This is a genomic window from Ralstonia sp. VS2407, from assembly GCF_052950655.1.
This window is the reverse complement of the sequence record NZ_JBRFVG010000002.1, coordinates 1-230686: the sequence shown is the minus strand read 5'-3', so window position 1 is coordinate 230686 and position 230686 is coordinate 1. Positions and strand designations below refer to the sequence as shown.

197 protein-coding genes, 2 pseudogenes and 1 riboswitch (1 of these 200 cut by a window edge) are annotated in these 230686 nt (G+C 65.0%); of the genes and pseudogenes, 95 read left to right on the top strand and 104 right to left on the bottom strand.

The annotated features are described in order from the left end of the window. On the bottom strand, positions 1–154 hold the 5' portion of the coding sequence (locus ACU8YE_RS04215; protein ID WP_440839040.1) for a tyrosine-type recombinase/integrase. The gene continues 827 nt to the left of window position 1, outside the view; the window shows 154 of its 981 coding nt (coding positions 1–154); the start codon lies at positions 152–154; the stop codon falls past the left edge of the window. A gap of 110 nt (positions 155–264) precedes the next feature. Here ACU8YE_RS04215 and ACU8YE_RS04210 point away from each other — a divergent pair, with 110 nt between their 5' ends. The 4 genes from ACU8YE_RS04210 (at position 265) to otsA (ending at position 4983) form a co-directional block, all read left to right on the top strand. Next, positions 265–447, top strand: coding sequence for a hypothetical protein (locus ACU8YE_RS04210; protein WP_232039715.1), 183 nt, complete (start codon positions 265–267; stop codon positions 445–447). A gap of 107 nt (positions 448–554) precedes the next feature. Next, complete coding sequence (locus ACU8YE_RS04205; protein WP_446928159.1) at positions 555–2594, top strand: oxidoreductase; 2040 nt, start codon at positions 555–557, stop codon at positions 2592–2594. A gap of 161 nt (positions 2595–2755) precedes the next feature. Next, positions 2756–3556 carry a trehalose-phosphatase gene (gene otsB, locus ACU8YE_RS04200; RefSeq protein WP_232039717.1) on the top strand — a complete coding sequence of 267 codons (801 nt, stop codon included), beginning with the start codon at positions 2756–2758 and terminating at the stop codon, positions 3554–3556. Continuing rightward, positions 3553–4983 carry an alpha,alpha-trehalose-phosphate synthase (UDP-forming) gene (otsA, locus tag ACU8YE_RS04195; RefSeq protein ID WP_232039718.1) on the top strand — a complete coding sequence of 477 codons (1431 nt, stop codon included), beginning with the start codon at positions 3553–3555 and terminating at the stop codon, positions 4981–4983. The genes otsB and otsA overlap by 4 nt, the downstream gene beginning before the upstream one ends. On the opposite strand, the gene ACU8YE_RS04190 is transcribed toward otsA, so the two are convergent. The 3 genes from ACU8YE_RS04190 to ACU8YE_RS04180 all read right to left on the bottom strand — a co-directional run bounded on the left by ACU8YE_RS04190 (position 4984) and on the right by ACU8YE_RS04180 (position 7280). Next, positions 4984–5760, bottom strand: coding sequence for a Mut7-C ubiquitin/RNAse domain-containing protein (locus tag ACU8YE_RS04190; RefSeq protein WP_232039719.1), 777 nt, complete (start codon positions 5758–5760; stop codon positions 4984–4986). It lies immediately after the preceding gene. Positions 5761–5908: 148 nt separating this feature from the next. Continuing rightward, positions 5909–6238 (bottom strand): hypothetical protein, encoded by a 330-nt coding sequence (locus ACU8YE_RS04185; protein ID WP_232039720.1) that lies wholly within the window; start codon positions 6236–6238, stop codon positions 5909–5911. A gap of 97 nt (positions 6239–6335) precedes the next feature. Beyond that, positions 6336–7280, bottom strand: coding sequence for a LysR family transcriptional regulator (locus ACU8YE_RS04180; RefSeq protein ID WP_232039721.1), 945 nt, complete (start codon positions 7278–7280; stop codon positions 6336–6338). Positions 7281–7626: 346 nt separating this feature from the next. Between ACU8YE_RS04180 and ACU8YE_RS04175 the strand changes: the two genes are divergently transcribed. The 4 genes from ACU8YE_RS04175 (at position 7627) to ACU8YE_RS04160 (ending at position 15088) form a co-directional block, all read left to right on the top strand. After that, the gene (locus tag ACU8YE_RS04175; RefSeq protein ID WP_446928158.1) at positions 7627–8718 is read left to right on the top strand and encodes an alpha/beta hydrolase; all 1092 of its coding nucleotides are present in this window, start codon (positions 7627–7629) and stop codon (positions 8716–8718) included. A 115-nt stretch (positions 8719–8833) separates the two neighbouring features. Continuing rightward, positions 8834–10144: an efflux RND transporter periplasmic adaptor subunit gene (locus tag ACU8YE_RS04170; protein WP_322018800.1), complete on the top strand. Its 1311-nt coding sequence runs from the start codon at positions 8834–8836 to the stop codon at positions 10142–10144. Between the two features lie 29 nt (positions 10145–10173). Beyond that, positions 10174–13380 carry an efflux RND transporter permease subunit gene (locus tag ACU8YE_RS04165; protein ID WP_446928157.1) on the top strand — a complete coding sequence of 1069 codons (3207 nt, stop codon included), beginning with the start codon at positions 10174–10176 and terminating at the stop codon, positions 13378–13380. A 139-nt stretch (positions 13381–13519) separates the two neighbouring features. Next, positions 13520–15088: an efflux transporter outer membrane subunit gene (locus ACU8YE_RS04160; protein ID WP_446928156.1), complete on the top strand. Its 1569-nt coding sequence runs from the start codon at positions 13520–13522 to the stop codon at positions 15086–15088. A 149-nt stretch (positions 15089–15237) separates the two neighbouring features. Here ACU8YE_RS04160 and ACU8YE_RS04155 read toward each other — a convergent pair whose 3' ends face one another. The 7 genes from ACU8YE_RS04155 to ACU8YE_RS04125 all read right to left on the bottom strand — a co-directional run bounded on the left by ACU8YE_RS04155 (position 15238) and on the right by ACU8YE_RS04125 (position 26948). Beyond that, positions 15238–15603: a hypothetical protein gene (locus tag ACU8YE_RS04155; RefSeq protein WP_316870835.1), complete on the bottom strand. Its 366-nt coding sequence runs from the start codon at positions 15601–15603 to the stop codon at positions 15238–15240. Between the two features lie 772 nt (positions 15604–16375). After that, complete coding sequence (locus tag ACU8YE_RS04150) at positions 16376–16804, bottom strand: tetratricopeptide repeat protein (RefSeq protein WP_232039725.1); 429 nt, start codon at positions 16802–16804, stop codon at positions 16376–16378. 18 nt (positions 16805–16822) lie between these two features. Beyond that, complete coding sequence (locus ACU8YE_RS04145; protein ID WP_446928155.1) at positions 16823–21448, bottom strand: DUF6531 domain-containing protein; 4626 nt, start codon at positions 21446–21448, stop codon at positions 16823–16825. A gap of 13 nt (positions 21449–21461) precedes the next feature. Beyond that, positions 21462–21884 (bottom strand): DcrB-related protein, encoded by a 423-nt coding sequence (locus ACU8YE_RS04140; protein WP_316870831.1) that lies wholly within the window; start codon positions 21882–21884, stop codon positions 21462–21464. Positions 21885–21888: 4 nt separating this feature from the next. Then, entirely contained in the window at positions 21889–24171 is a 2283-nt protein-coding gene (locus tag ACU8YE_RS04135) for a type VI secretion system Vgr family protein (protein WP_446928154.1), read from the bottom strand. Between the two features lie 530 nt (positions 24172–24701). After that, positions 24702–26003, bottom strand: a complete 1302-nt coding sequence (locus ACU8YE_RS04130; RefSeq protein WP_232039729.1) for an MFS transporter — start codon at positions 26001–26003, stop codon at positions 24702–24704. A 138-nt stretch (positions 26004–26141) separates the two neighbouring features. Then, positions 26142–26948, bottom strand: coding sequence for a putative hydro-lyase (locus ACU8YE_RS04125; protein ID WP_414563329.1), 807 nt, complete (start codon positions 26946–26948; stop codon positions 26142–26144). 225 nt (positions 26949–27173) lie between these two features. Between ACU8YE_RS04125 and ACU8YE_RS04120 the strand changes: the two genes are divergently transcribed. After that, a complete protein-coding gene (locus ACU8YE_RS04120) occupies positions 27174–28088 on the top strand; it encodes a glutaminase (protein ID WP_232039730.1) in 915 nt (304 codons plus the stop codon). A gap of 28 nt (positions 28089–28116) precedes the next feature. On the opposite strand, the gene ACU8YE_RS04115 is transcribed toward ACU8YE_RS04120, so the two are convergent. Next, entirely contained in the window at positions 28117–29061 is a 945-nt protein-coding gene (locus ACU8YE_RS04115; RefSeq protein ID WP_045201589.1) for a LysR family transcriptional regulator, read from the bottom strand. A gap of 510 nt (positions 29062–29571) precedes the next feature. On the opposite strand from ACU8YE_RS04115, the gene ACU8YE_RS04110 reads away from it, so the two are divergent. Beyond that, positions 29572–37065 (top strand): glutamate cyclase domain-containing protein, encoded by a 7494-nt coding sequence (locus ACU8YE_RS04110; RefSeq protein WP_446928153.1) that lies wholly within the window; start codon positions 29572–29574, stop codon positions 37063–37065. A gap of 64 nt (positions 37066–37129) precedes the next feature. On the opposite strand, the gene ACU8YE_RS04105 is transcribed toward ACU8YE_RS04110, so the two are convergent. The 13 genes and pseudogenes from ACU8YE_RS04105 to ACU8YE_RS04045 all read right to left on the bottom strand — a co-directional run bounded on the left by ACU8YE_RS04105 (position 37130) and on the right by ACU8YE_RS04045 (position 49324). Then, positions 37130–38197, bottom strand: coding sequence for an EscU/YscU/HrcU family type III secretion system export apparatus switch protein (locus ACU8YE_RS04105; RefSeq protein ID WP_446928152.1), 1068 nt, complete (start codon positions 38195–38197; stop codon positions 37130–37132). After that, positions 38194–38970, bottom strand: a complete 777-nt coding sequence (gene sctT, locus ACU8YE_RS04100; RefSeq protein WP_446928151.1) for a type III secretion system export apparatus subunit SctT — start codon at positions 38968–38970, stop codon at positions 38194–38196. Before sctT ends, ACU8YE_RS04105 begins: the two co-directional genes overlap by 4 nt. Before the next feature lie 28 nt (positions 38971–38998). Then, the gene (locus ACU8YE_RS04095) at positions 38999–39493 is read right to left on the bottom strand and encodes a hypothetical protein (protein WP_232039734.1); all 495 of its coding nucleotides are present in this window, start codon (positions 39491–39493) and stop codon (positions 38999–39001) included. After that, positions 39490–40848, bottom strand: a complete 1359-nt coding sequence (locus tag ACU8YE_RS04090; RefSeq protein ID WP_260801568.1) for a FliI/YscN family ATPase — start codon at positions 40846–40848, stop codon at positions 39490–39492. Before ACU8YE_RS04090 ends, ACU8YE_RS04095 begins: the two co-directional genes overlap by 4 nt. Beyond that, a complete protein-coding gene (sctL, locus tag ACU8YE_RS04085; protein ID WP_433867926.1) occupies positions 40845–41450 on the bottom strand; it encodes a type III secretion system stator protein SctL in 606 nt (201 codons plus the stop codon). The genes ACU8YE_RS04090 and sctL overlap by 4 nt, the downstream gene beginning before the upstream one ends. After that, on the bottom strand, positions 41432–42094 hold the full coding sequence (locus ACU8YE_RS04080; protein WP_433867925.1) for a SctK family type III secretion system sorting platform protein: 663 nt from the start codon (positions 42092–42094) through the stop codon (positions 41432–41434). The genes sctL and ACU8YE_RS04080 overlap by 19 nt, the downstream gene beginning before the upstream one ends. Beyond that, on the bottom strand, positions 42091–42858 hold the full coding sequence (gene sctJ, locus ACU8YE_RS04075) for a type III secretion system inner membrane ring lipoprotein SctJ (protein WP_260801565.1): 768 nt from the start codon (positions 42856–42858) through the stop codon (positions 42091–42093). Before sctJ ends, ACU8YE_RS04080 begins: the two co-directional genes overlap by 4 nt. Before the next feature lies 1 nt (position 42859). Beyond that, positions 42860–43441, bottom strand: a complete 582-nt coding sequence (locus ACU8YE_RS04070; protein WP_322018403.1) for a hypothetical protein — start codon at positions 43439–43441, stop codon at positions 42860–42862. Positions 43442–43503: 62 nt separating this feature from the next. Beyond that, entirely contained in the window at positions 43504–43710 is a 207-nt protein-coding gene (locus tag ACU8YE_RS04065; RefSeq protein WP_024978640.1) for a hypothetical protein, read from the bottom strand. 143 nt (positions 43711–43853) lie between these two features. Further along, entirely contained in the window at positions 43854–45047 is a 1194-nt protein-coding gene (locus tag ACU8YE_RS04060) for an FHA domain-containing protein (protein ID WP_446928150.1), read from the bottom strand. Then, entirely contained in the window at positions 45007–46941 is a 1935-nt protein-coding gene (gene sctC / locus ACU8YE_RS04055) for a type III secretion system outer membrane ring subunit SctC (protein ID WP_446928149.1), read from the bottom strand. The genes ACU8YE_RS04060 and sctC overlap by 41 nt, the downstream gene beginning before the upstream one ends. Positions 46942–46956: 15 nt before the next feature. Then, positions 46957–47232, bottom strand: a complete 276-nt coding sequence (gene sctS / locus ACU8YE_RS04050) for a type III secretion system export apparatus subunit SctS (protein WP_024978637.1) — start codon at positions 47230–47232, stop codon at positions 46957–46959. A gap of 51 nt (positions 47233–47283) precedes the next feature. After that, positions 47284–49324: pseudogene (locus ACU8YE_RS04045) on the bottom strand (FHIPEP family type III secretion protein). A 210-nt stretch (positions 49325–49534) separates the two neighbouring features. On the opposite strand from ACU8YE_RS04045, the gene ACU8YE_RS04040 reads away from it, so the two are divergent. From ACU8YE_RS04040 to ACU8YE_RS04025, 4 genes are read left to right on the top strand one after another with little or no spacing between them, the layout of a single operon-like run. Next, entirely contained in the window at positions 49535–50383 is an 849-nt protein-coding gene (locus ACU8YE_RS04040; RefSeq protein WP_232039742.1) for a helix-turn-helix transcriptional regulator, read from the top strand. Further along, entirely contained in the window at positions 50380–51468 is a 1089-nt protein-coding gene (gene sctQ / locus ACU8YE_RS04035; RefSeq protein ID WP_446928148.1) for a type III secretion system cytoplasmic ring protein SctQ, read from the top strand. The genes ACU8YE_RS04040 and sctQ overlap by 4 nt, the downstream gene beginning before the upstream one ends. A gap of 57 nt (positions 51469–51525) precedes the next feature. After that, entirely contained in the window at positions 51526–52185 is a 660-nt protein-coding gene (sctR, locus tag ACU8YE_RS04030) for a type III secretion system export apparatus subunit SctR (protein ID WP_045201601.1), read from the top strand. Between the two features lie 11 nt (positions 52186–52196). Further along, on the top strand, positions 52197–52967 hold the full coding sequence (locus tag ACU8YE_RS04025) for a lytic transglycosylase domain-containing protein (protein WP_373407715.1): 771 nt from the start codon (positions 52197–52199) through the stop codon (positions 52965–52967). 34 nt (positions 52968–53001) lie between these two features. On the opposite strand, the gene ACU8YE_RS04020 is transcribed toward ACU8YE_RS04025, so the two are convergent. Then, positions 53002–54081, bottom strand: a complete 1080-nt coding sequence (locus tag ACU8YE_RS04020) for a helix-turn-helix transcriptional regulator (protein WP_414561982.1) — start codon at positions 54079–54081, stop codon at positions 53002–53004. A gap of 448 nt (positions 54082–54529) precedes the next feature. Between ACU8YE_RS04020 and modB the strand changes: the two genes are divergently transcribed. After that, complete coding sequence (gene modB / locus ACU8YE_RS04015) at positions 54530–55216, top strand: molybdate ABC transporter permease subunit (protein ID WP_232039745.1); 687 nt, start codon at positions 54530–54532, stop codon at positions 55214–55216. Next, positions 55213–55956: an ABC transporter ATP-binding protein gene (locus tag ACU8YE_RS04010; protein ID WP_232039746.1), complete on the top strand. Its 744-nt coding sequence runs from the start codon at positions 55213–55215 to the stop codon at positions 55954–55956. The genes modB and ACU8YE_RS04010 overlap by 4 nt, the downstream gene beginning before the upstream one ends. On the opposite strand, the gene ACU8YE_RS04005 is transcribed toward ACU8YE_RS04010, so the two are convergent. From ACU8YE_RS04005 to ACU8YE_RS03985, 5 genes are all read right to left on the bottom strand, one after another. Next, complete coding sequence (locus ACU8YE_RS04005; RefSeq protein ID WP_260801559.1) at positions 55953–56450, bottom strand: flavodoxin family protein; 498 nt, start codon at positions 56448–56450, stop codon at positions 55953–55955. The genes ACU8YE_RS04010 and ACU8YE_RS04005 overlap by 4 nt on opposite strands. 7 nt (positions 56451–56457) lie before the next feature. After that, positions 56458–57270 carry a TOBE domain-containing protein gene (locus ACU8YE_RS04000; RefSeq protein ID WP_446928147.1) on the bottom strand — a complete coding sequence of 271 codons (813 nt, stop codon included), beginning with the start codon at positions 57268–57270 and terminating at the stop codon, positions 56458–56460. Positions 57271–57336: 66 nt separating this feature from the next. Next, the gene (locus tag ACU8YE_RS03995; protein ID WP_260801557.1) at positions 57337–57840 is read right to left on the bottom strand and encodes a DUF6622 family protein; all 504 of its coding nucleotides are present in this window, start codon (positions 57838–57840) and stop codon (positions 57337–57339) included. 123 nt (positions 57841–57963) lie between these two features. Continuing rightward, positions 57964–60714 (bottom strand): sensor domain-containing protein, encoded by a 2751-nt coding sequence (locus tag ACU8YE_RS03990; protein WP_260801556.1) that lies wholly within the window; start codon positions 60712–60714, stop codon positions 57964–57966. A gap of 189 nt (positions 60715–60903) precedes the next feature. After that, positions 60904–61317: a hypothetical protein gene (locus ACU8YE_RS03985; RefSeq protein WP_446928146.1), complete on the bottom strand. Its 414-nt coding sequence runs from the start codon at positions 61315–61317 to the stop codon at positions 60904–60906. Between the two features lie 110 nt (positions 61318–61427). On the opposite strand from ACU8YE_RS03985, the gene ACU8YE_RS03980 reads away from it, so the two are divergent. The 4 genes from ACU8YE_RS03980 (at position 61428) to ACU8YE_RS03965 (ending at position 63820) form a co-directional block, all read left to right on the top strand. After that, positions 61428–61826 (top strand): glycoprotein, encoded by a 399-nt coding sequence (locus ACU8YE_RS03980; RefSeq protein WP_232039751.1) that lies wholly within the window; start codon positions 61428–61430, stop codon positions 61824–61826. Beyond that, positions 61823–62254, top strand: a complete 432-nt coding sequence (locus ACU8YE_RS03975) for a hypothetical protein (RefSeq protein ID WP_232039752.1) — start codon at positions 61823–61825, stop codon at positions 62252–62254. The genes ACU8YE_RS03980 and ACU8YE_RS03975 overlap by 4 nt, the downstream gene beginning before the upstream one ends. 52 nt (positions 62255–62306) lie before the next feature. Beyond that, positions 62307–63224 (top strand): helix-turn-helix transcriptional regulator, encoded by a 918-nt coding sequence (locus ACU8YE_RS03970; RefSeq protein WP_446928145.1) that lies wholly within the window; start codon positions 62307–62309, stop codon positions 63222–63224. Between the two features lie 155 nt (positions 63225–63379). After that, positions 63380–63820, top strand: a complete 441-nt coding sequence (locus ACU8YE_RS03965) for a universal stress protein (RefSeq protein WP_112188252.1) — start codon at positions 63380–63382, stop codon at positions 63818–63820. A 61-nt stretch (positions 63821–63881) separates the two neighbouring features. Here ACU8YE_RS03965 and ACU8YE_RS03960 read toward each other — a convergent pair whose 3' ends face one another. The 3 genes from ACU8YE_RS03960 to ACU8YE_RS03950 form a co-directional block, all read right to left on the bottom strand. Beyond that, positions 63882–64436 carry a periplasmic heavy metal sensor gene (locus ACU8YE_RS03960; protein ID WP_433867914.1) on the bottom strand — a complete coding sequence of 185 codons (555 nt, stop codon included), beginning with the start codon at positions 64434–64436 and terminating at the stop codon, positions 63882–63884. A 105-nt stretch (positions 64437–64541) separates the two neighbouring features. Further along, the gene (locus ACU8YE_RS03955; protein ID WP_232039755.1) at positions 64542–65201 is read right to left on the bottom strand and encodes a response regulator; all 660 of its coding nucleotides are present in this window, start codon (positions 65199–65201) and stop codon (positions 64542–64544) included. Next, positions 65185–66738, bottom strand: a complete 1554-nt coding sequence (locus ACU8YE_RS03950) for an ATP-binding protein (RefSeq protein ID WP_446928144.1) — start codon at positions 66736–66738, stop codon at positions 65185–65187. Before ACU8YE_RS03950 ends, ACU8YE_RS03955 begins: the two co-directional genes overlap by 17 nt. A gap of 261 nt (positions 66739–66999) precedes the next feature. Between ACU8YE_RS03950 and ACU8YE_RS03945 the strand changes: the two genes are divergently transcribed. Together ACU8YE_RS03945 and ACU8YE_RS03940 are read left to right on the top strand one after the other, a co-directional pair. Beyond that, positions 67000–67779, top strand: a complete 780-nt coding sequence (locus tag ACU8YE_RS03945) for an AraC family transcriptional regulator (RefSeq protein WP_446928284.1) — start codon at positions 67000–67002, stop codon at positions 67777–67779. Between the two features lie 95 nt (positions 67780–67874). Beyond that, positions 67875–68792, top strand: coding sequence for a DMT family transporter (locus tag ACU8YE_RS03940; protein ID WP_446928143.1), 918 nt, complete (start codon positions 67875–67877; stop codon positions 68790–68792). On the opposite strand, the gene ACU8YE_RS03935 is transcribed toward ACU8YE_RS03940, so the two are convergent. Then, entirely contained in the window at positions 68789–70369 is a 1581-nt protein-coding gene (locus ACU8YE_RS03935; protein ID WP_260801551.1) for a TerC family protein, read from the bottom strand. The two genes, ACU8YE_RS03940 and ACU8YE_RS03935, sit on opposite strands and share 4 nt — an antisense overlap. A 123-nt stretch (positions 70370–70492) precedes the next feature. Further along, positions 70493–71890 (bottom strand): cytochrome-c peroxidase, encoded by a 1398-nt coding sequence (locus tag ACU8YE_RS03930; RefSeq protein ID WP_446928142.1) that lies wholly within the window; start codon positions 71888–71890, stop codon positions 70493–70495. A gap of 274 nt (positions 71891–72164) precedes the next feature. Here ACU8YE_RS03930 and acpA point away from each other — a divergent pair, with 274 nt between their 5' ends. Further along, positions 72165–74327: an acid phosphatase gene (gene acpA / locus ACU8YE_RS03925; RefSeq protein WP_446928141.1), complete on the top strand. Its 2163-nt coding sequence runs from the start codon at positions 72165–72167 to the stop codon at positions 74325–74327. Between the two features lie 64 nt (positions 74328–74391). Here the strand turns inward: acpA and ACU8YE_RS03920 are convergent, their stop codons facing one another. Then, a complete protein-coding gene (locus ACU8YE_RS03920; RefSeq protein WP_232039761.1) occupies positions 74392–74640 on the bottom strand; it encodes a dodecin in 249 nt (82 codons plus the stop codon). Positions 74641–74994: 354 nt separating this feature from the next. Here ACU8YE_RS03920 and ACU8YE_RS03915 point away from each other — a divergent pair, with 354 nt between their 5' ends. Beyond that, a complete protein-coding gene (locus ACU8YE_RS03915; RefSeq protein ID WP_316879434.1) occupies positions 74995–75276 on the top strand; it encodes a hypothetical protein in 282 nt (93 codons plus the stop codon). Between the two features lie 17 nt (positions 75277–75293). Here ACU8YE_RS03915 and ACU8YE_RS03910 read toward each other — a convergent pair whose 3' ends face one another. Then, entirely contained in the window at positions 75294–75653 is a 360-nt protein-coding gene (locus tag ACU8YE_RS03910; protein ID WP_446928283.1) for a DUF3175 domain-containing protein, read from the bottom strand. A gap of 152 nt (positions 75654–75805) precedes the next feature. Between ACU8YE_RS03910 and ACU8YE_RS03905 the strand changes: the two genes are divergently transcribed. From ACU8YE_RS03905 to ACU8YE_RS03895, 3 genes are all read left to right on the top strand, one after another. Beyond that, complete coding sequence (locus tag ACU8YE_RS03905; protein ID WP_446928140.1) at positions 75806–77104, top strand: MFS transporter; 1299 nt, start codon at positions 75806–75808, stop codon at positions 77102–77104. A 139-nt stretch (positions 77105–77243) separates the two neighbouring features. Further along, positions 77244–79292, top strand: a complete 2049-nt coding sequence (locus ACU8YE_RS03900) for an ATP-binding protein (RefSeq protein WP_446928139.1) — start codon at positions 77244–77246, stop codon at positions 79290–79292. Between the two features lie 268 nt (positions 79293–79560). Continuing rightward, entirely contained in the window at positions 79561–81990 is a 2430-nt protein-coding gene (locus ACU8YE_RS03895) for a penicillin acylase family protein (RefSeq protein WP_446928138.1), read from the top strand. A gap of 327 nt (positions 81991–82317) precedes the next feature. Here the strand turns inward: ACU8YE_RS03895 and ACU8YE_RS03890 are convergent, their stop codons facing one another. Next, on the bottom strand, positions 82318–83244 hold the full coding sequence (locus tag ACU8YE_RS03890; RefSeq protein ID WP_446928137.1) for a sugar kinase: 927 nt from the start codon (positions 83242–83244) through the stop codon (positions 82318–82320). Positions 83245–83255: 11 nt separating this feature from the next. Further along, positions 83256–84533 carry an amino acid deaminase gene (locus tag ACU8YE_RS03885; protein ID WP_446928136.1) on the bottom strand — a complete coding sequence of 426 codons (1278 nt, stop codon included), beginning with the start codon at positions 84531–84533 and terminating at the stop codon, positions 83256–83258. Positions 84534–84695: 162 nt separating this feature from the next. Here ACU8YE_RS03885 and ACU8YE_RS03880 point away from each other — a divergent pair, with 162 nt between their 5' ends. From ACU8YE_RS03880 to ACU8YE_RS03860, 5 genes are all read left to right on the top strand, one after another. Beyond that, complete coding sequence (locus ACU8YE_RS03880; protein ID WP_024542574.1) at positions 84696–85565, top strand: MurR/RpiR family transcriptional regulator; 870 nt, start codon at positions 84696–84698, stop codon at positions 85563–85565. A 13-nt stretch (positions 85566–85578) separates the two neighbouring features. Further along, on the top strand, positions 85579–87063 hold the full coding sequence (locus tag ACU8YE_RS03875) for a D-aminoacylase (RefSeq protein ID WP_446928135.1): 1485 nt from the start codon (positions 85579–85581) through the stop codon (positions 87061–87063). 42 nt (positions 87064–87105) lie between these two features. Then, complete coding sequence (locus ACU8YE_RS03870; RefSeq protein ID WP_009240594.1) at positions 87106–87492, top strand: RidA family protein; 387 nt, start codon at positions 87106–87108, stop codon at positions 87490–87492. Positions 87493–87574: 82 nt separating this feature from the next. After that, positions 87575–88927 (top strand): GntT/GntP/DsdX family permease, encoded by a 1353-nt coding sequence (locus ACU8YE_RS03865; protein WP_232039782.1) that lies wholly within the window; start codon positions 87575–87577, stop codon positions 88925–88927. A gap of 34 nt (positions 88928–88961) precedes the next feature. Further along, a complete protein-coding gene (locus tag ACU8YE_RS03860; RefSeq protein WP_232039783.1) occupies positions 88962–89588 on the top strand; it encodes a bifunctional 4-hydroxy-2-oxoglutarate aldolase/2-dehydro-3-deoxy-phosphogluconate aldolase in 627 nt (208 codons plus the stop codon). A gap of 33 nt (positions 89589–89621) precedes the next feature. Here ACU8YE_RS03860 and ribB read toward each other — a convergent pair whose 3' ends face one another. Together ribB and ACU8YE_RS03850 are read right to left on the bottom strand one after the other, a co-directional pair. Next, a complete protein-coding gene (gene ribB / locus ACU8YE_RS03855) occupies positions 89622–90347 on the bottom strand; it encodes a 3,4-dihydroxy-2-butanone-4-phosphate synthase (protein WP_446928134.1) in 726 nt (241 codons plus the stop codon). Positions 90348–90473: 126 nt separating this feature from the next. Next, a riboswitch (FMN riboswitch) is annotated at positions 90474–90630 on the bottom strand. A gap of 91 nt (positions 90631–90721) precedes the next feature. Continuing rightward, a complete protein-coding gene (locus ACU8YE_RS03850) occupies positions 90722–91954 on the bottom strand; it encodes a Zn-dependent hydrolase (RefSeq protein WP_446928133.1) in 1233 nt (410 codons plus the stop codon). 350 nt (positions 91955–92304) lie between these two features. Between ACU8YE_RS03850 and ACU8YE_RS03845 the strand changes: the two genes are divergently transcribed. Next, a complete protein-coding gene (locus ACU8YE_RS03845; RefSeq protein WP_446928132.1) occupies positions 92305–93999 on the top strand; it encodes a phospholipid carrier-dependent glycosyltransferase in 1695 nt (564 codons plus the stop codon). An 85-nt stretch (positions 94000–94084) separates the two neighbouring features. Here ACU8YE_RS03845 and ACU8YE_RS03840 read toward each other — a convergent pair whose 3' ends face one another. From ACU8YE_RS03840 to ACU8YE_RS03830, 3 genes are all read right to left on the bottom strand, one after another. After that, positions 94085–94519 (bottom strand): putative hemolysin, encoded by a 435-nt coding sequence (locus tag ACU8YE_RS03840; RefSeq protein WP_446928131.1) that lies wholly within the window; start codon positions 94517–94519, stop codon positions 94085–94087. Positions 94520–94638: 119 nt separating this feature from the next. After that, entirely contained in the window at positions 94639–95925 is a 1287-nt protein-coding gene (locus ACU8YE_RS03835; RefSeq protein WP_446928130.1) for an ATP-binding protein, read from the bottom strand. Continuing rightward, the gene (locus tag ACU8YE_RS03830) at positions 95909–96640 is read right to left on the bottom strand and encodes a response regulator (protein WP_232039789.1); all 732 of its coding nucleotides are present in this window, start codon (positions 96638–96640) and stop codon (positions 95909–95911) included. Before ACU8YE_RS03830 ends, ACU8YE_RS03835 begins: the two co-directional genes overlap by 17 nt. A 253-nt stretch (positions 96641–96893) precedes the next feature. Here ACU8YE_RS03830 and ACU8YE_RS03825 point away from each other — a divergent pair, with 253 nt between their 5' ends. The 5 genes from ACU8YE_RS03825 (at position 96894) to ACU8YE_RS03805 (ending at position 106941) form a co-directional block, all read left to right on the top strand. Then, entirely contained in the window at positions 96894–98279 is a 1386-nt protein-coding gene (locus ACU8YE_RS03825) for an MdtA/MuxA family multidrug efflux RND transporter periplasmic adaptor subunit (protein WP_316879412.1), read from the top strand. Between the two features lie 57 nt (positions 98280–98336). After that, positions 98337–101471, top strand: a complete 3135-nt coding sequence (locus ACU8YE_RS03820; protein WP_260801536.1) for an MdtB/MuxB family multidrug efflux RND transporter permease subunit — start codon at positions 98337–98339, stop codon at positions 101469–101471. Continuing rightward, on the top strand, positions 101468–104569 hold the full coding sequence (locus tag ACU8YE_RS03815; RefSeq protein WP_446928129.1) for a multidrug efflux RND transporter permease subunit: 3102 nt from the start codon (positions 101468–101470) through the stop codon (positions 104567–104569). Before ACU8YE_RS03820 ends, ACU8YE_RS03815 begins: the two co-directional genes overlap by 4 nt. Positions 104570–104571: 2 nt before the next feature. Further along, the gene (locus ACU8YE_RS03810) at positions 104572–106077 is read left to right on the top strand and encodes an efflux transporter outer membrane subunit (RefSeq protein ID WP_446928128.1); all 1506 of its coding nucleotides are present in this window, start codon (positions 104572–104574) and stop codon (positions 106075–106077) included. Positions 106078–106377: 300 nt separating this feature from the next. Then, complete coding sequence (locus ACU8YE_RS03805; protein ID WP_232039794.1) at positions 106378–106941, top strand: acyloxyacyl hydrolase; 564 nt, start codon at positions 106378–106380, stop codon at positions 106939–106941. A 78-nt stretch (positions 106942–107019) separates the two neighbouring features. On the opposite strand, the gene ACU8YE_RS03800 is transcribed toward ACU8YE_RS03805, so the two are convergent. After that, a complete protein-coding gene (locus ACU8YE_RS03800; RefSeq protein WP_232039795.1) occupies positions 107020–108360 on the bottom strand; it encodes a sensor domain-containing diguanylate cyclase in 1341 nt (446 codons plus the stop codon). 632 nt (positions 108361–108992) lie between these two features. On the opposite strand from ACU8YE_RS03800, the gene ACU8YE_RS03795 reads away from it, so the two are divergent. Beyond that, positions 108993–109475: a hypothetical protein gene (locus ACU8YE_RS03795; protein WP_322018429.1), complete on the top strand. Its 483-nt coding sequence runs from the start codon at positions 108993–108995 to the stop codon at positions 109473–109475. Here the strand turns inward: ACU8YE_RS03795 and ACU8YE_RS03790 are convergent. Further along, positions 109472–110002, bottom strand: coding sequence for a GtrA family protein (locus ACU8YE_RS03790; protein WP_414561932.1), 531 nt, complete (start codon positions 110000–110002; stop codon positions 109472–109474). The two genes, ACU8YE_RS03795 and ACU8YE_RS03790, sit on opposite strands and share 4 nt — an antisense overlap. Before the next feature lie 120 nt (positions 110003–110122). Here ACU8YE_RS03790 and ACU8YE_RS03785 point away from each other — a divergent pair, with 120 nt between their 5' ends. Then, entirely contained in the window at positions 110123–111028 is a 906-nt protein-coding gene (locus ACU8YE_RS03785) for a flagellar brake protein (protein ID WP_260801531.1), read from the top strand. Positions 111029–111252: 224 nt separating this feature from the next. Beyond that, positions 111253–112668 carry an EAL domain-containing protein gene (locus ACU8YE_RS03780; protein ID WP_414561930.1) on the top strand — a complete coding sequence of 472 codons (1416 nt, stop codon included), beginning with the start codon at positions 111253–111255 and terminating at the stop codon, positions 112666–112668. A gap of 58 nt (positions 112669–112726) precedes the next feature. On the opposite strand, the gene ACU8YE_RS03775 is transcribed toward ACU8YE_RS03780, so the two are convergent. Continuing rightward, positions 112727–114295: a methyl-accepting chemotaxis protein gene (locus ACU8YE_RS03775; protein WP_342455340.1), complete on the bottom strand. Its 1569-nt coding sequence runs from the start codon at positions 114293–114295 to the stop codon at positions 112727–112729. A 289-nt stretch (positions 114296–114584) separates the two neighbouring features. On the opposite strand from ACU8YE_RS03775, the gene ACU8YE_RS03770 reads away from it, so the two are divergent. Beyond that, positions 114585–114725: an entericidin A/B family lipoprotein gene (locus ACU8YE_RS03770; RefSeq protein ID WP_024978581.1), complete on the top strand. Its 141-nt coding sequence runs from the start codon at positions 114585–114587 to the stop codon at positions 114723–114725. 77 nt (positions 114726–114802) lie between these two features. Here ACU8YE_RS03770 and ACU8YE_RS03765 read toward each other — a convergent pair whose 3' ends face one another. Continuing rightward, entirely contained in the window at positions 114803–116530 is a 1728-nt protein-coding gene (locus tag ACU8YE_RS03765; RefSeq protein WP_446928127.1) for a phospholipase D-like domain-containing protein, read from the bottom strand. Positions 116531–116718: 188 nt separating this feature from the next. Here ACU8YE_RS03765 and cls point away from each other — a divergent pair, with 188 nt between their 5' ends. Continuing rightward, on the top strand, positions 116719–118152 hold the full coding sequence (gene cls / locus ACU8YE_RS03760) for a cardiolipin synthase (protein WP_232039801.1): 1434 nt from the start codon (positions 116719–116721) through the stop codon (positions 118150–118152). Between the two features lie 93 nt (positions 118153–118245). After that, positions 118246–119508, top strand: coding sequence for an MFS transporter (locus ACU8YE_RS03755; RefSeq protein ID WP_446928126.1), 1263 nt, complete (start codon positions 118246–118248; stop codon positions 119506–119508). Here the strand turns inward: ACU8YE_RS03755 and ACU8YE_RS03750 are convergent. After that, entirely contained in the window at positions 119463–120527 is a 1065-nt protein-coding gene (locus ACU8YE_RS03750) for an AraC family transcriptional regulator (protein WP_414561922.1), read from the bottom strand. The genes ACU8YE_RS03755 and ACU8YE_RS03750 overlap by 46 nt on opposite strands. A 142-nt stretch (positions 120528–120669) precedes the next feature. Here ACU8YE_RS03750 and ACU8YE_RS03745 point away from each other — a divergent pair, with 142 nt between their 5' ends. The 9 genes from ACU8YE_RS03745 to ACU8YE_RS03705 all read left to right on the top strand — a co-directional run bounded on the left by ACU8YE_RS03745 (position 120670) and on the right by ACU8YE_RS03705 (position 129699). After that, the gene (locus ACU8YE_RS03745; RefSeq protein ID WP_440817740.1) at positions 120670–121725 is read left to right on the top strand and encodes a 3-keto-5-aminohexanoate cleavage protein; all 1056 of its coding nucleotides are present in this window, start codon (positions 120670–120672) and stop codon (positions 121723–121725) included. 71 nt (positions 121726–121796) lie between these two features. Beyond that, the gene (locus ACU8YE_RS03740; protein ID WP_446928125.1) at positions 121797–123137 is read left to right on the top strand and encodes an MFS transporter; all 1341 of its coding nucleotides are present in this window, start codon (positions 121797–121799) and stop codon (positions 123135–123137) included. Positions 123138–123266: 129 nt separating this feature from the next. Next, positions 123267–124247, top strand: a complete 981-nt coding sequence (locus ACU8YE_RS03735) for a quinone oxidoreductase family protein (protein WP_446928124.1) — start codon at positions 123267–123269, stop codon at positions 124245–124247. Between the two features lie 10 nt (positions 124248–124257). Then, entirely contained in the window at positions 124258–125106 is an 849-nt protein-coding gene (locus ACU8YE_RS03730) for a TauD/TfdA family dioxygenase (RefSeq protein ID WP_433867891.1), read from the top strand. A gap of 57 nt (positions 125107–125163) precedes the next feature. Further along, positions 125164–126297 carry a porin gene (locus ACU8YE_RS03725; protein ID WP_446928123.1) on the top strand — a complete coding sequence of 378 codons (1134 nt, stop codon included), beginning with the start codon at positions 125164–125166 and terminating at the stop codon, positions 126295–126297. Positions 126298–126399: 102 nt separating this feature from the next. After that, on the top strand, positions 126400–126975 hold the full coding sequence (locus ACU8YE_RS03720) for an RBBP9/YdeN family alpha/beta hydrolase (RefSeq protein ID WP_446928122.1): 576 nt from the start codon (positions 126400–126402) through the stop codon (positions 126973–126975). Further along, on the top strand, positions 126962–127681 hold the full coding sequence (locus ACU8YE_RS03715; RefSeq protein WP_446928121.1) for a DsbA family oxidoreductase: 720 nt from the start codon (positions 126962–126964) through the stop codon (positions 127679–127681). Before ACU8YE_RS03720 ends, ACU8YE_RS03715 begins: the two co-directional genes overlap by 14 nt. A 5-nt stretch (positions 127682–127686) precedes the next feature. Next, positions 127687–128004, top strand: a complete 318-nt coding sequence (locus ACU8YE_RS03710; RefSeq protein WP_232039811.1) for a Rieske (2Fe-2S) protein — start codon at positions 127687–127689, stop codon at positions 128002–128004. A 48-nt stretch (positions 128005–128052) separates the two neighbouring features. Continuing rightward, positions 128053–129699, top strand: a complete 1647-nt coding sequence (locus ACU8YE_RS03705; protein ID WP_446928120.1) for a fatty acid--CoA ligase — start codon at positions 128053–128055, stop codon at positions 129697–129699. A 53-nt stretch (positions 129700–129752) separates the two neighbouring features. Here the strand turns inward: ACU8YE_RS03705 and ACU8YE_RS03700 are convergent, their stop codons facing one another. The 10 genes from ACU8YE_RS03700 to ACU8YE_RS03655 form a co-directional block, all read right to left on the bottom strand. Beyond that, positions 129753–131120: an MATE family efflux transporter gene (locus ACU8YE_RS03700; RefSeq protein WP_232039813.1), complete on the bottom strand. Its 1368-nt coding sequence runs from the start codon at positions 131118–131120 to the stop codon at positions 129753–129755. Continuing rightward, entirely contained in the window at positions 131117–131731 is a 615-nt protein-coding gene (locus tag ACU8YE_RS03695) for a DUF2239 family protein (protein ID WP_446928119.1), read from the bottom strand. Before ACU8YE_RS03695 ends, ACU8YE_RS03700 begins: the two co-directional genes overlap by 4 nt. Positions 131732–131841: 110 nt before the next feature. Then, positions 131842–134607, bottom strand: a complete 2766-nt coding sequence (locus ACU8YE_RS03690; RefSeq protein ID WP_446928118.1) for a molybdopterin-dependent oxidoreductase — start codon at positions 134605–134607, stop codon at positions 131842–131844. 290 nt (positions 134608–134897) lie between these two features. Beyond that, on the bottom strand, positions 134898–136130 hold the full coding sequence (locus tag ACU8YE_RS03685; protein WP_446928117.1) for an NAD(P)/FAD-dependent oxidoreductase: 1233 nt from the start codon (positions 136128–136130) through the stop codon (positions 134898–134900). A gap of 85 nt (positions 136131–136215) precedes the next feature. Continuing rightward, complete coding sequence (nirD, locus tag ACU8YE_RS03680) at positions 136216–136554, bottom strand: nitrite reductase small subunit NirD (protein ID WP_252694306.1); 339 nt, start codon at positions 136552–136554, stop codon at positions 136216–136218. Between the two features lie 26 nt (positions 136555–136580). Next, positions 136581–139136: a nitrite reductase large subunit NirB gene (nirB, locus tag ACU8YE_RS03675; protein WP_414561899.1), complete on the bottom strand. Its 2556-nt coding sequence runs from the start codon at positions 139134–139136 to the stop codon at positions 136581–136583. A 14-nt stretch (positions 139137–139150) separates the two neighbouring features. Beyond that, positions 139151–140473: an MFS transporter gene (locus tag ACU8YE_RS03670; protein WP_446928116.1), complete on the bottom strand. Its 1323-nt coding sequence runs from the start codon at positions 140471–140473 to the stop codon at positions 139151–139153. A 394-nt stretch (positions 140474–140867) separates the two neighbouring features. Next, entirely contained in the window at positions 140868–141161 is a 294-nt protein-coding gene (locus tag ACU8YE_RS03665; protein WP_232039820.1) for a hypothetical protein, read from the bottom strand. Positions 141162–141322: 161 nt separating this feature from the next. Next, positions 141323–141577, bottom strand: coding sequence for a GlsB/YeaQ/YmgE family stress response membrane protein (locus ACU8YE_RS03660; protein ID WP_004627540.1), 255 nt, complete (start codon positions 141575–141577; stop codon positions 141323–141325). Between the two features lie 112 nt (positions 141578–141689). Beyond that, positions 141690–143234, bottom strand: coding sequence for a methyl-accepting chemotaxis protein (locus ACU8YE_RS03655; protein ID WP_232039821.1), 1545 nt, complete (start codon positions 143232–143234; stop codon positions 141690–141692). Positions 143235–143657: 423 nt separating this feature from the next. On the opposite strand from ACU8YE_RS03655, the gene ACU8YE_RS03650 reads away from it, so the two are divergent. From ACU8YE_RS03650 to ACU8YE_RS03635, 4 genes are all read left to right on the top strand, one after another. Then, positions 143658–144218 carry a GbsR/MarR family transcriptional regulator gene (locus ACU8YE_RS03650; protein WP_260801513.1) on the top strand — a complete coding sequence of 187 codons (561 nt, stop codon included), beginning with the start codon at positions 143658–143660 and terminating at the stop codon, positions 144216–144218. An 18-nt stretch (positions 144219–144236) separates the two neighbouring features. After that, the gene (locus tag ACU8YE_RS03645) at positions 144237–145610 is read left to right on the top strand and encodes a cytochrome ubiquinol oxidase subunit I (protein ID WP_446928115.1); all 1374 of its coding nucleotides are present in this window, start codon (positions 144237–144239) and stop codon (positions 145608–145610) included. Continuing rightward, entirely contained in the window at positions 145607–146638 is a 1032-nt protein-coding gene (locus ACU8YE_RS03640; RefSeq protein WP_232039824.1) for a cytochrome d ubiquinol oxidase subunit II, read from the top strand. Before ACU8YE_RS03645 ends, ACU8YE_RS03640 begins: the two co-directional genes overlap by 4 nt. Before the next feature lie 62 nt (positions 146639–146700). Continuing rightward, a complete protein-coding gene (locus ACU8YE_RS03635) occupies positions 146701–147006 on the top strand; it encodes an NIPSNAP family protein (protein WP_343621230.1) in 306 nt (101 codons plus the stop codon). Positions 147007–147013: 7 nt separating this feature from the next. Here the strand turns inward: ACU8YE_RS03635 and ACU8YE_RS03630 are convergent, their stop codons facing one another. After that, positions 147014–148132 (bottom strand): helix-turn-helix transcriptional regulator, encoded by a 1119-nt coding sequence (locus ACU8YE_RS03630; protein ID WP_446928114.1) that lies wholly within the window; start codon positions 148130–148132, stop codon positions 147014–147016. Between the two features lie 251 nt (positions 148133–148383). On the opposite strand from ACU8YE_RS03630, the gene ACU8YE_RS03625 reads away from it, so the two are divergent. Continuing rightward, entirely contained in the window at positions 148384–150486 is a 2103-nt protein-coding gene (locus ACU8YE_RS03625) for a hypothetical protein (RefSeq protein WP_446928113.1), read from the top strand. 66 nt (positions 150487–150552) lie between these two features. On the opposite strand, the gene ACU8YE_RS03620 is transcribed toward ACU8YE_RS03625, so the two are convergent. After that, complete coding sequence (locus tag ACU8YE_RS03620) at positions 150553–151980, bottom strand: dipeptidase (RefSeq protein ID WP_446928112.1); 1428 nt, start codon at positions 151978–151980, stop codon at positions 150553–150555. A gap of 326 nt (positions 151981–152306) precedes the next feature. Between ACU8YE_RS03620 and ACU8YE_RS03615 the strand changes: the two genes are divergently transcribed. Next, entirely contained in the window at positions 152307–152738 is a 432-nt protein-coding gene (locus ACU8YE_RS03615; RefSeq protein WP_232039829.1) for a PGDYG domain-containing protein, read from the top strand. Positions 152739–152742: 4 nt separating this feature from the next. Here the strand turns inward: ACU8YE_RS03615 and ACU8YE_RS03610 are convergent, their stop codons facing one another. Next, the gene (locus tag ACU8YE_RS03610) at positions 152743–153660 is read right to left on the bottom strand and encodes a hypothetical protein (RefSeq protein WP_322018452.1); all 918 of its coding nucleotides are present in this window, start codon (positions 153658–153660) and stop codon (positions 152743–152745) included. A 188-nt stretch (positions 153661–153848) separates the two neighbouring features. On the opposite strand from ACU8YE_RS03610, the gene ACU8YE_RS03605 reads away from it, so the two are divergent. Then, positions 153849–154745 carry an oxygenase MpaB family protein gene (locus ACU8YE_RS03605; protein WP_433867877.1) on the top strand — a complete coding sequence of 299 codons (897 nt, stop codon included), beginning with the start codon at positions 153849–153851 and terminating at the stop codon, positions 154743–154745. A 12-nt stretch (positions 154746–154757) separates the two neighbouring features. On the opposite strand, the gene ACU8YE_RS03600 is transcribed toward ACU8YE_RS03605, so the two are convergent. Next, on the bottom strand, positions 154758–156338 hold the full coding sequence (locus tag ACU8YE_RS03600; protein ID WP_446928111.1) for an MDR family MFS transporter: 1581 nt from the start codon (positions 156336–156338) through the stop codon (positions 154758–154760). Positions 156339–156428: 90 nt separating this feature from the next. Beyond that, complete coding sequence (locus ACU8YE_RS03595; RefSeq protein ID WP_446928110.1) at positions 156429–157376, bottom strand: LysR family transcriptional regulator; 948 nt, start codon at positions 157374–157376, stop codon at positions 156429–156431. Positions 157377–157503: 127 nt separating this feature from the next. On the opposite strand from ACU8YE_RS03595, the gene ACU8YE_RS03590 reads away from it, so the two are divergent. Beyond that, the gene (locus ACU8YE_RS03590; RefSeq protein ID WP_446928109.1) at positions 157504–158130 is read left to right on the top strand and encodes an FMN-dependent NADH-azoreductase; all 627 of its coding nucleotides are present in this window, start codon (positions 157504–157506) and stop codon (positions 158128–158130) included. A 145-nt stretch (positions 158131–158275) separates the two neighbouring features. On the opposite strand, the gene ACU8YE_RS03585 is transcribed toward ACU8YE_RS03590, so the two are convergent. Further along, positions 158276–158422 (bottom strand): hypothetical protein, encoded by a 147-nt coding sequence (locus ACU8YE_RS03585; RefSeq protein WP_232039835.1) that lies wholly within the window; start codon positions 158420–158422, stop codon positions 158276–158278. Positions 158423–158869: 447 nt separating this feature from the next. Between ACU8YE_RS03585 and ACU8YE_RS03580 the strand changes: the two genes are divergently transcribed. Then, complete coding sequence (locus tag ACU8YE_RS03580) at positions 158870–159001, top strand: hypothetical protein (protein WP_260801500.1); 132 nt, start codon at positions 158870–158872, stop codon at positions 158999–159001. 37 nt (positions 159002–159038) lie between these two features. Here ACU8YE_RS03580 and ACU8YE_RS03575 read toward each other — a convergent pair whose 3' ends face one another. The 3 genes from ACU8YE_RS03575 to ACU8YE_RS03565 all read right to left on the bottom strand — a co-directional run bounded on the left by ACU8YE_RS03575 (position 159039) and on the right by ACU8YE_RS03565 (position 163422). Beyond that, complete coding sequence (locus tag ACU8YE_RS03575; protein WP_446928108.1) at positions 159039–160709, bottom strand: S10 family peptidase; 1671 nt, start codon at positions 160707–160709, stop codon at positions 159039–159041. Continuing rightward, the gene (locus ACU8YE_RS03570) at positions 160633–162231 is read right to left on the bottom strand and encodes a S53 family peptidase (protein ID WP_260801498.1); all 1599 of its coding nucleotides are present in this window, start codon (positions 162229–162231) and stop codon (positions 160633–160635) included. The genes ACU8YE_RS03575 and ACU8YE_RS03570 overlap by 77 nt, the downstream gene beginning before the upstream one ends. A gap of 132 nt (positions 162232–162363) precedes the next feature. Then, the gene (locus ACU8YE_RS03565) at positions 162364–163422 is read right to left on the bottom strand and encodes a hypothetical protein (protein ID WP_446928107.1); all 1059 of its coding nucleotides are present in this window, start codon (positions 163420–163422) and stop codon (positions 162364–162366) included. 890 nt (positions 163423–164312) lie between these two features. Between ACU8YE_RS03565 and ACU8YE_RS03560 the strand changes: the two genes are divergently transcribed. Next, positions 164313–164654, top strand: coding sequence for a DUF1488 family protein (locus ACU8YE_RS03560; protein ID WP_004627574.1), 342 nt, complete (start codon positions 164313–164315; stop codon positions 164652–164654). A gap of 70 nt (positions 164655–164724) precedes the next feature. Here ACU8YE_RS03560 and ACU8YE_RS03555 read toward each other — a convergent pair whose 3' ends face one another. The 3 genes from ACU8YE_RS03555 to ACU8YE_RS03545 form a co-directional block, all read right to left on the bottom strand. Then, entirely contained in the window at positions 164725–166422 is a 1698-nt protein-coding gene (locus ACU8YE_RS03555) for an AMP-binding protein (protein WP_232039839.1), read from the bottom strand. Positions 166423–166574: 152 nt separating this feature from the next. Continuing rightward, complete coding sequence (locus tag ACU8YE_RS03550; RefSeq protein ID WP_232039840.1) at positions 166575–167096, bottom strand: hypothetical protein; 522 nt, start codon at positions 167094–167096, stop codon at positions 166575–166577. Between the two features lie 143 nt (positions 167097–167239). Continuing rightward, the gene (locus ACU8YE_RS03545) at positions 167240–168124 is read right to left on the bottom strand and encodes a LysR substrate-binding domain-containing protein (protein ID WP_147218306.1); all 885 of its coding nucleotides are present in this window, start codon (positions 168122–168124) and stop codon (positions 167240–167242) included. A gap of 131 nt (positions 168125–168255) precedes the next feature. Between ACU8YE_RS03545 and ACU8YE_RS03540 the strand changes: the two genes are divergently transcribed. Together ACU8YE_RS03540 and ACU8YE_RS03535 are read left to right on the top strand one after the other, a co-directional pair. Further along, complete coding sequence (locus ACU8YE_RS03540) at positions 168256–169014, top strand: sulfite exporter TauE/SafE family protein (RefSeq protein ID WP_316870752.1); 759 nt, start codon at positions 168256–168258, stop codon at positions 169012–169014. 16 nt (positions 169015–169030) lie between these two features. Then, complete coding sequence (locus tag ACU8YE_RS03535; RefSeq protein WP_316879355.1) at positions 169031–169306, top strand: hypothetical protein; 276 nt, start codon at positions 169031–169033, stop codon at positions 169304–169306. Positions 169307–169553: 247 nt separating this feature from the next. Here ACU8YE_RS03535 and ACU8YE_RS03530 read toward each other — a convergent pair whose 3' ends face one another. The 4 genes from ACU8YE_RS03530 to ACU8YE_RS03515 all read right to left on the bottom strand — a co-directional run bounded on the left by ACU8YE_RS03530 (position 169554) and on the right by ACU8YE_RS03515 (position 174123). Next, the gene (locus ACU8YE_RS03530) at positions 169554–170072 is read right to left on the bottom strand and encodes a hypothetical protein (protein WP_446928106.1); all 519 of its coding nucleotides are present in this window, start codon (positions 170070–170072) and stop codon (positions 169554–169556) included. Further along, positions 170069–171322 carry a sialidase family protein gene (locus tag ACU8YE_RS03525; protein ID WP_446928282.1) on the bottom strand — a complete coding sequence of 418 codons (1254 nt, stop codon included), beginning with the start codon at positions 171320–171322 and terminating at the stop codon, positions 170069–170071. The genes ACU8YE_RS03530 and ACU8YE_RS03525 overlap by 4 nt, the downstream gene beginning before the upstream one ends. After that, the gene (locus ACU8YE_RS03520) at positions 171322–173640 is read right to left on the bottom strand and encodes a TonB-dependent receptor (protein WP_446928105.1); all 2319 of its coding nucleotides are present in this window, start codon (positions 173638–173640) and stop codon (positions 171322–171324) included. Before ACU8YE_RS03520 ends, ACU8YE_RS03525 begins: the two co-directional genes overlap by 1 nt. Positions 173641–173721: 81 nt before the next feature. After that, the gene (locus ACU8YE_RS03515; RefSeq protein WP_232039846.1) at positions 173722–174123 is read right to left on the bottom strand and encodes a DUF2946 domain-containing protein; all 402 of its coding nucleotides are present in this window, start codon (positions 174121–174123) and stop codon (positions 173722–173724) included. Between the two features lie 188 nt (positions 174124–174311). On the opposite strand from ACU8YE_RS03515, the gene ACU8YE_RS03510 reads away from it, so the two are divergent. Continuing rightward, the gene (locus ACU8YE_RS03510; RefSeq protein ID WP_232039847.1) at positions 174312–175493 is read left to right on the top strand and encodes a hypothetical protein; all 1182 of its coding nucleotides are present in this window, start codon (positions 174312–174314) and stop codon (positions 175491–175493) included. Positions 175494–175505: 12 nt separating this feature from the next. Here the strand turns inward: ACU8YE_RS03510 and ACU8YE_RS03505 are convergent, their stop codons facing one another. Then, positions 175506–177026, bottom strand: coding sequence for an MFS transporter (locus ACU8YE_RS03505; protein ID WP_446928104.1), 1521 nt, complete (start codon positions 177024–177026; stop codon positions 175506–175508). A gap of 111 nt (positions 177027–177137) precedes the next feature. Between ACU8YE_RS03505 and ACU8YE_RS03500 the strand changes: the two genes are divergently transcribed. Beyond that, the gene (locus tag ACU8YE_RS03500) at positions 177138–177749 is read left to right on the top strand and encodes a TetR/AcrR family transcriptional regulator (RefSeq protein ID WP_414561861.1); all 612 of its coding nucleotides are present in this window, start codon (positions 177138–177140) and stop codon (positions 177747–177749) included. Between the two features lie 40 nt (positions 177750–177789). Further along, a complete protein-coding gene (locus tag ACU8YE_RS03495; protein ID WP_446928103.1) occupies positions 177790–178812 on the top strand; it encodes a TraB/GumN family protein in 1023 nt (340 codons plus the stop codon). A 4-nt stretch (positions 178813–178816) separates the two neighbouring features. Here ACU8YE_RS03495 and ACU8YE_RS03490 read toward each other — a convergent pair whose 3' ends face one another. Together ACU8YE_RS03490 and ACU8YE_RS03485 are read right to left on the bottom strand one after the other, a co-directional pair. Continuing rightward, complete coding sequence (locus ACU8YE_RS03490; protein ID WP_232039849.1) at positions 178817–179125, bottom strand: DUF1272 domain-containing protein; 309 nt, start codon at positions 179123–179125, stop codon at positions 178817–178819. Positions 179126–179146: 21 nt separating this feature from the next. Then, positions 179147–180100 (bottom strand): sugar-binding transcriptional regulator, encoded by a 954-nt coding sequence (locus ACU8YE_RS03485; protein WP_322018465.1) that lies wholly within the window; start codon positions 180098–180100, stop codon positions 179147–179149. A gap of 216 nt (positions 180101–180316) precedes the next feature. Here ACU8YE_RS03485 and ACU8YE_RS03480 point away from each other — a divergent pair, with 216 nt between their 5' ends. From ACU8YE_RS03480 to ACU8YE_RS03430, 11 genes are all read left to right on the top strand, one after another. Further along, entirely contained in the window at positions 180317–181642 is a 1326-nt protein-coding gene (locus ACU8YE_RS03480) for an ABC transporter substrate-binding protein (RefSeq protein WP_446928281.1), read from the top strand. Positions 181643–181670: 28 nt separating this feature from the next. Then, positions 181671–182624, top strand: a complete 954-nt coding sequence (locus ACU8YE_RS03475; protein ID WP_446928102.1) for a carbohydrate ABC transporter permease — start codon at positions 181671–181673, stop codon at positions 182622–182624. Beyond that, positions 182621–183442: a carbohydrate ABC transporter permease gene (locus ACU8YE_RS03470; protein WP_260801485.1), complete on the top strand. Its 822-nt coding sequence runs from the start codon at positions 182621–182623 to the stop codon at positions 183440–183442. Before ACU8YE_RS03475 ends, ACU8YE_RS03470 begins: the two co-directional genes overlap by 4 nt. Beyond that, positions 183439–184155, top strand: a complete 717-nt coding sequence (locus tag ACU8YE_RS03465; RefSeq protein ID WP_440817677.1) for an HAD-IA family hydrolase — start codon at positions 183439–183441, stop codon at positions 184153–184155. Before ACU8YE_RS03470 ends, ACU8YE_RS03465 begins: the two co-directional genes overlap by 4 nt. Positions 184156–184189: 34 nt before the next feature. Next, positions 184190–185299: a sn-glycerol-3-phosphate ABC transporter ATP-binding protein UgpC gene (locus tag ACU8YE_RS03460; protein WP_440817674.1), complete on the top strand. Its 1110-nt coding sequence runs from the start codon at positions 184190–184192 to the stop codon at positions 185297–185299. A gap of 33 nt (positions 185300–185332) precedes the next feature. Next, complete coding sequence (dalD, locus tag ACU8YE_RS03455; protein ID WP_446928101.1) at positions 185333–186751, top strand: D-arabinitol 4-dehydrogenase; 1419 nt, start codon at positions 185333–185335, stop codon at positions 186749–186751. Between the two features lie 68 nt (positions 186752–186819). Next, a complete protein-coding gene (gene xylB / locus ACU8YE_RS03450; RefSeq protein WP_446928100.1) occupies positions 186820–188319 on the top strand; it encodes a xylulokinase in 1500 nt (499 codons plus the stop codon). Then, positions 188316–189263, top strand: coding sequence for a carbohydrate kinase family protein (locus tag ACU8YE_RS03445; protein WP_260801476.1), 948 nt, complete (start codon positions 188316–188318; stop codon positions 189261–189263). The genes xylB and ACU8YE_RS03445 overlap by 4 nt, the downstream gene beginning before the upstream one ends. A gap of 77 nt (positions 189264–189340) precedes the next feature. Beyond that, on the top strand, positions 189341–189673 hold the full coding sequence (locus ACU8YE_RS03440; protein WP_232039858.1) for a YnfA family protein: 333 nt from the start codon (positions 189341–189343) through the stop codon (positions 189671–189673). Positions 189674–189813: 140 nt separating this feature from the next. After that, positions 189814–190131, top strand: coding sequence for a hypothetical protein (locus ACU8YE_RS03435; RefSeq protein WP_446928099.1), 318 nt, complete (start codon positions 189814–189816; stop codon positions 190129–190131). A gap of 88 nt (positions 190132–190219) precedes the next feature. Continuing rightward, a complete protein-coding gene (locus tag ACU8YE_RS03430; protein WP_446928098.1) occupies positions 190220–192370 on the top strand; it encodes an ATP-dependent helicase in 2151 nt (716 codons plus the stop codon). Positions 192371–192395: 25 nt separating this feature from the next. On the opposite strand, the gene mdtD (ACU8YE_RS03425) is transcribed toward ACU8YE_RS03430, so the two are convergent. Next, a complete protein-coding gene (gene mdtD, locus ACU8YE_RS03425) occupies positions 192396–193871 on the bottom strand; it encodes a multidrug transporter subunit MdtD (protein ID WP_316879331.1) in 1476 nt (491 codons plus the stop codon). Positions 193872–194006: 135 nt separating this feature from the next. Between mdtD (ACU8YE_RS03425) and fumC the strand changes: the two genes are divergently transcribed. Together fumC and ACU8YE_RS03415 are read left to right on the top strand one after the other, a co-directional pair. Then, complete coding sequence (fumC, locus tag ACU8YE_RS03420; RefSeq protein ID WP_433867858.1) at positions 194007–195392, top strand: class II fumarate hydratase; 1386 nt, start codon at positions 194007–194009, stop codon at positions 195390–195392. 95 nt (positions 195393–195487) lie between these two features. Next, the gene (locus ACU8YE_RS03415) at positions 195488–196534 is read left to right on the top strand and encodes a sensor domain-containing diguanylate cyclase (protein ID WP_446928097.1); all 1047 of its coding nucleotides are present in this window, start codon (positions 195488–195490) and stop codon (positions 196532–196534) included. A gap of 1 nt (position 196535) precedes the next feature. Here ACU8YE_RS03415 and speD read toward each other — a convergent pair whose 3' ends face one another. From speD to ACU8YE_RS03390, 5 genes are all read right to left on the bottom strand, one after another. Continuing rightward, positions 196536–196961 carry an adenosylmethionine decarboxylase gene (gene speD / locus ACU8YE_RS03410; RefSeq protein WP_316879328.1) on the bottom strand — a complete coding sequence of 142 codons (426 nt, stop codon included), beginning with the start codon at positions 196959–196961 and terminating at the stop codon, positions 196536–196538. Then, positions 196958–197143 carry a hypothetical protein gene (locus ACU8YE_RS03405; protein ID WP_039375299.1) on the bottom strand — a complete coding sequence of 62 codons (186 nt, stop codon included), beginning with the start codon at positions 197141–197143 and terminating at the stop codon, positions 196958–196960. The genes speD and ACU8YE_RS03405 overlap by 4 nt, the downstream gene beginning before the upstream one ends. Next, a complete protein-coding gene (locus tag ACU8YE_RS03400; protein WP_446928096.1) occupies positions 197140–198588 on the bottom strand; it encodes a DUF4178 domain-containing protein in 1449 nt (482 codons plus the stop codon). The genes ACU8YE_RS03405 and ACU8YE_RS03400 overlap by 4 nt, the downstream gene beginning before the upstream one ends. Before the next feature lie 88 nt (positions 198589–198676). After that, positions 198677–199726, bottom strand: coding sequence for an SPFH domain-containing protein (locus ACU8YE_RS03395; protein WP_232039866.1), 1050 nt, complete (start codon positions 199724–199726; stop codon positions 198677–198679). 49 nt (positions 199727–199775) lie between these two features. Then, positions 199776–200174, bottom strand: a complete 399-nt coding sequence (locus tag ACU8YE_RS03390) for a DUF350 domain-containing protein (RefSeq protein ID WP_232039867.1) — start codon at positions 200172–200174, stop codon at positions 199776–199778. 175 nt (positions 200175–200349) lie between these two features. Between ACU8YE_RS03390 and ACU8YE_RS03385 the strand changes: the two genes are divergently transcribed. Both ACU8YE_RS03385 and ACU8YE_RS03380 read left to right on the top strand, forming a co-directional pair. Continuing rightward, the gene (locus ACU8YE_RS03385; RefSeq protein ID WP_343619267.1) at positions 200350–201927 is read left to right on the top strand and encodes a polyamine aminopropyltransferase; all 1578 of its coding nucleotides are present in this window, start codon (positions 200350–200352) and stop codon (positions 201925–201927) included. A gap of 13 nt (positions 201928–201940) precedes the next feature. Then, positions 201941–203563 (top strand): FAD-dependent oxidoreductase, encoded by a 1623-nt coding sequence (locus ACU8YE_RS03380; RefSeq protein WP_446928095.1) that lies wholly within the window; start codon positions 201941–201943, stop codon positions 203561–203563. Between the two features lie 24 nt (positions 203564–203587). Here ACU8YE_RS03380 and ACU8YE_RS03375 read toward each other — a convergent pair whose 3' ends face one another. Next, a complete protein-coding gene (locus tag ACU8YE_RS03375; protein WP_343619269.1) occupies positions 203588–203860 on the bottom strand; it encodes a hypothetical protein in 273 nt (90 codons plus the stop codon). 420 nt (positions 203861–204280) lie between these two features. Further along, complete coding sequence (locus ACU8YE_RS03370; RefSeq protein ID WP_316869695.1) at positions 204281–204997, bottom strand: dienelactone hydrolase family protein; 717 nt, start codon at positions 204995–204997, stop codon at positions 204281–204283. A gap of 184 nt (positions 204998–205181) precedes the next feature. On the opposite strand from ACU8YE_RS03370, the gene ACU8YE_RS03365 reads away from it, so the two are divergent. Both ACU8YE_RS03365 and ACU8YE_RS03360 read left to right on the top strand, forming a co-directional pair. After that, a complete protein-coding gene (locus ACU8YE_RS03365; protein WP_024978500.1) occupies positions 205182–205544 on the top strand; it encodes a DUF1304 domain-containing protein in 363 nt (120 codons plus the stop codon). 222 nt (positions 205545–205766) lie between these two features. Continuing rightward, complete coding sequence (locus ACU8YE_RS03360; RefSeq protein ID WP_446928094.1) at positions 205767–206246, top strand: YbhB/YbcL family Raf kinase inhibitor-like protein; 480 nt, start codon at positions 205767–205769, stop codon at positions 206244–206246. Positions 206247–206279: 33 nt separating this feature from the next. Here the strand turns inward: ACU8YE_RS03360 and ACU8YE_RS03355 are convergent, their stop codons facing one another. The 3 genes from ACU8YE_RS03355 to ACU8YE_RS03345 all read right to left on the bottom strand — a co-directional run bounded on the left by ACU8YE_RS03355 (position 206280) and on the right by ACU8YE_RS03345 (position 208790). Beyond that, the gene (locus ACU8YE_RS03355; protein WP_260773037.1) at positions 206280–206801 is read right to left on the bottom strand and encodes a BON domain-containing protein; all 522 of its coding nucleotides are present in this window, start codon (positions 206799–206801) and stop codon (positions 206280–206282) included. Positions 206802–206904: 103 nt separating this feature from the next. Next, positions 206905–207795 carry an NmrA family NAD(P)-binding protein gene (locus tag ACU8YE_RS03350; RefSeq protein ID WP_446928093.1) on the bottom strand — a complete coding sequence of 297 codons (891 nt, stop codon included), beginning with the start codon at positions 207793–207795 and terminating at the stop codon, positions 206905–206907. A gap of 95 nt (positions 207796–207890) precedes the next feature. Further along, positions 207891–208790, bottom strand: a complete 900-nt coding sequence (locus tag ACU8YE_RS03345; protein WP_446928092.1) for a helix-turn-helix domain-containing protein — start codon at positions 208788–208790, stop codon at positions 207891–207893. Positions 208791–209016: 226 nt separating this feature from the next. Here ACU8YE_RS03345 and ACU8YE_RS03340 point away from each other — a divergent pair, with 226 nt between their 5' ends. Then, entirely contained in the window at positions 209017–209280 is a 264-nt protein-coding gene (locus tag ACU8YE_RS03340; RefSeq protein ID WP_260801455.1) for a cupin domain-containing protein, read from the top strand. Between the two features lie 9 nt (positions 209281–209289). Here the strand turns inward: ACU8YE_RS03340 and ACU8YE_RS03335 are convergent, their stop codons facing one another. From ACU8YE_RS03335 to ACU8YE_RS03325, 3 genes are all read right to left on the bottom strand, one after another. Next, positions 209290–210453: an alkane 1-monooxygenase gene (locus ACU8YE_RS03335; RefSeq protein ID WP_232039878.1), complete on the bottom strand. Its 1164-nt coding sequence runs from the start codon at positions 210451–210453 to the stop codon at positions 209290–209292. 301 nt (positions 210454–210754) lie between these two features. Next, entirely contained in the window at positions 210755–211567 is an 813-nt protein-coding gene (locus tag ACU8YE_RS03330) for an alpha/beta fold hydrolase (protein ID WP_446928091.1), read from the bottom strand. A 7-nt stretch (positions 211568–211574) separates the two neighbouring features. Further along, complete coding sequence (locus ACU8YE_RS03325; protein WP_446928090.1) at positions 211575–212675, bottom strand: branched-chain amino acid aminotransferase; 1101 nt, start codon at positions 212673–212675, stop codon at positions 211575–211577. 387 nt (positions 212676–213062) lie between these two features. Here ACU8YE_RS03325 and ACU8YE_RS03320 point away from each other — a divergent pair, with 387 nt between their 5' ends. Next, positions 213063–213494 carry a hypothetical protein gene (locus ACU8YE_RS03320; RefSeq protein ID WP_316879308.1) on the top strand — a complete coding sequence of 144 codons (432 nt, stop codon included), beginning with the start codon at positions 213063–213065 and terminating at the stop codon, positions 213492–213494. A 28-nt stretch (positions 213495–213522) separates the two neighbouring features. Here the strand turns inward: ACU8YE_RS03320 and mdtD (ACU8YE_RS03315) are convergent, their stop codons facing one another. After that, positions 213523–214941: a multidrug transporter subunit MdtD gene (gene mdtD, locus ACU8YE_RS03315; protein ID WP_446928089.1), complete on the bottom strand. Its 1419-nt coding sequence runs from the start codon at positions 214939–214941 to the stop codon at positions 213523–213525. Positions 214942–215064: 123 nt separating this feature from the next. Between mdtD (ACU8YE_RS03315) and ACU8YE_RS03310 the strand changes: the two genes are divergently transcribed. Continuing rightward, complete coding sequence (locus tag ACU8YE_RS03310; RefSeq protein ID WP_260801451.1) at positions 215065–215922, top strand: LysR family transcriptional regulator; 858 nt, start codon at positions 215065–215067, stop codon at positions 215920–215922. A 13-nt stretch (positions 215923–215935) separates the two neighbouring features. On the opposite strand, the gene ACU8YE_RS03305 is transcribed toward ACU8YE_RS03310, so the two are convergent. Continuing rightward, positions 215936–217120 (bottom strand): diguanylate cyclase, encoded by a 1185-nt coding sequence (locus ACU8YE_RS03305; RefSeq protein WP_446928088.1) that lies wholly within the window; start codon positions 217118–217120, stop codon positions 215936–215938. 231 nt (positions 217121–217351) lie between these two features. Further along, positions 217352–218275, bottom strand: a complete 924-nt coding sequence (locus ACU8YE_RS03300) for a recombination-associated protein RdgC (protein WP_232039885.1) — start codon at positions 218273–218275, stop codon at positions 217352–217354. Positions 218276–218450: 175 nt separating this feature from the next. On the opposite strand from ACU8YE_RS03300, the gene ACU8YE_RS03295 reads away from it, so the two are divergent. The 3 genes from ACU8YE_RS03295 to ACU8YE_RS03285 are packed head-to-tail and all read left to right on the top strand — an operon-like array spanning position 218451 to position 220148. Next, the gene (locus ACU8YE_RS03295) at positions 218451–219113 is read left to right on the top strand and encodes a dihydrofolate reductase family protein (RefSeq protein WP_260801449.1); all 663 of its coding nucleotides are present in this window, start codon (positions 218451–218453) and stop codon (positions 219111–219113) included. 22 nt (positions 219114–219135) lie between these two features. Continuing rightward, on the top strand, positions 219136–219561 hold the full coding sequence (locus tag ACU8YE_RS03290; protein ID WP_446928087.1) for a lipocalin-like domain-containing protein: 426 nt from the start codon (positions 219136–219138) through the stop codon (positions 219559–219561). A 17-nt stretch (positions 219562–219578) separates the two neighbouring features. Then, the gene (locus ACU8YE_RS03285) at positions 219579–220148 is read left to right on the top strand and encodes a YdeI/OmpD-associated family protein (RefSeq protein ID WP_446928086.1); all 570 of its coding nucleotides are present in this window, start codon (positions 219579–219581) and stop codon (positions 220146–220148) included. 12 nt (positions 220149–220160) lie between these two features. On the opposite strand, the gene aroQ is transcribed toward ACU8YE_RS03285, so the two are convergent. Genes aroQ through ACU8YE_RS03255 form a run of 6 tightly spaced genes read right to left on the bottom strand, consistent with a single transcriptional unit; the run spans position 220161 to position 224477 of the window. Further along, entirely contained in the window at positions 220161–220604 is a 444-nt protein-coding gene (gene aroQ / locus ACU8YE_RS03280) for a type II 3-dehydroquinate dehydratase (RefSeq protein ID WP_446928085.1), read from the bottom strand. A 19-nt stretch (positions 220605–220623) separates the two neighbouring features. Continuing rightward, on the bottom strand, positions 220624–221457 hold the full coding sequence (aroE, locus tag ACU8YE_RS03275; protein ID WP_446928084.1) for a shikimate dehydrogenase: 834 nt from the start codon (positions 221455–221457) through the stop codon (positions 220624–220626). Continuing rightward, complete coding sequence (locus ACU8YE_RS03270) at positions 221454–222677, bottom strand: CaiB/BaiF CoA transferase family protein (RefSeq protein ID WP_446928083.1); 1224 nt, start codon at positions 222675–222677, stop codon at positions 221454–221456. Before ACU8YE_RS03270 ends, aroE begins: the two co-directional genes overlap by 4 nt. Further along, complete coding sequence (locus ACU8YE_RS03265; protein ID WP_092972109.1) at positions 222677–223135, bottom strand: MaoC family dehydratase; 459 nt, start codon at positions 223133–223135, stop codon at positions 222677–222679. The genes ACU8YE_RS03270 and ACU8YE_RS03265 overlap by 1 nt, the downstream gene beginning before the upstream one ends. Before the next feature lie 2 nt (positions 223136–223137). Further along, a complete protein-coding gene (locus tag ACU8YE_RS03260; RefSeq protein WP_446928082.1) occupies positions 223138–223530 on the bottom strand; it encodes a VOC family protein in 393 nt (130 codons plus the stop codon). Next, a complete protein-coding gene (locus tag ACU8YE_RS03255) occupies positions 223527–224477 on the bottom strand; it encodes a ketopantoate reductase family protein (protein WP_446928081.1) in 951 nt (316 codons plus the stop codon). Before ACU8YE_RS03255 ends, ACU8YE_RS03260 begins: the two co-directional genes overlap by 4 nt. 81 nt (positions 224478–224558) lie before the next feature. Between ACU8YE_RS03255 and ACU8YE_RS03250 the strand changes: the two genes are divergently transcribed. Then, a complete protein-coding gene (locus ACU8YE_RS03250; protein ID WP_446928080.1) occupies positions 224559–225479 on the top strand; it encodes a LysR family transcriptional regulator in 921 nt (306 codons plus the stop codon). Between the two features lie 59 nt (positions 225480–225538). Here ACU8YE_RS03250 and ACU8YE_RS03245 read toward each other — a convergent pair whose 3' ends face one another. Beyond that, positions 225539–226582 (bottom strand): hypothetical protein, encoded by a 1044-nt coding sequence (locus ACU8YE_RS03245; RefSeq protein ID WP_446928079.1) that lies wholly within the window; start codon positions 226580–226582, stop codon positions 225539–225541. Positions 226583–227325: 743 nt separating this feature from the next. Between ACU8YE_RS03245 and ACU8YE_RS03240 the strand changes: the two are divergent. Next, positions 227326–228900 (top strand): annotated as a pseudogene (locus tag ACU8YE_RS03240) (methyl-accepting chemotaxis protein); the annotation flags it as partial. 121 nt (positions 228901–229021) lie between these two features. Next, positions 229022–229345: a hypothetical protein gene (locus ACU8YE_RS03235; protein WP_446928078.1), complete on the top strand. Its 324-nt coding sequence runs from the start codon at positions 229022–229024 to the stop codon at positions 229343–229345. A 67-nt stretch (positions 229346–229412) separates the two neighbouring features. On the opposite strand, the gene ACU8YE_RS03230 is transcribed toward ACU8YE_RS03235, so the two are convergent. After that, a complete protein-coding gene (locus tag ACU8YE_RS03230) occupies positions 229413–229811 on the bottom strand; it encodes a hypothetical protein (protein WP_440817631.1) in 399 nt (132 codons plus the stop codon). A gap of 168 nt (positions 229812–229979) precedes the next feature. Here ACU8YE_RS03230 and ACU8YE_RS03225 point away from each other — a divergent pair, with 168 nt between their 5' ends. Then, on the top strand, positions 229980–230306 hold the full coding sequence (locus tag ACU8YE_RS03225; RefSeq protein WP_446928077.1) for a hypothetical protein: 327 nt from the start codon (positions 229980–229982) through the stop codon (positions 230304–230306). Positions 230307–230686 lie beyond the last annotated feature (380 nt).

Sequence of the window (230686 nt, the reverse complement as noted above, 5' to 3'; positions counted from 1 at the left end):
GCCACATTGCGCGATATACCGTCGCCGACGATTCGCGATAGCCGCGTGCGGCCAGCCAATGTTCGAAGGCTTGCGCGGGCCGCTCGGCCCAGTCTTGCAGGCTGGGCTGGAACAGATCCGGAATGGGCGTGGCGGGCGGCGTGAATGCGGTCAATGCGGTAGCGGAAATGCTGAAAAACGGCTGTGGGCGGACCGGGGGTGTGGCAATTCGCGTATCCTGCCGAGCGTAACACGCAGCTCCTGTATCCCATTGCGGACCCCATCGTGAAGAAAACCGACCTCGAAAAACTCAAGGGCCTCAAGATCGCCAACAATCTCAAGCGCGACGCCCAGCGCACCGGCAAGCCCGGCCAAGGCACCGGCAAGGCGATTCCCCAGAACAAACTGCTGAAAGCGCTGCTCGGCAAGCCAACCGAAGACGACCCGAAAAAGTCGGGAAAATCCTGACGCGCACACCACACATCTAGAACCCCGCCCTGTTGTTCCAACGGGCGCTTGGGTGCTACCGTCCGGCGCGTTTCCACATCATCGCAGCGCCTCCTCCTGCGCCGGACATGCCCTCCTCCCCTTATCCCCACCTGCTTCAGCCCCTCGACCTTGGCTTCACCACGCTCAAGAACCGCGTGCTGATGGGTTCGATGCACACCGGGCTGGAAGATGGCAACCACTTCGACCGGCTGGCCGCCTACTTTGCCGAGCGGGCGCGCGGCGATGTCGGGCTGATGGTCACGGGCGGATTCGCGCCCAACATTGCAGGCTGGACCAAGCCCTTTGCCGGGCGCCTGGCCACACATGGCGCGGCCCGCCGCCACCGCACGGTCACCAACGCCGTGCACGAGGAAGGCGGCAAGATCGCCCTGCAGATCCTGCACACCGGCCGCTATGGCTACCACCCGTTCGCTGTCGCGCCCACGGCGCTGCGCTCGCCCATCAGCCCGTTCACACCGCGCGAGTTGTCCGCGCGCGGCATCGAGCGGCAGATCCGCGCCTTCGTGCGGTGCGCGCAACTGGCCCGTGAAGCCGGCTACGACGGCGTCGAGATCATGGGTTCCGAGGGCTACTTCATCAACCAGTTTCTCGTCACGCACACCAACAAGCGCACGGACGACTGGGGCGGCAGCTATGCCAACCGCATGCGCCTGCCCGTGGAAATCGTCCAGCGCACGCGCGAGGCGGTCGGCAAGGATTTCATCATCATCTATCGCCTGTCGATGATCGACCTGATCCCCGACGGCAGCTCGTGGGAAGAAGTCGTACAGCTCGCCAAGGCCGTGGAGCGCGCGGGCGCCACCATCATCAACACGGGCATCGGCTGGCACGAGGCACGCATCCCGACCATTGCGACGAGCGTGCCGCGCGCGGCCTTTGCATGGGTGACGAAGAAGATGAAAGGCGAAGTCGGCATTCCGCTGGTGACGTCCAACCGCATCAACACGCCGGAGGTGGCCGAAACCGTGCTGGCCGATGGCTGCGCCGACATGGTGTCGATGGCGCGGCCGCTGCTGGCCGATGCCGACTTCGTACGCAAGGCCGCCACGAACCGCGCGCAGGACATCAACACTTGCATCGCCTGCAACCAGGCGTGCCTGGATCACGCGTTCAAGGCCAAGATTGCGAGCTGCCTCGTCAACCCGCGCGCGTGCCATGAGACCAAACTCGTCATCCGACCGACGCCCGCCAAGCGGCGGTTTGCGGTGGTGGGCGCAGGGCCTGCGGGCTTGTCGGCAGCCATCACGCTGGCCGAACGCGGGCACGCGGTCGATCTCTTCGACGCAGCCCAGGAACTCGGCGGCCAGTTGAACATGGCCAAGACGATTCCGGGCAAGGAAGAATTTCACGAGATGCTGCGCTACTTCAAGCGCCGGGTGGAGGCCACCGGCGTGACGCCACGCCTGGGTGCGCGCGTGGATGCGCAGCAATTGCTGACAGCCAAATACGACGAAATCATCATCGCGACGGGCGTATCGCCGCGCAACCCGAAGATCCCGGGGCAGGACCATCCGAGCGTGCTGTCGTACATCGATGTGCTGCGGCATCGCAAGCCGGTGGGCAAGCGCGTGGCGATTGTCGGCGCAGGCGGCATCGGATTCGACGTGGCGGAATTCCTCGCGCTCGATGGCCACTCGCCCACGCTGGATCTGCAAACCTGGCGCGCCGAATGGGGCGTGGGTGATCCGACCGAAGTGCGTGGCGGTGTCGATGGCATCCGGCCAAAACCGCAAACACCTGCGCGCGAGATCATCCTGTTGCAGCGGCGCGCCGGCAAACTCGGCGGCGGCCTGGGCAAGACCACTGGCTGGATCCACCGGACGAGCTTGAAAAACCTGGGCGTGCGCATGGTCGGCGGCGTCAACTACGAGCGCATCAGCGACGAAGGCCTGCTCGTGAGCTACGGCGAAAAACGCGAAGCCGCCGAATGGCTGCCAGTCGATTCCATCGTGCTGTGTGCAGGGCAGGAGCCGCTGCGTGAATTGGTCGGGCCGCTGCAGGCGGGCGGAGCCAAGGTGCACGTCATTGGCGGCGCTGACGAAGCCCTCGAACTCGATGCCAAGCGTGCCATCAACCAAGGCACCCGCTTGGCCGCATCGTTATGACGTATCGGTCACGCGCCATATGAAGGTTTTGCATCACGTGGCCGTTTTTACAATCTGACCGCCACCGCCAAACCACCGCGACTGCCGAAATGACAACGGCTGGTGCGGTCGGCCCGGTTCTTGCGTGAAAAGGCGCATCACGCACATTCACAAGAACCGGTTTGCCCAAGAACGTCTCTCCTCAGTCTTCTGCCAACGCCGCTCCGCTGCCCTCACTGGACCTGGGCCGGACGGCTTTCCTGCTGGACTTTGACGGCACGCTCGTCGATATCGCGCCGCAGCCCGATGCCGTGCATGTCTCTGCGCCGTTGCGTGAAACGCTGGCCGCGCTGCACGCCGCAAGCGGCGGCGCATTGGCGATCATCAGCGGGCGCACGGTGCACGACGTGGAGTCCCGCCTGTCTCTGCCCGGCCTCGTCATCGCCGGCGTGCACGGCGCCGAACGCCGTTACGCAGACGGCGGCTTCGTGCGATTGAGCACCGACGCCGATGCACTCGCCCGGCTGGAGCGCGAGCTGCGCGCCGAACTCACGCAACTGTCGACACAGTTTTCCGGCGTGGTGCTGGAGAGCAAGCGCATCGCTTTTGCCCTGCATTACCGCCACGCCCCAGAGGCCGAGAACGCCGTGCTGACGGTGGCTGACCGCCTTGCGCGCCGCTATGCCGACCACGTGCGCCTGCAGGCCGGCAAGATGGTTGTCGAACTCAAGCCGCGCGGCGCCAGCAAAGGCGATGTAGTGCATACGCTGATGACCGAACCGCCGTTCATGGGCCGCACGGTGCTGTTTGCCGGTGACGACCTGACCGATGAAAGCGCCTTCGATGCCGTCAATGCGCTGGATGGTTGGTCGATCAAGGTAGGTGCGGGCCCGAGCCAAGCGCGCTGGCGCGTGCAAGATGCCGCGGCATTGCGAGCATGGCTGGCAACGCTGACGGCCCCGGCCAAGCGAGGTGCGGCATGAGCCGGCTCGTTGTTGTCTCCAACCGTGTTGCGCCCGTTACCGAGGGCCAGGGAACCGCGGGCGGCCTGGCCGTGGGTGTGTTCGATGCGCTGCGCGAAACCGGCGGTATCTGGTTCGGCTGGAGCGGCGAAACCGCTGCCACTGTTTCGCACGAGCCGAACATCGTCACCAAGGGCAACATCACCTATGCCACCGTCGGCCTGAACCGCAAGGACTACGATCAGTACTACCGCGGCTTTGCCAACGCGACGCTGTGGCCGATCTTCCACTACCGCGTGGACCTCTCACGTTACGAGCGCCAGGAGTACCACGGCTACCGGCGCGTGAATGCGCAGTTCGCGCATCAGCTCAAGGCACTGGTGCAGCCCGATGACATCCTCTGGGTGCACGACTACCACCTGATTCCATTTGCTGCGGAGTGCCGCGCGCTGGGGCTCACCAACCGCATCGGATTCTTCCTGCACATTCCGTTTCCATCACCGGAAATCCTGACGACGATTCCGCCGCATGAAGACCTCATGCGCGCGCTGTGTTCATACGATCTGGTCGGCTTCCAGACCGAGACCGATCGCGTGGCCTTCTACGACTATATCGAGCGGGAGGCGCGCGGCTACATCGAACAGAAGGAACAGAACGGCCCCGTGCACGCCTACGGCCACACGCTGCGCGCCGAGGTCTACCCGATCGGCGTGCATCCGGACGAGATTGCGCAGCAGGCCAAGGCGTCGCTGGCACGGCGCAATCCGTTCACGCGGCATGCGAACCCGCGCGGCGAGCGCATCGCCGGTCAGGGACAAGGTCAAGGCCAACAGCCCACGAAACTCATCATGAGCGTGGATCGGCTCGACTATTCCAAGGGGCTGCCCGAGCGTTTCCGTGCGTTCGAGCAGTTGCTGGACGATTTTCCGGACCATCGCCGCCACGTGACCTTCATCCAGATAGCACCAACGTCGCGCCAGGATGTGCAGACCTATCAGCAGATCCGGCAGCGGCTGGAGGCAGAGTCGGGGCGGATCAACGGCAAGCATTCGGAGCTGGACTGGACGCCCATCCGCTACATCAACAAGCAGTACGAACGGCGCGTGCTGATGGCGCTCTTCCGCAGCTCGCAGATCGGCTATGTCACGCCGCTGCGTGATGGCATGAACCTCGTTGCCAAGGAATACGTGGCCGCGCAAGACCCGGAAGACCCGGGCGTGCTGGTGCTGTCGCGCTTTGCCGGCGCGGCGCGCGAGTTGGATGCCGCATTGATCGTCAACCCGTATGACACGCGCGGCATGGCCGAGGCGCTGAACCGCGCATTGACGATGCCGCTGGAAGAACGCAAAGCCCGCTACGCCCACATGATGGATCGGCTGCGCGCGGCCAACCTCACCATCTGGCGCGAGCGGTTTGTGGCCGATCTGCGCAACGCGCCGTCGCAGTAGTCAAGCGCCTGCGCTGCCAGTGCGCGACATACGCTCGGAGGCTTCCGATAAGTCTGAGGAATGGCAGTGCTGGGGCGACAGCATGTCAGCCAGTACGGCATTCATGCGTGCCCAGTGCGAACCGGGCCAATAGATACGCCGGCAGACATCGCACGTGCTAAAGAGGCGCTGGCGCTCGCGCACGCGAGGCGGCACGCTGGCGGAAGCCTCTTCGGCGCTCAGCATGCGCAGCGGCACATTGCATTCAAGACAGCGTGAGAACGGCCTGGCCACATCGGCCAGCCGCAGGCGCGTCACGATTTCGCGCATCTGCGCCTGCGGCTCGCGCGCGCGGATGAATGCGCCCCGGCGGATGCCGCGCCGCTTGAGGAGCTCACGGTCACGCGAGAGCACGATCCAGTCTTCGCCCAGGGCCAGCGCTTCGATGGCCGCGTCGGCGTAGTTGTTGTCGTAGGCGGTGTCAAAACCCGCCATGCGCAGCAGCCGAGCCGTGGCCCCCAAGTGAGCGTCGCACAGAAAGTGCAGCGGCGCGGTCGGCAACAGGGGCTCCACGGCTGAGACGGCAACGTGCCCCCGGCCGGGCAACATGGCCTCCAGACCCGTGGGTGCGCCATCCACCAGGACTTGCCCAACCTCCGTGTGCGGCACGCCAAGCGCCTCGATGGCGTGCTTGAGCGTGGCGCCCTCTGCCCAGGCGCGCACAACGGGACGCCCGCGCAACGCCATCGGAAGAAGCGGCGTCAGACTGGAATCGAACGTGAGGACGACAGTTTGCATGCCTGCCACGATACTCCCAACCCGACATCGGCGCGCTCACACAGCCGCGCTGCAAGCGTTCTGCCGGCGCTTGACGAATAAAAATGCGGCGTGACCGCTAGAGTCACGCCGCAAACAGGGAGGAGGAGAAATTCAACTGGTGCGCGGTTTATGCGCGCGAGGCAGCGCCGCCATTCGGGTAGCTCGCATCGCCATTCCACGACAGGTAGCCATACGTATCCGCCTGGCGATCAGCGCCTTGGCTGTATGGGTCGAAGCGATCGTTCTTCCACGACAGATAACCGTAGGTATCGGCCTGGCGGTCGGCGCCTTGCGTGTACGGATCGAAGCGGCCCGCTTGCGTAGCGGCCGGCGCATCGAAGTTGGGCTGGATGGAAGCCGTTGCGGGCTGCGACAGCAGCGCGGCGGAAGCCGACACGGTGGCCACCATGGCCAGGAGAGCGCGGCGGGAGAAGGCGGAGAAGAGGCGGGAGTTCATGATCTGTTCCTTGTTCGTTTGCGCTCGTTGTTGCGCTTGGAGGGCAGAATAGATCGTTGCTCCCGTCTGATAAATGCGGCTTTGCAGAAATAACTGTTCAGGCGGCGCTAACAATCTCCAGCCGCGGATGTTCCTTGAGCTGCAGGCACGGGTGGTCGGCAAACAGCGTCGCCACCCAGTCCACGAACACCCGCACCTTGGGCGACAGGTGCCGGTTGTGCGGATACACCACCGAAACGGGCACCGGCTCGGAAATATGGTCCGGCAGCACCTCCACCAGCGCGCCCGACATCAGGTGCTCGTACACCAGGAAGCGCGACGTCTGCAGCAGCCCCAGGCCATGCAGGCCGCACGCCACCGCCGATTCGGCATCGTTGACCGACACCATGCTGCGCACTTTGTGGATTTGCTTCTGCCCGTCGATCACGAAATCCCAATCCATGCGGCGGCCGTTGCGCGCAGAGAAGTAATTCACCGCCGTGTGGTCCTGCAGGTCTTCCAGCGTCTTGGGCGTGCCGAAGCGCGCAAGGTATTCCGGCGACGCGCAATTGACCATCGACAGCTGGCCGATGCGGCGCGCAACCAGGCTGGAGTCCTGCAACTCGCCGCCGCGCACGGCGCAATCCACACCCTCCTGCACGAGGTCGACCGTGCGATCGCTCATGCCGATCTCCAGCTGAAGATCGGGGTACGCCTCGTGAAAATCGCGAATGCGCGGCACAAGCAACCGTTTGCCAATCGACGCAGGCACGTCGATGCGCAAGGTGCCGCGTGCCCCCGATGCGCTTTGCGAGAACGCGGCTTCCGTCTCTTCCAGATCGCCGAGCAGACGCACGCAGCGCTCGTAATACGCAGCGCCGTCAGCGGTGACATTCACACGGCGCGTGGTCCGGTGCAGCAGGCGCACGCCGAGATGCGCCTCAAGGCTTTGCACCAGGTTCGTCACCGTGGCGCGGGGTAACTGAAGGCTGTCGGCAGCCTTGGTGAAACTGCTGGCTTCCACGACGCGCGTGAAAACCTGCATGGCCTGCAAGCGATCCATCTGCGGCTCCTTAGGGACGGACTCCACGGGGCGGGCGCACTGCCCGAATCAAAACGGGCAATGCGCCGGGCCTGTGGAATCAAGGGGTCTGCTCATGCTCATGCTCGAGCGCGTGCACGCGCTCAGAGCATGCGGCGCGATCAGGAAGGCGGCGACTACGGGTTTTCGCAGTGCAACAAGATCGGCCTTGAGCTAGGACACTTTGTAGCACAACCGTAAATATTGATTGTTCGGCTGCAACTAATAGTGATGTCTGATTATAGGCATTTATCCGCGTTCGTCTAATCACCATCATTCAGCCCATCGATATCCGGGTTATCCGCAAAGGTAAGCCCCGCCTGACATCATGGGTTCTTCTCCACCGCGCCTCGTTGTTTCGGATCGTTCGCTCACCAGCGATGCGGCATCGGCCGCTGTTCGTCCAGCACGACCGTACGCAACGCCCGCCCCCGCAAATGTTGCACTGAATAACAATTTGCGCGGCGCAGCATCGACGCTGCCTGAGCAATCTTCTGCGTGCAAGGAAACGGCTGGCGCGGTGCCGTTGCCGCGTGAGGTCACGGCCGAAGATTATTGGACGCAGGGCTACGCCAGCCGCATCCGCCTGCGCGTGTTCCGCCCGGAAATGCATGCCGACGATGCCGCCGCGCCGCTGCGCCGCCCGGGCGTGCTGTATTTGCATGGCGGCGGTTTCGTGCGCGGCTCGATCGATGATGCCGATGCGCCGGCGCGCCACCTGGCCGCCACATTGCCGGCGGTGGTGGTCACGGTCGGCTATTCGCTGGCACCCGCCGCGCCCTTTCCTGCCGCACCCGAAGATGTGTACGCCGCGCTGTGCTGCATGGCCGACCATGCCAACGCGTGGGGCATCGACCGTCGCCGCATCGCGGTGGCCGGGCATGACGCCGGCGGCAACCTCTCTGCCGCGCTGACGATGATTGCGCGCGACCGTGGCGGCCCGAATCTGCGTGCGCAAGTCCTGATCGCGCCGATGCTCGATCCGACCATGGCCCGCATGCGCCCCGACCACCTGGCCGACGCCGACAACTCGGCCGAAGTCTGCGCCGATTGCTATCGCCAGTACCTGCCCCGCCCGACCGAGCGCGTGCACCCATACGCCGCGCCGGTGGAATCGCGCCGCCTGCAGGGCCTGCCCCCCGCCCTGCTGCTCACCGCGCCGCAAGACCTGCTGCGCACCGAAGCCGAGCGCTATGCCGCGTGCCTGATTGAAGCGGGCGTGGCTACACAGGTCGTGCGTGTGAACGAAGCCTGCCATGACTCGATTGCCATGAGCGCCGTGGCGCAAGACGAGATGACGTGCTTCCTGCGCTGGCACCTCGGCATGACGCGGCAGGCGGCAGCACCTCGCAAACGCCGTCCGCGTGCGGACCGCAAGGACCGCACCTCCATAGACCCGACCGGGGAGACGCCTGGCTGAACCCATACAACAAGAAACGGAGTGCGAGGCCGCCCGCGTATTTCTACGCTGCGGCCAACGCGCTTTTATCCAGTCTTTTTCTCTTTGCTTACCCAACAAAATCGAGAGAGTCATCATGAGCCTGTCCAAACGCACACTCGCCATTTCGGTTGCCGCCGTGCTCGGCGTTGCAGCTGTGGGCACCTACGGTCTGGTCTCCAGTGCCGGCGCATCGCAGCAGCCGGCCGCCGCGCCTGCCGCCACGCCGGTGGATGTGGCACCGGTGCTGGCCAAGAACGTTTCCGAATGGGATGAGTTTTCCGGCCGCATCGAAGCCGTTCAACGCGTTGAAGTCCGCCCGCTGGTGAGCGGCACCGTCACCGCCGTCCACTTCAAAGATGGCAGCATCGTCAAGAAGGGCGACGCGCTGTTCACCATCGACCCGCGCCCCTACGCGGCCGAAGTGGCCCGCACGCAAGCCGCGCTGACGGCCGCCAAATCGCGCGTGGCCTACACCACGTCGGAGCTGGACCGTGCGCAGAAGCTGGTGGCCGACAACGCCATCGCACGCCGCGAGTTCGAAGAGAAGGAAAACGCCGCACGCGAGGCACAGGCCAACCTGCAAGGCGCTGCCGCCGCGCTGGATGCCGCCAAGCTGAACCTGGAGTACACGCACATCGTGGCGCCGGTCGCGGGCCGCGTGTCGCGCGCAGAAATCACCGTCGGCAACGTCGTCTCCGCCGGTGGTGCCGCGCCGGTGCTGACCACGCTGGTGTCGGTCTCGCCGATGTACGTGGCGTTCGATGCGGATGAACAAAGCTACCTGCGCTACTCCGCCAAGGCGGCGCAGGGCGCGAAGACGCCGGTCTACATCGGGCTGGCCAATGAAGACGGCTACACGCGCGAAGGCGTGATCCAGTCCGTCGACAACCGGCTGGATGTGCGCTCGGGCACCATCCGCGTGCGCGCCACGCTGGACAACGCCGACGGCCGCCTCACGCCGGGCCTCTACGCCCGCGTGCGCATGAGCACCGGCGCACCGCACGACGCCATCCTCATCACGGACAAGGCCATCGGCACGGACCAGGACAAGAAGTTCGTCCTGGTGGTGGATGCGGCCAACAAGACGAGCTATCGCCCGGTGGTGCTGGGCGCCTCCATCGACGGCCTGCGCGTTGTGAAGTCGGGCCTGAAGGCCGGCGAGCGCATCGTCGTGAACGGCATCCAGCGCGTGCGCCCGGGCGACGCCGTGGCGCCCAACACGGTCACCATGGATAGCCTGGTCACCAAGCGCGTGGTGCTGCCGGGTGCACAACCCGAAGCGCCCGCAGCACCGACCGAAGCCAAAGCCGACGCACCCGCTGCGCCTGCTGCCAAGGCCGAGGCCAAGCCCGCCAACGCCAAGACCGCCGCTACCGCGCAACGCCTGCCGGCCGACCGCGCTTGATTTGCGACTGAACCTCATCGCTCATAGCCATGAACTTCTCTAAATTTTTCGTGGACCGCCCGATCTTTGCGGGCGTGTTATCCACGCTGATCCTGCTGGTCGGGATCATCTCGATCTGGCGATTGCCGATCTCGGAGTACCCCGAGGTCGTGCCGCCTTCGGTGGTGGTGCGCGCGCAGTTCCCGGGCGCCAACCCGAAGGTGATTGCCGAGACCGTCGCCTCGCCGCTCGAAGAACAGATCAACGGCGTCGAGAACATGCTCTACATGCAGTCGCAGGCCAACAGCGACGGCAACCTGACCACGACGGTCACCTTCAAGCTGGGTACCGACCCGGACAAGGCGCAGCAGCTCGTGCAGAACCGCGTGTCGCAGGCGCTGCCGCGTCTGCCCGACGTGGTGCAACGCCTGGGCGTGACGACCGTCAAGAGCAGCCCCGACCTGACGATGGTGGTGCACTTGCTGTCGCCCAACGACCGCTACGACATGACGTACTTGCGCAACTACGCAGTGCTGAACGTCAAAGATCGTTTGGCGCGTATCAGCGGCGTGGGCCAGGTGCAGTTGTTCGGCTCGGGTGACTACTCGATGCGCGTGTGGCTCGACCCGAACAAGGTCGCCGAACGCGGCCTGACGGCCAACGAAGTGGTCAAGGCCATCCGCGACCAGAACGTGCAGGTCGCAGCCGGCGTGATCGGCGGCTCGCCGTCGGTGCCGGGCACGGACCTGCAACTGTCCGTCAACGCACAGGGCCGCTTGAAGACCGAACAGGAATTCGGCGACATCATCCTGAAGAGTTCGCCCGATGGCGCCGTCACGTATCTGCGTGACGTGGCCCGCATCGAGCTGGCTGCATCGGAATACGGCCTGCGCTCGCTGCTGGACAACAAGCAGGCAGTGGCCATTCCGATCTTCCAGGCACCGGGTTCCAACGCGCTGCAGATTTCGGATGACGTGCGCAAGACGATGGCCGAGCTGAAGGAAGACTTTCCCGAAGGCGTCGACTACCGCATCGTCTATGACCCGACGCAGTTCGTCCGCTCCAGTATCGAAGCCGTCACGCACACGCTGCTGGAAGCGGTGGCGCTTGTGGTGCTGGTGGTGATCCTGTTCCTGCAAACGTGGCGTGCGTCGATCATTCCGCTGCTGGCGGTGCCGGTGTCGATCATCGGTACGTTCGGCCTGATGCTGATGTTCGGCTTCTCGATCAACGCGCTGTCGCTGTTCGGGCTGGTGCTGGCGATCGGGATCGTGGTGGACGATGCCATCGTGGTGGTGGAAAACGTCGAGCGGAACATTGCCGAAGGCTTATCGCCACGCGAGGCCACGTACAAGGCCATGCGCGAGGTGAGCGGCCCGATCATCGCCATTGCCCTGACGCTGATTGCCGTGTTCGTGCCGCTGGCCTTCATGACGGGCCTGACCGGTCAGTTCTACAAGCAGTTCGCGCTGACGATCTCCATCTCGACCGTCATCTCGGCGTTCAACTCGCTCACGCTGTCGCCGGCGCTGGCCGCCCTGCTGCTCAAGAGTCACGACGCACCGAAGGATTGGCTGGCGCGCGCGATGGACAAGGGCCTCGGCTGGATCTTCCGTCCGTTCAACCGCGTATTTGGTGCCGCATCGGAGTCGTATGGCCGCAGCACCTCGCGTGTGATCGGCCGCAAGGCGGTCATGCTGGGCATCTACCTGGCGCTGATCGGCGCGACCGCGCTGTTGTTCAACAAGGTGCCGGGCGGCTTCGTGCCGATGCAGGACAAGCAGTACCTCGTGAGCTTCGCGCAGTTGCCGGACGGCGCCTCGCTTGACCGCACGGAAGACGTGATCCGCCGCATGTCCGACATCGCCCTCAAGCACCCCGGCGTGGAAAGCGCCGTGGCATTCCCGGGCCTGTCGATCAACGGCTTCACCAACAGTCCGAGCGCCGGCATCGTGTTCGTCACGCTCAAGCCGTTTGACGAGCGCAAGGCGCCCAACTTGTCGGGCGGCGCCATCGCGGGGCAGCTGAACCAGCAGTACGGTGCGATCAAGGACGCCTTCATTGCCGTGTTCCCGCCGCCGCCGGTGCAAGGCCTCGGCACGGTGGGTGGCTTCAAGCTGCAACTGGAAGACCGCGGCTCGGTCGGCTACGAGCAACTCTTTGCCGCCACGCAGGCCTTCATGGCCAAGGCACGCAAGACGCCTGAGCTGGGCCCGTCGTTCTCGAGCTACCAGATCAACGTGCCGCAGTTGAATGCCGACCTGGACCGCGTGAAGGCCAAGCAGCTTGGCGTGCCGGTCACGGATGTGTTCGACACCATGCAGGTGTACCTGGGCTCGCTGTACGTGAACGACTTCAACCGCTTCGGCCGTACGTATCAGGTGAAGGTGCAGGCAGACGCGCCGTTCCGCGCCCATGCAGAAGACATCCTGCAGTTGAAGACGCGCAACACCGCAGGCGAGATGGTGCCGCTGTCGTCGCTGCTGCGTGTGTCGCAAGGCTTCGGGCCGGACATGGTCGTGCGCTACAACGGCTACACCGCGGCCGACATCAACGGTGGCCCGGCCCCGGGCTTCTCGTCGGGCCAGGCACAGGCGGCGGTGGAACGCATCGCGCATGAAACGCTGCCCAAGGGCGTGCGCTTCGAGTGGACGGATCTGACGTATCAGCAGATCCTGGCCGGCAACTCGGCCGTGTGGATCTTCCCGATCTGCGTGCTGCTCGTGTTCCTGGTGCTGGCTGCGCAGTACGAAAGCCTGACGCTGCCGCTGGCCGTGATCCTGATCGTGCCGATGAGCCTGTTTGCCGCCATGCTGGGCGTGTGGGTCTCGCATGGAGACAACAACATCTTCACGCAGATCGGTCTGGTGGTGCTGGTGGGGCTGGCGTGCAAGAACGCCATCCTGATCGTGGAGTTTGCGCGGGAGCTAGAGCTGCAAGGACGCACCATCGTGGAAGCCGCCATCGAGGCCTGCCGCCTGCGTCTGCGCCCGATCCTGATGACGTCGATCGCTTTCATCATGGGCGTGGTGCCCCTGGTGGTGTCGACCGGCGCCGGCGCGGAAATGCGCCATGCCATGGGCGTGGCGGTGTTCGCGGGGATGCTGGGTGTGACGCTGTTCGGCCTGTTCCTCACGCCGGTGTTCTACGTGCTGCTGCGCACGCTGGCGGCACGCCGCGGCCAGCGCTCTGAAGATGCACCCGACCGCGATCTGGACCTGGATGGCGCGCTGCCCGTGCCGTCGACCCAGCACTAGGAGTCGCTAACAAAACCTAGCGCAGCGGTCCTGGCTAGGCGCGACGACGCAGACAGTACAAAGGTACGGCAAGGAGGAGCAACGACGCCAGGAAGGGTTTGTTAGCGACTCCAAGGTCAACACTCATCAAGACATCGTTATGAACGCGTCGACACAACAACAAACAGGTCCGGCCATGCGCGCCGGCCGCTGGACCCCGCTGGCGCTGGCCGCCGCGCTGTTCCTCGCGGCCTGCTCGCTCGCCCCGACCTACGAGAAGCCGGACGTTGGCACGCCCAACGCCTTCAAGGAAGCGGCACCATCGGCACAAGCGACCGATGCACCGCTGTCCGCAAACGAGCAAGGCAAGTGGAAGACCGCCGAGCCCGCCCTGCCCGCCGACGGCGCGTGGTGGAAGATCTTCAACGACCCGACGCTCGACAAGCTCGAAGCGCAGGCCGCTGAAGCCAGCCCCACGCTGGCCGCCGCCGCCGCACGCGTCACGCAAGCGCGCGCCTTCGTGCAGGCCAACCGTGCATCGCTGTTCCCGGAACTGGATGCGGGCTTCGGCCCGACGCGCCAGCGGGCTTCGGCTGCATCGGCCGGCTTGCCGGTCGGCGCGCCCGTACAGCCGCAGACGTACTGGCGCGCGCAGTCCACCGTGGCGTATGAGGTCGACCTGTTCGGCCGCGTGCGCAACAACATCGATGCCGCCGGCGCCGACGCCGAACGCGTCGAAGCGCTGTACCGTGCTGCCCGCCTGTCATTGCAGGCCGACGTGGCACAGACGTACTTCAGCCTGCGCACGCTGGATGCGGAAGAGGCGTTGCTGGCTCGCACGCTGGTCGGCCGCGAAGAGGCGCTCAAGCTCGTGCAGCGCCGCTTCAACACCGGCGACATCGGCGAGCTGGACGTCGCCCGCGCCGATGCCGAACTGGCCACGGCGCGCTCCGACCGCATCGGCGTGCAACGCCGTCGCGCGGTGCTGGAGCACGCACTGGCAACGCTGCTGGGCAAGGCACCGGCTGATTTCACGATGGGCGCAGACCCGCTGCAATCGGCCGAAGTGCGCGTACCGGCCGGCCTGCCCTCCGCCCTGCTGGAACGCCGCCCCGACGTGGCCGCCGCCGAGCGCTCGATGGCTGCTGCCAACGCGCGCATTGGCGTGGCGCGTGCGGCGTTTTTCCCGCAACTGCAACTCACGGGCGGCTTCGGCTACGAGTCGCACGACATCGGCGACCTGCTCAAATGGGGCAGCCGCACGTGGATTCTCGGGCCGCTGGTCGGCACTGCGCTGTCGCTGCCGATCTTCGATGGTGGCGCCCGCAGCGCCGGCGTGAAGCGGGCACGTGCTGCGTATGAAGAGAACGTTGCCAACTACCGCGAAAGCGTGCTCGTCGCCTTCCGCGAGGTGGAAGACAACCTCTCGGAACTGCGCCTGCTGGCCGATCAGGCCAAGGCCCAGGACGACGCCGTGCGAGCCTCCACGCGCGCCGCGCAGCTGTCCCGCACGCGCTACAACGCGGGCTCGGTCAACTACCTGGACGTGATCGATGCCGAGCGCAACATGCTGTCCGCCGAACGCATCGGCGTGCAGCTTGCTGGCAGCCGCGTGAACTCCACGGTGGGGCTCATCAAGGCACTGGGCGGTGGGTGGGGTGATCTGCCGCCGGCAGGACCGGCTAATGCAGCCACCGCGGCCCAGCCCGCAACGGTGGCACAGCAGTAAAGACTTCTCCTCTCTCTCTGGAAAGCGAGATCTGCGCGGCTTCGGCCGCGTTTTTTTTTGCCGCGGACTGCCTGCGATCCACAGTCATGTCATCTTCGCGCAGCGCTGCGCGACATTCCCGCCCGTCACGGGAATGCGTCAATCTGTTGTTACTGGCTGTAGCCGCGCCGCTCTATGGCGGCTAACACGTCCCACGTCTGCGGATCAACATCGCGCCCGCCGAGCGACATCGATACGTAGGCATCAATCGCATCCACAAAGCCTTTGATGAAGGCCGGTGGAAATGACTGCGTGGAGAACACCTGAAGTTGTTCGCGCAGCATGCCCGGCCGGCATTGGCCGTGTGTGCACATGGCGGTGCGCGTGCGCTTGAGATACGCCTGCGCTGCGATGGTGCCGTTCAGGTAGGTGCGGTTCTTGGTGAGCCGCCCTGTGTCGAATGACGTGGGCGCTGGGCTCGGTGGTGCGGGTGGAGAGGGGTAGGACGCGCGTCGCGTCGCGTCGGAAATCGGCATAGGAGCCTCCTTGGAATTGAAGGAGCCTCACCATCTCGGCGCTAAACGAGGGTGGCGGGCCTGACGATGGTGTTAGCGACCCGGTCCCAAGGAAACCGGTAGACCCGAAGGTCTCACCATCCGGCCCGCCAAAGTAGGCGCGAACGGAAGCAGCAGTGCGACTGCATGCAGCAATCGTCCGCCTTGGTGTTTCAGGTCGCTAAACCAGGCTGCCGTTGGTGCGGCAGCGGGCCGATTATAGCGGCGCAGGCGCCTTCCAAGTTCCGATTCCGTCTATCAGGCTCTGAAGCGCAAGGGCCGTGCGCGCACCGGGCATTCCGCTTCGCAGCGCGCGAAGACCAAACCTTTCGGAAGCAAACCTGACCCCTAACCCACCGTCGTTGCCCCGCAGACTGCGGAGCGCCGCAGCTTTCGGTGCGCGCATGGGTCCTAAACATTCGATTTCCACAGCCCGAGAGCGGCGCGCGACCATCAAACAGTGGCGCACGACCCTTGGAGGGTCAAACGCGGCCCAAAAACATTCGCCCCATCGGACCTCCGAGCCCCGAGCCCCGCCCTCAAACCGTCGACGTTGTCCAGTTGAGGCCGACGCTCGAGTGTCCGAGGCTCGATGGCGGGTGTCGGAGGTCGAAAATTTCGACCTCCGACTGCGGAATGCGAGTGTTTGAGGCTCGCATTCCGCCCGCAGAGGTTCACGTTCGACGGTTGGTGGTCCACGTTCGAGCCATAAGGGCCCGTGACCGGCAGTTCAGCTGCGTCTTTTTGCCCCCTATCAGAGCTTGATCTTCGTTTCCAGGAATTCGAGGTACTTGGGATCGTCTTCGAGAAAGATGTCCAAGCCGCCGCCCATATAGGCGCGGGTCAGTTCATCGGTCGCTTTATCGAAGTTGCCCTGCTCGTAGTAAAGCTGGCCGAGGCGAAGATGGATGTACGGATTGCCCAAGCCCTTGGGACACTGCACGGCGTTGTAGAAACACTTGAACGCCTTGTCGAAATTGTTCGTGCGGAAGTGGACGTCGCCAATGGCGACATAGATCCAAGTGGCGGCTTCCCAGTCGAGCGGGTTGTCGGGCAGCAGGCGTAGTGCGGCGATGTAGTGCTGTTTGCCGGCGTCGAGGTTCCCCTGCTCTACCAGTTCGTCGCCTTGCTTACAGAGGTCGGTGATTTGCGCGTAAAGCGCATCCGGAAGTGTCTTGCTCATGCTGTGTGTGCTCTAGCTCTAATCAATGTCGTCAATGCTGAAATAGCCGGCCTTTTCCTCCGGCGTTGCCGGTGAGTCATAGGTCGTACCCATCTTCGCGCCGTTACTTCTGTTGATACTCTTAGGCTCCAACTCGTAGTTCTTTGGATCGTTCATGAATTCGCGCACTTCTGGCGATCGAGGGCCATAGTAGCGCCCTTCCGTATTCCAATAATCCACGGCCGACTGTTTGTGGCCCATGTCTGTTTGATCGATTGGGTACCATTTTCCATCCGCACCGAGAACCTCCCGCCCGTCGCCCTCCCCCTTCAATGTGCCTTCCTTGCGCATCCGGTCCTGTACTTCACGCCCGACCGGCGAATCCTTTGAAGGCGTCGAACCCATGTATTTACTGCGGTTCGACATGCCATCGCCGTTCATTCGCTGCCACCGCAAGACATCCGGGTTGGAGGGTGCCGGCAGCTTTGCATAGACCTCCCCGTTATCGCCCACCTTGATCTCAAGGGGCTTGCCGTTCAACGACTTCGAAAGCTTAGCGGCATCCTCGACTGACAACCCCATCTCACGCAATGACTTGTAGTTGGCATAGCGTTGTTCGCACACCGCCAACCCAAGCGGATCCATCTCCCGCAACGGGTTCTGCACATAGCCCTGTGTACGGTGCCCACCGCGGATGGCGATCGGGTCAATGCTGAGATAGCAGCCGCTGTCGGGGTCGTAGTAGCGGTTCAGGTTGTAATGCAGCCCCGACTCTTCGTCTGCCCACTGCCCCGCAAAACGCAGGCTGGTGTCGGGGGCGGCTTCCGCAGCATGTGCCTCTTCACTGATCCGCCTGCCCCACAGGTTGTAGCGGGCAGACCAGACCTTCTCACCTGTGTCGCGGTATATCTCCAGCGGCAGGCCGGTGGGGGCGTTGAAGATCGCGTACATCTGGTCGCCGCATTCCTGCGCCAGCGGTGCGAAGCTCTCTGGCTCGAAATGCCAGGTCGTGACAGCGCCCGTTTGCCCATCGCGGCCGCATTCCCACCGTTCAGCCAACGTGTAACCGTCCCACAGGAAGCGCTGCGCGCGCCCGGTCTCGACATGCGTCTTCTCAATACGCCGGCCGAACGCGTCGTAGCGGTACATCCATGTTTCGTTGGCAGGCGTGTGAACTTCGGTCAGGCGGTTCAGACCGTCCCAGGCGTAACGCCATGTCCGAGGGTGTTCGCCGGGTTGCTCGATGGTCTTTTCGATGACGCGCCCGCGAGCGTCGTAGCGATAGTGGATATGCCCCGCCTGAACGGGCAAGCCACCTGCTAGGTAATCGTGTCGATCGACGGGACCTCTACGGCCATGCGCGGCAATGTTCCGGGATACATCGTAGGCATAGTGCTCTGCGGGCTGCCGAACGCTATCGAAGGCGGTGACCTGTCCGCGCGCGTCGTGCGTATACACGAAGCTGTCTGCATCGGTATCGATCTGGGTCAGCTGCCCCGCAGCGTCGTAGCGGAAATGCTGACGCGTCAGGCTCTGCAGCGCTTCGACAGGGTTGACCGGCAGCGCGTCAAAGGCCGCACGGGGGCCGGCCGTCTGGCGCTGCAGGCGGTCTACGGCGTCGTACTGCCGCTGCAGAATGAATTCACCGGCCTGCCGACCCGTTTCGCGGCCAAGCAGATCCCGCTGGATGGTCATGCCGCCAACCTGCGTCAGGGCGCCGAGCGCATCGTACTCATAGCGTGTTTCCCGATGCGCAGTCTTGCGCGCCTCGCGCCGGCCCCGCGCGTCGTAGGCATGTTGGAGGCGCTGGCCGTGCTGATCCTCCTCGATCAGGCGGCCCTTGCTGTCGTAGCGGAAGCGGATGACGTGCGTGGACTCGCTTTGCACCGCGGCAGCGGTCATGCACCCCGCCGCGTCGTACCGGTAGACGAGTTTGACGTCGCCCGCGTCGATCGCCACAGGCCGGTCGCCCGCGTCATATCGATACAGCCAGACACCGCCGTCCGGCCACGTCTTCTTGACCACCCGCCCGGCTACATCGCGCTCATAGTGTGAGACTCGGCCGCCCCAGTCGATCTCGGTGACAAGCCGCCCAGCTGCGTCGTAGCGGTACTCCCACACCTCACCGCGCGCATTGACGATCCGCACCGGCCGCGTTGCATGATCGTACTCAAAGCGGGTGGCATGGCCGGCGGCATCGGTGGTGCTTGTCAGCAGATCGAACGGACCGTAGGTATAGCGCGTGATCCGGCCCAGCGGATCGGTGTTCGCCACCGCCAGCCCTTCTGCGTTGTAGGCGGTGCGATGCATGCTGCGGTCCGGCAGTGTGGTCAGCGCCCGGTTGCCGCGCGGATTGTCCACGCCGGCGGCGTAGTCGTGACGCGTCACGTTGCCGTGCGCATCGACCTCTTCGAGCAGGCGCCCAAGCACATCGAAGCGTGTGCCCTGCTTCGCGCCCGTGGGCAAACGCGTGCTGATGAGCCGAAGCTGTGCGTCATAGTCGAAGCGGGTTTCCTGCTCTCCCTCGACCGCCCGCAGAAGCTCACCCCGTTCACCGTACCGATAGCGTTTGACCTGCCCATCTGGTTCGGTGCGTGCCATCAGCCGATGCTTGTCGTCATACTCCATTGCCACGCGATCGCCGTTTGGCTGCACCACAGCCGCAAGGCGACGCTGTGCGTCGTACTTGAACAGCGTGGCGCCGCCGGCGGCATCGCCCATGCTGGCCAGCCGGCCCTGCGTGTCGTATCCGAAATCGGTGCGCCGCCCGAGCGGGTCGGTTTGAGACGCCAATCGGCCAAGTTGCCACTCGCGTTGAATCACATGCCCAAGCGGGTTCACCTCGCGTGTGACCAGTCCTTCGGCGTTGTGGGCGTAGAGCCATTCACCATCGATATCGAGCACACGCGTGACGCCGTCCTCATAGACGAAGCGGCCGGTGTGGTAACCCTCGCGTGTGCCGGTCTCGACCACGCGGCCGAAGCTGTCGTAGGCGTAGCGAACCTCTGTCTGGTCGGCGTCGCGCCAGCTCGTCATCCAGCCGTGCGCCTCGTAGGTGTAGTGGAACTCACCATGCTGGAAACTCGACACCTGCGCGAGCATGCCGCCTTCATACAGGTAGTCGGCCAAACGTCGTGTCTCGCCCGACTCTTCGAGCAAGGTAATGCTGGACACCGTGCGCAGCGCGCCCGGATACGTCAACACGAGCGCGTAACCGGTCGTGTGTCGCAGCTCGGTCAGCCGGCCATGGGTGTCGTACTCGAACGCGATGGCATTGCCGCTCCAGTCCTCGATACGCTCGATGCGCGATACGGCGCCGTCGACCAATGGTGCAAACCACAGGATATGGCGCGTTTCATCGTCAAGGACGCGAGGTGCGGTTCGCGTGCCCTCCAGGCGATAACGTGGTTCGCGCAGGTTGATGCCGTTGAGATCGGCATCGGGGGCCTCAAAGGTGATCGTGAGCCCACCACCATCGAAGAAACGAACGAGGCGACCTTCATCCAACCGCAAGCGCTGCGACCAGTTCGTCGACCACCTTGGACCAAGCAGGCCCTCGTCATCCGAACGCGTGCGGTAGCGGCGCGTGAGCACTAGAGGCAGAACGCCGGGAATCGACACGTCTGTGCGGATCTCCACCATCTCGCCGGTCGCCACGTCGATTGGGTCTTTGCAGTCGGTGGCGGTTTCGTCTTTGACGCCGTCACGTTCGGCCGACTTGTTCGGCTCTCCCGGCGCCCTGCCGCCGATCATGCCGCCCAGCTTGGCCCCAAGCAGCCCACCCACGAGACCCGCAAAGAACTCTTCGCCGGCTGTCAGCTCGGGATTCTTCGGCCCGAACTGCCCGGTGGTCTTGTCGATCAGGATGCTCTTGCGCCCAGAGTTCACCTTGCCGCTGCAATGGCTCGAATGGCCGATGCGCACGATCGGCAGTTGGTTGACGGTGATGGTCAGACTGCCTTCGACCAGCGGCTCGGGCCCGGGGTGCTTATCGCAAGCGATGATGTCCGTCACACGCGCCGCGGCTTTGCCTTCGAAGGTGACATTGCCTGAGCCAGACGCGATCTTTCCGCAGTTGCTGCCCATGCTCTGGCTGGCTGCGGCCAAACCGCTTCCGAGGCTCAGGCCACCTGCCATACAGGCACCCACGATCACCGCACCGGCCAGCCCACCGGTCGCCACCGTCGCGGCAACCGCGGCTCCAATGGCGACCCCGATTGCGAGACCGGCCACCATGCCCCAGAAGCCCGATGAATGCGCGATGTCGTCACCCACGCACGCCGGGTGCGGATCGCCCTTTCCAATGCTCAAGCCCAGCTTGTCGCCAAGCCATTCGGCGCCTTTCTCAACGGCGCCGGTGACACCAATCTTGCCAAGCAGCCACGCACCGCCCAGTGCCACCACAGCGGGCACGGCGGCCAGCGCTGCGGCACCTGCCGCAGCCGCACCGGTCGCGCCCGCAGCGGTTGCTGCGGTGCCGGCGGCGTACGCGCCATAGCCAACGTCGGCGCCCAACATGCCGTAGTTGGCGCCGTCCACCCACTTCATCTGCGACTGCTTTTTCGCCTCGCCGTCTTCCAGGTTCTGAAGCGCGGCCAAGCGCTCGTCGGCGGTGCCGCTCGGCCCGGTGGGAGTGCTCGGTGTGCTTGGATCTTGATCCGCCATGGCAGCGCTGCGCTCAGGCGGGCTCGTTCAGGCGCAGGCTCTGCACCACGCCTTCTACCAGCGTCTTCTGACTGGCGCTCAGCACCCCGGGCGCGGTAAAGGTGAGCATCAGCACCTGCTTGCCGTGCTCCACCATCGTCAGCAACTGCTGCAGTGGCCGGCCGTTGTTCGACCATTTGTATTCGTGCGCATACGCTGCGCGGCCGGACACCGTGGTTTCGCTGCTGCTCACCGCTTCATAGTCGGGCACCTGCTTGGCGAGCTTTTGCAGCTCGCTGGCGGCGTACTCGCCAAACTGCATGCCCCATGGCAGACGCTCGCGCGTGACGACAAAGCTCACGCCCTCCGTGCCGGTGGAGGCGGAGACGAACACATTCATCGTCTTGTCGATCCAGTCCGGTGGGAGCAACAAGGAACCTTCCTGCATCTGATACATGGTGTCAGCCGTTATCCGGGTTGATATGGGTATTGGGTGCCTGGATCTTGATCTCGGCCGCATCCAGCCGGATCGTGGATGAGCCCTTGTGCAGCTCGATCGCATCGGCCGTCATATGGATCGACGTCCCGCCGGCACCGCCCACCTTGATCCACAGTTCCTTGGCCTCGATCGTGTGCACACCGGCGGGCGACTTCTGCGTGGTGTTGCCTTGCGTGACCGTGTCCGTCAGATCCCCCACCGACACCGTCGTCTCGTAGTTGCCCTTCGATACCGTGAGCGTTTTGTCGCCCGTGCTCACGGTCGTTTCCATGTTGCCGGTGTCGATCTGCGTCTTGTGGTGGCCCTGGGTAACCAGCGTGGTGTGGTCGCCCTTGACGGCTTCGCTCAGGTTGCCGGTAGAGACCTCCGTCGCATGGTTGCCCGTCGACACCAGGATCGTCCGATCGCCCTTGACCACATGCGTGCTCTGCGCGTCTTGCACCACGGTGTTCATATCTTTCTGCGCGTGCATGAACACTTCCTGCGCGCCATTCACGTCGGAGAAGCGCAGCTCGTTGGAGCCACCTCCCTTGTGCGTCTGGCTGCGGATGCCCATGGTCTGGCCGCCATCGCCGTGGTACGGGTTGGCGGCCTCGCCGTTGAACACGCGGCCGACAATCACCGGGTTGTCGGGGTCGCCCTCGTTGAAGGCGACGATCACCTCTTGGCCGATACGCGGGATGGCCGCGCCGCCCCAACCCGCGCCCGCCCACGGCTGCGACACGCGCACCCAGATGGAATCGGAGCCATCCATCTTGCCGCGCCGGTCCCAGAAGAAATGCACCTTGACGCGGCTGCCGTCGGTATGGATCTCTTCGCCTTTGGGGCCGACCACCACAGCCGCCTGCGTACCGTACATGTAGGGCTTGGGTGTGCGGCGCTCGGGGCGGAACGGCACCTCCACGGGCAGGCACGTAAAGCTGTTGCGGTACGGCTGCTCGGCGCCCTGGCTCGTGTAGTCGTTCACGGCGTGGTGGCGTACGTGCAGCAGAACAAAGGCCTTGTCGTCGTAGGCCGAGACGGGGTGGTTGGTCAGCCGGAAGCGCCCGGCCGTGGTCATGGCCTGCACGAAGCCTGCACCCTTGAACCGATGCGCCTGCGCCTCTTCTGCTTCCATGGCATGGCGCGCGTACCGGCGGCCGTCGTCGCTGTGGTCGTACAGCGAGTGGTATTCGTAGCGCTCGGTGCCGCCAATGTTCGGGTTCTTCAGCGTGGTCGGCACTTCCACGTGCATCAGCGGAGACGACGGTGTGTCGTAGTTGAAATCCCGATAGGTGATCTTGCCCACGCGAAAGTTGAACGCCTCGTCCCACCGGTCGATGCCGTTGCGCTCGCTGGCGGCGCTGGCGCCGTAGTACGGAATCGTATCGACAGGCGTCAGCGGCTTGAACAGGTCGTTGGTGTCGCCAATGACGAGGACGTGCCGGTCTTTCTCGTAGCGGTGCGTCCAGAACATGCCCTCCTGCTCCATCAGGCGGGCGCAGAAGTTGAAGTAGGACTCCCGGTACATGACGACGTATTCGAGCCGCGCCTGCTCCGACTTCAGGTTGAACTCAAAATCGTGAAAGCCGAGCTCGACAAAGATCTCGGAGAGGATATCTTCCGTGGTCTTGTTCTGGAAGATGCGGCAGTCCGTCGAGCGCGTGAGAAACCAGAACCACGGCACCACCGTCATCTCGTAGCGCGTGACCGAGCCGGGGTGCCCGACTCGCCCGAACGATGCAACGTAGCCCTGAAAGTAGCGCTGGCCGATTTCCGGCCCGGCCGCCAGCTGGCTGAACACGCCGCCGGTGGACTTGGGTTCCAGCGACACCGACACCTGCTGCCCGACGATCTTGTCGATCTCAATTTCGCTCTGGTGCGATAGCAGGTCGAGATGGATTTCCGGCAGGCGGCTGACGTACTCGTTCACCACCAGCGCATTGACCAGCAGTACGTCGGGCCCGAGTGGCGACTCCATGCGCACGAAGCGGCTGGCCTGCGTCAGGCGAGACTTCGCGCCGGGCATGCCGTTGATGGCATCGGCAATCGAGGCTGGCGTGCGCCCAAGCAGCGACATGCCCGTCTGCGCCAACTGCGCAGCGCGCGCCGCGCCCCCAATCAAACCGGCCCCCGGCGCGTTGCCGAGCATGCCGGCAGCATCCGCAAGCATGCCGATGCCCGACGACAATCCGCCGCCGGACAGGGTCGAAAAAAAGGAATTTCCGGACGGCGCTTTGCCGTTGCCGGTAGAGGTGAAACTCATGGGCCCGCTCCCATCGTTCTATGCGATTTGCACCGGCCGGGCCAACTACGCAGACTCGTTGCCTTCAGCCGGAATCCCCCCGGCATGCCCGCCGATACGTTGTCGACAGGCGATGGCTCGCATGCTAGTGGAAGCGTGCGTTTTTCAGATGAGCGTTCCGTTACTTGGAGCCTGAAAGTTATTGAATTCTGGTTTAACGCGGGCTAATTGCGCTGGGCCAAGTCGGTATGCGTGCACTTGATTGGCGCAGGGCCACGCCAAGATTAACGATTGATAAAAAACCAACGCCAATCCCGCGCGCCGGACTCCCTGCATTCACGCGTCGAACACCTTCAACGTGGCCCCAAGCGCGTCTGCAGATTGTCGGCGGGCTCTTCCTCGGTCGACTGCCTGAACGTGATTGACCGGCGGATAGATCAGTGCTTCATGTCCGGCGTGTCTTGAAACCGCCGAGGCATATCGATGCACAAAAAAAAGCGCGGCGTCTTCCAAACGCCGCGCGCTGTGCACTTTTGGGGGAAGCACTGGAGTTAAATCGATTCGAGTTCTCGGCCGCGCGTTTCCGGCAAGGTGAGCGCCGCCACGATGAGCAGCCCATAGGCGCCCGCCGCGAAGATGCCGATGGCATGCCCGAGGGACGAATGCGCACTCACCTGCCCGATCAGGAACGGAAAGCATGCGCCAACCGCCCGGCCCACGTTGTAGCAAAAGCCCTGGCCCGAGCCGCGCACCGCCGTCGGGAACAACTCGGTCAGGAACGCACCCATGCCGGCAAAGATGCCCGAGGCAAAGAAGCCCAGCGGCAGGCCGAGCAGCAGCATTGTGTTGTCGGTCACCTCCAGTTGCGTGTAGGCCAGCGCCACCACCATCGAGCCCACCGCAAACAGGATGAAGTTGCGCTTGCGGCCCAGGCGGTCAGTCAGCACCGCGCTGGTCAGGTAGCCGATGTACGAACCAATGATCACCACGGCCAGATAGCCGCCGGTGCCCAGCACGGTCAGATGGCGCTCGGTTTTCAGGAACGTCGGCAGCCACGTGGTGATGGCGTAGTAGCCGCCTTGCGCGCCGGTGGTCAGCACAGCGGCACGCAGCGTGGTGCTCAATAGCCGCGGAGAGAAAATCTCGAAGAAGCTCGTGCGCTCGGCGGCTTGTGACTTGGCTTCCTGAAACACCTCCGGCTCTTTCACCAGCCTGCGCAGGAAGAACACGAACACCGCCGGCACGATCCCCACGAGGAACAACGCGCGCCATGCGGTCTCGGGCGGCATCACGCTGAAGAACCACGCATACAGCAATGCCGATGCGCCCCAACCCAGCGCCCACCCCGCTTGCACCATGCCAACGGCCTTGCCGCGATCCTGCGAGCGGATGGCCTCGCCGATCAGCACCGCGCCGGCCGTCCATTCGCCGCCAAAGCCGAAGCCCATGAGCGTGCGCGCAATCAGCAGTTGTTCGTAGTTCTGCGCAAGGCCGCACAGGAAGGTAAACACCGCAAACCACAGGATGGTGATCTGCAACGCGCGCACGCGCCCGATGCGATCCGACAGGATGCCAGCCACCCAGCCCCCCGCCGCCGATGCCAGCAACGTGCATGTGCCGATCAACCCCGCATCGGCCTTGGACAAGCCCCACACGCCGATCAACGTGGGGATGACGAAGCTCAGGATCTGCGTGTCCATCGCGTCGAGCGCGTAGCCCACCTTGCAGCTCCAGAACGTGCGCCGCTCCTGCGTGGATATCTCTCGGTACCAGCGGAACAAACCGCCGGAATTGGCTGCGGCCGTGGCGTCCGTCCCGGCGGGCGCTCGCGCAACCGTTGCTTCGGTTGTCATGGTGTTTCCTCCTTGTTACTGATGCTGTCTCGATGCGTCTATCGCTTATGGCTTGCTATAAACCAGCGCCTCTGCGTGCGCCGGCTGGAACCCCGGTACCCGTCCGTCTTTCGCTCTCTCGCTCTTGCGACTGCGTGCTCAGGTCAGCGCTGCGGTGCGCAGGTCTGTGATCAGCATGTGCCCCGGCGCATGCGTGATGCACAGCTCGGGCCGCGCTTGCTGCACCACCGCCTGGGGTGTCACGCCACAGGCCCAGAACACCGGCACCTCGCCAGGCTGCACGGGCACGGCATCCCCCCAATCGGGCTGCGCCAGATCAGCAATGCCGATGGCCGCAGGGTCACCAAAATGCACCGGCGCGCCGTGCGCACGCGGCATGCGCGAGGTGATCTCGATCGCGCGGATGGCGTTGGGCACCGACATCGGCCGCATCGACACCACGAGCTTGCCCGCCAGGCGGGACGTACCGATCGTGTCGACCGACGTGCGATACATCGCCACGTTGCGCGACATGGCGATATGGCGCAGCGGCACACCCGCCTCCATCAACGCATGCTCGAACGAGAAAGAGCAGCCAATGGCAAACGCAACCATGTCGTCGGTCCACAGCGCTTCAACGTCGGCCGGTTCGTCGGCCAGCTCGCCGTTGCGGTAGACGCGATAGCGCGGCACGTCGCGGCGCACGTCAACGTCCTGGCCCAGATGGCGAAATACGGGCACGCCGGGCTCGGTCACGTCCAGCAGCGGGCACGGTTTCGGGTTGAGCTGGCAGAAGCGCAGGAACTCGTTGGCCCACGTATCGCGCAGCATCACGATGTTGGCCTGCACGTAGCCATCGCACAGGCCGCTGGTATGGCCACGCAGCACGCCCGAGCGCGCCGCCAGGCGGGCGGAATACGGATTTGCGTAGGCCACGCTGGCACCCGTGCGGGCGGGTAAGGGCATCGGTGCCGGTTGTTCCGGCATTCTTTTTGCCTGGGCTGTCTCCACTGCCGTCGTCATGCAAGCTCTTCCACAAGGTTGTTTGTGCGGCTGATTGTGAAAGCGTGATGAAACGCGGTCCAACGAAAGTTTCGGATTGCAGGCGATAGGAAAAGGTGATTGCCGAGGCCGGTGCAGCACCCGCGCGTGTAAAATCGCCGCCCCACCGTTTTGCCCTCCTGGCCTGACATGGACTACCAAGCGATCCTGGACACCATCCACCGCGACATCCAGCCGTACCTCGGCCAGGGGCGGGTTGCCGATTACATCCCCGAGCTGGCCGGCGCCAGTGCGACGGATTTCGGCATGGCCATCGTCACCCTGGGCGGCGATGTCTACACGGTGGGCAAGGCGGATGTGCCGTTCTCGATCCAGAGCGTGTCCAAACTGTTTGCCTGCACGCTGGCCTTCCAGCTCGAAGGCGAAACGCTCTGGCAGCGCGTCGGCCGCGAACCCTCCGGCAATGCTTTCAACTCGCTGGTGCAGCTCGAATACGAGAACGGCATCCCGCGCAACCCGTTCATCAATGCCGGTGCGCTGGTCGTGACCGACGTGCTGTGCCGCCGCTTCGTGCAGGCCGAAACCGCGCTGGTGCAGTTCATGCGACGGCTGGTCGACAACCCACGCATCGACTACGTGCGGCGCGTGGCCGAATCCGAACTGGCCCATGCCGACCGCAACCGCGCGATGGCCCACTTCATGAAGAGCTTCGGCAACCTGCACATGCCGGTGGAAACCGTCATCGATGCGTACTGCCGCCAGTGCGCCATCGAAATGGACTGCACCGACCTCGCGCGCGCCGTGCTGTTTCTCGCCAACGGCGGCGTTGTGCCGTGGAGCGGTGAGCACATCGTCGGTGCCAGCCCTGCCAAGCGCCTGTCTGCACTGATGCTGACCTGCGGTACCTACGACGCGGCGGGCGACTTCGTCTATCGCGTAGGGTTGCCCGCCAAGAGCGGCGTGGGCGGCGGCATCGTCGCCGTGCTGCCGGGCGAATTTGGCGTGTGCGTGTGGTCTCCGGGGCTGGACGTCAGCGGCAATTCGCTGGCCGGCCTGCAGGCGCTGGAGTGGCTCACGACGCTGACCGGCCGCTCGATATTCTGACGCTGGCGCCACGGCACGCTGCGTTGGCTTAGGCGGCTTCCGTGTTGCGCTCGACTTCCTCGGCAATCGCGTAGCGCGGCCCGACCGAGAGGCAGAACTCACGCGCCATCGTGCGCGCCAGGCCGACGATGGCTTCGTGCACCTCCAGGCCCGCCCCCGCGCGCCACGACGCGATGATCGGCAGGGCGGGCAACGCCGGCTCCACTTCCAGCACCGTCAACGCCCCGCTCTCAATGCGGTCGCGCACCAGCACGGTGGGCAACGCGCCCACGCCAAAGCCATCGCCCACCAGGCGCGTCATGGCGGCCACCGAATTGACGCAGTTCACGCGCGGTGATTCCACCCCGCTCAGGTGCAGCAGGTTGAGCATGTCCTGATGCGGCCGGGAGTTGCGCACGAAGGTGATGAGCCGTTCGCGCGCAAGTTCGCCCAGGCTGCCGTATGGGTGCGCCAACCGCGAGTTGGTGGCCACCACCCAATGGATCGGGTACTGCGCGAGCTGCACGTTGCGCACGCTTTCGGCGCGCAGCAGATCGGTCTGGAAGGCAATGTCGAGCGCGCCCTTCTGTAGCTGCTCGACGAGGTGCATCGCGCTGTCGGCCACGAGTTCGATTTCCAACGCGGGAAACATCTCGGCCGTGCGCGCAATGAGGGGCGAGAGCCACGTATGGATGACGCTGTCCATCGCCCCGACCCGCACGCGCCCTTCAAAGCCCGGGCGCTGTGCCACCGCCGCCTGCAACTGGTGCAGCGTGCTCACCATGCGGTCTGCATATTCCAGCACCTTGTGGCCATCGGGCGTGAGTTGCACCCCGCGTGTGTCGCGGTCAAACAGGCGTACGCCAAGCTCTTCTTCCAGCGCGGCAATGCGCGCAGAAATCGATGCCTGCGTGGTGAACAGCTTGTCTGCGGTGAGGCGGAAACTGCGCAGCCGCGCCACCCAGACAAAGGTTTCCAGAAAACGTAGGTTCATGCCCTGCCCCTCGTGTTTTTGTATGCGGCCCGGTTGCGGCGCACTCGCTGCGCCATCGGCCCATGCAGCGCGCTCAGGTTACGGATTTTCGTGCTGCGGCGCACGCCCATGCATGCGTGCTCGGCGGTTTTTGCCAACGCTCGGCCAAAACTGCCACGGAACCTCGTAGTTTCTACAACGCGGGCGCGCCCACACCGGCGCCGCACTACGTAATTCGCCAATAGCTGCGCTGACAACCGGCGTCCAGAATGCCCCTATCACCCGATTGCTTTCAATCAGGCCCACCCCGTATGGGGCGCCGCTGGAGAACACCATGCCCGCCATCGACGAGATCAACGGCCGCATCGTCTACTACCGTCCGCCGCCGACGCCAAAACCAAAACCGACGCGGCCATCCAGACGGCCAACACGGCGGTCAACGACTACATCAACAACGGCGACGACTCCAAGGCCGCCCAGGCCAAGCTCGACAAGCCGCTTTCGGACGTCATCAACTCGGTACAGAACGAGTTGCGCCGGCAGGCCGACGAAGCGCCCGCTGGCGGCGAGAAGAAAGCCATCGAAGACGCAGCGGACGCCATCAAGAAACGCGATCCCGATGCCAAATGGCTCGACAAGATCGTCGACGATGCAAAAGACGCCGTAGAGAAGCAAGACCCGAGCCAGCGCACCGCATCGGAAGCGCGCGACGGCGTGCTCGATGCGCAAGACAAGCTGCAGGATGCGCAGAACATCAAGGTCACCAATCGGACCATTGCTGAAGACAAGCAGGACTCGATCAACACGGCGCAGGCCAACCTGGACAAGGCCATCCAGGACTTCAAGACCGCCATTGGCGGCGAGCTTTCAAGCTACGAGAACTTTGGCTCGGGCGATAACCTGAAGGCGGCCAACGACGCCGCCGATGCGCTGGCAAAGGCCCACCCCGATTGGGACGACGGCAGCCTCGCGTTTGCCAGGAACATCGCCACAGCCGATGCGATCCAGTACCAGATCAACCACATCAACCCGAACGACCCGACGCTGTCGGCGCAGGACAAGGCGCTCGCCACCAACGATCCGGTGCAGTTCGCGTGCGTGCAGCTTGCGCGGCCGCACGCCAATGACAAGAACGCCGAGCAGATCTACGAGCAGATCGGTGCAGCCAGCTACGACGTGCGCGTGAACTACACCAAGGATCAGGTCGCGGCCAAGATGAAGGCGGGCGATGCGCAGGGCGCGCTGAAGATCCTGTCGACCAACATGAACGACGTGTCGGTCACCAGCGCCGACCCCGACGCGCGCGACCATCTGTACCAGGTGGCCGGCGCCCCCTTCTTCAACGCACACAGCGACTACTTCAACAAGCAGATCAGCGACCTCACCCAGGTCTACAAGTACAACCCCGACGACCCGGACGCCAATCGCAAGATGGCCGACAGCACGGTCAAATACGACGCCGTCGGCAAATGGATGAAGGACCTGGCCAAGGTGGCGCCACCCGAGGTGGCAAACAACCTGCTGACCACCGTAGAGGATCGCTTCAACGACAACGGCAAGTGGTTCCAGAGCAACGCCGGCGCCGACACGTCGGGACTCGTGCCCCACGGCTCGGACTTTTACGGCGGCTTGAGCCTGACGGCCGCCGTGGCCGATTCGCCGCGCTTTGCCAGCGACCAGCCAAGCACCGATCACGCCCAGCAGGTTGCCAACTGGCTGACCACCGACTCCAATGCCAAATCGTTCCTGTACAGCATGCAGACCTCCGGCTCGGGGGGGAGCATGCCGTCGTGGGTGCCGGTGCAGAACGCCGTGGGCGACGGCAACGGCGCCACCGTCACCAACGCGCTGATCCAGCAGCACGGCAAGGACTTGCCCAACGCCGACATGCTGCAACGCGCCTTTGACCGCGGCAACGAGAAGGTCCAGCAAAAGCAGGCGGAAGCCGACTACAAGACGTTCCAGTCCGACCAGAACACGGGGCTGAAGAACATCTTCGGGCAGATGTCCAAGGCCACCTTTGGCAAGGACACACCGCTCTACAACGACAAGGCGCAGTCTTTCACTGGCCCTGATGCCGACACGCAGCTCAAGAACTACATCGGCGGCGCGCTGATGATCCAGGCTGACAACGCCGGCGCGCAAAGCAGCGGCACCACCGGCACAGCGTGGTTCACCAGCGGCAACAGCACCAAGATCATCGACGAGGTCAACAAGAAGATCCACGAGGTGGGTGGCGATAACCCGACCGTGAAAGCCATTCCGATTGCCTACGTGGACAAGAGCGCAGGCGTAATGCCGACGGCGTTGTTCGAAGTCACCGACAAGAACGGGGGCAAGCCGCACTACATCGACGATCGCGGCTGGGACTACGAAAACCTCGACGACTACCGCCATAACAACGCCCTGTCTGACGGCGGCACGATCTACGTGCCGAAGAACCTTGCAGGCACTGTGGCGCTCGACAGCAAGGGCATTCCCGACGTCGATCACTTCAGTGCGCACATCACCACAACGGGGCAAAAGATCCGGCACGTTGTCGACATCGTGGCCGGCGTGGCCACGGCGGTGGGCGGGGTGATCCTGTCGGTGGGCACGTTCGGTGGCGCATCGATTGTGGGCGGCGCCATGGTGGCGGTGGGCACGGGGTGGATCGTTGGGGAGTCGGTCGACCACCTCAACACGCTGGCCGACCACGGCCGCTCGTGGTCGCCCACCAACCCCGAGGCCTTTAACGACTGGCTAGCCATCGTCACATCGGCAGCGGGTGAGTACAGCTTGGCGGGCAAGGGCGTGTCCGCGCTGTCGGAAGCGGCGGCGGCCTCAAAGATGTTCACGCTCACGCGCTCGGCTTCGGATTTGGTGGCCGGTGGCGGCGGCATCGTCATGACGGGCGCGCAGGTCAAGGACCTGCTGATGTACGGCGACCGGATGTCGGGCGAGCAGAAAGCCGAATCGATCATGTTCCTGGGTCTTGGCCTGGGCCAGGTGGGCGCCACGCGCATGCTCGAACGTGTTGGCCTGTCGCAAGGCACGGAGCGCGTCGGCCTGCTCAACGCCCTGAAGAACAACGCCGACCGCTACAGGCCCACCGAGATGGTGTCCGAGCCCACCACGGTGGCTGCCAACGACCCAGCCAACGCCGGCCGGCCCACAACCGACCCGACCACCGAGCCGGTCATCACGCAAACCAGCGGCAAGACCAACGAGCCGGGCGACACCACGGCCGGCAGCGAAGGCAAGGACGGCACGACAGGCAAGCCGGGCACCGACCCGATCGACCCCGCCACCGGCAAGCCCAAGACCGCAGGCGACCCAACCACAGAACCCGGCAAAACGGGCACACCGGGTGACGAAGGCAATCCAACCAACACGGGACCTGCCCGCCCTTCGCGGCCGCTGCCCGGCGCTTTGGATGACCTCGCCAACCCGGAAGTCACGCTCACGAACTTTACCGACACGCAAAAGGCACTCGACGCCGGCACGCAGAACGCGCTGTCGCAGCATGCCGACCTTCTGCTTGACGCAGAAAATTACCGTACCAGCGGGACCACCGCCGGCCGTCATCCGCGTGGCATTGGCGTGCGGCGCCTGGCCAGCGCGCTTTCGAAGATGAGCGATGAGCAGCGGCAACTCATCCTGAGCAAGGCCGAGTTCGCGCACGATACCGCCAACATCAAAGACCCCGTGCGCATGAGCTGGCGCCAGCGCATGCAGCTCTATCGCGGCAAGTCGTCGGTGTTCGGGCGCACGGCCGATCGCATCATGTCGCCGGTGGACCGCATCCAGGCCATGTTCATCGACCGCGGCATCCGCAACTTCTTCGTCAAGGGCGGCACCGAAGACGCCGCCGCCGCGCTGATGGGCAAGCGCATCCTGATGGTGACGGGCTTTACGGTGGGACGCGACCCCACAACAGGCCGCATGCTGCCGGAAACCGATGGCCCCGTCGGCACAGGCGAGAAAGCCGCCACGCTCGCGCAGGCCGGCTACGACATCACCGTTGCCACCGATTCGGCCAACATGCCCGTGCTCCAGTCGGTGCTCGATACCTATCCGGGCGGCCACCTCGTCAAGCTCGAGCTGTTCGATGCCAAGCGCGGCCAGCCCGCGCGCGATGCGGCCAACGAACTGCTCGACCGCGTGCAGCCCGAAGCCGTGGTGGCCATCGAGCTGCCGGCGCGCAATGCCGATGGCGACTACCTGAACATGCGCGGCATCTCGGTTGCCGATGTCAATGCGCCGAAAGACCAGATCATTCTGGAAGCCAACAAGCGCAAGGGCATCGTTACGGTGGGCGTGGGCGACGGCGGCAACGAAGCCGGCATGGGCAGCCTGCGCAGCAAGATTCCGCCGGTCACGCTGGCTGACGGCAGCACAGTCGATTTTGCCTCGACGGTGCCGGTGGACTTTCCTGTCACGGCGTGGAATTCCAACTTTGGCGCGCAGGCCATCCTGGCCAACATGCTGCGCAACATGGGGCGGCTGGATCTCATGCCCAAGCCGGAGCAACTGCACGCGGCCATCAAGGCTTCGGTGGATGCCGGTGCGGTGGATGGCGTGAGCCGCAAGGGCGAAGCCAGCGTCGACGGTTTCGCCTCGCAGGTGCACCAGGGCATGCTCGTGCTGTTGCGCAACGCCATGAACCACATGCCCGACGGCAAGACGTTTGACGAGGCCACGCCCAACGAACCCTTCACCGTTGCCGCCTTCGACTCCAGCAACGGCGGGCTGATCGCGGCCAAGAACATGCTGGCAATCATCAAGGCCGAAACGGGGGAAGACCTGCAGATGGTGCCGGTGGTGGACCATGCCAACGCGCCCTACGGCCCCAAGAGCCCCGACACGCTTATCCGCCTGGTGGGCAATGGCCTGCAGACCGCACAGCGCCTGAAGGCGGCCATGGTGGCCATGGCGTGCAACACCGCGTGTACCGCGTTCCCGAAAGCGCTGGACAACGTGGATGTGCCCGTCATCAACCTGATTGACGTGACCTCGCGCGCCATGGTCGAACACGGCGGTGACCGCCCGGCCGTCATCGCCACAGCGGGCACCGTCAAGAGCGGCGCATACCAGAACAGGGTCGCTGAGCTGACCAATGGCGACATCACCCCGCAGGCCGTGGCAGCCCACAAATTTGCGGATTTCGTCAACGACCTCAAGCACAAGAGCGATGACCCGGCGGTGAAGGCAGAGCTGCAAGCCGCCTCGGACAAATATGTGGAGGAACTCGACCCGAACACCACGTCGCTGTGGCTGTGCTGCACGCACTACCCGGCCATGAAGGATTTTCTCGTGACCTCGCTGCAGAAGCGCGGCATGGATATTCCCGTGATCGACCCGATGGAGTACCAGGCCAAGGCACTGCTCAACGAAATCGGGAAGAGCGAATGGCACACGCCGAGCGCAGCCTATTCCACCGAGCCTTACGTCGTGACCTCCGGCAAGACCGGGCCCGTGAGCGAATCGGTGCAGAACCTGATGGAGCGCCTCAATGTGCCCGTGCAGCGCGTGCGCAGGTTTGGCCCCGGCAAGACGCTGGACGGCACCATCCCGCCGAACCCGCGCATGGAGCCCACGCCCATCAGCAACGCCGTGATGGCGATGTTCAACCCCGACATGGCGCGCATTGAAAACCCGAAGGGGGTCGACAACGCCGCCGCCGCGCTACAGGACAGCAACCGCATCCTGGTACTGGCCGGCGCCCGCAATGCGCATGGCGCTGTCGACACCGACGGCATTGCCGGCGCTGCCGTGTTTGGTCATGACATGCAGGCCTCGGGCAAGCAGGTTGTCTATGTGGTCCCGCACGAAGCGGTGCCCACACTCGATGCCGCGCTTCAGGCACGCGGCGCAGCGGTCAACGACTACAGCATCGTCCCGTTCGATGCGGCGCCAGGCGAGCCGGCACGCACCACCGCGCAAGACCTCATCAACCAGGAGTCGCCCGACACGATCGTCTCCATCAACGTTCACGGTCGCAACGCCGATGGCCGGTATATCGACCAGAACGGCAACGACGTCACTGACCAGACCGTGCCGCTGGACGAAGTGGTCGCAGCCGGCTGGAAGACCGATGGCGTGACCACCATCGGTGTAGGCTCGCGCGGGCATGAAGCCGGCATGGGCAACACGCGCCGCACGGCCCCGCAGGTGACGCTGCCCGACGGCACCGTGGTCGACCCCCGCTCGGTGGTACCGGCCGACCACTACGTGAGCGCATCCAACTCAAACTGGGGCGCGCACGGCCTTGCCGCATCTGCATTGAAGGCCGCCGGCCGCACGGATTTGCTCAGCACGCACCAGCAGCACATGGACGCGCTCCAGGCCAGTGCCAACGCCGGGGCGGTAGATGGCGTCACCGGCCGCGCCGATCCGACTGTGGGCGGACACGACAGCAACACCTACCAGACCGTTGTGCAGATGATCAATCTGGCCGCCGGCAAGAAACCTGACGTGCCCCCACCCGCGGCAGCAAACGCGACGGGGCCGAAGGGTCCGGATGGTCCGTCGCCGGACACGCCCGCCCTCGGCACGCAGGCCTCCAACAGCAAGCCCACGGAGCCCAGCACCCCGCCCATCAAGACCGGCGAGGCCGGCGACGATGGCAACGGCACCCCGCCCACCGAGCCGAACAGCGCCGCCAGCGCCGGAGAACCCAAGCGCAAGCCGTGGATCCGGTGGATCTTCGCGGGCTCGCTCACCGGGGCGTTCTCCACGGCTGCGAGTTCCGCCACACTCACCGGAAGCGCCGCTACGCACGCGGTATTCGACCCGTCCGTCACGAGTCCGCTTTCATTCATGTATCGCGGCAGCATCGCGGCGCTGCGCGCCAACAAGACACGCGCGATCAACGAACAGCTTGGCAAGCTGGGGACCGAGGATTCCGCCTCGGCGCTGGCGTGGCTCAAGGCCAACGTGCGCGATCAGGCGGGCCGCTGGGGGCTCTCAAAGACAGACCGCGCGGCCATCGGTGAAGCGCTGGATCACTTCCAGGCCAACCCGGACGCCCTCACCGATGCGCTCAGCAAGAAAGACAACCCCGACGCCCAGACCGACCGCGACGTGCAGCGCCTGCAAGCGCTCACGAGCGCACCGGCAAAACTGCTCTCTCCGAAGAGCCCCATTGGCCGCGCCAACGACACGCTGCAACTGCTCACGCTTGCGCTGAATAACGGCAACACGGCCTACTGGTTTGCAACGCACGGTGCCCACCTGAACACACCGTCGTTCTGGAGCAATGCGCTGTTCCTGAGCGCCAACCTGGCGCTATCCAGCCGCAACTTTGCTGGCCGCCTGGGCGCCACGTTCAACGACAAGGCGACCAACACGAGCCCGTGGCTCAACCGTGCCCAGGCATTCACGATGTCGCTGTACACGGTCGGCTCCGTGCCCCTGGCGATGAACGACGCGCTCATGCATACGAACAGCCCGGCCATGGGCGCCACCAAGGCGGCGTTGGACCTGGCATTCGGGGCAGGCGCCCTGCGCATTGCCGGCGACCTGATGCCCAAGGTCGGCCAGCGCCTGCCAAGCAATCCCATGATGCCCGGCGGCGTGATCCTGGGTGTGGCGGCGGTCACGCGCTTCGGCATCGAGCTGTTCGTGCCCAACCAAGCGGCTAAGCCGGCCGTTGCGCAAGTGCAGGCCAATGGCAACGGGCAGGATCAGAACAATCAGCCCATTGCCGCGTTCCCGCTGCCCGACATGCAAGGCGTGAGCGGTGACGTGCTGCGCGCCAACGCTCCGCACGCGTTACCGTCGATCGGCACGGCCACGTCGCCGCAGTACGCGATCGTTGGCCCTGGCGACACGCTCTGGCAACTGAGCGCTGCCGATGCCGCCAAGCTGCTCGGCACCACGGGCCCGGCATCCGAGCCGCGTACGCTTGCCGCGTTCGACAAGCTGCCGCCGATGAACAGCCAGTTCGACTGGGCCGCGCTGGACGGCAATCCGTACACACAGGGCGCAACGGGGCAGGATCCGGATCTTGTCGTCCCGGGTGACATCGTGCGGATCGGATAAACGGAAAAGGCAAGCCACCTACGGCGGGCGCAGCAGTCAGGCGCCCGCTGTTTTTTGTGCGCGTTCAGGAGGTTGACGACACGTACGGGTTACCCACCGCATCCGCACCTTCAGCCCAGCGCAGCAGCGCGGCCACGTCGCGGAACAGCGTGCGGTCAATGGTGGTATCCATCGGTACGGTGTCGTGCAGGCGCTCCGCCAGGCCGGCGTTGGCTGCGGTCGGGACGAGGTGGTATTCGGCCATCTGCCGGATGCGCTGCACGGACTCGCCGCTGCCCTTGGCGATCACCATCGGCAACGTGCCATCGCCGGGGTAATACAGCGCCACCGCGTGCCGCGCACTGAACACGATGGCAGTGGCAATGCGCATGCGATCTTCCAGCGCGCTGTATTGCACCTCCAATGCAAGCTGGCGGCGGCGCCCCACGATATGCGGATCGCCCTGCAACTCGCGGTGCTCACGGCGCAGTTCTTCGGTAGACATGCGGTTCTTTTTGAAGAATTCGAAACGCACGTGCCAGTAGTCGAGCGCAGCCATCAGCACGTACACCACCGCCGCCCAGCCGAACAGCACAAGAACCAGATGCGCCACCACGGCCAGGATGGCCGCAGGCCGCCCGTAGCCCGCCTGCAGCGGCAACGCCAATGACCCGCGAATCACGACGAACAGCGTCAGCGCCAGGCAAGCCACCTTGAACAGCATGATGGCCAGGCCGATCAGGTTGCGCACCGAGAACATGCGCTGGATGCCTTCCCCAGGATTGAGCCGTGACATTTGCGGCGTCAGGCGTTTGGGCGCGAACATGCCGCCCACCTGGGCAAACGCGCCCAGCACCGCCAGCACGGTCACCAGCATCAGCACGGCTGCGCTCAACAAAATCCATTCCGCCCCTGCCGATACCAATGCCTGCCGCACCGCGGCAGCGGGGTCGCGGGCCAGCGCCACGGCAGTCACGTTTTGTACCAGCAGGCCGCGCAAGCGTTCGAGCAACCACGGCCCGCCTTGCCACAACAGCACGAGCATCCCGATAAAGACAAGCGCGCTGGTCACGTCCGTACTGCGAACGACTTCGCCTTCGCGCCGTGCGTCTTCCAGCCGGCGCTGGGTAGGCTTGTGCTGTTTCTCGCTCATGCGCCGGGGCTGCGCAGCAGCGCGCGCAACAGCCAGACCATCTCGCCGTTGCCGGCCAGGAAGGTGCGCAGCGATTCAAAGACAAAGCCGAGGAACAGCACCATCATCAGCACGGCCAGCAGGCTCTTCACCGGCTGAGCAAACAGGAACACGTTCAGCTGCGGCACAGAGCGGTTGATCAGCCCGATACCCAGCTCCGCCACCACCAGCACGATGATCACCGGTGCGGCCAGTTTGAGGGTCCAGCCGAGCACGCTATCGGCCTCGTGCACGGCAAACTGCTCCAGCGCGACCGACGCGCTGGGTAGCATGCGTTCGATCGGCCAAAGCTTGTACGACTCGAAGAACGCACCAAGCATCACGTGCAGTCCTCCGCCCGTGACGAACAACGTGACGGCCATGAAGCCGAGAAAGCTGGCGGTCGGCCCGCTCTCGTGCCCCGCCACGGGATCGAAGAAGGACGCGTTGCCCGAGCCGGTCTGGAAGTCGATCAGGTGGCCGACGTTCTCGATGGCCCAAAGCAGCGCGCCAAAGGCCATGCCGAGCAGAACGCCGATCAGCGCTTCCTTGAGCGCGAGCGCCATCCACAGCCCGCCGCCCTGCACGTTCATGGCCGCGCCCTCCATGGAGGGCGCCACGAACACCGCGAGGATGGCAATCAAGCCGCTGCGCACCATGCCGGTCACCACCCGTCCGCTGAACACCGGCACGATAAACATGATGGGCAGCAGACGCGGCATTACCAGCAGCGCCTGCCGGAACAGGCCTTCCATGGAGTGGGGATCGAACCCTTGCATTGGATCAGGCGGTGGTCTTCTGGCCGGCGAACTGGCGCGCGAGCTGGGCTTCGAGCGCGGCGTCTTCTTCCTGCCATTCGGTCGCTTGGCGCCGGGCGGCCACCACGCGCTGCTCGGCACGGTCCACCGCTTCGCATTTTGCGTTGGCGCGGGCCACATGCCGCTGCGCACGGGCCTGCGCGACCTGCTCGGCCGCCAGCGCCGTGCCGGTGTGCTGCGATTCGACATGCGCGTCCAAGATGGCACGATCCAGCGCCAGCCGCGCGGCATTGGCGCCGCACAGCAGCGCGACGGCACTGCGCGCATCTTCACGCACGGCTTGCTCAATGGCGGCGTCGTGCGCAGATCGCGCCGATACCGTCTGCTGCAGCCCCTGTTGCGCTGCCGCGTTCTGCGCTGCGGCCTGCGCGACCAAGGCGGCCTGCTTCTGAGCGCGCGCTACGGCACCGAGCTTGCGCGCCTCGCGCACGCGGGCGAGTTGGCGGAGCACATCGCTCATAGCGCCCCCACCACGGCTTCGAGATCGGCCACGGTGCGCTCCAGCTTCACACGCGCATCGGCGTCCTGCTCAAAGAAGCGCGTGAGCGCGGCATGGGCGCGCAATGCGGTATCGCCCAAGGCATCGCTGCCCTCGCGGTATTCGCCAATCTGCACGAGCAATTCGATCTCCTGGTATTTGGCCAGCAGCTCGCGCACGCGTTGCGCGGCGGCGCGGTGCGCGGGCGTGGTCACCTGCGGCATCACGCGGCTGATGCTGGCCAGCAAATCGATGGCCGGATAGCGTCCCGCCAGCGCCTGCTTGCGCGAGAGCACGATGTGCCCGTCGACGATGGAGCGCACCTCTTCGGCAATCGGGTCACTCTCTTCATCGCCCTCCACCAGCACGGTGTAGAACGCGGTGATGACGCCATGTGCACCGGCGCCTGCGCGCTCGAGCAACTGCGGCAACACCGAGAATGTCGACGGCGGAAAACTGCGCCGCGTGGGCGGCTCGCCGCTCGCCAAGCCCACCTCGCGCTGCGCCCGCGCAAACCGTGTGAGCGAATCGACCAGCAGCAGCACGTTCTTGCCGCGGTCGCGGAAGTACTCAGCTACAGCGGTAGCCACCAGCGCGCACTTCACACGCTCCATGGCCGGGCGGTCGGAGGTGGACACCACCAGCACTGTCTTGCGGCGGGTCGCCTCGGGCAGGCACAGCTCCAGAAATTCACGCACTTCGCGCCCGCGCTCACCAATCAGCGCGATGACGTTGACGTCGCTCTGCGCGCCGCGCGCAATCATGCCGAGCAGCGTGCTCTTGCCCACGCCCGACGGTGCGAAGATGCCCAGCCGCTGGCCGATGCCCACCGTGAGCATGGCGTCGATGGCACGCACGCCGGTGGAGAGGGGCGCGTCGATGCGGCGGCGCGATAGCGGGCTCGGCGGCTCTGCGTGCGTGGAAACACGCTCGTTGGTGAAGAGCGGGCCGCCGTCATCCATGGGCGCGCCCAGCCCATCCAGCACGCGGCCAAGCAGCGCATCGCCCACGCCAAAACGGTGCGCGCTGCCGGACGGGATCACCTCCGTGGCGGCCGACAACCCGTGCACGCTCCCAAGCGGGGTCAGCAAGGTCGACTGCCGCTCGAAGCCGACGACTTCCGCATAGACGCTGCGCTCGCCGGGCGTACGCAATTCGCACACCTCGCCCAGCCGCGCCTGGATGCCCGATGCATTGAGCATGAGCCCCACCGCACGGTGAATGCGCCCACGCATCTGCACGCCCGCAGCCATACCGTCGGCGCGCTCCAGCACGTCGCGCAGGCTGCGTTCCAGATCGCCTGCGTCGATGATGTGGCTGACGGCGGGTTCGGTCATGTTTCGTTCCCCACCAGTGCAGCGTGCAGCGCCGCCAGTTGCGTGTCGATGCCCGCTTCCACCACGCCGGATGCGGTCTCCACCACCAGCGCCTCTTCCGACAGGCTGGCATCGGGCACCACGCGCACGCGGCGGGTACCGTCGGTCATGGTTCCCAGCACGCGTTCCAGATCGGCCACCTGCTGCGGGGCGATGCGCACCGTCAGCACAGGCTCGTGTTCGACCAGTGTTTCAATGCGCGCGAAGGCCTTGGCATAGATGGCCTCGCGCGGCAGATCAGCCACCAGCTCGCGCACGGTGCGCGTGACGAGCTCCGCCATCAATTGCTTCATGGCCGCCAGCGCGCGCGCGTTGGCAAGCGCATCGGCATACAGCCGCGTGGCGGCCTCGCGTTCACCCTTTTCATAGCCTTCGTCGTAGCCGGCCTTGAGTTGTTGCTGACAATGGGCTTCGGCATCTTCCAGCATCCTCTCGCGCTCTTCCTGGGCGTTGCCGAGGATGCTCGTGGCGTCGAGCAGCGCTGCATACTCGTGCTGTTTGAGCACCTTGCGCTCGCTCAGGATCTGCAGCTTGTCGGTGGTAATCAGAAAAGCCAGTCCCATGCCGGCACCTGTTCAGGAATCAAGCTCAGCCGCAGCAGCTCACCTAGTTCTGCGCGTTGCGTGCGACCCAGCAAATAGGGCGGACGATCGGCATCGACCGCGTTGCGCGGAAACTTCAAAGGCAGCCGGCGGATGATGGCCGGGCCAAAGGGCACCAAAAAATCGATCAGTATCCGGCGCCCACGGGCACGCAGCGTCTCCACCGCCAGGCGGGGGTGCTGACGCTGCGCCTGCAGGGTTTCGGCGACGGCTTCGAAGGCCGGCATGCGCTCCAGTGCGAATGCCACCAGCGGTGCGCCGAGCGCCAGATCGATGGCCTGCCGTGTCTTGCGCGGGACTTCGCCCTCGCGCAGCCACTGGCGATGCAGGCAAAGGCCGCAGCACACGGCCAGGCGCTCCAGCGCGTCGGCTGGCAACAGGGCGATGCGCTTTTCCACGGCAGCAAAGTCGTAGTCCCATTCGCCCTGCAACCGATGGGCTTGCAGCAGCGCCCGCGCCAGCACGGCGCGCCCTGCCTCGCCGTAACGGGCGGGGTCGCGCAGCGCAATGGGCCAGTCCGCCGGCAGCCACGACGCATCGATATAGCGATCCGGCCGCAGGTTGAACGTGGCAACCAGCGCTGCCAGGCGGGCATCGGTGGTCATGACGCGCGCTCCGGCCTGCGTCCGCTGAGGTTGTCGAACACGCCCCGCCGCCATGCCACAAGACCTGTCACAACAAGCGCTGCGATGATCAGCAAGCCGAGCAACCACACCAGCGGGTTGCGCGTGCTGAATGTGCCGAGCAACGCCGCGCCCTTTCGCACATCCACGGGCACGGGCTGCGCGCCCTGCAGGAACAGCGATACGTTGTCGTAGCTCAACCCTTCAATGCTGTGCGCGACGAGGTCCTTCACCATCGGTGCCATGGCGGTGAGGTTCACGCCGGGCCGATAGCGGATGTACACGGCTGCCGACGCAGGCTTGGCCTTGTCGGCCAGCGGATCATTCTCGGGAATGACGACATGCACGTGCGCCAGCATCACGCCGTCCACATCCAGCAGCGTGCGCGACAGCTCTTGCGATACTCCGTAGATGTAGCGCACGCGCTCTTCAGCGGGCGTGGCCACCAGCCCCTGCTTCTGGAACACCTGGCCGAGCGATGCCAGGCGCGGGCGAGGCAGGCCCTGCGCACGCAGCACGGCCAGCGAGGGGCCCATGTCGGCTTGGTCAACGGTGAGCGTCCAGGTGCGGCCCTCCTGCCCCTGGCCGTCCTGCACGAGCTTCTGCCCGCTGATGCCGGCTGACGACAGCGCGGCCACCATCTCGTTGACCTCGACCTCCGACAGGCCGGTGTACAGCTCCTGCTCGCACCCAGCCAGGCCGAAGAGGCAGGCAAGCGCCATCAGCACACCCAGCAATCGGTTCATGTCAGCCTTCCTGGTTCTTCAGCAGCGAGTGGCTCACGCCGTTGGCGGCCTGCGCAAAGCTCATGTCCATCTGGTACTCGGCCAGCGTCATCGAGGCGAAGTAGCTGAAGTCGGCCAGCTTCACCATCGTCATGGTCACGTCCATGCTGTCGAGCGAATCGAGCATCTCCTGGCGCTTGCTGTTGATACTGGTGTAGCGCTCGTTGAGATCATGGCCGTAGTCGCGCCACTGGCCCATCGCACCGTCTGCGCCAGGCCCCCGCGTGAACGAGAACGACACATCCGGCACCGGCGATGGCGTTGCGTTGGAGGCCATCGGAATCGGTTGCGCCGGCAGCGCGGCGGCCTGCACCGTCGTGGTGGCAACCGGGCGCATCATGCCGCCGAACTGCTGTGCCTCGTTGGGCATGGCGGCCTGCGTAACTGGAGTGCCGATGCCCTGCTCGACCTGCCCGGGGCCTTGAGCCGCATACGCGGCCGGGTTCACCTGTGCGGCCTGGCTGGCGCCGGCAGCGCCACCGGCCTGCGCCTGTGCGGCCTGAGTCGCGGCAACGGCCGCAATCGCATTCGCTTCGATCGACATCGTGCCCTCCTGAATTCGGTGAAGCGGCGGCAGGCCGCGCCCGCCGCCGCTGGGGTTGCGCGTCAGCTCGCGCGTGCGCCGTCGCGGACGGCACCGGCTGCCGATGCCGCCGTATTGCTCAGCGACTGGGCCGCGCCGATGATGCCGCTGGCGGCTGCGCCCTTGGCTGCAGCGGCCTGCACTGCCGTGGCGATCTTCAGCTGGTCATCGCCGGACTGGTTGATGCTGCCGATGGCGCCGTCGACGCCGGTGGTGGGTGTACCTGCCATGGTGCTCTCCTGGATGTCAGTCAAAAGGGTCAAAAGGAACGAACAACTTCACTAGCAACTGCTTGCGGTGGCAGCCGACCTCGCATCTGCCGGCTGGCCGCCGTACGACACACCCCACGCGCGGGAAAGGGGGACCCGCTGCGCTACGGTGTTTGCGGCTGGATCGGCCACGTGACCGACTGCCCGCCGCGGTCGAGCACCACACCATCTGAAGCGATGCTCTTCACCTGGAGGCCGCCCTTGAGCCGGGCGCCCTCGAAATACAACTGGCCGTCGCGCGTCTGCACAAAGCGCGTGCCGTCTTCGTCTTCGTACGTGCTCACAATGGCCGGCAGGCCGTCGGCGCGCGGCGTGTCCGCCACGATGTTCGGCGGTGGCGGGCCGTCCCAGGCCACGTGGTCGACCACTTCGACGGCGGGCTTGGCGTCGCGCGCGTAGTTGCGGATGCGCTGCCACGCCTGCGCGCGATCGGCCGTGCCGCTCACCACGATGCGGCCATGTCCGTCGTAGGCCACGTTCAGCGCGGCCGTACCGCTTGTGCCGCCTGCGCTGAAGTACTGCTGCGCGGCGGCCAGCAGATCGCTCACCACATACACCTCGCCGATCGACACATCCGACAACCCGCGCGCACGGCTCAGCAGCGCCTGGTGGTCGGCCTCGGTCGGCACGTAGCCGGAAACGCGCGACGTGCCGTCCGACGCGGGCGCCACCACGATCTCCGCCGGGTCGCCCAATGCGTGACGGACCTGCGCTGCACGCGCTGCGGGGTCGCGGCCCCAGAGCGACCAGCCGTCGTGCCCGGCAAACGCCACCACACCACCGGCCAGCAAGACCGCAAGCCACAGGCCGATGCCTGCCACCAGCCACGTCCGCCCGCGCCCGGCCTTGGTGGACACCCGCGACAGCCACACCGCTGCCGCCAGCGGCAACCACGACGGCACGCGTTCGGCCAGCACCGTGGCACCAGCGCCTTCCACCGCGGCGGCCGGCATGCGGATCGTCCCGACCTTCTCGATGCCGACGCGAATGTCGCCCATGGCAATCACATCGCCCGGCACCACGCTGCGGCGCGTCTGGCCGAACGGCTGGCCGTTGAGCGTCGGCTCGGCGTCGTCCAGCCGCCGTGCGGACACCGCGATGCCGCCCACCTCGAACATCAACTCGCGCGCGGCGACGCTGCTGTCGGGCACGATGATTTCGCAGCTGGGCGCCGAACCGACCACGGTGGCGCCCATGCGCAGCGGCATCGATCTGCCGTACAGCGGCCCGCTCAGGAAGCACAGCTTCCAGGGCGATTTATCCGAGTGCGGCGAGGGTTGTGTGGCTGGCTGGTTCATGCAGTCGCGAAACAGTCGGCGTGGGCAAGGCACCGACACTGGCCGGCGGCTGGTTGGGTGCCGGCGTGTTGGGCAACGGGCCCGGTTTCCAATCGGTCGAACCCGGCACCGGCATGCCAACGCCCGGGATCGACACGGCGGGCACGTCGTTCGGGTTGGTGCTGGCGGCGGTCAGGATGCGCGGGGTCAGCAGATAGAAACGCTCCATGTGCTGGCCGGTCTTGTTGGTGTACTTGAACAGGTTGCCGATGAAGGGCACGTCTGACAGGATCGGAATGCCCGACTTGGTGTTGTTCAGGCTGTCGGAGTTAAAGCCGGCAATCAGCAGGCTCTTGCCCTCTTCGATCATCGCCTTGGTCACGATCGAGCGCTCCTGCACCACCGGCAGCTGCGAGACGCGGTCGTTGGTCAGGTTGCCGTCGTCGATGTCGATCGACATCATCACGCTCATCTGCCCGGCCTCGTTGACGATGAGCGGCGTGACCTTCACGCTCGTGCCCGTCGTGATGCCGTACAGCGATGCATCCTGAAAGCCCGACACCGGCACGTAGAAGTGGATGAGGTTTTCAAGGATGGCCTCGGTGTTGTCGAGTGCCAGCACCTTCGGCTTGGCCTGCAGTTGCGCGTTGCCGCTCTGCGTCAGCGCATTGATGCGCGCCAGCAGGTAGTTGCGCAGGCTGCCGCCAATCGATGCGGTGAGCGCCATGCCGATCGGCGTTGTGGCGCCGGTCTGGCCGTCTTCCGTGGTGCCAAGATTGAACGTGAGCGGCGGGTTGTTGCCGTTGCCGGATTGGAAATCGCCGTGCGTGGTATGCAGGCGCCAATCCACGCCCAGGCTGTCGAGCGAATCGGTGCTGATGTCGATGATGGTGAGGTTGATCTCCACCAGCCGCGGCTTGGTATCGAGCGAGGCAATCAAGCGCTCGTATTGCGCCATGTGCTCGGGCACGTCGCGGATGAGCACGGCATTGATGCCGGCATCGGCTTCGATGCGCGGGAGGTCAGGCGGTGCACCGCCGCCCGATGCTGCCGGTGCCTGCGCGCCGTAGCCGGAATCCCCTTGCGCGCCCGCCAGCGGAATCTCGATGCGCGGCACGTTGATGCTGTCACCGGAACTGAGCTTCATCTGCCGCGTCGGGCCAGTCAGCCGCATGGCGCGCGTGGGCGACATGCCGGGGCTGCTGGCACCCGGGTTGGGCGCACCCAGCAGGCGACGCATCATGGTGGCAATGCCGGGAATCGTCACGGGCTTGCCGGACCGGTTGATCTCCACATCGCCCGCCCAGGCGTACTTGAGCGGGAACGCGCGAATCTCGGCGCGATCCATGCCGCGTGACGGATCGGCAATCGATGCAATGGCCTGGCGCACCAGTTCCACATAGCGCTTCGGGCCGGACGCGTAGACGGTGTTTTCCTTGTCGCTCACAACCAGCGGAAAGCGCTGATCAGTGATCTGCATGGCGCGCAGGATCTGCGCAAGCTCCGGGCCGCTGCCCTTCGGGATCGGGAAGACCTGCGTCTGGGAATCGTCCGCGCGGTCTACGTAGATGAGCGAGCCGTCGTAGTACCACGTGAGCCCATAGGTGGCGCACACGGTGTTGAGCGTGCTGGCCGGCGGGCCAGAGAACTTGCCGTTGATGGTGCCTTCCACCTTTGGATCGACCACCGCCGTCACGCCCTGGGATGCCGCAAGTTCGCGGATGAAATCCCCCACCTTCTTGCCTTCGGCCACCAGCGTGTACGACCGGTTGCGCCAGCGCAGCTCGGCGGCCTGCACCACGGCCGCCGTCGTCAGCAGCCACAGGCACGCCGCTGATGCACTCCACTGCAGGAATCGATAGCGTTTGTTCACGCGTGTTCTCGCTCGGTTATGTTGTTGTCCGTTCGGCGCCATCTCGCGATCCCCCCGCTAGAAAGGCGCCACACCGCCGTAAAACACCTGATCGAGTGCCATGCGGGCAAAACGCAGCACTTCGCGTCCGCCCCACCCCGCCAGCACCACGATGGTCACCATCACCGCAATCAGCCGCACTGACAGGCCGATGCTCTGATCCTGGATCTGCGTCACTGCCTGCGCGATGGCAATCAGCAACGCCGATACCGTCGCCACCGCCACCACCGGCAACGAGACCAGCAGCACCAGCAGCAAGCCCTGGCGTGTGGCTTCGAGAATGGTGGCGCTCATGTTCATGGGTCTGTCTCCTTGCGTGTTCCGTGCGCTCTGTGTGTTCTGCGTTCAGGCGGGGTTCGTCACCCAGCCCACGGTGTTGAGTTCGATGGCTTCATCGATCTCCTGGTACGACAGCACCGGCAGATCGCCAAACACCGGCTGCAGCATCGTCTTGACGTAGCGGCGGCAGTTGAGCGACACCATCACCGCCAGCGGGCGGCCATGGCGGTCTTTCTCCAGCGGGCGGGTGCCGCCAAGGATCTTCACCACCTGGTCGGTAATCGCCTGCTTGGCGTCACGTGTGAGGCTCAGCACGCTGCCCTGCTTGGTGTGCACGACGGCCTGCTCGATGCGCTCCTGCAAGGATTGTTCGAACAGCACCACATCGAGCACGCGGCTGGTGCCACAGAACTGCTCGGTGATCTGGCGGTGCAAGTCCACGCGCACCAACTCCACGAGGCCGATCACGTCTTCGGGCTCTTTGGGCGACCACGTGATCAGGCTCTCGAAAATGGCGCGCAGGTTGCGGATCGACACGCCCTCCTGCACCAGCCGGCGCAGCACTTCGGTAATGCGCTGCGGGGGCACCAGACGCGTGAGTTCGGCCACCAGCTCGCCGTGTTCGCGACGCATGATCTGGATGAGGTTCTGCGTTTCCTGAATGCCGATGAGCGAAGCGGCGTTGCGTTCGATGAGTGTTTCGACTTCGGCGGCCAGGCGGTCTTCAGCGGGCACGGCAGTGTCTGAAATCGCATCGCGCTCGGGCAGCGAGCCCTCGGCGGCCAGCACGTCCTGTACGAGCAGCGCGTAGCCGTGGGCCGGTAACGTCGCGTCCCAGTTCAGTTGCACGCGCGGGAATACGGCGCCGAGTCTGCGCTGCAAGCGCGATTTGGCTTCTGCCAGGCGGGTCTGCAGCGCAACGAGTTCGATTTCGCCGCGCAGGTCTTCCGACAGGCGCACGGCGATGGGTGCGGCGATGCCTTCCGCGGGCGAGCCTGCTTCGGGTTCAGCCAACCGCCGTGCGTCTGGGCCGAGCACAAGCAGATCGAGCGGCGGCGCCTGCCGGCGCTGGCGCATGCGGAGGAAGGCGGCTGCCGCGGTGCCGATGGCCAACAGCAGGAACGACCACTTCGGAAACCCCGGCACCAGCAGGAACGCCAGCAGCACGCCGCTGGCCATCAGCATGCCGCGCGGGTGGGCAGTGATCTGCGAGCCGATCTGCTGACCAAGGTGGCGTGCTTCACGGTCCCGCGTCGCCACACGGGTGGTGACGATACCGGCGGCAATGGAGACCAGCAGCGAGGGAATCTGCGAAGCCATGCCGTCGCCCACCGTCAGGATCGCGTACCGGTGCAGCGCATCGCCAATCGACATGCCGTGCATCAACGCGCCCACGGCAATGCCGGCCAGGATGTTGATGACCGCGATGATGATGCCGGCAATGGCGTCGCCCTTGACGAACTTCATTGCGCCGTCCATTGCGCCGTGCAGCTGCGATTCCTGCTCCAGCGCTTCACGGCGGCGCTTGGCTTCGTCCGACGTGATGATGCCGGCGCGCAGATCGGCGTCGATACTCATCTGCTTGCCGGGCATTGCATCCAGCGAAAACCGCGCACCGACCTCAGCCACGCGCTCCGAGCCCTTGGCGATCACGATGAACTGCACCACCGCGATCACCAGGAACACCACGCCGCCCACGACGAAGTTGTTGCCGACCACCAGCTTGCCGAACGTGTCGATCACGTGACCTGCATTGGCCTGCAGCAGGATCAGCTTGCACGACGCAATGTTCAGCGACAGCCGGAACAGCGTCGTGAACAGCAGCACGGCCGGAAACGACGAGAACGCAAGCGCCGACGGCAGATAGATCGACACGCACAGCAGCACGATGCTGGCCGCCAGATTGAGCGAGATGAGCCCGTCCAACACGACGGTGGGTAACGGCAGCACAAAGAGCGCGACGACCGCCACCACGAACACGGCAATCGCAATGTCGTAGTTCACCAGCCGCGCCCAGCGCAAGCCGGTGAGCGGAACGTCCAACGCTGCAGCAAGATTGCGAGGCTTTGCCATGGAGCGCCTTTGGGCCGTGTGGGCCATAGCCCACGAATGTCCGTAGAAGACCGGCGCCGTTCAGCACCCGCTTCCCTTGCGAAAAGTGTAGAAGTGGGGGGCCTGTCCGCTCAACGCTGAAACTCGTAGTCGTGCGGTCAATCTCTGACGAAGTTTCGGGGTGGACTACGCTTTTCGGTAGTTCATCGCAGCGTGTGCGCGCCACTACAGTAAGTGCATTCACTTGCCACGCGAGAGGCCACGGTTGAATGCTTCGAATGTGGGTGCCGGCGATGTCCGCGCGCCGATCCTGTTTGGCGAAGAACACATCGTGGTCGATGCGGAATCGATCCGCCTGGGTGCGACGGCGCGCGCCGAGTCCTTCTCTGAAACCGCGCAGGATCTGCGGGCCGCGCACGGTGCGCAGGAACGGCAATTGCTGCTGCGCGCCGTCTTGCGCAGCATCGGCTTCGACTGGCTCTGTTACTACCGGCTGACACGCATTGGGGAGTCGATTACGCGGGTGCTGTACTTCCGTGCGTATTCCCCACCGAACTGGCCCAAGCGCTACGTCGACGAACGCTACTTTGAAGTCGACCCGCGGCTGGCCTTTGCGTTGCGCTACGAATGGCCCCTGGTGTGGGACTTGGCGGACCTTGGAGCCACGCTCACCGCACCGGCGGATGCGGACCGCCTGCACCGCCTGCTGCAAGACGCCGAACGCGCCGGCCTGCGCAGCGGCATCAGCTTCGGTGTCGTGAGCCCACGCAGCCTGGAGCACAGCGTCATCTGCTTTGGATCGGGCAATAACGCCAAGGGCTGGATTGCCGACAACGTGGTCGGCCAAGCCTATGCAGTGGGGCTGGGCCTGCATGAATTTCTCATGCAGCACGCAAAACCGTTGCATGAAGACACGCACGCGCGTGCGCTCAGCCAGGTACAGCGTCAGATTTTGGAATTCATCACCAGCGGGTTATCGGACAAGGCGATTGCCGAGCAGCTCAACATGTCGCCGCACAACGTCGACTATCACCTGCGTCAGCTCAAGAAGAAATACGGTGCGCAGAACCGCGTGCAGCTTGCCTATATGGCCGGACGCATGTTCATGACATGAATACGCTCGACGCCCGCATGCTTTCGGCCGTGGACCAGGCGCTGGCGCGTACGCTGTCGCGCCTGTATCTGGCGCGCGCAGCACTACCGTTTTCCGTAGGCAGCACGCCCTACGAAGCGCGTTGCGAAGCGCATGCCGTACAAGCCGCGGCAAAAGCCTACCGCTTCACGTTGGGCGATGCGCCGGGCTGGCTGCTGCTCGATGCCGCCGCTGAGCGCGCATGGCTGGCCGACGCCGCAGACGCCCACGTGCCGCAAGCCTTGCGCTGCGCGGTGCTGGCCGATGCCTTGGCGCCACTCGCACGGGGTATCGAACAACGCAGCGGACGTGCGCTTACATGGTTGCCGGAGGCCGCATCGCCAGAGGTCCGGCTGGACCGGCCAGACGTCCTGCAGATGATGATCAGCCGCCACGACGACGCACCCGTCGAAGACGGTGCCGCGCCATGGCTGGCGCGCGCCGGACTGCTGTTCGACGCGCCGCACGTCCTGCCCGAACTGTGCCCGACAGAGCTGACTGCGGAACCCATACCGCTGGCCGCCTTCATGGGCACGCACGTGCCGCTGCGCTTCGAGCTGGGCGCCACCTTTCTGTCACGCCGGGACTTTGCCGGCATTGCGCTGGGCGACATCGTGCGTATCGAAAAATGGCTGCCTGCTGGCGATGCATTGCGCTGCGTGGCCCGCGTGCGCGGGCGGCTGCACCTGCGTGTGTTCGGACAAGTGCAAGGCAACCGCATCGTCGTGGAAAACGTGGAGGAAAAGCCAATGACAACCGAGAACCCAGCCCCGAACGCCGCGACATCCGGCACGGAGCCCACGGCGCGCCCGCTTCCCACCGACAGCCTGGACGACATCGAACTGGTTACCACCTTCGAGCTGGAAGAGCGGCGCCTGTCACTAGCCGAGCTGCGCGCGCTGCGGCCCGGCACGGTGATGGAGCTGGCGCAGCCGCTCAACCAGGCCGTTATCCGCATCCTCGCCAATGGCATGCCGGTCGGCGAAGGCCACCTGATTGCTGTCGGCAACCGGCTCGGCGTGCGCGTATCGCGCTTCATCGGGCAGGCGGCACCTGGGCAGGCATAACGCCCGGCCCGCTTCTCCCCCAACAAGAACAACGCATCGACACACTCGACACGCACCATGGGAAACCTGCCCAATCCCGTAGCGATGATCGCCGTGGTGGCGGCGTTGGGCATCGCGCCCTTTGCCGCGCTCATGGTCACGAGCTACACCAAGCTGGTGGTGGTGTTTGGCCTGCTGCGCTCGGCGCTGGGCATTCAACAGGTGCCGCCCAACATCGTGCTCAACGGCATCGCGCTGATCCTGACGGTGTTCATCATGGCGCCGGTCGGCATGGACATGGTCGACAACCTGCGCGGGCGCAACTTCAACCTGAGCAGCCAGATGAGCGTGGATGACGTGATCGCCATTCTCGATGCCGCGCAGCCGCCGGTGAAGAAATTCCTGCAGACCCATACGCTGGAATCGGAGCGCAATTTCTTCGTCAAATCGGCCACGAGCATCTGGCCCAAGGAGCGCGCCGCCGGCCTGAAGAACGACGACCTGACGGTACTCGTGCCGAGCTTCACCCTTACCGAGCTGATCAAGGCGTTCCAGGTGGGCTTTGTGCTTTACATCATCTTCGTGGTGGTCGACCTGGTGGTGGCCAACCTGTTGCTGGCGCTGGGCATGCAGATGATTGCGCCGACCACCATCTCGGTGCCGTTCAAGCTGCTGCTGTTCGTGATGCTCGATGGCTGGTCGGTGCTCGTGCACGGGCTCGTGCTGTCTTATCGATAGAGGTGGCGACCATGCGTGCCAGTGCTTTCATCATTGCCGCCATGGCATTTGGCGCTTGCATGGCAGCCACGTCTGCCGCGGCAGGCCCGCGTATTGATGCACGGGCCTTCGCCACGCTGGCCGCCACGTGCGCGCCGCACGTTGACCGCGTCACGCTGGAAGCGCTGGTGCGCACGGAGTCCGCCTACAACCCCTATGCGATCGGCGTGGTGGGCGGCAGGCTCGTGCGCCAGCCTGCCACGCTGGAAGAAGCCGTGGCCACCGCGCGTTCACTGGAGCGCCAGGGCTACAACTTCAGCGTGGGACTCGGGCAGGTCAACCGCTACAACCTCGCGCGCTTTGGCGAGACGCTGGAAACCGCGTTCGACGCCTGCCGCAACCTGCGCGCAGGCGGCACCATCCTGGCTGAATGCTTTGCACGTTCATTGCCGCGCTATGGAGATCAGCAACAGGCGTTGCGCGCGGCGCTGTCTTGCTATTACAGCGGCAATTTCGAGACCGGCTTCCGCCACGGCTATGTGCAGAAGGTTGTCGCTAATGCTGGGGACGTGCCGGCCATCGTGCCCGACGCCGCCCGTGGACGGATCGAGCCGATTCCGGTCGTGCCCGCCGGCGGCGGTACACCCGCTCCCGGGGCGCCACGCCCGGTATCTGCGCCCGCGCAGCCACGCGTGCTGACCGGCAGCGCGTGCACCGGCCAGACCGGCCGGCAGGTGATGATCCTTGCGTGTAATCGCGCCGACGGCACATCGTGCCTGCGCTGCGTGGCGCTGCCGCGCTGAGCGCCGCGCGGCAGCTTCCACATCCCCATCCCGGTCAGATCAGGTTCAGGCGGCCCGCAATGTAGGCCAACTGAGCGCGGTTGGTCGCGCCGTAGCGGCGGCGGATCAGGCGCAGGTGGTAATCAACGTTGTGCGCTGTGGTGTGCAGCTTGATGGCGATTTCCTTATCGCTCATGCCGGCGGCCAGGCACGTCAGCACTCGGCTTTGCATGACGGTGAGCGGTGCGTCTTCACCGGATACGCGCGTGTTGCGCGTGAACGTTTGCAGCGGCGCCCGCCAGACCTGATGCAGCGCCATGCCAAAGAGGATCGACTGGCCGAGCACGCTGTCGCTGATCCATTCCCGCCCCGCATGCGGCGAACTGAGGCTGACAATCGCATGGTTCATGCCCTTGCCCGCGCCCAGGCTGAACATCACGCCGCTGCGCAAGCCGTGTTCGTCCATCGTCTGCAGCAGCGCGCGCATCGCCGGCTCCATGCGCGCCTGGCCCCGCGCGAGCGATGCCAGATCCCACACCAGCGGCATGCCCGTGGCAAACACCGCAGGCAGGCGTGGGTCGACGGTGAACAGACGTTCGTCGCAGTAGCGGTGCAGGAACCGCGGCGCCACGTAGTTCTTGAGCATGGCCACCGTAGGCGGGGCATTTTCGTGGCGTTCGGTCAGCGCGTATGTGAGGGACGAAAAACCCATCAGCCCCATCAGCCCGGACACAATGCGTGCACGCTCGGCCACCCCGCGTGCGGCCTGCAGCTCGGCAGCCAGGCGCAGTCGACCCGGCTGCGCGGGTGCGGGCTCGAACAGCAGCGCGTGCTCGTCCACGGAAATCACGTCCGTGCCCGGCGGCAGCGGTACGAAAAAGCGGTCGCCATTGGCGGCATCGTCCGCGGCTGTGCGCGCAGCCAGGGAATCGGCGTGCCCTGGAAGCGGCGCGGTGTCCGCCTTCGCGGACAGCGCATCCAGGTCGAGCTGGACGGAAGGGCTTGCGTGGGTGGAAACGCCAGACTGCGCGCCCGCCGCCTTGAGCGCGGTGCGCATGTCCATCAGCAGCGCCAGGTCTTCGGCGCGGGGGAAACGTACTGCCTGCAGACCATCTGAGCGATGTGCGGCGGCCATTGCCGTCCTCCGGTCATGTTGGAAACACCTGCTTGGCCGCCGGAATGTTTTCGGCCATGGCCAAGGCTGTTTCCCCCCCGGGGGATGACATTTGCTGCGCGGTGACCCTGAGCACCGCTGGGCGCAGATCGTGAAAAGCGACGTCCGGCCTACGTTTTGGCGCATTGTTGCAAGCCGGTGGCAACGTTGTCCAACAAAACTTTTTAGTGCCCCACCATCGACGCGGCTTATGTCGCAACGCAGCAAACCACGCCTCTGACAATGGCTCGGGGGCCGCGCGTCCATGCCCCTTGCCACATGCCGGGCATCACTGTGTCAGGATTGACCGTGCGTTATATCCAACCCTATATTGCGGATAACGTTTCCAATCTGTCGCCGGCACCCAACGCGTCACCTCGGTTCGCGAGAATCATCCGGCCGGCCGATGGCACCTTCGCACACTATCCGCATGTCCGCTTCCATCTGGACGCCTCTGCTGCTTTCACTCAAGGTGGCCGGCTGGGCGACCGTCCTGAACCTTCTGCTGGGCGTCGGCGCGGCCTACGCGCTCGCGCGCACGCGCAGCCGCTTGCGCGACGTCATCGATTCCGTCCTGACCCTGCCCCTGGTGCTGCCGCCAACGGTGCTCGGCTATTACCTGCTGGTGTTGCTGGGCCGGCGCGGCACGGTCGGCGGCTGGCTCGACAGCATGGGTATCCAGCTCGTCTTTACGTGGCAGGGCGCGGTGATCGCCTCCACCGTGGTGGCGTTTCCGCTGGTCATGAAATCCGCGCGCGCCGCCTTTGAAGGTGTCGATCATCAACTGGAAAGCGCGGCGCGTGTACTGGGCCTACCGGAGGCCGCCGTGTTCTTCCGCGTGACGCTGCCGCTGGCTGCACGCGGCATCGCCGCCGGCGTTCTGCTGGCGTTTGCGCGCGCATTGGGCGAGTTTGGTGCCACGCTCATGATCGCCGGCAATCTGCCCGGCCGTACGCAGACGCTTTCCGTCGCCATCTACGAAGCCGTGCAGGCCGGCGACGACGCCACGGCCAACACGCTGGTGCTGATCACCTCGCTCACCTGCATCGTGGTACTGGTGGTGGCCAGCCGCCTGCTGCAGGCGCGCGCGCCGAGCCTGCAGGAGCAACTGGCATGAGCGGCGGCATGATCGATCTCGTCGTGCAGAAAACGCTCACCAGCGCAGCGCGCGTGTTCTCGCTCGACGTTGCCGTGCGCTCGGACAGCCGGCGCGTGGTGCTGTACGGCCCGTCGGGCGCCGGCAAGAGCCTCACGCTGCGCGCCATTGCGGGCCTCATGACGCCCGAGCGCGGCCGCATCGTGCTCAACGGCCGCACGCTGTTCGACCACGCTGAGAGCATCAGCCTGAGCGCGCAGGAACGCCGCGTCGGCTACCTCTTCCAGGACTACGCGCTCTTCAACCACCTGACGGTGGCGCAGAACATTGCGTTCGGGCTCAAGCGCGGGTGGTTCAACCCGCCGCGCCGCACACGCGATCCACGCGTGCAGCAGTGGATCGACACGTTCGAGCTGGGCACCGTCGCCGCCAATTACCCGTCGCAGATTTCCGGCGGCCAGCGCCAGCGTGTGGCACTGGCCCGCGCGCTGATCGCCGAGCCCTCCATGCTGCTGTTGGACGAGCCCTTTGCCGCACTGGACCCGGCACTGCGCACGCGCATGCGTTCGGAGCTGTCCGCCCTGCAAGCGCGGCTGCAGATACCCATGCTGATGATCACGCACGACCCGGCCGATGTGGAGATCTTCGGAGACCACGTATTCGAGTTGCGCGATGGCCGCGTCGTGGCCGATGCCGTGCGCGCACACGATGCGGCGCCGCTGTCGCCGTATCCGCATCTGACGGCAGTGGTAAAGCGCTAGAAAACGCCCAGCGCAAGCCCGGTTGCCACGGCCTGACCCAGGACGCGGCAGCGCTCCAGATCATCTGCGCCAATCTGCTTGGGGGCCAGGATGGCCTCGGGCGTTTGCGCATGCGTGCAGACGATGATCGGCTCGGCCACGGGCTTGAGCCGCCAGCCGGCGGCAATGCGCTCAATCTGGCGCACCGCGTTCTGGCCATCGCTGCCTGCACAGATCAGGCACGCGTATGGCCGGCCGTTGATACGGTCGAGCGCGGGGTAATAGCAGCGGTCGAAAAAATCCTTGAGCTGCCCGCTGATGGCCGCGAGGTTTTCCGGTGTCGCGAAGAGATAGCCGTCTGCCGCAAGTACATCGTCGGGGCCGGCCTGCGCCGCGTGCATCAACCGCACGGCAACGCCGCCCTCTTCTGCGGCACCCGCCCGCGCGGCCTCGGCCATCTGGCGCGCGCCGCCCGTCATCGAGTGGTAGACGATCAGCAGGGTCTTGGGCGTCATGGGCGCTTCAGGCCAATTCCAGAATCACACTCGATGCCTCGAACACCGCCACCGCTTCCACGCCTTCGGCCAGTGCCAGGGTTTCCACAGCCGTGCGCGAGAGCATGGCCACCAGCACGGTCTCGCCCGCGGACGTGGCATTCGCGTCCAGCAGGCGCAGGCGCACTTCGGCCTGCACCGCGCCATCGCGGATTTCCGTAACGACGCACGGCAATTGGTTCTCTGCGGAGACGCGCCACTCGCCGGCGCCGCGCATCAGCATCACGGCAGGCGCCTTGATGAGCGCCACCGCCTGCACGCCCGGCGCCAGCTGCAGCACGCGCGTACTTTCCTGGGTGATGGTGGCGGCAACCGCCTGCCCGCCGGGCAGGCGCAGCGTCACCACATCATTGACAGCACCCGACGCTACCGATTCCACCGTGCCGAACAGCGTGTTGCGCGCGCTCGTGCGCAGCATGAGGCGGCGTAGCAGGTTGACGTCTTCGCTGGCAGCGTGCGCGGCGGCATCCAGGCGATCGACAAAGCGACGGTGCTCGGCTTCCAGCACGCGGAAGCTCTCGATCAGCCGTTGGGCGCGGGCCGTCAGCACACTGCCGCCACCGCCCTTGCCGCCCGTGGTGCGCACCACCAGCGGCTCGCCGGCCAGGTTGTTCATGGTATCGATGGCGTCCCACGCGGCCTTGTAGGAAAGACCTACGGCTTTCGCGCCTGCGGTGATGGAGCCGGTCTGTCCGATGGCAGCCAGCAGTTCGATTCGGCCGCGTCCGCCCCAATTGTCTTCACCGGCGCGCAGCCAGATGGTGCCGTCGAGTTCCAGCATGTCGTCTCGTCTTGGATGGAGATTGCAACATGCAGGATGTTAACGTGTTAACGCCGGTTCGCTGGCTCAAGCCGCCGCCAGGCGCGGCGTACGCACATGCAGCAGCACCGAGCGCGAGAGGAGCAGACCGCCCAGGAAGCCGAACAGCGCGCTGAACATCGCCATGAAGCTGGCAGAGTGCGAGACTTCCGGGTGCATCGCCAGCATCACGTTGTAGGCATAGCGGGCGGCGAACAGGCCCACGATCACCACCATCGGCACCCAGCTTCCGGGCACGCGAACGGTGTGGGCCGTTTCAGACACGGCGCCGTTGGGCGGCGACATGTACGTCAACAGGAACGCCACCAGAACGGCCACCAGCCACATCGTGAGCGCAAGCGGGCTGCCATGGCTTGCCATCGACACTCCGTAAAGCGAATACGCGGCCACCACCAGCGGCAGCACGATCAGACGGCGGCGCGACACGATGCGGGACTGCATCTGACGCATCCCGATGCCAATCAGCACGGCAAACACCACGAACACCCAGGTGGGCGTATGCGAGACGATGGAGGTGATCGATTCGAGCATGGCGGTCTCCCTGTTGGAATGACGCCAGCTTAGGTGCCGGCCCCCCGCACGCGGGAGCGGATTGCGACGAACGGCAGAAACGCCGGTGTGAATGGCGGGAAAGATGCGATTCGGGTCGGGCAGTCAGCCCAGCGCGGCGCGCACGCCGGCATCCACCACCGACAGGTGCGCCCGCAGCAAGCGATCGAACCCTTCGGCCGTGACAGGCTTGCCGATGTAATAACCCTGGATTTCCTGGCAGCCCGCCTTGGCGAGGAACTCCACCTGGTCGGCGTCTTCCACACCTTCGGCGGTGACGGTCATGCCCAGGGCGCGCGCCATGGCGACGATGGCCTCCGTCAGCGCCACGGAATCCGGATCGCCCGGAATGCCGGTGATGAACGAGCGGTCGATCTTCACGTTGCTGATCGGGAAGCGCTGCAGATACGACAGCGATGAATACCCGGTACCGAAATCGTCGATCGAGATCCGGATGCCCTGCGCGGTGAGCGCATCGAACATCGGGCGGACTTCATCCGCACCGCCCATCAGCAGGCTTTCAGTAATTTCGACTTCGAGCGCGGTGGGCGGCAGGCCGGTGTCGGCCAGCGTCTGCTCGATCATCGGGACCACATCGCCGGCCTGGAACTGGCGCGCCGACAGGTTGACCGCCATGCGGAAGTCATAGCCCAGCGCCTCGTACCAGATCACAGCCTGTTCGCAGGCGCGCCGTAAGACCCACGCGCCGATCGGCACGATCAGGCCCGTCTCTTCCGCCACCGGGATGAACTCCACCGGCGAGATCGCACCAAGCTTGGCGCTGTTCCAGCGCAGCAGCGCCTCGGCCCCGACGATGCGATGGCTGGCCAGGTCGTACTTGGGTTGATAGACGAGCTGCAGTTCGTTGTTCTCGCGTGCATCGCGCAGCGCGTTTTCCAGCATGTAGCGGCGTTGCAGCCGGGCGTTGAGCTCGGCCGTATAGAACTGGGCACGGTTGCGGCCGTTCTGCTTGGCGCGGTACATGGCGGCGTCGGCCGAACGCAGCAGGTCGGAACCCGAAATGCCGTCGTGCGGATACAGCGCCACGCCAATCGACACGCCCAGGTAGTACCGCCCGTTGACGGTGTCGAACGGTTCGCGCATGGCCTGCAGCAGACGTTCAGCCAGCAACGCAATGCGCTTTCCTTCGACACGCTGGTCGATCAGGATGACGAACTCGTCGCCACCAAGACGGGCGATCACGTCGCCGGGGCCAATGCAATCGGTCAGGCGTGCGGCGGCGCTTTGCAGCAGCGTGTCGCCGCAGGCATGGCCGGCGGTATCGTTCACGCTCTTGAAGCGGTCAAGGTCGAGGAAGAACAACGCTAGCTCGCGGCTCTCGTCGCGGGCGCTCTCAATGGTGCTTTCCAGGTGCGCGATGAAGAAGCTGCGGTTGGTCAACCCCGTGAGCGCATCGTGCGCCGCCAGATGGCGAAGGCGCTGCTCCGCGCGCTTGATATCGGTGATATCGGCAAACGACAACATCACGCTGCTGGGTGCCGGCTCGGCATGGCGACGGATGGGGATGATGTTCTGCCGCACCCACATCAGCTCACCGGTCTTGAGCAACAGCCCGTACACACGGCCGAAGATGGGTTCGCCAGTGCGCAGCACCTGCCCGGACGGCATCATGGTCGCACCGACTTCCTTGCCGTCTTCGTCCACCACGCGTTGAATCGGGTCGAGCCGGTTTCGCCCGACGAGCTGCCCCGGGCGCACGCGCAAGATGCGCTCGGCGCTGGCGTTGGCAGCCTGCACCACGCCGTCCGGCGACATGATGACAACGCCTTCGTGCAGGTTCGAGATCGCCAGCCGATAGCGCTCCTCGCTTTCGGCCAGGCCCCGTTCGACGTTGTCCTTCTGAATGGCAACGCCCGCCAGGTGCGTAACGTCGTCGAGGAAATGCTGCTCCTCTTCCGCGGGCATGCACGGTTGCCGATAGAACAGTCCCAGCACGCCAAGCTTGTCGCCACGCGATGAGCGGATCGGCAACGCCCATGCGGAGACAAAGCCCGCTGCCAATGCTGCCGTGCGCTCGTGTTGCCAGCGCGGGTCGGTCGCAATGTTTTCGATGAAGACGGCGTCACCCAGGTACACGGCACAACCGCATGCGCCGGCATCGGGACCGACTGGCGTGTTCTCCAGCGTGGCGGCATAGGCCGCAGGCAGCGTGGGCGCAGCGGCCACACTCATGGTCTGGGAGTCGGCGTCCAGCAACAACAGCGCCGACATGGCATTCGGATAGACCTGCTCGACGTACAGGCACAGGTGGCGCAGCACGGTCGACAGCGTCGCATTGGAGGCAAGTTGCGCAAGCACGGCGTTCTCCGAAGCGAGCAGACGGCGCGCATGCAGCGCTTCGGCGCGAGCCTGTACGGCGTGGCGCTCCAGCGCATGGCGCGACACGGCCTCGCGCAGCACGAGCATGACGGCGGGCTGACCTTCGTGCTCGCACGCAGCGGCTTCGCTGGCAACCAGCACATGCGTGTAGTCGGCGCGCACCAGACGGTGTTCGACCGGCTGGGCAGAAAGGCCGCTGCTCACCATGCCTGCCAGGCGCGGAATCACCTGGGCAACGTCATCGGGATGAATCAGGCCGGCGAGTTGCAGGCCCGTCAGTTGCGCTGCATCTTGCGCGCCCAGCAAGCGGGCGGCGGCCGGGTTGGCTCGCACCAGCCGCCCGTCCACGGTCAGCAATACCGCGTCGGACGACAGCCGGGACAGCGCGTCGAAATCGGTACCGCGCAGTTCAGTCATCGCCCCCGCCATGGCCGCCACCGGACGTTGCGCGGCCTCGGAGCGCGGCGCAACGTCTGTAGGAGAGGCTCCGGCCTGCGCCGGAAGAAACTGGGTCATGGGCAATGCGATGGCTTGAGCGATAACAGCAACAGCGACGGCAATGGGAAAGCGAGAGGCAGACTACACGTGTCTCGCCCCTAACCACAACGGCGCGCCGGTGGAAAACTGAAGGGTGCAGCGTGTGATACCCCTGAGGGGCGTGTGGTGGCCACCCTACGTTGGCATGACCCAAGAAAAAACCCGCGCTCAGTTGACGAGGCGCGGGTTGAAATCTCTGGACCGTGTCGATCTGTTCCAGAGAGGAGAACTGACCCATGAGGCAAGCGACGCAAAGTTCCGTCGCATCACCATGTTATGAATCATAGTGGTCCCCTTGGAAAAACAAAGGGCGGAAAAGGCCGGATATTCCATCGCATTTTCATTTCCGCCGACCCATTTGTTTTGGCACTGCATGAACCCCGTTGCTGCTTGTCCCGTCTGCTTACATCGCCTGCATGTGCGAGCCTTGTGTGCGGTACGTTTCACGATGCCGACGACGCCGGAAAAAATCTCCCCGGCATATTGGTTGGTCGCTACATTGATGAGAATGTTCCAACCTGCCCGATTATGTCGTTCACATGAAGTATTTTGCGCAGGCAAAATCACGCTGGAGTGACCCATGAGGCAGATTGCCGCGTTAAGTTCGCGCGCGGCGTGCCGTTACTGGTCGAAAGAGCGCGTCTGCCCCGTGACCTAGCAGGCGCAAATTGGATGCACGTGTCTGGACTGTCATGCCGTCTCTGTCTCCCCCCAATCGATCGCTTTCACGGCGCACCACGCGGTTGTTGATTGCCGTGAGCGTGCTGGCCGCACTTGTTGCGTTGCCTCGCGCGCACGCTTCTACGCCACCCACGGCCGGCACCGCGCCTGCCCCGACCCGACCCGCTGTTGCTGCCGCCGCGCCCACCCCCATCCCGGCGGCCAAGACAGCCAAATCCACGACTGTTGCCTCCACGGCCCCGACCTGCCAGGCGATCATGCAGCGCCTGTCGGGCAGCTTGGCGGCCACGCCCAGCACAGCCGACAAGCCTGGCACCGTAATGATCGACGTCGACAAGGCCGGCGTGATGATGGCCTGCAGTCATTCCGACTCGATTGCCATCCCCGTACCGGGCGGCAAGCCCCGATGACGCCCTTCGCCTTCGCACACCGCGCCATGGCCGGCATGCTGGCAGCGCTGGCGGCGCTGTCCATGCCGGTGGCCGGTGCGGAGCGCTGGATCCAGCTGCCCGATCAACCGGACAGTTACGCGTCGCTTGACGTTGGCAGCATCCAGCGCATGCCCAGCGGCCCGGTCAGTGCATGGGTGCGCGTAGAAGCGTCCAACCGTGCGGGCATGCGTTCGCTGCAGCGCATGTTCGGCGCCTTTCGCGGCGACATGGCCGATTTTCTGTACACCGTCGATTGCCGCAGCCGGCAGTTTTCGGTGTCGCAAGCCAAGCTGTATCAAGGCGCGCTGACCGTCAGCGAAAGGCAGCTCGCCAACGATGCGGGCTGGCAACGCGTAGACGCCGTCGGCCTGGCAGGCGAGGTGGCGCGCCAGCTCTGCGGCGGATAGCGCCCCTGCTCTTTGCATCGCATCGCGGTGCCATCGTTGGTAACATCAACGCGTGCGCCCTGCCCCCACATCCCCTTCGTCCCAGCCCGCGGACCCTCGCGTCACCGCAGACGCGAGCGTCTTCGGCACGCTTGCACGCGGCTCGCGCGCATCGCTTGAGCGCGTGACGAATCTGGGCGACGGCGTGACCGCCGCCATCTGGCGCAACGAGCACGACGAGGCGCGCTACATCCAGCCCGAGCACCACACGCTGTCGGTCTATTTGCAAGGCGGCTATACCACGCACCGGCAAGATCTACCGCACCTGTTCGGCGCGCCAGGGCGCGTGTGCATGCTGCCGGCTGAACACCAATCGAGCTGGGTGATCGAGCAGCCCATGCGCTTCGTTCACCTGTATTTCCCGCCCGACGCGCTGGCTGGTCACGCTGTGCGCCTGCTCGACGCAGAGCCCCGCCTGTTCACGCTGCACGACCGCACCTTCATTGAAGACGCCCATCTCGCACAGGCTTGCGCGAACATCGCCCAGCTCGATTGGACCGACCTGGACGACCGCATGCGCGCCAACGCGCTGGCCAATGACACGCTGTCGTATCTCGTGCAGACACAGGGCCGCACGCGGGCGCTGGCTGTGCGCGGCGGGCTGGCGCCGCACGTATGCCGGCGCATTGCGGCACGCATCGACGCAGAACTGCACCTGCCCCTGTCACTCGGGCAATTGGCGGCAGAAGCGAATCTGTCGGAATTCCATTTCGCGCGGATGTTTCGGGCATCGTTCGGGGTGGCGCCGCATGAGTGGGTGATGCAGCAACGCATGGCGCGCGCGCAGACGCTGCTGCGCACAACCACCCTTGCGCTGGCGACGATTGCCGAGCGCTGCGGCTTTGCCAGCGCCAGTCATTTCAGCCGGCGATTTTCTCTGCAGCTCGGCGCGTCGCCGTCGCGCTACCGGCAGGCGTGGCAACGGGGCTAAGCCTTAACCTGCCTCGTCAATATGCGAACGACCGTGCATTGCGACCAGCCGATCGTCGGTATCGGCTGAAAAGCTGCGCTGGACTAGCGTTTTCCACGATAGAGGCGCATCGGTGCGCGCAGTAACGTGGAGATGGGTTCCCCATGGAGACCGCCATGTTTACCCATATCCTCCTGCCGACCGACGGCTCCGAGCAATGCCGCAAGGCCATCGACGGCGCGCTCAAGCTGGCGCGCGCCACCGGTTGCCGTCTCACCGCCTACACGTGCATTGAAGAATTCCCCAACATGGCCTATTCGGCCGGCGTGGGCGAGTGTCCGCATGCGCATTACATGGAAACGGTGCAGGGCTACGCGAAGGACTGCATTGACCGCATCGCAGAGCGTGCCCGCGAAGAAGGCGTGCAGTTCGACAGCGATGTGTCGCAGTTTGCCGAGCCCTATCTGGGCATCCTCGATGCGGCAAAGCGGCACGCATGCGACGTCATCTTCATGGCATCGCACGGGCACCGCAGCCTGATGGGGCGACTGTTGATCGGCAACGAGACGCGCAAGGTGCTGACCTACGCGCACGTGCCGGTGGTGGTTTACCGCTAGAAATCCGTTCTCGGGCTCCGCTGCAGACCGAGAACCGATTCCATCTTTGGGCAGCCGCGAATTACATCATCGGCACCGGTTCCGGCCCGCCTTCGCCGGACTCGAGTTCCGCCACGCGCTGGGCTTCACGCTCGCTCACCTGTTTGCGCTGTTCCGGCGTAAGCACCTGCATGATCTTGGCGCCGGCCTGCGCGCGCAATTGCGCTTCGCGGGCAACAGCGCGGCCGAGCGATTCAGTCAGGGCACGTGCACGCGCTTCGTCATACTGGCCTGACGCCACCATCTGGTGCAAGTCGCGGCGGGCATGCTCGATAGCCTTGCGCTGCTCTCGCGCATCCGGCATCTGCGCATATTCGATGGCGAAAATCTTGTCGCGCTGCTCTTCGCTCAGCCTCAGGCCACGCAGAAAGGGCGCGCCGCCATGATGCGGGCCCATGCCACGCGGGCCGCCGGGGCCCATGCCTGGCCCGCGCTCCATCATGCCCGGACCATGAGGTGCCATGGGTGGCATGGGCGAGAGCGGAACAGCGCCGGGCCCGGCGGTCTGGGCCAGTGCGGCGCACGAAAGCAAAAGTCCGGCAGCAAAACCTGCCACGCGGGAAGTCACAGCGGTCATGTTGAAGCTCCTCATGAGATCGTCGGCCGAGCAAGCCGGCCATACGTTCACTGTAGCCATCGACCCTGCACAAAAGGTGGGCAAACCGAGGAGTTTTCTTGAACCTCAGGCGTCGAGGCGGTAACCCACACCATAGACGGAATGGATCATGTCCGTGCCCGGGCTCACCTGCTCCATTTTGCGGCGCAGATTCTTGATGTGCGTGTCGACCGTGCGGTCGGTCACGATGCGGTGGTCGTCGTAGATCTGCTCGAGCAGGTTCGAGCGCGACAGAATGCGCCCCGGTGCGCCCGCCAGTGCGGCCAGCAAGCGAAATTCCACCGGCGTGAGGTCGAGGCGCTGGCCGCGCAGCGTGGCGGCATAGGCGGCACCGTCGATCTGCAAGGCGCTCTCCGGCACGCCACCGGCGCGCTGTACGCGGCGCAGGATGGTCTTGATGCGCGCCACCAGTTCGCGCGGGCTGAAGGGCTTGCAGACGTAGTCGTCAGCGCCAAGCTCGAGGCCGAGCAGGCGGTCGATTTCTTCCACCCGCGCCGTCACCATGACGATCGGCACTTCGCTGAAGGCGCGCACCTCACGGCAGATTTCCAGGCCGTCCTTACCGGGCAGCATCAGGTCGAGCAGCACGAGTTCGGGTGAGGTTTCGCGAACGCGCTGCGTGGCATGCGTGCCATCGGCCAGCCACTCGGTCTCGTAGTGAGCGGCGCGCAAATAGTCGGTCATCAATGCGGCCAGCTTGGGTTCGTCTTCAATGATCAGAATCATGGTCGGCTAGCGGATCAAGCACATCAAGAATCGGCAGGCGAATGGCGATCCACAGCCCGTCCAACGGCGAATGTCTGGCGTCAATGGTGCCGCCGTGTGCGGCGACAATGGTCTGGCACAGGCTCAGGCCCAGACCGGCCCCGCCCTGCGCCCGGCTGCGTGAGGCATCCACGCGGAACAGGCGGTCGAAGATGCGCGGCAGCATCGCCTCGGGCACGCCCGGCGCGCTGTCCTGCACGTCGATCTGCTGCCAGTCACTGTCCTGATGGACATGCACGCGCAGCGTGCCGCCGGCATCGGTGTAGCGCAGCGTGTTCTCCAGCAGGTTCTGCATGACCTGACGCAGGCGCTGCGCGTCGCCCTTGACCATCGTTGCATGCGACGGCGCTGCCGGCACGTCCAGCTGCAGCGCAATGCCCTTTTCCATCAGGCGTGACGTAAAGCCCTGCACGGCGCTGCACACGGTATCGGCCAGGTCGAGCGGCTCCATGTGGAAGGCGAGCGCGCCCACATCGGCCAGCGAGAGCTCGTACAAATCGTCGATGAGCTTGCTGAGCGTCGACACCTCCGCCTGCAATGACGCGAGCGAGGTAGCCGTCAGCGGGCGCACGCCGTCTTCCAGTGCTTCCAGTTCGCCGCGCAGCACCGCCAGGGGCGTGCGCAGTTCGTGCGAGATGTCGGCCGTGAGCTGACGGCGCATCTTCTGGTTGGCCTCCAGCGAGGCGGCAAGATGGTTGAAATCTGCAGCTAACTCGCCGAGTTCATCGCGCGAATGCACGTCGACACGGGTGGCGTAGTCGCCGTCGGCCATGCGGCGTGCGGCATCGGTCAGCCGGCGCATCGGGGCCAGCAGACCGCGTGCGAGCAGCACCGCCACCAGCGCCGCCAGCAGGACCGACAGCCCCGCGATGATCCACGTAGCGCGCAGCTGCTGCGCCTGGAATGCCTGGTCGGCGCCTTCGGGCACCCGCACGCGCGGCGGCATGGCCAGCCAGCCGACGGTCTGGCCGTTGTGGTGCAGTTCGTGCCATCGGGCGTTCGGCCCGAGCGGTGGCCCGTCGCCAATGATGACGTTGCGCTGCGCATCTAGCAGCCAGATCGGCGAGTGCGGCACGGGCGGCTCGCCGGGCGGATGCGGCGGCAGGCTCCCTGCGGGAGGCGGGCCGGGCGGCGGCATGTCTCTGTCCATGCCGCGGTCCGGGCCGGGTGGCAGTGGATCGAAGCGATGGCCCGGTGGCAGGTCGAAGCGGTCGCCGCCCATGCCGTTGGCGCGAGCCCGGGCACCCTCGCGGCGCAGCAGGCGAAACCACGCCATGCGATCGTTGCGCAGGAAATCCCAGTTGCCGTGCTGCGTGTAGGCGGCTTCCACGCCCTGCGCGAGCACGGCCATGCGCTCGGATTCGCGCGCGTTCACGTAGTCGAGAAAGTTGGCGTCAAAGCGCCAGCGCACCGCCGCGCCCATGGCGAGCGCAACAACGATGCTCAGCATGAACAACGCAACGAACAGCTTGGAGGTAATACCGAAAGACGGGCGCATGGATGAGTCAGAGGCTGCCGGGGCGCCCCGGCTGGAGCGGTTCCCGCGCTGCCCGGCAGCAGGCACGGCCTCATCTTACCGGGCGCGCTGCCGCAGAAAGCCCCAGCATACCAACCGCCTGTGGGCAAAAAATGAGCGAAATGCGAAGAAAGCGTATGCTGCTGCCACGCTGCACACCCGTAGATTCGCGTATCCCCTTACAAGGAACCGCCCTTGCCCAGCCGGCCGGCCAACCCCGCGTTTTCGATGCGTCGCTGCGCCATGCGCGGCGTGGAAGCGGTCGCCGCAGATTCCGGCCACACCTTCCCGCGCCACACGCATGGCCAGTTTGGCATCGGCATCGTCGATCGCGGGGCACAGAAGTCGTTCAGCGGACGCGGCATGGTGGAAGCCGGCGCAGGCGACGTCATCACGGTCAATCCGTTTGAAGTGCACGATGGCACACCCATCGGCGATGCCGGCCGCGCATGGCGCATGCTTTACCTCGACCCCGGCGTGGTCGCCGAACTGGCGACGGATCTGCACCCCAGCCACTACGGCGACGCTGAATTTGACCGCCCGGTCATCCACGACGCAGACCTCGCCCCGCGCATGCGCCTGCTGTTTGCGCAGATGACGGTGCCCGCCGCACAAAGCGATGCACTGCTGCGCGAGCAACTGCTGCTGTCCGTACTGGCAGACGCCCTGCACGCCGCCAGCCACCGCGCCAGCCACCACGCCGACGCAGCGCCCGATGCCATTCGGCTTGCCCGCACGCGCATCGACGATGACCCGGCTGCCGCTATCTCCCTGCTCGACCTCGCACACGAAACGGGCCTGAGCCGCTTCCAGGTGTTGCGCGGCTTTGCCCGCGTGACCGGTCTTACGCCGCACGCCTATCAGGTGCAGCGTCGCGTGGCCCTGGCGCGCCGGCTGATCGCCCAAGGCCAGCCCTTGGCGGAAGTGGCGGCCGCCTGCGGCTTTGCCGATCAAAGCCACATGACGCGGCAGTTCGTGCGCAAGTACGGCGTATCGCCGGGCATGGTGGCGGCGGCGCGCTAGCCACATCTTCCTCACCCTGCCCTCGCTGCAATTTCGTTCAAGACGCGCGCATCGCGTGGGCCCATCCTGCGGCATCCACACACGCAGGATGCGATATGCCAAAACTGTCCAATCGACTTGAAGGTTGTCTCTACCTTGCGCTGGCGATGGTGCTGGTGGGCAGCACCGTGGCGGCCAGCAAGATCATCGCGGCGGGCCTGCCGCCATTTACGGCGACAGCGTTGCGCTTTGCGATGGCGCTGCCGCTCTTCCTGTTCATCATGCGTATGACGCGCACGCGCTGGCCCGTGCTCGCACGCCGGGATTGGGCACTGCTTTTCGTGCAGGCGGGTGCCGGCAGCGTGGGCTATACGACGCTGCTCATTTCCGGGTTACGGCACACGTCGGCCGCAGACGCGGGCGTCATCATCGGCACGCTGCCGGTCATGTCTGCGCTGATCGCGATCGTGCTGCTGGGCGAACGACCCGGGCGCGCGGTGCTCGGGGCGATTGGGCTGGCCACCGCCGGGGTGCTGGCCATCGCCCTGCAGCCGCGCGGCAACGCGACACATCCGCTGCTCGGCAACCTGCTGGTGATGGGCGCCGTGGTGTGCGAGGGGCTTTTCATCCTGCTCAACAAGCGGCTGCGCACGCCGGTGCCGCCGCTTGCGCTGTCGGCGCTGATGAGTGCATTCGGCTTGCTGACGGCGCTACTGCCCGCGCTATGGGAAGCGCCGTGGCAGTTGCACGCATCGACGCAGGCAACACACGCGCTGATGGCCGTGGCGTATTACGCCATCGTGCCGACCGTCGGTGGTTTTGTGCTCTGGTATGCCGGGGCCGCGCGCGTAAGCGGTGCGGAGGCATCGTTGTTTACCGCGCTGGCCCCTGTAGCAGCCGTGGTATTTGCAGCAACGCTGCTCGACGAGGCCGTCAGCGCGCGCCAGGTGGGTGGCATTGCTTGCGTGCTGGCAGCAGTGATTAGCCTTGGCCTGGCGCGTGCACCACGGCCGGCCACATCGACGACGTCTTAAGCTTCAGCCTCGGGGGCTGTCACATCTTCCATACGCTCGATGCGCACGCGCACGATGCGGCGGCTGCCGGCTTCGAGGATCACGAAACGGAGGTCGTGGCGCACCAGCGTGTCGCCCACTTCGGGCAGGCGGTCCCACTGGTTGAAGAGGTAGCCACCCAGGCTCGTGGCACCGCCGCCTTCGTCTAGCAGCCAGTCGACGTGCAGGACATCTTCGAGCTGGCGCAGGTCAGCCTCGCCGGCCACTTCCCAGCAGCCATCGCTGACTTCCACCACGCCCAGGCGTTCGTCTTCATCAGGGAATTCACCCGCAATGGCCTCGAGCACGTCGATGGGCGTGACCACGCCTTGCACCACGTCCAGCGGATCGGTCACCACCAGCATGCGCCCGCGCGCACGCTTGAGCTGATCCATCAGGCGCAGGATGCCGATGTTGTCGGACACCTTGAGCGCAGGCTTTACGCTGCGGTCTACGTCGATGGAGCCACGGGTGTCGAGATCGCCCATCAGGTCTTTGGCGCGCGCCACACCCAAGAGGTCATCCAGGCCGCCACGGCAGACCGGAAACTGGTTATGCGGCACGGCCAGCAGCAATTTGCGCGTGACGGCCGCATCGGCGTCCAGATCCACCCACGAAATATCATGGCGCGGCGTCATGATCGAGCGCACCGAGCGCTCGGCCAAGTCCAGCACGCCGCTGACCATGCTGCGCTCTTCGGGGCGGAACACGGTCTCGGGCACGGGCTGGCCAGCATCGTGCGAGGCGGTCTCGTGCGATTCGGACTCTGCCGGCGCGCCACGGCGGTCGCCCAGCAGGCTCAGCACCGCATCGGCGGTGCGCTCACGCAGCGGGCGGCGGCGATCGTAGCGCACGGTATTGCGCTGGGCCACCTGGTTGAAGAACTCGATCAGGATCGAGAAGCCGATGGCCGCATACAGATAGCCCTTCGGAATATGAAAGCCCAGGCCCTCGGCAACGAGCGAGAAGCCGATCATCAGCAGGAAGCTCAGGCACAGCACCACCACCGTGCGATGCGCGTTGACGAACTCCGTCAGCGGGCGCGAGGCAAACAGCATGGCGCCCATGGCGATCACCACGGCCGCCATCATCACCGGCAGGTCGTTGACCATGCCCACGGCGGTGATGACGGAGTCGATGGAGAACACCGCATCGAGAATCACCACCTGCGCAATCACATTCCAGAACTTGCCGTGACCGGTGCCGTGGCTTTCGTCCTGCGGTTCGCCGTCCAGACGCTCGTGCAACTCGGAGGTGGCCTTGAACAGCAGGAAGAAACCGCCCAGCAGCAGGATGATTGATCGGCCCGACAGATCGACCGGCCCAAGCGTGAGCAACGGCTTGGTGAGCCCGATCAGCCACGACATGGCGGCCAACAGCACCATGCGCATCAGCAAAGCCAGGCCCAGCCCGATCATCCGGGCGCGGTCGCGCAGCGCCGGCGGCAGCTTGTTGACCAGGATGGCAATGAAAACGAGGTTGTCGATGCCGAGAACAATCTCGAGCACCACCAGGGTGAACAGGCCAATCCAGATGGACGGGTCAGCAAGCCAGGTCATAGCGGGAAATAGAAGACAGCAGAAAGACGATCCGCCGATGATAACCGCAGCGCACGCGCGGCCTTGCGCGAATCCCGCGCACGGTGTTGCAACAAACGGGCCGCGGCGCGTGGAGCCTGGCGCTCAGCGCTGTGCAACGCGGCTGGCGCTTTGCGCGCCGGCTTGCGTTGCCCGCACTGGCCGATAGCCGTCGGTAAGCGTCTTGAGGAAGGCAACGATGTCGCGCACGTCGGCCTCGGACAACACAGGCTTGTCACCCGGCTTGCCGCCAAACGGCCGCTCCATGTTGACGTTGGCGCGGTATTGGGCGGGCAGGTCATCGAACTTGTCGACCGTGCCGTCCGCCTTGCGCGGATACCACTTCTGCGGCTGGGTGTCGCGCTGGGCGTAGAAGCGCACCGCGTCTTCCAGCGAATGGATGGCACCGTTGTGGAAGAACGTTTTGCGCAGCGCCACGTTGCGCAGCGACGGCGTGCGGAAGCGGCCGCAATAGTCGGCGCGGTCTTTCAGGTCGGTCCGGTCAGGCCCGCACAGGCCCAGATCGAAGAACTTCGGATCGGCATTGGCTGCGAGCGTGCGGTTACGCGGCACGCCCACGGCAATGTGGCCGAAATCGGTGAAGGCCGGAAACGCCCCGTCCTGTTTGATGGCGCTCACATGGCAGGACGCGCAGTTGCCCTTGGCCGGATCGGCAAAGACCTGCAGCCCGCGCATCTCCTGCGGCGACAGCTTCACCTGTTTGCGCAAAAACGCGTCGTATTTGCTGTCATACGGGTAGAACTCGGACGGCGTCTGCTGGAAGACCTCAAGCACCATCAGCGCCGCGCGGAAGGCTGTGTCTTCGTTGTCCAGGATGTCGTTGCCAAACACTTGGCGGAAGACCTGCGCGTGGCGGCCATTGCGCAGCTTGGCCACCACGGCGGCCTGCGTGCCGTTGGCCATCTCGTGCGCAGACAACAGCGGGATGCGTGCCTGGTCGTGTGTGGACGACACGCGGCCGTCCCAGGTGTAGCCCCCGGTCGGGCCCTGGTCTTCCGAGTCGTTACCGTCGTTCTCGTAGAAATGCTCGGTGAACGCAGGCACGTTCTGGATATAGCGCAATGACGGCGCGGCACGTACGCCGGTCTTGCGCATGTCTGCGCCACCCAGCTGCACTGACAGATCATTCGGCGGGCCGTAGGCGTGCGTCGGGCTATGGCAGCTTGCGCAGGACTGCTTGCCCGAAGCAGACAGGGCAGGATCAAAAAACAGCGCCTTGCCCAATGCCGTCATCGCCGGCACCGATGGGCGGCGCGTGGCCATGATCGTGTAGAAGGCTTTTTCGTATGCCGGCGCCGCTGCGGGCTTGGCGGATGTTGCTGCAGCAGCCGCTGCTGCCGGTGCCGAAGCTCCCACGGTTGCGGCATGGGCCACCGCTGCTTCGCCGCGGCCGCAACCGCTCAGTCCGGCCGCCAGCCCAACAAGCACAAGCGCAGAAACGGCGGTCACGCGATGAGTTGCAACAGGCAGAAGGCGGCGCATTTGCGATAGGCGAAATGTTGGGAGCCTTGCAACTTAGCATGGCTCCCATGACACTTTGATGTCGTCAAACGTGTGTCACGTCAGCCCTTGGAGAGGTCCCATGGTGGCAAATGTCTTCAAACGTTCGGTGGTGCCGCTGCTCATCCTGATGATGGTGATCACGCTGAACTGGGCCGAAATCGGGGCTACGCCTGCGTTTTCATCATCAACTTGTCACACACGAAGCACAGACTCCCGCTCGCTTTCGTCCCCCACACAACAATCCAGGGAAATCATGAGCCGAGCGCTTCGTCTTTTGCCGCTGACCGCGTTGGTTGCGGCCAGCATGTCTGCCTGTGGTGGCAGTGATTCGAGCAGCACCGCCTCCGCGTCCACCTCGGGCGTGGTGACCGGCAGCTACTTCGAGCATGCCAAGGTCTGTATCGACGCCAACAACAACGGCAAGTGCGATTCGGGTGAAACCAGCACCTATACCGATGCGAACGGCGCCTACACGCTGGCAGGCTCCGGCCCCGTTACCGTTGAAATTGGCACGGACGCCTTCCGCAACGATCCGGACACCGGTGCACACACGGCGATCACGCGACCGTTGGTGTTCCGCGCACCGGCCGGCGCCAACGCTGTTGTCAGCGCCATCTCGACCGAGCTGGCTGTGCTGATGGACAGCAACGGCGGCGATATCAACGCTGCCAAGACGGCACTCGCCGCCCGCCTGGGCGTGACGGTCGACAAGCTGCTGGAAGACCACAACAAGGAAGCCGACGCCGGCACGAAGGCTGCGCTGCAGGCTGAAATCGACCAGGCCATCGATCTGATCGCCGACGCCGTTGCCAATGGCGGCGACATCGGCAAGAGCCTGCGCGACGGCGTGGCCAAGCGCGTGGCGCTGGCCAACAACGTCAAGACGATCGTGGTGATCTACGCAGAAAACCGCGGCTTCGACAACCTGTACGGCCTGTTCCCGGGCGCCAACGGCATCCCCGGCGTGAACCCCACCTCGACCGGCACCGCTGTGGCGCAGAAGGACTTCGACGGCTCCGTGCTGCCGACGCTGCCGCCCACCTGGGGCGGCGTGACCGCAGCCGGTCAAAGCGTGCAGATCACGCAGGCGTCCACCGCCAATATGCCCAACCAGATGTTCCAGATCGACAGCGCCTCGGGCTTCGGCAGCACGGGCACGGTGGTCGGCCAGAACGTCATCACGCGCGACCTCTGGCACCGCTTCTACCAGAACCAGATGCAGATCAACGGCGGCAAGAACGACAAGTTCGCCGCCTTTGCCGATGCCGGCGGCCTGACCATGGGCTACTACGACGGCAGCAAGATGGCCATGTGGAACATCGCCAAGCAATACACGCTGGCGGACAACTTCTTCATGGGCGCCTTCGGCGGTTCGTTCCTGAACCACCAATACCTGATCTGCGCGTGCGCACCGATCTATCCGAACGCAAAGGCGTCGCCGGCGGTCAATAGCATCGCCAACGTCAAGACGAATGCAGACGGCACCCCGACCCTCATCCCGGCTGCAAGCTCGGTGATGGCTGGTGCCCCGACCTCGTACGCCGGCGCCGCCGATGATGGCAACGCCACGAAGGACGGCAACCTGACGCCGGTCGACAGCAACGGCAACTCATACGCCGTCAACACGATGCAGCCACCGTACCAGCCGTCTGGCAACGCCGTGGCCAGCGGCAACACGGCCTACGCCGATCCGACCAAGGCCACCACGCTGCCGAAGCAGTCCACCACCAACATCGGTGACCTGCTGACCGCCCGTGGCGTGGACTGGGCCTGGTACGCCGGCGCCTGGAACGCGGCCCTTGCCGACGCTCCGAACGCCACGCGCAGCGTGATCTACAGCGGCTCGATCCAGTTCCAGCCGCACCACCAGCCGTTCAACTACTTCAGCCGCTTCGACCCGGCGACGGCGACCGGCGCTGCTGAACGTGCTGCTCACCTGCGCGACTACGACGCCGCCTTCCTGCAAGACGCAGCCGCCGGCAAGCTGCCCGCTGTCACGTTCTACAAGCCGCAAGGCAACCTGAACCAGCACCCGGGCTATGCCAACGTGGCTGACGGCGACGCGCACATCGCCAACGTGATCGCTCAACTGCAGAAGAGCCCGCAGTGGAAGAACATGGTGATCGTCGTGACGTATGACGAAAACGGTGGCTTCTACGACCACGCCACGGTGCCGAAGGCTGACCGTTGGGGCCCGGGCACGCGTATCCCGGCGATCATCGTCTCGCCGTTCGCCAAGAAGGGTTTCGTTGACCACACCCAGTACGACACGGCTTCGGTCCTGCGCCTGATCACGCACCGCTTCGACCTGCCGACGCTGCCGGGTATCAAGCAACGTGACGCGGCCCTCGTCTCCAACGGCAACAAGCCGATGGGCGACCTGACCAACGCGCTGGACTTCACGCAAGCGCAATAAAGCAGCAGCGCAGTCCTGAGAAAAAGGCGGCCCGGAGCAATCCTGGCCGCCTTTTCTTTACCCGCTATTTCCCCTTCTTCTTGCCTGCGGGCTTTTCGCTTTCCAGCGTTTCGAGCCGCATGCCCACCTTGATCGTCACCTGCCAGTGGGCGATCCTGCCGTCGACCAGGTGGCCGCGCGTTTCCAGCACTTCAAACCAGTCCAGATACTTGAGCGTCTCGCCCGCTCGCGCGATGGCGTTGCGGACGGCTGCATCGCTGGAGTCGGGTGAAGAGCCGACCAGCTCGATCATCTTGTACGTATGGGAACCCATATCGCCTCCTTGTTGGCATGGTTGGAACGTCGGCAGGGTGCCTGCAAGGCGCGATACGCATGCGGCTGGCATGCGATGCGCGCGCCATTGCATTTACCAGAATGGCACCTGTCCCTCCACCTTGATAGCCCGGATTTGCACGGGGCCAAAAAATTCTGGCGGTTAATTGCGTTTACAAATCTGACAAATCTCGTCAACGGACCGACGCGGGGCGTCAAACCCGCGCGCGGGACAAACCCCTGATGGCGGTGGAGCTGCCATTTTTCGGGCGGTCGCACGGCATGCCCGTGCCGGACGGGGCTGGTACGGAACCTGCGTTGGAGTGCACACCCGTTTCCCCGAAGAGGAGGCGCCATGCGCCACCCAGAACAACAAGCCCCCGCCTCATACTCGCCGCTGTCGGCCGTAGCGCCGACGCCGCGGGCGACACAGGAAACCGCGCGACTGGTCGCAGAGACCATCCCCTTCAATCTCGAGCGCAACGGCCGGAGCATCGAAGCCACCTATTCGACCCGCAACGGCATCGTGACGGTCAAATACCGCGGCAAGACCCTGTCCACGTATTCGCCGCAGGGTGACGAAGCCGACTACAAGGCAGTCGCCCGCCAACTGCTCAGCGTCATGCTGACCATCTGAGCGCCGCCGCACTTTCATCAGTGCCGGGCCTTGGCAGTGCTGTGCGCAGGGCGGCCGAACTCGGTACGCAGCGCATCCTTGGCACGCTCCAGAATCCGGCGCCGCCCGGCGCCCAGGTTGTGCCCCGCCCGATTGATATAGAACGTCAGCATTGACATGGCCGACTGGAATGCCGTCCCCTTGCGCCGCCGGCTGTGCTCGGCCGAAGCCTTGAGCGACGCCGCAATCCGCGCAGGGCTGCGCGCCTTGAAGATGTCGGGTTCGATGTCCAGCGCGTCGCTGGTCTCCATCACATGGTGCGACCAGCGGCGGCTCTTCGCCTTGGCCTTCGATGATTTGGCGGTCGCCGGCTTCGACCTGGCGTGGTGCGTGGCCATCATGAAATCTCCTGTAATGATGTACTGGCAGTTCCGCAAGCCGCATACCCGCGCGGGCGGCTACAACGGGGCGACTTCCGTTACGATGACGGACGCTTCACGCCTCTTTTCCGCCTCCTTCATTGATCGCCGGGCTCCGGCGCACATCCAACGTGTCTGGCGACGCCGGTCTTTCTCCCGCCTCCTCTTCCGCATCCGCGCAAACGCCGTCAGATGCGCCGTTCTCCTACCCCGCCTTCCGACTGTTCTGGTTCGCTCGGCTATCCACCACGTTCGCGTACCAGATGTTCGGCGTGGCCGTCGGCTGGCAGATCTACGACCTGACGCGCAGTGCCTATGTGCTTGGGCTGGTCGGGCTGGCGCAGTTCCTGCCGTCGGTGGTGTTGGTGCTGGCCTCCGGCCATATTGCGGACCGCTACGACCGGCGGTATGTCGTGCGCGCCTGCCAGGCCGTCGAAGCCCTGGTTGCGCTCGCGCTGGCCGTCTTGGCGGCCAATGGGCACACCGGCGTGCAGCCCATCTTCCTGTGCGTGGTCGTCATTGGCGCAATGCGTGCATTCGAGACGCCGACGCTGCAAGCGTTATTGCCGACGCTGGTGCCCCTGCAGGCATTGCCGCGCGCGGTGGCCCTGTCCAGTTCGGCCGGGCAGACCGGCGTCATCCTGGGGCCGGCGCTGGGTGGCTTTCTGTACGTGGCCGGCGCGCCGGTGGTGTATGCCACGGCAGCCGGGCTCTTTTTGCTCGCGCACGTATTGCTGGCGCGGGTGCGGATGGAGCGCGCGGCGCCGGTCAGCACGCCGGTGAGCCTCGAATCGCTGTTTGCGGGCATCGCCTTCATCAAGGGGCGGCCGGTGGTGCTGGGCGCCATCTCGCTCGACCTGTTTGCCGTGCTGCTGGGCGGGGCGACGGCGCTGCTGCCGATCTACGCGCGCGACATCCTGGGCACAGGCGCATGGGGGCTGGGGCTGCTGCGCTCGGCGCCGGCTGTGGGGGCGCTGGGCATGGCGCTCTTCCTGGCGCACCGCCCGCTGGATCGGCACGTTGGCCGGGTGATGTTTGCCGCCGTGGCGGTGTTTGGGCTGGCAACGCTAGTGTTCGGGGTGTCGCGCTGGCTGCCGGTGTCGATGTTGGCGCTGGTGCTGCTGGGCGCGTCGGACATGATCAGCGTGGTGATCCGGACGTCGCTGGTGCAGCTCGACACGCCCGATGCCATGCGCGGGCGGGTGAGCGCGGTCAATTCAGTGTTCGTGGGCGCGTCCAACCAGTTGGGCGAATTCGAATCGGGCATGTTGGCCGGGCTGCTGGGGCCCGTGGCCTCGGTGGTGATTGGTGGCCTGGGCACGCTCTTGGTGGTGGCAGCCTGGATGCGGCTGTTTCCGGCCCTGACGCACCGCGACCGCATGCGCGATCCGCATCCCGAGCACACCGGACACCCCTCTTCAGGGGGATAAACCCGCAGACCCGCGCCGCTGGTGGCTTGAGCAAGAATCGGGCAGTGTCTTGCAAGCGTGTCAGCGAAACCCCGATGGCATCGACGGTGGCCAATTCGTATCCTGAGTCACCTTTGGCTGCCTTGTTCCACGCCCGGTATTGCGCCCGACTGTGACGTCCATCCTGCCCTCTTCGTCCCGCCCGTCGGACGCGCGCGCTGCCGGCGCTGCCCGGCTGCCGGATCCCGGGCCTTTCAGCACCAGCGGGTTCAACGGTGCGCCGGCCATTCGCCCATCGGCGTGGCTGGTGGCGATCGGTGCGGCCGCAGTCGGCACGATCGGCCGGGTGCTGCTCGAATCGGCGATGGGCATCCATTTGCCCTTCTACCTTGCTTTTCCGGTGGTGACGATTGCCGCGTGGTACGGCGGCTTCTGGCCGGGGATGCTGGCCATCGTCTGCTATGCGGGGCTGTTCATGGGACTGGCCGCGCTGCAAAGCTGGCCCGCCGCCGTGCCGCTCACGCCAATCCAGATGACGGTGTTTGGGGTGGGTGCGCTGCTCATCTGCGCCTTGTGTGAGCAGTTGCGCCGGGCCCGTGCCGGGGCCGAACGGCGCGCGCGGGCCGAAACCCAGCAACGCCTGTCGCAGCAACGCCTGCTGGCGGCTCTGCAGGCTTCGCCCATTTCCCTCTACGACGTCGACAACACGATGCACTTCACGTGGGTGCACAACCCCGTGTTCGGCCTGCAGCCCGAACAGCTGCTGGGGCGGACGGTGCGCGAAGTGTTCGGACGCCGCGCAGCATCGCGCCTGACCGAGGCGGGCCAGCGCGTCATCGCAACCGGCACACCGACGCGCGTGGAATTTGCCTTCCGGCGTCGCCACACGCAGCGGGTGGTCTACGACGTGGTGGTCATGCCGCTGCGCGACGACACGGGCGAGATCATCGGCCTGACCAACGCCGTGATCGACATCAGCGAGCGCCGCCAGGCAGAGGCTCGCCGCACGCAGTTGCTCGAAGCCGAATCCCGCGCCCGCGAAGAAGCCGAGCGCGCCAGCCGCCTGAAAGACGATTTCCTGGCGACCGTCAGCCACGAGCTGCGCACGCCGCTCAACGCGGTGCTCGGCTGGGCGCAATTGCTGAACATGCGCGCCTACGATGAAGCGATGTTCAAGCGCGGCATTGAAGCCATCGAGCGCAGCGCCCGCACGCAAGTCCACCTGATCGACGATTTGCTCGACATGTCGGCCATCCTCTCGGGCAAGGTCCCGCTGGAGATCGGCCCCGTGGACCTGCCCGACGTGCTGGAGCGCGCGCGTGAGACCATCGAACCGATGGCGCGCCAGAAGAACATCACCATCGAGACTGAGTTCCTGCCGGTGCCGATGCTGCAAGGCGACGCCGGGCGCCTGAAGCAGGTGTTCTGGAACCTGCTGGCCAACGCCGTCAAGTTCACGCCCGAGGGCGGGCACATCCGGCTCTCGGTACATCCGGCGCCCGAAGGCGTGGTCGCCACCGTGCGCGACACCGGCATCGGCATCGAGCCGGCCTTCCTGCCGCATATCTTTGACCGCTTCCAGCAGGCGGATCTGTCGAGCACGCGCCGCCACGGCGGGCTCGGCCTCGGGCTGGCGATTGCCAAGCAGCTCGTCGAGCTGCACCACGGCCGCATCACCGCGGCCAGCAGCGGTGCGGACCGTGGCACCACCATGGCCGTGTCGCTACCCCTGCATGCAGCGCAACCGGGCGAACAGGCCAACCGAACGCCGGGCCTCGTCGCGGGCACGGGCATGCCGACGCTGGACGGCATCCGCGTGCTGGCGGTGGATGACAACCCCGAATCGCTCGGCGTGATCGCGCTGATGCTGGAGCGCTACGGCGCCGAGGTTGTCACCGTATCCAGTGGGGCTGCCGCGCTCGATGCGCTGGAACAGGCAGCCGCCAACGCCTACCCGTTCGATGCGCTGGTCAGCGATCTCGCCATGCCGGGCATGGACGGCATGCAGCTGGTACGGGCCGTGCGCGAACGTGGTTTGACCGACCTGCCCGCCATCGCCGTGACGGCGTTTGCGGACCCGATCCGCCTGAAGGCTGCGAAGGAAGCGGGTTACCAGTCCGTCATTACCAAGCCGATCTTCCCGGGAGAGCTGGGCCACGTGCTGGCCGCCAATGTGCATCGCAAGACCGGGCCGGAGACGCTGGTGTGACACATGGTCAACCATGCCTTGACGGAATGGTTGACCGAACAAAAGTCATTGGCGCCAGTGGCGGCGCATCCGCATACTCTGCCGTCTGTGCCGATCGGTGGGCATCTCTCCCCAAGCAGTTGCCAGCACCCGCTCGCTCGATCGGCCAGCTTGCCCTTCCCATCAGCCGCGTTCGCGGTTGTCTGCCGTATCCATAAGAACGCCTGAACCCTCCGTGCCCATTTGGGCTGCGCTGGCATTCCGGGCTCAGAGAGGAGACTGCATCGCCATGCTTATCCGTTCGCTTCCCATGCTGTTGTCTGCCGTTGCGCTCGGCATTTCCGCGCAGGCGGTTGCCAAAGACGCGTCCAAGGCGGCCACCCAGACTATTGCGGTACCCGGCCTGCAAAAGCCCGCCGACATCCTGATTGACCGCTGGGGCGTGCCACATATCTACGCCAAGAGCGAAGACGACGGCTTCTTCGCGCAAGGCTTCAACGCGGCGCGCGACCGCCTGTTCCAGATTGACTTGTGGCGCCGCCGGGGCCTGGGGCAGCTTTCGGAAGTGTTCGGACCGGCGTATGTGGAACAGGATCGCGCCACGCGGCTGTTCCTCTATCGCGGTGACATGCAGGTCGAATGGAATCATTACAGCCCTGACGCACAGCGCATTGCCACGCGCTTCGTGGCCGGCATCAACGCGTACGTCGACTGGCTGGCCAGGCATCCGGAGCAGATGCCGTTCGAGTTCCGCAAGCTGAACTACACGCCCGCGCACTGGGCGCCGGAAGACGTGGTGCGCATCCGCAGCCATGGCCTGACGCGCAATCTGCAATCGGAAGTCGCTCGTGCCAACGTGGCGTGCAAAGCCAACCTTGCCGACGACACCATCCGCTTCGGCCTCCAGCCTGCCTGGCAAACCCAGTTGCCCGAAGGCCTCGACCCATGCCTGCCGAAGGACTTGCTGAAGGTCTTCACGCTGGCCACGCAAGGCGTGAAACTCACGCCCGAATCGCTCAAGGGTGTAGACGTCGACGGCACGCGCGTGGCCGCCGCTGCCAACCTTGAAGAGACCATGGAGGGCAGCAACAACTGGGTGATCGCGCCGGGCAAATCCACCACCGGCCGCGCCGTGATGGCCAACGACCCGCACCGCGCGTATTCGGCACCGAGCCTGCGCTACATCGCCCACGTCAGCACACCCACGCTGGACATCATCGGCGCCGGTGAGCCATCACTGCCCGCCGTGTCGATCGGGCATAACGGGCACGTCGCGTTCGGCCTGACCATCTTCAACATCGACCAGGAAGACCTTTACGTCTACGAGTTGAATCCGGCCAACAACAGCGAATACCGCTACAACGGCGGCTGGGAGCCCTTCACCGTGCTGCACGAAACCGTGAAGGTGCGCGGCGGTGAGTCCCGCCCCGTCGACCTGACCTTCACGCGGCACGGCCCGGTCATCTACATCGATGCCGAGAAGCACCGCGCGTATGCGGTGCGCTCGGCATGGCTGTCGCCGGGCATGTCGCCGTATTTCGGCTCGGTCGGCTACATGCGCGCCCGCAGCTTCGCGCAGTTCAAGCAGTCGATGATGAACTGGGGCGCGCCCACCGAAAACCAGGTCTATGCCGACACCAAGGGCAACATCGGCTGGGTGCCGGGCGGCCTCGCCCCCATCCGCCCGAACTGGGACGGCCTGCTGCCCGTGCCCGGCGACGGCCGCTTCGAATGGGCCGGCTTCTGGCGCGGCGATCAACTGCCCAGCAGCTACAATCCGAAGTCGGGCTATTTCACCTCCTCCAACGAGATGAACCTGCCGCCGGATTACCCATACCGAGAGCGAAAACTCGGCTTCGAGTGGACCAACGGCTCGCGCCACGCACGCATTGACGAAGTGCTGGCCAAACTGGACAAGGTGTCGATCGAAGATTCGATGCGCTTGCAGAACGACATGGTGTCGATCCCGGCGCGCAGACTGATGGCCCTGCTGGCGCCGCTATCGTCCAACGACGCCGACACGCAGGCCGCGCTCAATCTGTTCAAGGGCTGGAACGCGACCATGCTGGCGGATTCTCCGCAGGCCGCGCTGCATGAGGTCTGGTTCACGCATCACCTTGGCCGCGCGTTCAAGAATGCCGTGCTTTCCAAGGCCGGCGCCGAAGCGATGGCCGCGCCCGATACCGCCGTCATGCTCGACACGCTGGAACATCCGCAGGGCAGCGAACGCAAGTTCGGAGAAGACCCGCAGCAAGCCGCAGCCAAGCGCGATGCCGTGCTGCTCGACAGTCTGAAGAATGCGTGGACCGATATGGTCAAGCGCCAAGGCCCGAACCCGCAAGCGTGGAACTGGGGCCAGTTGCACCACAACCTGAACGCCCATCCGTTCGCAGCCATCGTCGACGAGGCAACGCGCGCCAAGCTCAACGTCGGCCCCACGCCGGAAGGCGGCAGCCCCTACACGCCAAACCAATCGACATATCGCGCGACCGATTTCCTGCAGACCAACGGCCCGTCGTTCCGCACAGTGGTGGACGTCGGCAACTGGGACAACTCGCGCGCCGTCAACCTGCCCGGCCAGTCCGGCAACCCCGACAGCCCGCACTACCGCGACCTGGCACCGCTGTGGCTCAAGGGCGAGTACTTCCCGCTGCTGTATTCGCGCAAGGCGGTGGAAGCGGCAACCGAGTCGCGCGTGCGTCTGGTGCCTGGGAAGTAAGCGCACGATGCGCAAAAAGAAAACGCCACCGCAAATACTCGGTGGCGTTTTCTTCCAACAGCTCAAACATCGACGCTAGCAAGCGATCCGCGATGGTGTGGCCGTACCCTGCCCTAGATGGCGCCTTGAATTTCTGTGAGCGGGCGGAAAAAGGAAGGAGGCCTGTTTGAGCGCAGCGAGTTTGCCTCCTTCCCCGCACGGTCACATAAATTCAAGGGGGAGTCGCCATCTCGGGCGCGCCTTTCTTTGCTTACTTTCTTTGGCAAGACAAAGAAAGTGAGTCGGCCCCGGCAGGGGATGAAACACCAGCGCACCAACAACATCCATTCAGGCAGTCTGCGTGGACGCCAACACCGCCCGCACAACCTCCACCCGCGGAATCGGCGCCACAGCGCTATACCCCGTCGTCGAAATCGCAGCCGCCACATTCGCATACCGCGCCGCCTCTACCGGCGAATCCCCGGCAACAATCCGCGCCACAAACGACCCGCCAAAGCAATCACCCGCGCCGGTCGCATCAATCGCATTGACCGTATGACGCGGCACCAGCGTACGCGCGTCGGGCGTGGCCACGTAGCAACCTTCCGCGCCCATCTTGAGCGCCACCAGTTTCACGCCCCAGCCGAGCAGCGTATCGACAATGCCGTCACGGTCATGACAATCGAGCAGCACCGTCACGTCATCCCAACTCGGCAGGCACAGATCGCACGTGCGCATGGCTTCCTGCATCACGGCTCGGGCACGCGCAAGCGGCCAAAGGCGCAAGCGCAGGTTGGTGTCGAACGAGACGAGCACACCCGCCGCGCGCGCATGCGCCATCGCTGCCAAACCCGCGTCGCACGCGGTGTCGCTGATCGCCAGGCTGATCCCCGACAGGTGAAACGCCTTGGCCGCCGCAATGGCCTGCAGCGGCAGTTGCGCCGTCTGGAAACGGCTCGCCGCAGAGCCTGCACGCAGGTAGTCGAAATGGTGACCTCGCGCATCGTGCGAAACGAAGTACAGGCCTGTGGGCGCCTGCGCATCAGTGTGCACGTAGGTATGGTCCACGCCTTCGTCCTGCCATAGCGCGCGCAACGCCTGGCCGAATCGATCAGCACCCACCGCGCTGATGTAGCCCGTGCGTGCGCCCTGCCGTGCCGCAGCAATGCAGAAGTTCGACGTGTCGCCACCGAAGCCGAAATTCCACGACGTGCTGCCGGGATCCGCCTGGTTGAACTCGATCAGCGCTTCGCCATAGGCGAGGATGTCTGCCATGGGCGCCCCGCTCAGAAGTAGGTCTGCACAACGTCGACCACGTTGTAGGCGTCGTCAACGACAGAAATCTGGCGCCACTTGTCGAACGTGAGGCACGGGTGCGAGATATCGAAGGCGATCATGTCGCCCACCTTGATGTCGTCACCCGGGGCGATCTTCAGGTAGGCGTGCTGATCCATCATGCCGGTGACTTCCCAATGCGCGGGTGTGGCTGACGGCGCCTTGTCGCCCGGGCGGAAATGCAGCACCGGCAGCGGCAGGCCCGCGTCGAATGCGGCATCACGCTTGCCCATGGCAATGATGGCGCGCTCAGCCTCGGGCACGGATTGCACATAGGCCCAAAGCTGGAGCGCCGGTAGCAGGCTCGAACGCATCTTGTGCGCGATGGGGTTGTTGGCGTCGATACGAGCCTGCGCCGCACGGTAGATGCCCACGTCGTGCGTCAGATAGCAACCCGGGCGCAGCACGACATCCAGCGGTTGGCCGATATTGGCCTTGGCGAACTCTTCGGCCACGACGTCGTACCAGGCCGATCCCGCGCCGGTCAGCACGGCAGGCGTGCGTTGCAGACGCTCGTCCTTTGCAAGGTCACCCATCACCTTTACCGCGCGCTGCAGGAACGCGCGGATATCCGCCTCCTCCTTGATCACGCCTTCATAGACTTCCACGCCCGCGAGCTTGACGGCGCCATTGGCACGCGTGAGCGCATCGAGCACCATTTGAAGTTGCGCGTCGTCGCGCACGCCGGTGCGGCCGCCCTGCACGCCCAGTTCGATCAGCACCTGGATCGGGCGCCCCGCCTTGCCGAAGAAGGCGGCAAGCTGATCGACCTGGTCCGCCGCATCCACCAGACAGAAGAACTCGAACGTCGGATCAGCCAGCAGCTCGGCCAGGATGGCCATGTTGCGCTTACCGACCAACTGGTTGGCCATCAACACGCGACGCACGCCGTGGGCATACGCAATGCGTGTCTGGTGCGCCGTTGCGAGCGTGATGCCCCATGCACCGCCTGCCAACTGACGCTGGAACAGGCGCGGGGCCATCGTCGTCTTGCCATGCGGGGCGAGCTTGGCACCGTATTCGCTCACGAAGCGCTGCATCCAGGCCAGGTTGTGCTCCACGCGCGATTGCGAAAGCACTGCCGCAGGCAGGTTCAGGTCTTCGTTCAATACATTCCAGCGCTGGGCAGCAATCTGCTCCGGCGCGCATGCGGTTTCCAACGCACCCAAGCCCTTGTCGAGCGGGTTGACGACGGCGCTGGCATCTCCTTGGTACTTTGTATCACTCATGGGAATCGGCTCGCGTTCCTTTGGGGGTAAACATCGGGTTGACACAATGATAGCGGCGAAATTATTCTCCGGGCCAGCCTGTTACAAAGTACCAAAGCACTCTTCAAGCCGCTATCCGGACGACTACCGGGGGCCAGAATGCGCGACCCTAAGCCCGACCCCATGCGTGAACCGATGGACATCGTGACCCGACTCTCCCAGCGTGCCGCTGAACTGCGCCCCGCCGAGCAGAAGGTCGCGCAGACCGTCCTGAGCGACATTGCAGAAGCCGCCGCCGGCAGCATCCAGACGCTCGCCGAGCGCGCCGGCGTGAGTGAGGCCAGCGTCACCCGTTTTGCCAAGGCGATGGGTTGCCGCGACGTGCGTGAACTCAAGCTCAAGCTAGCGCAGGCGGCCGCAGTCGGCCAGCGCTTTCTGGATGGCGGCGCGGACCGCCCACCTTCGAGCGCCGACGGCATCCTGGCCGACATCAGCAATGTGCTGGAGGCCAACCGCGCGCTGGTGCAGCCCGAGGCGTTTCGCGCCGCGGCAGTGGCGTTGGTGGCGGCGCGCATGATTGCCGTATTCGGCATGGGTGGCGGCTCGACCACCATGGCCGACGAAATGCGCTACCGCCTCGCCCGCTTGGGACGGCCGGTCACCACCTATCATGATTCGATGCTGCAGCGGATGGTTGCGGCCACGCTCAGTCCGGACGATGTGGTGGTCGTGTTCTCCGTGACCGGCCACGTGCCGGAGGTGATCGACAGCGTGACCATCGCGCGCGAGTACGGCGCCCGGATCGTCGCCATCACGGCCATCGGCTCACCGCTGGCTGCGCTGGCCGATGTCTTGCTGCCGATCCAAGCCATGGAAACCGATTTCATCTTCAAGCCGTCGTCATCGCGCTACGCCATGATGATGATGATTGACCTGCTGGCCACCGAGGTCGCATTGCAGCAGGCCGATCGCAGCAAGGAGCTCTTACGGCGCATCAAGTACGTGCTCGATGCGCATCGCGGCGGCGGCAATCGCCAGCCGCTCGGAGATTGAGCAGGAGCAGCACATGCAGCAGTACGACACCGTCATCCGTCAGGTCCGCATTGTGGACGGCAGCGGCCACGAACCCGAGGCCACGCTGTTCGACGTGGCCATCACCGACGGTCGCATCGCCGCCATCGCCACATCGGACTCCACCGCCTGGCTGGGGGACGAGGAAATCGCCGGCGAGGGCCGCGTCCTTGCCCCCGGCTTCATCGACGTGCACACGCACGACGACACCAACGTGATCCGCACGCCCGACATGCTGTGCAAGGTGTCGCAGGGCATTACGACCGTCATCGTGGGCAACTGCGGCATCAGCGCGTCGCCGGCCACGCTCAAGGGTGAACCGCCCGACCCGATGAACCTGCTGGGGCCCGCCAGCGCATTTGCGTACCCGACCTTCTCGGCGTACGTGGAAGCCGTGGAGCGCGCACACCCGGCCGTGAACGTGGCCGCGCTGATCGGCCACACTGCGCTGCGCAACAATCACCTGGACCGCCTCGACCGCCCTGCCACTGCCGATGAAGTCGAAGGCATGCGCGCACAGTTGCGCGAGGCACTCGATCACGGCGCACTGGGCCTGTCGACCGGCCTGGCCTACGCCAACGCCTTTGCTTCCACTACCGAAGAAGTGATGGGCCTGGCCGAGCCGCTGGCCGAGGCCGGCGCCATCTACACAACGCATCTGCGTACCGAATTTGCCGCGATTCTCGATGCAATGGACGAGGCGTACCGTGTCGGCAAACATGCGCGCGTGCCGATCGTGATCTCGCACCTGAAGTGCGCGGGCGCGGCCAACTGGGGACGCGCGGGCGAGGTGCTGGAATCCATCGAAGGGGCGCAGCGCTATCAGCCCGTAGGGTGCGACTGCTATCCGTACACCGCAAGCTCGTCCACGCTGGACTTGAAGCAGGTGACGGATGAGTTCGACATCTTCATCACGTGGTCGGAGCCGGAGCCGGGCATGGCCGGACAGACGCTCAAGGAGATTGCCGCCGCGTGGGGCACCGACCTGATGGACGCCGCGCGCCGCCTGCAGCCGGCCGGCGCCGTGTACCACAACATGTCGGCGCAGGATCTAGACCGCATCATCACGCACCCCGCCACGGTGATTGGCTCAGACGGCCTGCCGAACGATCCGAAGCCACATCCGCGTCTGTGGGGCGCCTTCCCGCGCGTGCTCGGCTACTACAGCCGCGAGCGCAAGCTGCTCTCGCTTTCGGCCGCCATCCGCAAGATGACAGGCCAGTCCGCCGAGCGCTTCGGCCTGACCGAACGCGGCCTGGTACGCGAGGGCTACTGGGCTGATCTCGTTTTGTTCGACCCCGAAACGGTACGCGATGTCGCCACATTTACGGATCCGCAGCAACCCGCGGCGGGTATTGCGGCAGTGTGGGTCAACGGCCATCTGTCGTATCAGGATGGCGCCGTGCAGCCGCATCGTGCCGGGCGCTTCCTTAGGCGCGGGCCGCGTGCGCAGGCAGTTGCAGCCCCGGAAGTCCACTGAAATCCGAGTTTGTTTGAGAGTTTTGAAAGAAGGAACGTAGCGATGACGATTACCCGAATTGGCGTTGAAGGCGGCACCGGCACCGGTGGCCAGCACCTGCCCTTTGCCCGCGCGGCCGGCGCAGACGGCTGGCTGTTCGTTTCGGGCCAGACGCCCATGGTGAACGGCGAGGTTGTCGGCAACGGCATCGTCGAGCAATCGCACCAGACCATCAAGAACGTGCTGGCCATCCTGGCTGAAGCGGGCTACGGCCCCGAGCACGTCGTGCGCTGCGGCGTGTGGCTGGATGATCCGCGTGATTTCCAGTCGTTCAACAAGGTATTCAAGGAGTACTTCGGCGCCAACCCGCCCGCGCGGGCGTGCGTGGTGTCGAGCATGGTCATCGACTGCAAGGTCGAAGTCGATTGCGTGGCGTACAAGAAGCCGTAATCCGTAGTCCAGAAAGGGGCGCCCTGCACGACGGGGCACCCATCAAAACAAGAGCCGTGAATATTCCCGAGGAGGAAACCCGATGGTCCCGATGCAAGGCAACTCGCTATTGCTGACCGCCGCGCTGGCGGTGGTGGCGCTGATCTACCTGATTGCTGTCCAGAAACTGAACCCGTTCGTCACGCTGATCGTCGTCTCGCTCGCGCTGGGCGTGGTGGTCGGCATGCCGATGGGCAATATCGTCAAGGCGTTCGAAACCGGCGTGGGCGGCACGCTCGGCCACATTGCGCTGGTGGTGGGCCTCGGAACGATGCTCGGCAAGATGATGGCGGAATCCGGTGGCGCCGAGCGCATCGCCAAAACGCTCATCAGTGCCTTTGGCGAGAAGAACGCGCACTGGGCCATGATGGTCGTCGCGTTCATCATCGGCCTGCCGGTGTTCTTTGAAGTCGGTTTCGTGCTGCTGATCCCGATTGCCTTCAACGTGGCCAAGCGCACGGGCACGCCGATCCTGATGGTCGGCCTGCCGATGGTGGCCGGCCTGTCGGTGGTGCACGGTCTGATCCCCCCGCACCCGGCCGCGCTGCTGGCGGTGACGGCTTATCAGGCGGACATCGGCAAGACCATCATGTATGCGCTGATCGTCGGTCTGCCGACCGCCATCCTGGCCGGTCCGCTTTGGGCGATGCTGGTCTCGCGCTACGTCAAGCCGGACGAGAACAACCCGCTGGCCGCACAATTTGTTGAATCCGACCAGAAGCGCGAACTGCCGGGCTTTGGCGTGACGCTGTTCACGATCCTGCTGCCGGTGGTGCTGATGCTGATCGGCAGTTGGGCCGACCTGATCGCCGCGCCCAAGACGCTGGCGAACGACATCCTCAAGCTGGCCGGCAACTCCGTGATGGCCCTGCTGATTGCCGCTATCGTCAGCTTCTACACGTTCGGCAAGGCACGGGGCTTCAACCGCGAGACCATCCTCAAGTTCACCAACGAGTGTCTGGCACCGATCGCCACGATCACGCTGGTGGTGGGCGCAGGCGGCGGCTTCGGTCAGATCCTGCGTGACTCGGGCGTGTCGAAGGCCATCGTGGCTGTCGCCACCGATGCCCATCTGTCGCCGTTGCTGCTCGGTTGGGTGGTGGCTGTGCTGATCCGTATTGCCACGGGTTCGGCCACCGTTGCCATGACGACCGCCTGTGGCATCGTCGCCCCGATCGCCGCAGCCTCGGGCGCCGCCGTCAAGCCGGAGCTGATGGTGCTGGCCACCGGCGCCGGGTCGCTGATCCTGTCGCACGTGAACGACGGCGGCTTCTGGCTGGTGAAGGAGTATTTCAACCTGACCGTGCCGCAGACTTTCAAGACGTGGACGGTACTGGAAACCATCATCTCGATCGTCGCGCTGCTGCTCACGCTTGCGCTGGCGACCGTCGTTTAAGCTTGTTCCGTTGAAGTTGATCTAGGAGAACGTTGTGGGTATCGATTCCGTCGTCAAGGCCGGCCCGGTCATCCCGGTGCTGCAGTTCCAATCTGTCGATGAAGGCGTCAAGGTGTGCCGCGCGCTGTACGAGGGCGGTATCCGCACGTTCGAGATCACGATGCGCACGCCGGTAGCGCTGGATGTGATCCGTGCGGTGGTGAAGGACCTGGGCAGCGATGCCATCGTCGGCGCCGGCACGCTCACGCGGCCGGAGCACTTTGTGCAGGCGCGCGATGCCGGAGCCGTGTTTGCCGTGTCGCCCGGCATCACGACGGCACTCGCGCTGGCGCAGGCAGAGTCGGGACTGGACTGGCTACCGGGCATCATCACGCCCTCAGAACTGATCACTGCGCTGGAGTTCGGCCTGACCACGCTGAAGTTCTTCCCGGCCGAAGCGGCTGGCGGCATCCCGATGCTCAAGTCGATTTACGGGCCGTTTGGCGATGTGCGTTTCTGCCCGACCGGCGGCATCACACCGCAAAGCGCGCCCGAGTACCTCGCCCTGCCCAACGTGGTGTGTGTCGGCGGCTCGTGGATGGTGCCCAAGGACAAGGTCGCGGCCGGCGACTGGGCAGGCATCACGGCACTCGCCAAGGAAGCGGCCGCGCTCAAGCGGTAATCAACGTCACCTCTCGCGCGGCCGGCTTTGGCTTTAGACGAAGCTGACCGCGCGGTCCATCTGCTCCCGATATTGAACGATGTCTTCAATGGTCAGCACCGGCAGGTTGTGCTGATCGGCGAAGCGCACCGCGTCGTCACGGCGCGCCATGGTGCCGTCGGGCAGCATCAATTCGCACAGCACGGCGGCCGGCGGCAAGCCTGCCAAGCGTGCCAGGTCGACCGAGCCTTCGGTATGGCCACGCCGCGCCAGCACCCCGCCCTCCCTTGCCACCAGCGGAAACACGTGCCCCGGGCTGACGACCGATTGCGTATCGGCATCTGCCGCGATGGCCGCGCGGATGGTCGTGATGCGATCCGCCGCCGATACGCCGGTGCTCACGCCTGTGCGTGCCTCGATCGACACCGTGAACGCCGTGCCGTATTGGCTGCGGTTGTCTTCCACCATCGGGCGCAAGCCGAGCGATGCGCTCTTCTCTGCCGTCAGGCACAGGCAGACGATGCCGCTGCACTCGCGAATCAGCATGGCCATGCTGGCCTGCGTGAGCTTGTCGGCAGCGACGATGAGGTCGGCCTCGTTCTCGCGATCGGCATCGTCGAGCACGACAACGGGCACGCCGAGGCGCACGGCATCGAGGGCGGCGGCCATGCGCGCAGGCATGTCGGCCGGGTCGAAGCGGGCGTCGAAGGCATCAAGAATCACATTGCTGACAGGCAATGCGGGCGGGTGAACCGCAGGGGATTGCTGAGTGGACAACATGGAAACGCTCCTCGCAAGATTGGCGACAAGACGTTCCAGGGCAAGCAGACAAACACGCGCGAGCCATACAGCGGCGCAGCCCGGCACAAGGCCAGGCGCGCGCCTGTAGCACGGGCGTGTTGTTCCGCACATCTTCTTCCATCCGGACTCTGACCGTCGGCCCCGGCATCTCACCGGATCTGCTGACCCTCCCATGCAGGCGCATGGAAGGCGCTCGCGGGCTCACGGACACATGTGTCCGCATACCGCCGGTGGGGAATTCCACCCCGCCCTGAAGACGTACTGAACCGGCAGGATCGCCGGCAAGCGCAATGCTACCGCAACAGGTTGCAACGATTCGACCCTACTGACGGGTCGGGCAAAGCGCTATCTCGCTAGCTCGCTCTCTGTGCCCGAGCCAACATGGCGTGCAGCAGCACATCGGCGCCGCGCGTCACATCTTCGGGCAACGCATCTTCGGCTTCGTTGTGGCTCAGACCGTTGACGCACGGGATGAAGATCATCGCCGTCGGGCAATGCTTGGCGATGTGGATGGCGTCGTGCCCCGCGCCGCTCACGATGCGCTGATGCCGGTAGTCGAGGGCTTCCACCGCATCGGCCACCGCCTTCACGCAAACGGGGTCGAACGGCGTGGCCGGGCTGCCCCAATGCTGGTCGATCTGCACGGTTAGGCCACGGCGCTCGGCAATGTCGGCAAAGCGCTCCCGCAGCGTCGACTCCATCTCGGCGATGCGCGCGTCTTCGTGGTGGCGCAAGTCCACCGTGAAAGTCAGATCGGCGGCGATGGTGTTGCGCGAAGCATTGCGGATGCCGAGTTCGCCAATGGTCACCAAACCGTGCGGGGCAAACATCTCGACCAGCGTTTCCAGCGACGCGGCCATCTCCGCTGCCGCGAACATCGCATCGCGCCGGAAGCGCATTGGCGTGGTGCCCGCATGCGCCGCCTGGCCCTGCACGCGCACATCAAGCCAACGGATCGCCTGCCCACCCGTGACGACGCCAATCGGCACGCCGTTCTCTTCCAGGATCGGCCCTTGCTCGATATGCGCCTCGAAATACGCATCGAACGGCGTACCGGGGATGGCGCGTTCGCCTGCGTAGCCGCTCGCCACCAGCGCATCGGCCACAGAAACGCCTTGCCCATCGCGCGAGGCCAGTGCCTGTTCCAGCGGCATCACGCCCGCAAATGCAGCAGAACCCAACATGGCGGGCGTGAAGCGTGCCCCCTCTTCGTTGGTCCACACAACAATCTCGATGGGCTTATCGGTTTCGATGCCCGCGTCGTTGAGCGTGCGCACGACTTCCAGCGCGGCCAGCACACCGTAGACACCATCGAAGCGCCCGCCTTCGGGCTGCGTGTCGAGATGGCTGCCGCTCGCCACGGGGCGGGCTTGCGCCGATTTGCCCGCGCGGCGCGCAAACAGATTGCCGACGCGGTCGGTGCTGAGCGTCATGCCCGCGTCTTCGCACCAGCGCGCGAACAACGCGCGGCCGGCCACGTCTTCTTCCGTGAGCGCCAAGCGCCGCACACCGCCTTTTGGCGTGGCACCGACCGCCGCCATTTCCATCAGGCTCGACCACAGCCGCGCCCCGTTGACCTTCAACATGTCTCCATTCCTTTGCACGCACGCCGACCGGCTCGGCGCATTCAGCCGTCTTTATCTGGCAATCGCAAAATGCGCGTCAAATTGCGAATGTTTATTCGGCCTATAAGTCAGGCAAATACTGCTGGCGTAAAGCGTGCATTCCGTCGCTACGGAGACAGGCGCTGAAGGCCAACGGCGAAAAGTGTGCGTCGCGGATTCCGGCCGAGGCACTCGTGGAGGTAGGCGTCGACCGGGGCTTTATCCATGCATGCGAGAGGCCAGGGCAAGACATTTAGCCAGGCTGACGATCCGCTAACCCTGCATCGACTAGAATCCAAGCCTTTCCGACCGTGCTTGCTATCGCCCCCCGCATGGAATCCCGCCCAGTCTCCTCCCGCCGCTCGCCATGGATGGCGTTGCTTGTCGTCGCGCTCGTCGCCGTATTCCTCGCGCTGTGGACGGACGACCTGTTCCAGCGATCCACCCTCTTCCGGCCAGATGAAGGGCGCTATGCGGAGATCCCGCGCGAGATGGTGGCTTCCGGTGACTGGGTGACGCCCCGCCTGAACGATCTCAAATATTTCGAGAAGCCGCCCCTGCAGTACTGGACGACGGCCGCCACGTTCCAGGCGTTCGGCGTCAATGCCTGGGGCGCGCGCCTGTGGCCAGTGCTGTTCGGCCTGGGTGGGATCCTGATGACGGCCTGGACGCTGGCGGCCTATCGCGGCGGGCGCACGGCGGCAACGGGCGCGGCGATTCTCGCCTCGTCTCTGTTGTATCTGCTGTTCGGACAGGTCATCACCCTCGACATGGGCGTGGGTTTTTTCCTGACGGTCGGTGCGTGCGGCTTTGCGCTGGCGCAGCGGCCCGGTGCATCGCGTCGCGGGCAGCTCGCGTGGATGCTGGTGGTCTGGCTGGCGCTGGCAGGCGCGACACTCACCAAGGGCCTGATCGGGCTGGTCGTCCCGGGCTTGATCGGCGTGGCCTACCTGCTGATGACGCGCGACTGGGCACTGATCCGCCGAATGCATTGGCTACCCGGCCTTGCGCTGTACCTGATCGCCACGGTGCCGTGGTTCGTCGTCGTGCAGGAGCGCAACCCGGAGTTCTTCCACTTCTTCTTCATCCACGAGCATTTCGAGCGCTTCCTGACCAACGAGCACCATCGCAGCGGCAAGTGGTGGTACTTCATAGCGGTGGGCCTGGCTGGGCTGCTGCCGTGGACGCCGCTGCTGTTTGCGGCCATCGGCCGGCGCATGGGGCGCGCGGCGGATCTGTTCGTCGGCACGCGACAATTTGACCTGATGCGCTGGTCGATTGCGTGGGCGGGAATGATTTTCCTGTTCTTCTCGATATCCAACTCGAAGCTGCCGGGCTACATCGTGCCGGCCTTCCCCGCACTGGCGATTGTGCTGGCCCTGGCGCTGGAGAAGATGCCCACGCGCGCTGTTGCGTGGTCGCTGGGCGTCAATCTGCTGATCGCCGTCGGCCTGTGGTTTGCGGTGCCAATGATCGGCGCCAAGGCCGGCGCGAAAATGCCCGCCCAGCAGGTTGCGGTGGCCATGCCTGCGTTGCGCGAGGTGATGGTCATGCTGGCCGTCGGTACGCTGGCCGCTCTCATGGCGCTGCGCTGGCAGAAGCGCACCGTGGCCGTGATCGTGCTGTCGATCTCGGCCCTGCTCTGCTGGGACCGCGTGCTCAACGCCAGCGAGATCTTCCGCGATGCACTGTCCGCCCGCGACGTCATTGAAAAAACCTTGAACGCAACGGGCCCGATTCCCGACGAAACCCCTTTCTACTCGGTCGAGTGGCTAGATCAGACGGCCATCTACTACCTAGGTCGACCGATGACGCTGGTCTCGGGCTTTGACGAATTGGAGATGGGCGCCGGCTTGGAGCCGAGCAAGGTCATTGCCACCACGGACGAATGGATCAAGCGTTGGACCGATGGCCCTCCTGCCTACGCATTCATGCGTCGCACGACATGGCAGAAATTGCATGACGCCGGCGTGCCGATGCGCCTGGTGGCCGAATCTGCCGACAAGGTTGTGGTGGCGCGGCGGTAGACGCATCTCCAAACAATCGCACCCTCCAAACGAAAGGGCCGCAACATCAGCGGCCCTTTTTATTGCCTGCGGCAACTGCCGCCACTTACCACGTGCAACTGCCGCGCAGGAACGCCCATTCCTCGCATTCATCTCCGCCTGGGCTGACGCAGGTTCCCACGTCAGCCCCGTTGGCACGCGTGGAAAACTCAAGTTGACCGCCGCGCTGCAGACAATACGTGGATGCTGGATTCGCCATGCCCGGCGTTGCGCGCGGGGGTTCGGTGTCCGCGGCGGGCGGTGACGCGTCAGCCGGCGGTTGCGCCGGTACCGGCTGCACGGCCGGTGAAGGCGGCAGCGTCGTAACGGGTGCGGGTGCGGGTGCGGGCGGTGGCGCAGGCTGGATGGTCATGCGCGGCGGCTGCCACGGAGGCATCGGCGACGAGCAGGCCGCCAGGCCCATCGCCAGCACACACGCGGCAACGGCGGCGGTTATGCGGGCTTGGCCGGCATCCTTGACGAGACAGACAGCGCGATTCATGCGTTTTCCTCCCGGAGTTCTGGTGAACGCACGCAACAAGCGTGCTTGCCTCGCCTAGGATAGCTCACGCAATCGCTTGCCCGTGTGTCAGTCGGGCAATCAGTCGGGCGATCGGGCGATCAAGCCGCCGCTGTTGAGGCCGGAAACCGCATGGTGACGCGAAACCCCGGCGACGGCGCGTCCGCGGCCGACGGGCCGACCGCGAGATCCCCGCCCAGGTGGCGCACCAGCCGATCGACGATTGCCAGCCCCAGCCCGCAATGCGCATTGCCGCCGCGCGCCGGATCCAGGCGCACAAAAGGCCGCATGACGCGGTCAAAGTCGGCAGCGGGGATGCCAGCACCGTGGTCTTCCACCGTCAGCGTATAGCCGGTTTCGTCCGCCGCGGTGCGCACGTTGACCGGCTCGGCGCCATACGCAAACGCGTTGTCGAGCAGATTGACGACGATGCGCTCAAGATGCGTCGGCTTGAGGCGGAAGCGATCCCCAGCATGCAGATCGAGCGCGACATGTTTGCCCTGCTCGGCAAAGGGCTGCACCAGGCCGCGCAGATGGCGGTCGACCGACACCTCGCGCGCCTCGCTGTCGCCGCTCTGCGCATAGGCGAGGAACTGCTCGACGATGGCCGACATGGATTCGACATCGCGTTCGATACCGGCGCCGGCTTTCTGGTCAGCCAGCATTTCGGCACGCAGGCGCAGGCGCGACAGCGGCGTCTTCAGGTCGTGCGCAATGCCGGCCAGCATGGTGTTGCGCTCTTCGTCGGCAGCCGACAGGTCAGCAGCCATATGGTTGAACTGGTCGGTCAACTGGCGGAGTTCGTACGGGCCGCGCTCCTTGAGCGGTGCCACGTAGCGGCGCCGGGCCAGCGCACCCGCAGCATCGGCCAGCTCGCGCACGGGGCGCTGGATCTGCCACGCCGCAAACAGCGAGAACGCGATGGCAATCGCCAGCACCACCATCACGCCCGGCACCACAGCCGAGATAGTGGGCGGCGCATGCACCCACACCAGGGGCATGGCAATCCACTTGTTGCGCTGCGAAAAACGCACGAACACGCGTGGCGTGGGGCCTGCTTCGAGCCGCAACTGTGTGTCGGATGGCAAACGGCGCGCCAGTTGTCGCACCAACTCCGCAGACTTGTCCGATGCCGCAGACGCGTCGCCCGAGGGCGGCTCATCGGTTTCGGTCACGAGATCGGGCAGCTTCACATGCAGATGGCCGTCCATCGCTGCCTGGAAGGCCTGCAACTGGAACGCCATCTGATCTACCGAAGCCTGGAACTGTCGCTCGCGGCGCTCGGCGCGCAGCACGCCCAGCCACGAGAAGTGGCTCAGCACAAGCACCACCACGATCAGCACCGCCAGCCGGCCGAACAGCGTGTCGAATCTAGCCTTGAACTTCATTGGCCTCTTCCCGCTCGTCCGGCACAAAGGTGTAGCCGCGGCCGCGCACGGTCTGGATGTATCGCGGGCGCTGGGCGTCTTCTTCCAGCACGCGACGCAGGCGCCAGATCTGTACGTCGATGCCCCGATCGGACACACCGCTGCCCGGTCCGTACATCAGCTCGACGATGTGCTCGCGCGTGAGCACCTGCATCGCATGCCCGATCAGCAGCTTGAGCAGCGCGAATTCGGTATCGCTGATCGACAGTGCGGTGTCGCCGCGAAACAGCGTGCGCATGCGGAAGTTGAGCTTGAACGGGCCGAAGCTGAAGCTGTCGCGGTCTTCCGGTGCGGAGGCCGGCACGGAAAGGCGCCGGCGCAGCACCGCGTTGATACGGGCGAGCAGCTCGCGCGGCGAGAACGGCTTGCCGAGATAGTCGTCGGCGCCGATTTCCAGGCCGATGATGCGATCGATCTCATCGCTGCGGGCGGTGAGCAGGATGACAGGCACGTCGTCATTGCGAGCGCGCAGGTCGCGCAGGGCGGACAGGCCATCCACCTTGGGCATCATCAGGTCGAGCACGACAAGGGCCGGGCGCTCCCGTTCGAGCCGGGCGCCCAGCCCATCGCCGTCGTGCAGCACGGAAACGGCAAAACCCTGCTGGGTCAGGTATTCGCGCAGAAGGTCGCGCAGTTCGACGTCGTCATCGACGACCAGGATCTTGGTGCCGCTCATCTGTCTGGTGGAGTGTCTGGTAGACGCAGGAAGGTGTGCTCATGATAGCGATTGTGGCCACCACGAATCGCGCGCACTTTCACCATATTGTTTCGCCCGGTAACACCGCGATGGGTTTGTAATCTGCCGTAATAGAACCCGCTGCGCGACTCATTCTTCGCAAAGACGTTGCCTTTAAGCTGCGGTTTGACTGGCACGGGCGCCAGCTATCATGTGCGCTCGTCCCCATATTGCTAAGAACAGGAACGCCAACATGTCCGATCCCAAGGACCAGAAGCCCGGCCAGTTTGACGACGCCGGCCGCCGTACGCACGAGGGGACAGAGACGCCCAACGAGGTGTCTTCGACGCTGCTGCCGCCCCCGCGCGAAGGTGGCAAGCGCCGCCGCTGGGGCATCTGGGTGGTGATCATCATCCTGGTGTTGATCGGCTATGCGGTCTATCACGCGAAGTACCGCAACGCGGGCGGCCCCGGTGGGCGAGGTGGCCCCGGTGGACGCGGCGCGGCCATGGCCGGCAAGCCGATGCCCGTGATGGTCGGCACGGCCGTCAAGGGCGACATCAACGTGGTCCTGTCGGCGCTGGGCAATGTCACGCCGGTCAACAACGTGACGGTCAAGACGCGCGTGGACGGCCAGCTCGTGCGCCTGGCGTTTACGGAAGGACAGACCGTCAAGGCTGGAGACCTGCTGGCCGAGGTCGACCCGCGCACCTATCAGGCGCAGCTCGCCCAGGCGGAAGGTCAGCTTGCGCGCGATCAGGCGTTGCTGCAAAACGCGAAACTCGACCTGCAGCGCTACCAGACGCTGCTCTCGCAGGATTCGATCTCCAAGCAGCAGGTGGATACGCAGGCAGCGCTGGTGCGTCAGTACGACGGCACGGTCAAGCTGGATCAGGGCAACGTCGACAACGCCCGCGTGCAGCTTTCCTACACGCGCATCACCGCGCCGGTGTCTGGCCGGGTTGGCCTGCGCCAAGTCGATCCAGGCAACATCATTCATGCGTCGGACACCAACGGCATCGTGGTCATCACGCAGATCGACCCGATCACCGTCATCTATTCCATTCCTGAAGACAACCTGCCCAAGGTCATGCCGCGCCTGCAGTCCGGCGACAAGCTGCAGGTGGAAGCCTGGGACCGCGGCCAGACCACGCAGCTCGCGCGCGGCGTGCTCATGACGGTAGATAACACCATCGACAACACCACCGGTACGGTGAAGCTGCGTGCGCAGTTTCCGAACCAGAACGCCATGCTGTTCCCGAACCAGTTCGTGAACGTGCGCATGCGGGTGGATACGCTGCGCGACGTGGTGATCGTGCCGGGCGCCGCTATCCAGCGCGGCACGCAGGGCACCTTCGTCTACGTGGTGGGCGACGACAACAAGGTGGCGCTGCGCGTGGTCAAGCTGGGCGTGACCGAAGGGGAACGCGTGTCGGTAGCGCAAGGCCTGCAGCCGGGCGAGCGCGTGGTGATCGACGGCGCCGACAAGCTGCGCGACGGTTCGCCGGTCGAGGTGATCCAGCCGGGCGCAGCCGCAAGCGCTCCTGCCGCCGGCCAACCCCATCAGGGCGGGCGTCATCGCCGTGGCCAGGGTGGCGCTTCGGCACCCGCCGCAAGTGCGCCGGCTGCCAAGCCGTAAGCCCTGAGTCGTGCATTGCGTGCACGCGCCTGACGAAGTCTTCTGTTCCGAGCTGGCATGAATCCCTCCCGAATCTTCATCCTCCGGCCCGTGGCGACCACGCTGTTGATGGTCGCCATCCTGCTCTCGGGCCTGGTGGCGTACCGGATGCTGCCGCTCTCTGCGCTGCCCGAGGTCGACTACCCGACCATCCAGGTCACGACGCTGTACCCGGGTGCCAGCCCCGACGTGATGACATCGTCCATCACCGCGCCGCTGGAGCGGCAGTTTGGGCAGATGCCGGGCCTGAAGCAGATGACGTCGTCCAGCTCGGGCGGCGCGTCGGTCATCACGCTGCAGTTTGACCTGTCGCTTTCGCTCGACATTGCGGAGCAGGAGGTACAGGCGGCCATCAACGCGGCCGGCAACCTGCTGCCGAACGACCTGCCGATGCCACCGATCTACAGCAAGGTGAACCCGGCCGACGCGCCGATCCTCACGCTGGCGATCACCTCCAACACGATGCCGTTGCCCAAGCTGGAAGACCTGGTCGACACGCGCATCGCGCAAAAGCTGTCGCAGTTGCCGGGCATTGGCCTGGTCAGCATCAGCGGCGGGCAGCGGCCGGCCGTACGCATCCAGGCGAACACGTCGGCGCTGGCGGCGCTCGGGCTGTCGATCGACGACATCCGCACTGCCATCGGCACCGCCAACGTGAACGGCGCCAAGGGCAGCTTCGACGGCCCGATGCGCGCCTCCACCATCGATGCCAACGACCAGCTCAAGTCGGCCGCCGAGTACGGCAAGATGATCGTCGCCTACAAGAACGGCGCGCCCATTCGCCTGACCGATGTGGCGCAGATCGTTGACGGCGCTGAAAACCGCAAGCTGGCCGCGTGGTCCAACACCACCCCCGCCATCATCCTGAACGTGCAGCGCCAGCCTGGCGCCAATGTGATCGAGGTGGTGAATCGCGCCAAGGCGTTGTTGCCGCAACTCAAGGACACGCTGCCCGGCAACGTTGAGGTGTCGCTGCTGACCGACCGCACCACCACGATTCGCGCCTCGGTATCGGATGTGCAGTTCGAGCTGATGCTGGCCGTTGCGCTGGTCGTGATGGTGATCTTCCTGTTCCTGCGCAATGTGCCGGCCACGGTCATTCCGGCGGTGGCGGTGCCACTGTCACTGGTGGGTACGTTCGGCGTCATGTACCTGGCGGGTTTTTCAATCAACAACCTCACGCTGATGGCGCTGACCATCGCCACCGGTTTCGTGGTCGACGATGCCATCGTCATGATCGAAAACATCGCCCGCTACATCGAAGAGGGCGACCCGCCAATGGAGGCCGCGCTCAAGGGTTCCAAGCAGATCGGTTTCACGATCATCTCGCTCACGTTCTCGCTCATCGCCGTGCTGATTCCGCTGCTGTTCATGGGCGATGTGGTGGGCCGGCTGTTCCGCGAGTTCGCCATCACGCTGGCGGTATCGATCCTGATCTCGGCCGTGGTGTCGCTCACGCTCACGCCGATGATGTGCGCACGCTTGCTCAAGCACATTCCCGAAGCCGAGCAATCGCGCTTCTATCACGCTGCGGGCGCGTTCTTCGACAACGTCATCGCGCGGTACGGCCGCATGCTGCAATGGGTGCTTGATCGGCAGAAGACCACGCTGCTGGTGGCCATCGGCACGCTGGTCCTGACGGCCCTGCTCTATGTGGTGGTGCCCAAGGGTTTCTTCCCGGTGCAGGACACCGGCGTGATCCAGGGCATTTCGGATGCGTCGCAGTCGATCTCGTTCTCGGCCATGGCCGAGCGGCAGCAGAAGCTAGCCGAAGTCGTGCTGAAAGACCCGGCGGTGGAGAGCCTGTCGTCGTTCATCGGCGTGGATGGTGTGAACACCACGCTCAACAGCGGCCGCATGCTGATCAACCTCAAGCCGAAGGACAAGCGCGACGCCGACGCCACCGAGATCATTCAGCGCCTGCAGCCCGAATTGGCCAAGGTGGCGGGTATCTCGCTGTACATGCAGCCGGTGCAGGACCTGACGATTGAAGACCGCGTGAGCCGCACGCAGTACCAATTCACGGTGGAAGATCCGGACCCGAACAACCTTTCGAAGTGGGTGCCGAAACTCGTTGAACGCCTGCAGCAGACCAACGAACTGCGCGACGTGGCGAGTGACCTGCAGGACAACGGCTTGCGTGCCTACGTACAGGTCGACCGCGACAAGGCGGCGGTGTACGGCATCACGATGGCTGCGGTGGACAGCGTGCTGTACAGCGCCTACGGCCAGCGCCTGGTGTCGACCATCTTCACGCAATCGAACCAATACCGCGTGGTGCTCGAAACGGACCCGAAGATGCAGCTTGGGCCGCAATCGTTGTATGACCTGCACGTGGCATCGAGCAGTGGCCAACAGATTCCGTTGGGCGCGTTTGCCACGGTGGTGGAACAACCGGGCTCGCTGGTAGTGAATCACCAGGGGCAATTCCCGGCGGCCACCATTTCGTTCAACCTGGCGCCGCATGCATCGCTGGGTGCAGCGGTCGACACGATCAATGCCGTCGAACAGGAAATCGGCCTGCCGGCCAGCATGCAGACCAGTTTCCAGGGCGCGGCGCTGGCGTTCCGTGCGTCGCTGTCGAATCAGTTGTGGCTGATCCTGGCCGCTGTCATCACGATGTACATCGTCCTGGGCGTGTTGTACGAAAGCACGATCCACCCGGTGACGATTCTGTCGACGCTGCCGTCGGCCGGCGTAGGTGCCCTGCTGTCGCTGCTGGTGTCGGGCAAGGACATGGGCATCATCGCCATCATCGGGATCATCCTGCTGATCGGTATCGTCAAGAAGAACGCGATCATGATGATCGACTTCGCGCTGGAGGCCGAGCGCGAACAGGGCATGGCCCCGCGCGACGCCATCTACCAGGCATGTCTGCTGCGCTTCCGCCCGATTCTGATGACGACGATGGCCGCCCTGCTGGGTGCCCTGCCGCTGATGCTGGGCACCGGCGTGGGCTCCGAGCTGCGTCAGCCGCTGGGGATCACGATGGTGGGCGGCCTGCTGGTCAGTCAGGTGCTGACGCTGTTCACCACGCCGGTCATCTATCTGGCCTTCGACAACCTGGGTGAACGCCTGCGTGACTGGCGCGCTCGCCGCGCTGCCCGACGCCACGGCGCTGCGGGCCCCAACCAGTCTGGCGGACCGCGATGAATCTGTCCGCGACCTTCATCGCCCGGCCTGTTGCCACGGCGCTGCTGACCATCGGCGTGGCGTTGGCCGGTATCGCAGCGTTCCGCTTGCTGCCGGTATCGCCGCTGCCGCAGGTGGACTTTCCAACCATCTCCGTCAACGCATCGCTGCCGGGCGCCAGTCCCGAAACCATGGCGGCTACCGTGGCAACGCCGCTGGAACGCTCGCTCGGCCGCATCGCGGGCATTACCGAGATGACCTCGTCCAGCTCGCTCGGTTCGTCACGAATCACGCTGCAGTTTGATCTGTCGCGCGACATCGACGGCGCCGCACGCGACGTGCAGGCCGCCATCAATGCGTCGCGCAGCCTGCTGCCCTCCGGCTTGCCGAGCAACCCGACGTATCGCAAGGTCAATCCGGCCGATGCTCCGATCATGATTGTGGGGCTGACGTCCGACACCAAGTCGCGCGGCGAGCTGTACGACGCGGCCTCGACCATCCTCGCGCAGAAGCTGTCGCAAGTGAACGGCGTGGGTCAGGTCACCATCGGCGGTGCGTCGCTGCCGGCGGTGCGGGTAGAGCTGAACCCGATGGCGCTGAACAAGTACGGCATCTCGATGGAGACCGTGCGCACCGTCATCGCCAGCACCAACGCAAACAAGCCCAAAGGCATGATGGAATCCGGCGAACGCGTCTGGACCATCTACGCCAACGACCAGGCCAAGAAGGCTGCTGAATACCAGTCGCTCATCGTCGCCTGGCGCAACGGCTCGCCGGTGCGGCTGGCCGACGTGGCAGACGTCAGCGACAGCGTTCAGGACATCCGCAACTACGGCTCGGCCAACGGCAAGCCGTCGGTGTTGCTCATCATCAGCCGGCAGCCTGGCGCCAACATCATCGACACGGTCGACCGCATCAACGACATCCTGCCGTACCTGCGCAATACCATTCCCGCGCAGATCAACCTCGATGTGATGATGGACCGCACGCCCACCATCCGCGCCTCGCTCAGAGATGTGGAGCGCACGCTGGTGCTGTCGATCGCGCTGGTGATCATGGTGGTGTTTTTGTTCCTGCGCAACGTGCGGGCAACGCTCATTCCGAGCGTGGCCGTGCCGGTCTCGCTCATCGGCACATTCGGGGTGATGTACCTGTGCGGGTATAGCCTCGACAACCTCTCGCTGATGGCGTTGACCGTGGCGACAGGCTTTGTGGTGGACGATGCCATCGTCGTGCTGGAAAACGTCTCGCGCCACATCGAAAACGGCATGCGGCCCATGCAGGCCGCGCTCAAGGGCGCGCGCGAGGTCGGCTTCACCGTGGTGTCGATGAGCCTGTCGCTGATTGCCGTATTCATCCCGCTGCTGATGATGGGCGGCATCGTCGGGCGGCTGTTCCGTGAGTTTGCAGTGACGCTGTCGGTAGCCATCCTGGTGTCGCTGGTGGTGTCGCTCACCACCACGCCGATGATGTGCGCGCGCATGCTCAAGCCCGCCGCCGAGGAAGAGCATGGCTGGTTCCACCGCAAGACCGAAGGCTTCTTCACCTTCCTGCTCGACATCTACCGCAACTCGCTGGCGTGGGCGCTGCGGCACAGCTGGCTCACGCTGCTGATCCTGCTGGCCACGGTTTGCCTGAACGTCTACCTGTACATCATCGTGCCCAAGGGGTTCTTCCCACAACAGGACACAGGCCGCGTGATCGGCAACATCCAGGCGGACCAGGCCATCTCGTTCCAGGCCATGCGCACGAAGGTGACCGATTTCATCCACATCATCCAGCAGGACCCTGCGGTTGAAAACGTGGTCGGCTTCACGGGCGGCAGCCAGCGCAACAGCGGCTTCATGTTCATCCAGCTCAAGCCATTGGCCGAGCGAAAGCTCTCCGCCGACCAGGTGATCAATCGGCTGCGGGGCAAGCTGGCACGCGAGCCAGGCGCGAGCCTGTTCCTGCAATCGGTACAGGACATCCGCGTGGGCGGCCGGGCCAGCAATGCGCAGTACCAATACACGTTGCAGGCCGATGACCTGAACGAGCTGCGCGCGTGGGACCCGAAGATCAAGCAGGCCCTCACGCAGGTGAAGTCGCTGACAGACGTCAACACCGATACGCAGGACAAGGGCTTGCAGACGTCCCTCGTCATTGACCGCGACAAGGCAAAGTCGCTCGGCATCAACCCGAGCGATGTCGACAACGCGCTGAACAACGCGTTCGGACAGCGCCAGGTGTCGACCATCTACAACCCGCTCAACCAGTACCGCGTGGTGATGGAGGCAGCGCCGCAATACTGGCAGAACCCTGACGGCCTGCGGGACATCTACCTCATCACATCGACGGGCGCGCAGGTGCCGCTGTCGACCTTCTCGCACTACGAACCGACGAACACGGCGCTGGCAGTCAACCACCAGGGCCAGTTCGCGGCGAGCACGATCTCGTTCAACCTGGCGCCAGGGGCATCGCTGTCGGGTGCCACGCAGGATATCCAGGACGCGATGAACCGCATCGGCGTGCCATCCTCCGTGCATGGCAGCTTCCAGGGCACCGCCAAGGCGTTCCAGGATTCGCTCTCCAGCCAGCCCGTGCTGATCCTGTTTGCGCTCATCACCATCTACATCGTGCTGGGCGTGCTGTACGAGAGCTACGTGCACCCGATCACGATTCTGTCGACGCTGCCCTCGGCCGGTGTGGGCGCGCTGCTGGCGCTGATCATCACGGACACGGATTTTTCGATCATCGCGTTGATCGGCGTGATTCTGCTCATCGGCATCGTCAAGAAGAACGCGATCATGATGATCGACTTCGCGCTGGAGGCGGAGCGCAGCCAGGGCATGAGCCCGGCGGATGCAATCTTCCACGCCTGCGTGTTGCGCTTCCGGCCGATCTTGATGACGACGATGGCCGCGCTGCTGGGCGCCCTGCCCCTGGCACTTGGCCGTGGCGACGGTGCGGAACTGCGCACGCCGCTGGGCATCTCCATCGTCGGCGGGCTGCTGGTCAGCCAGATCCTCACGCTCTACACCACGCCGGTGGTCTACCTGGCGCTCGACCGGCTGCGCCTGCGTCGCGCCGGCCGCAGCAAGGACACTCCGCTGCCCGCATTGGATTCGCAAGGAAGCTGAACATGACAAGAGGCACTCAAGCCCTTCGTACCACATTGCTCGCGCTGGCCGCGTGCGCGCTCGTCTCGGCCTGCGCGGTCGGGCCCGACTACAAGCGCCCCGACGCCGAAGTGCCGCAGCAATACAAGGAAGCCGGCGACTGGAAAGTCGCCGACCCGAGCGACGCCATGGCTCGCGGCAAGTGGTGGGAGATCTTCAACGACCCGCAACTGAACGCGCTGGAAGAACAGGTGGCCGCCGCCAACCAGAACATCCTGGTGGCCGAGGCGCAATACCGGCAGGCCCAGGCGCTGGTGCAATCGGCGCAGGCTTCGTTCTTCCCGACGCTGGGAGCCAGTGCGTCGGCCACGCGGAGCCGTTCAGTGCGCACCTCGGTCAACCCCGATGGCAGCCTGTCGACCGGCAACCCCAGCCTGCTGAACTCGCAAAGCCTGTCGCTCAACGCCAGTTGGGAGCTGGACCTGTGGGGCCGCATCCGCCGATCGGTTGAGTCGAACAAGGCTAGCGCGCAAGCCAGCGCAGGCGATTTATCGTCCGCTTTGCTGTCGGCACAGGCGACGCTTGCGCAGAACTATTTTCAATTGCGTGTCACGGATACCCAGAAGGCCGTCCTGCAACGCACGGTTGCAGACTACGAACGCTTCCTGAAGCTCACGCAAAACCAGTACGCAGTGGGCGTGGCACAGCGCTCCGATGTGCTGACCGCGCAGACGCAGCTCAAGCAGTCGCAGGCGCTGCTGCTGGATACCGAAGTCACCCGCGCGCAGCTTGAGCACGCCATTGCGGTGCTGATCGGCAAACCGCCGGCGGAATTCTCGCTGGCCCCGGCCACCGCTGCCAGCGCGGCCGACTTGCCCGCCCTGCCCGCCATTCCGCTGGAAGTGCCATCGGCCGTGCTGGAACGCCGCCCAGACATCGCCGCCGCCGAGCGCCGCATGGCCGCTGCCAACGCGCAGATCGGCGTGGCCAAGGCGGCATACTTCCCGACGCTCACGCTGGGCGCATCGGCCGGTTTGGCAGCCAACACGCTCACGCGCCTGGCAACGCTGCCGAGCCGCGTCTGGTCGATCGGCCCGACGCTGGCCGCCACGCTGTTTGATGGCGGCGCGCGTGCAGCCGCCGTCGACAAGGCCGGCGCTGCTTACGATGCGTCGGTCGCCACGTACCGCCAGACCGTGCTGGGCGCGTTTCAGGATGTCGAAGACAACCTCGCCGCCCTTCGCTGGCAGACGCAGGAATTTGGCGTACAGGCCGATGCCGTCACAGCCGCGCAGGAAGCTGCGCAACTCAATCTGAACCGCTATCGCGCCGGCACGGTGAGCTTCCTGGAAGTCATCACCGCGCAAGCCACGGCCTACAATGCCGAGCGAACCCTGCTCACGCTGCAGGGCAAGCAGTATTCGGCAGCGGTGCTGCTGGTCAAGGCGCTGGGCGGCGGGTGGCACGGCGAAGTGCCGGTGGTTGGCCAGGCGGCGCTGCAGCCCGCGTCCGCGTCGGCCGCGCAATAACCCTCCTCCCGTTGCCGGTGGCCGACGGCGTTTCGCCACCGGCAATGGTCCCTTGTGCGTAAGCCCGCACGCTGTCGGATAGTTCCCCCTATAATCGTCGGAATTTATTTCAGACCGCCCCGATCATCCGGGCCGGCTGACGCGGCAACGGGCGCGCAAATTGCGTCGCCCAATGCCTTGCAAGCCCGCCCGGTGCCATCCCGACCGTCTGTTTGCCTGCCGCCATGTCCGCCGCGCGCGTGGTTGCCGACGCAGTTGCCCCGATTCACGCGCGCCGCTCAACTGACTCTGCTCTCTCTGATGATCCGATCCGCGCTTCCCCGTTCTGCCAAGCTGCTGGCCACCGCCCTGGGCGCCGCCACGCTGTTCGCCGCCCTGCCTGCCCAAGCTGACCCGTCCGTGCGCGCCATCTACGGCAAAGACAACAAGCACGGCATCGAGAAATACGGCGTCGACCTCGACTTCGATTCGGGCTTCCACTGGGGCAACCCGCAAGGCTGGTTCGTGAACCTGGATTGGGAAGTGGCGCTGGGCCAATGGCGCTCGACGAAGGGCACCAACCGCCAAAACATCACAGAATTCGGCGTGACGCCGCTGTTCCGCCTTGAAAAGCGCGGCGGCTCATGGGTACCGTTCATCGAGGCCGGCGTCGGCCCGCGCTTGCTGTCGCACGTGAGCACGTCCAACGAGCACTATTTCAGCACGGCCTTCCAGTTCTCCGACATGATCGGCGTCGGTGTGGCCTTCGGCAGCAAGCAGCAATTCCAGATGGGCTACCGCTTCGAACACCTGTCAAACGCGTCGATCAAGCGCCCCAACCCGGGCACGGACCTGAACGAGCTGTACCTGCGTTACACGTTCTAAAGCCCGAACGTTTGCGACGCTTGAAGAAAGACGGCCTGCCATGCGGCGGGCCGTTTTGTTTTTGCGTGCGCCGGTGGATTAACGCGCGTCGGCGTCTCCGTCGAGATTGCGATCGCGCGATCGCATGCCCATCAGCCGCTCGTAATTGAGCGAGGCGTGGAAACCCAGGCCGTTGCCGCCGGCACGTTTGACCTCATACATCGCAGCGTCAGCATTGCGGATGAGCGTCTGCGCGTCATGCCCGTCGGTCGGATACAGCGCCACGCCGGCGCTCACACCCATCGACAGCACATGGCCTTCCACACGGAACGGCGTCTGCAATTGTTCGATCAGGCGTTCCACGGTTAGCGTCACATCGTCGCGCGTGGCGCAATGCGTAAGCACGGCGACAAACTCGTCGCCGCCCAGGCGCGCCACCGTGTCCGAGGCACGCAACCCGCTGCGCAGCCGCATGGCCGTAGCCTTCAGGACGAGATCGCCAACCCCGTGGCCGTATTCATCGTTGACGGGCTTGAAGCGATCGAGATCGATGAACACGACCGCAACCTGGCCGCGCGCGCGACGTGCCGCCTGAATGGCGACGAACAGGCGATCGCGCAACAAACGTGCATTGGGCAGATCCGTCAGCGGATCATGCAGTGCGAGGTGGTGCGCTCGGTCCAGTGCCGTGCGCCGCTGTGTCACATCGAGCAGCGTGCCGCTCACGCGGGTGGCCATGCCCCGGGCATCGCGCTCGGTCACACGACCGCGCGCAGCCACCCAGATCCATTGGCCATGGCGCGCGCGCATGCGCTGTTCGACTTCAAAGCTGTCGGCATCGCCGCGCATATGGCGATAAATGCGTCGCGCGCTCAACGCGGCATCTTGCGGATGCACCATGGCGAACCATGCATCCGGATCGTTGGGCAGGTCCGCCGGCTCGTAGCCGAGCATGTCGGCCGTCCGGCGGTTGAACGACACATGCCGCGCACGCGTGGACCAGTCGAACGTACCCAGCCCCGCGCCGTCCAGCACATAGGCCAGCCGTTGCTCCGACGCGCGCAGCGATTCCAGCGCCAGGCGCCGCGCAGTCACGTCCTGCATCTGCACGACAAGGTGCTCGTTGCCGTCATCGCGTGCCACCGCTACGTCGGTCTGCACCCACACGGTGGTGCCGTCCTGGCGGACCAGGCGCGTTTCCATCGACAGCGCATCGCGCTGACCGGCGAGCAGCGATTCGACGCCATGTCGCGTGCGTTCAGTGTGGTCAGGGTGGCACAGGTCGAACAGATCGCGCGCGCGCAGCGCCTGTGCTTCGTGGCCGGTCAGCGCGCACAGCGCACGGTTCACGTCGAGGAAGCGACCCTCCGGCGCGCACAGGCCGATTCCTATCGGCGAATGTTCGATCGCAGCCTTGTACAAGTGGTGGTCCTCAAGCATGGCGATGCTGTTTCGCGAATGCGGCAGTCCCGGGGGTGTGGCTGACATGGTGGCCATCGCGCCGCCGGGTGCCCATTGACGCAATGTCTGCGTTAGGCGCGCGCGGTGGCGGCTGGCGTGATCCCCGTAACCGGTCTCGTGGTCTGCGTGACAGACCTTGGTGCGTTGCGAGCGCACGAATCGAGGCGGACTATAGAAGCCGCGAGTTAACGGGGCAATCCCTTCCCGCGAGGGGACATGGACCGCGTGCGCGCTTTGGGTCCCCTCGTGCGCGAGATGACGCGAAGGAAACGCGCCCCGCGTCATTCCCGTCTGCGTTTGTCGACGTCGATTGTCGACAGTTGCCCGGCGTCGCCAGACATCTGATCACTGTACACGGCCCCCCTGGGCGAGGCAGTTAGCCGTTCGGTTAGGTCGCGTAGACGCTGCCGCCACGCAACCGTTTGCCACGCAGGTGGCACCCAATCTCCACATTGTGAATGTCTTAAGGTGAAGACAAGGCCGCTCGACCTCATCCGGAAGGACGAAACGCGCAAACGGCCGGCTCCGTTACTATTCTTCAATATCGCTCGGGGGGGCGAATTCAAACATGGCGAGCCGCGGCACAAGCGCACGCGGTTGTGGGAGGTTGTATGGAATTGAGTTTTGTCGCCCCCGGCACCCAGACGCATCGATATGCGCTCAAGCTCGCGGGCCTACCCGAAGGGACGGAACCCGGCACGGCGTCAGTCGATCCAGCCTGGGTGGACGATGCCCTTACCGCCGCCGTGCGCGTATTCGACGCGCACCGCGTTCACTTTGCCGACGCCTACTTTGCCTATCGCGCACGTGAGACGGCACAGCAGCGCACGCGCGCGGCGGGCAACTCCTCACCCGCACGCGTTGCCGGCGATCTCCACGACGATACGCCGCTGCTCGCGGATACGTTTGCGATAGCGCAGCTGGCCGCACTTGTGTCGCTGGAGGCATCCGGAGTGGCCGATGTCATCGATGTACACCTCGTGGTGGAGCGCTTGCGTGACGATGCCCCCACCCCGCCTGCCGACGGCATCGGCGAAGTGACGTTTGTTACGGAAACCACGGCTGGCCTGCACAGCGTGGCAAGCCGGCATTAACGCCGGCCGAACCGCTCAGGGCCCGTTGTGCGTGGCCGCTCTGGCACGATGGCCGGCTGCGGCTCAGTTGGCGCACCGACGGCATCGGCGTCACGAAACGTCCAGTAACGGTGCACCAGGAAGTTGAAGATCGCCGTGATGGCCGAGGCGAACACCTGCGCGATCAGGTAATACAGGCCAATCCCCAGGCCGATGGCCATGATGGTCGCGTTACAACCCAGCGCCAGAAAGGCCACCAGGCCGAACCGCACCATCGCGCCGACGTGCCCGCGTGTGCTGTTGAAGACAGCCTGCCGGCTGATGAAGTAGTTGAGCGTGGCGCCGATCACGCTGCCCGCCACCGACGCCCGCCAAGGCGAGACGCCCACCTGCACCAGCCCGAAGAGCACCACATAGTGCGCCAGCGTCGCGCCCCCGCCGATCACGACATAGCGCGCAAACTGCTCCACCGCCGCCCAGAAATGCTGCCGAGACGCCATGCGCGTGCTCACCCCATCCACTTTGGAACCGACATTGTGCTCGATCATGGCTGCGGGGCCGCAACTAGCGTGCCACGCACCCCGCACAATAAGTGCGCTTAAAGTTATGCAACATTTGGCCGTATAAAACCGGTGGGGCCTTGCGCGGCTGTTGGCTCCCCTATTGCCATGCTCGAACTTCAACCTCTCGACATTCCGCTTGCGATCCCCCTGCCGTGGCCGATGCTTGACGCCGACGGGCAGTTGCTCGTCCCGAAGGGCGACGTCATCCACTCCCCGGAGGAGATCGACCTGCTGTGCACGCTGCACCGCCCGCATCGCCTGGCCGACGGAACGCCCGCGCCTGCGCCCGCGTTTGCAAATACGCAGTTCCCGAACACGATGTTCCCCGACATGGGCGACGACCCTGACGGCGAACGCACGATCGCCATGGAGCTGCTGGGCCTGCGCCCCGGCGGCATGCTGACCGTGCGCCTGACCGCCGGCGCCGGCCAGACCAAAGGTGCCGCGCGCGTGATGGGCTACAGCCCGCAACGCCATCTGCTCATCACCATGCCCACCGACAACGGCCGCACGGTCATGCCGGTCAAGGACGAGCTGGTGGAAGTCCACGCCTTCTCGGGCGAGGGCATTGCCAGTTTCGAATGCACGGTGATGGGGGTGTGCCGCATCCCGTTCGAATACGTCGTGTTGTCACCGCCGCGGCGGATCAAGAACCGCACGTTGCGCAAATCGCTGCGCGTGCGTGCCAACGTGGTCGGCAAGATGCTGGTGAGCGGCGACCCGCCGCGCATGATCCATATCTCCGACATCAGCACCACGGGCGCGTCATTCCGCTCCGCGCATCGGCTGGAAGTGAGCGGCGCGCCGGCGCGTCTGCGCTTTCGCGTGAAAACGCGCGACTACCACTCCGAGCTGGTGGCCGCGGCCCTGGTGCGCAGTGAGAAGCCGGCCGACCTGCCCAACGTTTATCAATACGGCGTGGAATTCATCGAGTTGGTCGCTGCTCAAAAGATGCTGCTGCAGTGCTTTATCTATGAACAGTTGCTTTGGGGCGGCCAGCGTATGGTGTAACGTGCAGACAGCCCTGATATTCAACTTTCTTTGATCAGAATTCATTGCTGTTAAACGTTAAAACCACTCGCCGGACCGACCCGAAAACATGCCTGGAAGCGGCCACCATGGCCGGTTTTCAGCTTATGATGCCGTACGCGTGTTTGTGACAAAGCTATACAATTGAAAGTGCGCCGAGTGCACGTATTTCCGTTTTAAAGGCATTTGCAGGACGATCCCCATTTATGAGCCGCGCAAGGTCTGCCGCGCCATCGAGTCTGGATCCGATCTCCGGATTGCCGGACCGCGAACAATTCGTCCGGCTGCTGGCTGCCATGCCGCAATCCACGCGCCAGGACGCAGTTGGCGCACTGTTGCTGATCGGCTTCGACCATTTTGCCGAGGCGACCAACACGCTCGGACCCCTGGCCGCGCGAGAGGTCATCGTCGAATGTGCATCGCGGCTTGAAGCGTTGAGCGTGCCGCCGGCGGATGGCATCGCACCCATCGTCGGGCGCGTCGGCCCCGAGACCTTTGCCGTTGCCTGCGCAGATTTCGTCTCGGCACAAGACGTGCACGACCTCGCGCGGCGGATTTCCGCGGCACTCACGCGACCTTTCATCACGCATGGTTACGAGCTGGTCTGCTCGTGCAGCATCGGCATGACGCTTTTCGAGACCATGCCTTCCGATGCAGCGCGGCTGATTGAACAGGCCGACCGGGCGCTCTACGGGGTCCAGCATGGTGCCGAGCAAAGCCCGGCGCTGTATGCGCCGGCGGCCATGCCTCCGGTCTCAGGCGGGAACACCGCCGCCATTGACCGATACGACGCCGCCGCCGAGCATCCACGCCTGGCCGCCCGGCTGCGCCATGCGCTAGCGCGCCGCCAGTTCAGCCTGAACCTGCAGCCGCAACTGAGCCTCACCGACGGGCGGATCGTCGGCTACGAATTTTTGCTGCGCTGGATTTCACCGGAACTGGGCGTCGTGGCGCCTGCCGATTTTCTGCCGATCCTGGAGCAGACGGGCGACATTCGCGAGGTGGGCCACTGGGTGCTCGACAACGCCGCCCAGATGCTGGCCGGGCTGCTGCGCGAGGAATCCCAGCGCGCGGGACGCAACAGCCGGCACCAGCCGGGCGTGCATGCGGCCGTCAATTTGTCGGTTGCGCAGTTGCTCGATCCGCAATTGAGCGACGTGGTGCGCGAGATTGCCGCACGCCACGCGGTGCCGGCCACACGCCTCGTCTTCGAAATATCGGAACACACGCTGCACCGTGCCAACGGCTCCGCGCAAAAGGCCGTGGAAGCCCTGCACGCCTGCGGTGCACGCGTGGCTGTGGAAGATTTTGGTGCCACCGCGCACAGCCTTGATTGCCTGGCAACGTTCCGCCCCGATCAGGTCAAGCTCGATCAGGCCATCGTCAACGCAGTGACCAACGCGAGCGATCACGCGGTGCTGCAACGCCTGGTGACTGCCGCGCATGGCGCGGGCGTGCCCGTCACCGCCACGCGCGTGGAAACCGCCGCGCAGCTCCATGCCTTGCGTGCCTGCCGGTGCGACGTCATCCAGGGCTACCTGCTCTCGCAGCCCTTCCCTGCCCGCTGGATCGACGACACACAAGACGTGATTGCCGAGCGCGCACGCGATCTGATGCCGTAAAAGAAAACGCCCTCCCGCCTGCAAAGCGGAAGGGCGCTATTGAGTGTATCTGAGCGGTTTAAACGTGCTCGACGCGGAAGACCGCCACCGCGCTGCGCAGCGCTTCAGCCTGCTCTTCCAGCGATTCCGCCGCAGCCGCAGCCTGTTCGACCAGCGCTGCATTCTGCTGCGTCACCTGATCCATCTGTGTGACGGCCTGGTTGACCTGTTCGATGCCGCTGCTCTGCTCTTCCGACGCAGCGCTGATCTCGCCCATGATGTCGGTCACACGGCGCACGGCCACCACCACCTCGTCGATCACCGTGCCGGCTTCAGCCACCAGAGTCGACCCGTTTTGCACGCGGCCCACCGAATCGCCAATCAGTTCCTTGATCTCCTTGGCAGCCGTGGCGCTGCGCTGTGCAAGGCTGCGCACTTCACCGGCAACAACAGCAAAGCCGCGGCCCTGCTCGCCCGCGCGTGCGGCTTCCACCGCGGCATTCAACGCGAGGATGTTGGTCTGGAACGCAATGCCCTCGATCACGCCGATGATGTCGGCAATTTTTCGGCTGCTTTCGTTGATGCCGGCCATCGTGTCCACCACGCGGCCTACGACTTCCCCGCCCTTGACCGCAATATCTGACGCATTGACGGCCAGCGTGCTTGCCTGACGCGCGTTGTCGGCGTTCTGCTTCACGATGCTCGTCAACTCTTCCATGCTCGACGCCGTTTCTTCCAGCGACGAAGCCTGTTGCTCTGTACGCTGCGACAGGTCGGCATTGCCCGCGGCGATCTGCTTGGTGGCGCTGGCGATCGAATCCGAGCCCGTGCGCACCTGCCCGATGATCTGCTGCAGGCTCGTTTGCATGGACGATACGGCGTGCATCAGGCGTGCAGTTTCGTCGCGGCGCCCCGCGGCGGTCTGGCCTTCCATGCGCGTGGCGAGGTCGCCCGATGCCATGCGCTCGAACACCTGAATGGCGCGCTCCAGCGGACGCACCACCGTGCGGCCGAGCACGCCGCGCGCCACCACCGACAGCACCAGCGCGGCGGCCAGCAAACCACCCGAAATCCAGATGCTCATCGCGTAGCGCGATTGGGAATGATCAAAGCGTTGCTGGCCGTACTTGAAGCGCGCCCCGACCAGGGGGCCGAGCGCCGAGTCGTAGTCAACAAAGAGCTTCGGCACCAGGTTCGTGTTCAGCTCACGGTACGTGGTGAGGTCACTGCGCTCAAGGGCGGCAATGGCCGGCTCCAGCGCCGTCTTGACGAACTTGGTGCGTGCCGCGTCGGCGGCTTGCAGTTGGGCGCGATCCGCATCGGCAATCGGCAGCTTCATGAACTGCGCCCAGGCATCGTTGGCTGTGTTGACCATCGTGTGCGCATCGGACAGCAGCTTCTTGAGTTCCTCAGGCGACGAGACCGCATCGAAATTGGTCAGGTGGATGCGCGCCCACAGCAGGTTGATAGTGTCTTTTGCCAGCAGGTCCAGGCCCTTGGCATCTTCCAGATACACGGCGCGCAAATCTTCATTGGTGGCCCGGCCAGTCGTGATACCGGCGAAACCCACCACGGCGATCATGACTGCAAATACCGCGACCAGGAACGTCAGCCGCGTGCGAATGCTCGTATCCATCCACTTCCACATATGTTTTCCCCTGCATGGTTGGGCCGTGCGGCGCCGAGATCCTCTTCCGGCGCCCCTCTTCAGGCACCCTGTTCACTCCCAAAGGTGCTAACGGCAGGCGACGCCAGAAATAGAGGGCATCACCACGAATGTCCGGAATGCGCCGCAAGTGATATGCAAGGAGTAAAAAAGATGCGGCCCACGCACCCCGCGTGCGCGAGGTGGCACTAAAATGCGGGTTGCGCCACCGTTGGGGTGGCAATTACGCAAACATCGTGCGGGATACCGCACGGCTCACTAGGGGATCGAGATGAAGAAACTGATCGCGCTGCTGGCCCTGGGCTGCGTCGTCCTGGCAGGCTGCAACACGATGGCCGGCATGGGCAAGGATATTCAGACGGGCGGCCAGAAACTGGAAAACGCTGCTGACAACACCAAGCAGAAGATGTAATGAAGGGACAGCCGGGGGGAACCCCTGGCTTGAGTTAAGAAACGCCGCAAGTTCGCGGCGTTTTTCTTTTGGAGCCGCTACAGCAGCTCTTCCGGGGTAAACGGCGCCAACATCTGGATCCACGTCCGGCGGCCCAGGCCCACTTCCGGTTCGTGATCGACAACGACCTCCTTGCCGTTCTCGTGGGTGGTCCAGCGCAGATGGCCGTCGTCGTTGGTCACCCGGTAGGCGCTGTCGCGCACCGACTCGTCAAACAGCTTGGCGACCGCATCCGACAGCACCGGGCTGCGGATGATCAACCCCGTTTCGGTATTCAGGCCGATGGAGCGTGGGTCGATGTTCATCGAGCCGACAAACAGCGTGGTGCGATCCACCACGATCGATTTCACATGCAGGCTCGCCTGCGACGAACGGAACGTGCCGATCATCTTCGGGCGATCGCCCAGCGTCGGGCGCAGTTCGTACAGTTCGACACCGTCGTCGATCAGCGCCCCGCGATATTTCGCGTAGCCCACATGCACGATGGGCGCGTCGGTCGCTGCCAGCGAGTTGGTCAGCACACGCAACCGCACGCCCCGATCCTGCAGGCGCTTGGCCACCTCGACGCCGCGCTTGCCCGGCACGAAGTACGGCGAAATCAGCACCACCTCGCGCTTGGCCTCGTCAATCAAACGCAGCAAAGTCTGGGCGAGACGCTCGCCGCCAGGTTCCACCTCGTCACCCGATACCTTGGCCGGACGATCGACGATCACTTGCGCGGGGGCCCACTCCAGGCGCAGGCGGCCACGGGCGATCTGATCGGCCAGGAACCAATCGCGCGGAGCGGGCTTGAGCGGCAAGGGCTGCTCCGGCGCCGGGCTGGCGAGATCGGTCTGGTTGCGGCGTTGCTCGAGCTGCGAGATCGTCTGATCGGATGCCGGCTTGGCCGAACCGGAGCCCATGTCGATCGGCCGGGTCGGCACATCGATATGCTGCGGCGGCCCTTCCGGGCGATGCGGCATCGTCACCGGCGGCGGATAGTTGCCCTCCTTCGGCTCGGGCGGACGCGCCTTGCTAGGCTCGGGCGCCAGTGCCTGCACCGGATAGGAGAATTCGCTGTTCCAGTACGCATCGAACGCCGACGACAGCTGACGCACCGCCGGCCCTGCGGCCAGCACGTCCAGATCGACGAAGTTGGTGGTCTGGTTCTGCGTGAAATATTCAGCGCCCAGATTGCGCCCGCCCGTGACAGCCAGCGCGTTGTCAGCAATGAAAGCCTTGTTGTGCATGCGCCGATTGACGCGGCGGAACTCAGCCGCGCCGCTCAAGTACCGTGTGACGTTCGACATCCGCCCGCCTGGAAACGGGTTGAACAGCCGTACGTCGATATTCTTGTGTGACGAGAATTTCAGAAAAGCGAGATCGCGCCCATCGCTGTGAAGATCGTCGACGAGCATGCGCACGCGCACCCCGCGGTCGGCAGCGGCCCGCACATGGCGCATCAGCTCGCGCACGCTGTTGTCGCTGGCAATGATGAAGTACTGCAAGTCCAGCGTACGCTCGGCCCGGTCGGCCAGCGTGAGCAACGTGGCATAGGCCTCTTCGCCCGACGGGATCAGCCGGAAGCCGGACACATCCGCCGAGGGCGCATTCGACTGCGCCAGGCGCCCGAGCGAGGTGGCCGATTCGGCATTGGGCAGCGCCGTTGTCACGGGGCGATCGACGTGGTCGGGCAGGCTTGCGCAGCCCGTCACCAGCGCGATGGCCAGACACGCAAACCAGGCGCGCAGATACGCGATCGGGAGGTTCCTCGGGTGCCCGTGCATGTTCGATGTCGTGTTGGTTACGGCAGGTCGAGAGGACGTTGACTTCACACCAGCATGCGGCGTGCCTGAACCGACGCCACGGTCAGACTACGCGAGATATCAGCCGGGGCAGTATCCGTGTTTGTCCGACGCCACCCCGGGCGTGTCAAAATGCCCAACGGTGTGCTGTTCCCCCCCTGCTGCCTTCAATGCTGACCAACACCACGGCATTTGCCACTTTCCTCTTTTTTGTGCACTGCGTGGGCGTGCTCGCGGCCATGCATGCCGTGCTGACCGTGCGCACGTCACAGGGTGCCATCGCGTGGGCCATTTCGCTCGTCACGCTGCCCGAATTCACGCTGATCCCCTATCTGATCTTTGGGCGAAGCACCTTTGCCGGCTATGTGGATGCGCGACGCTTTCACAACGCCCGCCTGCGAGAAATCACCCTCTCCGACGACTGGCGCCGCCTGCGCGACCATGAATCCAGCGTGGTCGCCCCGCAGCACACCTGCATGCAGGCCTTGCCGCGCCTGACCGGCACGCCGTGCCTGGCGCGCAATCGCGTGCGTCTGCTCATCAACGGCGCGGAAACCTTCGATGCCATCTTTGCGGCGATTGCACAGGCGCGGCGCGTGCTGATCGTACAGTTCTTCATCGTGCATGACGACACGCTCGGCCGCCGCCTGGCCGAACTGCTGCTCGAGCGCGCACGTGCCGGGGTGCGGGTGTACTTTCTCTTCGATAGCATCGGCTGCCATGCGCTGCCCCGCCGCTATGTGCAGCGCCTCATTGAAGGCGGCGTGCTGGCCAAGCCGTTCTCCACGCACGCCGGGTTCGTCAACCGTTTCCAGCTCAACTTCCGCAACCACCGCAAGCTCGTGGTGGTGGATGGTGAGCGCGCTTACGTTGGCGGCCACAACGTCGGCAACGAATACATGGGGGAAAAGCCGCCGCTTGCACCGTGGCGCGACACGCATATCGAGATTGTCGGTGCCGCGGTGATGGACTTGCAGCTCACCTTTGCCGAAGACTGGTACTGGGCTGCGCGCGAAGTGCCGCAACTGATCGTGCCCGAACTGCGGCCCGAAGAAGACATGGTCTGCCAGGTGGTCGCCAGTGGCCCCGCAGACAAGCAGGAAACCTGCTCGCTGTTCTTCATGGAAGCCATTCAGTCGGCGCGCAAGCGGCTGTGGATTACGTCGCCGTACTTCATACCAGACGAAGCCGTGTTTGCCGCGCTACGCCTGGCCGTGCTGCGCGGGGTTGATGTGCGCATCCTGATCCCTTCGCGGCCGGACCATCACATGGTGTTCCTGGCCTCCACGCTGTACGCATATCAGGCGATCCGCGCAGGCGTGAAAATCTACCGCTACCTGCCCGGCTTCCTGCACCAGAAGGTCGTGCTGATCGACGACGAAGCTGCCGCCGTGGGCAGTGCCAACCTCGACAACCGCTCGTTCCGCCTGAACTTCGAGCTGATGATCATGACCGCCGACCCGCGCTTCGCCAATGACGTCGCACAGATGCTCGAAGTCGACTTTGCCGAAGCTGCCCGCGTTGGCCGCGACGAATACGAACGTGCACACCCGCTGCGCCGCGTGATCATGCACGTGGCCAAGCTGTTCGCTCCCATCTTGTAGCCACGACCGCGCTCCGGAATTTGCCCGCAAGAAGCGGAGCGCATCCAGACATCGCCATCCCTACCCTGAAGTGAACATTTTCAGGAGTATGCGATGTTCGATCCCCATGACTCTGCTGTCGACCGCCTGCCGCCGGGCTTCAACCGGCTGGCGGGCTCCAACCTGGCCGCGCAGTCGGCCGAACAGATTGCGCTGGCCGCCATGCCAATGGTTGCGGTGCTTACCCTGCATGCCGACGCCAGCACTGCAAGCTGGCTGCAAGTGGCCCTCACGCTGCCGTTCGTGCTGTTTGCCATTCCCGTGGGCATGCTGGCGGACCGTTGGCCCAAACGCGCATTGATGGCCGGTGCAGAGGCGGTGCGCGCGCTGGCGTTGTTTGTTGTGGCGGGCCTGCTGGTGGCCGGGCGGCTGAACCTGGCCACGTTGGGGGTGCTGGGCTTTATTGCCGTGTGCGGCACGGTGGTGTTCAGCGTGGCGGCGCCAGCGCTGGTGCCCGCGCTTGTGCCGGCAGCGATGCTTGCGCGCGCGAACGGCCGCATCGAGCTGGCGCGTACGATTGCATTTGCGTGCGGGCCGGCTATCGGCGGTGCGTTGATCGGCTGGACCAGCTCGATGACAGCATTCGCGCTGGCGGCGGCGTTGTCCGCCATGGCTGCGGCACTACTGGCAGGTGTGACGGCTCCGGAGCCCGTGGCACGGCGCGCGGCGCACCCGCTGCGGGACATCGCCGAAGGCGCGCGCTTCGTGTTTCAACACCCGCTGCTGCGGCCGGCGTTCATCACGCAATGCCTCTTCACCATGGCGTTCTTCATGGTGTTTGCCATCTTCGTTCCGTATGCGGCGCATCGCTTGAACCTCTCTGCGCAGGCGATCGGGCTGACGCTCGGCATGTACGGCGCGGGCATGGTGGTCGGCGCGCTGCTGGCCGCGCGGATTCTCGCGCGCTGGCGCTTCGGTCATGTGGTGGCAACTGGCCCCGTGTGCGGACTGGCGGGCGGTGTGCTGCTTGCGGCCACCCTCTGGCAGCCGTGGCCGGCGCTGGCACAGGCCGGCTTCTTCCTGCTGGGTTGCGGGCCGATTCTTTGGGTGGTGAGCACCACCACGCTTCGGCAAACGGTGACGCCGCCCGCGCTGCTGGCGCGTGTATCCGCAGTGAATGTGATGTCGTATGGCGCTCGGCCGGTGGGCGCGGCAATGGCCGCGTGGGTTGCCGCACACGCTGGTGCGGGGGCGTGCCTGCTGATGGCGGTGGCGGGCTTTGCACTGCAGTTGCTGTGCATTCTGCAATCGCCGGCGGTGCGCCTGGCGCGTCAGCCGCGTGCGGACGATACGTCGGCCGGGCTCGAACCTGCCTGAGCCGCATCGCCAGTCCGGTCACCGCGCTGGGCATCGCGCCACGCACGCGGCGTCATGCCAAAGTGGGCGATGAACCAGCGCGTGAACGACGCCTGCCGCGTATAGCCGAGCAGCGCAGCCACCCGCCCGATCCGATAGCTGGGGTTGGCCATGTAGCGGACGGCAAGGTTGTGCCGCACCTCTTCCACCAGGTCAGAGAACGTCATGCCGGCCAGTTCTAGCTGCCGTTGCAAGGTCCGCACGCTCAGGTGGAGGTGGTCCGCCACCTGCTCGACAGACGCACGCTCCAGCGGCAGCAGCAGGTAGATCGCACGGCGCACATCCTGTACCACCGCCTCCTGCGCCGATACATTGAGCGGCTCCGCAAGGCTTTCCGCATAGCGTACGAGCGCCGGATCCGCAGCGGGATTGGGCCTGTCCAGATCGGCAGCCGAACAGACGATGCCGTTGAAGTCGCTGCCGAACACAATCGGGCAGCCGAACACGCGCCTGTGCAAGCTGAGGTCACCGGGGGCGGTATGCGAGAAGTGAATGCTGCGCGGCTTCCAGTGCACGCCCAGCAGCGCACTGCACGTCCGGGCGAGCACGCCAACGGCCAGCTCGTTGGCCTGCCGCAGCGGCACGGGCGTCTCGGTGATGACCTCTTCGCGAATGACCACCATGTCGCCGTCGGATTCCAGGTAGATCGCCAGCGCCTCGTTCAGCAGGTGGCGGTACTGGATGATGGCCTGCAGCGCTTCGCGCAGCGTTCGCTTGTGCGCCAGCAACAACCCGAGCACACCGAAATCCAGTTCCTGACGCGCCTCGGCCATCTGCAGCCCGAGCGTCGGGCACGGGGCGTTGACGGCGGTGATCTCCATCAACTGGCATGTCGCCACGACCGAGACGAGCTGCTCGGGATCGGTCAGTCTGGCCGGATCCAGCCCCACCTGACGCAGTGCCTCCTGCGGGTTGAAACCGAGCCGCCGCACGACCTGGAAGTAGCCGTTGAGCGACCGGGCACGCACCATCGTTTCCATAGGTTTCTGTGGGCTTTGAACCGTCTTGGTGTTTACACGGAATGGCACCAAAAGAAAAAAACTTGGCGCCAAATGAGAAATTCAAAGCTACCGCTTCCTTATAGTGAAGTCCAGCCGAGACATCCCCTACAGGAGCCCCCACATGCAATTCCTTGATGATTCGCTGCACCCCGAAAACCAGGACAAGGTCGTCATTACCGTTGCGCCGTACGGCCCGGAATGGATGCCGGAAGATTTTCCAGAAGACATCCCGGTGACAATGGAAGAACAGGTGCAGAAGGCCGTCGATTGCTACAACGCTGGCGCCACGGTCCTGCACCTGCATGTGCGCGAGCTGGACGGCAAGGGCTCCAAGCGGCTGTCGAAATTCAACGAGCTGATTGCCGGCGTGCGCGCGGCGGTGCCCGACATGATCATCCAGGTGGGCGGCTCGATTTCGTTTGCGCCGGAAGACGAAGGGCAAGCCGCCAAGTGGCTGTCGGACGACACCCGCCACATGCTGGCCGACCTGACGCCGTCGCCCGACCAGGTGACGGTGGCGGTCAACACCACGCAGATGAACATCATGGAGCTGCTGTATCCGGCGTATCTGGAAGGCACCTCGCTGGCCAATCCCGCGCTGGCCGCAGCCTATGCCGAAATGACCGTGCCCGCCGGCCCCGCCTGGCTGGAGGAACACCTGCGCCGTCTGCAGGCCGCCGGCGTGCAACCGCACTTCCAGTTGACCGGCATCCACGCGCTGGAAACGCTCGAACGGGTGGTGCGCAAAGGCGTCTACAAGGGCCCGCTCAACCTGACGTGGATCGGCATTGGCGGCGGCTTCGACGGCCCCAACCCGTTCAACTTCTTCAACTTCATCCACCGCGCGCCGGATGGCTGCACGCTGACGGCCGAGTCGCTGCTCAAGAACGTGCTGCCCTTCAACATGATGGCCATGGCAATGGGCCTGCACCCGCGCTGCGGCATTGAAGACACGATCATCGATCAGCACGGCAACCGCATGACATCCGTACAGCAGATCAAGCAGTGCGTGCGCGTGGCGCATGAACTGGGCCGCGAGATTGCCAGCGGCAAGGAGGCTCGCGCCATCTACCGCATCGGCGTGCAATATGACAGCGTGGAAGAAACGCTGGCGAAGAACGGCATGTCCCCCAACCGTGCCCCGAACGTGAAAAACCTGCCGCTGCGCGCGGCCTAAACTAGAAGCCGCAGTATCACCGGGCCAACACAGACGGCGCTCAACGCAAGCGCCGCCACTCGGAGACAACCATGAATCTGCATGCCGCCGACCTGCGCGCAGACCACGAAGACGGTTACCTCGTCAGCCGCCCCCAGGCGTGGTTTGCATTTGCGATGACCTTTGCACTGATGCTGTTCGATTACATCGACCGGCAAGTCATCGTGTCGCTGTTTCCGCATCTGAAAACCGCTTGGGCACTGTCCGACAAGCAACTTGGCGCGCTCGTCTCGGTCATCTCGATCGTGGTGGCGGTGGGCGGCTTGCCGGTAGCGCTGCTGGCCGACCGCTTCAGCCGCGTCAAGAGCATCGTCGTGATGGCCACGGTATGGAGCCTGGCAACGATCTCCTGCATGTTCACGCGCAATTACGGACAGCTCTTCACCGCGCGCGCCATCGTGGGCGTGGGTGAAACCGGCTACGGCTCGGTGGGCGCGGCGCTCATTGCCAGCCTGTTTCCCAAGCGCCTGCGCGCCACGTTGATGGGCGCCTTCTTTGCCGCGGCATCCGTCGGGTCGGTGTTGGGCGTGTTGCTCGGTGGCGTGATCGCAGCGCGCTGGGGCTGGCAGGCGGCGTTTGGCGTGGTGGGTGTCCCAGGCCTGCTGCTGGCACTGCTCTATGTGTTCGTGCCGGACTACAAAACGGTGGCGATGGCACCGGGTAGCACGCAAGCGCGGCAGCCCGCTGGCACGCTCCTGCAGCGCGTGGCAGGGGCGCTCACCAGCTCGCGCACCCTGTGGTGGACCTGCCTGGGCGCTGCGTTCCAGCTGATCGTCGTGTCGACCATCTGGTCGTGGCTGCCGAGCTACCTGAATCGCTATCACGGCACGCCGCCGGACCGTGCCGCCATGCAAGCCGCGCTGGTGGTTCTGTGCGGCGCGCTGGGCGCCTTCGTATGGGGTGTGGTGGCCGATCTGGTTGCAGCACGCCGCCAGCGCAACCGGCTGATTGCCGTGGCGGTGCTGGCCGTGGTCACGCTGCTCGTGTTCATGACGGCGTTCGGTACCACCATGCCCGCCAACCAGCAGTTCCTCATGATCGCCTTTGGCGGCTTCTTGATGACGTGCACGGTGGCACCGGCTTCGAGCGTGGTGTTCGACGTGGTGCACCCCGGCGTGCGCTCAACGGGCGCCGCGGTGCTGTCACTGTTCCAGAACCTGTTCGGCCTGGCCATCGGGCCGTTTGTGGGCGGCGCCATGTCCGATGCGTGGGGCCTGCAGACCGCCCTGGCCGTGATGCCGATTTTCGGTGTGGTTGCAGCGGGCTGCTTCCTGCTGGCCGCACGCAGCTACGAAGCCGAACTCAAGCGCGTGGCCAACGTGCCGATCGACGCAGCACCCGCCGCCGCACCCACTGCCGTGGCTTCCGCATGACGGCCTTGCTCCGCTAACCGCGCGCCGCCCTCAAGGCACCCATCCCCTCTCCGCTTTGACCGCGTCTCCTAAGCGAGGCGCGCGGGCGGCGCGCACCCCGAACATCCGAAAAGAACCAAGGAGATACCCATGGCAACCGCAGTCCGCTTTCATGAAACCGGCGGCCCCGAGGTCTTGCGCTGCGAGACCGTCGAAGTCGGCAAGCCCGGCCCGGGGCAGGTCCGTCTGCGCCACGAGGCCGTCGGCCTGAACTTTGCCGATACGTACTTCCGCTCGGGGCTCTACCCCGTACCCCGCCCCGCCGGCATGGGCGTTGAAGCGGCAGGCATCGTTGAAGCCGTGGGTGATGGCGTGAGCAACGTCGCCGTGGGCGATCGCGTGACCTACACCGGCTTCATCAACACGCTGGGCGCATACAGCACCGAGCGACTGATCCCGGCCGCACCGCTGATCAAGCTGCCCGCCGCCATTGCCTGCGAAACCGCCGCCGCCATGACCATGCGGGGCCTGACGTCGGCCTACCTGCTGCGCCGCATCTACCCGTTCGCGAAGGGCAACACGATCCTGCTGCATGCGGCCGCCGGCGGTGTGGGGCTCATCGTCTCGCAGTGGGCCAAGTTGCTTGGGCTAACCGTGATTGGCACGGTATCGAGCGAAGCCAAGGCGGATATCGCCCGTGCACATGGTTGCGACCACGTCATCAACTACGCGCACGAAGACGTTGCAAAGCGCGTGCGCGAACTCACCGATGGCGTGGGCGTGAACGTGGTGTTCGACAGCGTGGGCAAGGCCACCTTCGATGCCTCGCTCGATTCGCTCAAGCGACGCGGCCTGATGGTGTGCGTCGGCACGGCGTCGGGGCCGATCCCGCCGTTCAACCCGCAATTGCTGGCGATGAAGGGATCGCTTTACCTCACGCGCCCGGCCCTGGCCGACTACATCGCTGACCCAGCCGAGAAAGCCGAGCTTGCCGGCGAGCTGTTCGACCATGTAGCCGCCGGTCGCATCAAGATCGAGATCCACCAGCGCTACGCATTGGAAGACGCCGTGCAGGCCCACCGCGATCTTGAATCGCGCAAGACGACGGGCTCGTCCGTGTTCGTCATCTGAGGGGGCCGTCATGCGCATCGAACAACTGACCAACGCCCTGGGTGCCGAGCTGACCGGCGTGCAACTGGCTGACGCGATCGAAGACGAAGGCCTGTTTGGCGAAATCCGCACAGCGCTGCTCAAGCACCGCGTGATCTTCCTGCGCGATCAGGACTTGACCCGCGCGCAGCACGTCGCGTTTGCCCGCCGCTTTGGCGATCTGGAAGACCATCCGGTGGCCGGCAGCGACCCCGAGCACCCCGGCCTCGTGCGCATCTACAAGACGCCCGAACACCCGAACGACCGCTACGAAAACTGCTGGCACGCCGACACCACGTGGCGCGAGGCACCACAGTTTGGTGCCGTGCTGCGCTGCGTGGAATGCCCGCCCGTTGGCGGCGACACCATGTGGGCCAACATGGTGCTGGCGTACGAGAAGCTGCCCGACGACGTCAAGCGCGACATTGCCGGCCTGCGTGCCCGCCACAGCATCGAAGCCAGCTTTGGCGCGGTCATGCCGATCGAAAAGCGTCTCGCACTCAAGGCGCAGTACCCCGATCCGGAACATCCCGTGGTGCGCACACACCCCGAGACCGACGAAAAGGTGCTGTACGTGAACGGCTTCACGACGCACTTCACGAACTACCACACACCCGCGCGCGTGCGTTTTGGGCAGGACGCTACCGGCGGCGCGTCTGAACTGCTGCGCTACCTCATCAGCCAGGCCTACATTCCTGAATACCAGGTGCGCTGGCGCTGGAGGCCCAACAGCGTGGCCATCTGGGACAACACCGCCACGCAGCACTACGCGGTTATGGATTACGCGCCGTGCCATCGCAAGATGGAACGCGCCGGCATCATCGGCGGCAAGCCGTTCTAACGACCGTCGGGACACATCGGACCCGTCGGCGACAACACCAAGAGGAGACCCTGCAACATGAAGACGAAGCACATCGCCCCTGCGGCACTGCTGGCCTGCGCCGGCGCGGCCTGCGCGCAATCCGGCGTCACGCTGTACGGCGTGGTGGATACCAATATCGAATACGCGACCAACCTGGCGGGCGCCACGCCGGGCAGCTCTGGCAACCGCGTGTCGATGCAAAGCGGCGGGCTGTCGGGTTCGCGCTGGGGCCTGCGCGGCGTGGAGGATCTTGGCGGCGGACTGAGCGCGCTGTTCGTGCTCGAAAGCGGCTTTGCGAGCGACACGGGCCAATCGCAACAAGGCGGCCGGTTGTTCGGGCGTCAGGCCTACGTTGGGCTCAAGAGCAGTTCGATCGGGCAGTTCACCTTCGGCCGCCAGTACACGACGCTGTTCCAGTTGCTGGCCAACTTCGAGCCGATGGCGTATTCCACGCAGTACGAACCGGCGGCCGTACAGACCGGCGTGAATTTTCGCTCCGACAACACGGCCATGTACACCGGCAACTTCGGCCCGGTGACTGCGCAGGCCCATTGGTCGTTCGGCACCGGCGCGCCGAGCGCCAACCCAACGGGCGGCGGCAACGGCGAAGTGCCGGGCCAAGCACGGCGCGACAGCGGCTATGGCGCGGGGGTGGCTTACTCGGGCGGGCCGCTGGGCGTTACGTTTGCGTATGACCAGTACAACCCGAGCACCCCGCTCGGTGGCGGCGCATTCAGCTCCGGCACGGTGCGCAAGGCAGCGCTGGCGGGCAGCTACCTCTTTGGCGACGTGCTCAAGATCATGGGCGGCTACCGCTGGGGCCAGAACAAGAACGCCAACGGCAGCGTGGCGCTGCGCGACGATTACTTCTGGGCCGGCGCGAACTACCAGGCAACGAACGCACTGATGCTCTCGCTCGAATACTCGTACCAGAAGATCAAGACCATCAACAGCGCCCCGTCCACACAGGCCAACCCGTGGCAGGTCGCGTTCATTGCCGACTACACGCTTTCCAAGCGCACCGACCTGTACCTGACCACGGCCTATGCGCGCAACGCGGGCCTGGCGCTCGACCAAGCCACGGTGGACCTTAACGCCACCGGCTACGGCCTGGGTGCCGGCAAGACCAGCATGCTCGGCGCGGCCGTCGGCATCCGCCACAAGTTCTGAGCGGCCGGTACCCAAAAGCACCTCGGGAGGCGGGCTCCGCCGTCTCCCCGGTCGGCATTCGAGGAGGGTGACCTCCTCGTTTTTTCTTCATGGCATTTCATCATGACGTTGTCCAACACTTCTCCCACCATCCTCATGGTGCCCGGCCTACGCGACCACGTGGCCGAACACTGGCAGACGTTGCTCGAAGCCAAACTCCGGGCTGCAGGCCACAAGGCTGCCTCAGTCCCGCCTCTGGAAGTCGACCGACTGAGCTGCGCGGCACGGGTGGCAGCATTGGACAAAGCCATCACCGCCATCGACGGGCCGGTGATCCTGGTGGCGCATAGCGCGGGCGTGATGATCACCGTGCACTGGGCGAAACGGCACGCGCGCAAGATCCACGGCGCACTGCTGGCCACCCCGGCCGATCTCGAGACGCAGTTGCCGTCGGGCTACCCCACGCAGGATGTGCTGCAGAAAAATGGCTGGCTGCCCTGCCCGCGGCGCCCGTTGCCGTTTCCGAGCATCGTCGCGGCCAGCCGGAACGATCCGCTGGCATCGTTCGAGCGCGTGGCCGGTATGGCCGCCGACTGGGGCAGCCGCCTGGTCGATCTGGGAGATGTCGGCCATTTGAACCCCGCCGCGGGATTTGGCCCCTGGCCCATGGCGGAAGCGCTGATCCATGAACTCGTTTGACCCACCCGTGCGGGGAATGCCGGCCGGCGCGAACGGTCGGCGCGCAACGCTCACGATCGATGTCTTCTTCGACTTCATCTGTCCGTGGTGCTGGATCGGTACGCGCCATCTGGCCAGCGCGCTGCGCATGCTCGCAACGCTGCATCCGGAGGTGAAGACCAAGGTGCGATGGCGCCCGTATCCGCTGTTGCCGGACACTCCGCTCGAAGGCCTGCCCTACCAGGCGTTCTACCTCAGCCGCCTCGGCAGCCCCACTGCCGTTTCGATGCGGCGCGCTGAGGTGCAGTGCGCCGGGCAAGCCGCCGGCATCGACTTCGATTTCACGCGCATCAACGTCCTGCCCAATACCGAGCGCGCGCACGGTGTAGTTCGGAAATATCGCCGGGTCGACGCGGGCGGACATCCGGCCCAGCTTATCGAACGCATCTTCAGCGCCTATTTTGTGGAAGGCGCAGACATCGGTAACGAAGACGTGCTGCAACGCCTGGAGGTCGAGCACACCATCGCCCGGGCCATGGTGCTCGATGCGGGCCCACCCAGCGTCTGCAAGCCAATCGGTCGCGGCGTGACCGTTTCCGGGGTGCCGCATTTCATCTTCAACTCGAACGTCGCGCTCTCGGGTGCGCATCCGGCAAGCACGCTCGTGCACGCCATGCAGAACGCGCTGTCGCAATCGCCACTGCAATCGCAAGAGGAAGCGCAGTGAGCACCATGGCATCCAATGTCACCGTGGCCTTGTCCGGCGAACTAGGCGCCGGAGACCGCAAGCTCGTCTTCGTCAACGGTCGCAGCATCGTCCTGCTCAACATCGAAGGCCGGCTTCATGCCGTCGACAACAGTTGCCCGCACAACGGGGCTTCGCTGGCCTCGGGGCGCCTGGATGGCAACGTATTGCAGTGTCCGGCGCACGGCCTGCGCTTCGATCTCGCCACCGGCTGCATGCCCGGCGCCGGTGGCCTGTGTCTGAAGACCTACGCCATTCACGAGACCGACGGGCACATCGTCATCCAGCTGGAAGACGCTGCCTGAACCGCCACGCCCGTACGAACCTGCATACCGAACAACGCCTTCCCGATCATGCACGCGAACCTCATCACCCCGACACCTTCGGCGTACACCTATCCGCTGCTCGTCAAGCACCTGCTGACCAATGCGCAATGCCTCTACGGCGAGCAGGAAATCACCTATCGCGGTGCGCTGCGCTACAGCTATCGCACGTTTCGCGAACGCATCGGCCGGCTTGCGTCGGCACTGAGCACGCTGGAAGTTCAACACGGCTCAACCGTGGCTGTCATGGATTGGGACAGCCACCGCTACCTCGAGTGCTACTTCGGCGTGCCGATGATGGGCGCGACGCTGTTCACCGTGAACGTGCGGCTGTCAGCTCAGCAGATCCTCTACACGCTCAACGATGCGCGGGCCGAAGTCGTGCTCGTGCAAGCCGACTTCGTGCCACTGCTGGAAGAGATCTGGGACGGCCTGACGAGCGTGCGCCACGTTGTGGTGCTGGCCGACAACGCCCCCATGCCGCACACCCCGCTGCCGGTGGCGGGCGAGTACGAGGCGCTGCTCGCCCATGCCTCGCCCGACTTCGCATTTGCCGACTTCGATGAACGCACGCGGGCCGCAACGTTCTATACGACCGGCACGACCGGCGACCCGAAAGGCGTGAGCTACAGCCACCGCGACATCGTGCTGCATACCATGGCAACTGCCACGACGCTGTGCGCACCGCGCGATGGCCAGCGCCTGCACCGAGAAGATGTCTACATGCCGATCACGCCGATGTTCCATGTGCTGGCGTGGGGCATGCCGTACATCGCCGTCATGCTCGGTTTGAAGATCGTGCTGCCGGGCCGTTACGCAGCTGACCTTCTCCTCAAGCTGCACGACACGGAGCGCGTGACCTTCTCGCATTGCGTGCCGACGCTGCTGCAGATGCTGCTGCAAGCGTCGGAAGGCGGCATGCATGACCTGTCGGGGTGGAAGGTGCTGATCGGCGGCTCGGCATTGTCTCCGGCCCTGTGCGAGGCGGCGCTTGATCGCGGCATTGACGTGTTTGCCGGTTATGGCATGTCCGAAACCGGCCCCGTGGTGGCGCTCGCACAACTGCCGGCGGGCCGCAAGCCGACAGACCGGCAGGAGGAGATCCGCATGCGCTGCGCCACTGGGCGCCCCGTGCCGCTGGCCGAGTTGCGCATCGTCGACGAACAATTGCGCGATGTGCCGCACGACGGCAAGCACCAGGGCGAGATCGTTTTGCGCACGCCCTACCTCACGCAGGCCTATTTCAACAAGCCGGAAGCGTCGGAAGAGCTGTGGGCGGGCGGCTACCTGCACACGCAGGACATCGCCGTCATGACGCCCGATGGTTTCGTGCAGATCGTCGACCGCATCAAGGACGTCATCAAGACCGGCGGCGAGTGGGTGTCGTCCATTGAAGTGGAAAGCCTGATTGCCCAGGTACCGGGCGTGCAGGAGAGCGCCGTCATCGGCGTGCGCGACGCCAAGTGGGGCGAACGGCCAATGGCGTTTGTCGTTGGCAAGCCGGGGGCGCGCCTGAAGGCGGAGGCTATCCGCGATTGCCTGCTGGCACACGCCGACGCCAAACGCATCAGCAAATACGCCGTGCCAGGGCTGGACCGTATCGCCTTCGTTGCAGAGATGCCCAAAACGAGCGTTGGCAAGATCAACAAGAAGGCCTTGCGCGAGAACGTGGCGTAAGACTCGCGGGCGTTTCATCGCCGGCAGCACGGCGGCTGCCGGCGTGGATGTCGTCAAACCATCCGGCGGATGCCGAACCGCTGCGCCCGGCGGCGCCACACGAGCGCGTAATACAGCCCCTGCATCACGAACATGGCGAGGAAGGCGGCCGGGTACGCAGCCCAGATGCCATCGGTGCCGATATGCCGGCTCAGCACCCAGGCCACCGGCACTTCCACCGCCGCAATGGCGAGGATGGAAATGGCCGTGGGCGCCATCACCGTGCCGCTTGAGCGCATCACGCCCGAGAAGACGCTCGCCATGCCGAAGATGACCGAGCTCCACAGCGAGATATGCAGCAGGCTCTGGGCAAGGCTCATCACTTCCGTGTTGGTTGTGAACCAGCCGATGACGGCGCGCGAGAACAGCAACGCCATCACCACCAGCACGCCGGTAATGGCCACGTTCAGCCACAAGCCGGTGCGCGTGATGGCGTCGAGCCGCTCTGTATTGCCCGAGCCGATGGCTTGCGCACCGAGGATCGACGCCGTGATTGCAATCGACATGGCGGGAAACTGCACGTAGCTGATGATCTGCGTGCCGGCGCCGTAAGCTGCCGTCGCATCCGACCCGAAGCCGTTGACGAATGACAGCAGCGCCAGCTCGGCAATCGAGATCACCACGAGCTGCACGCCCGTCGGCACGCCAATCTTCAGCACGGTCTTGAGCACACCAACATCGACCCAGAGGTGCCGCGCCAGCACGGCATCGGGGGCGAGCGGATGATTGCGGCGGCGCAGGAAGAATGCGAGCCACACCAGCGCGATCGTGAACGAGATGATGGTGGCCGCGGCGCCGCTTGCGACGCCCAGTTGCGGCAAGCCGAACCAGCCCCGAATGAAGGTCGGCGTCAGCACCAGCCCGATCGCCGTCGACAGCGCGAGCGTGCGCAACGGCGTGCGCGTGTCGCCCACGCCGCGCATCATCGCCGTGGCGAGCAGATAAACGAACAGGCCCGGCATGGCATAGAGCATGACGCTGGCGTAGAGCGTGGCGTCTTGCAGGATGTCGGCCGGCGTGCCGAGCCAACCCAGCAGCGCGTTGGCAAACGGCCCGCCCAGCAGCGCCACCGCCAGCCCGACGATGAAGCCCACCGACAGCGTGGTACCCGCAACGGTCTTGACCGCCTCGGGCTTCTTGGCGCCCCAGGCCTGCCCAATCAACACCGCCGCCCCGGAGCCCAGCCCGATGATGAAGGCGATGAAGAAGAACAGGATCGGGAAGAACGCCGACACCGCAGCGAGCGCCTTCACGCCCAGCATGTGTCCGACATAGACGTTGTTGAGCGTGCCCGACAACGATTGCAGGATGTTGGCCAGGATCAGCGGGCCGAGGAATGCGATGAATGTTCGCCACAACGGGCGAGCAGCAGGCGCTGTCATGCAGCCTCCTGTTGAGGATTGAATGCCTGGCTCGCCAGTTCGCGCGCAAAGTCGCGCACGTCGGCGGGCCAGGTGTGTGTGAGGGATTCGAACGCCGCGGCATCTGCGGCAAACAAGGCGCGCGTGGCCTCTTCAAAGCCCGCGGCGTTGCCCGCCATGGCTGACATGAAGCGGTACGCCGCTTCTTGCGCAACGCGACGGCGGTCGGCGCCTTCGGCGGCGCGGCGCGCGTCTTCCACCAGCTTGCGCAGCGTAACCGACGCCCCGCCCGGCTGCGCGGCCAGCCAATCCCAGTGGCGCGGTAGCAAGGTCACCTCGCGGGCAATCACGCCCAGCTTGGGGCGGCCAGGGCCGCGCGGGCGGCTTTCAGATTCAGCAGGTTCAGCGGCAGATGGGGCGGCTTGATCGATGCGCGCAACCACGTCTTCAACCGTGCCGCGCAAATCGAATTCCACCGGGTGCGCGCTCGTGTTGTCGAACACCAGGACCTGCGATTCGGGGTGGGCATCGAGGTGCGTTTTGACGGCGCGTGCGACATCGCGGACGGGTCCGCCGGCCAGGCGTTGGGTGCCGGCAAAGGCCGTGCACGCGTGGATTGTTGCGGCATCCATGAGAAGCGCTCCTGCTGAAGTTTCAACAGGAACGCATTCTACCCGGGTTTAATTGGATGTCAATATTACCCGGGCATAAAAGCGATATTGCGTGTAACGCGACGCAAAGGTCACGCCGCCTGCTGCACGCGCGCCTCCACAAGCAGCCGTTTGAGTTCCGGCACGCACGAGCCGCAATTGCCGCCCGCCTTCAGGCACGCCGTGATCTCGCCGGTGGTTTGCAGGCCCTTGGTGCAGATGGCATCGCAGATGGTGTTTCGGCCCACGCCAAAGCACGAGCAGACGGTCGGCCCCACATCGACACCCGCCTCGATCGGCTGGCCGAGCAGCACGCCCGCACGGTCGAGGTCTTCGAGACGCTCTTGCGTGAACAGGCCCGCGAGCCAGTTGCGCGACGGCAGATCCGGACGCGGTGACAAAAACACGCAGGCTTCGATGCGGTCATCCACCACGTGCACAGCGCGATAGACACGCGCGGTGGTGTCTTCGTATTCGAGCCAGTCGGCGTGTGGGTCGGTTACGCCCAGCAGCGCGCGCGCCCAATCGTGCACGGAACCAAGCTGCTGGCGGCCGGCCAGTTCATAGCGCACGAACTGCTTGCCTTGAATGCGCGTCCACCACGTTGCATCGTCGGTGTCGAGTGCGCGGCGCGAGAGCACAAAGCCGTGCCATGCCACATCGAACGGCTCGACCATCACCGGTGTGTGCTTGAACTCGGGCTCACCGGACACCGGGTCGACCACGGGATTGACGACCGCGCCCACGCGCGCATCGGATGCAAACTGGCCGTTCCAGTGGATCGGCACGAACACGCTGCCACGCGCGATGCCGCCCGTCATGCGCACACGCGCCACCACGCTGCCCCAGCGCGACGACACGCGCGCCAGGCCACCCTCGCGCACGCCGGCCAGCAGCGCATCGTGCGGGTGCAGATCGACGAACGGTTCGGGTATGTGGTCCGCCAGCTTGGGCGCGCGGCCGGTGCGCGTCATGGTGTGCCATTGGTCGCGCACGCGGCCCGTGTTGAGGATGAGCGGATATTCACCGTCCGCCGCATGCGCGGGTGCGCGGGCGGGCGTCGGTACGAAGCGCGCGCGGCCATCGGCGTGGGCGAAGCGGCCATCGCTGAAGAGGCGCGCTTCGCCGTTGCCCGATGTTGCGATGGGCCATTGCACCGGCGACATGCCGTCATATGCCTCAGCATCGAGCCCCGCCAGGCCACCGAGGTGGAAGGCACGGCGAATGCCGCTCGCACCGTTGGCGTAAGCGGACAGGCGCGCATGTTCGTCGAACACATCGCGCGCGCTCTTGAAGTCGAAGCCGTCGTAACCCATGCGGCGGGCGACGTCGGCGATGATGTCCCAGTCGGCGCGTGCCTCGCCGGGTGCGGGCAGGAAGGCTCGCTGGCGCGAGATGCGGCGCTCCGAATTCGTCACCGTGCCATCCTTCTCGCCCCAGCCGAGCGCGGGCAGCAGGATGTCGGCCAGCTCGGTCGTGTCGGTGGCTTCAACGATGTCGGAAGCGACGACGAGTTCGCACTTGGCGAGCGCACGGCGCGCCTGGTCCGCATCGGGCAGGCTGACCACGGGGTTGGTGCCCATGATCCACACGGCCTTCACGCGCCCGTCTTCAATGGCGTTGAACAGGTCGACCGCCTTGAGGCCCACCTTGTCGGCCATGCGCGGCGCGCCCCAGAACGTCTGCACGAGGTCGCGATGCGACGGCTCGTTCAGTTCCATGTGTGCGGCCAGCATGTTGGCCAACCCGCCCACCTCGCGGCCGCCCATGGCATTCGGCTGGCCGGTAATCGAAAACGGCCCCATGCCCGCGCGGCCGATGCGGCCGGTGAGCAAGTGGCAGTTGATGATGCTGTTGACCTTGTCCGTGCCCGCCGTCGACTGATTGACGCCCATCGAGAACGCGGTAATGGTGCGCTCGGTGTCGGCAAACCAGCTGTAGAAGGTCAGCAGATCGTCGAGTTTGAGCTTGCACGCCTTGGCGACGGCCTCAACGTCCTCGCTCTCGGTGCCGGCAGCTTCCAGTGCGGCGTCGGGGCCGTTGGTATGCAGCGTGACGAAATTCCTGTCCACCACGCCACGCCGCGAGAGGAATGACAGCAGGCCGTTGAAAAGCCGCACATCGGTACCGGGCTTGATGGGCAGATGCAGATCGGCCAGTTCGCACGTGGCCGTGTGGCGCGGGTCGACCACCACCACCTTCATCTCGGGCCGCGCTTCCTTGGCGCGCACGATGCGCTGGAACAGGATCGGGTGGCACCACGCGGTGTTGGAGCCGACCAGCACGATGAGGTCCGCCATTTCCAGATCGTCATAGCAGACGGGCACGAGGTCTTCGCCAAACGCGCGCTTGTGCCCTGCCACGGCCGACGACATGCAGAGCCGCGAATTGGTATCGATGTTGGCCGTGCCGATGAAGCCCTTCATCAGCTTGTTGGCGACGTAATAATCCTCGGTCAGCAGCTGGCCGGAGACGTAGAGCGCGACGGAGTCCGGGCCGTGCTCTTCGGCGATGCGGCGAAAGCCTTGCGCGACGGCGTCGAGAGCGGTGTCCCACGAGACGCGCTGTAATGGCGCAGGTTTGGCCAGTTGCGGAGCGCCAGCGTCGCGCGAACGCTCGCGCATGGCTGGGAAGAGCAGCCGGCCGTCCAGGCTCACGGTCTCGCCCAGGGCCGAGCCTTTCACGCACAGGCGCCCGGCGTTGGACGGATGCGCCGGGTCCCCGGCAATGCCGATGCTGCCATCCGCCTGTGGGGTCGCGAGCACGCCGCAGCCGACGCCGCAGTACGGGCACGTTGTGCGCACTGTCTTGGCAACCGTATCGGCTACCGGGTGGATGGGGATGGTGGTCATCGTCATCTCTGTATTGCTTTGCGTGATTGGTGCATCCCTGGTTTCACCCCCTGCCGGGGGCGACTCACTTTCTTTGTCTTGCCAAAGAAAGTAAGCAAAGAAAGGCGCGCCCGAGATGGCGACCCATCCCTTGAATTTCTGTTGCAGAGAGGGGAAGGAAAAAACTCGCTTCGCTCAAACAGTTTCCCTTCCTTTTTCCTCTCTGCAACAGAAATTCAAGGCGCCATCTAGGGCTTCAACGGCCACACCGACAGCGTGCAAGCGGTGTTGCCGGTTTCGCGTCTTACCTGTGTTCATTACGCGGCTTCGGCTTCGCACAGCGCGCGGCCAAACAACAGGCGCTGGCGAATCGGTGTGATCGGGGTCTGGCGCTGGATCATGTCGAAGTACCACGGGCCATCGGCCACATCGCCGTACAGCACCGCGCCGACGATGCGGTCTTCCTTCAGGACGAGCCGCTTGTAGACGCCGCGGCGCGGGTCGCGCAGCACGATGTCTTCGGTGCCGTCGCCGCCAATGAAGTCGCCCGCCGAATACAAGTCCACGCCCGTGACCTTCAGCTTGGTGGCCGTGGCCTGCTGGACATAGCGGCGGTGCCCGGCGCCGGCCAGGTGCGCGGCGCACACGCGGGCCTGGTCCCAGATGGGCGCGACGAGGCCGAACGTTGCGCTGCGGTGTTGCACGCATTCGCCCACGGCGTAGATGCGCGGGTCGTAGGTCTGCAGCGTGTCGTCAACGATGATGGCGCGTTCGCAATGCAGGCCGGCCGCCTTGGCAAGCTCAATGTTCGGGCGTACGCCGGCAGTCATGACGACGAGGTCGGCGGGAATCTCGGTGCCGTCCTTGAAGCGCACAGCGGTCACGCGGTCGGTGCCCAGCAGCTCCGCCGTGTGTGCGCCCAGCAGGAAGCGCAGGCCCTTGGCTTCCAGCGCCTTCTGCAGCAGCTTGGCGGCCGGCTTGTCGAGCTGGCGCTCCATCAGGCTGTCGGGCAGGTGCACCACGGTCACGTCCATGCCCTGGCGCATCAGGCCGTTCGCGGCCTCAAGCCCAAGCAAACCACCGCCGATGACGACCGCGTGACGGTGGTTGCGGGCCGCTTCCAGCATCGTCTCCACGTCTTGAATGTCGCGAAAGGCGATCACGCCCGGCAGCAGGTGCCCCGGCACCGGCAGGATGAACGGCCGCGAGCCCGTGGCGATCAGCAGGCGGTCGTAACGCATCTCCACGCCGTCGCGCGAGCGCAGCGTGCGGCGCGGGCGGTCGATGGCGACCACCGGGTCGCCGGCGTGCAGCGTGATGTGGTTCTGCTCGTACCACTCACGCGTGTTGAGCATGATGTCGTCAACCTGCTTATCGCCCGCCAGCACGGGCGAGAGCAGGATGCGGTTGTAGTTGCCGTGCGGCTCTTCGCCAAACACGGTCACGTCGTACAGGTCCGGCGCCAGCTTGAGCAATTCTTCGACCGTGCGCATGCCGGCCATGCCGTTGCCGATGACGACCAGCTTGGGGCGTACGGTCTTGGCGTTCATGCTGCCCTCTCCTGAAGGTTGTCGGTCATTGATTCACTCAGTGCCGGCGGCCATGGCCCCGGCTTCACTGCTTACGGCTTGCGGCTCATGCCGCTACCCACACCTTGCCGTCTTCCACCTTGGTCGCGTACGCGTGCACGGAGTTGGCCGGCGCTTCCAGGCACTCGCCGGTGGTCAGGTCGAAATGCTGCTTGTAAATCGGCGAGGCGACGACGATGCGTTCGCCCAGGTTGCCGACCAGCCCGCGCGAGAGCACGGCGGCATCGGAGTTTGGATCGTAGTTGCCGATGGCGTACACGCCCTGCGGTGTGTTGCCGCCCACACGGAAAACGGCGACCTGGTCACCTTCCACCAGCGCACAGACGCCGGTGTTGGGAACGATGTCGTCCAGGGCACAGATCGGGGTCCAACGGGATGCTTGCATGGCGTCCTCCTCTTCCTCTATCAAGCTCAAGCAGCTTCAGCAACAACGGGAATGCGCACGGGCCGGGTCTTGGCGCGCTCTTCCACCGTGGCTGGGCGGATCTGGCCGCGCTCTTCGACGAAGACCACATTCGCGTCCTTCGCCTCGCTGTTGACGAAGTGGCGGAAGCGCTTGCGCACGTCGGGGTTGGTCACGGCCGTCTTCCATTCGTCCTGGTAGGTGTCGACCACGTGCTGCATCTCGGCTTCGAGTTCGGCCACGATGCCCAGCTTGTCGTTGATCACCACATCCTTCAGATAGTCGAGACCGCCTTCGAGGTTGTCGCGCCATGTGCTGGTGCGTTGCAGGCGATCAGCCGTGCGCACGTAGAACATCAGGAAACGGTCGACATACTTGATGAGCGTTTCCTGGTCGAGGTCTGCCGCCAGCAGTTCGGCATGGCGGGGCTTCATGCCGCCGTTGCCGCACACATACAGGTTCCAGCCCTTCTCGGTGGCGATGATGCCAACGTCCTTGCCTTGCGCCTCGGCGCATTCACGCGTGCACCCCGACACGCCAAACTTCAGCTTGTGCGGCGAGCGCAGGCCCTTGTAGCGGTTCTCCAGCGCCACCGCAAAACCCACCGAATCGCCCACGCCGTAGCGGCACCAGGTGGAACCCACGCACGACTTCACTGTGCGAAGCGATTTGCCATACGCGTGACCCGACTCGAAGCCTGCCGCGATCAGCTCTTCCCAGATCAGCGGCAGTTGCTCAACGCGCGCGCCGAACAGGTCGACACGCTGGCCGCCGGTGATCTTGGTGTACAGGCCGTACTTCTTGGCGACCTGGCCCACGGCGATCAGGCCGTCTGCCGTGACCTCGCCGCCGGGCATGCGCGGCACCACGGAGTACGTCCCGTCCTTCTGGATGTTGGCGAGGAAGTAGTCGTTGGAATCCTGCAGGCTGGCGTGCTCCTTCTTGAGCACGAAGTCGTTCCAGCACGAAGCGAGGATGCTCGCCACGGCGGGCTTGCAGATGTCGCAGCCGATGCCGCTGCCGTGCGCTTCCAGCAGCGCCTCGAACGACTCGATGCGGCCCACGCGCACCAGGTGATACAGCTCCTGGCGCGAATACGGAAAGTGCTCGCAGATGTGGTTGTTGACGGCCAGGCCCTGCTTCTTCATCTCGGCCTTCATCACCTGCGTCATGAGCGGTACACAGCCGCCGCACGAGGTGCCGGCCCTGGTCGCATCCTTGAGGGCGCCCACGGTGGTGGCGCCGGCACACACGGCCTGGCACAGCGCGCCCTTCGATACATCGTTGCACGAGCAGATCTGCGCGCTATCCGGCAGCGCATCCACGCCCAGTGCCGGGCGCGCATTGCCATCGGCCTGCGGGAGGATCAGGAATTCCGGTGCTTCCGGCAGCTCGATGCGGTTGAGCATCATCTGCAGCAGCGTGCCGTATTCGGCCGCATCCCCCACCAGCACGCCGCCCAGCAGGTACTTGCCGTCTTCCGACACCACCAGCTTCTTGTAGATCTGCTTGCGCTCGTCGGTGAACTGCACGCTGCGGCTGCCCGGCGTCACGCCCTGCGCATCGCCCAGGCTGGCCACGTCCACGCCCATCAGCTTGAGCTTGGTGCTCATGTCGGCGCCGCTGAACTCTGCCGCGTCGTCCGCCGCCAGGATCTGCTTGGCGGTGATGCGTGCCATCTCATAACCCGGCGCAACCAGCCCGTAGACCTTGCCGCCCCACAGCGCGCATTCGCCAATCGCGTACACGTCGGGCGCGGAGGTACGGCACTCGGAGTCGATCACGATGCCGCCGCGCTCGCCCACTTCCAGCCCGCAGGCGCGCGCCAGTTCATCGCGCGGGCGGATGCCGGCCGAGAAGACGACCATGTCGGCTTCCAGGTGCGTGCCGTCGGCAAAGTTCAAGCGGTGCGTCGCCGTTTCGCCGTCGATGATCTCCGAGGTGTTCTTCTGCGTGTGAACGGTCACGCCAAGGTCTTCGATCTTCCGGCGCAGCATGCGGCCGCCGCCGTCGTCCACCTGCATGGCCATCAGGCGGCCGGCAAACTCGACCACGTGCGTTTGCAGGTTCATGTCGCGCAGCGCCTTGGCGCATTCCAGCCCGAGCAGCCCGCCGCCGATGACGACGCCGGTCTTGGCGCGCTGGCCGCACTCGGCCATCGCTTCGAGGTCTTCGATGGTGCGATAGACGAAACAGTCCTTGCGGTCTTTGCCCGGCACCGGCGGCACAAACGGCGACGAGCCCGACGCGATGACGAGCTTGTCGTACGGCAGCACCTCGCCGGTCGAGGCCGTCACCGTTTTGGCGGTAGTGTCGATGGCCGTGGCGCGGGCGTTGAGCTTGAGCACCACGTCATCGCGGTCAAAAAAGCCCGGGGCGACGAGCGAAAGGTCTTCCGCCGACTTGCCCGTGAAGAATTCCGACAGGTGCACGCGGTCGTAGGCGGGGCGCGGCTCTTCGCACAGCACCGTCACCTCAAGGTGATGGCCCGGCGCGTGCAGCAGGCTTTCCAGAAACTTGTGGCCCACCATTCCGTGGCCAATGACGACGATCTTCATGGTCATGGTGATGTCCTCTTTCAGGCGTTGCCGGCGGCGGCCAGCGTGTTGTCGTACAGCGCTTGTTCGCGCGCCTTGTGTTCCGGCGAGAAACGCACGGCAATCGCACAGATGGCGGACAGCCCGACCAGCGCGCCCAGCACCGAGAGCGTGGCCTGCGTATCGGCCATGCCCTTGAGCAGGAAGCCCGCCGCCACCGCGCCGGCGTTGCCGCCCGCGCCGATGATGCCGGCCACGCCGCCCAGCGCGCGGCGGTCAATGAACGGCACCAGCGCATACGTCGCGCCGCATGCCATGTGGGTGAACAGGCCAAAGCCGAGCATCGCCAGGATGGCCACCGTGACGCTGCCTGCGTGGGCAAAGCCGAACAGGCCCAGGCCCTCGCCCACCATCAGCACGCACAGCAGTTGGGTACGCGCATCCAGGCCACGCTTGGCGGCCACGCGGTCCGACACGATGCCGCCGAGTGCCCGGGCAAACAGCGCCAGCAGGCCGAAGCTCGCCGCCGCCATGCCGGCGGCCGACAGCGACAAGCCGAAGTGGTCGACGTAGTAGGTGGCGGCGATGTTGTGGATGAAGATTTCCACGCCAAAGCACGCGCCGTAGGTGATGAACAGCAGCCACACGCGATAGTTACCAGCAGCCGCCACGAAGCTGCCCCAGCCGCCCTTCTTGCCGCCGTCGATCGTCTTGCCTGCGGCACGCAGATCACTGAAGTTGCCTTCGGGGCAGTCCTGCGTGTAACGCCAGTAGAGCGCTGCGACGATCAGCATGGCCGCGCCCGGCACGATCATCGCCACGCGCCAGCCCAGGCTCTGCGTGGCACCCATCATCACGATGGCCGTCAGCAGCAGCGGCATCGTGCCTTGCGCCACGCCTCCGCCAGCATTGCCCCAGCCGGCGGAAGCCGCATTGGCCGTGCCCACCACGTTGGGCGCGAACATGACGGACGTGTGGTACTGCGTGATGACGAAGCTCGCGCCAACCGCGCCGATCGCCAGGCGGAAGAACAGGAACGCTTCGTAGCTCTGCGCGAGCGCCACGCCCAGCACCGGGATCGCACCCAGCGCAAGCAGGCCGGTATAGGTCTTGCGCGGGCCGAAGCGGTCGCACAGCGGGCCGACGATCAGCCGCACCAGAATCGTCACCGCCACGGCGGCGATGTTGATGTTGGCAATCTGCCCGGGCGTGAGGTGGAACTCGCCCTTGAGCACCGGCATGAGGGGTGCGCAGGCAAACCACGCGTAGAAGCAGACGAAGAACGCCAGCCACGTCAGATGAAAGGCGCGCATCTGCGGCGTGCGCAGGCTGAACAGATCGATTCGGGTGGCTTTGCCGGTCATGTCGAATCCCAATCAGGGGCCAAAAAAAAGAAAGGCGTCCGAGAGCCCGGCTGCATTAGCCAAGGTCTGGGACGCCGTTGTCCAAGTAGCCCTGAGCACCAGGGCCTTCACCACGAAGAGCACGAATCGCCTTTGACCCGCGCAATGGTGCTATGCAACAGGTATGCCAGGCGGGCAAAGCCTTGTGCTGTCTGCGTTTGCGGGAAATTGACCAAGAACCGGCCGGCGCGCGTGCCTCATGCGCGAGCACCGCATCGCACGGTTTCGGTGCAGATACGATTCGTGATGGTGCGGCACAGCAAATGCGTCGGCCGCCGCCAATGGCGACCAGAGCATCACGTGCAGGACTGATCGGAAGGGAAGCCGCCGGCGCTGGTATCGGCAGGTATCGGCGTCAGTAGCCGTTCGTCACGATGGACAGCACCGACAGATCTGGGTGCGTGCCGTCGATGATGCTGCGCGCCACATGGACGGCGTCTTCCACGGCCGCTTCGGGGCTGCCGAAACTGTCGTTGCCGTCAGCATGGAATGGCACGGCGCGTCCCGGCTGTTGAGGATTCGCGCCGGGGTGACAAACGTAGCCGGTGTAGGTGTAACAACCACTGTCGGCCCGGATCGGGCTGGGCGACACGTGAATCTCGAACCCTTCGTAGAGTTCTTGCGGTGCGGTGGTGAGCTGGTCAGACATGGTGGCCTCGCTGGGTTAGCGTGTACCTGCCGGGCCGGCGCTTGTGGCGCGGCACAGCTGCCCTTGGTTCAACCAGTCTAGGTGATGGGATGCATGTTGAAATCCGGCGGTTGGATGACTCTGCCATCCACCGCCGTTCGTGGGACTGGTGCTGCCTTGCGCTATGCGCGCTTGATGAGCCGGATGATGAACAGCAGGATCACCGCGCCGATCACCGCCGTGATGATCGAGCCGATCCACCCGCCGCCCAGCGAGATGCCAAGCACCCCCGCCAGCCATCCGCCGATGAACGCACCGACGATGCCGACCACGATGTCGACAAAGATGCCGAAACCGCCGCCCTTGACCAGGATGCCGGCCAGCCAACCCGCTACCGCGCCGATGATCAACCAGGCAATCAAACCGTGTGAGGCCATGTTCGCGCTCCAATGAATGTGCGTTTTGAGGGACGTTACCGCACAGGCATAGTAGGCGAAGACCGCACAATCGCGATGCGGCGTTCACACGGTTTTTGCAATTGCACCGTGCTCAACGGAACACGTTGACCGCCTCCACCAGCCGTGTCGCCTGGATGCGCAAGCCCTCGGCCGCCGCCGCGCTCTGGCCGACCAGCGTGGCGTTCTCCTGCGTGACCTGATCCAGATGATTGACCGCCTGGCTGACCTGCGTGATGCCGTCGGTCTGCTGCGCCGTCGCCAGGCTGATGTCGGCGATCATGGCGGAGACCTTTTTGACCTGCTCGACGATGTCGTCCATGGTCTTGCCTGCATCGTCCACCAGCCGCGCTCCCGATTCGACCTTGTCAACGCTGGTGCCGATCAGCTCCTTGATCTCCTTGGCAGCGCCGGCGCTGCGCTGCGCAAGCGCGCGCACCTCGCCCGCCACGACAGCAAAGCCCCGCCCTTGTTCGCCAGCACGCGCGGCTTCCACGGCGGCATTGAGTGCCAGGATGTTGGTCTGGAAGGCAATGCTGTCGATCACGCCGATGATGTCGGCAATCTGCTTGGCACTTTGCGTGATGGCGCTCATGGTGGCCACCACCTGCTCCATGGCACGGCCGCCGTTGACCGCCGCCTGCGTGGCCGCGCCCGACAGCGTATTCGCCTGCCCCGCCGTCTCGGCATTGCTGGCCACCGTGGCCGTCATCTGCGTCATCGAGCTGGAGGTTTCTTCCAGGCTCGCAGCAGCCTGCTCGGTGCGGGTGTTGATGTTGCCGTTGCCCTCAGCGATCTCCTGGCTGGCCGACTGCACGTTGACGACCTGCTCGGCCACATCATCGATCAACCAGCGGAACATCAGCCCGAGCTGGCTGACCGTGCGCAACGTCATGCCGATCTCGTCCACGCGGTCTGCGATGGCGACTTTCCGGCTCTCCCCCGAGGCCACGCTCAGCGCCAGCTCCTGCAGCTTTTCGAGTGGCGTAGCGATCTGCACCTTCAATGACCACGACGCCAGCGCCAAGGCCACGAGCAACGCGCCGGCAAAACCACCGAGCGCCGCGCCGGAGAGGCCAAACGCCCACGCTACCGCCAGCAGCGCGGGCAGCAATGTGAGAAAGGTGAGCCGTATGCGCCAGCGCACCGGCATCAGCTGGAACACCGAACGCCAGGCCATCAAGCCCGTTCGCACAATCAGGCCCTTGTGAAACTTGCGGCTGCCCGCCTGACCAGTGCGGAAATCCTTGTAGAGCGCTTCGGCCGCGGCGATTTCCTCGCGCGTGGGCTTGGTGCGCACCGACATATAGCCGCTGACCCGTCCGTTACGCACCACGGGCGTGGCGTTGGCACGCACCCAATAATGATCGCCATTCTTGCGGCGGTTCTTGACCAGCGCCGTCCATGGCTGCCCCGCCTTGAGCGTGGCCCACATATCGGCAAATGCCTCGGTTGGCATATCGGGGTGACGCACGATGTTATGTGGCTGGCCCTCGATCTCTTCGCGGGAAAAACCGCTCACCTCCACAAACGCTGCATTCGCATAGGCGATGTAGCTCTGGGTGTCGGTGGTCGACATGAGCGTGGCGTTGTCCGGGAACTCGTATTCGCGCTGGGTAACTGGTTCGTTGACACGCATGGGGCATCTCCTTTGATGATTTACTTCGCAAGGGATTATCGGCACATAGCTGGATTTATTAAGACCCGATAACCCCGTTCTGCAGCCCACACCCATACACCTGCCCGAGCAGATACTGCTTCATTGAAAATGATTCTTATCTGCTTTGCCCTCGCTCTTGCTCGTCATTCTCGGCAAACGATGCGAACGAAATTTCGTACACCCAGCCCGGCAATACCTTATCTGCGTTAATTATTGGCGGATAAATGAGATAAAAGCGTGATATTGAGGCGACACACGTTTTCTTGTGAATCCATCTCACACTTGAAGCATCTTCGGCCGCGGGCAGCGTCCCACGCCCGCCGCGACAGCGCGTCACATCCCAAGGGCGGCAACGGAGGCTAAACTTTCAGAAATTCCTAAAAATTGAGAAAGATCAAAACAATGCAACTCTCTCCCTTGAAACAGCGCTTCGTCCTGCATTTCGGCGAGATGGGCAGCCGCTGGGGCATCAATCGCACCGTCGGGCAGATCTACGCGCTGCTCTACGCCGCGCGCGAGCCGATCAACGCGGACGAGATCGCCGAGGCGCTGGGCTTCTCCCGTTCGAACGTGAGCATCGGGCTGAAGGAACTGGAGTCTTGGAAGCTCGTGCGGCTGTCGCACAAGCCGGGCGACCGGCGCGAATACTTCTCCGCCCCGGACGACATCTGGACCATCTTCCGCACACTGGCCGAAGAGCGCCGCAAGCGCGAGATCGACCCCACGCTCTCGCTGCTGCGCGACGTGATGCTCGAATCCCCCACCGACCCGGATGACCGCCACGCCCAGGCGCGCATGAAAGAGATGTATCAGCTCATCACGCTCATGACCACCTGGTTTGACGACGTGCAGAAGCTTGACGCCGAATCGTTGCAGCAACTCATGAAGATGGGTGCCAAGGTGCACAAGCTGCTGGAAATGAAGAACAAGCTTGCCGTCGTCGTTGGCGGCAAATCGAAGTAGCCCGTATCCAGAAAAACCATGTCGCTCGATCCCGTTGTCCTGGCGCGCATCCAGTTTGGCGCCAACATCACGTTCCACATCCTCTTTCCCACCATCAGCATCGCGCTTGCGTGGGTGCTGCTGTTCTTCAAGCTGCGCTATCGGAAGACCGGTGACGAAGCGTGGATGGCCGCTTATCGCCTTTGGGTGAAGGTCTTTGCATTGACGTTCGCGCTGGGCGTGGTGTCCGGCGTGACGATGAGCTTTCAGTTCGGCACGAACTGGCCGGGCTACATGAATACCGTCGGCAACATCGCCGGGCCGCTGCTGGCGTATGAGGTGCTGACGGCGTTCTTTCTGGAGGCCAGCTTCCTCGGGATCATGCTGTTCGGCACGGGCCGCGTAAGCCCGCGCATCCACACATTCGCGACGTTCCTGGTGGCGCTCGGCACGACCATCTCGGTGTTCTGGATCATCGCGCTCAACTCGTGGATGCAGACGCCCGCCGGCTACGTGATGATCGACGGCCGCGCGCATCCGCAAAGCTGGCTGGCGATCATCTTCAACCCGTCGTTTCCGTACCGGTTCACGCACATGCTGCTGGCCTCGGGGCTGACGGTGTCGTTCCTGTTGGCCGGGGTATCGGCCTACCGCTGGCTGCGCAACGACCGCGGTGGCGATGTGCGTGCGGCGCTCAAGACGGGCGTAGTGCTTGCCGCCATGTTGATCCCGTTGCAGATTGCCGCCGGCGATGCGCACGGTCTCAACACACTGGAGCATCAACCGGCCAAGCTGGCCGCGATGGAGGGCATCTGGCAAACCGAACGGGGCGTGCCGGCCGTCCTGTTCGGTATTCCCGATGCGGCTTCGCACAGCAACCGCTATGAGATCGCGGTGCCGAAGCTGGCGTCGCTGTATCTCACGCATTCGCTTGATGGCGAAGTGCGAGGGCTCGACCAGTTCGACCAGCATCCGCCCGTGCTGCCGGTGTTCTTTGCCTTCCGCCTGATGGTGGGCGTGGGGCTGCTGATGCTGGCAGTGTCATGGACCAGCGCCTGGCGCCTTCGCCGCAATGGTGAACTGCCGAACTGGCTGGCACGCGCGCTCGTCGCCATGACGTTCTCGGGCTGGGCGGCCGTGGTGGCCGGCTGGTACGTGACCGAGATTGGCCGCCAGCCGTGGCTTGTCTATGGCGTGCTGACCACCGCGCAGGCTGCGTCTTCCGTGCCCGCGCGGATGATCGGCAGCACGCTGGCGATGTATCTCGCGCTGTACGCGTTCCTCATCGCCTCCTACATCGGCGTGGTCTTCTATCTGGCCCGCAAGGCCGGTGGCGCCATCGACCCGACGGACGCCGACATTCCCGGCAAGCACACCACTCAATTTTCTGCGACCCTCGCGAGCCACGCATGAGCACCATCCCTGACCTCACCCAACCCGCCGGCTGGCTGCCGGTGGTCTTCATGGCCCTGATGGGGATTGCCGTGCTGGCCTACGTCGTGCTCGACGGCTACGACCTGGGCGTCGGCATCCTGCTGCGCCGCGCCGATGACGCCGAGAAGGACACCATGATCGCCTCCATCGGCCCGTTCTGGGACGCCAACGAAACCTGGCTCGTGCTCGGGGTCGGGCTGTTGCTCGTGGCGTTTCCCGCCGCACATGGAGAGATCCTGGGCGCGCTGTATCTGCCGGTGGCGCTGATGCTGTTCGGCCTCATCCTGCGTGGCGTGGCATTCGATTTTCGCGTCAAGGCGCGCGCGCACCACAAGCCGTGGTGGAACCGCGCGTTCTATGCGGGCTCCGTCATTGCCACCGCTGCGCAGGGCCTCATGCTCGGGCTGTACATCACGGGCTTCCAGTACGACGCCGCCAACGTCGTCTTTGCGATCTGCACGGCGGGCGGCCTCATTGCCGGCTACCTGCTGCTAGGCGCAACGTGGCTCATCATGAAGACGGAAGGCGCGCTGCAATTGCGCGCGGTGCAGTGGGCACGCGGCAGCCTGTGGTTCACCGCGCTGGGCGTGGCCGCCGTGTCGCTCGCAACGCCGTGGGTCAGCACACGCGTGTTCGACAAGTGGTTTGCGCTGCCGAACATCATCCTGCTGGCGCCCGTGCCGCTGGTGACCATCGTGCTGTTCCTGCTGATCGACTGGGTACTGCGCCGCCTGCCGCAGCAGATTGCCAAGGGCGATGAACATCTGATCTGGGCGCCGTTCGTCGGCACCGGCGCCATCTTTCTGCTGGCCTTCAACGGCCTGGCCTACAGCCTCTTCCCCTATCTTGTGGTGGACAGGCTCGACATCTGGCAGGCCGCCAGCGCGCCGGAATCGCTCGAGTTCATGCTGGTGGGCGTGGCCATCGTGCTGCCAACCATCGTCGGCTACACGATCTACTCGTACAAGGTGTTCCACGGCAAGGCGACGGAGCTGCGGTACTACTGAGATTGACCAGGTAGCGGGCAGGCGTTTAGGCTCATCGGCTCAGTCACCCGCCCGCAAACAACATGATCACCTGCTATATCCGCTACATCGTCAACCCCGCCCGACTCCGCGAGTTCGAGACCTACGGCAAGATGTGGATTCCATTGGTCGAGAAGTTCGGCGGCAAACACCACGGCTACTTCCTGCCGTCGGAAGGTGCCAGCAATGTCGCGCTGGCATTGTTCTCGTTCCCGAGTCTGGCGGCCTATGAGGTCTATCGGGAACGCTCGAAGAGCGACCCCGATTGCATCGCTGCATTCCAGTATGCAGACGACACCGGCTGCTTTGTCAGCTACGAGCGCAGCTTCTTTCGCCCGGTTCTTTCCTGACGCCTGCTTAGCCCTGAGGCCTGCGCTGCGACAGCACCCACAACATAGCGCCCACGGCTTCCGCCTGCGAGCGCGTGCAGGTCTTCTCGAAGATAGCCCGTAGTTGCGAGCGTACGGTCGACATGGCGACGTTGGCGTCGGCCGCGTATTCGTCGGGCGTCTTGCCGGCGATCAGCGCTTCGCCCACCGCCGCCTCTGCCGCTGATAAACCAAACGCCTGGCGCAACTGCATGGCCGTCACCGGAGGGCCATCGCCCTTGCGGCGTGCCGTGACCAACATGGCCGCATTGCCAAACGCGGCATGCGCGGCATTGGCGGGCAATTGCGAAATACCGAGAAAGACTTCGTGCGGCGCCCCCAGTGCCGGCCGCACGGCAAAGCTCTCGCCCTTGCGGGACTTCGCCACCCGCGCCAGCGCGGCTTGCAACCCATCGTTGTCGGCAGCAAACGCTGCAGTCAGTCGGCCGTGCTCCAGCCGCAGGCAAGTCGATGCGCGCAGCAACGCTTCGGCCTGTGCGTTGGCAAACAGCACACGCTGATCCCGCCCGAGTGCAAACACGGCCAGGCCAAGCTGCTCCATCAATTCGGCGCCGAGGGCCGCATCGCGATGCAGCACGCGCGTGTCCTGCCAGAGATTGATGGTGCGCTGCAGGTGACCGGTCATGCCGGCGGCCGTGGCGCGCTCCTCGTCCGAAAACGGTGTGCGCCCGTTCGCGCGCAGCATACCGAGCAGGATGTCGCTGCCGCCGGGGCGCGCCAGCCGCACGCCCATCAGGTAGCGAAATCCCGAGGGAAGTTGATAGTCCTGGTAGAACTCGCTGCGCTCGACGTAGGCGTCGGACACGTAGTCCTGGCAAAAGGCAAATTCACCTAGCGCGGCGCGTGCGACATGCTCCCGGCGCGGATCGAGCGCACCGTAGTACTGGTCGTAGCGGGCAATGATGTCGTCCCATCCCCGCCCTGGGGAGTAAGTCGAGAGGTGGGGTGCGTTGCGAACGGGGTCCCAACTGAACATGTGGAACACGTTGGCGCCTAGCGCTTCGGTGACGTCGTGAAACATTTCCAGGAAGCCATCCTGCGTCACCGCAGCTTCGTACAGATCACCGATGAGCTGGTCTTTGAGCACACTTCCCTCCCCCGAAGGATGGCTGTCTGGCCATGGCGCCCGCCGTGCTCACCCGATGCAATCGAAGTGGCAGCGGACATGTTGTGTGCGCAAACGTAGCACGCGCGTGCGCCGATCAACATCGTTCATTTGGCGGCGCTTTCCTCCAAATGAATGATGCGGACGCTTAGGGCGCGCTTTGAGAATCTCCGTGCGAATAACGGAATAACGGCGTCGCACGCACGGCGCACCCACGATCCAGGGAGGACTCCATGAAACTTGCCCCCATTGCAATCGCACTGATCACGCTTGCCGTCTCGGCCTGCGGCGGCGGCGATTCCGGCAGCAGCGCCAGCACAGCGCCCGGCACCAACGTTCCGCCAGCACAGACCGTCAGCGGCGTCGCCGCCTCGGGTGCGGCCATGCAGGGCGCCACGGTGACCCTGATGGACGCGACCGGCAAGTCGGTCGACTGCCCGGCCAACGCGACCACGGGGGCCTTCCAGTGCACGGTCACAGGCCTTACCGCGCCGTTCGTGCTGTCGGCATCGGGCAACGTTGCCGACTCGCAAGCCACGCTGATCGCGCTGTCCGCCAGTGCGGGCAGCCAGACGATCAACATCACGCCCATCACCAACGCCATTGCCGCGACCATCGTGGGTGACAACCCGAGCAAACTGCTGGGCAACACGGGCCTGCTGCAAAGCAAGGTGACTGCACAAACCGTCTCCAGCACCGTCGCCGCCTACGCCGCCGCGCTGGCCGACCTGCTGGCCGCCACCGGCAACACCGGGGTAGATCTGATCTCGGGCCCGCTGACCGCAGGCGCCCCCGGGCTCGACCGCCTGCTCGATCAGTTAAAAGTGAACGTGCTGCCGGACGGCAGCGTGCAGATCAGCTCCGTCGCCGGCGCGTCGAGCGATACGCCCGCGCAGTTGCAGCTCTTGCCCGGCGTAGCGCCCCAGCCCAGCGACAAGGCGAGCCTGCCAAGCGTGGCGACCATCAATGGCAACCCCGTCGCCAACCTGCCAACCGCCTCGGACCTGGCCGCATTGCAAACGGCGCTCAACCAGTGTTTTGCCGGCTCTACAGGTGCGGCGCGCACAGGTGGAAGCGTGCCCGTTTGCGGTCAAATTTTCGTGGACGACGTGACCAGCGGCGCGCTCATCAACGGCGTGCCCTCGGCCTACCTGAATAACGGCCTGACGGCTGACCAGGAATTCGGGCCGGCATCGGGCGGGGGCAACCCAGGCCTGTTTGCCGACGACGCGATGAACAACGCCAGCTTCAGCCTGCCGGAGATCATCCGCGTGACGTCCAGCAGCGGTGACACGCTGTGGATCAAGCTCGCCTGGACCCGCGCCGACGGCCTCCGCGACGGCATGCAGCAGCACGTGCAAGTGGCGGTGCAGCCCGCCTCCCGCGCCAGCGGCGACAACGGCTGGCGTATCGTCGGCAACCAACGCGCCGTGTTCACCAAGGTCAACGCCAACGCGCAGAAGTGGGACTGGCTGAACAGCGCCACCGCAATGACGGGCACCAACGCGTTTGTCGATTCGATCAACATGCAGGTGGGCATCGCGGACGCCGCCGGCACGCCGGTCGACTTTGCGATCGTGACCGGCCCGGGCCTGCGCAATGGCGTGTTCCTACAGCCGTCTTCCGGCACCTGCGACACGCTCAACATCCGCGCCCAGGTTGGCGCAGGCCAGACCCCGGCGCAGCTCGCCCTGCTGGCCAAGCAAAGCGCCTGCCGCAATAATTTCCGACTGGCAGGCGTGGCACAAGACCCGGCCAACCAGGGCAGCTTCACGTGGCCCGGCGATGCACCGCGCAACAACACGGCATGGGCCAAGCCGCAACTGACAGCGCCTGAGCTGGCGACCATCACGCCGTTCAGCGCCTACACGATCGCCATCTATCAGGGGGGCGTGACCAGCCAGCCATCCAAGACCTACACGGTGCGGCTGCGCACGCCGTCGCCCTCGCCGGATGCGCTGCGCCAGTACACGTGGCAGGACATCTCACAGGCCACGCGCGACATCCTCACCCCGGGCACGGCATCGACGTTTGCGGGCGGCCCCACCCTGCCTGTCACCTGGACGACCAAGGCCGGCGTGCCATTCGTGAAGCGCGTCAACGTGCAGATCCGTTCCACGATGTCGGGCCAGCCGACGGTGTTCGTGAACGGTGCGGGCCGCGCATCGCCGGCTGCGCCCGGGACCACGATCACCTTGAACGTGGCGGGTGACCAGGGGGCAGCCTTCCCTGCGGTGACGGGCTGGACGGGCGCGCAGGACATGTCGTTCACCAACATGTCGTGGGCAGACCCGCTGGATCTGAACTTCACCACGTCGGTCGAGTACGACCGCTAACGCGCAGGGCACACGGGGAAGTGCGGTGATCGGGCCCGCAAGGTTTGCCTGCCTTGCGGGCCTCGATCAACCCACCGTCGCCTCAAACACGCGCCGGTAATTTCCGCCCAGAATCTGGCCAACTTCCACTGCCGTGAATCCAGCTTTCTGCAGCGCCGCGGCCAGCGCCGGCAACTGCGCATAACTGCTGAACACCGGCGGCCGGATAAAACCGAGCATGTCGGTGCCCAGCCCCACGTGCGCCACGCCCACCACATCGGCCATGCGCTTGATGCCCATCGCCATGGCATCGAGATTGGGGAAATCTGCCGCATTGGGCCACACGCCAATCACGCCGCCAGTGTCCGCCACCGCGCGTGCATGGTCGGCCGAAATCAACCGGCTGCGCGCCCGGAGCGCCCCCGACAACGCCGTGTGCGACAGCACCAGCGGTTTGGTGGTCGTCGCCGCTGCACGCTTGACGAGGTCATACGTGCCGTGAGCTACGTCCACCACAATGCCCAGCGCATTGCAGCGGCGCACCACGTCTGCGCCAAAATTGGTCAAGCCGCCATGCACTGGCGGCTCGGTCTGGATATCGCCCAGTTCGTTCACGCGGTAATGCGTGAGCTGCAGGTGCCGCAGACGGTGCTGCGTGTAGGCGTCGTCCACGCGCTCGATGCGGCCCTCCAGAAAATCTGCACCTTCCGACGCGATGATGACGCTCGGCCCCTGCGTGCCCATGGCGGCAAGCGACGCAGCGTCGGTCACCACATGCAGTTGTTCGCGCTCGATCAGCCGCTGTGCGCGGGCGAATTCCGTCATGCCAAGTCGATACAGCTCACCTGGCTCGGGGCTGCGAAAAGCCTCGAAGCGGTGGCCGCCAGCGCCCACGTGCACGACCGTGGTGTCCGTCACGATGGCCAGGCAAATGACGTTCATGCCCCCGGCGCGCATCGACTCGGCCGCTGGCAAAAATGGCCGATCGGCCCCGATCCCGGGGTCGCGAGAGATGATGACGCGCCCGGCGTGGGAATGCATGTCGATGGTCAGTGCGCCGGGTGGCGGTGTCCACTTGGAAGCTGTGTCGGACGGTGCGTCGGTGTAATTGGCAAAGCGTCCCGGCGCGCAGGCCGCCAAGCCCATTGCGGCACCTGCGGCCAGAAACACGCGACGGCTGACGCGGGGCGATCTGGCAGTGGATTGCACGGGTGCAAGAGATGCATCCACCAATTGATAGCGCCAGCCCGCGGGGTCGTCCTGCAAACGGATCAGCCGGCCACGCACGCGCGTCATGTCGCCCACCGGCAAAGGGGCGGCTGCCAGCACTTCGATGCTGGTGGCAGGGTTGCGCGGCATGCAACCGCCGCAGCATGGCGCTTCGGCGCTCAGCAGGAAGTAGTCGGCAGACCGCGCGGCAGCGTCCAGCGGCATCGCCCAGCCTTCCATATCGACAAACGTGTCGTGAAGCGTGTCAGCCTCGCGCGTGGCGATGAGGGACCAATCGATCAGCATGCGCACTCCGCAAAATTGAGCTGCGGTATTGTGCGCGCGAACGCACCATCGCTCTATCGCCGTTGGTTACATAGGCCTACAACGCGTTACGGACCACCGCGGAAGCACGCCCCCCACGACATCAACTTGGACGACAGATGATGGTGGTGCGCGACGTCGTCGAGCCCAAACCGGTAAGGCATCTCCTTCAGAAACCGCATTGCGTATCCGCCACAAGGTGTTCGAACGCGACCGCAACGGCAAGGCCACCACGCTGTAGCGGTGCTATTTGCGCTACGCTTACGGCCTTTCGCCCGACCTCGCTTTCATCGCTTTCGCGTCACCTCATGCCCACGCTGCAACACGTCGACCTGCGCACGGACCCCGCCGCCCGACCCTTCGTCAAGGACGAGACCGTCCACGTCGACTTTGCCGCCGAAGCCGGCGAGCTGATGAGTCTGGAAGGCCCCAACCGCTACGCCCCTGGCGATGCGCTGATCACCGGTTCAACGGGCGACCGCTGGGTGGTCTCGCGCGAGCGTTTCGATGCGAAGTACGGCCCTGCCGATGCGGCGCTCGAGCATGGGCAGGCAGGCGCTTATCGCAACCGCCCGAGCGTGGTGCTTGCCAGGCAGATGAACGAAGCGTTCTCGATGGCGCGCTCCGAGGCCGGCGACGTGCTGCACGGCCAGGCCGGCGACTGGGTGCTCCAGTACGCCCCCGGCGACTACGGCGTCGTCCAGGCGCAGCGCTTCGCCAAGGTCTACCGGCCCGCCTGAAGCGCTACTGCGCCGTCTGCTGGCGCTCAGTCTCGTGGCGCTTCATCTGCAGGTAGTCCTGGCGCTCTACTTCGTGCAACTGGCGCGGGTACTGCTCGGTGGCGTTGAACCACGTATTCAGCCGCTGCTGCAAACGCTTGTCCGGCGGCGCCGCCAACGCCTTCAGATAGGCATCGATGGCGAGGTAGTAGCGCATCGTGTTGCGCTCGAGCAAGCCTCGCACACCGCCCACATATTCCGGTGCGGCGGCTGAGGATTCTGCCGTCTTTGTAAAACCCACCTTGTCGCTGCCGACCGTGCCCAGATACGTGCGCATGGCCAGCCGCCCTGCGGTGCCATAACCGTACGCGTACGTCAGATGCAGAAAGGTGTGATTGCCGCCGGCCGGGGCCGGAATCGCCTCCAGCATGATGCGGTAATCCTTCGTGCTGAACGGCCCGGACTCAGCATTCAGTTCCACGCGGAAGTAGCCCGCGCTGCTGGCAACGGGGCGGTAGTTGAATTCCAGCCGATAGCTGCTGGACAAGCTCTGCTCAACCTTGCGGCCCAGATTCACGTCGAGCACGGTGCCACGGGGCCCGGACCCGGCGCGGCAATACTTGATGTTGAGGTGGAGGATCAGCACGTCGCACCAGTTGCCGGGGCCTTGCGTTGCGTCACTCAACGCGCCGCTCACCGTAGCGAACGGGTAATCGACCACGCTGTAGATGTCGCCCTGGAGCATGTTGGGCGTCTCGGTGGATTCCAACACCAGCGGACGGTGGAACGGGTTGTCAGCCAACTGGGGCGCCACGCTCTGATATTTGTCGCGCAGGCCCTGCGCATTGTCTGCCGCGCGCAAGGCGGGGCTCAGGCATAGGCCGGCCACCAGCGCAAGCAGGGCAATGGGGCGCAGCCAGGCGGGATGTCGATGCAAGGTCATAAACGGCGTTCTTGTGGAATTGGTCTTCATTCTAGGAGGCGCTAACGCCCACAGTCTCGCAACAAATGGGCCTGCGGATGCACATCGACCATGCGGCGTTCTGTCATCACGACAGCCAAGGCGTGCTCCGATGCGGCTCGCTAAAATGAATGCTTCTTCGCCTCGTGCTTCCCGGCACTTCCGGCACCATGCCCTCGCCCCTCGTCGCCATTCGCGAACGCATCGCCAACCAGGTCCGCGGCCTTACGCGCGCGACCGGCAGCCTCACCCTCGACATTGCCTCGCCACCGGGCGACCCTGGGCTGTTCGGCCCCGACGCGGTCTGCTGGAAGGTGCATGCCGATTTCCCGGCGATGATGGCCGGCGGCATCAGCGCGCTGTTGCTGCAGGCGCTGCACCCCCGCGCGCTGGCCGGCGTATGGGACCACTCCAACTTCCGGGAAGACCTGCAAGGGCGCCTGGGCCGCACCGCACAGTTCGTGGCCGGCACCACGTACGGCAGCCGGCATGATGCACTGGCGCTCATCGAGCGCGTGAAGACCATCCACGACCGCGTGCAGGGCATCGCGCCCGATGGCCGGCCATATTCAGCCAACGACCCAGACCTGCTTACCTGGGTGCATGTGGCTGAGATGTCCAGCTTCCTGGCAGGCTATCTGCGCTACGTAGACGGCAACCTCGGCGGCGCCCAGCAGGATCGTTACTTTGAAGAGACCGCGCTGGTGGCCGAGATGCTCGGCGCGCGCGACGTGCCGAAATCGCGGGCGGCTGTGCAAACCTATCTGAATGCAATGCGCGCCGAGCTGGTGGCCAGCGATCGCACGCGCACGGTGGTGGAGGTGTTGATGACGTGGCAGGCGCCGCGCCCGGGGTTGCGCCCGGCGGTACGCCTCTTCCTGGACGCGGGCATCCAGCTGCTGCCGCCGTGGGCAATACAGATGCTCGATCTCAAGCAGCCGCCGCTGCAGGCAGCGTTTGCGTCGGCGGCCATGCGCACCGTGGCGCCCACGCTGCGCTGGGCGCTATACGAGGGCAGCGTCGCGCGCCGGGCCAGGCACCGCGCACTGGCGCCCGCAACGACATAGTGCGTCCGCGCGTTACTCGATGGCTTCGGCAAGCGACACCTTGCCGCGCAGCACCTTCTCTTCCAGCCGGATGATCAGCAGCGGCGAGATCACCGACACGGCAGCCGCAAAGAAGAACAGATGCCTGAAGGCGCTCTCGCCTGCGCGCTGCAGGGCCTCGGCATCGGCGCCGCTGCTGGCAAGCGCGGCGTGGAAGAGGTCCATCAGCACATCGCCGCCGGCCGCTACCTGCGCTTCAGGTGCAGCCTGACGCAGCAGCGCAATCAGCACGGACGTCAGCACCGCCACACCCACCGCGCCACCCAGCAGGCGCGAGAACGCCGTCAACGCTGTGGCCAGGCCCACCGTTTGCGGCGGCACGGCGTTTTGCGTGGCGACCAGGCCGGTCGGGAACTGCACACCAATCGCCAGGCCGAGCACGATCATCGCCAGGGTCAGCGCCAGTACGCTGTGCGGGTCCAACAAACCCAGCGACGCCACGGCAAACGGCACCACGCACGCGCCCCCCAGCATGAGGGGCTTGTAGCGGCCGCTGTGCGTCATCCACTTTCCGGCAATAAAGGCGCCAAGCGGAATGGAGAGCGTGAGCGGCACGAGGCGCAGTGCCGCAGCATCGGGGCTGGCACCCGCCACCATCTGGAAGCGCAGCGGCATCAGCACCGACGTGGCAATCAGTTGGAAGAAGCAGAGGAACAGCGCCAGGCAGCAGATCGTGACCGTGCGCACACGGAACATCGACAGGGGAATGATCGGCTCGACGGCACGGTTCTCTTGCCACACAAACGCGCCCAGCAGCAGCACGGCACCCGCCAGCAGGCCAAGGTTCTCGGGCTGCGTGAGCGGCGTGCCCTGCCCCACACGGGTGATCATCAACAACAGCGCGGTCAGCCCGCCGGCAAACAGCACCACGCCCGGCACGTCGATGGGCCGACGCTGATGCGCCACCGGCAGATGCCGCAGCGTGCGGCGTACGACCAGCAGCGCGACGATGCCCAGCGGCAGATTGATCCAGAAGATCCACCGCCACGACAGGTAATGCGTCAGATAACCGCCGATCACTGGTCCCGCGAGGCTGGCCATGGCCCACATGCCGCTCACGTAGCCCTGGTAGCGGCCACGCTCGCGCAGCGGCACCACGTCGGCAATCGTGGCCTGCGATACCGAAATCAGGCCGCCGCCGCCGAGGCCCTGCAGCACGCGTGCGAGCAGCAGCATCGGCATGCTCGTGGCCAGTGCACACGCTACGGAAGCCAGCACGAACAGGACGATGGCCGTCGTCAACATGGTGCGGCGGCCGTAGAGGTCGCTCAACTTGCCGTAGATCGGCGTCACGACCGTGGACGCCACCAGGTACGCCGACACCAGCCACGCCATCAGCGCAAAGCCGTTGAATTCGCCCGCGATCACGGGCAACGCCACCGCAACGATGGTTTGCTCCAGCGCGCCCAGCAAAATGGCAAGCATCAGCCCGCCCATCACCGCCATCACCGGAATTTCGGCCACCGGGGGCGTATCCAGCGGGCTGGATACCGTCCCGATGGGCGCGGTAGGCGTGTCTGGCTTGGGCGGTTCGATGCTCGGGCGGGAGGACATGGGAATGTGCGCGAATGCCGCTCAAGGCACCCGCGCCAATGGGAGAAGCGAAGCCGTTGATGATACTGCCGATTCGCATTCGTTGCAGAGTCAACGATCGGGTTGCCGGACGATGTCCTCATAACAACGGCTGACATTTGCCGTCATGCCGGGCAACTCTTCTGCAAGAAATTCAATGAATGCGCGCACGGCCGGTACCAGCCCGCGGCGTGACGGAAACACTGCGTGAAACTGGTGCACCGGCAAGCGGTATTCCGGCAGCAGCACGACCAGCCGCCCATCGCGCACTGGCTCAGCGCACAGGTTGAACGGCAGTTGCGCAACGCCAATCCCGGCCAGCGCCGTCTGCCCCATCAGGTACAAGTCGTCCGTCACCAGCGCGGGGGTGTAGTCGATATCGACCGCGCCGCCTTCGGGGGCGGTCAGGCGCCAGCGCGTCCGCTCGCCGGTCGCACCATCGACGCCCACGCCCATCACGCCGCGCATCGATTCCGGCGTCTCCAACGGGCCATGCTCGGCAACAAATGACGGGCTGGCGACGAGCACCTGATCGCTCACGCCAAAGCTGCGCACGACAAGGTTGGAATCGTCCAGCGTCGAGCGCACGCGCAACGCGACATCGTAGCCGTCGCCGATCACGTCGACACGGCGATTCGTCACGTCCAGCTCCAGCCGCACGTCGGGCTGCGCACGCAGGAATTTCGACAGCACGGGTGCGATGAAGACGTGCGCCACGCCCACCGGACAGCTCACGCGCAGGCGGCCGGAAGGTTTTTCGCTGGCATGCTCGGCCACCTCGAAGGCGGCGCGGGCGGCCTGCGTCATCGATTCGCAATGCGTAAAGAACGCCGAGCCCACGTCCGTCACATGCACCGCCCGCGTTGAGCGCTGCAGCAGCCGCACACCCAGACGTGTCTCGAGATCGGCCACGCGGCGGCTCACGCGCGATTTGGGAATCCCCAGCGCCCGGGCGGCGCCGGAAAAACTGCCGTGCGTCACCACACTGGCAAACAGGACGAGGTCGTTCAGGTCTTCCATGGCCGTTCTCCAAAGCTCCGGCGCATTGTCTCACTCATAGAACGATGTGTGTCGATTCGACCCACTACTGGAACTCGCTGCATCGCACTATCTTTGCGGCAACCCACCTTTTTCTTGGAGAGACACCATGCAAGTCCTTCACATTGATTCCAGCATCCTCGGCGACGCCTCGGCCTCACGCCTGCTGAGCGCCGCCATTGTTGACGAGCTGCGCCGCGAAAACCCCAGCGCCACCGTTGTCCACCGTGACCTGTCGGTCGAAGCGATTCCGCACCTGGACGGTGCCATTGCCGCCGGCTTTCGCGCCACGGGCGCCGATGATTTTGACGATGCCACCCGCGCCGAGCATGCCCGCTCGGAAGCGCTCGTGAATGAACTGCTCGCCAGCGACGTAATCGTGGTGGGCGCACCGATGTACAACTTCTCGGTGCCCAGCCAGCTCAAGGCCTGGATTGACCGCGTGGCGCAAGCCGGCCGTACATTCAAGTACACGGAAAACGGCCCGGTTGGCCTGGCCGGTGGCAAGAAGGTGATCGTTGCGTCGACACGCGGCGGCATGTACTCCGCCGGCCCGGCAGCCGCCATGGATTTCCAGGAGGCCTATCTGAAGACCGTCTTCGGCTTCTTTGGCATCACCGATGTGCAATTCGTGCGCGCAGAACGCCTTGCGATGGGCCCGGACGCCCGCGCACAAGCCCTGGAAGCAGCACACGCCGCCATGCGCGACGTTGTCAGCCAGGCCGTGGCAGCCTGAGCGAACACGGTTGCGGCGCAACGGGACGCGCCGCAACCGGCCTCGCAGAATGCCAAACGGGCGCCAGCAGCACAATGCGGCGCCCGTTTTCGTTTTTACTTGCGTGGCAAGAAGATGGGATCGGCGCAGATGGCCGATCGGCAGATCACTCGTCGCGGTGTTCGCGTGCCTCGTGCATCGCTTCGAGCATCCGGCGCGTACGCAGCTTGTTCCACATGACCGGCGCGACGATCGCGGTAGCGATCAAGCACGGTGCGGCCCAGGCGATGGTGGATTCCAGAAGATTCGTCATGATGCGTCCCCCGATGTGTTGCCGATGCGCACGGTTGGGCGGCGCGCATCGCATGGTCCCCGCAGGGCTTTGCTGCCTCGGCTGGAGCCGAGACGCCCTGACATCTATATGAACGGCTATCGGCGCTGTGCGTTCAAACTTGAAGCCCAACGTTTGCCGTTTGTTGTATTTCCCGCCGATCTCGAGGATCTGTCAATACTGTGGCGATAAGTTCGTGGAACATTGTGGCGCTGTGCTGACAGTGCCTGAACAGGCCCGAGCGGCTCCACAGTCTGATCGCAAAGGTAACGGCAAATTACGGCAACCGTGACGCAAGCGTTGGCAGCACGGGGCGGGCCGTCGATTACCGGCCTGAACGTCACAGTTTTTCTTACAAACGGTAAAGCGCGGTTTCGAGGGGTGTCCATACAGTGAGGCCAAGTCCAACGATCACCACGGAGCCTCATCATGAAACGCACCATCGCCCTCCTCATCCTTGCTGCTGCCGCCACCTCTGCGCTGAGCGCGTGCGTAGTGGTGCCGGCAGGCGGCTATTACGACCGCCCGCATTACTACCGCCCGTACTACCGCGGCTATTGATCCACGCATTGCGCGGCGCGGCCTGCAAGCCCGCCGCTCAGGCCTTGCGCGCCTGCAGCATGCGGATGCGCGCGACAGCCTGGTGGTCGGTCGTGGCGGCATCGTAAAGGCGCGCCAGATCGGCCTTCAATGCCGTGCGCGAACCGCCGTCCAGATACACCATGTGCCCCGACGGATAGAACCCCGCCGACAGGTTCTTGCGCACACCCGCATCCAGCAACGGCATCGCCTTCAGGTCCAGCATGGTCTGGTAGAACGGCGTGACGAAGTCGTAATAGCCGTTGGCGGAGAACACTTTCAGATCCACGTTCAAGCTCATCGTGGCCGCCAGGTCGCCGGCGGTGTAGAGCGCGACGTTGCCGTTGGCATCAAGCCCTTTCTGCGCGCCGGTCGGGTCGGTGTGACGGAAGTCCCAATGGCGGAAGGCCTGGTCGTTCAAATCCGTGAAGGCGGAGTTGGACGTGAACTTCAGGTCGTCGTTCAGGTAGGTGTTCCACATGGCGGTGTAGACGCCCGACACTGCCGTCATGGTCGGATCATTGCCGCCGGAGTTCGGATCTACGCTGGCTGCAATGCCGGTGTGGATGCCCGTGACGCGGCCGTCGTACGCCCCCAGCGACAAGCCCTTGTCGGCCAGCAGCGTGGTCAGGAACAGCGACGTGCCCGCGCCGTCATACGCGGCCACATCCAGCCGCCAGCCCTGCAACGTCGCCGCCTCGATGCCCGTGTAGGCAGACAACGTTTTCAGCACGGCCGGATCGGCATGCGTGGGTTTGGCGAGCGCTTTTTCGTAATCGGTGCTGGCAAATACGGCGGCAGCTTCGGCAAAGTCGCCCACATCCGCGGGCAGTGGCCCGCCCTTGGGCGAGGTGGCTCGCTTGTGGAACCACGCATCCGCCGCACAGGTCGGCAACAGCCCCACCGGGTTGCCCGCCTGCGTGTAGTCAAGGATGGACGACTGCAGCGTGATGCCGTTCAGGTCGACCCCGTCTTCATGCAACACATACGACAGCACGCAGGAACGCGCCGTGCCGTAGGACTCGCCAAACAGAAACTTCGGCGAATTCCATCGATCATTGGCCGTCAGCCAACGCTTGATGAACTGCGCGATGCTGCGCGCGTCCTGGTCAACGCCCCAGAAATCGAGGTTGCGCTTGGGCGCGATGGCCGTCGAATAGCCGGTGCCGACCGGGTTGATGAAAACCAGGTCGGAGCGATCGAGCAGACTGTCCGGGTTGTCTTCCATGCGGTACGGCGCGGGCGGCGTGAACGACGGCATCGATGTCACGATGCGGCGCGGTGCGAACGACCCCAGCAGCACAAATACCGCCGAAGACCCCGGCCCGCCGTTATAGAAGAACGTCACCGGCCGCGCGTGCGCGCCGCCCGCTGGCGCATCCGCCACAAAGGCCACATGGAACATCTTGGCCACGGGCTGCGAACTGCTCGGGTCTACCGTGACGAGGTGGCCGGCATGCGCGGTGTAAGCGATATTGCGTCCGCCGATGCGCACGGTGTGATGCGTGATCGCCATGCCCTCGCTGGTGTCGGTCACGTTGTCGTCGGGGCCGTTGCCGTAAGCGGTGGGGTCGAAGAACGGCTGGTCGGTGGTGGTCATGCGTGCCTCGCTGCTAGAAAAGGTTCGCGATTGCGTCGCCCTTGGGGCTGCCCAAGCCTGTGCAGGCGTCCCAACCGGGCGCGGCGGCAAAGGTGCCGTTGTTGCCCTGCTTGATGTCGTTGAACGCGGCGGGGTTCTGATACAGCCGCGCATGCAGATAACCCGCCGGGCGCCCCTTGATGGCGTTGATGCGCGCGATGAGCGCGGCCCACAGCGGTGCGGCGGCGCTGGTGCCGCCCACTACGCCGGACTCCCCATCCACGCGGACGACATAGCCGGTCAGCGGGTCGGCATCGGCCGAGACATCAGGCACGCCGCGCCGCGCCAGCGGCACACTCTCGCCGCCGGTCTGCTGCGCGGCCAGGCCCTGCTGCCAACCCGGCAATGCAAAGACGGTGCTCACCCCGCCGCCGCCCGCGCCGCCTCGTGCGCCGTCGTTCCAGACGGTTTCCTCTTCGATGCGGTTTCCGCTGGCACGCACGCTGGTGCCGCCACATGCCAGGGCGTACGGGCTGGAGGCGGGAAAGTCGACATGCTCTGCACGATCCGGCATGCCATCACTGGAGCCGTTGTCGCCCGAGGCCGCACACACCGTCACGCCCATGGTTGCGGCGCTCTGCAGCGCGGCGTTGACGGCTTGCATGGCCTGCGGCGTCCAGGCGTTTTCGGGCGCGCCCCAACTGATGGAAACCACCGAGGGCCGCAGCTTGGTGTCATGGATGGCGGCGTTGATGGCTTGCACGAAACCGGCGTCGGTATTGACGGTGAAGTACACAGCCAGCGTGGCGCCCGGCGCCGCAGCGCCTGCCACTTCCAGGTCGAGCATGACTTCGCCGTCGGGCCCGCTCGGGTCGCCGGTCGGGCGGTTGGCGCCCGGCCCGACCGGTATGGCCGTCACCGTCGGCATCGGCACGCCCACCTCCTGGAAGTACGCACGCAGATCGTCTTCCCGATAGCCGCCGCCAAGCTCAACGAACGCAATGCACTGGCCGGCGCCATCGCCCTGCGGAAAGCCGTAGAGCTGCGCGAGCTGCACCGGCGTGTACGACGCGGTGGGCGCCGCACGGGCGGGCCGGATGCCTCCCGGCTCAACCGATCCGGTAGGCAACGGCACAAAGCGAAAGTGCGGCGCCGCCTGCGGACGTGAGTCGAGCCCCAGCACGGCAACCACCACGTCCTGCAATGATTCCGGCAACCGCAGCGGGCCCGAACGCCCGCGGTATTCGCAGTCGCCGTGTGCCACGCGGTGCAGGTGCGTATCGAACGCGCGGCAGAACTGTTCGACGGAGCCTTCCAGCATGACCGTGGCGGCGGCCACGTTCACTTCGACCACTTGCAGGCCCTGTTCGCGGGCAAAGGTGCGCACGGCGTCGATGTCGTCCGTGGCAGCGCCAAACTGGGCGGCCCACTCTTCGCGGGTCAGCGGTGTGGGCGGTGGCGTTCCGGCAGCATGCGCGTGGACAAATCCGGACAGGCGCGCATCGAGCTCAGCCTCGTTAGGGCGGCGCAATTGCACGAGCGCCCGGATCTGCTCTGCCGGATGCGCATCGCCGAGGATGCGCGCGTCTTCAGGAATGGTGCGCTCGCTGCCGCGCAGGGGGTGCCGGACCATGGGCCATCTCCATGTAGGTAGGTGGCCTGTGCGTCGCAACCGGCGTGCCGAGGTATGGAGGGTGCCGACAGGATGCGGCGCCACCTCCAACCACGTTAGGCGATGGCTTGCCCGCTTGATCTACAGCGTTCGTCAGTCGGCAAAATCGGCGCTGCTGGCACCTTCTGCTGCGTGCTGCGGCTTGCCTTCGGCAAAGGCGCGGCGGATCAGTGCGCCGCATGCCGCGCTGCGCACATAGGCCCGGGGGGCCAGAGTCTCGCGCACGAGCATGCCGTAGTGCTGCCTGTCAGCGGTGATCCACGGATAGAAGCCGAAGGCGCCGGCAGAGCTGAACGCACCGTCGCCGCCGGGCTGGTCCTCGATCCAGTAGTTGAGCGCGTAATGCCACGGCAGTGCGGCCGGGGTGCTGACAGCGGTTGGGCACGTGCCCGGCTCGGTGCAAACAGCATGCTGGCCGAGCATCTTGCCGAGCTGGTATTCGCCGCGAATGAGACGACGCAAGAACTGGCCATAAGCCGCCGGCGTGGCGATCATTCCGCCGGCCGGTTCGGGTGCGAGGTAGCGAATGCCGAGCGGCTGGCCGGAATCGCGCAGGCCCGGCGCATTGGCAAGCTGGCGGTCGAGGTCGTTGTTGAGCGCCTCGGCGTCGGCACGGCCCAGACCGAGATCCATCAGCAGCTTCTGATCATGGCCGCCGTTGTAGCTGAAGCGGCCAACGTGCCCAGGCGTGAAGGTCGCGTTACGGCCGCGCGCAAAGCAGCTTTGCACGGTGTCGTTGCGATTGCACAGCAGAGGATTGAGCCCGTCGTAGCCCGAGCGCATGGTGAGCGCATCGATTTCGGCAGGTGTGGGCTTACCTTGCGCACGCTCCACCACGTAGGCACCAAACACCCATTTGGATGCCGATGCCAGACGCACCGTCTTGTTGGGCCCGATCCGCTGGCCCTGCTGACCGTGCATCAGTTCGCCATGGGCGTCACCGATTTCCCAGTAGTAATCGCCCAAGCGCTGACAACTGCCGGCATTCGCGAGTGTGGATTCCACGGCGGCACGGCGCGTTGCCAGGCTCGGTGCACCCGCGTGCGCCGCGGCCGTTGCCACCAACGCTGCCCATGCCACCAAAGCGGCGCTCACCCCTCGTCCGAACCCTGCGAACGCCCTGTTGTCGTCGGCGCGTCTTGCTTGCGTCATGTCGATGTCCTGCTCGTTTTCTGATGCCTAGCCAGCCCGGCGGCACTGTACCGCAGCACGCGTGGCATTCCGCTGTTTTGACGCAGGGGTGCCTGTTGCTGTGCAGTCTTGCAACATGTCCTCCGCGAACGCGCATGACTGTATCGGCGGCACCTTGCAGGCAGGTTGCGGGCATCCCATCGGTATGCGTTTCAAACGTAAGCGTTTGCGCGCCGATTAATCGTCTTGGCGAGTGATGAATATCACTTCATATTCGAACCCCCAATATGTCCTAAACCTCCCGTTTATGAGCCAAATGGAGGATAAGAATCATGCCAAGGGGCGCTAGCGGTCTGCAGAGAGTGTCCTAGAATGCAACCGAAGAATAGTAGATTTAAATAAAACTAAATACGCGGCAGCGGCGAGCTTTCGGGAGCGGGCCATGGGAACAATCAAACGGGGAACAGCGAGCTTGAGTGCTCGCCTGGGGTGGGAACGTCACCCTGCTAATTGGCAGGTGATCCCTACGCGTCGGCGCCTTTTTCAAACACGCCTTCCGGCGACGCGCACCTCCACCGTTTTGCTTTGGATTCTGGCCATCTCGATTACCGTCGGTGTCGGGCTGATGCACCAATTGTGGTAACCAAAAAAACATAAAGGAATTTTGTACGGGGAAGGTCGCAGCGCGAGAGCGAACCCGCAGTCAACCACCGAATTGACAGACCGTATAACGGCACCGAGGGATAGTCCGACCCGCTTCACTGGGTCAATCGCATCCGGATGGATTCAGCATCTGGAGCATCGTCATCCCTCCATTCGGAAACAACGCTCCTGCATGTGGCCATTGCGCCGCGAAAGCGGCATGTGGGGCTCGCCGCTCAACTGGCGCGCCTGATCAATGGGGGAGCATCATGAACATTTCATTCACCGGCAAGACCTTCAGGTCCGTAGGCGACCTGTTCTTCCAAGCCATCGTCGACGGCAAGGTCGTGAGCTGTTTCGTCACGTCTGAAGCGCTCTCGCTTTGCGATTGCGCGCATCAAAAAATCACGGCCGAAGAGGTCTATCGCAATTACCGCGACTGGATCGAATTGGCTGCGTCGGACCTGATCCGCGCGGGCTCGCTCGCACCGGTCATCGTGCGCGGCCGCGACCTGGCCGCTTCTCGTGCCTCGCTGCCGCACGGTGGCGTGCCGGCCTACGATCTGGATCGCGCGCGTCAACTGCGGCTGGTCCCGCGCTCGTCGCGCTGATAGCGCTGGCGCAGCGGAACGTGCGGTCGGGGGGCCGCACGTTCCGTGAGTGCCAAAGCTCAACGCACGATTAATCGGCCGGGAAATCCTCTTCCCAATATTCCTGCAGGTTGCGTACGCCCGCGGCGCTTTCGCTGCGCGTGGCTTCACGCATGCGCAATTCGACGCGCCGGATCTTGCCTGAGATGGTTTTGGGCAGATCGGCAAACTCGATGCGGCGCACGCGCTTGTACGAAGCCAATCGGCTACGGCAAAAGCCGAGGATGTCGCGCGCCAGTTCTGGCCCGGCTTCGTGCCCCGCGCGCAGCACCAGGAAAGCTTTTGGCACGGCCAGACGGAGCGGGTCCGGGCTCGGCACAACGGCGGCTTCGGCGATGGCCGGGTGCTCGATCAGCACACTCTCCAGCTCGAATGGGCTGACACGGTAATCCGATGCCTTGAACACGTCATCGGCGCGGCCGACGTAAGTCAGGTAGCCGCTGTCATCGCGCGCCGCAATGTCGGAGGTGTGATACACGCCGCCGCGCATGGCCTCGGCGGTTTTGTCGGGGTTACCGGCGTAGCCCTCCATCAGGCCTGTCGGGCGGGCATTCAATTCGATGCAGATTTCGCCCTCTTCCGCCTCGTGGCCGTCGGGGTCGCGCAGCGTGATGCGGTAGCCCGGCAGCGGCCGGCCCATCGAGCCCGCCTTGACCGGTTGCCCGGGGCTGTTGCCGATCTGGCACGTGGTTTCGGTCTGGCCGTAGCCGTCTCGGATGGTGATGCCCCACGCGGCGCGCACCCGTTCGATCACCTCGGGGTTGAGCGGCTCGCCTGCACCCACGAGTTCGCGCAGCGCGGGTTTCCACGCGGCCAGGTCTTCCTGGATCAGCATGCGCCACACCGTGGGCGGTGCGCACAGCGTCGTCACCTTGGCTCGGCACAGCACATCAAGCGCCGCCTTGGGCTCGAAGCGCGCGTAGTTGTAGATGAAGACGGTGGCGCCGGCATTCCACGGCGCGAAGAAGCAGCTCCACGCGTGCTTGGCCCAGCCCGGCGAGCTGATGTTCCAGTGCACATCACCGGGGCGCAGGCCGATCCAGTACAGCGTCGACAGATGCCCCACCGGATAGCTCGCATGCGTATGCATCACGAGTTTGGGTTTGGACGTGGTGCCGGACGTGAAATACAGCAACAACGGATCGCTGGCCTGCGTTGGTGCGTCGGGCTTGAATTCAGCGGAGGCATCGTAGGCGTCTTCAAAACGGTGCCAGCCGGCCGGCGCCTTGTCCGTACCGACCGCGATGCGTGTGAATGTGCCTGAGACCGCGTCCAGCTTGGCGCAATCTGCCCCGCCGACCACCACGTGGCTCACCTCACCCATGGCAATGCGTTCGCGCAGGTCTTCTGCCGTGAGCAGCGTCGTGGCCGGAATGATGACCGCGCCGATCTTGATGCTGGCGAGCATCACATCCCACAGCCCCGGCACGTTGCCGAGCATGAGCAGGATGCGATCACCGCGCTGCACGCCCAGCGCCCGCAAATGGTTGGCCACGCGCGCCGAGCGCTCCGCCATCTGTGCGAACGACAGCCGCGTCTCGTTTCCCTGATCGTCGACCACCCACAGGGCGATGGCGTCGTTGCCGCGCGCCATGGCGTCGAAATAATCCAGCGCCCAGTTGAAACGATCCAACTCGGGCCATACAAAATCGCGCACGGCGGTGTCGTAATCCTCACGGTGCGCGAGCAGAAAGTCGCGGCACCGCAGGAAAGCGTCCAGCGATGTCATGCCTGTCTCCTTGGGTTCGGAGCGCGGCGTTATGCACGCTCCAACTGCACGCGCCTCGTCCGGGCGCTACGGAAACGCACCTGCAACCAACATCGCCACTTATAGGAGGAATTCCTCCGCCAGACCAGCCCGGATTCTCCCGAGCCATGCGCTCATTGCGAGCGCGGCGGAAAACGCAGCGAGCGGCCGCCGCCCAGGCTCAGCCACGCCCAGGCCGCTGCGGCAACCACGGCACCCAGCACGACGATCCACTGAGCGCTGACCAGCATCAGCTCGATCGTGCCGGCCATGTCGGGCAGTATCTGCGGCCAGGCCGGCGCAAGCCAGCCGTCGGCGTCGAACCATGCGCCGCGTCCGGCGCCCGTGGCCAGTTCCACCGCCAACAGCGCCGCATTGATGGCCGCGAATGCCATGCCGCTGTGTGCCAGCAGGCGGCTGAACACCGGCAGTTCATACAGGGGCTTCATATATTGGATGTGCCGTGTGAGCGACCACGCGCACACGATGAGCAACGCTACGCTGATGGCGGCCATAGGCGCCGGAGTGCGCAGGCACACGCCCAGCGCGATCCACGCCAGCGCATGGATCTCGTGGCGCCGATAGATGCGCAGTGCACGCGCCGCGTGCAGCAGGCCGATCGGCGGAACACCTGGGGGAACACCGGCAGACGCCATGATGTGCTCCATGAGCGGAAGGTTGGTGCGGCGCCGCACGTCTGTAGCTGGGCAGCCCGCAACTGCTTGCAGTGTACCGACCGGTTTTCACCGGCGCGAGTTCAAACAACATCCCTCCGCCAAATGACGGACGCGCAACGCACTCAGGCCTCGCGCAAATGCTCGATCAACTGGCGTGCGAAGACAGGCAGATCATCGAAATGGCGCACGCAGATGCGCAGCAGGCGCGTCGCCCAGGCGTCGGTCAGGCGCACACGGCGGATGCCCATGGAGCGCTGCAGCCGGATCGCCGCATGCTCGGGAATGACGCCCACGCCCACGTTGCGTTCCACCATGCGGCAGACGGCGTCGAAGCTGCGCAGCCGCACGCGGTATTTGAGCCGGTGACCGGCGCGGGCGGCGTGCCCCGCCAGATAGGCCTGCAATGCGTTGTCGCCCGTCAGGCCGACAAAATCCTCCTGCAAGGTTTCGACGAAGGCCAGTTCGCGGCGCTCGGCCAGCGGGTGGTCGCGCGCGGTCACCAGCACAAGGCGATCGTGGCGGAACGGAAAGGTCTCCAGCCCGGACAGGTCGACCGCGTCGTTGACGATGCCGATGTCGGCGCGCCCCTGCGCAATCGCTTCGACAATCTCGTGGCTGACCAGCTCTTCCAGATCGACATCGACTTCAGGGTGTGCGGCCAGAAACGCGCTGAGCGTTTCCGGCAAGAACTCGGTCATGGCCGCCGTGTTGGAGAGCAGCCGCACGTAGCCCTTGAGACCGCGCGCGTATTCGCCCAGCTCGCCGCGCATGCGATCCATCTGTTGCAAGACGACGCGGGCGTGGTGGACGAGCGTGCGGCCGGCTGCGGTCGTTTCCACACCGCGCCGGTTGCGCGTGAGCAGCGGGACGCCGAGCGTGTCTTCCATCCCGCGGATGCGCGCGCTCGCCGACGCCAATGTCAGGTGCGCACGCTCGGCACCCGCCGTGATGCTGCCGGCTTCGGCGGTATGGAGGAAGAGTCGGAGGTCGGTGAGGTCAAAGCGCACGATGCATCTCAAAATTATCGCCAGCCTCAGTCTTGCACTGAGGCTAGGTCAATGTATCGCACATTGTGGCGGGGTCGCCAGTGTCCGAAACTGAGGCACCTAAAAACAGAACATCCCAGACATCGCGCCCAATGGAATCCGCCACGCTGCTGCTTTTTGGCGCGGGCCTGCTCGCCGGCATGATGAATGCGCTGGCGGGCGGTGGCTCGTTTGTCACCCTGCCCGCGCTGATGTTCGCGGGTGTGCCGTCGGTGTTTGCCAATGCGTCGAGCACGGTGGCGCTGCTGCCCGGCGCGGCCACATCGGCGTGGGCGTATCGCGGGGACTATCGCGGGTTCAGGCAGGTCTCGATGCGGGCCATGGTCGCGATCAGCCTTGTGGGCGGACTGCTCGGCGCGCTGCTACTGATGAACACGTCGTCCCGCGCGTTCGATTTCATCGTGCCGTGGCTGCTACTGGTCGGCTCGCTGGCATTTACCTTCGGCAAACAGGCCGGTGTGTGGCTGCGCCAGCGCATGCAGATCGGGCGGACAACGCTGCTGGTCGCGCAAGGTGCGTTGGCCATCTATGGCGGCTATTTTGGCGGCGCAGTGGGGATCATGATGATGGCGGTCTGGGCACTGTTCGGCCACGACGACATCAAAGCATTGAACGCCTCGCGCACGCTGCTGGTGGGCGCGACCAACCTCGTCGCCGTAGCCTGTTTTGCACTTGCCAGGATGGTGTGGTGGCCACAGACGCTGGTCATGCTGGTAGCAGCCGCGCTGGGCGGTTATCTTGGCGCGCATGTCGGCAAGCGCTTGCCGGTGCCGGTTGTGCGGGCGTTGATTTCCACCTTCGGTTTTTCGATGACGGCGCTGCTGTTCTGGCGCGCCTGGTCGCACGTTTAGCATGAGGAGAACCGCCATGTCCCACATGCAACCTCATCCCGCACACCGCACGGCCGCGCCACGCGCCAATCGCGATCCGCTGGCCCACCGCGCGACGCGCGGTGCCTGGCACGCCCACATTGAAACCGCCTCTACCGAGCCGGAAATGGCGGGGGCGCAAGCGGTGTTTTATATCGCGCGTGGTGTTGCGGTCTTGCTGGCCGCCCTATCGGTGGGCCTGGGAGCCGCATCCAACGACGCAGAGCAACCTTCCACGGCATACCCCTCTTCTTCGCAGGCGACAGCGCGCTGACGGCGCGTTATCATCCGCCCCCCGCTGCATAGGCCCGTTCAATACCAATCCAGTATCGAGCGGGCAAAGAAAAAGCCCGCGGGCCGGGGGGCGGGCGGGCTTAACATCTTCAGCCTTTGACGACGAAAGATGGTCGGGTGTGCTTTGTGAACGAGCAATGCGCCGGAATTCACAAAGCGAGGCCATTATAAAAAGTGCGCGCCCCCCGCCATACCCCAACAACGAGGGGGGTCCGTGTCATTTCTGATTAATCCCTGAGCGCCGTGTCCAGCGCCTGCGGTGTCAGCAACCCGCTCGATGCATGACGCTTGCCGTCAGGACGCAGGATGATCGTGCGCGGCATCTCGCCCTGCCAGCCGGGATCAAGCGCGGCGCGCAGGCGCTCCGGCATGTCTTCGGCATTGGCGTATTGCGGCACACGTGCAATGCCGATCTTTCCGTCGCGGGCCAGTGGTGCCAGCGCACGGTTCAGCATCTCGGCCTGGTCGGGACCGTCCATCGACACCATCACCACATCCACATCTTGCTTGGCGGTGCGCCGCCATTGCGCGATACGGGCGATGTTCTCGCGGCAATAGCTGCAATCCAGTGACCAGATTTCGACGATCAGCGGGCGCGCCTGTGGCGTCTGCAGCAGTGCCGGCACATCGCGGGCATGCAACGGTTGGAACTGCAGCGCACCTGCGGCCTGGGCGGCGAAGGTGGTGGTGAAGGCGGCGGCGGATAACGCCACGCCCACCGCAAACGATTTCCATCGAATCTTCATTCCGATGCCTCCAACGATGGATTGGACGGAGTGACATTGCCGATATCGATCAGCCGATAGCCCTCGGCCTGCGTGCGCCACGACAGGTAGACATGGCCATCGCGCGCCAGCAGTTGCGGGTGATCGCTTCCGCCATTGGTGCTTGCCAGGCTGGCGGGCGCTGTCCAGTGCGCGCCGCCGTCCGTGGATTTGCGCAGCAGAATCTGCATGCGGTCGTCGGCAAACTGCTTCCAGACCAGCCACAGCGCGCCGTCCGCGGCGAGCAATGCGGGGTGCGATGCCTGCGCGCCGGCTTGTGGCGAACCGGCAAAACCCCAAGCCTCGCCGATCGGTTTGCCGTCGGCCGAAAGCCGGCTGTAGAACAGCCCCGGCTTGTCGTGCAGTACGGAAAACCACGCCATGTGCCGCACACCATCGGCCGTCACGACCAACGCGGGACCATGGTGCGGACACGCATCGACGCGCCACTCCGAGAACGTTGCCCGCGTGACGGCAAGCGGCGTGTTATCGATCGGTAATGTCGCCAATGCGTGGTCACGAATCTGCCCGGCAAACACGTTGCGCCACAGCGCGAGCATGTGGCCGGCGGCATCGGGCGCCAGCGCAATGCGGCAGCATTCGCAGGTCTGGTCGATGATCTTGCGCTCGGGCGCGAAGGTGGCGCCACGGTCGGTCGACACGGTGTAATACACTGCCGCGCCGTCGTACGGCTGTTTGGCTGCCTGCGCGCGCAGCAGGTCACGCTTGTCGATCCACGTGACGAAGATGCGGCCGGCGCCATCGACCGCAATCGAATCGAAGCGGTGCGTAATCGGCTGGCGGTCGTGGTGCACGGTGACCGGTGCGCTCCACGTCTTGCCGCCGTCAAGCGAGCGCGAGAAACGCACGAAACCCGTGTACGGCGCATCGAGCGGGCGCGACCAGCTCAGATACAGCGCACCGTCCGGGCTGGCGATGACCTTGGGGCGGTTCTCGCCGTCGGTATAGATCGGCTCGGGTTGCGGGTTCACGCGCTGCGGCGTGGACAGCGTCTTGCCGAGATCGTTGGACGAGGCGACCACCACATGCGGCCCTTCCGCCCACGTCACCCACAAGCGCCCTGCCTTGTCGAACGCCGCCGACGTGGCGAGCTGCGGTTTGGCGGCAGCTTTGCCTGCCATGGCGCCGTGATCATGACCTTCGTGCGCGAGCGCCAGCGTTGCCGCAAAAGCCAGCAGCGCACCGGCCAGGAATCGAGGAATCGACTGCATTACAGACGCCATTTCAGTTGTCCATAGAAGGTGCGCGACGGATACGGGTGGTACACGAAATACCGCCGGTCGGTCAGGTTGTCGACGCCCAGCGCCAGCGTGACGTGCTTGTCGATGCGGTAGCTGGCCTTGAGATCCACGGTGAAGAAGCTGCTGGTGCCACCGTAGACATTCGGCAGCACATCGGTGTTGTCGAGCGTGCCGTATTGCCGGCCGGAGTACCGCACGCCCGCGCCGACCGTCCAGTCGGGCGTGGCATGCCAGCTCGCAAAGAGATTGGCGCGCACGCGGGGCATGCGCGGCCAGGTCTTGTCGACGTAGGTCGGGTTCGCGGCGTCGGCCAGCGTCTTCGATTGCGTGAAGGCGACGTTGGCTTCGACGTCCACGCCACGCACGCCCGCATCCTGCAAAACGTCCTGCCCCGAGTACGCCAGTTCGATGCCGCGCGTGCGCACGCGATCGACGTTCTGCACGTTCGTCACGTTGGGCGTGACGGTGATGTTGGTCTGCGTGTAGATGCTGTCGCGCACGTCGCTCTGGAACAGGCTGGTACGCAGCACGCCGTAAGGCACGGCCTGCTCGACGGTGAAGTCGAAATCGTTGGCGCGTTCCGGCTTGAGGTTCGGATCGTTGTTGACGATCGTGTTGCCGCTGATCGTGCCCTGGAACAGCTCCGCCACCGTCGGAAAGCGCACCGCACGGCCGTACGACAGGCGCAGCAGCGTGTCTTGCGTGGCCTGCCATTGGATGGCCGCCTTGGGCGAGAACGCGTCTTCGGTGCGGCTAGCGTAGCCCAACGTGCTCGTGCCGTTGCCGAGCTGGCCGTTGTAGGCACGCCAGCTTTCATAGCGCAGGCCCAGCGTGGCCAGCCATCGCGGCGCAAACGCCCAGGCGTCCTGCAGGAAGACGGCCTGCGTTTGCGTGTCGCCCTGGTAGCTGGATTTGAGCGTGGAGAGCGCTTCCGTTGACCAGTTGGTCGCGTTGAAGGTCTGGTTGCGCAGGTGATATTGGTCGTAGTGGTAGCCGGTCGTGAAGGTATGGCCGGACACCGTGGGCGACGTCGCCTTGATGTCGAAGTTGGACCAGCCCGTGCCGTCGCCATAAAACACCGTGCCGGGTCCATTGCCGGCCGCCGTGTTCGACGCGCGCAGGATGTCGCGCGAGACGTTGTAGGCCGACGCGTTGGTCTCGATCTTCCAGCCACCGATCTTGCCCTTCACGCCCAGGCCGTAGAGCCAGTTTTCCTGATCGCCGTTTTGTGGGGCGAAGGTGTTCGGGGCAATCGTGTATGGCGTGCCGTTGATCAGCACATTACCGCCCGTGACGACGTTGCCGGCGGCATCGCGCAGGAAGCTGAGCGCCTGATCGTTGTAATGGTTCTCCCAATGGCCCAGCGTGAGCGATGCCTCCAGGCTGTCGCTGAACACGTAGCCGAATCGCAGCGTCTCTTGCAGCTGCTGCGTGCGCTCGAGCATCTGCGGCCCGAGAATCACGCGCGGCTGTCCGTTGGGGCCCAGATCCTGCCGAGCACCCGTGACCGGCACCGGCGTACCGCCAGCGGTGAACCTGGAGTTGGGCGTAGCGTATTGCATCGGCTGGCTGTCGTTCTCCAGCCGGTCGACCGACAGCGCATACCAGAACTTGCCGATCCGGTCGCCCAGCGATGCGCTCTCGTGGTTGCCGGTGACGTTGCGCGAGAAGCCATATGCATCGTTGTAGTGCTGGCTCATCACTTGCGTCTGCGCGGCGGCCTCGAATTTTTCGGGCCGGCGCAACGTCATCGCGATGGTCGTGCCCATCGAGTTACCCGGCAGCAGCGCCGAGAACGGCCCATACAAGATATCGACGCGCGCCAGGTCATCCGGCCCGACCATCGACCAGCGCGGCGGGTAGCTGTAACTGGAGCCCAGCAGGTTCGAGAGCAGGATGCCGTCGGCATACAGCAGGCCCCGTGCGCTTTGGATCTCGTTGAAATCGCGGCCGGCGAAGATGGAGTTGCGATCGCCAATGAAGCGGCGGCGCACCATCACGTTGGGCTGGTATTTGACGGCGTCTTCGGTGGTGACGACGTTGCGGTCGGCCAGTTGATCGGCTGTGACGCTCTGCACGACCGCCGGCGTATTGCGAGCGAACGGCGCGGGGTTGGCGTTGGCCCGCACCACGGTGGGCGCGAGCTCCTGCATGACAGGCACGGGCGCAGACGCCGCGTCCTCGGCGGCAAAAGCAGACAGTGGTGCCGCTGCACTCAGCGCGAGCGCAGCACGGCACACCAGCGTGCGCCTAGGGGCGGCGGCCCCGGCGCGCTTGTGGAATGACATCGGAAGGTCTCCGGATTGCGATGGCGTCGGCCCAAGCAGGGCCGAACGCAAAGGCGCCACGGAGCTACGTCCGCAGGCGCGTCAGATCGACAACGACGCAGACACAGGAGGCGCGCGCGACTCGGCCACGCGCAGCGCACTGCGCGCGTAGACGGGCGCCGGGGTGGCCGGCTGCCGCACGCGATAGACGAAATGGGCGGAAGGAACATCGAGCGCCGGCAACGAGGCCAGCGCCAGCCCGGCAGCAAACCCCGGGCAATACAGACAGTGCGCCACGCTGTGGTGGGCGGCCGAATCGTCGGCGGAGCCATCGCCTTGCACGTCGATGGCGACCTGCACGGTGCTGCCATGCGGTGCCGTTGCGCTGCACAGCTCGACGGCCAGCGTGCCCGTGGCTGCCGCTCGTGCGGAAGCGAGCACCGGCGACAGTACGTTCAGTACGATCGCAAGCCAGACGAGGAAGAGCCAACGGCGATGGAGCATGGATGGACAACGTCAGAATGTGGCGAGTATAGCGCTGCACACGGTTCCCCGAATTGCCTGCGGCACAGTGCCGCGCATAGGCAAAATCGGCGGAAATCGACTGGCGCTTGGAGTGGAATTAGCCTTAATTATTGGATCAACTATAATTTATACCAACCCCCATAATCAGGTCTAAAACAGGGCTTTCCATGGATTCCGACACTGATACCAGCCGCTTCAACTTCCACCGCCAGGACCTTGCCAACACGCTGTGTGACAGCCTGGAAGGCAAGGGCTTGGCCGATGCGCGCTCCGGCCTGTTCCTGGCGGCGCCCCGGCGCACCGGCAAAAGCACGTTCCTGCGCGAAGACCTGGTGCCGGAGGTCGAACGCCGCAAGTGGATCGCCATCTACGTGGACTTGTGGGCCGACCGCGCCCGCGACCCCGGCCTGCTGATCGCCGACGCCATCAAATCGAAGCTGGCCCAGTTCGACGGGCCGATCGCCAAGCTCGCCAAGCAGGCCGGCATGGAGAAGGTCGACGTGTTACGCACCTTCACGTTCAACCTCGGCAAGATCGGGCTGCCGCCGGGCATCACCCTGGCCGATGCGCTGGATGTGCTTTACAAAGCAGTGCAGCGGCCCGTCGTGCTGATCATCGACGAGGCGCAGCACGCGCTGTCCACCGAGGCCGGCACCAACGCCATGTTCGCGCTCAAGGCCGCGCGGGACCAGATGAACCAGGGGGTGGAAGAACCGCGCCTCTTCCTCGTCTTTACGGGATCGAACCGCGACAAGCTCGCCAACCTGCTGCTCAATCGCACACAGCCGTTCTTCGGCTCGCGCGTGACCAACTTCCCGCTGCTGGGCCGGCCGTATGTGTCGGCGTACACGGCGTGGGTCAACCAGCACCTGGCGCCGAACAACCAGTTCAAGGAAGACGACATGTTTGCCGCCTTCCAGTTGGTCGGCCACCGGCCGGAGATGCTCAAAGGCATCGTCAGCGAGATCGCCCTGGAGCTGGGCGAAGCCGCCAGCCTGGGCGAGCTGCTCAAGCGCGGCGCGCAGGGGTTTCGCGACCGCATCTGGGGCGAGATCGAGAGCGATTACAGCGCGCTGACCGAAATCCAGCGCGCCGTGCTCGCGGTGCTGATCGAGCGCGGGCAAGGCTACTCGCCGTTTTCGGAAGACTCGATGAAGGCGTATGCGGCCAAGCTCGGCCACAGCGAGTTTTCCACCGCCACGGTGCAAGCCGCGCTTGATGCGCTGCGCGACAAGAACCTGATCTGGAAGGAGTCACGCGGCGCCTACGCGCTCGAAGACGAAAGCCTGGCGCTGTGGTTTCGCGAGACGCGGGGCGCGCATGCCGTGCCGCCGCGGTTGAGCAAGTAGCGACGCTGATCGTCAAACAGCCGCCACCGGCACAGCCTGCGTTCGGCCGAGCAGGCCCCACACCACCGCCGCCGACACCACCGATACGACGGCCAGCGCATGGGCAATCTGCGCAAACGCGGCAACGTAGGCCGAGATGAGCGTCGGCGCCGAAGCGGCAGGCAGCAGCGCCAACGCTGCGGGCACGTTGCCCATGGCGGTGCGGTGTGCGGCCTCCATCCAGGTCGCCACGTTCGCGCCGCCGGACGCGCGGGCCTGCGAAACGATGAGCGCCGTCAGCACCGCGCCCACCACGGCCAGCGTAACCGCCTCGCCAGCCACGCGCGTGGTGCTGAAGATGCCGGTGGCCATACCCGCGCGCTCCTTGGGCACCACGCTCACGGACAGGCCATCCATCAGCCCCCACGCGAAACCGGTACCGAAGCCTGTTAGCAGCATCGGCAGAATCCATGCGGCAGCAGGCTGGCCTGGCGCAACATCGCCCAGCCACCAGAAACCCATCGCCGCCACCAGCAGCCCGCCACACGTCAGCGCCGCAGCGGACCACCGATGCGCGAGTTGCACCGCCAGCAGCGGCACGACCAGCAACGGGAGCGACAAGGCAATCATCGTGACACCTGCCTCCGTTTCGCCCTGCCCCTCGATGCCGATAAGGCGCGCGGGCAGCAACACCAGCATCGCCACATAGCACGCCGTGGCAAGCGGCAGGAACTGCACGCCGACAAAACGACGAAAGCGGAAGAGCGAGAGATCGAGCATCGGCCTGACCACGCGCTGCTCGATGGCGACGAACACGGTCAGCCCAAGCGCTGACGCAGTGAACAACGCCAGCACCACGCCATCCCTCCAACCGCGCTCGGGCACCTCCATCAGGGCCCAGGTGAGCAGGACAAGCGTCGCCGTAAAACTTGCGGCACCGGCCCAGTCCACGCCGCGCGCATCGGGGTCGCGCGTTTCCCGCATGCGCGGCACGCCAAACACAAAAGCCAGCGCGCCCATCATCGCGCACAGCACGAAGATGGCACGCCAGCCCTGCGTCTGTATCAGCGCGCCTGCAATCAGTGGCCCGAAGGCCAAGCCCACGCCAAATGTCGTCCCCAGCAGGCTGAAGGCGCGAATGCGCGCATGCCCGTCAAACTCCTGTGCCAGCGCAGCCGAGCCACCCGCCAGCGACATCGCCGCCGCCACGCCTTGCAGCGCGCGCAGCCACCCGATGGCGTTCACGCTGGGCGCCAGCGCGACACCAATCGATGCCAGCACGAACAACGCGATCCCGCTGGCGAACACGCGCTTGCGGCCATACGAATCGGCCATCGCGCCAGCCACCATCAGGCAACTGCCGAAGGCGAGCATGAAGCCGTTGACCACCCAGTTGAGCGCCGTGGCACTGCCGCCCAGCGCACGTCCGATGGCCGGCGTGGCCACCGCCGCACCGGTAAAAGATAGCGGCAGGACCAGCCCCGCCATGCAAACCGCTGCCAGCACCAGCCAGCGCCCAGCATGCGCGGGGCAGTGTGAAATCGTCGTGTTCAAGGGAGCCTCTTATTTTTGTATCGATTGGTATACAAATTAACGAGGCGACACGGCTGACGTCAAGGATTAATATATTGACCAGTACATAAATAAGGATTTCAGGACTTCATCATGGCGACACGAGGACGCCCCCGCACCTTTGACCGCGACGAAGCCTTGCGCCAGGCCATGACCGTGTTCTGGGCGCGCGGCTACGAGGGCACCACGCTCGACGAACTCAAGCTGGCGATGGGCGGCATCACCGCGCCGAGCTTCTACGCGGCATTCGGCTCGAAGGAAGCGCTCTTTCGTGAAGCCGTTGCGCTCTACCGGCAGACGGCAGGCAGCACCACGGTCATCGCCCTGACCGAACCGGCGACCGCGCGCGAATCCATTGACGCGCTGTTGCGCAGCAATGCCCTTGCCTTCAGCCAACCCGACGCGCCGCGCGGATGCATGGTCGTGCTGGGCGCGCTGTTGTGCTCGGCGCCCAATCAGCAGGTGCAGGAGGACTTGCGCGCGATCCGGCTGGAAACCATCGAGGCCATCCGAACGCGCATCCGCCGCGGCATTGCTGAGGGCGATGTGCCCGCCTCGGCCGACGCCGATGCACTTGGCGGCTACTACGCGACCGTGCTCAATGGCCTGTCGATCCAGGCGCGCGACGGCGCACCACGTGAAGCATTGATCGCCACCGTCGATTGCGCGATGGCCGCGTGGGACGCAATGGCCCGCGCCCGCTAAACTGCACAGACGACCACAACAATATTCGGGGAGCAGCCAAATGGCACGCAATCGCACCACGTGGCGCGCGCTGGCGGCCGCGTTTTTTCTGCTGACGAGCGCGGGCGCCGCTGTCGCGCAAGATGCAACGCCAGCACAGGCACAGGCCCCGGCCACGAACTGTCCGCCCCCGGCCTCCAGCTTCATCCCCAAGGACGGCTGGGCCGCCGCCGCGCAGCGCGCGACCGACCACGGCCTGCTCTGGCGTATCGAAAAGAACGGTCACACCTCGTGGCTCTACGGGACGATCCACGTTGCGCGGGCCGACTGGATGCTGCCCGGCCCCGCCGTGCGCAGCGCGCTTCAGCAGGTGGACAGCATCGCGCTCGAACTCGACCTGCTCGACAAGGGCACCGACCGCAAACCGCTCATCGCCCACAACACCGCCGAAGATCGCCGCCTCATGGCAGGCCGGCGCGGTGAACGCTTCAACAAGCTGCTCTCCGCGGCGTGCCTGCCCGACACGGCGCTCACACAGATCCGCAAGTTTCAGCCGACCATGCAACTGGCCTCGCTGGCGGTGCTGGGGGTGCGCACGGACGGGCTCTATCCGGATTTCGGTATCGACCTGTTTCTGACGACTTACGCCAAGAGCGTGCATTTGCCCATCGTGCCGCTCGAAACGCTGGCGCAGCAGGTGCGCGTGCTCAACGAGATCGTGCCGAAGAACGAGGTCGCTCAGCAATTCGATACCGTGCTCGACGCGATTGAATCGGGCGAGGCGCGCACGCAGACGCTCACGCTCGCCAATGCCTGGGCCGACAGCGACATCAGTACGCTGGAGCACTACCCCCAGTGGTGCGATTGCCTGAAAACGGCGTCGGACAAACGCGCCTTCCAACGCCTCGTGACGAATCGCAACCGCGCCATGGCCGAAAACATTGCGCGCGTGCACAACAGCGGCCAGCGCGTGTTTGGCGCCGTGGGCGCGTTGCACATGATCGGGCCCAAGGGGATTCCGGCGCTGCTGGCGGCGCGCGGCTACAAGGTCACGCCGGTGTTACCGGCGCCTGCACCGCGTTAGACCATCAGCGCTTTTCCGGCGGCGTGGCGCCGACAGCCGCCGCCAATTCGGCATGCGCGGCCAAGTCTGCGCGACGATGCTTGACTGTCGTGCTGGCCGGGTGCTTGCCCAGGAAGTTGCCGTTCTTCCAATCCTTCGACGGGCGGATCGGCCGCGCCGTAAAACCGCCGCCGCAGTTCGGGCAGACATTGCCGAACACGCCGTCTGCACACGTCGCGCAGAACGTACATTCGAATGAACAGATGCGCGCGTGGGTCGCATCGGGCGGCAGCGCCGTGTTGCAGTGTTCGCAGGTCGGGCGGAGTTCGAGCATTGCGTCGTCGGTGTGGTGGGTTCAGTCCAATGCAGCCAGGATCTGCTGCGCACAGGCTTCGTCGGTCACAAGGCCGGTCAGCCAGCCGCCTCGCAAGGCCGCCCCGATCGCGCCCGCCTTGGCCACACCGCCAGCAATGGCGATGACGGGGCGAGAGGGCATCGGCCTGAGCGGCAAGCTCGTGATGCGGGTCTGCAGCGGCGCCTCCAGCAAACGACCCTGGGCATCGATCGGCCTGCCGATCAACTCGCCGGCTGCGCCATGGGCGAGCAGATCATCCACATCCTTCGCGCTGATGAAGCCATCGACCTGCAATGCGCAACCGGGCCCGATCGTGCCGACCCCAATGAACGTGACATCCGCCTGCGCTGCCAGATCGGCCACCACGCCGTAGAGCCGGTGCTGGCACCACTGCCTCGTGTCTTCGGCGTTGTCGGCAACAAGCGGCGCAGGGAGCAGGTAATAGCGGCTGCGGGTTTTCTCCGCCGCGGCAAGCGCGACGTCGTAACGGTTGGACGAGCCGTCCGCTGCAATCGCCCCGACCATCGAGACGATGCGATGCTGCGGCCGGTCAATATCTGGAAGTTGATCGATCGCGGCGCGCAGCGTGCGGCCCGAGCCGACGTTCACCACGCGCGGCGCATCAGCCAGCAGGTGGCGCTCCATGATTTCCGCGGCGGCCACGGCAATCATGCGTTGGGCAGCGTCTGCATCGTCGGCACTGGCCGGCACCACATGGCAGGTCTCCAGCCGGAAACGGCTGCGCAGGCTCTCCGCCAACTCCAGACACGCTGACACCGGGTGCGTCACACGCACCTTCACCAGCCCGTGCTCCACCGCATAGGCGATCAACCGCTGGGCGATCTGGCGCGACACGCCCAGTTGCTCGGCGATGTCGTGTTGCGTGTGGTTGCCCACGTAGTAAAGCCACGCTGCACGCGCAGCCTGGTCTCGTTTTTCCTGCTGCTTGGACACGCAGCGCCTCCTCTAGAACCTCGGCGATATGGGATGCATCGTAGCGTGCTTTTGCTCTTTCAACGAGCATTTGCTTGACAAGCGCAACATCGCATCCGATTATTTGCTCACAACACGGACAATTGCTCAAATCCCGAAGCAAGTCCAGGCGGTGCGCCCGCATCGCCACATTCCAAGAAAGGAGACGACTGCATGTTCCGCACGCTGCTGCGCGGGATGGCCCGCCCATCCCGGCTACTCAAGCTGACCGCCCTCGCTGCCCTCCCGGCTTTTACCGCCATTTCCGCGCATGCCGCGCCCACGACGCTCACGATCGCCACGATCAACAACCCCGACATGATCGTGCTGCAGAAACTGTCGAGCCAGTTCGAGCAGGCGCACCCCGACATCAAACTGCGCTGGGTCACGCTGGAAGAAGGCGTGCTGCGCCAGCGCGTGACCACCGACATCGCCACCGGCAGCGGCCAGTTCGACCTGATGACCATCGGCGGCTATGAAGCCCCGCTGTGGGCCAAGAAAGGCTGGCTCACACCGCTGGACATGCCCGGCAGCTATGACGCGGCCGATCTGCTGCCGACAGTGCGCGATGGCCTCTCGCAGGGCGGCAAGCTGTTCGCCGTGCCGTTCTATGCCGAAAGCTCGATGACGTACTACCGGCGCGATCTGTTCAACGCGGCGGGCCTGAAGATGCCCGAGCAGCCGACGTATGACGACATCGCCAAGTTCGCCGCCAAGCTGCACGACCCGGCCAAGGGTGTGTACGGCATCTGCTTGCGCGGCCGCGCGGGCTGGGGCGAAAACATGGCGCTGGTATCCACCATGGTCAATACGTTCGGCGGCCGCTGGTTCGACGAGAAATGGCAACCGACCATCGACACGCCGCAATGGAAACAGGCGGTCAACACGTATGTCGACCTGCTGAAGAAATACGGCCCGCCGGGGGCAAGCAGCAACGGCTTCAACGAAAACCTGGTGCTGTTCTCGGGCGGCAAGTGCGGCATGTGGATCGACGCCACCGTCGCGGCCGGCATGGTCAGCAGCGCGAAGGATTCCAAGGTGGCCGACAAGGTGGGCTTTGCGAATGCACCCATCGCCAGCACACCGAAGGGCTCGCACTGGCTGTGGATCTGGGCGCTCGCGGTGCCGAAGTCGTCGAAATCGCCGGAGGCTGCCAAGACATTTGCGGCGTGGGCGACATCGAAGGAGTACATCCGCGCCGTGGCCAAGGCGCAGGGCTGGGGCGAGGTGCCGCCGGGCACGCGCGCATCGACGTATGACGACCCGGCCTACCAGAAAGCCGCGCCGTTCTCGAGCTTCGTGCGCCACGCCATCGAGACCGCCAACCCGAACGATCCGTCCGCACAGAAAGTGCCCTACACCGGCGTGCAGTTCGTGACGATTCCGGAGTTCCAGTCGCTGGGCACGGTGGTTGGCCAGGCGATTGCCGGCGCGCTCACAGGCAAGACGACGGTGGACGACGCACTCCGCGTCTCGCAATCGCAGGCACAGCGTGCGATGCGCCAGGGCGGCTATCTGAAGTGATGCAGCCGCAGCTGCGCCGGGAGGTGTCATGGAACATGTATTGGAGTCGCGGGTGAACGGCATGGGCGGTACACCGTCACCCGCACAGCCCGTACAACCACAAAACGGCGCGCGGCGCTGGCTGCCGACGCTGCTGGTGTCGCCGTCGGTGCTGGTCCTGCTGCTGTGGATGACGGTGCCGCTGGCGATGACGCTGTACTTCTCCGTCAGCCGCTACAACCTGCTCAACCCCGATCAGACCGGCCTGGCGGGGCTCGACAACTACCGCTTCTTGATCGAAGACCCCGCCTTCTGGCCGGCCATCGGCAACACGCTGGTGCTGATCGGCTCGGTGCTGGTGATCAGCGTCGTGGCCGGCACGCTGCTGGCGGTGCTGTTCGACCAGCCGTTTGCGGGGCGCGGTGTGGCGCGCATTCTCGTGATCAGCCCGTTTTTTGTCATGCCGACGGTGGCGGCGCTCATCTGGAAGAACATGATGCTGCACCCCGTGTACGGCCTGGCAGCCTGGGTGGCGCGCCTGTTCGGTGCCGAGCCGGTGGATTGGCTCGCGACGCAGCCGATGCTCTCCGTGATCATCATCGTGGCGTGGCAGTGGACGCCGTTTGCCTTCCTGATCCTGCTGACGGCGCTGCAATCGCTCGACCCCGAGCAGAAGGAAGCCGCGCAGCTCGACGGCGCGAGCCCCGAGCGCATCTTCTGGCACATCGTGCTGCCGCACCTGAAGCGCGCGATTGCCGTGGTGGTGATGATCGAAACCATCTTCCTGCTCTCGATCTTTGCCGAGATCCACACCACCACCGCCGGCGGCCCCGGCACAGCCACCACCAACCTCGCCTACTTTGTCTACAGCCTCGGCTTGCAGCAGTTCGATATCGGCATTGCGTCGGCGGGCGGCATCGTGGCCGTGGTGCTGGCAAACGTGGTGGCGTTCTTCCTCGTTCGCATGCTGGCTCGCAACCTGAAGGGAGTGCACGAGCAATGAGCACCCTCACCGCAACCTGGCGCACGCGGCTGGCCGGAGTGCTGGCGTGGGCGATCGCCCTGGTGCTGTTCTTCCCCATCGCCTGGGCAACGCTGACCGCCTTCAAGACCGAGCAGGACGCCTATACGCCCACGCTCTGGTTCACGCCCACGCTCAACAGCTTCCGCGAGGTGCTGGAGCGCGCGCATTACCCGAGCTTTCTCGGAAACTCGCTGGCGGTGTCGATCATCTCTACGCTGCTGGCGCTGGCGATTGCCATCCCGGCGGGCTATGCGATGGCGTTCTTCCCGAACAAGCGCACGCAGCAGGTCCTGCTGTGGATGCTGTCGACCAAGATGATGCCCGCCGTGGGCGTGCTGCTACCGGTGTACCTGCTTGCCAAGACGGCGGGGCTGCTGGACTCCATCACGGCGCTCGTCATCGTCTACACGCTCGCCAACCTGCCGATTGCCGTGTGGATGGTCTTCACCTACTGCAACGACGTGCCGCGCGAGATTCTGGAAGCCGCGCGCATGGACGGCGCCAACCTCTGGCAGGAACTCGTCTACGTGCTGCTGCCGACGATGCTGCCGGGCCTGGCCTCCACCGCGCTGCTCCTGCTCATCCTGTCGTGGAACGAAGCCTTCTGGAGCCTGAACCTGACCAGCATCGATGCGGCGCCGCTCACCGTCTTCATTGCGTCGTACTCCAACCCGGAGGGGCTGTTCTGGGCGAAATTGTCGGCGGCGTCGGTCCTGGCGATTGCGCCGATCCTCGTGTTGGGTTGGCTGGCACAACGGCAACTGGTGCGCGGCCTGACGTTCGGGGCCGTGAAATGACGCCACATGCCAACGAATATGCCAACGCGCGCGCCCCCGCCTACCTCATCTGCGATTGCGACGGCGTGCTGATCGACAGCGAGTCGGTGGCGCTGCGCGCGCTGATCCGCACGCTCGGTCCGCACGTGCCGCATCTTTCGTCCGCCGCGCTGGAAGAGATGCTTGAACCGCGCCTGGGCATGAACACGATGGCACTGCTGAGCGAGTTGCAGAGCAGCATCGGCTTTCATCTGTCCGACACACAACTGGCCGGCGTGCTGGCCGACGTCGAACACGACTGCGCCACGCAATCGCAGCCGGTGCCCGGCATTGCCAACCTGCTCGCCACGTTGCCGCAGCCCAAGGCGGTCGCCAGCAACAGCAGCCGCCCGCGCATTGAAGCAAGCCTGCGCAGAGCAGGCCTGCTCGACGTATTTGGCCCACACATCTATAGCGCCTACGAAACACCGCGACCCAAGCCGGCACCGGATGTGTACCTCGCAGCCTGCGCGGGCCTGGGCGCCAGCCCCGCGCAATGCCTCGTCATTGAAGACAGTGACACCGGCGTGCGCGCCGCCCGAGCCGCCGGCCTGACCGTATTCGGCTTTGCCGGCGTGGCGCATATGCCGGCAGTCGCCACACAACGTCTGCTGGCCGCCGGCGCGCGCCACGTCTTTACCGACATGCGGGCACTGGCCGACGCGCTTTCGTCGACCCTCGCCACGCCCGCCTGATCCGCATACAGAACACGCCCAAGGAGACCTCGCCATGGCCAGCCTGACCCTGCGCAATCTGCAGAAGCGTTACGAGCAGAACACCGTCCTGCACGACATCAACCTCGACATTGCCGATGGCGAATTCGTCGTCTTCGTCGGCCCATCGGGCTGCGGCAAGTCGACATTGCTGCGCACGATTGCAGGCCTGGAGGGCATCGATGCCGGCGACCTGCTGATCGGCGATACGCGCGTGAACGACGTGGTACCCGCCAAGCGCGGCATTGCGATGGTGTTCCAGTCGTACGCGCTGTACCCGCACATGAGCGTGTACGACAACATGGCCTTCGGGCTGAAGCTCTCGGGCATGAAGCGCGATGCCATCGACACCGCCGTACGTCGCGCCGCCGAGGTCCTGCACATCGATGCGCTGCTCGATCGCAAGCCGCGCCAGCTCTCCGGCGGCCAACGCCAGCGCGTGGCCATCGGTCGCGCCATCACCCGCGAGCCCAAGGTCTTCCTGTTTGACGAGCCGCTCTCCAACCTCGATGCCGCGCTGCGCGTGAAGATGCGCCTGGAGTTTGCCCGCCTGCACGACGCATTGAAGACCACCATGATCTACGTCACGCACGATCAGGTGGAAGCCATGACGCTGGCCGACAAGATCGTCGTGCTCCGTGACGGACGCATCGAGCAGGTCGGCTCTCCGCAGACGCTGTATCACCATCCGGCCAGCCAGTTTGTGGCGGGCTTCATCGGCTCGCCCAAGATGAACTTCCTGCGTGGCGTCGTCGATCGTGCCGATGCGTCGGGCGTCTCCGTGGCGCTCGCGGGGGGCCAACAGCCGGTCGCCGTGTCCCCGGGCGAGCTGCGTGCGGGGGATGCCGTCACGCTCGGCATCCGCCCGGAGCATCTGCATCTCGACGCGGCCGGCAGCCTGCGGGGCACCGTCACGCATATCGAGTCCCTGGGCGACGTGGCGTATCTGCATGCCGACTGCGAAGCCGCACCCGACGGCCTTGTGCTGCGCGTGCCGGAATCGACCCGGCTCGCGCACGGCAGCGCCATCACGTTGTCTGCCGACGCCGCGCACTGCCATCTGTTCGACGCCGAAGGCCGCGCGCTGCCGCGCCTGCAAGCGCCCCAAGCCCAACAGGCCGCCTGAGGTTCACACCGCCCAACGTTGCACGCCCCGACCATGCCTTCCCCCAACGCTTCTTCCACCTGGCTGCACCTGGGTGCCGGCTCCTTCCACCGCGCGCACCAGGCGTGGTATCTGCATCGCCTTCGCGAGACCGGCGACACATCGTGGCGCCTGGCGCTTGCCAACATCCGCGACGATGCCGGCACGCTGCTGCATGACCTCGCCGCCCAGCACGGCGCCTACACACTGGAGACAGTCGACACCGCCGGTCATCGCCAATACACGCGCATCGAGTCCATCGATGCGGTCGTGCCATGGGATGCCGAACTGGCGGCATTGTGCGAGATCGGCGCGGCACCCGACACGCGCGTGATCTCGTTCACCGTGACGGAAGGCGGCTATTACCTCGACCAGCAGCATCAGCTCGACGCCACGCAGCCGGACATCGCCGCCGACCTGCGCAGCGGTGCCAGCACGCTCTATGGCGCACTGGCGCGCCTGCTGCGCCTGCGTTTGCAGCGCGGCGGCGCTCCCCTCACGCTGCTCAATTGCGACAACCTGCGCCACAACGGCGAGCGCTTCCGAAGCGGCGTGCGCCAGTTCCTCACGCTGCGGGGCGAGCCCGGCGACAGCGACCTCATCGCATGGCTCGACGCACACGCCAGCACGCCCAACACGATGGTCGACCGCATCACGCCGCGCCCCACCGACGCCTTGCGCCAACGGGTGGCCGCACAAACCGGCTGGCCAGACCGCTGCCCCGTGATGGCCGAGACCTTTGCGCAATGGGTGGTGGAAGACGACTTCCGCGCCGGGCGGCCCGCGCTGGAACGCGTGGGCGTGGAGTTCGTCGCCTCGGTGCTGCCGTACGAGGAAGCGAAGATCCGCGTGCTCAACGCCAGCCATAGCTGCATCGCGTGGGCCGGCACGCTCCTGGGGCTGCACACCATCGATGAAAGCGTGGCCGTGCCGTCCATCCACCGCATGGCGAGCGCCTACGTGACCGACGATGTCATCCCGTGTCTCACGGCCAACCAGCCCAGCCCCATCGACCTGGCCGCCTACCGCGACACCGTGCTCGACCGTTTCGCCAATCCGCACATCCTTGACACCAACCAGCGCGTGGCGGCAGACGGCTTTTCTAAAATTCCCGGGTTCATCACACCCACGCTGGCGGAATGCTTTGCGCGCGGGCATGTGCCCCTTGCCACGGCGATGCTGCCGGCGCTGTTCTTCGTCTTCCTGGAGCGCTGGCACGCGGGCACGCTGCCGTATGCCTACCAGGATGGCCAGTTCGATCCGGTTGCCGCGCACGCCATGCTTGAGGCCGATGACCCGGTTGCCGTGTACTGCCGGAACACCGCGCTGTGGGGCAGCCTCGCGGGCACGGAAGCACTCACCGGCCTTGTTCGCGACGCCATCGAGCGTGTGCGGGCGTGGCTGGCAGTCGAACAAGCCGCCACTGCCGGCTAGTCATCAACAAACGCAACGGCGGATTCGCGCGACAATCCACGGTTCAAGCAACCGGACCCGGCGGCCTCATGTACCTCGGCATCGATCTCGGAACCTCGGAAGTCAAAGTGCTGTTGCTGAACGCGGCGGGCACCATCGTCGGCACGGCGGGCGAGCCGCTCACCGTATCGCGACTGCATCCGGGCTGGGCCGAGCAAACGCCGGAAGACTGGTGGCAGGCCACCTGTGCCGCCATCGGCAAACTGCGTGATGCGGCGCCAGAAGCCTTCGCGGCCACGCGCGCCATCGGCCTGTCGGGCCAGATGCACGGCGCGGTGCTTCTCGACGCGCGCAACCGCGTGTTGCGCCCCGCCATGCTGTGGAACGACACGCGCAGCACCGCCGAATGCCTGGAACTCACCCGCCGCGTGCCCGACCTTCACGCCGTTGCCGGCAACCTGGCGATGCCGGGTTTCACCGCGCCGAAGCTGCTGTGGAGCGCACACCATGAACCTGATGTGTTCAGCGCCATCGATTGCGTGCTGCTGCCCAAGGACTACCTGCGCCTGCGCCTGACGGGCGAGCGGGCATCCGATCCATCGGATGCGGGCGGCACCCTGTGGCTGGATGTTGCGCGGCGCACGTGGTCTGACGAACTGCTCGCCGCGACGGGCTTGTCACGCAGCCAGATGCCGCGCCTGGTGGAAGGCAGCGCACCCAGCGGCACGCTGCTGCCCGAGGTGGCCGAGGCATGGGGCCTGGCACGTGGCGTCGTGGTTGCCGGCGGCGGTGGCGACGGCGCGGCCAGCGCCGTGGGCATCGGCGCGACCCAGCCGGGCGATGGCTTTTTGTCGCTCGGCACATCAGGCGTGATCTTTGTCGTCAATGACCGCTTCCGCCCGAACCCGGCCCAAGCCGTGCACGCGTTCTGCCATGCGCTGCCGGGACGCTGGCACCAGATGAGCGTGATGCTGTCCGCCGCAAGCTGCCTGCGCTGGTTCTGCCGGCTGACGAGCGTGCCCGAAGCCACGCTGCTGCCCGAAATTGCCGCGCTGGCCGAATCCGAACGCCAGTCAGCGCCGTTCTTCCTGCCCTACCTCAGCGGCGAGCGCACGCCGCACAACGACGCGTTTGCGCAAGGCCATTTCCACAACCTCACGCATGCCAGCGACCGCGCCGCGCTCGGCTATGCCGTGATCGAAGGCGTCGCCTTCGGCATGGCAGATGGCCTGGACGCCTTGCGCGCAGCCGGCACGCAGGTGGCCTCGCTCTCGTTTGTGGGCGGCGGCTCGCGCAGTCCGTTCTGGGCGCAATTGCTGGCCGACACGCTCAACACCGAACTGACGACCCATGTCGGCAGCGAAGCCGGCGGCGCGCTCGGTGCCGCGCGCCTGGCCTGGATGGCCGACGGCGGCGTCGAAGCGGCCGTCTGCGCCAAGCCCCCCGTGCAGGCCACGTATCGGCCCGATGCCGCACGCCACGCGCGCCTTGCCGAACGGCTGTCGACATTCCGTGCGCTGTATCGGCGCGCTTCGCCGCTGCCGGCCACGCCTTCTGCCCAAACCACCGATCTTTCCTTGCCTGCATGACCGACGCCCTGCTCTTGCCCCGCCTCGTCGTCTTTGGCGAAGCGCTGACCGATTTCCTGCACCAAGGCAACGGCCAATGGCTCGCCGGGCCAGGCGGCGCATGCTGGAACGTCGCGCGCGTGGCGGCGCGCTTGGGCGTGCCCACGGGTTACGCGGGCGCCATCAGCAACGACGTGTTCGGCGACGCGCTCTTCGCCGATTCCCAGGCCGCCGGGCTCGACCTGCGCTATCTGCAGCGCGTGGATCGCTCGCCGTTGCTGGCGATGGTCACGTCGACCCAGCCGCCGCACTATTTCTTCGTGGGCGATGACAGCGCCGACCTGCATTTCGATGCGCAAGCCCTGCCCGCCGGCTGGCAAACCGCCGTGGAGATCGCCCACTTCGGCTGCATCAGCCTGGCGCGCGAGCCGTTGGGCAGCCGCCTCGTGGCGCTGGCCGAAACGCTGGCCGCGCAAGGCACCCGCATCACCTTCGACCCGAACTGGCGCACGGCGATGAACGCTCCGCACTACGCGCCGCTGCTGCTGCGCATGGCTGCCATCGCATCGGTCATCAAGGTGTCGGATGAAGACTTGCGCCACCTGTTTCCCGGCGATGCCGATCCGCTGACCACGCTGCGCACCCTCGCGCCGCAGGCCGACATCCTGCTCACGCTCGGGGCCGAGGGCATGGAATGGCTGTCAGCGGCGCACGGCGGGCGAGACGATGCGCGTATCGCCCAACCGGCCTTTGCCGTGCCGGTGGCAGACACCGTCGGCTGCGGCGATGCCGCGATGGGCGCTTGGCTGGCAAGCCTGCTGCAGTCGCCCAACGCGCCCGTGCAGGCGCATCTGCGCCAAGCCGCAGCGGCGGCCGCCCTCACCGCCACGCGCGCCGGCGCGTATGCGGGCACGCAGCCGGAAATCGATGCGTTGCTGCAGGCGCACTCCGCCGCGCACACCTGATGCCGTGCCATCGCGGCAGCGCGGCCCCACGTGCCACAATCGGTGCCGTCTACGTTTTGATTGCTCCGGGGCCCGTGTTGGAACTGCTTCGTATTGCCGTGCTGTTTGCCGTCACCGCCGTGGCGGAAATCGTCGGTTGTTATCTGCCGTGGCTCGTGTTGCGGCAAGGCAAGCCGATCTGGCTGTTGCTGCCAGCGGCGGCCTCGCTGGCGCTGTTTGCGTGGTTGCTGACATTGCACCCGACCGCGGCCGGCCGCACCTATGCCGCATACGGCGGCGTGTATATCGCCGTGGCGCTCGTGTGGCTGCGTCTGGTCGACGGCGTGACGCTCACCCGCTGGGACATCGGCGGCGCGGCCATTGCGCTGACGGGCATGGCGGTGATCGCCCTGCAACCGCAGGCCAACTGACCGAATTGCGCAGATATTTAGGATTTCCTGAGCGAAACGGAACCCTAAGCCACCGCCAGGATCGGAGGGGGGATCATGGCTGCGGCCATCGCGCTGCGCCGGTCGCTTACTCGTCCAACCGTTCTGTTCTGGAGGCCACGATGCCTGCCAATACCCTCAAACGCCTTATCGTGGCCGCCACCCTGATGTCGGCAGCAATGACCGCCTCGGCCCTCACCACGTCAACCTTCACGTTCACCGATCAGGACCTGCAAGGGATGCTCGCGCACAGCCAGCCTCCGGAGCCGATCCAGCCGGCCCAACCTGCCGAATCGGCATCTGTGGACAGGCTCCGCGTCGGCCTGAGCGATCCGGGCACGCAGCTCGTGCTGCCCTGGTTCGTGGCGGATCTGGTGGAGGCCTTCAACCGGCGTGCCTCAACGCAAGACTTTGCGAAGACGCTGCGGGACGGGATCTGATCGGACCTCCCGTTCACCGCCCTCACTTTCCGGAAGCGGGCATCACGGTGCTGTATATTCATACAGTTATTTTTTGTGACGCCCTGCCGTGCTTGCCGCCTCCCCTACCCCAGACACCGCCAATGCCCCGGCCAGCCCCGGTTACCTGGCCCAACTGAACGACCAGCAGCGCCAGGCGGTCGAGTTCGGTATTTCCGGGGCGGACGCAGCGGAAACCGGCCCGCTGCTCGTGTTGGCCGGTGCTGGGTCCGGCAAAACGCACACCCTGGGCTGGCGCGTGGCGCACCTGGTGGCCAACGGCGCCGATCCGCAACGCATCCTGCTGCTGACGTTTTCCCGCCGGGCGGCGAGCGAACTGTCCAACCGTGCCGGCCACCTGCTCGCGCGGGCCATGCAGGGCGAGCGATCGAACAGCGCCCTCAATTCGGCTGGCACTTCGTACAAAACCACCCTGCCCTGGGCCGGCACCTTCCACGGCATCGGCGCGCGCCTGCTGCGTGAATACGCCGAGCGCGTCGGCCTCGCGCCCGATTTCACCATCCACGACCGCAGCGATTCCGCCGATCTGCTCAACGTGGTGCGCCATGAGCTGAACCTGTCGACCAAGGAACGCCGCTTCCCGCTCAAGCAGACGTGCATCGCCATCTACTCGCGCGCCATCAACGCCGAAAGCCCGCTGAACGCCGTGCTCAAGCACCACTTTCCGTGGTGCGCGATGTGGGAGACGCAATTGCGCACGCTGTTCGATGCGTATGTCGAAGCCAAGCAGGCGCAGCACGTGCTCGACTACGACGACCTGCTGCTCTACTGGCACGCGATGGTGTCCGACGCAGAACTGGCGGCCGAGATTGGCGCGCGCTTCGACCACATCCTCGTCGACGAATACCAGGACACGAACCGGCTGCAGTCGTCCATCCTGCGTGCGCTGCGCCCGGACGGCCGCGGCGTGACCGTGGTGGGCGACGACGCGCAGTCGATCTACGCATTTCGCGCGGCAACGGTGCGCAATATCCTCGATTTCCCGCGCCACTTTTCGCGGCCGGCGCACACGGTGCTGCTGGAGCGCAATTACCGTTCGACGCAGCCGATTCTGGATGCTTCCAACGGCGTGATGCGCTTTGCCACGGAGCGCTTTGCCAAGACGTTGTGGACGGACCGCGCATCGACGCATCGTCCGCGTTTGATTTCGGTGCGCGATGAAGCCGAGCAGGCGCGCTGCGTGGCCGAGCAGGTGCTGCATCACCGGGAAGGCGGGCTGACGCTGAAATCGCAGGCGGTGCTGTTTCGCACCGCAAGTCACAGCGCGCCGCTGGAGATTGAACTCACGCGCCGCAACATCCCGTTCGTGAAATACGGCGGCCTCAAGTTTTTGGAGGCTGCCCATGTGAAGGATGTGCTCTCGGTGCTGCGCTGGGCCGAAAACCCGCGCAATCGCATCGCCGGGTTTCGCGTGATCCAATTGCTGCCGGGCGCTGGCCCGGCCACGGCAGCACGTGTGCTCGACGCCATGGCGGAAGCGGTGGACCCGGTTGCCGCGCTGCTCGCGTACGAGCCCCCGGCACGCCTGGTCGGCGACTGGTCTGCGCTGATGGCACTCATGCATACCTTGCGCACGCCCAAAGACAGCCTGGAATGGGCCGGTGAACTCGAAGCCGTCGGCGCCTGGTACTCACCTCACATGGAGCGCCTGCACGACGATGCGGCCGTGCGCCAGGGCGATCTGGACCAGCTCGCCCGTATGGCCGCCACGTACGCCACGCGCGAGCGCTTCCTGACCGAGATGACGCTCGACCCACCCGAGCTGACCAGCGATGAGTCGGGCGACCCGTATCGCGACGAGGACTACCTGATCCTCTCGACCATTCATTCGTCGAAAGGCCAGGAGTGGAAGGCGGTGTATGTGCTGAACGCCGTAGACGGCTGCATGCCGGCCGATCTGGGCGCCGGTTCGCATGAAGAACTGGAAGAAGAACGCCGGCTGCTCTACGTGGCGATGACGCGGGCGCGCGAGCACCTCGACATCCTGGTGCCCCAGCGCTTCTACGTCACGCAGCAAACACCCAACGGCGATCGGCACATCTACGCGTCGCGCACCCGGTTCATTCCGCCTGCGCTGCTACCGCTGTTCGAAGCATGCGCATGGCCGACACCCGAGCCCGGTGCGGACCCCGCAGCCGAAGCACGTGCCGCAGCCAAGGTAGACCTGAGCCAGAAGATGCGCGGCTACTGGAAAAAGTAGTCAGTGCGGCAGCCGAAGCACGCCGTCAATGCACTTCCATCTCGGGCCGCTTGACGACGTGCGTTGACTCAAAGCGCGAGAGCTGCGCGAAGATCCACGCGGCCGCACACGTCATGACACCCACGCAGACAAACGTCTTGTGGAATGCAGCCAGCGTGTCGCGCCCCTCCGGCCCGGCGGTGAAGTCGGTAAAGCCCGTCAGCAACGCGCCCGCTGCGGCCACGCCCAGACTCATCGACAACATCATCACCATCGAGAGCATGCTGTTGCCCGCGCTGGCCAGCGGGCCGCTCAGGTCTTTGAGCGTGAGCGTGTTCATGGCCGTGAACTGCATCGAGTTGAAGGTGCCGAAAACCGCCAATTGCACGATCCGCAGCCACACCGGCACGTTGGGCGTCATCACGGCAAAGCTAGCCATCATCAGGCCGACCATGACCGTGTTGACAGAGAGCATGCGCCGATAGCCGTAGCGCTTGATGGCCCAGGTGCCCAACGGCTTGGCGGCCATGCCTGCAGCAGCCACCGGCACCATCATCAGGCCGGCCTGCAGCGGCGTGTAGCCCAGGCTCACCTGCAGCAGCAGCGGAATGAGGAACGGCATCCCGCCGCTGCCGATGCGCGCAAACAGGTTGCCAAGCACACCAATGGAAAAGCTCGGAATGCCGAACAGCGTGCGCGGAAACAGCGGCCCGGGCACGCGCCCCGCGTGCAGCCAGTACGCTGTGAGCGCCGCCAGACCGAAGACCAGCAGCACCAGCACCGTCGCGTGCTGAAAGCCCAGTTCCGACAGCCCATCGAGCGAGAACGACACCGCCGCCATGCCGAAGGCCAGCATCAGATAGCCGGACCAGTCGAAGCGGTTGTCGTCTTCTGCGTGCACGTCGGGCATCACCTTGAGCGTGACCAGCGCGCCGATCACGCCCACGGGAATGTTGATCAGGAAGATCCAGTGCCAAGACACCGCCTCCACCAGCCAGCCGCCCAGCGTCGGGCCGATCAGCGGGCCGATCAGCCCCGGAATGGTGACGAAGCTCATGGCGGGCAGAAACTGCTCGCGCGGCACCACGCGCAGCACCGTCAGCCGCCCCACGGGCATCAGCAGCGCGCCGCCCACGCCTTGCACCACGCGCGAAGCAATCAACATGTCCAGACTGCGGGATTCCGCGCAGAGCAACGAACCGATGGTGAACAGGAAGATGGCAGCGAAGAACATCTTTCGGGTGCCGAAGCGATCGGCCAACCAGCCCGAGGCCGGCATCAGCATGGCGGTCGTCAACGTGTAGGCGATGATGACCGACTGCATCTTCAGCGGGCTTTCAGACAGGCTGCGCGCCATGGCCGGCAGTGCGGTGTTGACGATGGTCGAATCCAGCGTCTGCATGAACAGACCCATCGCCACCAGCCAGAGCAGCGGTTTCAGCGATTTGTCGACGGAGGCGGAGGGCGTGGTGGGCATGTGGCGGAGGGGCAGAACAGGCAGGGTGTGCGACGCAGCCGTCATTGTGGCGTGCCTCGCCCCAGCCCGCAAACGCTGTACCCGGCCAGGCTGACGTATCCGCCCTACCGCCAACAAGGGCACTGGGCTCTGCCTATACTGGAGCGTTCTTCCCAGTCACCTCGTGCCCGCCCTTCTGCCATGACCACCCGTACTGAACGCGACACTTTTGGCCCCATTGAAGTCCCTGCCGACCACCTGTGGGGTGCACAGACACAACGCTCGCTGCAGAACTTCGACATTGCGGGCGACCGCATGCCCCGCGAGTTGATCGACGCACTCGCCCGCATCAAACGTGCCAGCGCCACCGTCAACCAGCGTCTTGGGCTGTTGTCCGCAGACAAGGCCAACGCCATCGTGGGTGCCGCCGATGAAGTCATCGCGGGCAAGCATCCGAATGAATTTCCGCTGGTGGTCTGGCAGACAGGCTCTGGCACGCAGACCAACATGAACATGAACGAGGTGCTTGCCAACCGCGCCAGCGAACTGCTTGGCGGCGAGCGTGGCGAAGCGCGCCTCGTGCATCCGAACGATGACGTGAACCGCAGCCAGTCGTCCAACGACGTGTTCCCCACGGCGATGCACGTGGCGGCCGTGACGGCCATCACCCAACACTTGCTGCCCTCGCTGCGCACGCTGCGTGAAACGCTCGCCAAGAAAGCCGCGGACTTCAGCGACATCATCAAGATCGGCCGCACGCATCTGCAGGACGCAACGCCGCTCACTCTGGGCCAGGAGTTCTCCGGCTACGTGGCACAGTTGCAGCACAACGAAACGCACCTGAACGCTGCCCTGCCACACCTGTGCGAACTCGCGCTGGGCGGCACGGCTGTCGGCACAGGCCTGAACGCCCCGGCCGGCTACGCCGAGCAGGTGGCCGCAGAACTGGCGCAACTGACCGGCCTACCCTTCATCACCTCGCCGAACAAGTTCGAGACCATGGCATCTGCCGATGGCCTTGTGCATGCGCACGGCGCGCTGAAAACGCTGGCGGCCAGCCTCACCAAGATCGCCAACGACATCCGCTGGCTGGCCAGCGGCCCACGTAGCGGCCTGGGCGAAATCTCCATCCCCGAGAACGAGCCGGGCTCGTCCATCATGCCCGGCAAGGTCAACCCCACGCAAAGCGAAGCCGTGACGATGCTGTGCGCACAGGTCTTCGGCAACGATGTCGCTGTGAACGTGGGTGGCGCGTCGGGCAACTTCGAGCTGAACGTATTCCGCCCGATGATCGCCTACAACTTCCTGCACAGCGTGCGCCTGCTGGCCGACGGCATGCGCAGCTTCAACGACCATTGCGCCGTGGGGATCGAACCGAACCGCGACCGTATCGACGAGTTGGTGCAGCGCTCTCTGATGCTGGTGACGGCGCTCAACCCGCATATCGGCTACGACAAGTCGGCGCAGATCGCCAAGAAGGCCCACAAGGAAGGCACGAGCCTGCGCGAAGCCGCTCTGGCGCTGGGCTATGTCACGCCCGAGCAATTTGATGCGTGGGTGCGGCCGGAGAACATGGTCGGCCGCTAAAGTGATGTGTCGCAGGCCCGCGGCTTGCTAAGCTTGGTCTATCCCTCTTCCATTGCCCGTTTCAAGCGCGCCGGCCAGACCGGCGCCTCTTGCGCATGAAACCCGCCCCGATTCCGGATAACGAAGCACAACGTCTGGCCTCCCTCCAGGACATGCTGTTGCTGTCCACGCCAGACGAGGAACTGTTCGATCGCGTGACCCGCACCACCAAGCGCGTGTTCGAAGCCCCCATCGTGCTCGTGTCGCTCATCGACGCCCAGCGCCAATGGTTCAAATCGTGCATCGGGCTGAACGTGCGTGAGACCTCGCGGGACATCTCGTTCTGCGGACATGCCGTGGCCGAAGACCAGATGCTGGTCATTCCCGACACCATGGCCGACCCCCGCTTTGCCGATAACCCGCTCGTCACCGGCGCGCCGCACATCCGCTTCTACGCTGGGCGCCCCGTGAGGAACCTCGCGGGCTACGCCGTGGGCACGCTCTGCGTGATCGATCAGAAGCCACGGGCGTTCGACCAGGCCGAGCAACAACTGCTCAACGACCTGGCGAGTTGGGTGGAATCGGGATTTCGCGAACGCGAACTGAGCGAAACGCAGCGGTCCATCCTGACCGAGCTGCAGGTGGCGCGCCATGAGAGCCTGACCGACCCGATGCTGAGCATCTGGAACCGGCGCGCTGCGATGGAACTGCTCACGCGCGAATGCGGCCACGCGATGCTGCATGGACGCCCGCTTTCGCTGCTGGTGGTTGACGTCGACCACTTCAAGCGCGTGAACGACACCTACGGCCACCCCGTGGGCGATACGGTATTGGTTGAGATCGCTCGCACGCTGCGTGTGAATTCGCGCCCCATCGATGCGGTAGGCCGCTACGGCGGCGAGGAATTTCTGGTGGTGCTGCCCGACACGAACACCCCCCAGGCCACCAGCATTGCGGAGCGCTTACGCAGCGCGGTGGAGTCCTTGGAGATTTGCACGCCCGAGGCCGACGTCCGGTGCACGATCAGCCTGGGCTTGGCGAGTTGTGAGCCAGGGCAGAACCTGTGCACGCCCACCGACCTCATCCTGCGCGCCGATGCCGCGCTGCTGGCTGCCAAACGGCTGGGGCGCAATCGCGTGATATTCGACGGCCAGCCGGTGTAGGTCAGTCTGGCGCTGGCACACCGCCGCGGCGGGCGACGCGCACGTCAACACGTTCGGGCGCCAACGCACGTTCGAACACCGCGCGCGCGGCATGCGTCGTGCCAGTGCCGCACATGAACGCGTCGATGGCGGCAAAGCCGTGTTCTGGCCAGGTATGAATGGAAAGGTGCGATTCAGCAAGCAGCAACACGCCGGTCACGCCGCCCTGCTCGCCCGCGGGCAGCCCTGTGCGCACCGAATCGAATCGATGCAGATACGCATGCAGGATGGTGGCGCCCAGCGCGCCAGCAGCATCACGGAGCGCGCTTTCCAATGCAACAGCATCGCGCAGCAGCGCAGGCGCCACGCCGTACAGATCGAGCAGGAGATGCTCGCCCACGGCGGCGGATGCTTCATCCACAGGCAGCGCGGCGTCAGTGCGCGTCACTTGTGGCCCCCGCTGAAGCCGCCGCCATAACCGCTGCCGCCCGACGAGCCGCCCCAGTAAGACGAGCCACCCGTGCTGCTGCCGTACGATGGCGTGCGCGGCGCGGCAAAGCCGGCCTTCCAGTCCATATAGGTCGCGCCAATCACCACGGCCACGGCATAGAGAACGAACCAGTTCTTCATTCCCCGCCCCCAATCTTGGCGACCAGCCACGCGGGCACGAGCAACAGCAGCGCCGCGAAGAACGTGATACCGAACACCGAGCCCGGCGCCATGAAGAACGGTACGAGGTTCAGTAGACCGAGCAGCACGCAGGCAACCACCGCCACCGTCATGTAGCTCGACGACGAAGATTTGGTCGGCTCGGCCACCACCTTGCCGAACCACGCCTTGATCTGCGCGGCGCTCACCGGCGTGCTTCTGGACCACGTCAGCTCATGCGCGTCGCTCTCTGCAGCCAGGCTTTCCTCGCCGGCGGTGTATTCGACCACACGCGTCTGGTCGCCCGTTTGAACGCGCCAGTTGAAGGCCCCGGCAGCGTACGTCACGCGCGAGGTGTAGTCCTCGTCGCGGGTAAAGACCTTGCCGTCGAGCACCGCGGTGCGGCCGTCCTTCTGGGTGGGCCAGCGGTCGAGCACACTCGCGCGGAACCAACCGTCGTCAGTTTCGACCATCCAGCTGAAACCGCGCTTGGGCGTGTACAGCAGGTATTCGAACCATTCGCCACCGCCATCGACCACCGCGCGGCGCATCACGCCGATCACCTGCCACTGCAGGCCGTCGATAAGCGCCTTGTCGCCCAGCTCCAGTGTGGTGACGACCTGCGGCACCGACCGCGCACGCGCAATGATGTCGCCGCGCGGCGTGGCGGCATCGATGGCCGCACCACAGCCGGGGCACAGCACGTGGCCCGTCACACCGGGGCTGAATGGAATCGACGTGCCGCACTGCGGGCAGTCGAGATTCGTGAGCTTGCGCGGGACGCGGCCGGCGGTTTCCTTGATTTCGGCGTCGGTGCGCAGAAGCTGGCACTTGAGCACGTCGAGCGTGGTGGCCTCGCCCACGTAGAGCGTGGGGGCCGTGCCGTCGGAATAGTCCAGCGTGATGAAGGCGTCTTCGCGGCGGCCATCGGCCACGCGCGCGTGCCAGCCTCCGCCCACGCGGAACGGCAACTCGCCCTGACCGCCTGTGCAATCGGCCTCGCGCACGTCGGACAACACGAACTGCTTGCCTTCGGCGTCGTACAGCTGCCCCGGGCGCAGCGCCTCGAACGCGACCGCATTGGCGGGCGTGCCGCGCGCGAACGTCATCGTGACCTGCCCGGACGCTTCTGCGAGCCAGCCATCGGTGCCGTCGTCGAACAGCACGTACCACTCGTTCCAGAAGCCCGCGTCGTAGCGCAACTGGATACGGCCAACAACTGTGAACGCCTTGCTCTTGTAGCGCCCGGTGGTGCCGATCTGCACGCGTGCGTAGTCCTCCAGCACGGCAGACATCTTGCCGATGTCGGAAAGCGTCTCGCCGTCGCGCAGGAGCGTGCTTTTGCAGAAGCTGCACACCGCCATCACGGCAGCGGCAGACTTCAGTTCCACCGGCGCGCCACACGCCGGGCAGTTGGCATGAAACATGGTCAGGTCGTTCGATTGCGCGAAAAATTGCGCAGAAAAAACGGGCGGCTTGCGGTGCCGCCCGGTCATCCGATCAGCGGGCCGAAGCTCAGCCTCCGGTCAGCGCCTTGAGCACGGCAGCCTTGCCGGCGTCAAAGTCAGCTTGCGTGATGAGGCCCTTGTCGAGCAGCTCCTTGAGTTTGGCCAGGCGTGCGGCAGGGTCGTCCGCTGCGGGTGCAGCCGGTGCCGCAGCCGCAGGTTGAGCCGCCGGAGCAGCCGCCCCACCCGCGTTACCCTGCACCGCCGTACGCAGGCTGTCGGCCATCGCCTGGCCCATCGCCAAGCCTGCTGCCAGGCCGGCACCCGTACCTGCGATGCCGCCTTCGTTGCGTGCGGCCAGCGGCAGCGATTCGGCCGTCTGGTACTGCGTGAAGCGCTGCATGTCGCCGGTCATGTCCATGCTGATGCGGCGGTCCAGCGCAGCCTGCAGTTCGTCGGGCAGCGTGACGCTGGACACCTGGAAGCTGTCGAGCGCCAAGCCGTACTGCGTGAACTGCGGCAGCAGCGCCTCGCGCACCTTGTTCGACATCAGCATCTGGTTGGCGGCCAGGTCGAGGAACGGCACGCCGGATTCGCCAAATGCCGTGGCCATCGCACCCATGATGACGGGGGCGAGTTGCGCCTCGACTTCATCGACGGTGTAGATGTCGCGCGTGCCGCTCACCTGCTGGTAGAACAGCTTCGGATCGGCCACATGGTAGGCGTACACGCCAAAGGCGCGCAGGCGCACCATGCCGAAATCCTTGTCGCGCACCGTCACCGGCTGCGGCGTGCCCCAGCGGCGGCCAAGCTGCTGGCGCGTGCTGAAGTAGTAGACGTCGGACTTGAAGGGGGACTCGAACAGCTTGTCCCAGTTCTTCAGATACGTGAGAACGGGCAACGTCTGCGTGGTCAGCTTGAAGGTGCCGGCACCGAACACGTCAGCAATCTGGCCTTCGTTGACGAACATCGCCATCTGCGAGTCGCGCACGACCAGGGTGCCGCCGTTCTGGATTTCCATGTCCTGCATCGGATAGCGCCAGGCGAGCACGCCGTCTTCGCTTTCCGTCCATTGCAGGATGTCGATGAACTGCTTCTTGATGAAACTGGACAGGCTCACAGCAAACTCCTTCGCGATGATTCGCGGCTCAGGAAGAATCAGGACAAGGTCACGACAGGCACGCCGCGTTGATCACGCCAACGGCCAATGCGCTCACGCCAAACAGCATACCGGCGGCGATATTGTTGTGTTCGATCTGCAAGCGGTAGTCGGGCATCAGCCGCGTGAGCACCAGGAAGACGATCAGCTGCACCACCGACGCCATCACCGCCCAGAACAGGAAGGGCACCAGGCCATCGGCGTGCGTGATGCTCGACGCGATGGTGAGCACGAAGCCGAGCAGCGCCCCTGCCAGCGACAGCGCCGCCGCAATATTGCCTTCGCGGATCAGCTTGACCTCGTCATACGGCGTCAGGCGCAGGTAGATGAAGAAGAAGCCGGAGAACACCACGGCGCCCGCCAACAGGTGCGAGGCGTAGGCGATCACGGAAGCGGTCATGTCGGGCATGGGATGGCCGTGCAGTACATAGGTGGCGCCACTATAGCGGCTGATGCGCCGCTTGCGTACCCCCCGATGCTGCCGTGCACCAGCCTGCTCGCGGGCCGGGAAAAAAGGCGGCACAATCGCGCTCGCCTTGGCATCCGCCGTTTGTTAACGCCCCTTCATTTTTCACCTTCGCAGCATGTCGACGCCGCAGCCTGACGCCACATACGAACCCACGCAGCCTGCGGGCCGCGGCAATGCCTTGCTGGTCCTCGCCGTCTTCGTGGTGGCCTCATGCGGGCTGGCGTACGAATTGATTGCCGGGGCACTGGCTTCGTACCTGCTGGGTGATTCCATCCTGCAGTTCTCTTCCATCATCGGCGCCTATCTGTTTGCCATGGGAATCGGCTCGTGGCTCTCACGCTACGTGGCCGACGACGCGCTGCTCGCCCGCTTTGTCGATCTGGAATTGCTGGTCGGGCTGTTTGGCGGCGTGTCTGCGGCGGCATTGTTTGCGTTGTTTGCACTGGAGTCGGCGCCGTTCCGGCTGGTGCTGTATGCGCTGGTTACGGTGATCGGCGTGCTGGTCGGCATGGAGATCCCGCTGGTGATGCGCATGCTGCATCGGCGGCAGGCCAAGTTCTCCGATCTCGTCAGCCGCGTGCTGACGTTCGATTACCTCGGCGCGCTGGCCGTGTCGCTGCTGTTTCCGCTGGTGCTGGCGCCGCGCCTGGGGCTGGTGCGCACCGGCTTCCTGTTCGGCCTGTTCAATACGGCGATTGCGGTCTGGACGCTCTGGCATTTCCGTGCCGAGCTGGCGCTCTCGGCCCGCATGCGCACGGCGATGGCGTGGCGCGCCGGCGCAGTGGCAGCGGCATTGCTCGCGGGCTTTGGCGCATCGGACAAGCTCACGCACTGGTCTGAACGTGCGCTCTTTGGCGACGAGATCATCCATGCGATTTCCTCGCCGTATCAGCGGCTGGTGGTCACCCGCTGGAAAGACGACCTGCGGCTGTACATCAACGGCAACCTGCAGTTTTCGTCGCGCGACGAATACCGCTATCACGAGGCGCTCGTGCTTCCTGCGCTGGAATCCGTGCGCGGTGCGCGGCGCGTGCTGGTGCTGGGCGGCGGCGACGGCCTCGCGCTGCGGCAGATCCTGAAGTACCCGCAGATCGAGCACGTCACGCTGGTCGACCTGGACCCGCGCATGACGAACCTGTTCTCGCACGCCGAGGCGCTCGTCGCGCTCAATCAGCATGCATTCAGCGACCCCCGCGTGACGGTGGTCAACGCTGATGCCGCGCAATGGATGCAGACCGCTACCGACATGTTCGACGTGGCCATCGTGGATTTTCCAGACCCGTCCAACTTCAGCATCGGCAAGCTGTATTCGGTGCCGTTCTATCGGCTGCTATCGCGCCATGTGGCGGATACGGGCCTGGTCGTCATTCAGGCCACGTCTCCGTATTTCGCGCCGCGTTCGTACTGGTGTGTGGATGCGACTTTGAAGGAAGCCGGTTACCGCACGTGGCCGTACCACGCGCTGGTCCCCTCGTTTGGCGAATGGGGCTTCATCCTGGCCGCGCCGGGCCGCGCGGACTTCAAGCCGCCTACGTCGTACCGCGTGCCGACACGCTTCCTGGATGCCGACACCACGCATCAGATGTTCAGCTTCGCGCCCGACATGCCGCGCCCGCAGGTGGAGCCCAACCGGCTGAACAACCAATCGCTGGTGCGGTATTTCGAAGAAGACTGGCACGGCGTGCTGCGCTGATGACCGACACATCATGAACAGCAGACGCAGCTTTCTGGTGGGTGCAGCAGCGGCCGGTGTGGCCGCCGCGGGTGCCGCTTCGTGGGCAGGCTTTCGGGCCTTTACGGAAATCACGCCCAACGTGCGCATGCCGGGTCAGGCTGCGGGCCACCAATTGCGCGACTTGCGCGCGTTGCCTGCACTATCGGAAACGCGCCGCGTGGGCGTGGCCATCTGCGGCAGCGGCATCGGCGGATTGAGCTGCGCTTGGCGGCTGGCAAAAAGCGGCCGGCGCGACGTGGTAGTCGTCGAAGGCCCGGAGCGCTATGGCAATGCGGCCGGTGGCGCCTTCGGTACGCAGCGCTTCCCGACGGGTGCGCATTACCTGCCGCTGCCGTCGATGGAATCGACGCACGTGCGCGAGATGCTGGCCGACTTTGGCGTGATCGAACGCGACCCGTTTTCGCTGCGTCCGACGTACGACGAACGCGTGCTCGTACACGCGCCCGATGAACGCCTGTGGCTCGGCAATCGCTGGCAAGACGGCTTCGTGCCGCACGAGGGCATCACGCCCGACGAGCGCGCCGAGCACACACGGTTCTTTGCCCAAATCGACAGCCTGCGCCAAACCAAGGGCGCCGACGGCCGCCGTATCTTTGCCGTGCCGACAGCGCTTTCGTCCGCAGACCCGGCATGGCGCGCGCTCGATGCACTGACCTTTCGCGACTGGCTGCACCGCGAGGGCTACCGCGCCGCCACGCTGCACTGGTACGCCGATTACTGCTGCTGCGACGATTACGGCGCCACGGCAGATCACGTCTCAGCATGGGCCGGCATTGCGTACTTCGCCAGCCGCGGCGGCATGGCGAGCAATGCCGAGCAGGGCACCGTGCTGACGTGGCCTGAGGGGCTGGACTGGATGGCGGAGCGGCTGTTCGAAGCCGCCGGACTGAATGAGCCAGGCCGCTTGCTACCTGGCAGCGCCGCGCGCATCGGCAGGACGAACGAAGCCGGCGCACGCGTCTTCGCCGATGTGCTGCAGGCAGACGGTCGCGTTGTGCGCCTGCTGGCCGATCACGTGGTCAGCGCAATGCCATTGCACGTTGCCAAGCACATCGTCGAGGGCTTTGATGTGCCCGCCGCCGAGTTGCCCGAAGCCGCGCCGTGGCTGCTTGCCAACCTGCTTATCGACGGCTTTCCGCCCGAACACGACGACACGCCGCTGGCATGGGACAACGTGGTCTATCGCGGTACCGGCCTGGGCTACGTGGTGGCCAATCACCAGGACATTCGCGTCGGGCCGCCCGCGCAGAGCGTCTTCACGGCCTACGTGGCGCTGTCGGACATGATGCCCAAGGCGGCACGTGAATGGCTGCTGAAGGCATCGCCGCAAGCGCTGCTCGATCGCGCGTTGGCCGATCTGGATAGGGTGTACGGCATTCGCCTGCGCACGCAGATCCGCCGGGCAGACCTGACACTGCGCGGCCACGCGATGGCAATTCCCACACCGGGCTTTCTCTCGCGGCCAAACATTGCGCGCCTGCGTGAGAGCGCCGGGCCGATCCACTACGCGCATGCGGACCTGTCCGGCTATTCGGTTTTTGAAGAAGCGGCGTGGTGGGGGGATCGCGCGGCGCGGCGCATTCTGGCCGGCTGATTTCCTGGCGCCGCCGCAGGACGTTCAGCGCAACCGCTCAACCTCGGCCATCAGATCCCACGCGGCCGGATCGATATCGCTGCGCTCAAGGGCCAGCGACACGTATGCGCCGATCATGTCGACAAACCCGCGCGCAAACGCGGGCGGATACCCGCTGCCCGTGTACTGCATCAGTTGCTGCCGCAAGAGGCGTGGCCGATGCTGCCTGAACTCGCGCACATAGGCCTGCGTTCGGCAGAGGAAGGCTCGCGCTTCGAGCGCACCATCAAGGTAGACGCGGCGTTTGGTGAGTGTCATGGGCGGCTCCCGGATCGCAACGGAACGGGGCACAGCCAAGGCGGGGAAGGAAAAGACGCGGGGCGACGCCCGCTGAATACAACAGTCATGGAGCCTCCTACGGATTGCAAAAGGCCCGACTAGTCGCTGCTAAACGAGGGTGGCGGGCCCGACGACAGGGTTAGCAGACCGGCCCGTAGGACGCCGGCGACCCGAAGGTCCCCTGCCCGGCCCGCCGTGGTACAAGCGTGCGCGAGCACGGACGTAAAAAAGCCGCCCGAGGCGGCCGTCCGGCCATACGGTAAGAATAGGCTGCTAAACCCAGCTGCCGTTGGTGCGGCAGCGCCGTGAATTATAGCGGCGGCAACAGCGCGGCCCACATGCGAAATTGCAGCATTTCGTGATCGCGCCGTACCGCCAATCCCGCCGTTCTGTGTGCGCTTACCCCTGACGAGACCAGAGCGTACGGCCGAAGAACGTCAGCGCGCGGTCCCACGCATGTTCGGCCCACACCGGGTCGTACTGCGTGATGGCGATGCGGTTCTCGCCCACGGCCGTTTCATTGGCGAACGCGTGGTGCGCGAGATAGCGGTGGAAGTCCACATCGACGCCGGCATCGACGAGCTTCTTTTCCAGTGCATCAACGCCCTCGATCTTGAAGGCGTTGTCTTGCGTGCCCCAGTGACCCTGCACCGGCACCTTGATCTTCGAGGCGTCGATGTATTCCAGCGGGGGGTAGCCGTACCAGACCACGCCGGCATCCGCTTCCGGCACGTTACACAGCGTCAGCAGTGTCAGCGCACCGCCCATGCAGTAGCCCGTCACGCCCACGCGGTCGCAGGTCTGCTTGAGGTATTGCACTGCACCGCGCACGTCCTGCGTGGCCGCGTCGCCAAAATTGAGGTTGGTCATCAAGTGGTGGGCTTCCTCCTCTTCAACCGTCATCTTGCCGCGATAGAGATCGGGCACCAGGGCCACGTAGCCCGCGCGCGCGAGGCGGTCCGCCACGCCGCGAATCTGGTCGTTCAAGCCCCACCACTCCTGGATGACGACGATGCCCGGGGCGCCTTCCGCCTTGGCCGGCTTGGCCAGATAGCCCTGGACGTCCTGCCCGTCTGGGCGCTTGAACGAGATCATGGATCCTTGCGATGCAGTCATGCGATGGCTCCTCTGCCTGGAACGAAAACGCACAGGATAGTCCTGCCAGATGAAATTTGCAGGCGGTGCCTCAGCGGGAATGGGCTGCGTGCCCCTCTGCCCTGCCGATACCCCTCCCTCAGGGTGCCGATACGCGGCGCAAAGTCTCTATCATGGCGGCACGTTCACATCCGGATTGCCACCCATGATCAAAACCCTCGGCCTCATCGCCTACCTGCTCGTATTGCTGATTCACGTCTATATCGTTGTGCTGGAAATGGTGCTCTGGAAAACGCGCGGGCCCAAGGTCTTCGGCATGACGCCCGAGAAAGCCGCTGAAACCGCAGCCATGGCGTCCAACCAGGGCCTGTACAACGGCTTTCTGGTGGCTGCGCTGGTGATTGGGCTGGTGGCGCCAGACCCGACCGTCAACGCGTCGTTCGCGCTGTTCGGGCTGATCTGCGTGGCGGTGGCCGGCATCTGGGGCGCCATTACCGTCAACAAGCGGATTCTTTTCGTGCAGACCGTGCCGGCTGTGGCGGCGTTGGTGCTGGGGTGGTTCGCCTAAAGGCGTGGGGCGTTGAGCGCTGAAGCGACGGCTGCAATGCTTGTCTGCCTCGCCGCTGCGCACTAGCTTGAAAGAAGTCAGGAGCGCATTAGATGCGCTCTCGCCAACCGGGTCCTGCATATGCCGCCTGCAGATTGTCGGACGCTCCGAATACTGGGCCGGGCGCTGCTGCTGGCAACCCTGGTGTGGGGCCCTCCCGTCTCCGCTCAAGTGAGGAACGCCATGACGCTCACCTTGACCTCTCCGGCCTTTGCCGCCGGCGGCGAAATCCCCAGCCGCCTCACATGTGAAGGCGCGGATACATCGCCTCCGCTCGCATGGGCCGGCGCTCCGGCCGGCACACGCAGCCTGGCATTGATTGTCGATGACCCCGACGCCCCCGACCCCGCCGCACCAAAGATGACGTGGGTCCACTGGGTGCTCTACAACATCCCGCCCGCCACGACTTCGCTGTCGGAAGACGCGTCGCGCAAGGGGCTGCCTCCCGGCGCACGCCCCGGCAACAACGACTGGAAGCGCACCGCATACGGCGGCCCCTGCCCGCCCGTCGGGCGCCATCGCTACTACCACAAGCTCTACGCGCTGAATGTGGAACTGCCGGAGCTTGGCGCACCTACCCAGGCCGAGCTGGAGCGGGCCATGCGCGGCCATGTGCTGGCTGAAGCCGAACTTGTCGGCACGTATCAGAAGCACGACCACTGAGCCGATTCGTCGGAAGTTGAGGCAGGCTGCCTCTCAAGGCTTGGCAACCGCGCCCTGGCGAAACAGCGCATACGGCACGCCCCGCTCCGGGTGTGCCGTTGTCTGGTTGATGAAGCGTTCGACATCGGGCACGTCATGTAGGGCGGTCATGAACGGCGCCAGCGCATAACCCGGCGCCACGCAGCCCTGCACCAGCATCCACCGCTCCCATATCGTCACCCACAGCGTGGTGTTCTGCTTCCATCCCGGCACATGGATCGACATCCATTGCAGGCGCCGCTTCGCAGTCTCGGCAATCTCATCGTCGTACGCGAAGGAGTTGAACTGGCGGCAGCGCCCTTCCAGCCAACAATGGTTGCCGTGCTCGATGCGGTGGTGCGAATCGCGCTTCCATTCCGCCTCGGTGATGCGCGGGCCGGCCGGCTCAGGGCAGTTGGCTACGCCTGACGATATCTGGAAGAACGGGTCGTGACCCCGGTTCTGCAGATCGTCTTCAGCGTGGGTGGCCGGCGCAGCCAGCAGCAGCGCCAGGACAAGACAGCGTGCGGAAATCATCACGGTGGCCTCCTCGCCCGCACGGGGGCGTCGGCTTGAGCAATGCTGCGAAGGATAGGCGCAAAGCGGCGGACCATCCAGGCGCACCGGGCGACTCCCCAACTTATCTGGACTGCACGTGTGCCGCGAGCATCGAGGCAAACACAGCATGCAGCTCGGTCTTGCCGAAACGCTGCTCGGATAAGCCCTTCTCTACGTCGATCTGCCCAGCGTTGACCGCGTCGTACAGTTCGGTGATGAGCTGTACATGGTTCGGGCTCAGACCGGCGCGTTGCAGCATCGGCGCCCAAGCGGTGCGCGGCAGTGCATCGGCAACAATCTCGCGGCCTACGACGGCGCCAAACGCGCGTGCCACGTCGACCAGGCTCACGCGGCGCGGGCCTTCCACGCTGACGATGCGCAGCGTCTTGCCCGATGGCCCTTCCAGCAACAACTCGGCGGCCAGCGCACCAACGTCTTGCGTGGCGACCGTCGCAAATGCGCGATCCAATGGTTGATGCAGGCTGGGCAGCCGCCCCGTCGCCAGCATGACGGGCAGCATCGCCGCCCAGTTCTGCGCGTGCTCTGCTGAACGCAGCAGCGTCAGATGGGTCGCCAGCGGCTTGAGCCGCTCTTCCAGCAGATGAAACAACCGCGTCAGGCCAGTGCCCCGGTCCAGTTCAGCGCCGTAGTCCGACAGGGCCAGGACAGCCGGGGGCGGGTTGGCGCGCAGCGCATCGGCGGCCACGTCGACCATGCGCTCCATGGTCGACGCTGGGTCCGCATCACGCACTGGCACCGGACACAGCATCTGCACGGCCGTGGCGCCCTTGATGGCCGATGCGACCGAAGCCGGATCTGTCAGGTCGGCAATCGCAATGTCGCAGCCGAGCTTGGCCAGCACCTCGCCTTGCCGGGCATGGCGGACCACCGCGCGCACGGGCCGACCCGCGTTGCGTAGCGCCCTGGCGGTGACGCCGCCGACTTTGCCCGACGCCCCAAAGATGACAAACATGTTCGCGCTCCTCTCAAGTGGGAGGCACGAGCTTAGGGTGGCGCCGCAAACGCAACTTGCAGGAACGGAGGAATCTGGCAGATTCGTAGGATTGACTACGTGGCCAGCGTGTCCACCGAAGCGGCCGCAGCCTTGCCCGCGCGAACGACATCACGCGGGCCCACACCAAGCAGCCGCTGCATCCACTGCGTCATATGGCTCTGGTGCGCGAAGCCAACCTCGAGCGCGATCTGCGACGCGCTGCGCCTGCCATCGAGCAGCAGCGCCTTCGCACGCTCCACGCGGCGCTGCACGACATAGCGATGCACCGGCACGCCCAGCGTTGCACGAAACAGCACGTTGAAATGCGGCACGCTCAAGCCAGCCTGCGCTGCCAGATCGGCCAGCATCAGGCGCTGGTGCAGGTGGGCTTCGATGTAGTCGATCACGCGTGCAGCCACGCGGGGCGCCAGCATGCGAGCACTGTTGGCTGCCCCCTCGGCCGCATCGTGACTGCCGCGCAGCAGTCGGACGACCAGCGCCGTACACAGGCTTTCCGCATACAACGCATCGGAGGTATCTTCCGCCTCCAGCTCGGCCCCCAGCGCCGCGGCAAGATGCCGCACGCGCGCATCGCGCCATTGCAGACGGGGCGTGATGTCTGCCGGTGCACCCACCTGTTCGCCGATGCGGCGCACAAACGTATCGGTGATGGCGATGCGCAGAATCCGGCAGTCGGTATCGTCCGTCCACATGCCAGGCAGGCCAGCCGGAATCACGTTCGCATCACCGGGCGCCTGGATGCCCGAATAACGGCGGCCGTCGCATACGCAGTTCGCCCGCACAGGCGCGCCGACATGCACGGTAACGCGGTGCTGCGCCATGGCGGGCACCCGGTACGTGCCGGGCCGGATGCCGAGCAGTGTGGCGGCAAAGCCGTCCCAGCCGAGCCCCTCGCTGGAGCGCAGGCTGACTGGAGCGGGTTCAAGCATGACAGCGGGCGTGATGGCGTTCATGGCGGGCTCAGGAATCCGGTGGCGCCACGACATTCTGCGCCCACCCATCCCCTATCGTTGCCATAACAAAGATCAATTAGATTTGCAGCACCGATAGCCAGATACTTTCCAACGTTGTATTTGGCTTCCCCACAGCCGAATTTTCGACGGCCTCCGGGCCGTCTTTTTATTTCGGTGCCCCGCGCTTATGGTGAAACGGCAGCACCCATAACACGGAGACACGCCAATGGACCGTGACGCATTCGTCAGTGCACTGACAGCGGAAGGCTTTACCGAGTTTGTCCTCGTTATGCGAGAGGCGGGCGAGCTGGACACGCACACGCACCCGTTCGAGGCGAAAGCGCTCATCCTGGAAGGAGAAATCTATATCCGCGCAGACGGCGCCGAGCGCGTCTACCGGCCCGGCGACACATTCCATCTGGCCGCCAACGCACCGCACACCGAGCGCTACGGCCCGCAGGGTGTGCAGTACCTGGTGGCGCGGCGCTAGGTCCGCAGGTCAGGCGCGCGCCGGATACTGCGCCAGCACCTTGTCGCGAATCGACGGTTTGATGTTCGCCAGCGACATGTTGCCGTTGTAGTGCGCCACCACGCGCGGGTTCATCACGCGAAACCACAGCGGCGGCACATAGGCAATCAGGATCATCGCGGCATAACCGGCGGGCAGTTGCGGCGAGTGCTCGAAATGCCGCAGCGCCTGGAATGAGCGCGTCGGGTTGGCGTGGTGATCGGCATGCCGCTGCAGTTGATACAGGAACAGGTTCGTCACCACGTGGTTGCTGTTCCATGAATGCTGCGGCGTGCATCGCTCGTAGCGGCCGCTGGGCAATTGCTGGCGGCACAGGCCGTAGTGCTCCAGGTAGTTCACCACCTCCAGCAACGATGCACCGTAGATGGCCTGGATGATCAGGAACGGCACCGCCTTGAGCCCAACAAACGCGATGCACACACCCCACAGCACCACCGTCATCGCCCAGGCGTTAAGCACATCGTTGCGCCATGACCAGACCGAGTGGCCCTGCTGCTCCAGCCGACGCTTCTCCAATGCCCACGCCGATTTGACGCTGCCCACCACCGTGCGCGGCAGAAACTCCCAGAACGACTCGCCATAGCGCGCGCTTGCCGGATCAGCCGGCGTGGCCACGCGCACGTGGTGGCCGCGGTTGTGCTCCACGAAGAAGTGGCCATACGCCACGGGCGCGAGCGTGATCTTTGCGAGCCAGCGCTCGAAGCCATCGGTCTTGTGACCAAGCTCGTGCGCGGTATTGATCGAGATGCCCGTCACCACGCCCACCGAAAACGCGAACGCAAGGTAGTCGTACCAGGCAAGGTCATACGTGCGCAGCACCCACATCGCCACCGCAAAGCTCACGTAGAGCACGGTGGTGGCGAGGTAGACGATGCGGCGGTAGTAACGCTGTTTTTCCAGCGTGGGGACGACGTCTTCAGGCGGGTTATCGCGATCGTCGCCGATCAGGAAATCGAGCAGCGGGATGATCGTGAACACGATGAACGGCCCCGCCCACCAGAGCGGATGCCAGCCCGTCGCCAGCGCCGAAACGGCCGCGATGATGGGTAGCGTGATGGTCAGCGCGCCGAGCATCCAGAGATAGCGCTTGCCGTCGGTCCATTCTACGGACGCGACCATGCCGGGTGTTGCCATTGTCTTCCTCCTGTTTTGCCCCGCCGGGTAGCTTGGCTTGTGTACGCACATGCGTGCGCCGCCGGGGTCGTGCCCGACGCTTGCGTTATAGGCGCAGCAGGAGGAGAGACCAACGCCAGAAACTAGGCGCAAAACTCCAAACAAAGCGGCCGCCGCGCGGCCCTCTGGAGGCGGGAAAAAAGCAGTCGATTGAAACAGGCGATTTAAAAACGGTCGTTCGATTTTGGTGCGGCGCACCTGAACGCAGGCTCACAACAACCGTTTATGCCCAGCCGCCGAAGGCGCCGGCGCGCAATGCGGATCAGGCCAATGTGGGGAGGAACGCGTTGACCGCATCCAGCACAGCGGCCTCCTGCTCCCGATGCGGCACGTGTCCGCAACGCTGCACGAGCTTGAGCGTGGCGGGCGCGCCGGCCAGCGTGACGATGCGCTCGGGTTGCGCAGTCGAGCCGTATTCATCTTCGGTACCGTGCAGCGCCAGCACGGGGCTGCGCACGGCAAGCAGCGCGTCGTCCAGGCACCACTGCGCAAACGCTGGTGACAACCACGTGTTGACCCACGCATCCAGCACCCATTGCGCCTTACTGCCGTGGTACCGCTCGAGCCGGCCCATCTGGCCGGGCTGGGCAAACTGTGCCTGGGCAACGCGGATGCCCTCGCGCGTTTGCTCCTCCACGAACGACTGCGCCGACTCGGTGATCAACCCCGCGCAGCGGCCCGGATACGCCGCCGCAATCGACACGGCCATGCCGCCGCCGACGCTGTGGCCGAAGACGATGAAGCGGTCCACGCCAAGCTGCTCGGTCACCGCCGCAAAGCCACCGTGCGCTTCCTGCTGAATGAGGCCCGGATCGAGCGGGCCCGCAAAGGCGTCGGATTGGCCAAAGCCAAGCCGGTCGTAGGCGATGACCGCATGCCCCGTTGACTGCGCCAGGTGCTGCGGAAAATCCCGCCACAGTGCTACGCAGCCGAGCGAATCGTGCAGCAGCACGATGGGCGGTTTGGCGGCATCGTCAAGCGGGCCGCCCCATTGCCGGGCATGGAGCCGGCCATCGGGTGTGGTGATCCATGCCTCGGTCCCAACCACCGAAAGCGCGGAAAGCGACTCAGCCATCCCGGTCTTAGAACAGGCGGTCGAGCCAGCGGTGCGGGTCCGGTGCGCGGCCGTTCTGCAGATCGACCAATGCCGCCTTCAGCTTGGTCGTCAGCTCGCCTGCCTTGCCATCGCCGATGGTGAAGTTGTGCTTGTGGCCCTTGACCTTGCCGATGGGCGTGACAACCGCTGCGGTGCCGCAGGCAAAGGCTTCGCGCAGGCGGCCGCTTTGCGCGTCGGCCTGCCACTGGTCGATGGAGTACGGCTCTTCACGCACGGTCAGGCCCATGCCGCGCGCCAGCGTGATCAGCGAATCGCGCGTAATGCCCGGCAGGATCGTGCCGGTGAGCGGCGGCGTCTGCAGCGAACCGTCATCGAAGACGAAGAACACGTTCATGCCGCCCAGCTCTTCAATCCACTTGCGCTCCACCGCGTCGAGGAAGACGACCTGGTCGCAGCCCTCGCGGGTGGCTTCAGCCTGGGCGACCAGGCTGGCAGCGTAGTTGCCGCCGCACTTGGCCTCGCCCGTGCCGCCGGGCGCGGCGCGGGTGTAGTTGTCCGACACCCAGATGGTGACGCCTGACGATGCGTCGCCCTTGAAGTACGCACCCACCGGGCAGGCAATCACGCAGAACAGGTACTCGGCCGACGGCTTCACGCCCAGCACCACTTCGGTGGCGATCATGAAAGGGCGCAGGTACAGCGACGAGCCCTGGCCCGACGGAATCCAGTCGCGATCGAGCTTGACCAGCTCGCGCACGGCCTGCAGGAAGAGATCTTCCGGCAGCGCGGGCATTGCCAGGCGCTTGGCCGAATTCTGAAACCGGCGCGCATTCGCCTCCGGACGGAACAGCGCACCGCCGCCATCCGGCAGGCGGTAGGCCTTCATGCCCTCGAAGATTTCCTGCGCGTAGTGCAGCACCAGCGTGGACGGATCGCACTGGATCGGGCCATGCGCGCCGATTTTGGCGTCGTGCCAGCCCTTGCCCTCGGTGTAGCGGATGGTGGCCATGTGATCCGTGAAGACGCGGCCGAAAGCGGGGTTTTCCAGCAGGCGCGCGCGCTCTTCCGCCGGAACAGGGTCCGGGCGCTTCTCGATCGAAATGGCCGATTCGACAACGTTGTTCATACCGTCTCCAAGGGTGCAGGGGGGCACAAAAATGCCCAAACCGCTATTTTGCGCCAACGGCGATGCAATTTGGTTGCGTATTCACGCACATACGGTATTGCAGGCGGCGGAAAAACAATGCGGTTGGACGAGCGCCCAGGCGCATCAACCGCCGTAGCTCCCTGGCCGAGACGCCGCCTGGCGCAGGGGGGAATACCGCACCGGAATAGCGCCGGCGCCTGGGCAATCGCGCGCCTGCCGGAACGGGCGCCAGAACGCTTGATGGGCAGGCATCACCCCTGCGGGACTTGAAACCCTATGGTACGGTTGACGGAATGAATGTCATGACCCGCCATCCCCTGCTGGTGCACGGCGGCACAACGGTGCCGCCAGGGAGCGTTGCGCACCATGAGTGACGCGAAACACGATCCACGCCGCAAGATCCTCGCCGAAAAGGTCGCCGTCAGCCGGGCTTTGCGCCTGAGCGTGCCGGCGGAGGCACGGCCCGCCCCGGTGAGCCGAAAAGACTGGCTCCGGCAACGGAAGGAGCAACTACAGGCCGCCCGCGTTGCCGCCAAGCAGCGACGCGATCAACTCAAGGCAGAAATCCTCTCGGCAGCGCAGGAAGTTGCCCGCGAAGAGCGGGTGGCCGCACGGCTGGAAGCCGAACGCGTCAAGGCGGAAACGAAATCCGCCAGCGTGCATGCCAAGGAAGATGCACGTGCTGCGGCCAAGTTCGAGCGCAGCAAGCCAAGCCGGTCAACGTCAAAGCGCAAGACGCTCGGGACTGGAAAGCGCAAATTGGTCTCTTACGCCGATCTTCTGCGCATGCGCGGATGAGACCCCGCCCAAGCAGCGCCTGCAATCGTTAGCGCACCTGAACGGCCTCCGCTTCTACGTTGTTGGCACGGAGCGGCGCGGGCTTGGCGTCGAGCCTGCGAAAAATCCACGCAGAAAACACGGTCACCACGCCCATGGTGAAGAACGCCAGCCGATAAGCCGGAGCGGCCACACCAAGCTTGACCGAGAAAAGGCTGACAAGCCCGCCCCCGATCGACACGCCCAGGCCGATTGCGAGCATCTGCACCATTGAGAACAGGCTATTGCCGCTGCCGGCATCCTGGTGCGACAAGCCTTTGAGCGTGATGCTGTTCATGGCTGCAAACTGCATCGAATTCGCCCATCCAAACACCGACAGTTGCACGATCGACAGCGCCAGCGGCCAGCCCGGCGCCATGGCCGCAAACGAGGCAATCGAGACGCCAACGACCCACGTGTTGACCTGCAGGAACACGTCGTATCCGAACCGGTTCACGAGCGGGACGACCCAACGCTTGGCGAGCATGCCGGCAATGGCAACCGGCAATAGCAGCAGGCCCGAATGGAACGGCGAATAGCCAAGCTGCAACTGGAACAGCAGCGGCAACAGGAATGGCACAGCGCCCGAACCGATCCGGCAAAACAGGTTGCCGACGAGCCCAATGCTGAAGTTCGGTTCGCGAAAGAGCGCAAGCTGGAACAGCGGCGCCACACGCCGCCTTGCGTGCGGAATATAGAGCAGCGCGCTGACGATACTCACGGCGATCAGCGCTGCGCTCCAGGGGCTATGCGCGCCGTTTTCGAGCGCCAGCGAGAAGGCCACCATGCACAACGACAGCAGCCCGCAGCCAAGCCAATCGAATGGCGCCACGGCGCGCACGGCGTCTTGCGGAAGATAGCGCCGGACCGCAAACAAACCTACGAAACCCACGGGCACGTTGATCAGGAAAATCCAGTGCCACGAGACATCCTGCACGAGCCAGCCGCCAAGCGCCGGCCCCAGGAGCGGGCCAACCTGCCCCGCCACCGACACGAAGGCCAAGGCGGCGATGTACTGCTCGCCCGGAATATTGCGCAGCACCGCGAGTCGGCCAATCGGCAACAGCATCGATCCGCCAATCCCTTGCAGCACGCGCGCGATCACCAACTGCGGCAGCGTGTGCGCCATCGCGCAGAACACTGAACCCAGAACGAAGATCAGGATCGCGCTGAAATAAACGCGCCGCGTACCGAACTTGTCCGCCAGCCATCCTGATGCTGGCGTCAGCATGGCCATGGTCAGCGTGTAGGCCACCACCACCGATTTCAGGTCGAGCGGCTTTTCACCGAGGCTGCGCGCCATCGATGGCAGCGCGGTATTGACGATCGTTGTGTCGAGCGCCTGCATGAAGAAGCCGGCAAAGACAATCCACAGCATGGCCTTTTGAGAGGTGTTCTGCGGGGCGGCGGGAGTTGAAGCGGTCTGCATGTGAATCCTGGAATGCTGCCCGGAAAGCGCCGGACATCACCCGCAATGCTACCGACGGACAGCTAATCGGGAACCCCTCTAGAGACGTTGACTGTTATCGGAAACTCCGATGACAATGCCCGCATGCTCAATCCTGTCTGGATTCAAACCTTCGCCACGGTGGCCGCCGCCCATAGCTTTACGGAGGCCGGGCGCCAGCTTGACCTGTCGCAATCGTCCGTCAGCGATCACATCCGCCGGCTGGAGCAAAGCGTGAACCGGCGGCTATTTGTGCGCGACACCCATTCGGTGTCGCTCACGCCCGACGGCGAAGCGCTACTCGTTCACGCGAAGTTGATCCTCGAATCCCTGGCGCGCGCCGAGTTGCAGTTCAGTGCGCCCCGGCTGCAGGGCCGTGTGCGCCTTGGCTCTTCGGAAGACCTGGCGCAGGGGCCGCTGCCCAATCTGCTGGCCGCATTTCGGGCCACGCACCCGGATGTCGAGCTTGAGATCACGATGGGGATGACGAGCAAGCTGTACGAAGGCATCGAAGACGGCTCGCTGGATCTCATTGTCGGCAAGCGCCGCGAAGGCGGCCGACGCGGTGTCCCGCTATTCCGAGGTCAGCTCGAATGGCTGGCGCGGCCCGGTACCGTGGTCGATGTGAGTCAGCCGCTGCCGCTCATCCTCGTCAACGAGCCGAGCGTGACGCGCTCGATCGTGCTGGACACGCTGGCTGCAACGGGCTGGCTGTGGCGCGTGGTCTGCACCAGCAGCAGTCATTCCGGGTGTATTGCCGCGGCCCGCGGCGGGCTGGGGATTACCGTGCGTGCGCAGAACCTGGCCGGCGGAGGGCTGGTGCCGCCCGTCAATGGCGACGTTTTGCCGCCGCTGCCGGCCATCGAATTCATCACGTTGTCTGCGCGACGGCTGAGCAAGCCTGCGGAGACGCTCTTGCAGCTCATCCGCAAGAGCGACCTGCGCGCCGGGCGGGCGGACTGAACAACGTTCACCGTTACGAGAACACCGTCTCGTCGACTTGCCCGGCAGGCTGCGCGACTTCAAGCCGATTGCCGCCCAGCGATTTGGCACGATAGAGCGCCTTGTCTGCCGCAGCCAGGCCTTCCGCCAGCGAGGGCAGGTCGGCGTCGAACTGGGCCATCCCAATGCTGACTGTCGCCAGAATGCCGGCGCTGTCGCTGCGGCGTTGGACCGCCTCCGCAAAGCACTTGGCCACGGCTTCACCCCGCGTTCTGGCATGGCGGGCGTCATCGCCCGACAGCAGCGCGGCGAATTCTTCGCCGCCAATGCGCGCAAACATCACGTCGGGGCCGAGCACATCCTGCGCGATTTCCGCAAACACCTTGAGAACGGTGTCGCCGGCCTGGTGCCCGTAGCGGTCGTTGATGGCCTTGAACCGGTCAAGATCGAACACGAGCATGGCGACGGGCCGGTTGCTGGCAATGCGTTCGATCAGGCGTTCGCCCCGTTCGAAGAACCAGCGGCGATTGCCAAGGCGGGTCAGGTAGTCCGTCTGCGATTCGCTCAGAAGCTGGCCGTGGGCCTCGTCCCGGATGAGCTTCAGCAACGTCATCGGCAACACCATCGCGTACAAGACGCCCTCGATCATCGTCAACTTGCTGGCCAACGGCTGCATGGCCGGCCCGAATGCCGACACCAGCCCTGGCAGCGCGATCCCGCGGGCAAGGTAGAGCGCGGCATGCAGCGTCGTCACAACCACCACGAGTTGTCGCGGGCGCAGCGGCTTCATGGCATCGCTACGCCACATTTCGCGAGCCGTCATCGCGCTGACCAACGCAATCGGAATCGCGCTGACGTAGTTCCACAGGATGCCTTGCCACTGCGCGCCCCAGATCGCCCAGACCAGGGCCATGCCGATGAGCACGCCGGCTGCGGCGCCGCGATACTGCCGCCCGTTCAGCGCCGCCACGCCCGACAGCACGAGCAGATAGCCACACAGCATGATGAGGCTGCAGAGTGCAGCGCCCGTCGCGCCCGGCACTACATGGCGGAACAGCACGGCCGTGCAGCCGAGCGCGAGCGTCGCAAACCCGGCCGCCATCAGGCGCAACGCCTTGCTGCGGCGAGGATTGGTCCGATGCTCCCAGAACAGCATTCCAGCGCTGGCGAGCAAGATGCCGACGGCAAGGAGATAAAGGGTAAGAAGATCGACGTACATCCGGATATCAAAACAGGGCGCCGAGCATGGCGGCGCGCGCTCCGGATTTTACGTGGGAAAGCCGCTGCGGATGGGCCGGCCTGCCCCCTCTCTACGGGGGTGATGCGCTGTCATGCACAGGGATAAGTACCCGAAATGGGCCGAATCCCTGGGCAAACGCTTTTGACTGTGGCCTGCCGGACTTCGTGCGCTGTGAAGCGCCCCTCGCTTCAGGCGCATTCAAGGTACCGTTCAGGCCGCCTTGGCCTGTTGCGCGGCATCGAGCTGATCGCCCCCCAGACTGTCGACCAGGTCGGTCAGCATCCGCGCCAACTCGCCCGTCATGAGTGTGACATCGGAGTCAAAGCGTTCGTCGTCGTTCTGTGCGGTGGGGTCTTCGGCTTCCTTGATTACGTCGAGCGGCGTCACGCGCTTGATCAGGAGTGACGGCGTGAGCACGAAGGAAACCCGGTCGTCCCACGTCATGGCGAGGCGCATGCACTGTTTGCCGGCTTCGATGTGACGACGCATGTCTTCGGCTTCGAGCGCGTGGCCGACGTATCGGACGGTGGCGCCGCCCTCACCCGTCGAGCGCAACTCGGCGTCCTGGTCGACGGTGAAGCCGCCGGGCGCCTCGCCAGACAGCAGCCACTCCGTCATGGCAGCCACCGGCGAATGTGCCACGTGCACATTGGTGAGCGGCAACTGGTCGATCGACTTCACGAGCAGGCCGCGCACGTCGTCGGCCACCGCCTGCGAAGCCGCATCGATCACCAGCCAGCCGTTTGCCGTATCGATCCACACCCGCGTATCGCGCCGAATGCTGAACGCGCGCGGCAGCAGCTCGTCGGTCACCTGTTCCTTGAGTTCGCGCAGTTGCTTTCGACCGGGCTTGAAACCCTGCTGCTCCTCCAGCTCGAGCGCCCGGGCCTTGGTCACCTGGTTGATGACGGACGCCGGCAGCAGCTTCTTTTCTGCGCGAAAGGTCAGCAGCATCTGCCCGTTGTTTGAATACACGAGCGCGCCATCCTCGCGTGGCGATGCCCAGCCGGAGGTCTGTTTCTCTACACTGTTGCCCGGTTGGAACGCGTGGGGTGCCAGCCACTTTTCAAGCTGTTCAGGGGTAACGGCCCAAGGCGCCGGCAGGCGATGAAGCTGAAGGTTTTTGAACCACATGGGAGTACGGGCAAAGTCCGCGATTCTAAAGGATGGCGCGCCCCCTCCCCCCATTGGCTGATGCCCGACCCGGCGTAGGCGACGCGCTCGGCTGGCGCCGGTACTAATATGCAGGTCCTGACGCCCGCATCCGTTGATGACCGATCGGGCGTCCGATTGGCGCTGGAGACAAACGATGACACGCGTTCGCGTTGCGGGCTTCACCATCTCGATTGACGGATACGGCGCAGGTCCGGATCAGGACATCGACCATCCGCTCGGCATTGGCGGGATGGACCTACACCAGTGGCTTGTCACAACGCGCACGTTCCAGCGGAACCTGTTCGGCAAGGACGGCGGCACCACTGGCGTTGACGATGACTTTGCCGCCCGTAGTTTCCGGAACGTCGGGGCGTGGATTCTCGGGCGCAACATGTTCGGCCCCATTCGCGGGGATTGGCCCGACGACCACTGGAAAGGCTGGTGGGGCGACAACCCGCCATATCACGTTCCCGTTTTCGTGTTGACCCACTACGCGCGTGCGCCCATCGAGATGGAGGGCGGCACGACGTTCCACTTCGTCACAGGCGGCTTTCGAGAAGCGCTCGACCGTGCGCGCGAGGCCGCCGGCGGGAAGGATGTACGAATCGGCGGTGGCGCGAGCACCATTCGGCAGTACCTGCGTGAGGGCCTCATCGATGAACTGCACATTGCAATCTCGCCAATCCTGCTTGGCCGTGGGGAACCCCTGTTCGAAGGCATCGACTTGCGAGCGCTGGGCTACACGTGCGTTGAATCCGTAGCGTCGGAAAAGGCGACGCACGTTGTCTTGCAGCGCTCATCGCATACGCGCATTTAAACGAACGAGGACAGGACGAACGATGACTGAGCACGATACGAAGCTGCACGGCAGCTGGCGGCTGGTGTCTTTCGAGACCGAGGTTCAGGAGACAAAGGAGCGCACGCAACCCTGGGGCGCCGACCCCCAGGGTTCACTGATCTTCGGCGCTGACGGACGCATGATGGTGCTCCTCACGGCGAAGGTGCGCGAGCCGGGAAACACAGACGAGAAGCTGGCGGCGCTGTTCCGCACGATCGTGGCTTACACAGGGCGGTATCGGGTCGAGGGCGATCGGTTCGTCACGAAGGTCGACGCGTGCTGGAATGAAGCCTGGAACGGCACGGAGCAGGAACGGTTCTATAAGCTGGATGGAGACAGGCTGGAGGTACACACCGCCTGGATGCCGAATCCGCTGGTGTCTGAAAATGCAATGGGCAGAGGTGTGCTCGGATTCAGGCGCGAATAACGTCGCCGACCAACGCGATGGCGAATCCAACACTTTCCTTCATCAACCAGGAAGCCTGGGAAGCCTGGCTGGAAACCCACGGCGAGGCTGCGGCCGGCGTCTGGCTCCGCATCGCGAAGCGGTCGGCCGATCAATCCACCGTGTCTTATGCAGAGGCCGTTGAAAGCGCTCTTTGCTACGGATGGATTGACGGCCAAAAGCAGGCGGAAGACGAGCACCACTGGCTGCAGCGGTTCACGCCCAGAACAGCCAAAAGCATCTGGTCAAAGATCAACACCGCCAAGGCCGAAGCGTTGATCAGCGCCGGGAGGATGCGCCCGCCAGGGCTTCGCGCAGTCGATCTGGCCAAGCAAGACGGGCGTTGGGAGGCAGCCTACTCGTCTGCAAGTACATCAACCGTGCCCGATGACCTGCAGCAGGCCCTGGACGCCAACCCGAAAGCCAAGCAGTTCTTTGCCACCCTGAATGGCCAGAACCGGTACGCGATTCTGTTCAGGATCCAGAACGTGAAGAAGGTTGAGACGCGCGCAAAGAAGATCGCTCAATTCATTGACATGCTGAACAAGGGCGAGACGCTTCATCCGTAGCATTTGCCACGGCTAAGCCTGATCGATTGCCGAGGCCGCCGCGCGCAGGGCCAAAAGGTAGCTCTGCACTCCAAACCCGCAAATCTGCCCGCTGACGATGTCGGCAAACACCGAGTGATGCCGGAACGGCTCGCGTGCGTGGATATTGGACATATGCAATTCCACTACCGGACACGTCAGGATCGCCAGCGCATCGCGAATCCCGTAGCTGTAATGCGTCCACGCACCGGCGTTGATCAGCACGGCGTCCTGGCCGTCTTCGAACGCACGGTGAATGCGCTCGCACATCGCCCCCTCGCTGTTCGTTTGGAACGACTCCACCTGCACGCCAAGTTCGGCGCCCAACGCCTGCAGCCTTGCATCGATCTCGGCCAGCGTGATCGTCCCGTACTGCACAGGGTCACGCTTGCCGAACATGTTGTGGTTGACGCCGTGCAGCATCAGGATGCGCTTCATTCGTGCCTCCGTAGTGAATTCAATCAAGGGGAACGGTCAACCGATCGATCACGGGGCGCGTATCCGGGCGCACGCAGCGCCACCACAGGAACGCTTCAGCGGCCTGTTCGACCAGCATGCCGACACCGTCCGCGATGTTGCGCACACCCGCGTTGCGGGCGAGCCGCAAGAACGGCGTCAACCGCTTGCCATACGCCAGCTCGTAGGCCATCCCCTCGGGGCGGAAGATGCTCGGCGGAACGGGCGGCAGATCGCCCGTGAGACTGGCCGAGGTGGCATTGACCACCAGATCGAAGCGCCCCATTGCCTCCAGGTCGGCATACCCGCAGGCGACGACCGCGCCGCGCCCGGCAACCTGGGCTGCCAGCGCCTGCGCTTTTGCGACGTCGCGGTTTGCAATGACCAACTCTGCCGGCCTCGCCTCCAGGAACGGCAGCAGAGCGCCGCGCGCAGCACCGCCGGCCCCCAGCATCAGCACGCGCTTGCCAGACATCGGCAGCCCCAGGTTGATCTCGATGTCGCGAACCAGTCCGATACCGTCGAAGTTGTCGGCCAGGATGCGGCCGCCCTCAAACTTGAGCGCGTTGACAGCACCGGCCAACGCTGCACGCTCACTGCGCTCATCGGCCATCGCAAACGCCTTGAGCTTGAACGGCGCCGTGACATTCATACCTTTGCCACCGCCCGCGGCAAACTTGCGCACGACATCGGCAAACGCGGAATCTGGTTCAACCGGCCCTTCGATGGCCGTGTATTCCATGTCTTGCCGGGCCTCTTGCGCAAAAAGGTCGTGAATGAGCGGCGACTTGGTGTGTGAGATCGGGCTGCCGATCACCGCATAGTGGTCAGTCATGATTGGTCTCGCTTCGAATAGAGGACGCCGTCAGCCTGCATCGCGCGGATCTCGTCTGCGTCGAAACCCAGTGCGCGCGCCACTTCGGCGTTGTGCTCGCCCAAGTCGGGCGCCACATCGCGGATGGTGGTATCGCAATCGGAGAACTTGAACGGCAAGTTGGGCAGGCGCAACGTGCCGTAGCGCGGGTGCTCTTGCTCGACCACCATCCCCCGCGCCTGAATTTGCGGATCGGCCAGCACCTCGTCAATGCGCTGCACCTTTGCACAAGGAACATTGATGCCATCCAGCAGTTCCAGCACCGACGCCACGGAACGCGCTGCGACCCAGGGCTCCACCACAGAGAGGATTTCCGTACGGTGCGCGTTGCGCCCGGCGCCCGCATGAAACCGCGTGTCGGCGCCGAAGCCCGCCGGGCCGCCATGCGCTTCGACCAGGGCAGCAAAGCGCTTCCACGCGTCGTCCACCTGCGCGGCGATCACAAGGTCCCCGTCCGACGCGCGGAACACACCGTAGAGCGTCGAGGTCGGCATGTCATGGCCGGTCTGCTCGGGCAGCACGCCCTGCAGGGTGTAGCACTGCACCGCGTATTCATGCATCGACACCAACGTGTCGTACAGCGCCATGTCGATGTGCTGCCCGCGCTGGCTCTTCACGCGCCCCAGCAAGGCTGCGTTGATGGCGGCAACGGAGTGGATGCCCGTGTACATGTCACCGAGCGAGATGCGCAACAGCGGTGGCCGCTCGCCCGGCGTGCCGACCATTTGCATGATGCCGCTCTTGGCTTCGGCAATCAGTCCGAAACCGGCGCGATGCGCATCCGGCCCGGTATGTCCGTAGGCCGAGATCGAGCAATAGACCAGGCCCGGATTGCGCGCCGACAGCTCGGCATAGCCCAGCCCCAGCTTGTCCAGCGCGCCGGGTCGGTAGTTCTCGATGAACACGTCTGCCGAATCGCACAGCCGCTGCATAAACGCCTTGCCGCGTGGGTCCTTCATGTTGACGCTCACGCCGCGCTTGCCCATGTTGAGCTGCAGGAAATAGCCGCTTTGCTGGTCGTCGAGCACGGTGGCGTGTTGGCGGCCGGCATCGCCGGTGCCGGGGCGCTCGACCTTGATCACTTCGGCTCCGAGGGCGGCCAGGCATCGGCCGACGTACGGACCGGCGAGGAAGTGGCTGTAGTCGACAACGCGAATACCTTCGAGAGGGCGAGCCTGCATCAGAATGCTCCCGGCCGGCGCGGCACCATCAGACGATGCTCTCCGCGTTGCACCACCTGACCGTCCTGGTTGATCAGCTCCGATGGCAGCACGACGATGCCCCAGCCAGGCCGGCTCTTGCTTGCCCGCATCTCCCCGACGCGGAATTTCACGTGGAGCACGTCGTTCACCTTGATCGGCAGCAGGAAATCCCAGGTCCAGCCGAGCGACATGCCGGGCAAGAAGCGGTAATCGCTCTGCGTTTTCAGACCGTCGGCAATCGACAGCCCGAACAAACCATGCGCGACGATGCAGCCGAAGTGGCTGGCATTGGCATAGGCTTCATCCACGTGCACAGGTGTGTGGTCACCGGTGAGGTCTGCATAGGCGAGGATGCGTTCCTTCGTTACCGTGTAACTCGGGCTCACACACGTATCGCCCTCGCGGGCGTCATCCCAGTATTTTTCGACGATGGTCATGTTCATGCTTGTGCACGTGGGTTGATAGACAGCGCCTGCGCCACGCAAGACGCAGGCTTGGCCTGGATGAGTTCGACGGCCAGACCGTCTGGCAAGCGCAGCCAGTTGCGGCCTTGCGGCATTTCGCTCACGCCGAAACCCTGTGCCAGGGCCAGCGCCGCTTCAAGGTCTTCGCACATCACGCCAAGGTGAGCGAGCCGCCCCTCGGGCCCCTCAAACTCCGGGGCATGGATGAACTGCAGACCGCCGAGGGTCCAGTACTGCCGGGGCGCTTCTCGCGTGCCGTCGATTTCGCGCAGGGTCATGCCCAGCACGCCCTCGAAGAATCGGATGTGCCAGTGGATGTCTTTCACCCAGATGGCAACGTGTTCCAGGTAGGCCTTGGGGGCGCTCATGCGGTGGTCTCCTCGCGTTGGCGGTCAGCCATTGCGCGCTCGATGCCCTTGATGCAGGCCACCAGCGTGGCGTTGACCGGTGTCGGCACGCCGTACTGCTGCCCGCAACGCACGACCGAACCGTTGATGAAATCAATCTCCGTGATCGACCCTTTCTCCAGGCTTTGCAGCATCGATGTCTTGAACGCCGCAGGAAGGCCCTCGGCGGCAAGCGTCCAGGCCTGTTCCGGGTCCGTCATCGATAACTTCACGCCCGCTGCCTGCGCCGCCGCGATCGCCTCGGCCACCGCCGCAAGCGAGGTGGCCTTGAGCAGCGCATCGTCGTAGAGCTGGCCGTAGGTGAGGCGTGTGATGCCGGTCAGCGCCCCTGTGGCGACGTTCACCAGGAGCTTGTCCCACATCGTGCCGACAATGTTTTCGCTGACGGTGGTCGCCAGCCCCGCTGCGTTGAATGCGTCTGCAATGGCCTGCACACGCGGCGTCAGGCGGCCGTCGAGTTCACCGATGTACGTTGCCTTGCCAACTACGCCGGACTGAATGTGCCCCGGGCCGCGCAACACGCCGCCAACGTAAGTCTTGCCTGCCAGCACGCGTTCACAGCCCACGATGTCGGCCAGGATCGCTTCGTGCCCCAGGCCGTTCTGCAATGACAGCACCAGCGTATCGGGCCCAACCAGAGCGGCCGCGCCGCGCATGGCCGCGTCGGTCTGGAAAGATTTGACGAGCACGATCACCAGTTCCGCTACGCCAACTTCCGCAGCCTGCGTCGCTGCCAGCACCGGGATGCGGCGCGTGCCCTGCACGTCGTCAACCCGTAGGCCCTCGCCACGCATGGCGTTGACGTGCGCCGGTGAGCGGCTGATCAGCCAGGTCTCATGGCCACCTTCGGTGAGGGCGGCACCGATGGCGCAGCCCAGTGCGCCGGCGCCGAGAATCGCAATCTTCAATGGCGTCTCCTTGTCGTGTGGTTGCACGATAGGAGGCGGCACTTATACTGACAATACAATGATCCAAATACCATTATTGCCATGGACAATAGTGCCGCGTTACTGACCGATCTGCCCGACCTGAAGCTGCTGCAACTGTTCGACCTCCTTTACGACGTGCGCAACGTCAGCCGGGTTGCCGAGCAGCTCGGCCAGAGCCAGCCGACCGTCAGCATCTGGCTCGGGCGCCTGCGGGATTACGTGCGGGACCCGCTCTTCATCCGCACGCCGGGCGGCATGGCACCGACACCGCAGGCCGACGCCCTGATTGGGCCGTGCCGGGAGATTCTCGAATCGTTGAGGCGTTTTACTGCGTGGGAGATTGCGTTCGACCCTGCAACGGCGCAGCGGCGCTTTCGCATCTGCATGACAGACGCGAGCCACATCACGCTGCTGCCGCGTCTTCTGGCGCATGTTCGCGCTCAGGCCCCCGGTGTCCGGCTGGAGGCTGCCCGGATCGACGGCAATACAGAACGCACGCTGGAATCGGGCGAGGCCGACCTTGCAATCGGCTACGTGCCGTGGCTGAGCGGCAGCATCTACCAGCAGCAGTTGTACGAGCAGGACTGGGTATGCCTGGCCAACCGTCATCACCCCCGGATTCGCACCCGGTTTGGCGTGAAGCAATACTGCGCGGAGGGGCACGTCGCCGTCACGGCGGGCACGGGGGCGCAACTCCTTCAGCAGGCGCTGACGCGCGAGCGCATCGAGCGCCAAGTCGTGCTGGAACTACCGGGGTTCCTCGGGCTGGGCGCGATTGTGCAATCAACGGACTTGATTACCACGCTGCCCCGCCACATTGGCGAGACCCTGGCACAGGCCAATGACCTGGCGGTTCGCGGGTGTCCATTCCCGGTGGACGGTTTTGCCGTTCGGCAGCATTGGCATGCGAGGTATCACCACGAAGCCGGTAACCGTTGGCTGCGCGGCGTGGTCAGTCAGCTCTTTGGTGGATCGCGCTAGCGGAAAGCGACATTCGAGATATCCCGCCCTCGCATTGACTCTGCCCCCGCACAAGCCCATCACAGCCCATGCCGAGCCCGGTATGCAGCTTCCGCGCCCGCATGGTCCGGGCTCTCGTTGAAGTAATTCGCGCGCTCATCTTCCTCTTGATGGATCGACTGCAACTCGCTGGCTGTCAATTGGCGAGGTGCCGGGCGCGCCGCACGCCTGATCCCAACAGCGGCTGGCGCGGGTTGGCGGGCCTCATGGTCTGCGTAGGCCTGCTGATAGTTCGGCATTTCATTGTGATAGCGGGCACGCTCGTCTTCAGCGTGCGCAATCTGGGCGCGCTGCACATGGTCGAGCGTGGGCGGGGCGGCGCGTTGGACGCGCGGTGGTGCGGACTGTGCGCGGCGTTCCGGCGCTGGATTGTGGCGCGCGAGATAGCTGGCGTAGTTCGCACGGGCGCCGCTGTAGTCCGCATGCGCGTAGCCGTGATAAGCGGCCTCGTCCTCCGCTTCCCGCTCAAAGTCGGCCAGCGTCAGCGTCGGGGCGGTGTTCTGACGTGCGGGCGTGGCAGGTGCGCTTGCCGGGCGGCCAGCCTGCGGCCCCCGCGCGGGCATGCCTTGCGCATGCGTGGCCGGACGCCGCCGCTGGCTTGCAAACGCCTCCAGGTCCTTGAAGCTCAGCTTGGTCGGTGTGGCAGGCGGGCGCTGCGGTGCTGCCGCAGGCATCCGTGGCGTGGATACGCGCGGTGCCGGCGAAGCACTTCCCCTCGGGGGAGCCGCGTGCACGGTTGCCGGTTTGAGCGAGGCAACGAAGTGATCCAGGTTCAGATTGCGCGTATGGCTGTCCTTGATACTCAGGATGACCTGCATCTGCTGCAGCAGCTTGACGGATTGCGCGGGCGGCAAACCGGCAACGTGTCGATCCAGCGTTTCCATGGCCTCGATCGGTTTGCGCCACGCCTGCTTGCCATGCTCGGTCGGCAGATGCTCAATCTGGCTCAACACCCGCGCACGATGATGCTGGACCGACGTATTGCCGCCAGACACGCCATGACCTGGCGTACGCACCGATCTGGGTGGCCCCGCAACTTCGCGCCGCACGGGGGCGTTGGCCATGGGGGGTTGCTGGACGGATGGCCGCACCTGCACAGCCGGTCGGGCAACCTGTGGTTTGGCCGGTGGCTCCGCGGGCCGATTGATATGCAACATCCTCTGCAGCGCGCGCCCCGCACGACGCGGGCTCGCGGCTAGCGACGCCAAGACCCCCTGCCGAGACCGAACCTGTTTGCCATTGGGCTGCTGCTGCGGCGCTACGTTTTCCTTGTTCGCCAAGGTACTGTGATGTGGCAGCGTGGTGGATGCCGAGCCAATGCGATGGTTGCCCATGGACTTCATTCCCAAGATTCGGAAGGAGAAAGACGACGATCCGGTGCCCTGCGCAACCGCCTAGCGTCAACGACCATGTTAGAGCGGCACCCGCCGCGTGCTGCCGCCGCCACGAAACGCCAGTGCATCCAGCGAAGTTGCTGGGCCGTGCAGGAAGCGGAACCGCTCTTCCCTCCTCAAGCGGCCACGCATCGCCCCCTCCAAAAAGACTAATCACCGCTTGGCTCTGCGCAACTACCTGCCCAGGCAACGTGCGCCACCGCGGCATTTCGTCTTCGTGCTGGACTGAGATCGCGCCGGTCCATGACGCTCGCGTTGGCTGCGCCAATTCTCAAAATTGCTCACATAGAGAGGATTACCCCCACTGGGTCGCTACAGCATCAAGTTTCCCTGCCGTTGCAAGTTTCGAGCAGCGCCATCGGGGCCTGCCATCAACAAACGGCGCGGTTAAAAGGCCGAACGGGGAAATCACAATGAGCATCAATAATTTGACGGTGCGCGCCAAGCTCACCGTGGCGTTTGGCTTTTTGGCGGGGCTGGTGTTGCTGGTTTCCGCGCTGGCAGTGCAGGCGCTGAGCGAGTCGAACGCGCGTTTTTCCAAGTACGTGAACGGCGTGAACGCCCGGGCAGTGCTGTCCGAACGTGTGCGCACGGCAGTGGACCGCCGCGCCATCGCGGCACGTAACCTCGTACTCGTCACGAAGCAGTCGGACATCGATCTGGAAAAGGCCGCCGTTACGCAGGCGCATGAAGACGTGCAGAGCCGCCTGGGCAAACTCAAGGAGTTGACCGCGCAAGCCGGAGACACCGATGACCGTGCACGGGCCCTGGTTGCCGACATCGACAGCATTGAGGTCAAGTACGGCCCCGTGGCGCTTGCCATCGTCAACGCGGCGCTGACTGGCAAGCATGAAGAATCCATCACGATGATGAACGAGCAGTGCCGCCCGCTGCTGGCCGCCCTTATCAAGGCAACCAATGCCTACAGCGAACACGCCCGCGAGCGCGCACACGAGATGGAGCAGCAGTCTGCCGAGCGCTACGCCTTCCAGCGCACGCTGCTCATCGGCATCTGCCTTGCCACCGTGCTGGGCGCCTTGGCTGCCGGCATTCTCATCACCCGTGGCCTGACCCGCGCACTGGGCGCCGAACCCGATGCCCTGAGCGACATCACGCGCCGCGTGGCCGCCGGAGACCTGGGCCCCGTGCCAGGCGGCACAACCGCACCGCGCGGCAGCATTCTCGCCTCCATGTCGGAGATGCAGGCCAGCCTTGTGAAGCTGATCGACCAGGTTCGGCAAGCCGCGCACGGCATTGCCAGCGATGTGGGCCAGATTGCCAGCGGCAATCAAGACCTATCGTCGCGCACTGAACAGCAGGCTTCGTCTTTGCAGGAGACCGCCTCCAGCATGGAAGAGCTGACCTCCACCGTGAAGCAGAACGCCGACAACGCCCAGCAGGCCAGCGTGCTCGCATCGGACGCCTCGGAGATTGCCCAACGCGGCAGCGCCGTGGTCGGCAACGTCGTCGACACCATGAGCGACATCCGCAGCAGCTCGACCAAGGTGGTCGACATCATCGGCCTGATTGAAGGCATTGCGTTCCAGACCAACATCCTCGCGCTCAACGCCGCAGTGGAAGCCGCCCGCGCCGGCGAGCAAGGCCGCGGCTTTGCCGTGGTGGCCAGTGAAGTGCGCAGCCTCGCGCAGCGTTCGTCCAGCGCCGCCAAGGAGATCAAGGAACTCATCAGCACCTCGGTGCAGAAGATCCAGGACGGCTCCACGCTGGTGGAAACCGCCGGCAAGACCATGACCGAAGTCACCCAGGCCGTGGCCCGCGTGACCGACATCATGGGCGAGATTGCCGCCGCCTCCATCGAACAGAGCCGTGGCATCGAGCAGATCAACTTGGCGATCACGCAGATGGACGAAGTGACCCAGCAGAACGCCGCGCTGGTCGAGCAGGCAGCGGCTGCATCCACATCCTTGGAAGGCCAGGGGCAGCAACTGAGCCATGCGGTGGCGTTCTTCCGGTTGCACGGAGCGTCTTAAGTGGCTGCATCGGCCTGATGCAGCCACGCAGTGGCAGAAGAAGCGCGGGGGCGCTACGATCCAAGCCCACCGTCCGCTTCTTCTCTGCTTCGCTGCCTCGCCGGTGAAGCGTTCGCCAATGCCACGTCACCACCACCACGTTTATGTCGTCGAACTGTCGCGGCAAGTGCTGAGCGAAGCGCGCTTCGTGAGAGCCAATCCGGATTACCTAGGCGACAAGCCATGCGTCTATGTCGGCATGACAGGACAGTCGCCCGACGTGCGCTTTGACAAGCACAAGGCCGGGCTGAAATCGAACCGGTTTGTGCGCGAGTACGGCCTGCGTCTGATGCCCGAGCTGTACGAATGTTTCAATCCGATGCCTTACGAGGCGGCGCGGGAGATGGAAGTCGAGCTGGCGATCGGATTGCGCGAGGAAGGGTACGCCGTGTGGCAGGCGTGAACCGGTGACGCGTACCTTGCCGTCAAATCGATGACCAGCCTAAGCACGCGTGTCCGGCACGTTGCTGCTAGTTGATCAGATCCTTTGCCGCCTTGCTGCCCTCTTCCATCAGCTTGGCCTGTGCGTTGGCGCGGTTCAGCACGTTCTGCATCTCCGCGCTGCGGATCATGGTGTCGGCCTGCATCTGCATGATGCGCTCCATGCGCGAGTCGGCATCCCCCTGTGTGCGGGGAAGTTCCGAGCGGCGGTGCTTGGCTTGAGGTTTCGCAGCGGCACCATCACCGCCGGATGCATGTGCGCGCTTGTTGCCGCGCGCGGACAACGCCCCTAGTTGCCCTTGCGATGTACGCGCGGTGCGCTGCGGCCCCTGCGGTTGCGGCGGCTTTACCGGCGACGAGCCCGGCGCGTCGTTGCTACTGATGTGTGTCTGGACGCTCGGTCCGCTGATCTTCGATGGAATCGGCATGGCGGGCAGCTATGGTCAATAACGCTTGCATGCTAGGCGGCCGATTGCAGCGGCCAGCACGATCATGCGAAAGTGCGATCGCATGTGCGAAGCCTGCACATACGTCATGGCATATCTCACCATCGCTCGCAACCACTCACACAATCCACTACGCGCTCGGAGGCGTTGATGCAGGTGCTGGACCACGAACCGCAGAGCTGGTTTTTATTTGAAGCGAATGGCGAGCTGTATTTGGATGCCAATTGCAACCATGGCGCTTTTGGCTACAGCTTCATGATTCGGCTGACCACGGCGGAAGTTCAACGCTATCGCGATGCGGGTCGGGATTACCTGAGCTGGCTCGCTCAGGACCTACATAACGGCGCGCCGATTTTGTCTGCCAGTTTGTCGCCCTATAAAACCCGGAAGGCGACCAAGGAAGAAGAAGCCGAAGCGAGCACTGCGTTGGCGGCATGGCAGGCGGAGCGGATTCGGAGCCTCAAGCTCGACACTTGAGGCTTGTTCCCCCGCTTGCCGCCCTCCAAGCCCCACCCGTGGGGCTTTTTGCCCCGCCGCTGCTGCTTTTTGCAGCAACAGATCGGACCTTTGACCTCGACGCACCGCGTTCCGAACCCCACGCATGGGGTTCTGAACTCGACCCATGACCCTTTTTGCCTCGCGCCTGCTGCTTTTTTCAGCAACACATGCTGCTTTTTTGAGCACGGTCGAGGGTTTGATATCGGCGAATGAGGTTCAGAACTCGGCCATTTGAATCGCCCCGCTGCCAGTAGACACCTGTGAGCCTCAAACTAGAGGTTAGACAGGAGTTGCGATGAGTGCGCAGAGATACACCGAAGAATTCAAGGTCGAGGCGGTCAATCAGGTCTTGGACAGAG

What these genes read in the sequence shown, in the direction of transcription:
- ACU8YE_RS03965 (WP_112188252.1), top strand. Translation starts at nt 63,380, where the DNA reads ATGTTTACCCATATCCTCCTGCCGACCGACGGCTCCGAGCAATGCCGC.
- ACU8YE_RS04115 (WP_045201589.1), bottom strand. Translation starts at nt 29,061, where the DNA reads ATGAACCTACGTTTTCTGGAAACCTTTGTCTGGGTGGCGCGGCTGCGC.
- ACU8YE_RS03975 (WP_232039752.1), top strand. Translation starts at nt 61,823, where the DNA reads ATGACGCCCTTCGCCTTCGCACACCGCGCCATGGCCGGCATGCTGGCA.
- ACU8YE_RS04080 (WP_433867925.1), bottom strand. Translation starts at nt 42,094, where the DNA reads ATGACCACCGATGCCCGCCTGGCAGCGCTGGTTGCCACGTTCAACCTG.
- ACU8YE_RS03435 (WP_446928099.1), top strand. Translation starts at nt 189,814, where the DNA reads ATGCCTGCCAATACCCTCAAACGCCTTATCGTGGCCGCCACCCTGATG.
- sctT (WP_446928151.1), bottom strand. Translation starts at nt 38,970, where the DNA reads ATGGAAGGCCTGTTCCGGCAGGCGCTGCTGGTAATGCCGCGTCTGCTG.
- ACU8YE_RS03950 (WP_446928144.1), bottom strand. Translation starts at nt 66,738, where the DNA reads ATGCGCCCGTCTTTCGGTATTACCTCCAAGCTGTTCGTTGCGTTGTTC.
- ACU8YE_RS03290 (WP_446928087.1), top strand. Translation starts at nt 219,136, where the DNA reads ATGACTGAGCACGATACGAAGCTGCACGGCAGCTGGCGGCTGGTGTCT.
- ACU8YE_RS03265 (WP_092972109.1), bottom strand. Translation starts at nt 223,135, where the DNA reads ATGACCATCGTCGAAAAATACTGGGATGACGCCCGCGAGGGCGATACG.
- ACU8YE_RS04160 (WP_446928156.1), top strand. Translation starts at nt 13,520, where the DNA reads ATGAACGCGTCGACACAACAACAAACAGGTCCGGCCATGCGCGCCGGC.
- ACU8YE_RS03495 (WP_446928103.1), top strand. Translation starts at nt 177,790, where the DNA reads ATGGCACGCAATCGCACCACGTGGCGCGCGCTGGCGGCCGCGTTTTTT.
- ACU8YE_RS03590 (WP_446928109.1), top strand. Translation starts at nt 157,504, where the DNA reads ATGCAAGTCCTTCACATTGATTCCAGCATCCTCGGCGACGCCTCGGCC.
- ACU8YE_RS03285 (WP_446928086.1), top strand. Translation starts at nt 219,579, where the DNA reads ATGGCGAATCCAACACTTTCCTTCATCAACCAGGAAGCCTGGGAAGCC.
- ACU8YE_RS03790 (WP_414561932.1), bottom strand. Translation starts at nt 110,002, where the DNA reads ATGATCGAGCACAATGTCGGTTCCAAAGTGGATGGGGTGAGCACGCGC.
- ACU8YE_RS03665 (WP_232039820.1), bottom strand. Translation starts at nt 141,161, where the DNA reads ATGTCTGACCAGCTCACCACCGCACCGCAAGAACTCTACGAAGGGTTC.
- ACU8YE_RS03785 (WP_260801531.1), top strand. Translation starts at nt 110,123, where the DNA reads ATGCTCGAACTTCAACCTCTCGACATTCCGCTTGCGATCCCCCTGCCG.
- ACU8YE_RS04010 (WP_232039746.1), top strand. Translation starts at nt 55,213, where the DNA reads ATGAGCGGCGGCATGATCGATCTCGTCGTGCAGAAAACGCTCACCAGC.
- ACU8YE_RS03615 (WP_232039829.1), top strand. Translation starts at nt 152,307, where the DNA reads ATGCCCACGCTGCAACACGTCGACCTGCGCACGGACCCCGCCGCCCGA.
- ACU8YE_RS03335 (WP_232039878.1), bottom strand. Translation starts at nt 210,453, where the DNA reads ATGGCAACACCCGGCATGGTCGCGTCCGTAGAATGGACCGACGGCAAG.
- ACU8YE_RS04000 (WP_446928147.1), bottom strand. Translation starts at nt 57,270, where the DNA reads ATGCTGGAACTCGACGGCACCATCTGGCTGCGCGCCGGTGAAGACAAT.
- ACU8YE_RS03230 (WP_440817631.1), bottom strand. Translation starts at nt 229,811, where the DNA reads ATGCCGATTCCATCGAAGATCAGCGGACCGAGCGTCCAGACACACATC.
- ACU8YE_RS03320 (WP_316879308.1), top strand. Translation starts at nt 213,063, where the DNA reads ATGAGTGACGCGAAACACGATCCACGCCGCAAGATCCTCGCCGAAAAG.
- ACU8YE_RS03670 (WP_446928116.1), bottom strand. Translation starts at nt 140,473, where the DNA reads ATGACCGGCAAAGCCACCCGAATCGATCTGTTCAGCCTGCGCACGCCG.
- ACU8YE_RS03755 (WP_446928126.1), top strand. Translation starts at nt 118,246, where the DNA reads ATGTTCGATCCCCATGACTCTGCTGTCGACCGCCTGCCGCCGGGCTTC.
- ACU8YE_RS03515 (WP_232039846.1), bottom strand. Translation starts at nt 174,123, where the DNA reads ATGCTCCATCGCCGTTGGCTCTTCCTCGTCTGGCTTGCGATCGTACTG.
- ACU8YE_RS03330 (WP_446928091.1), bottom strand. Translation starts at nt 211,567, where the DNA reads ATGGCTGAGTCGCTTTCCGCGCTTTCGGTGGTTGGGACCGAGGCATGG.
- ACU8YE_RS03625 (WP_446928113.1), top strand. Translation starts at nt 148,384, where the DNA reads ATGAAACTTGCCCCCATTGCAATCGCACTGATCACGCTTGCCGTCTCG.
- ACU8YE_RS03470 (WP_260801485.1), top strand. Translation starts at nt 182,621, where the DNA reads ATGAGCACCCTCACCGCAACCTGGCGCACGCGGCTGGCCGGAGTGCTG.
- ACU8YE_RS04205 (WP_446928159.1), top strand. Translation starts at nt 555, where the DNA reads ATGCCCTCCTCCCCTTATCCCCACCTGCTTCAGCCCCTCGACCTTGGC.
- ACU8YE_RS03405 (WP_039375299.1), bottom strand. Translation starts at nt 197,143, where the DNA reads ATGAAGAACTGGTTCGTTCTCTATGCCGTGGCCGTGGTGATTGGCGCG.
- ACU8YE_RS04070 (WP_322018403.1), bottom strand. Translation starts at nt 43,441, where the DNA reads ATGTCGATCGAAGCGAATGCGATTGCGGCCGTTGCCGCGACTCAGGCC.
- mdtD (WP_446928089.1), bottom strand. Translation starts at nt 214,941, where the DNA reads ATGCAGACCGCTTCAACTCCCGCCGCCCCGCAGAACACCTCTCAAAAG.
- ACU8YE_RS03225 (WP_446928077.1), top strand. Translation starts at nt 229,980, where the DNA reads ATGCAGGTGCTGGACCACGAACCGCAGAGCTGGTTTTTATTTGAAGCG.
- ACU8YE_RS03875 (WP_446928135.1), top strand. Translation starts at nt 85,579, where the DNA reads ATGCAGCAGTACGACACCGTCATCCGTCAGGTCCGCATTGTGGACGGC.
- sctL (WP_433867926.1), bottom strand. Translation starts at nt 41,450, where the DNA reads ATGGGACTGGCTTTTCTGATTACCACCGACAAGCTGCAGATCCTGAGC.
- ACU8YE_RS04150 (WP_232039725.1), bottom strand. Translation starts at nt 16,804, where the DNA reads ATGAGCAAGACACTTCCGGATGCGCTTTACGCGCAAATCACCGACCTC.
- ACU8YE_RS03830 (WP_232039789.1), bottom strand. Translation starts at nt 96,640, where the DNA reads ATGAGCGGCACCAAGATCCTGGTCGTCGATGACGACGTCGAACTGCGC.
- ribB (WP_446928134.1), bottom strand. Translation starts at nt 90,347, where the DNA reads ATGTTGTCCACTCAGCAATCCCCTGCGGTTCACCCGCCCGCATTGCCT.
- ACU8YE_RS03695 (WP_446928119.1), bottom strand. Translation starts at nt 131,731, where the DNA reads ATGGATGCCGCAACAATCCACGCGTGCACGGCCTTTGCCGGCACCCAA.
- ACU8YE_RS03810 (WP_446928128.1), top strand. Translation starts at nt 104,572, where the DNA reads ATGACAAGAGGCACTCAAGCCCTTCGTACCACATTGCTCGCGCTGGCC.
- ACU8YE_RS03995 (WP_260801557.1), bottom strand. Translation starts at nt 57,840, where the DNA reads ATGCTCGAATCGATCACCTCCATCGTCTCGCATACGCCCACCTGGGTG.
- sctR (WP_045201601.1), top strand. Translation starts at nt 51,526, where the DNA reads ATGGGAAACCTGCCCAATCCCGTAGCGATGATCGCCGTGGTGGCGGCG.
- acpA (WP_446928141.1), top strand. Translation starts at nt 72,165, where the DNA reads ATGAGCCGAGCGCTTCGTCTTTTGCCGCTGACCGCGTTGGTTGCGGCC.
- ACU8YE_RS03885 (WP_446928136.1), bottom strand. Translation starts at nt 84,533, where the DNA reads ATGAGTGATACAAAGTACCAAGGAGATGCCAGCGCCGTCGTCAACCCG.
- ACU8YE_RS03745 (WP_440817740.1), top strand. Translation starts at nt 120,670, where the DNA reads ATGCAATTCCTTGATGATTCGCTGCACCCCGAAAACCAGGACAAGGTC.
- ACU8YE_RS03475 (WP_446928102.1), top strand. Translation starts at nt 181,671, where the DNA reads ATGGAACATGTATTGGAGTCGCGGGTGAACGGCATGGGCGGTACACCG.
- ACU8YE_RS03945 (WP_446928284.1), top strand. Translation starts at nt 67,000, where the DNA reads ATGCGCGGCGTGGAAGCGGTCGCCGCAGATTCCGGCCACACCTTCCCG.
- ACU8YE_RS03935 (WP_260801551.1), bottom strand. Translation starts at nt 70,369, where the DNA reads ATGACCTGGCTTGCTGACCCGTCCATCTGGATTGGCCTGTTCACCCTG.
- sctJ (WP_260801565.1), bottom strand. Translation starts at nt 42,858, where the DNA reads ATGAACCGATTGCTGGGTGTGCTGATGGCGCTTGCCTGCCTCTTCGGC.
- ACU8YE_RS03490 (WP_232039849.1), bottom strand. Translation starts at nt 179,125, where the DNA reads ATGCTCGAACTCCGCCCGACCTGCGAACACTGCAACACGGCGCTGCCG.
- ACU8YE_RS03385 (WP_343619267.1), top strand. Translation starts at nt 200,350, where the DNA reads ATGTCGACGCCGCAGCCTGACGCCACATACGAACCCACGCAGCCTGCG.
- mdtD (WP_316879331.1), bottom strand. Translation starts at nt 193,871, where the DNA reads ATGACGGCTGCGTCGCACACCCTGCCTGTTCTGCCCCTCCGCCACATG.
- ACU8YE_RS03715 (WP_446928121.1), top strand. Translation starts at nt 126,962, where the DNA reads ATGAACTCGTTTGACCCACCCGTGCGGGGAATGCCGGCCGGCGCGAAC.
- ACU8YE_RS03795 (WP_322018429.1), top strand. Translation starts at nt 108,993, where the DNA reads ATGGAATTGAGTTTTGTCGCCCCCGGCACCCAGACGCATCGATATGCG.
- ACU8YE_RS03460 (WP_440817674.1), top strand. Translation starts at nt 184,190, where the DNA reads ATGGCCAGCCTGACCCTGCGCAATCTGCAGAAGCGTTACGAGCAGAAC.
- ACU8YE_RS03380 (WP_446928095.1), top strand. Translation starts at nt 201,941, where the DNA reads ATGAACAGCAGACGCAGCTTTCTGGTGGGTGCAGCAGCGGCCGGTGTG.
- ACU8YE_RS03325 (WP_446928090.1), bottom strand. Translation starts at nt 212,675, where the DNA reads ATGAACAACGTTGTCGAATCGGCCATTTCGATCGAGAAGCGCCCGGAC.
- ACU8YE_RS03940 (WP_446928143.1), top strand. Translation starts at nt 67,875, where the DNA reads ATGCCAAAACTGTCCAATCGACTTGAAGGTTGTCTCTACCTTGCGCTG.
- ACU8YE_RS03415 (WP_446928097.1), top strand. Translation starts at nt 195,488, where the DNA reads ATGAAACCCGCCCCGATTCCGGATAACGAAGCACAACGTCTGGCCTCC.
- ACU8YE_RS04095 (WP_232039734.1), bottom strand. Translation starts at nt 39,493, where the DNA reads ATGAGCGATGTGCTCCGCCAACTCGCCCGCGTGCGCGAGGCGCGCAAG.
- ACU8YE_RS03400 (WP_446928096.1), bottom strand. Translation starts at nt 198,588, where the DNA reads ATGTTTCATGCCAACTGCCCGGCGTGTGGCGCGCCGGTGGAACTGAAG.
- nirD (WP_252694306.1), bottom strand. Translation starts at nt 136,554, where the DNA reads ATGCAAGCATCCCGTTGGACCCCGATCTGTGCCCTGGACGACATCGTT.
- ACU8YE_RS03740 (WP_446928125.1), top strand. Translation starts at nt 121,797, where the DNA reads ATGAATCTGCATGCCGCCGACCTGCGCGCAGACCACGAAGACGGTTAC.
- ACU8YE_RS03730 (WP_433867891.1), top strand. Translation starts at nt 124,258, where the DNA reads ATGCGCATCGAACAACTGACCAACGCCCTGGGTGCCGAGCTGACCGGC.
- ACU8YE_RS03310 (WP_260801451.1), top strand. Translation starts at nt 215,065, where the DNA reads ATGCTCAATCCTGTCTGGATTCAAACCTTCGCCACGGTGGCCGCCGCC.
- ACU8YE_RS03535 (WP_316879355.1), top strand. Translation starts at nt 169,031, where the DNA reads ATGTCCCACATGCAACCTCATCCCGCACACCGCACGGCCGCGCCACGC.
- ACU8YE_RS03345 (WP_446928092.1), bottom strand. Translation starts at nt 208,790, where the DNA reads ATGAACGCCATCACGCCCGCTGTCATGCTTGAACCCGCTCCAGTCAGC.
- ACU8YE_RS03890 (WP_446928137.1), bottom strand. Translation starts at nt 83,244, where the DNA reads ATGGCAGACATCCTCGCCTATGGCGAAGCGCTGATCGAGTTCAACCAG.
- ACU8YE_RS03775 (WP_342455340.1), bottom strand. Translation starts at nt 114,295, where the DNA reads ATGTGGAAGTGGATGGATACGAGCATTCGCACGCGGCTGACGTTCCTG.
- ACU8YE_RS04020 (WP_414561982.1), bottom strand. Translation starts at nt 54,081, where the DNA reads ATGGCCGCCGCACATCGCTCAGATGGTCTGCAGGCAGTACGTTTCCCC.
- ACU8YE_RS04130 (WP_232039729.1), bottom strand. Translation starts at nt 26,003, where the DNA reads ATGACAACCGAAGCAACGGTTGCGCGAGCGCCCGCCGGGACGGACGCC.
- ACU8YE_RS03480 (WP_446928281.1), top strand. Translation starts at nt 180,317, where the DNA reads ATGGCCCGCCCATCCCGGCTACTCAAGCTGACCGCCCTCGCTGCCCTC.
- ACU8YE_RS03980 (WP_232039751.1), top strand. Translation starts at nt 61,428, where the DNA reads ATGCCGTCTCTGTCTCCCCCCAATCGATCGCTTTCACGGCGCACCACG.
- ACU8YE_RS04185 (WP_232039720.1), bottom strand. Translation starts at nt 6,238, where the DNA reads ATGAACTCCCGCCTCTTCTCCGCCTTCTCCCGCCGCGCTCTCCTGGCC.
- ACU8YE_RS03870 (WP_009240594.1), top strand. Translation starts at nt 87,106, where the DNA reads ATGACGATTACCCGAATTGGCGTTGAAGGCGGCACCGGCACCGGTGGC.
- cls (WP_232039801.1), top strand. Translation starts at nt 116,719, where the DNA reads ATGCTGACCAACACCACGGCATTTGCCACTTTCCTCTTTTTTGTGCAC.
- ACU8YE_RS04090 (WP_260801568.1), bottom strand. Translation starts at nt 40,848, where the DNA reads ATGACCGAACCCGCCGTCAGCCACATCATCGACGCAGGCGATCTGGAA.
- ACU8YE_RS03390 (WP_232039867.1), bottom strand. Translation starts at nt 200,174, where the DNA reads ATGCCCGACATGACCGCTTCCGTGATCGCCTACGCCTCGCACCTGTTG.
- ACU8YE_RS03465 (WP_440817677.1), top strand. Translation starts at nt 183,439, where the DNA reads ATGACGCCACATGCCAACGAATATGCCAACGCGCGCGCCCCCGCCTAC.
- ACU8YE_RS03360 (WP_446928094.1), top strand. Translation starts at nt 205,767, where the DNA reads ATGACGCTCACCTTGACCTCTCCGGCCTTTGCCGCCGGCGGCGAAATC.
- ACU8YE_RS04120 (WP_232039730.1), top strand. Translation starts at nt 27,174, where the DNA reads ATGGACTACCAAGCGATCCTGGACACCATCCACCGCGACATCCAGCCG.
- ACU8YE_RS04155 (WP_316870835.1), bottom strand. Translation starts at nt 15,603, where the DNA reads ATGCCGATTTCCGACGCGACGCGACGCGCGTCCTACCCCTCTCCACCC.
- ACU8YE_RS03520 (WP_446928105.1), bottom strand. Translation starts at nt 173,640, where the DNA reads ATGTCATTCCACAAGCGCGCCGGGGCCGCCGCCCCTAGGCGCACGCTG.
- ACU8YE_RS03565 (WP_446928107.1), bottom strand. Translation starts at nt 163,422, where the DNA reads ATGACGCAAGCAAGACGCGCCGACGACAACAGGGCGTTCGCAGGGTTC.
- ACU8YE_RS03845 (WP_446928132.1), top strand. Translation starts at nt 92,305, where the DNA reads ATGGAATCCCGCCCAGTCTCCTCCCGCCGCTCGCCATGGATGGCGTTG.
- ACU8YE_RS03990 (WP_260801556.1), bottom strand. Translation starts at nt 60,714, where the DNA reads ATGACCCAGTTTCTTCCGGCGCAGGCCGGAGCCTCTCCTACAGACGTT.
- ACU8YE_RS03260 (WP_446928082.1), bottom strand. Translation starts at nt 223,530, where the DNA reads ATGAGCGCCCCCAAGGCCTACCTGGAACACGTTGCCATCTGGGTGAAA.
- ACU8YE_RS03835 (WP_446928130.1), bottom strand. Translation starts at nt 95,925, where the DNA reads ATGAAGTTCAAGGCTAGATTCGACACGCTGTTCGGCCGGCTGGCGGTG.
- ACU8YE_RS03895 (WP_446928138.1), top strand. Translation starts at nt 79,561, where the DNA reads ATGCTTATCCGTTCGCTTCCCATGCTGTTGTCTGCCGTTGCGCTCGGC.
- ACU8YE_RS03985 (WP_446928146.1), bottom strand. Translation starts at nt 61,317, where the DNA reads ATGGGTCACTCCAGCGTGATTTTGCCTGCGCAAAATACTTCATGTGAA.
- ACU8YE_RS03815 (WP_446928129.1), top strand. Translation starts at nt 101,468, where the DNA reads ATGAATCTGTCCGCGACCTTCATCGCCCGGCCTGTTGCCACGGCGCTG.
- ACU8YE_RS03910 (WP_446928283.1), bottom strand. Translation starts at nt 75,653, where the DNA reads ATGGCCACGCACCACGCCAGGTCGAAGCCGGCGACCGCCAAATCATCG.
- ACU8YE_RS03530 (WP_446928106.1), bottom strand. Translation starts at nt 170,072, where the DNA reads ATGAAGATTCGATGGAAATCGTTTGCGGTGGGCGTGGCGTTATCCGCC.
- ACU8YE_RS03725 (WP_446928123.1), top strand. Translation starts at nt 125,164, where the DNA reads ATGAAGACGAAGCACATCGCCCCTGCGGCACTGCTGGCCTGCGCCGGC.
- ACU8YE_RS03305 (WP_446928088.1), bottom strand. Translation starts at nt 217,120, where the DNA reads ATGTACGTCGATCTTCTTACCCTTTATCTCCTTGCCGTCGGCATCTTG.
- ACU8YE_RS04165 (WP_446928157.1), top strand. Translation starts at nt 10,174, where the DNA reads ATGAACTTCTCTAAATTTTTCGTGGACCGCCCGATCTTTGCGGGCGTG.
- ACU8YE_RS03635 (WP_343621230.1), top strand. Translation starts at nt 146,701, where the DNA reads ATGATCACCTGCTATATCCGCTACATCGTCAACCCCGCCCGACTCCGC.
- ACU8YE_RS03865 (WP_232039782.1), top strand. Translation starts at nt 87,575, where the DNA reads ATGGTCCCGATGCAAGGCAACTCGCTATTGCTGACCGCCGCGCTGGCG.
- ACU8YE_RS03295 (WP_260801449.1), top strand. Translation starts at nt 218,451, where the DNA reads ATGACACGCGTTCGCGTTGCGGGCTTCACCATCTCGATTGACGGATAC.
- ACU8YE_RS03825 (WP_316879412.1), top strand. Translation starts at nt 96,894, where the DNA reads ATGTCCGATCCCAAGGACCAGAAGCCCGGCCAGTTTGACGACGCCGGC.
- ACU8YE_RS04005 (WP_260801559.1), bottom strand. Translation starts at nt 56,450, where the DNA reads ATGACGCCCAAGACCCTGCTGATCGTCTACCACTCGATGACGGGCGGC.
- ACU8YE_RS03375 (WP_343619269.1), bottom strand. Translation starts at nt 203,860, where the DNA reads ATGACACTCACCAAACGCCGCGTCTACCTTGATGGTGCGCTCGAAGCG.
- ACU8YE_RS04065 (WP_024978640.1), bottom strand. Translation starts at nt 43,710, where the DNA reads ATGGCAGGTACACCCACCACCGGCGTCGACGGCGCCATCGGCAGCATC.
- aroQ (WP_446928085.1), bottom strand. Translation starts at nt 220,604, where the DNA reads ATGAAGCGCATCCTGATGCTGCACGGCGTCAACCACAACATGTTCGGC.
- ACU8YE_RS03850 (WP_446928133.1), bottom strand. Translation starts at nt 91,954, where the DNA reads ATGTTGAAGGTCAACGGGGCGCGGCTGTGGTCGAGCCTGATGGAAATG.
- ACU8YE_RS04125 (WP_414563329.1), bottom strand. Translation starts at nt 26,948, where the DNA reads ATGCCCTTACCCGCCCGCACGGGTGCCAGCGTGGCCTACGCAAATCCG.
- ACU8YE_RS03640 (WP_232039824.1), top strand. Translation starts at nt 145,607, where the DNA reads ATGAGCACCATCCCTGACCTCACCCAACCCGCCGGCTGGCTGCCGGTG.
- ACU8YE_RS03600 (WP_446928111.1), bottom strand. Translation starts at nt 156,338, where the DNA reads ATGTCCTCCCGCCCGAGCATCGAACCGCCCAAGCCAGACACGCCTACC.
- ACU8YE_RS03705 (WP_446928120.1), top strand. Translation starts at nt 128,053, where the DNA reads ATGCACGCGAACCTCATCACCCCGACACCTTCGGCGTACACCTATCCG.
- ACU8YE_RS03955 (WP_232039755.1), bottom strand. Translation starts at nt 65,201, where the DNA reads ATGATTCTGATCATTGAAGACGAACCCAAGCTGGCCGCATTGATGACC.
- ACU8YE_RS03770 (WP_024978581.1), top strand. Translation starts at nt 114,585, where the DNA reads ATGAAGAAACTGATCGCGCTGCTGGCCCTGGGCTGCGTCGTCCTGGCA.
- modB (WP_232039745.1), top strand. Translation starts at nt 54,530, where the DNA reads ATGTCCGCTTCCATCTGGACGCCTCTGCTGCTTTCACTCAAGGTGGCC.
- ACU8YE_RS03550 (WP_232039840.1), bottom strand. Translation starts at nt 167,096, where the DNA reads ATGGCGTCTGCCGGTGTTCCCCCAGGTGTTCCGCCGATCGGCCTGCTG.
- ACU8YE_RS04175 (WP_446928158.1), top strand. Translation starts at nt 7,627, where the DNA reads ATGGGTTCTTCTCCACCGCGCCTCGTTGTTTCGGATCGTTCGCTCACC.
- ACU8YE_RS04180 (WP_232039721.1), bottom strand. Translation starts at nt 7,280, where the DNA reads ATGGATCGCTTGCAGGCCATGCAGGTTTTCACGCGCGTCGTGGAAGCC.
- ACU8YE_RS03720 (WP_446928122.1), top strand. Translation starts at nt 126,400, where the DNA reads ATGACGTTGTCCAACACTTCTCCCACCATCCTCATGGTGCCCGGCCTA.
- ACU8YE_RS03570 (WP_260801498.1), bottom strand. Translation starts at nt 162,231, where the DNA reads ATGGTCCGGCACCCCCTGCGCGGCAGCGAGCGCACCATTCCTGAAGAC.
- ACU8YE_RS03735 (WP_446928124.1), top strand. Translation starts at nt 123,267, where the DNA reads ATGGCAACCGCAGTCCGCTTTCATGAAACCGGCGGCCCCGAGGTCTTG.
- ACU8YE_RS03880 (WP_024542574.1), top strand. Translation starts at nt 84,696, where the DNA reads ATGCGTGAACCGATGGACATCGTGACCCGACTCTCCCAGCGTGCCGCT.
- ACU8YE_RS03365 (WP_024978500.1), top strand. Translation starts at nt 205,182, where the DNA reads ATGATCAAAACCCTCGGCCTCATCGCCTACCTGCTCGTATTGCTGATT.
- ACU8YE_RS03805 (WP_232039794.1), top strand. Translation starts at nt 106,378, where the DNA reads ATGATCCGATCCGCGCTTCCCCGTTCTGCCAAGCTGCTGGCCACCGCC.
- ACU8YE_RS04170 (WP_322018800.1), top strand. Translation starts at nt 8,834, where the DNA reads ATGAGCCTGTCCAAACGCACACTCGCCATTTCGGTTGCCGCCGTGCTC.
- ACU8YE_RS03700 (WP_232039813.1), bottom strand. Translation starts at nt 131,120, where the DNA reads ATGACAGCGCCTGCTGCTCGCCCGTTGTGGCGAACATTCATCGCATTC.
- ACU8YE_RS03580 (WP_260801500.1), top strand. Translation starts at nt 158,870, where the DNA reads ATGAAACGCACCATCGCCCTCCTCATCCTTGCTGCTGCCGCCACCTCT.
- sctQ (WP_446928148.1), top strand. Translation starts at nt 50,380, where the DNA reads ATGAATACGCTCGACGCCCGCATGCTTTCGGCCGTGGACCAGGCGCTG.
- ACU8YE_RS03445 (WP_260801476.1), top strand. Translation starts at nt 188,316, where the DNA reads ATGACCGACGCCCTGCTCTTGCCCCGCCTCGTCGTCTTTGGCGAAGCG.
- ACU8YE_RS04025 (WP_373407715.1), top strand. Translation starts at nt 52,197, where the DNA reads ATGCGTGCCAGTGCTTTCATCATTGCCGCCATGGCATTTGGCGCTTGC.
- ACU8YE_RS03540 (WP_316870752.1), top strand. Translation starts at nt 168,256, where the DNA reads ATGGAATCCGCCACGCTGCTGCTTTTTGGCGCGGGCCTGCTCGCCGGC.
- ACU8YE_RS03930 (WP_446928142.1), bottom strand. Translation starts at nt 71,890, where the DNA reads ATGCGCCGCCTTCTGCCTGTTGCAACTCATCGCGTGACCGCCGTTTCT.
- ACU8YE_RS03660 (WP_004627540.1), bottom strand. Translation starts at nt 141,577, where the DNA reads ATGGCCTCACACGGTTTGATTGCCTGGTTGATCATCGGCGCGGTAGCG.
- ACU8YE_RS03370 (WP_316869695.1), bottom strand. Translation starts at nt 204,997, where the DNA reads ATGACTGCATCGCAAGGATCCATGATCTCGTTCAAGCGCCCAGACGGG.
- ACU8YE_RS03270 (WP_446928083.1), bottom strand. Translation starts at nt 222,677, where the DNA reads ATGCAGGCTCGCCCTCTCGAAGGTATTCGCGTTGTCGACTACAGCCAC.
- ACU8YE_RS03800 (WP_232039795.1), bottom strand. Translation starts at nt 108,360, where the DNA reads ATGCTTGAGGACCACCACTTGTACAAGGCTGCGATCGAACATTCGCCG.
- ACU8YE_RS03650 (WP_260801513.1), top strand. Translation starts at nt 143,658, where the DNA reads ATGCAACTCTCTCCCTTGAAACAGCGCTTCGTCCTGCATTTCGGCGAG.
- ACU8YE_RS03250 (WP_446928080.1), top strand. Translation starts at nt 224,559, where the DNA reads ATGGACAATAGTGCCGCGTTACTGACCGATCTGCCCGACCTGAAGCTG.
- dalD (WP_446928101.1), top strand. Translation starts at nt 185,333, where the DNA reads ATGCCTTCCCCCAACGCTTCTTCCACCTGGCTGCACCTGGGTGCCGGC.
- sctS (WP_024978637.1), bottom strand. Translation starts at nt 47,232, where the DNA reads ATGAGCGCCACCATTCTCGAAGCCACACGCCAGGGCTTGCTGCTGGTG.
- ACU8YE_RS03820 (WP_260801536.1), top strand. Translation starts at nt 98,337, where the DNA reads ATGAATCCCTCCCGAATCTTCATCCTCCGGCCCGTGGCGACCACGCTG.
- ACU8YE_RS03690 (WP_446928118.1), bottom strand. Translation starts at nt 134,607, where the DNA reads ATGACGATGACCACCATCCCCATCCACCCGGTAGCCGATACGGTTGCC.
- ACU8YE_RS03765 (WP_446928127.1), bottom strand. Translation starts at nt 116,530, where the DNA reads ATGCACGGGCACCCGAGGAACCTCCCGATCGCGTATCTGCGCGCCTGG.
- ACU8YE_RS04060 (WP_446928150.1), bottom strand. Translation starts at nt 45,047, where the DNA reads ATGAACCAGCCAGCCACACAACCCTCGCCGCACTCGGATAAATCGCCC.
- nirB (WP_414561899.1), bottom strand. Translation starts at nt 139,136, where the DNA reads ATGACCATGAAGATCGTCGTCATTGGCCACGGAATGGTGGGCCACAAG.
- ACU8YE_RS03560 (WP_004627574.1), top strand. Translation starts at nt 164,313, where the DNA reads ATGAACATTTCATTCACCGGCAAGACCTTCAGGTCCGTAGGCGACCTG.
- ACU8YE_RS03500 (WP_414561861.1), top strand. Translation starts at nt 177,138, where the DNA reads ATGGCGACACGAGGACGCCCCCGCACCTTTGACCGCGACGAAGCCTTG.
- ACU8YE_RS03685 (WP_446928117.1), bottom strand. Translation starts at nt 136,130, where the DNA reads ATGAACGCCAAGACCGTACGCCCCAAGCTGGTCGTCATCGGCAACGGC.
- ACU8YE_RS03655 (WP_232039821.1), bottom strand. Translation starts at nt 143,234, where the DNA reads ATGCGTGTCAACGAACCAGTTACCCAGCGCGAATACGAGTTCCCGGAC.
- ACU8YE_RS03750 (WP_414561922.1), bottom strand. Translation starts at nt 120,527, where the DNA reads ATGGAAACGATGGTGCGTGCCCGGTCGCTCAACGGCTACTTCCAGGTC.
- sctC (WP_446928149.1), bottom strand. Translation starts at nt 46,941, where the DNA reads ATGGCGCCGAACGGACAACAACATAACCGAGCGAGAACACGCGTGAAC.
- ACU8YE_RS03585 (WP_232039835.1), bottom strand. Translation starts at nt 158,422, where the DNA reads ATGACGAATCTTCTGGAATCCACCATCGCCTGGGCCGCACCGTGCTTG.
- ACU8YE_RS03350 (WP_446928093.1), bottom strand. Translation starts at nt 207,795, where the DNA reads ATGTTTGTCATCTTTGGGGCGTCGGGCAAAGTCGGCGGCGTCACCGCC.
- ACU8YE_RS04190 (WP_232039719.1), bottom strand. Translation starts at nt 5,760, where the DNA reads ATGCAAACTGTCGTCCTCACGTTCGATTCCAGTCTGACGCCGCTTCTT.
- ACU8YE_RS03840 (WP_446928131.1), bottom strand. Translation starts at nt 94,519, where the DNA reads ATGAATCGCGCTGTCTGTCTCGTCAAGGATGCCGGCCAAGCCCGCATA.
- ACU8YE_RS04140 (WP_316870831.1), bottom strand. Translation starts at nt 21,884, where the DNA reads ATGTATCAGATGCAGGAAGGTTCCTTGTTGCTCCCACCGGACTGGATC.
- ACU8YE_RS03710 (WP_232039811.1), top strand. Translation starts at nt 127,687, where the DNA reads ATGGCATCCAATGTCACCGTGGCCTTGTCCGGCGAACTAGGCGCCGGA.
- ACU8YE_RS03555 (WP_232039839.1), bottom strand. Translation starts at nt 166,422, where the DNA reads ATGACATCGCTGGACGCTTTCCTGCGGTGCCGCGACTTTCTGCTCGCG.
- ACU8YE_RS03605 (WP_433867877.1), top strand. Translation starts at nt 153,849, where the DNA reads ATGCCCTCGCCCCTCGTCGCCATTCGCGAACGCATCGCCAACCAGGTC.
- ACU8YE_RS04135 (WP_446928154.1), bottom strand. Translation starts at nt 24,171, where the DNA reads ATGAGTTTCACCTCTACCGGCAACGGCAAAGCGCCGTCCGGAAATTCC.
- ACU8YE_RS03235 (WP_446928078.1), top strand. Translation starts at nt 229,022, where the DNA reads ATGCCACGTCACCACCACCACGTTTATGTCGTCGAACTGTCGCGGCAA.
- ACU8YE_RS04145 (WP_446928155.1), bottom strand. Translation starts at nt 21,448, where the DNA reads ATGGCGGATCAAGATCCAAGCACACCGAGCACTCCCACCGGGCCGAGC.
- ACU8YE_RS03595 (WP_446928110.1), bottom strand. Translation starts at nt 157,376, where the DNA reads ATGGAAGACCTGAACGACCTCGTCCTGTTTGCCAGTGTGGTGACGCAC.
- aroE (WP_446928084.1), bottom strand. Translation starts at nt 221,457, where the DNA reads ATGACTGACCACTATGCGGTGATCGGCAGCCCGATCTCACACACCAAG.
- ACU8YE_RS03300 (WP_232039885.1), bottom strand. Translation starts at nt 218,275, where the DNA reads ATGTGGTTCAAAAACCTTCAGCTTCATCGCCTGCCGGCGCCTTGGGCC.
- ACU8YE_RS03525 (WP_446928282.1), bottom strand. Translation starts at nt 171,322, where the DNA reads ATGCAGTCGATTCCTCGATTCCTGGCCGGTGCGCTGCTGGCTTTTGCG.
- ACU8YE_RS03620 (WP_446928112.1), bottom strand. Translation starts at nt 151,980, where the DNA reads ATGCTGATCGATTGGTCCCTCATCGCCACGCGCGAGGCTGACACGCTT.
- ACU8YE_RS03915 (WP_316879434.1), top strand. Translation starts at nt 74,995, where the DNA reads ATGCGCCACCCAGAACAACAAGCCCCCGCCTCATACTCGCCGCTGTCG.
- ACU8YE_RS03340 (WP_260801455.1), top strand. Translation starts at nt 209,017, where the DNA reads ATGGACCGTGACGCATTCGTCAGTGCACTGACAGCGGAAGGCTTTACC.
- xylB (WP_446928100.1), top strand. Translation starts at nt 186,820, where the DNA reads ATGTACCTCGGCATCGATCTCGGAACCTCGGAAGTCAAAGTGCTGTTG.
- ACU8YE_RS04105 (WP_446928152.1), bottom strand. Translation starts at nt 38,197, where the DNA reads ATGAGCGAGAAACAGCACAAGCCTACCCAGCGCCGGCTGGAAGACGCA.
- fumC (WP_433867858.1), top strand. Translation starts at nt 194,007, where the DNA reads ATGACCACCCGTACTGAACGCGACACTTTTGGCCCCATTGAAGTCCCT.
- ACU8YE_RS03355 (WP_260773037.1), bottom strand. Translation starts at nt 206,801, where the DNA reads ATGATTTCCGCACGCTGTCTTGTCCTGGCGCTGCTGCTGGCTGCGCCG.
- ACU8YE_RS03610 (WP_322018452.1), bottom strand. Translation starts at nt 153,660, where the DNA reads ATGACCTTGCATCGACATCCCGCCTGGCTGCGCCCCATTGCCCTGCTT.
- ACU8YE_RS03960 (WP_433867914.1), bottom strand. Translation starts at nt 64,436, where the DNA reads ATGACCGCTGTGACTTCCCGCGTGGCAGGTTTTGCTGCCGGACTTTTG.
- ACU8YE_RS03645 (WP_446928115.1), top strand. Translation starts at nt 144,237, where the DNA reads ATGTCGCTCGATCCCGTTGTCCTGGCGCGCATCCAGTTTGGCGCCAAC.
- ACU8YE_RS03780 (WP_414561930.1), top strand. Translation starts at nt 111,253, where the DNA reads ATGAGCCGCGCAAGGTCTGCCGCGCCATCGAGTCTGGATCCGATCTCC.
- ACU8YE_RS03510 (WP_232039847.1), top strand. Translation starts at nt 174,312, where the DNA reads ATGGATTCCGACACTGATACCAGCCGCTTCAACTTCCACCGCCAGGAC.
- ACU8YE_RS03920 (WP_232039761.1), bottom strand. Translation starts at nt 74,640, where the DNA reads ATGGGTTCCCATACGTACAAGATGATCGAGCTGGTCGGCTCTTCACCC.
- otsA (WP_232039718.1), top strand. Translation starts at nt 3,553, where the DNA reads ATGAGCCGGCTCGTTGTTGTCTCCAACCGTGTTGCGCCCGTTACCGAG.
- ACU8YE_RS03245 (WP_446928079.1), bottom strand. Translation starts at nt 226,582, where the DNA reads ATGGCCAACGCCCCCGTGCGGCGCGAAGTTGCGGGGCCACCCAGATCG.